At 58.5% G+C, this 230,686-nt stretch carries 201 protein-coding genes, 3 tRNA genes, 1 other RNA gene and 3 pseudogenes (2 of these 208 only partly in view); 98 read left to right on the top strand and 110 right to left on the bottom strand.

The features are described from left to right. Positions 1-881, top strand: partial view of a FecR family protein gene (locus JFU11_RS19915; RefSeq protein ID WP_201061891.1) — the 3' portion only. It extends 58 nt beyond the left edge of the window; 881 of the gene's 939 nt are visible here — the last part of the coding sequence; its start codon lies off the left edge, out of view; the stop codon is at positions 879-881. A 127-nt stretch (positions 882-1,008) separates the two neighbouring features. After that, a complete protein-coding gene (gene fecA / locus JFU11_RS19920; protein WP_201061892.1) occupies positions 1,009-3,342 on the top strand; it encodes a TonB-dependent Fe(3+) dicitrate receptor FecA in 2,334 nt (777 codons plus the stop codon). Positions 3,343-3,619: 277 nt separating this feature from the next. On the opposite strand, the gene JFU11_RS19925 is transcribed toward fecA, so the two are convergent. Both JFU11_RS19925 and JFU11_RS19930 read right to left on the bottom strand, forming a co-directional pair. Continuing rightward, a complete protein-coding gene (locus tag JFU11_RS19925; protein ID WP_008070486.1) occupies positions 3,620-4,027 on the bottom strand; it encodes an HPF/RaiA family ribosome-associated protein in 408 nt (135 codons plus the stop codon). Between the two features lie 214 nt (positions 4,028-4,241). Continuing rightward, positions 4,242-5,189, bottom strand: coding sequence for a LysR substrate-binding domain-containing protein (locus JFU11_RS19930; RefSeq protein WP_123719965.1), 948 nt, complete (start codon positions 5,187-5,189; stop codon positions 4,242-4,244). A gap of 135 nt (positions 5,190-5,324) precedes the next feature. Between JFU11_RS19930 and JFU11_RS19935 the strand changes: the two genes are divergently transcribed. The 3 genes from JFU11_RS19935 to JFU11_RS19945 all read left to right on the top strand — a co-directional run bounded on the left by JFU11_RS19935 (position 5,325) and on the right by JFU11_RS19945 (position 8,594). Next, the gene (locus JFU11_RS19935) at positions 5,325-6,701 is read left to right on the top strand and encodes an L-serine ammonia-lyase (protein WP_123719966.1); all 1,377 of its coding nucleotides are present in this window, start codon (positions 5,325-5,327) and stop codon (positions 6,699-6,701) included. A gap of 63 nt (positions 6,702-6,764) precedes the next feature. Then, complete coding sequence (locus JFU11_RS19940; RefSeq protein WP_201061893.1) at positions 6,765-8,066, top strand: serine/threonine transporter; 1,302 nt, start codon at positions 6,765-6,767, stop codon at positions 8,064-8,066. 210 nt (positions 8,067-8,276) lie between these two features. Further along, positions 8,277-8,594 carry a DUF3509 domain-containing protein gene (locus tag JFU11_RS19945; protein ID WP_123496706.1) on the top strand — a complete coding sequence of 106 codons (318 nt, stop codon included), beginning with the start codon at positions 8,277-8,279 and terminating at the stop codon, positions 8,592-8,594. Here the strand turns inward: JFU11_RS19945 and JFU11_RS19950 are convergent. Next, a complete protein-coding gene (locus JFU11_RS19950; RefSeq protein WP_007903272.1) occupies positions 8,591-9,091 on the bottom strand; it encodes a phosphate-starvation-inducible PsiE family protein in 501 nt (166 codons plus the stop codon). The genes JFU11_RS19945 and JFU11_RS19950 overlap by 4 nt on opposite strands. 359 nt (positions 9,092-9,450) lie before the next feature. On the opposite strand from JFU11_RS19950, the pseudogene JFU11_RS19955 reads away from it, so the two are divergent. Continuing rightward, positions 9,451-9,690 (top strand): annotated as a pseudogene (locus JFU11_RS19955) (YebG family protein); the annotation flags it as partial. Between the two features lie 174 nt (positions 9,691-9,864). Here the strand turns inward: JFU11_RS19955 and JFU11_RS19960 are convergent. The 4 genes from JFU11_RS19960 to JFU11_RS19975 all read right to left on the bottom strand — a co-directional run bounded on the left by JFU11_RS19960 (position 9,865) and on the right by JFU11_RS19975 (position 14,222). Further along, positions 9,865-10,974, bottom strand: a complete 1,110-nt coding sequence (locus tag JFU11_RS19960) for a dihydrolipoamide acetyltransferase family protein (protein WP_201061894.1) — start codon at positions 10,972-10,974, stop codon at positions 9,865-9,867. 28 nt (positions 10,975-11,002) lie between these two features. Then, a complete protein-coding gene (locus JFU11_RS19965; protein ID WP_201061895.1) occupies positions 11,003-11,992 on the bottom strand; it encodes an alpha-ketoacid dehydrogenase subunit beta in 990 nt (329 codons plus the stop codon). Continuing rightward, positions 11,985-13,079 carry a pyruvate dehydrogenase (acetyl-transferring) E1 component subunit alpha gene (gene pdhA / locus JFU11_RS19970; protein ID WP_201061896.1) on the bottom strand — a complete coding sequence of 365 codons (1,095 nt, stop codon included), beginning with the start codon at positions 13,077-13,079 and terminating at the stop codon, positions 11,985-11,987. The genes JFU11_RS19965 and pdhA overlap by 8 nt, the downstream gene beginning before the upstream one ends. A 123-nt stretch (positions 13,080-13,202) precedes the next feature. Then, positions 13,203-14,222, bottom strand: a complete 1,020-nt coding sequence (locus tag JFU11_RS19975) for a Glu/Leu/Phe/Val dehydrogenase (RefSeq protein ID WP_201061897.1) — start codon at positions 14,220-14,222, stop codon at positions 13,203-13,205. Between the two features lie 183 nt (positions 14,223-14,405). Here JFU11_RS19975 and JFU11_RS19980 point away from each other — a divergent pair, with 183 nt between their 5' ends. After that, positions 14,406-15,209, top strand: coding sequence for a transglutaminase family protein (locus JFU11_RS19980; protein ID WP_123719971.1), 804 nt, complete (start codon positions 14,406-14,408; stop codon positions 15,207-15,209). Between the two features lie 104 nt (positions 15,210-15,313). Here the strand turns inward: JFU11_RS19980 and maiA are convergent, their stop codons facing one another. The 3 genes from maiA to hmgA are packed head-to-tail and all read right to left on the bottom strand — an operon-like array spanning position 15,314 to position 18,574. Continuing rightward, a complete protein-coding gene (gene maiA, locus JFU11_RS19985) occupies positions 15,314-15,949 on the bottom strand; it encodes a maleylacetoacetate isomerase (protein ID WP_123719972.1) in 636 nt (211 codons plus the stop codon). Positions 15,950-15,961: 12 nt separating this feature from the next. Continuing rightward, positions 15,962-17,266 carry a fumarylacetoacetase gene (gene fahA / locus JFU11_RS19990; protein WP_201061898.1) on the bottom strand — a complete coding sequence of 435 codons (1,305 nt, stop codon included), beginning with the start codon at positions 17,264-17,266 and terminating at the stop codon, positions 15,962-15,964. Positions 17,267-17,269: 3 nt separating this feature from the next. After that, entirely contained in the window at positions 17,270-18,574 is a 1,305-nt protein-coding gene (gene hmgA / locus JFU11_RS19995) for a homogentisate 1,2-dioxygenase (RefSeq protein ID WP_201061899.1), read from the bottom strand. Between the two features lie 163 nt (positions 18,575-18,737). On the opposite strand from hmgA, the gene JFU11_RS20000 reads away from it, so the two are divergent. Continuing rightward, complete coding sequence (locus JFU11_RS20000; RefSeq protein ID WP_201061900.1) at positions 18,738-19,529, top strand: IclR family transcriptional regulator; 792 nt, start codon at positions 18,738-18,740, stop codon at positions 19,527-19,529. Positions 19,530-19,562: 33 nt separating this feature from the next. Here the strand turns inward: JFU11_RS20000 and JFU11_RS20005 are convergent, their stop codons facing one another. The 4 genes from JFU11_RS20005 to JFU11_RS20020 form a co-directional block, all read right to left on the bottom strand. Beyond that, positions 19,563-21,956 carry a DUF6543 domain-containing protein gene (locus JFU11_RS20005; RefSeq protein ID WP_201061901.1) on the bottom strand — a complete coding sequence of 798 codons (2,394 nt, stop codon included), beginning with the start codon at positions 21,954-21,956 and terminating at the stop codon, positions 19,563-19,565. Positions 21,957-22,150: 194 nt separating this feature from the next. Further along, positions 22,151-24,706: a LuxR C-terminal-related transcriptional regulator gene (locus JFU11_RS20010; RefSeq protein WP_201087457.1), complete on the bottom strand. Its 2,556-nt coding sequence runs from the start codon at positions 24,704-24,706 to the stop codon at positions 22,151-22,153. A gap of 140 nt (positions 24,707-24,846) precedes the next feature. Next, positions 24,847-26,214: a DUF1329 domain-containing protein gene (locus JFU11_RS20015; RefSeq protein WP_201061902.1), complete on the bottom strand. Its 1,368-nt coding sequence runs from the start codon at positions 26,212-26,214 to the stop codon at positions 24,847-24,849. A gap of 23 nt (positions 26,215-26,237) precedes the next feature. Further along, a complete protein-coding gene (locus tag JFU11_RS20020; RefSeq protein ID WP_201061903.1) occupies positions 26,238-28,031 on the bottom strand; it encodes a DUF1302 domain-containing protein in 1,794 nt (597 codons plus the stop codon). Between the two features lie 815 nt (positions 28,032-28,846). Between JFU11_RS20020 and JFU11_RS20025 the strand changes: the two genes are divergently transcribed. From JFU11_RS20025 to JFU11_RS28160, 3 genes are all read left to right on the top strand, one after another. Continuing rightward, the gene (locus JFU11_RS20025) at positions 28,847-30,727 is read left to right on the top strand and encodes an S-type pyocin domain-containing protein (RefSeq protein ID WP_201061904.1); all 1,881 of its coding nucleotides are present in this window, start codon (positions 28,847-28,849) and stop codon (positions 30,725-30,727) included. Then, the gene (locus JFU11_RS20030; protein ID WP_201061905.1) at positions 30,714-30,971 is read left to right on the top strand and encodes a bacteriocin immunity protein; all 258 of its coding nucleotides are present in this window, start codon (positions 30,714-30,716) and stop codon (positions 30,969-30,971) included. The genes JFU11_RS20025 and JFU11_RS20030 overlap by 14 nt, the downstream gene beginning before the upstream one ends. Positions 30,972-31,319: 348 nt before the next feature. Beyond that, positions 31,320-31,913 carry a hypothetical protein gene (locus JFU11_RS28160; RefSeq protein WP_201061906.1) on the top strand — a complete coding sequence of 198 codons (594 nt, stop codon included), beginning with the start codon at positions 31,320-31,322 and terminating at the stop codon, positions 31,911-31,913. Positions 31,914-31,961: 48 nt separating this feature from the next. Here the strand turns inward: JFU11_RS28160 and JFU11_RS20040 are convergent, their stop codons facing one another. The 4 genes from JFU11_RS20040 to JFU11_RS20055 all read right to left on the bottom strand — a co-directional run bounded on the left by JFU11_RS20040 (position 31,962) and on the right by JFU11_RS20055 (position 35,311). Next, a complete protein-coding gene (locus tag JFU11_RS20040) occupies positions 31,962-32,873 on the bottom strand; it encodes an SDR family oxidoreductase (RefSeq protein WP_201061907.1) in 912 nt (303 codons plus the stop codon). A 110-nt stretch (positions 32,874-32,983) separates the two neighbouring features. Further along, the gene (locus tag JFU11_RS20045) at positions 32,984-33,886 is read right to left on the bottom strand and encodes an alpha/beta hydrolase (protein WP_201061908.1); all 903 of its coding nucleotides are present in this window, start codon (positions 33,884-33,886) and stop codon (positions 32,984-32,986) included. Continuing rightward, a complete protein-coding gene (locus JFU11_RS20050) occupies positions 33,887-34,669 on the bottom strand; it encodes a class II aldolase/adducin family protein (protein WP_123719984.1) in 783 nt (260 codons plus the stop codon). 186 nt (positions 34,670-34,855) lie between these two features. After that, the gene (locus JFU11_RS20055) at positions 34,856-35,311 is read right to left on the bottom strand and encodes a flavodoxin (protein WP_123719985.1); all 456 of its coding nucleotides are present in this window, start codon (positions 35,309-35,311) and stop codon (positions 34,856-34,858) included. A gap of 103 nt (positions 35,312-35,414) precedes the next feature. On the opposite strand from JFU11_RS20055, the gene JFU11_RS20060 reads away from it, so the two are divergent. Both JFU11_RS20060 and JFU11_RS20065 read left to right on the top strand, forming a co-directional pair. Then, positions 35,415-35,891 (top strand): PAS domain-containing protein, encoded by a 477-nt coding sequence (locus JFU11_RS20060; RefSeq protein WP_038979000.1) that lies wholly within the window; start codon positions 35,415-35,417, stop codon positions 35,889-35,891. A gap of 54 nt (positions 35,892-35,945) precedes the next feature. Further along, a complete protein-coding gene (locus JFU11_RS20065; RefSeq protein WP_123719986.1) occupies positions 35,946-36,551 on the top strand; it encodes a hypothetical protein in 606 nt (201 codons plus the stop codon). 3 nt (positions 36,552-36,554) lie between these two features. Here JFU11_RS20065 and JFU11_RS20070 read toward each other — a convergent pair whose 3' ends face one another. Continuing rightward, positions 36,555-37,550, bottom strand: coding sequence for a MerR family transcriptional regulator (locus JFU11_RS20070; protein ID WP_201061909.1), 996 nt, complete (start codon positions 37,548-37,550; stop codon positions 36,555-36,557). 173 nt (positions 37,551-37,723) lie between these two features. On the opposite strand from JFU11_RS20070, the gene JFU11_RS20075 reads away from it, so the two are divergent. From JFU11_RS20075 to JFU11_RS20125, 11 genes are all read left to right on the top strand, one after another. Then, positions 37,724-38,293 carry an antibiotic biosynthesis monooxygenase gene (locus tag JFU11_RS20075; protein ID WP_123719987.1) on the top strand — a complete coding sequence of 190 codons (570 nt, stop codon included), beginning with the start codon at positions 37,724-37,726 and terminating at the stop codon, positions 38,291-38,293. 176 nt (positions 38,294-38,469) lie between these two features. Further along, positions 38,470-39,180, top strand: a complete 711-nt coding sequence (gene folM / locus JFU11_RS20080) for a dihydromonapterin reductase (protein ID WP_123719988.1) — start codon at positions 38,470-38,472, stop codon at positions 39,178-39,180. A 22-nt stretch (positions 39,181-39,202) separates the two neighbouring features. Continuing rightward, positions 39,203-39,778, top strand: a complete 576-nt coding sequence (folE, locus tag JFU11_RS20085) for a GTP cyclohydrolase I FolE (protein ID WP_095055672.1) — start codon at positions 39,203-39,205, stop codon at positions 39,776-39,778. 2 nt (positions 39,779-39,780) lie between these two features. After that, positions 39,781-40,152 (top strand): dihydroneopterin triphosphate 2'-epimerase, encoded by a 372-nt coding sequence (gene folX, locus JFU11_RS20090; protein WP_007901645.1) that lies wholly within the window; start codon positions 39,781-39,783, stop codon positions 40,150-40,152. Positions 40,153-40,220: 68 nt separating this feature from the next. Next, positions 40,221-40,517: a DUF1244 domain-containing protein gene (locus tag JFU11_RS20095; RefSeq protein ID WP_018927179.1), complete on the top strand. Its 297-nt coding sequence runs from the start codon at positions 40,221-40,223 to the stop codon at positions 40,515-40,517. Next, positions 40,510-40,848 (top strand): HopJ type III effector protein, encoded by a 339-nt coding sequence (locus JFU11_RS20100; RefSeq protein WP_027924562.1) that lies wholly within the window; start codon positions 40,510-40,512, stop codon positions 40,846-40,848. Before JFU11_RS20095 ends, JFU11_RS20100 begins: the two co-directional genes overlap by 8 nt. A gap of 191 nt (positions 40,849-41,039) precedes the next feature. Further along, entirely contained in the window at positions 41,040-42,290 is a 1,251-nt protein-coding gene (locus tag JFU11_RS20105) for an aspartate aminotransferase family protein (RefSeq protein ID WP_201061910.1), read from the top strand. A gap of 131 nt (positions 42,291-42,421) precedes the next feature. Then, positions 42,422-43,396, top strand: a complete 975-nt coding sequence (locus JFU11_RS20110; protein ID WP_038978993.1) for an amino acid ABC transporter permease — start codon at positions 42,422-42,424, stop codon at positions 43,394-43,396. A 6-nt stretch (positions 43,397-43,402) separates the two neighbouring features. After that, entirely contained in the window at positions 43,403-44,194 is a 792-nt protein-coding gene (locus tag JFU11_RS20115) for an amino acid ABC transporter ATP-binding protein (protein WP_274610048.1), read from the top strand. Between the two features lie 47 nt (positions 44,195-44,241). After that, positions 44,242-45,075, top strand: a complete 834-nt coding sequence (locus tag JFU11_RS20120; protein ID WP_201061911.1) for a transporter substrate-binding domain-containing protein — start codon at positions 44,242-44,244, stop codon at positions 45,073-45,075. 162 nt (positions 45,076-45,237) lie between these two features. Then, positions 45,238-46,521: an FAD-binding oxidoreductase gene (locus tag JFU11_RS20125; protein WP_201061912.1), complete on the top strand. Its 1,284-nt coding sequence runs from the start codon at positions 45,238-45,240 to the stop codon at positions 46,519-46,521. A gap of 198 nt (positions 46,522-46,719) precedes the next feature. Here JFU11_RS20125 and trxB read toward each other — a convergent pair whose 3' ends face one another. Further along, complete coding sequence (gene trxB, locus JFU11_RS20130) at positions 46,720-47,676, bottom strand: thioredoxin-disulfide reductase (RefSeq protein ID WP_008008648.1); 957 nt, start codon at positions 47,674-47,676, stop codon at positions 46,720-46,722. Positions 47,677-47,991: 315 nt separating this feature from the next. On the opposite strand from trxB, the gene cysZ reads away from it, so the two are divergent. The 3 genes from cysZ to JFU11_RS20145 all read left to right on the top strand — a co-directional run bounded on the left by cysZ (position 47,992) and on the right by JFU11_RS20145 (position 51,857). Beyond that, the gene (gene cysZ / locus JFU11_RS20135) at positions 47,992-48,750 is read left to right on the top strand and encodes a sulfate transporter CysZ (protein ID WP_123719991.1); all 759 of its coding nucleotides are present in this window, start codon (positions 47,992-47,994) and stop codon (positions 48,748-48,750) included. A 236-nt stretch (positions 48,751-48,986) separates the two neighbouring features. Further along, complete coding sequence (locus tag JFU11_RS20140) at positions 48,987-50,456, top strand: family 20 glycosylhydrolase (RefSeq protein WP_201061913.1); 1,470 nt, start codon at positions 48,987-48,989, stop codon at positions 50,454-50,456. Positions 50,457-50,657: 201 nt separating this feature from the next. After that, complete coding sequence (locus JFU11_RS20145) at positions 50,658-51,857, top strand: glycosyltransferase family 1 protein (protein WP_123719993.1); 1,200 nt, start codon at positions 50,658-50,660, stop codon at positions 51,855-51,857. A gap of 116 nt (positions 51,858-51,973) precedes the next feature. Here JFU11_RS20145 and JFU11_RS20150 read toward each other — a convergent pair whose 3' ends face one another. The 3 genes from JFU11_RS20150 to JFU11_RS20160 form a co-directional block, all read right to left on the bottom strand. Next, positions 51,974-53,077, bottom strand: a complete 1,104-nt coding sequence (locus JFU11_RS20150) for an NADH:flavin oxidoreductase (protein ID WP_123719994.1) — start codon at positions 53,075-53,077, stop codon at positions 51,974-51,976. A 186-nt stretch (positions 53,078-53,263) separates the two neighbouring features. Then, positions 53,264-53,746 carry a glutathione peroxidase gene (locus JFU11_RS20155; RefSeq protein WP_052965554.1) on the bottom strand — a complete coding sequence of 161 codons (483 nt, stop codon included), beginning with the start codon at positions 53,744-53,746 and terminating at the stop codon, positions 53,264-53,266. Between the two features lie 122 nt (positions 53,747-53,868). Beyond that, positions 53,869-54,354 carry a peptidylprolyl isomerase gene (locus tag JFU11_RS20160; RefSeq protein ID WP_007901600.1) on the bottom strand — a complete coding sequence of 162 codons (486 nt, stop codon included), beginning with the start codon at positions 54,352-54,354 and terminating at the stop codon, positions 53,869-53,871. Here JFU11_RS20160 and JFU11_RS20165 point away from each other — a divergent pair. The 3 genes from JFU11_RS20165 (at position 54,323) to JFU11_RS20175 (ending at position 57,744) form a co-directional block, all read left to right on the top strand. Next, a complete protein-coding gene (locus JFU11_RS20165; protein ID WP_123720030.1) occupies positions 54,323-54,661 on the top strand; it encodes a DUF3565 domain-containing protein in 339 nt (112 codons plus the stop codon). The two genes, JFU11_RS20160 and JFU11_RS20165, sit on opposite strands and share 32 nt — an antisense overlap. A 74-nt stretch (positions 54,662-54,735) precedes the next feature. After that, the gene (pta, locus tag JFU11_RS20170) at positions 54,736-56,835 is read left to right on the top strand and encodes a phosphate acetyltransferase (RefSeq protein ID WP_123719995.1); all 2,100 of its coding nucleotides are present in this window, start codon (positions 54,736-54,738) and stop codon (positions 56,833-56,835) included. Beyond that, on the top strand, positions 56,836-57,744 hold the full coding sequence (locus JFU11_RS20175; RefSeq protein ID WP_038978984.1) for an acyltransferase: 909 nt from the start codon (positions 56,836-56,838) through the stop codon (positions 57,742-57,744). A gap of 181 nt (positions 57,745-57,925) precedes the next feature. On the opposite strand, the gene cysN is transcribed toward JFU11_RS20175, so the two are convergent. The 3 genes from cysN to JFU11_RS20190 all read right to left on the bottom strand — a co-directional run bounded on the left by cysN (position 57,926) and on the right by JFU11_RS20190 (position 61,771). Then, positions 57,926-59,824 (bottom strand): sulfate adenylyltransferase subunit CysN, encoded by a 1,899-nt coding sequence (cysN, locus tag JFU11_RS20180; RefSeq protein ID WP_201061918.1) that lies wholly within the window; start codon positions 59,822-59,824, stop codon positions 57,926-57,928. Positions 59,825-59,833: 9 nt separating this feature from the next. Next, positions 59,834-60,751 (bottom strand): sulfate adenylyltransferase subunit CysD, encoded by a 918-nt coding sequence (gene cysD, locus JFU11_RS20185; protein WP_008008639.1) that lies wholly within the window; start codon positions 60,749-60,751, stop codon positions 59,834-59,836. 261 nt (positions 60,752-61,012) lie between these two features. Next, positions 61,013-61,771 carry a Nif3-like dinuclear metal center hexameric protein gene (locus JFU11_RS20190; protein ID WP_007901591.1) on the bottom strand — a complete coding sequence of 253 codons (759 nt, stop codon included), beginning with the start codon at positions 61,769-61,771 and terminating at the stop codon, positions 61,013-61,015. Between the two features lie 103 nt (positions 61,772-61,874). Between JFU11_RS20190 and algW the strand changes: the two genes are divergently transcribed. The 3 genes from algW (at position 61,875) to JFU11_RS20205 (ending at position 65,983) form a co-directional block, all read left to right on the top strand. Beyond that, the gene (gene algW / locus JFU11_RS20195; RefSeq protein WP_123719998.1) at positions 61,875-63,035 is read left to right on the top strand and encodes a Do family serine endopeptidase AlgW; all 1,161 of its coding nucleotides are present in this window, start codon (positions 61,875-61,877) and stop codon (positions 63,033-63,035) included. A gap of 109 nt (positions 63,036-63,144) precedes the next feature. Continuing rightward, a complete protein-coding gene (locus JFU11_RS20200; protein WP_201121353.1) occupies positions 63,145-65,250 on the top strand; it encodes a TonB-dependent receptor in 2,106 nt (701 codons plus the stop codon). 13 nt (positions 65,251-65,263) lie between these two features. Beyond that, positions 65,264-65,983: a DUF4198 domain-containing protein gene (locus JFU11_RS20205; RefSeq protein WP_201061920.1), complete on the top strand. Its 720-nt coding sequence runs from the start codon at positions 65,264-65,266 to the stop codon at positions 65,981-65,983. Positions 65,984-66,099: 116 nt separating this feature from the next. Here the strand turns inward: JFU11_RS20205 and hisC are convergent, their stop codons facing one another. The 10 genes from hisC to JFU11_RS20255 form a co-directional block, all read right to left on the bottom strand. Next, positions 66,100-67,152 (bottom strand): histidinol-phosphate transaminase, encoded by a 1,053-nt coding sequence (hisC, locus tag JFU11_RS20210; protein WP_201061922.1) that lies wholly within the window; start codon positions 67,150-67,152, stop codon positions 66,100-66,102. A gap of 2 nt (positions 67,153-67,154) precedes the next feature. Further along, complete coding sequence (gene hisD / locus JFU11_RS20215; protein WP_123720002.1) at positions 67,155-68,492, bottom strand: histidinol dehydrogenase; 1,338 nt, start codon at positions 68,490-68,492, stop codon at positions 67,155-67,157. 124 nt (positions 68,493-68,616) lie between these two features. Beyond that, positions 68,617-69,252 (bottom strand): ATP phosphoribosyltransferase, encoded by a 636-nt coding sequence (hisG, locus tag JFU11_RS20220; RefSeq protein WP_007901570.1) that lies wholly within the window; start codon positions 69,250-69,252, stop codon positions 68,617-68,619. 143 nt (positions 69,253-69,395) lie between these two features. Beyond that, positions 69,396-70,661: a UDP-N-acetylglucosamine 1-carboxyvinyltransferase gene (gene murA / locus JFU11_RS20225; RefSeq protein ID WP_007901567.1), complete on the bottom strand. Its 1,266-nt coding sequence runs from the start codon at positions 70,659-70,661 to the stop codon at positions 69,396-69,398. Positions 70,662-70,683: 22 nt separating this feature from the next. Continuing rightward, a complete protein-coding gene (locus JFU11_RS20230) occupies positions 70,684-70,923 on the bottom strand; it encodes a BolA family protein (protein ID WP_007912386.1) in 240 nt (79 codons plus the stop codon). Between the two features lie 114 nt (positions 70,924-71,037). Beyond that, the gene (locus JFU11_RS20235) at positions 71,038-71,343 is read right to left on the bottom strand and encodes an STAS domain-containing protein (RefSeq protein WP_201061924.1); all 306 of its coding nucleotides are present in this window, start codon (positions 71,341-71,343) and stop codon (positions 71,038-71,040) included. Beyond that, on the bottom strand, positions 71,340-71,993 hold the full coding sequence (locus JFU11_RS20240; protein ID WP_123720004.1) for an ABC transporter substrate-binding protein: 654 nt from the start codon (positions 71,991-71,993) through the stop codon (positions 71,340-71,342). The genes JFU11_RS20235 and JFU11_RS20240 overlap by 4 nt, the downstream gene beginning before the upstream one ends. Before the next feature lie 11 nt (positions 71,994-72,004). Continuing rightward, positions 72,005-72,472, bottom strand: coding sequence for an outer membrane lipid asymmetry maintenance protein MlaD (mlaD, locus tag JFU11_RS20245; RefSeq protein WP_007901560.1), 468 nt, complete (start codon positions 72,470-72,472; stop codon positions 72,005-72,007). After that, complete coding sequence (gene mlaE / locus JFU11_RS20250) at positions 72,472-73,269, bottom strand: lipid asymmetry maintenance ABC transporter permease subunit MlaE (RefSeq protein ID WP_123720005.1); 798 nt, start codon at positions 73,267-73,269, stop codon at positions 72,472-72,474. Before mlaE ends, mlaD begins: the two co-directional genes overlap by 1 nt. Continuing rightward, on the bottom strand, positions 73,269-74,078 hold the full coding sequence (locus JFU11_RS20255; RefSeq protein ID WP_038978972.1) for an ATP-binding cassette domain-containing protein: 810 nt from the start codon (positions 74,076-74,078) through the stop codon (positions 73,269-73,271). Before JFU11_RS20255 ends, mlaE begins: the two co-directional genes overlap by 1 nt. Before the next feature lie 277 nt (positions 74,079-74,355). Here JFU11_RS20255 and JFU11_RS20260 point away from each other — a divergent pair, with 277 nt between their 5' ends. From JFU11_RS20260 to JFU11_RS20305, 10 genes are all read left to right on the top strand, one after another. Next, the gene (locus JFU11_RS20260; protein WP_123720006.1) at positions 74,356-75,330 is read left to right on the top strand and encodes a KpsF/GutQ family sugar-phosphate isomerase; all 975 of its coding nucleotides are present in this window, start codon (positions 74,356-74,358) and stop codon (positions 75,328-75,330) included. Next, positions 75,330-75,854 (top strand): HAD family hydrolase, encoded by a 525-nt coding sequence (locus JFU11_RS20265; protein WP_008008625.1) that lies wholly within the window; start codon positions 75,330-75,332, stop codon positions 75,852-75,854. Before JFU11_RS20260 ends, JFU11_RS20265 begins: the two co-directional genes overlap by 1 nt. A gap of 7 nt (positions 75,855-75,861) precedes the next feature. Next, positions 75,862-76,434, top strand: a complete 573-nt coding sequence (gene lptC, locus JFU11_RS20270) for an LPS export ABC transporter periplasmic protein LptC (RefSeq protein ID WP_008008624.1) — start codon at positions 75,862-75,864, stop codon at positions 76,432-76,434. Further along, complete coding sequence (lptA, locus tag JFU11_RS20275; protein WP_030128010.1) at positions 76,421-76,969, top strand: lipopolysaccharide transport periplasmic protein LptA; 549 nt, start codon at positions 76,421-76,423, stop codon at positions 76,967-76,969. The genes lptC and lptA overlap by 14 nt, the downstream gene beginning before the upstream one ends. Continuing rightward, positions 76,969-77,694 (top strand): LPS export ABC transporter ATP-binding protein, encoded by a 726-nt coding sequence (gene lptB, locus JFU11_RS20280; RefSeq protein WP_030128011.1) that lies wholly within the window; start codon positions 76,969-76,971, stop codon positions 77,692-77,694. The genes lptA and lptB overlap by 1 nt, the downstream gene beginning before the upstream one ends. A 184-nt stretch (positions 77,695-77,878) precedes the next feature. After that, complete coding sequence (locus JFU11_RS20285) at positions 77,879-79,372, top strand: RNA polymerase factor sigma-54 (protein WP_032835202.1); 1,494 nt, start codon at positions 77,879-77,881, stop codon at positions 79,370-79,372. A 79-nt stretch (positions 79,373-79,451) separates the two neighbouring features. After that, the gene (gene raiA / locus JFU11_RS20290; protein WP_003178005.1) at positions 79,452-79,760 is read left to right on the top strand and encodes a ribosome-associated translation inhibitor RaiA; all 309 of its coding nucleotides are present in this window, start codon (positions 79,452-79,454) and stop codon (positions 79,758-79,760) included. A 12-nt stretch (positions 79,761-79,772) separates the two neighbouring features. Continuing rightward, on the top strand, positions 79,773-80,237 hold the full coding sequence (ptsN, locus tag JFU11_RS20295; RefSeq protein WP_007901530.1) for a PTS IIA-like nitrogen regulatory protein PtsN: 465 nt from the start codon (positions 79,773-79,775) through the stop codon (positions 80,235-80,237). A gap of 2 nt (positions 80,238-80,239) precedes the next feature. Further along, on the top strand, positions 80,240-81,097 hold the full coding sequence (gene rapZ / locus JFU11_RS20300; protein ID WP_123498993.1) for an RNase adapter RapZ: 858 nt from the start codon (positions 80,240-80,242) through the stop codon (positions 81,095-81,097). Positions 81,098-81,112: 15 nt separating this feature from the next. After that, positions 81,113-81,388, top strand: a complete 276-nt coding sequence (locus tag JFU11_RS20305) for an HPr family phosphocarrier protein (RefSeq protein ID WP_008037392.1) — start codon at positions 81,113-81,115, stop codon at positions 81,386-81,388. Between the two features lie 177 nt (positions 81,389-81,565). Here JFU11_RS20305 and JFU11_RS20310 read toward each other — a convergent pair whose 3' ends face one another. From JFU11_RS20310 to pmbA, 6 genes are all read right to left on the bottom strand, one after another. Then, positions 81,566-82,459: a ZIP family metal transporter gene (locus JFU11_RS20310; protein WP_201121354.1), complete on the bottom strand. Its 894-nt coding sequence runs from the start codon at positions 82,457-82,459 to the stop codon at positions 81,566-81,568. 297 nt (positions 82,460-82,756) lie between these two features. Beyond that, positions 82,757-83,368, bottom strand: a complete 612-nt coding sequence (locus tag JFU11_RS20315; RefSeq protein ID WP_123721261.1) for a superoxide dismutase — start codon at positions 83,366-83,368, stop codon at positions 82,757-82,759. Between the two features lies 1 nt (position 83,369). Next, positions 83,370-83,810: a hypothetical protein gene (locus tag JFU11_RS20320; RefSeq protein ID WP_201061927.1), complete on the bottom strand. Its 441-nt coding sequence runs from the start codon at positions 83,808-83,810 to the stop codon at positions 83,370-83,372. A gap of 27 nt (positions 83,811-83,837) precedes the next feature. Beyond that, positions 83,838-85,214: a class II fumarate hydratase gene (locus JFU11_RS20325; RefSeq protein ID WP_201061929.1), complete on the bottom strand. Its 1,377-nt coding sequence runs from the start codon at positions 85,212-85,214 to the stop codon at positions 83,838-83,840. Then, positions 85,207-85,602 (bottom strand): FagA protein, encoded by a 396-nt coding sequence (locus JFU11_RS20330; RefSeq protein WP_095055121.1) that lies wholly within the window; start codon positions 85,600-85,602, stop codon positions 85,207-85,209. The genes JFU11_RS20325 and JFU11_RS20330 overlap by 8 nt, the downstream gene beginning before the upstream one ends. Before the next feature lie 246 nt (positions 85,603-85,848). Continuing rightward, on the bottom strand, positions 85,849-87,195 hold the full coding sequence (gene pmbA, locus JFU11_RS20335) for a metalloprotease PmbA (protein ID WP_123721264.1): 1,347 nt from the start codon (positions 87,193-87,195) through the stop codon (positions 85,849-85,851). A gap of 108 nt (positions 87,196-87,303) precedes the next feature. On the opposite strand from pmbA, the gene yjgA reads away from it, so the two are divergent. Beyond that, on the top strand, positions 87,304-87,828 hold the full coding sequence (yjgA, locus tag JFU11_RS20340; protein WP_007901505.1) for a ribosome biogenesis factor YjgA: 525 nt from the start codon (positions 87,304-87,306) through the stop codon (positions 87,826-87,828). Between the two features lie 51 nt (positions 87,829-87,879). Here yjgA and tldD read toward each other — a convergent pair whose 3' ends face one another. From tldD to mreB, 8 genes are all read right to left on the bottom strand, one after another. Beyond that, positions 87,880-89,322 (bottom strand): metalloprotease TldD, encoded by a 1,443-nt coding sequence (gene tldD / locus JFU11_RS20345; RefSeq protein WP_052965578.1) that lies wholly within the window; start codon positions 89,320-89,322, stop codon positions 87,880-87,882. Positions 89,323-89,334: 12 nt separating this feature from the next. Beyond that, on the bottom strand, positions 89,335-90,189 hold the full coding sequence (locus JFU11_RS20350; RefSeq protein ID WP_201061931.1) for a carbon-nitrogen hydrolase family protein: 855 nt from the start codon (positions 90,187-90,189) through the stop codon (positions 89,335-89,337). Positions 90,190-90,374: 185 nt separating this feature from the next. Further along, positions 90,375-94,178 carry a YhdP family protein gene (locus JFU11_RS20355; protein WP_201061933.1) on the bottom strand — a complete coding sequence of 1,268 codons (3,804 nt, stop codon included), beginning with the start codon at positions 94,176-94,178 and terminating at the stop codon, positions 90,375-90,377. 75 nt (positions 94,179-94,253) lie between these two features. Next, a complete protein-coding gene (gene rng / locus JFU11_RS20360) occupies positions 94,254-95,711 on the bottom strand; it encodes a ribonuclease G (RefSeq protein WP_008008603.1) in 1,458 nt (485 codons plus the stop codon). Positions 95,712-95,768: 57 nt separating this feature from the next. Continuing rightward, positions 95,769-96,365, bottom strand: a complete 597-nt coding sequence (locus tag JFU11_RS20365) for a Maf family protein (protein WP_201061935.1) — start codon at positions 96,363-96,365, stop codon at positions 95,769-95,771. Positions 96,366-96,455: 90 nt separating this feature from the next. Continuing rightward, positions 96,456-96,947: a rod shape-determining protein MreD gene (gene mreD, locus JFU11_RS20370; protein ID WP_038978956.1), complete on the bottom strand. Its 492-nt coding sequence runs from the start codon at positions 96,945-96,947 to the stop codon at positions 96,456-96,458. Next, positions 96,947-98,092, bottom strand: coding sequence for a rod shape-determining protein MreC (gene mreC, locus JFU11_RS20375; protein ID WP_201121356.1), 1,146 nt, complete (start codon positions 98,090-98,092; stop codon positions 96,947-96,949). Before mreC ends, mreD begins: the two co-directional genes overlap by 1 nt. A 143-nt stretch (positions 98,093-98,235) precedes the next feature. After that, positions 98,236-99,273 carry a rod shape-determining protein MreB gene (gene mreB / locus JFU11_RS20380; protein ID WP_002555108.1) on the bottom strand — a complete coding sequence of 346 codons (1,038 nt, stop codon included), beginning with the start codon at positions 99,271-99,273 and terminating at the stop codon, positions 98,236-98,238. Positions 99,274-99,483: 210 nt separating this feature from the next. Between mreB and gatC the strand changes: the two genes are divergently transcribed. The 6 genes from gatC to JFU11_RS20410 all read left to right on the top strand — a co-directional run bounded on the left by gatC (position 99,484) and on the right by JFU11_RS20410 (position 104,783). Next, positions 99,484-99,771, top strand: a complete 288-nt coding sequence (gene gatC, locus JFU11_RS20385; protein WP_047537661.1) for an Asp-tRNA(Asn)/Glu-tRNA(Gln) amidotransferase subunit GatC — start codon at positions 99,484-99,486, stop codon at positions 99,769-99,771. Positions 99,772-99,787: 16 nt separating this feature from the next. After that, positions 99,788-101,239, top strand: coding sequence for an Asp-tRNA(Asn)/Glu-tRNA(Gln) amidotransferase subunit GatA (gene gatA / locus JFU11_RS20390; protein WP_201061938.1), 1,452 nt, complete (start codon positions 99,788-99,790; stop codon positions 101,237-101,239). Positions 101,240-101,249: 10 nt separating this feature from the next. Further along, on the top strand, positions 101,250-102,695 hold the full coding sequence (gatB, locus tag JFU11_RS20395) for an Asp-tRNA(Asn)/Glu-tRNA(Gln) amidotransferase subunit GatB (RefSeq protein ID WP_007901424.1): 1,446 nt from the start codon (positions 101,250-101,252) through the stop codon (positions 102,693-102,695). 224 nt (positions 102,696-102,919) lie between these two features. Then, complete coding sequence (locus JFU11_RS20400) at positions 102,920-103,294, top strand: septal ring lytic transglycosylase RlpA family protein (RefSeq protein ID WP_038978953.1); 375 nt, start codon at positions 102,920-102,922, stop codon at positions 103,292-103,294. 50 nt (positions 103,295-103,344) lie between these two features. Next, positions 103,345-104,406, top strand: coding sequence for a calcium/sodium antiporter (locus JFU11_RS20405; RefSeq protein ID WP_123721271.1), 1,062 nt, complete (start codon positions 103,345-103,347; stop codon positions 104,404-104,406). Further along, positions 104,403-104,783: a carboxymuconolactone decarboxylase family protein gene (locus JFU11_RS20410; protein ID WP_095055134.1), complete on the top strand. Its 381-nt coding sequence runs from the start codon at positions 104,403-104,405 to the stop codon at positions 104,781-104,783. Before JFU11_RS20405 ends, JFU11_RS20410 begins: the two co-directional genes overlap by 4 nt. Positions 104,784-104,910: 127 nt before the next feature. On the opposite strand, the gene JFU11_RS20415 is transcribed toward JFU11_RS20410, so the two are convergent. The 5 genes from JFU11_RS20415 to kdgD form a co-directional block, all read right to left on the bottom strand. Beyond that, entirely contained in the window at positions 104,911-105,852 is a 942-nt protein-coding gene (locus JFU11_RS20415) for an AEC family transporter (protein ID WP_201061940.1), read from the bottom strand. Positions 105,853-106,036: 184 nt separating this feature from the next. After that, the gene (garD, locus tag JFU11_RS20420) at positions 106,037-107,590 is read right to left on the bottom strand and encodes a galactarate dehydratase (RefSeq protein ID WP_201061941.1); all 1,554 of its coding nucleotides are present in this window, start codon (positions 107,588-107,590) and stop codon (positions 106,037-106,039) included. Between the two features lie 11 nt (positions 107,591-107,601). Further along, the gene (locus JFU11_RS20425; RefSeq protein ID WP_008015294.1) at positions 107,602-108,969 is read right to left on the bottom strand and encodes an MFS transporter; all 1,368 of its coding nucleotides are present in this window, start codon (positions 108,967-108,969) and stop codon (positions 107,602-107,604) included. A gap of 85 nt (positions 108,970-109,054) precedes the next feature. Further along, positions 109,055-110,500, bottom strand: coding sequence for an aldehyde dehydrogenase family protein (locus JFU11_RS20430; protein WP_201061943.1), 1,446 nt, complete (start codon positions 110,498-110,500; stop codon positions 109,055-109,057). 60 nt (positions 110,501-110,560) lie between these two features. Beyond that, positions 110,561-111,472 (bottom strand): 5-dehydro-4-deoxyglucarate dehydratase, encoded by a 912-nt coding sequence (gene kdgD / locus JFU11_RS20435; RefSeq protein ID WP_048396583.1) that lies wholly within the window; start codon positions 111,470-111,472, stop codon positions 110,561-110,563. A gap of 235 nt (positions 111,473-111,707) precedes the next feature. Between kdgD and JFU11_RS20440 the strand changes: the two genes are divergently transcribed. From JFU11_RS20440 to JFU11_RS20450, 3 genes are all read left to right on the top strand, one after another. Further along, on the top strand, positions 111,708-113,039 hold the full coding sequence (locus JFU11_RS20440) for a hypothetical protein (RefSeq protein ID WP_201061945.1): 1,332 nt from the start codon (positions 111,708-111,710) through the stop codon (positions 113,037-113,039). A 14-nt stretch (positions 113,040-113,053) separates the two neighbouring features. After that, on the top strand, positions 113,054-113,245 hold the full coding sequence (locus JFU11_RS20445; protein ID WP_201061947.1) for a hypothetical protein: 192 nt from the start codon (positions 113,054-113,056) through the stop codon (positions 113,243-113,245). Positions 113,246-113,634: 389 nt separating this feature from the next. Beyond that, positions 113,635-113,988 carry a hypothetical protein gene (locus JFU11_RS20450; protein ID WP_201061949.1) on the top strand — a complete coding sequence of 118 codons (354 nt, stop codon included), beginning with the start codon at positions 113,635-113,637 and terminating at the stop codon, positions 113,986-113,988. A 7-nt stretch (positions 113,989-113,995) separates the two neighbouring features. Here JFU11_RS20450 and JFU11_RS20455 read toward each other — a convergent pair whose 3' ends face one another. From JFU11_RS20455 to JFU11_RS20470, 4 genes are all read right to left on the bottom strand, one after another. Then, positions 113,996-114,742 (bottom strand): FadR/GntR family transcriptional regulator, encoded by a 747-nt coding sequence (locus JFU11_RS20455; protein ID WP_123721278.1) that lies wholly within the window; start codon positions 114,740-114,742, stop codon positions 113,996-113,998. 178 nt (positions 114,743-114,920) lie between these two features. Continuing rightward, complete coding sequence (locus tag JFU11_RS20460; protein WP_123721280.1) at positions 114,921-116,648, bottom strand: ABC transporter ATP-binding protein/permease; 1,728 nt, start codon at positions 116,646-116,648, stop codon at positions 114,921-114,923. Positions 116,649-116,744: 96 nt separating this feature from the next. Continuing rightward, positions 116,745-117,305: a response regulator transcription factor gene (locus tag JFU11_RS20465; RefSeq protein ID WP_007901386.1), complete on the bottom strand. Its 561-nt coding sequence runs from the start codon at positions 117,303-117,305 to the stop codon at positions 116,745-116,747. Next, positions 117,298-118,560, bottom strand: coding sequence for an ATP-binding protein (locus JFU11_RS20470; protein WP_007901384.1), 1,263 nt, complete (start codon positions 118,558-118,560; stop codon positions 117,298-117,300). The genes JFU11_RS20465 and JFU11_RS20470 overlap by 8 nt, the downstream gene beginning before the upstream one ends. Before the next feature lie 321 nt (positions 118,561-118,881). Between JFU11_RS20470 and JFU11_RS20475 the strand changes: the two genes are divergently transcribed. After that, positions 118,882-119,598, top strand: coding sequence for an SIMPL domain-containing protein (locus JFU11_RS20475; RefSeq protein ID WP_201061950.1), 717 nt, complete (start codon positions 118,882-118,884; stop codon positions 119,596-119,598). Between the two features lie 212 nt (positions 119,599-119,810). Here the strand turns inward: JFU11_RS20475 and JFU11_RS20480 are convergent, their stop codons facing one another. Further along, on the bottom strand, positions 119,811-120,182 hold the full coding sequence (locus JFU11_RS20480; RefSeq protein WP_201061952.1) for a DUF6124 family protein: 372 nt from the start codon (positions 120,180-120,182) through the stop codon (positions 119,811-119,813). 348 nt (positions 120,183-120,530) lie between these two features. On the opposite strand from JFU11_RS20480, the gene JFU11_RS20485 reads away from it, so the two are divergent. The 11 genes from JFU11_RS20485 (at position 120,531) to JFU11_RS20535 (ending at position 135,356) form a co-directional block, all read left to right on the top strand. Continuing rightward, complete coding sequence (locus JFU11_RS20485; RefSeq protein ID WP_201061954.1) at positions 120,531-121,619, top strand: hypothetical protein; 1,089 nt, start codon at positions 120,531-120,533, stop codon at positions 121,617-121,619. Between the two features lie 137 nt (positions 121,620-121,756). After that, on the top strand, positions 121,757-122,533 hold the full coding sequence (locus JFU11_RS20490; protein WP_201061956.1) for a hypothetical protein: 777 nt from the start codon (positions 121,757-121,759) through the stop codon (positions 122,531-122,533). A gap of 187 nt (positions 122,534-122,720) precedes the next feature. Next, positions 122,721-124,331, top strand: a complete 1,611-nt coding sequence (locus tag JFU11_RS20495; protein WP_123721284.1) for an ABC transporter substrate-binding protein — start codon at positions 122,721-122,723, stop codon at positions 124,329-124,331. A 258-nt stretch (positions 124,332-124,589) separates the two neighbouring features. After that, on the top strand, positions 124,590-126,215 hold the full coding sequence (locus JFU11_RS20500; RefSeq protein ID WP_123721285.1) for an ABC transporter substrate-binding protein: 1,626 nt from the start codon (positions 124,590-124,592) through the stop codon (positions 126,213-126,215). Between the two features lie 298 nt (positions 126,216-126,513). Continuing rightward, complete coding sequence (locus JFU11_RS20505; protein WP_123721286.1) at positions 126,514-128,115, top strand: ABC transporter substrate-binding protein; 1,602 nt, start codon at positions 126,514-126,516, stop codon at positions 128,113-128,115. 171 nt (positions 128,116-128,286) lie between these two features. Then, the gene (locus JFU11_RS20510; protein ID WP_201061958.1) at positions 128,287-129,720 is read left to right on the top strand and encodes an OprD family porin; all 1,434 of its coding nucleotides are present in this window, start codon (positions 128,287-128,289) and stop codon (positions 129,718-129,720) included. A gap of 75 nt (positions 129,721-129,795) precedes the next feature. After that, positions 129,796-131,391 (top strand): ABC transporter substrate-binding protein, encoded by a 1,596-nt coding sequence (locus JFU11_RS20515; RefSeq protein WP_123721288.1) that lies wholly within the window; start codon positions 129,796-129,798, stop codon positions 131,389-131,391. A 73-nt stretch (positions 131,392-131,464) separates the two neighbouring features. Next, positions 131,465-132,475 carry an ABC transporter permease subunit gene (locus JFU11_RS20520; protein WP_007900379.1) on the top strand — a complete coding sequence of 337 codons (1,011 nt, stop codon included), beginning with the start codon at positions 131,465-131,467 and terminating at the stop codon, positions 132,473-132,475. Positions 132,476-132,485: 10 nt separating this feature from the next. After that, on the top strand, positions 132,486-133,397 hold the full coding sequence (locus tag JFU11_RS20525) for an ABC transporter permease subunit (RefSeq protein WP_052965615.1): 912 nt from the start codon (positions 132,486-132,488) through the stop codon (positions 133,395-133,397). Between the two features lie 10 nt (positions 133,398-133,407). After that, on the top strand, positions 133,408-134,376 hold the full coding sequence (locus tag JFU11_RS20530) for an oligopeptide/dipeptide ABC transporter ATP-binding protein (protein WP_201061959.1): 969 nt from the start codon (positions 133,408-133,410) through the stop codon (positions 134,374-134,376). Further along, positions 134,376-135,356: a peptide ABC transporter ATP-binding protein gene (locus JFU11_RS20535; protein WP_123721290.1), complete on the top strand. Its 981-nt coding sequence runs from the start codon at positions 134,376-134,378 to the stop codon at positions 135,354-135,356. Before JFU11_RS20530 ends, JFU11_RS20535 begins: the two co-directional genes overlap by 1 nt. Positions 135,357-135,461: 105 nt before the next feature. Here the strand turns inward: JFU11_RS20535 and JFU11_RS20540 are convergent, their stop codons facing one another. After that, positions 135,462-135,674, bottom strand: a complete 213-nt coding sequence (locus tag JFU11_RS20540) for a hypothetical protein (RefSeq protein WP_123721291.1) — start codon at positions 135,672-135,674, stop codon at positions 135,462-135,464. Between the two features lie 248 nt (positions 135,675-135,922). Next, positions 135,923-137,506, bottom strand: a complete 1,584-nt coding sequence (locus JFU11_RS20545) for a peptide chain release factor 3 (RefSeq protein ID WP_007942808.1) — start codon at positions 137,504-137,506, stop codon at positions 135,923-135,925. Between the two features lie 486 nt (positions 137,507-137,992). On the opposite strand from JFU11_RS20545, the gene JFU11_RS20550 reads away from it, so the two are divergent. The 5 genes from JFU11_RS20550 (at position 137,993) to JFU11_RS20570 (ending at position 143,072) form a co-directional block, all read left to right on the top strand. After that, the gene (locus JFU11_RS20550) at positions 137,993-138,709 is read left to right on the top strand and encodes an ABC transporter permease (protein ID WP_201061961.1); all 717 of its coding nucleotides are present in this window, start codon (positions 137,993-137,995) and stop codon (positions 138,707-138,709) included. Between the two features lie 20 nt (positions 138,710-138,729). After that, entirely contained in the window at positions 138,730-139,623 is an 894-nt protein-coding gene (locus JFU11_RS20555; RefSeq protein ID WP_201061963.1) for a glycine betaine ABC transporter substrate-binding protein, read from the top strand. 12 nt (positions 139,624-139,635) lie between these two features. Continuing rightward, the gene (locus JFU11_RS20560; protein WP_007900392.1) at positions 139,636-140,289 is read left to right on the top strand and encodes an ABC transporter permease; all 654 of its coding nucleotides are present in this window, start codon (positions 139,636-139,638) and stop codon (positions 140,287-140,289) included. Then, the gene (locus JFU11_RS20565) at positions 140,286-141,443 is read left to right on the top strand and encodes an ABC transporter ATP-binding protein (protein WP_123721295.1); all 1,158 of its coding nucleotides are present in this window, start codon (positions 140,286-140,288) and stop codon (positions 141,441-141,443) included. Before JFU11_RS20560 ends, JFU11_RS20565 begins: the two co-directional genes overlap by 4 nt. A 465-nt stretch (positions 141,444-141,908) precedes the next feature. Beyond that, the gene (locus JFU11_RS20570) at positions 141,909-143,072 is read left to right on the top strand and encodes a type III PLP-dependent enzyme (RefSeq protein WP_052965627.1); all 1,164 of its coding nucleotides are present in this window, start codon (positions 141,909-141,911) and stop codon (positions 143,070-143,072) included. 277 nt (positions 143,073-143,349) lie between these two features. Here JFU11_RS20570 and JFU11_RS20575 read toward each other — a convergent pair. Continuing rightward, positions 143,350-144,039: pseudogene (locus JFU11_RS20575) on the bottom strand (tetratricopeptide repeat protein); the annotation flags it as partial. Positions 144,040-144,096: 57 nt separating this feature from the next. Next, the gene (locus JFU11_RS20580) at positions 144,097-144,777 is read right to left on the bottom strand and encodes a Fe2+-dependent dioxygenase (protein ID WP_123721297.1); all 681 of its coding nucleotides are present in this window, start codon (positions 144,775-144,777) and stop codon (positions 144,097-144,099) included. Positions 144,778-144,983: 206 nt separating this feature from the next. Between JFU11_RS20580 and JFU11_RS20585 the strand changes: the two genes are divergently transcribed. Both JFU11_RS20585 and JFU11_RS20590 read left to right on the top strand, forming a co-directional pair. Continuing rightward, positions 144,984-147,242, top strand: a complete 2,259-nt coding sequence (locus JFU11_RS20585) for a TonB-dependent siderophore receptor (RefSeq protein ID WP_201061967.1) — start codon at positions 144,984-144,986, stop codon at positions 147,240-147,242. Positions 147,243-147,534: 292 nt separating this feature from the next. Next, the gene (locus JFU11_RS20590) at positions 147,535-150,063 is read left to right on the top strand and encodes a sulfite reductase flavoprotein subunit alpha (RefSeq protein WP_123721299.1); all 2,529 of its coding nucleotides are present in this window, start codon (positions 147,535-147,537) and stop codon (positions 150,061-150,063) included. A 178-nt stretch (positions 150,064-150,241) separates the two neighbouring features. Here JFU11_RS20590 and JFU11_RS20595 read toward each other — a convergent pair whose 3' ends face one another. From JFU11_RS20595 to ptsP, 4 genes are all read right to left on the bottom strand, one after another. Then, positions 150,242-151,783, bottom strand: coding sequence for an alkaline phosphatase D family protein (locus JFU11_RS20595; protein ID WP_201061968.1), 1,542 nt, complete (start codon positions 151,781-151,783; stop codon positions 150,242-150,244). Positions 151,784-151,947: 164 nt separating this feature from the next. Next, positions 151,948-153,687, bottom strand: a complete 1,740-nt coding sequence (locus JFU11_RS20600; protein ID WP_201087459.1) for a PTS fructose-like transporter subunit IIB — start codon at positions 153,685-153,687, stop codon at positions 151,948-151,950. Between the two features lie 11 nt (positions 153,688-153,698). Then, positions 153,699-154,640 carry a 1-phosphofructokinase gene (gene pfkB, locus JFU11_RS20605; RefSeq protein WP_052965639.1) on the bottom strand — a complete coding sequence of 314 codons (942 nt, stop codon included), beginning with the start codon at positions 154,638-154,640 and terminating at the stop codon, positions 153,699-153,701. Continuing rightward, the gene (gene ptsP, locus JFU11_RS20610) at positions 154,640-157,501 is read right to left on the bottom strand and encodes a phosphoenolpyruvate--protein phosphotransferase (protein WP_201061969.1); all 2,862 of its coding nucleotides are present in this window, start codon (positions 157,499-157,501) and stop codon (positions 154,640-154,642) included. The genes pfkB and ptsP overlap by 1 nt, the downstream gene beginning before the upstream one ends. A 301-nt stretch (positions 157,502-157,802) precedes the next feature. Between ptsP and cra the strand changes: the two genes are divergently transcribed. Continuing rightward, positions 157,803-158,798 (top strand): catabolite repressor/activator, encoded by a 996-nt coding sequence (gene cra, locus JFU11_RS20615; RefSeq protein WP_123721303.1) that lies wholly within the window; start codon positions 157,803-157,805, stop codon positions 158,796-158,798. Positions 158,799-158,801: 3 nt separating this feature from the next. Continuing rightward, positions 158,802-159,578, top strand: coding sequence for a TatD family hydrolase (locus JFU11_RS20620; protein ID WP_201061970.1), 777 nt, complete (start codon positions 158,802-158,804; stop codon positions 159,576-159,578). A gap of 130 nt (positions 159,579-159,708) precedes the next feature. Here the strand turns inward: JFU11_RS20620 and JFU11_RS20625 are convergent, their stop codons facing one another. From JFU11_RS20625 to JFU11_RS20640, 4 genes are all read right to left on the bottom strand, one after another. Next, a complete protein-coding gene (locus JFU11_RS20625; protein ID WP_201061971.1) occupies positions 159,709-161,739 on the bottom strand; it encodes a methyl-accepting chemotaxis protein in 2,031 nt (676 codons plus the stop codon). A gap of 212 nt (positions 161,740-161,951) precedes the next feature. Next, positions 161,952-162,788, bottom strand: a complete 837-nt coding sequence (ampE, locus tag JFU11_RS20630) for a regulatory signaling modulator protein AmpE (protein WP_123721306.1) — start codon at positions 162,786-162,788, stop codon at positions 161,952-161,954. After that, on the bottom strand, positions 162,785-163,345 hold the full coding sequence (gene ampD / locus JFU11_RS20635) for a 1,6-anhydro-N-acetylmuramyl-L-alanine amidase AmpD (protein ID WP_123721307.1): 561 nt from the start codon (positions 163,343-163,345) through the stop codon (positions 162,785-162,787). The genes ampE and ampD overlap by 4 nt, the downstream gene beginning before the upstream one ends. A 64-nt stretch (positions 163,346-163,409) precedes the next feature. Further along, a complete protein-coding gene (locus tag JFU11_RS20640) occupies positions 163,410-165,617 on the bottom strand; it encodes a DUF1631 domain-containing protein (RefSeq protein ID WP_201061972.1) in 2,208 nt (735 codons plus the stop codon). Between the two features lie 364 nt (positions 165,618-165,981). On the opposite strand from JFU11_RS20640, the gene nadC reads away from it, so the two are divergent. Continuing rightward, the gene (nadC, locus tag JFU11_RS20645; RefSeq protein WP_123721309.1) at positions 165,982-166,830 is read left to right on the top strand and encodes a carboxylating nicotinate-nucleotide diphosphorylase; all 849 of its coding nucleotides are present in this window, start codon (positions 165,982-165,984) and stop codon (positions 166,828-166,830) included. A gap of 50 nt (positions 166,831-166,880) precedes the next feature. Here the strand turns inward: nadC and JFU11_RS20650 are convergent, their stop codons facing one another. Next, positions 166,881-167,186, bottom strand: coding sequence for a DUF6388 family protein (locus JFU11_RS20650; protein ID WP_007900453.1), 306 nt, complete (start codon positions 167,184-167,186; stop codon positions 166,881-166,883). A gap of 302 nt (positions 167,187-167,488) precedes the next feature. Here JFU11_RS20650 and JFU11_RS20655 point away from each other — a divergent pair, with 302 nt between their 5' ends. Beyond that, on the top strand, positions 167,489-168,034 hold the full coding sequence (locus tag JFU11_RS20655) for a hypothetical protein (RefSeq protein WP_201061973.1): 546 nt from the start codon (positions 167,489-167,491) through the stop codon (positions 168,032-168,034). Positions 168,035-168,043: 9 nt separating this feature from the next. Here JFU11_RS20655 and JFU11_RS20660 read toward each other — a convergent pair. From JFU11_RS20660 to rlmE, 16 genes are all read right to left on the bottom strand, one after another. Continuing rightward, positions 168,044-168,119 (bottom strand) — tRNA-Thr (locus JFU11_RS20660). A gap of 209 nt (positions 168,120-168,328) precedes the next feature. Next, positions 168,329-170,434: a polyribonucleotide nucleotidyltransferase gene (pnp, locus tag JFU11_RS20665; RefSeq protein ID WP_052965657.1), complete on the bottom strand. Its 2,106-nt coding sequence runs from the start codon at positions 170,432-170,434 to the stop codon at positions 168,329-168,331. Positions 170,435-170,629: 195 nt separating this feature from the next. Then, positions 170,630-170,899, bottom strand: coding sequence for a 30S ribosomal protein S15 (gene rpsO, locus JFU11_RS20670; RefSeq protein ID WP_003176135.1), 270 nt, complete (start codon positions 170,897-170,899; stop codon positions 170,630-170,632). Between the two features lie 117 nt (positions 170,900-171,016). Next, complete coding sequence (truB, locus tag JFU11_RS20675) at positions 171,017-171,934, bottom strand: tRNA pseudouridine(55) synthase TruB (RefSeq protein ID WP_007900465.1); 918 nt, start codon at positions 171,932-171,934, stop codon at positions 171,017-171,019. 3 nt (positions 171,935-171,937) lie between these two features. Then, positions 171,938-172,339, bottom strand: coding sequence for a 30S ribosome-binding factor RbfA (gene rbfA, locus JFU11_RS20680; protein ID WP_030128077.1), 402 nt, complete (start codon positions 172,337-172,339; stop codon positions 171,938-171,940). 159 nt (positions 172,340-172,498) lie between these two features. Next, a complete protein-coding gene (infB, locus tag JFU11_RS20685; RefSeq protein WP_007900470.1) occupies positions 172,499-175,024 on the bottom strand; it encodes a translation initiation factor IF-2 in 2,526 nt (841 codons plus the stop codon). A 27-nt stretch (positions 175,025-175,051) separates the two neighbouring features. Further along, a complete protein-coding gene (nusA, locus tag JFU11_RS20690) occupies positions 175,052-176,533 on the bottom strand; it encodes a transcription termination factor NusA (protein ID WP_007900474.1) in 1,482 nt (493 codons plus the stop codon). A gap of 47 nt (positions 176,534-176,580) precedes the next feature. Further along, positions 176,581-177,039, bottom strand: coding sequence for a ribosome maturation factor RimP (rimP, locus tag JFU11_RS20695; protein WP_010463487.1), 459 nt, complete (start codon positions 177,037-177,039; stop codon positions 176,581-176,583). Positions 177,040-177,177: 138 nt separating this feature from the next. After that, positions 177,178-177,254 (bottom strand) — tRNA-Met (locus JFU11_RS20700). 96 nt (positions 177,255-177,350) lie between these two features. Beyond that, a tRNA-Leu gene (locus JFU11_RS20705) sits at positions 177,351-177,436 on the bottom strand. 22 nt (positions 177,437-177,458) lie between these two features. Beyond that, complete coding sequence (secG, locus tag JFU11_RS20710) at positions 177,459-177,842, bottom strand: preprotein translocase subunit SecG (RefSeq protein WP_010463489.1); 384 nt, start codon at positions 177,840-177,842, stop codon at positions 177,459-177,461. Between the two features lie 4 nt (positions 177,843-177,846). Beyond that, positions 177,847-178,602, bottom strand: a complete 756-nt coding sequence (gene tpiA, locus JFU11_RS20715) for a triose-phosphate isomerase (protein ID WP_123721311.1) — start codon at positions 178,600-178,602, stop codon at positions 177,847-177,849. Between the two features lie 66 nt (positions 178,603-178,668). Continuing rightward, positions 178,669-180,006, bottom strand: a complete 1,338-nt coding sequence (gene glmM / locus JFU11_RS20720; RefSeq protein ID WP_201061974.1) for a phosphoglucosamine mutase — start codon at positions 180,004-180,006, stop codon at positions 178,669-178,671. A 16-nt stretch (positions 180,007-180,022) separates the two neighbouring features. After that, the gene (gene folP, locus JFU11_RS20725; protein WP_201061975.1) at positions 180,023-180,874 is read right to left on the bottom strand and encodes a dihydropteroate synthase; all 852 of its coding nucleotides are present in this window, start codon (positions 180,872-180,874) and stop codon (positions 180,023-180,025) included. Positions 180,875-180,882: 8 nt separating this feature from the next. Continuing rightward, positions 180,883-182,793: an ATP-dependent zinc metalloprotease FtsH gene (gene ftsH / locus JFU11_RS20730; protein WP_030128083.1), complete on the bottom strand. Its 1,911-nt coding sequence runs from the start codon at positions 182,791-182,793 to the stop codon at positions 180,883-180,885. A gap of 202 nt (positions 182,794-182,995) precedes the next feature. Further along, positions 182,996-183,625, bottom strand: coding sequence for a 23S rRNA (uridine(2552)-2'-O)-methyltransferase RlmE (gene rlmE, locus JFU11_RS20735; RefSeq protein ID WP_007900501.1), 630 nt, complete (start codon positions 183,623-183,625; stop codon positions 182,996-182,998). Between the two features lie 101 nt (positions 183,626-183,726). On the opposite strand from rlmE, the gene JFU11_RS20740 reads away from it, so the two are divergent. Then, positions 183,727-184,035 (top strand): YhbY family RNA-binding protein, encoded by a 309-nt coding sequence (locus JFU11_RS20740; protein WP_007900503.1) that lies wholly within the window; start codon positions 183,727-183,729, stop codon positions 184,033-184,035. A gap of 9 nt (positions 184,036-184,044) precedes the next feature. On the opposite strand, the gene JFU11_RS20745 is transcribed toward JFU11_RS20740, so the two are convergent. From JFU11_RS20745 to grpE, 8 genes are all read right to left on the bottom strand, one after another. Beyond that, positions 184,045-184,449, bottom strand: a complete 405-nt coding sequence (locus JFU11_RS20745; protein ID WP_201121359.1) for an MFS transporter — start codon at positions 184,447-184,449, stop codon at positions 184,045-184,047. Positions 184,450-184,477: 28 nt separating this feature from the next. After that, positions 184,478-184,954: a transcription elongation factor GreA gene (gene greA / locus JFU11_RS20750; RefSeq protein ID WP_123721315.1), complete on the bottom strand. Its 477-nt coding sequence runs from the start codon at positions 184,952-184,954 to the stop codon at positions 184,478-184,480. Beyond that, positions 184,951-188,172, bottom strand: a complete 3,222-nt coding sequence (gene carB, locus JFU11_RS20755; protein WP_038978902.1) for a carbamoyl-phosphate synthase large subunit — start codon at positions 188,170-188,172, stop codon at positions 184,951-184,953. The genes greA and carB overlap by 4 nt, the downstream gene beginning before the upstream one ends. Before the next feature lie 117 nt (positions 188,173-188,289). Beyond that, on the bottom strand, positions 188,290-189,426 hold the full coding sequence (gene carA, locus JFU11_RS20760) for a glutamine-hydrolyzing carbamoyl-phosphate synthase small subunit (protein WP_008005476.1): 1,137 nt from the start codon (positions 189,424-189,426) through the stop codon (positions 188,290-188,292). Positions 189,427-189,685: 259 nt separating this feature from the next. After that, positions 189,686-190,492 carry a 4-hydroxy-tetrahydrodipicolinate reductase gene (gene dapB / locus JFU11_RS20765; protein ID WP_201061977.1) on the bottom strand — a complete coding sequence of 269 codons (807 nt, stop codon included), beginning with the start codon at positions 190,490-190,492 and terminating at the stop codon, positions 189,686-189,688. Positions 190,493-190,501: 9 nt separating this feature from the next. Then, complete coding sequence (dnaJ, locus tag JFU11_RS20770; RefSeq protein ID WP_008067198.1) at positions 190,502-191,626, bottom strand: molecular chaperone DnaJ; 1,125 nt, start codon at positions 191,624-191,626, stop codon at positions 190,502-190,504. A gap of 297 nt (positions 191,627-191,923) precedes the next feature. Next, positions 191,924-193,840 (bottom strand): molecular chaperone DnaK, encoded by a 1,917-nt coding sequence (dnaK, locus tag JFU11_RS20775; protein ID WP_030128089.1) that lies wholly within the window; start codon positions 193,838-193,840, stop codon positions 191,924-191,926. A 102-nt stretch (positions 193,841-193,942) separates the two neighbouring features. After that, positions 193,943-194,509 (bottom strand): nucleotide exchange factor GrpE, encoded by a 567-nt coding sequence (gene grpE / locus JFU11_RS20780; protein ID WP_007900531.1) that lies wholly within the window; start codon positions 194,507-194,509, stop codon positions 193,943-193,945. A 241-nt stretch (positions 194,510-194,750) separates the two neighbouring features. Between grpE and recN the strand changes: the two genes are divergently transcribed. Beyond that, positions 194,751-196,424 (top strand): DNA repair protein RecN, encoded by a 1,674-nt coding sequence (gene recN / locus JFU11_RS20785; RefSeq protein WP_201061978.1) that lies wholly within the window; start codon positions 194,751-194,753, stop codon positions 196,422-196,424. A gap of 75 nt (positions 196,425-196,499) precedes the next feature. On the opposite strand, the gene fur is transcribed toward recN, so the two are convergent. Next, entirely contained in the window at positions 196,500-196,904 is a 405-nt protein-coding gene (gene fur / locus JFU11_RS20790) for a ferric iron uptake transcriptional regulator (RefSeq protein WP_003197684.1), read from the bottom strand. A 97-nt stretch (positions 196,905-197,001) separates the two neighbouring features. Between fur and JFU11_RS20795 the strand changes: the two genes are divergently transcribed. Next, positions 197,002-197,529, top strand: coding sequence for an outer membrane protein assembly factor BamE (locus JFU11_RS20795; protein WP_052965679.1), 528 nt, complete (start codon positions 197,002-197,004; stop codon positions 197,527-197,529). A 61-nt stretch (positions 197,530-197,590) separates the two neighbouring features. On the opposite strand, the gene JFU11_RS20800 is transcribed toward JFU11_RS20795, so the two are convergent. Genes JFU11_RS20800 through JFU11_RS20810 form a run of 3 tightly spaced genes read right to left on the bottom strand, consistent with a single transcriptional unit; the run spans position 197,591 to position 199,743 of the window. Next, positions 197,591-197,905, bottom strand: a complete 315-nt coding sequence (locus JFU11_RS20800) for an RnfH family protein (RefSeq protein ID WP_201087461.1) — start codon at positions 197,903-197,905, stop codon at positions 197,591-197,593. After that, positions 197,898-198,332, bottom strand: coding sequence for a type II toxin-antitoxin system RatA family toxin (locus tag JFU11_RS20805; RefSeq protein ID WP_030128093.1), 435 nt, complete (start codon positions 198,330-198,332; stop codon positions 197,898-197,900). The genes JFU11_RS20800 and JFU11_RS20805 overlap by 8 nt, the downstream gene beginning before the upstream one ends. A gap of 7 nt (positions 198,333-198,339) precedes the next feature. Continuing rightward, positions 198,340-199,743 (bottom strand): sodium-dependent transporter, encoded by a 1,404-nt coding sequence (locus JFU11_RS20810; RefSeq protein ID WP_123721317.1) that lies wholly within the window; start codon positions 199,741-199,743, stop codon positions 198,340-198,342. A gap of 118 nt (positions 199,744-199,861) precedes the next feature. Here JFU11_RS20810 and smpB point away from each other — a divergent pair, with 118 nt between their 5' ends. Then, positions 199,862-200,344 (top strand): SsrA-binding protein SmpB, encoded by a 483-nt coding sequence (gene smpB / locus JFU11_RS20815; protein WP_007900551.1) that lies wholly within the window; start codon positions 199,862-199,864, stop codon positions 200,342-200,344. 146 nt (positions 200,345-200,490) lie between these two features. On the opposite strand, the gene JFU11_RS20820 is transcribed toward smpB, so the two are convergent. Then, the gene (locus JFU11_RS20820) at positions 200,491-201,258 is read right to left on the bottom strand and encodes a GntR family transcriptional regulator (protein ID WP_201061980.1); all 768 of its coding nucleotides are present in this window, start codon (positions 201,256-201,258) and stop codon (positions 200,491-200,493) included. 262 nt (positions 201,259-201,520) lie between these two features. Here JFU11_RS20820 and JFU11_RS20825 point away from each other — a divergent pair, with 262 nt between their 5' ends. From JFU11_RS20825 to JFU11_RS20885, 13 genes are all read left to right on the top strand, one after another. Continuing rightward, complete coding sequence (locus JFU11_RS20825; RefSeq protein WP_201061981.1) at positions 201,521-203,212, top strand: lactate permease LctP family transporter; 1,692 nt, start codon at positions 201,521-201,523, stop codon at positions 203,210-203,212. A gap of 151 nt (positions 203,213-203,363) precedes the next feature. Then, positions 203,364-204,188: a (Fe-S)-binding protein gene (locus JFU11_RS20830; protein ID WP_123721319.1), complete on the top strand. Its 825-nt coding sequence runs from the start codon at positions 203,364-203,366 to the stop codon at positions 204,186-204,188. Next, positions 204,185-205,639 (top strand): LutB/LldF family L-lactate oxidation iron-sulfur protein, encoded by a 1,455-nt coding sequence (locus JFU11_RS20835; protein WP_201061982.1) that lies wholly within the window; start codon positions 204,185-204,187, stop codon positions 205,637-205,639. Before JFU11_RS20830 ends, JFU11_RS20835 begins: the two co-directional genes overlap by 4 nt. Then, positions 205,639-206,310 (top strand): lactate utilization protein, encoded by a 672-nt coding sequence (locus JFU11_RS20840; RefSeq protein ID WP_201061983.1) that lies wholly within the window; start codon positions 205,639-205,641, stop codon positions 206,308-206,310. The genes JFU11_RS20835 and JFU11_RS20840 overlap by 1 nt, the downstream gene beginning before the upstream one ends. Then, a complete protein-coding gene (locus JFU11_RS20845) occupies positions 206,307-209,117 on the top strand; it encodes an FAD-binding and (Fe-S)-binding domain-containing protein (RefSeq protein WP_201061984.1) in 2,811 nt (936 codons plus the stop codon). The genes JFU11_RS20840 and JFU11_RS20845 overlap by 4 nt, the downstream gene beginning before the upstream one ends. A gap of 129 nt (positions 209,118-209,246) precedes the next feature. Then, on the top strand, positions 209,247-209,519 hold the full coding sequence (locus tag JFU11_RS20850; protein WP_038978887.1) for a hypothetical protein: 273 nt from the start codon (positions 209,247-209,249) through the stop codon (positions 209,517-209,519). A gap of 304 nt (positions 209,520-209,823) precedes the next feature. After that, positions 209,824-210,099: a hypothetical protein gene (locus JFU11_RS20855; protein ID WP_048396647.1), complete on the top strand. Its 276-nt coding sequence runs from the start codon at positions 209,824-209,826 to the stop codon at positions 210,097-210,099. A 97-nt stretch (positions 210,100-210,196) separates the two neighbouring features. Beyond that, positions 210,197-210,590: a transfer-messenger RNA gene (ssrA, locus tag JFU11_RS20860) on the top strand. 187 nt (positions 210,591-210,777) lie between these two features. Next, on the top strand, positions 210,778-212,034 hold the full coding sequence (locus JFU11_RS20865; protein ID WP_201061985.1) for an integrase domain-containing protein: 1,257 nt from the start codon (positions 210,778-210,780) through the stop codon (positions 212,032-212,034). Between the two features lie 1,029 nt (positions 212,035-213,063). Further along, positions 213,064-214,464: a YfjI family protein gene (locus JFU11_RS20870; protein WP_201061986.1), complete on the top strand. Its 1,401-nt coding sequence runs from the start codon at positions 213,064-213,066 to the stop codon at positions 214,462-214,464. Further along, a complete protein-coding gene (locus tag JFU11_RS20875; RefSeq protein ID WP_201061987.1) occupies positions 214,448-214,807 on the top strand; it encodes a hypothetical protein in 360 nt (119 codons plus the stop codon). Before JFU11_RS20870 ends, JFU11_RS20875 begins: the two co-directional genes overlap by 17 nt. Further along, entirely contained in the window at positions 214,785-215,765 is a 981-nt protein-coding gene (locus tag JFU11_RS20880) for an integrase domain-containing protein (protein WP_201121360.1), read from the top strand. The genes JFU11_RS20875 and JFU11_RS20880 overlap by 23 nt, the downstream gene beginning before the upstream one ends. After that, a complete protein-coding gene (locus JFU11_RS20885; RefSeq protein ID WP_201061989.1) occupies positions 215,762-216,037 on the top strand; it encodes a hypothetical protein in 276 nt (91 codons plus the stop codon). Before JFU11_RS20880 ends, JFU11_RS20885 begins: the two co-directional genes overlap by 4 nt. Before the next feature lie 114 nt (positions 216,038-216,151). Here the strand turns inward: JFU11_RS20885 and JFU11_RS20890 are convergent, their stop codons facing one another. The 6 genes from JFU11_RS20890 to JFU11_RS20915 all read right to left on the bottom strand — a co-directional run bounded on the left by JFU11_RS20890 (position 216,152) and on the right by JFU11_RS20915 (position 225,952). Further along, a complete protein-coding gene (locus tag JFU11_RS20890) occupies positions 216,152-217,528 on the bottom strand; it encodes an N-6 DNA methylase (RefSeq protein ID WP_201061990.1) in 1,377 nt (458 codons plus the stop codon). Further along, positions 217,525-218,109: a restriction endonuclease subunit S gene (locus tag JFU11_RS20895; protein WP_201061991.1), complete on the bottom strand. Its 585-nt coding sequence runs from the start codon at positions 218,107-218,109 to the stop codon at positions 217,525-217,527. The genes JFU11_RS20890 and JFU11_RS20895 overlap by 4 nt, the downstream gene beginning before the upstream one ends. 635 nt (positions 218,110-218,744) lie before the next feature. Next, the gene (locus JFU11_RS20900; protein WP_201061992.1) at positions 218,745-221,867 is read right to left on the bottom strand and encodes a type I restriction endonuclease subunit R; all 3,123 of its coding nucleotides are present in this window, start codon (positions 221,865-221,867) and stop codon (positions 218,745-218,747) included. Further along, the gene (locus JFU11_RS20905; RefSeq protein WP_201061993.1) at positions 221,864-222,916 is read right to left on the bottom strand and encodes a PDDEXK nuclease domain-containing protein; all 1,053 of its coding nucleotides are present in this window, start codon (positions 222,914-222,916) and stop codon (positions 221,864-221,866) included. The genes JFU11_RS20900 and JFU11_RS20905 overlap by 4 nt, the downstream gene beginning before the upstream one ends. Then, on the bottom strand, positions 222,913-224,229 hold the full coding sequence (locus JFU11_RS20910) for a restriction endonuclease subunit S (protein WP_201061994.1): 1,317 nt from the start codon (positions 224,227-224,229) through the stop codon (positions 222,913-222,915). Before JFU11_RS20910 ends, JFU11_RS20905 begins: the two co-directional genes overlap by 4 nt. Next, positions 224,219-225,952 carry a class I SAM-dependent DNA methyltransferase gene (locus tag JFU11_RS20915; protein WP_201061995.1) on the bottom strand — a complete coding sequence of 578 codons (1,734 nt, stop codon included), beginning with the start codon at positions 225,950-225,952 and terminating at the stop codon, positions 224,219-224,221. Before JFU11_RS20915 ends, JFU11_RS20910 begins: the two co-directional genes overlap by 11 nt. A 374-nt stretch (positions 225,953-226,326) precedes the next feature. Between JFU11_RS20915 and JFU11_RS28165 the strand changes: the two are divergent. The 5 genes and pseudogenes from JFU11_RS28165 to JFU11_RS20935 all read left to right on the top strand — a co-directional run. Continuing rightward, positions 226,327-226,416, top strand: a pseudogene (locus JFU11_RS28165) (hydrolase); the annotation flags it as partial. Between the two features lie 324 nt (positions 226,417-226,740). After that, positions 226,741-227,115, top strand: coding sequence for a DUF6124 family protein (locus tag JFU11_RS20920; protein WP_201061996.1), 375 nt, complete (start codon positions 226,741-226,743; stop codon positions 227,113-227,115). 35 nt (positions 227,116-227,150) lie between these two features. Then, complete coding sequence (locus JFU11_RS20925) at positions 227,151-227,408, top strand: hypothetical protein (RefSeq protein ID WP_201061997.1); 258 nt, start codon at positions 227,151-227,153, stop codon at positions 227,406-227,408. Positions 227,409-227,635: 227 nt separating this feature from the next. Then, on the top strand, positions 227,636-228,676 hold the full coding sequence (locus JFU11_RS20930; RefSeq protein ID WP_274610050.1) for a DMT family transporter: 1,041 nt from the start codon (positions 227,636-227,638) through the stop codon (positions 228,674-228,676). A 240-nt stretch (positions 228,677-228,916) separates the two neighbouring features. Continuing rightward, positions 228,917-229,285: a DUF6124 family protein gene (locus JFU11_RS20935; protein WP_123721348.1), complete on the top strand. Its 369-nt coding sequence runs from the start codon at positions 228,917-228,919 to the stop codon at positions 229,283-229,285. Between the two features lie 147 nt (positions 229,286-229,432). On the opposite strand, the gene JFU11_RS20940 is transcribed toward JFU11_RS20935, so the two are convergent. Both JFU11_RS20940 and JFU11_RS20945 read right to left on the bottom strand, forming a co-directional pair. Next, entirely contained in the window at positions 229,433-230,335 is a 903-nt protein-coding gene (locus JFU11_RS20940) for a nucleotidyl transferase AbiEii/AbiGii toxin family protein (protein WP_123721349.1), read from the bottom strand. Beyond that, positions 230,322-230,686, bottom strand: partial view of a type IV toxin-antitoxin system AbiEi family antitoxin domain-containing protein gene (locus JFU11_RS20945; protein ID WP_201061998.1) — the 3' portion only. 145 nt of this gene lie beyond the right edge of the window; 365 of the gene's 510 nt are visible here — the last part of the coding sequence; its start codon lies off the right edge, out of view; the stop codon is at positions 230,322-230,324. The genes JFU11_RS20940 and JFU11_RS20945 overlap by 14 nt, the downstream gene beginning before the upstream one ends.

Below are 230,686 nucleotides of genomic sequence, written 5' to 3' on the forward strand. Positions count from 1 at the left end.
TGGAAATCCAACAAGGGCCGTTGAACCCGCGCCAGCAAATCGCCTGGCAGCAATGGCTCGACGCTCACGGTGAACATCGACGGGCCTGGGAACATATTCAGCGAGTCAATCAACGCTTGCGCGGTTTGTCTTCACCGCTGGCCCACGCCGCCCTCAACGCTCCGAAATCCGCCGGCCGTCGTCAGGCATTGAAGCTGTTGCTGATTCTCGGCGCGGGTTCTGCAGTCACCTGGAGCATGCGTGAACACAATCCGCTGACGCCTTTGCTGGCCGACTACCGCAGCCCGATCGGCCAGCGACGTAAAGTGCCGCTCGGCGATGGCAGCCAAGTACAGCTCAACACCGCCAGTTCGGTCGATGTGCGAATCGAAGGTCAGCAACGGCTGATCCGCTTGCTCGAAGGCGAAATGCTGCTGACCGCCGCCCAGGCGTTTCAAGTACAGACCGCACAAGGCCTGTTGAAAACCCAAGGTGGGCGGCTGAACGTGCGGCAGTTTGCCGATCACACTGAGGTGGCGGTGTTCGAAGGCAGCGTCGAATTGACGCCCGATGGCGGCGCGCCGCTGATGCTGCAAACCGCCCGGCAGTTGAGCTTCGGCGCACGCGGCATCAGCGCTCCCCTGCCACTGGACGCCAACAGCGGCGCCTGGGCCGACGGCATGCTGGTGGCTGCGCACATGCGCCTGGGGGATTTCCTCGATGAACTCGGTCGCTATCGCCGGGGGCAGCTCAATTGCGCGACGAATGTCGCCGATCTGCTGATCTCCGGGACTTATCCACTGGACGACAGCGAGCGGATCCTTGATCTGCTGGAAATCAGTTTGCCGGTGAAGGTGAGGCGGTTTACCCGGTATTGGGTGACGGTCGAGGCACGGGCCTAGTGATCGTTCCCACGCAGAGCGTGGGAACGATCTTCACAGCAAGATCAAAAAAAGTGAGCCGTTTTTCAGATCTGGCGTGACAGAGAAGGAAAGCCCCCTTGATTCAACCTTCTCAGGATCGCCCTCCATGCAACCCACCCGTCTCACACCTATGGCTCGCACCTTGCGCCAACTCTTGCTGGGCGCCAGCCTGAGCTTCGGCGTTCTGCCATTGGTGCATGCCGCTGATGCCAAGCCGTACCACATCGCACCGTCCTCGCTGGAGAACGCACTTAACCAGTTTGGCCGTGAAGCCGGCGTGCTGATCTCCTTTGGCTCGCAGGTCACCAGCGGTGTGCAGAGTCGCGGCCTGGAAGGCAACTACACCCCTTCGCAGGGTTTGAGCGCGTTGCTCGAAGGCACCGGCCTGCAAGCTCGCGCCGAGGGCAACAATGCCTTCAGCCTGCAACCGGCGGGTGATGCGGCGCTGGAGCTGGACACCTCTAAAGTGGTCGGCGACTGGCTCGGCGATGCAGCTCAAACCAACGTCTTCGAACATCCCGGCGCTCGCGACGTGATCCGCCGCGAAGAATTCGAACGCCAGGGCGCGACTCAGGCCAGGGACGTGCTCAATCGCATCCCGGGGGTCAACGCGCCAGACAACAACGGCACCGGCAGCCATGACATGGCACTGAACTTCGGCATTCGCGGGCTCAACCCACGGCTGGCTTCACGCTCCACGGTATTGATGGACGGCATTCCGGTGCCCTTCGCACCTTATGGTCAGCCGCAGTTGTCGTTTGCGCCGATCAGCATGGGCAATATGGACGCGGTCGACGTGGTGCGCGGCGGCGGCGCGGTGCGCTACGGGCCGCAGAACGTGGGCGGTGTGGTCAACTTCGTGACCCGCGCCATTCCCGATGAGTCGACGGTCAAGGGCGGCTTCCAGACCGAAACCAGTCCATCGTCCAGCCATGACGGCTTCAAAACCACCGGTAATTTGCTGGCCGGCGGCACGGCCGATAACGGTCTGGGCGGCGCGATTCTGTACTCGGGCACCCGCGGCGGTGACTGGCGCGAACACAGCGACACCGAAATCGACGACCTGATCCTCAAGGGCAAATACCAGCTTGATGACGCCAACAGCTTCAACGCCATAGCCCAGTACTACGAAGGCAAGGCGGACATGCCCGGCGGGCTGAACGTCGCCGATTACGACGCCGATCCGTACCAGTCGACCCGCCCAAAAGACCAATTCTGGGGCCGCCGCACGATGTTCAATTTCGGCTATCGCTATCAGGAAGATCGCCGCGAGTTCACCGCCAATACCTTCTTCACCAAAACCCTGCGCAGCGGTTATCTGGACCAGGGCACGTTCCTCTCACTATCACCTCGTGAATACTGGGTCCGCGGCCTGGAAACCCGTTTCGCCCAAGGCTTCGATCTCGGCCAGACCAGCCATGAAGTCGGCGTCGGCTATCGCTACATCAACGAGGCCGGCCACGAACTGCGCTACCGCACGCCGATCGCCAGCAACGAATACCCAACCACCAGCAGTCGCAACGACCGCGATACCCGGGGCGGCACCGAGGCCAATGCGTTCTTTGTCGATGACCGGATCGATATCGGCAAGTGGACGATTACGCCGGGCATCCGCTACGAAATGATCAAATCGCAGCAGACCAACAACCTGACCAACGTGAAATACAAAGGTGACTACAACACCGCCCTGCCGGCGTTGAATGTGCTCTATCACCTGACCGACAGCTGGAACCTCTACGCCAATACCGAAGGATCGTTCGGCAGCGTGCAGTACAGCCAGATGCCTAACCGGGTGACCAGCGGCGAAGTCAAACCGGAGAAGGCGCGCACCTGGGAGCTGGGTACCCGTTACGACAACGGCGCGTTGCGGGCAGAGATTGGTGCGTTCCTGATCAACTTCGACAACCAGTATGAAAGCAATCAAACCAACGACTCGGTGATCGCCCGAGGCGAAACACGCCATCAAGGCATCGAAACCAGCATCAACTACGCTCTCGACGACTTGAGCCCGGCGCTGGCCGGTTTCGATGTGTACGCGACATACGCCTATGTGGACGCGACCATCCGCGAAGACGGGGCGAACAAGGGTAATCGTGTGCCGTTCTCCTCGAAACACAAAGGCACGCTCGGCGTCGGTTATACCGAAGGCGCGTGGAAACTGAACCTGGACAGCAGCTATCAGAGTGATCAGTTCGCTGACAACGCCAACACCTCGGCCGAAAGCGCCGATGGCAGCACCGGCAAGATTGCGGGGTACATGTTGTTCAGCAGTCGCGCGGCGTATGACTTCGGGCCGAAGTTGTCGGACCTGAACGTGGCGGTGGGGGTGAAGAACATCTTCAACCACCAGTACTTCACCCGCTCGTTCGATGACAACAACAAGGGCAAGTACGTGGGAGAACCGCGGACGGTGTATGTGCAGACTTCGGTCGCTTTTTGATTACTGGCCCCGGGGCTGAGGTCTGACACTTTGTGGCGAGGGAGCTTGCTCCCGCTCGGCTGCGAAGCAGTCGTGAAACCTGCTAACTAGATTTGCCTGACACACCGCACTGGATGGTTTTGGGGCCGCTTCGCACCCCAGCGGGAGCAAGCTCCCTCGCCACAGGTTTCCATGGAACCACAGGAGCCGGCGAATACCAGAAACAAGAACGGGCCTGCATAAGCAGGCCCGTTTTTTAGGTGAAGATAAAGTGGGAAGGTAAAAAGTGAATCAGGCCTCAGCCGTTTTGTGCAGCCTGTTCGTTCTCGAGAAACTCGTCTTCCAGCAGCGCATCGGCCGTAGGCCTTTCGAACGGCACTACAGCGGCACGTGGTTTGCCCCGCAGCTTGCCGAACAGATGTTCAAGCGCATGTTCGAGTTTTTCGGCCGCACCGTCGATCGCCAGTTCCAGGTTAGCGGCTTTATGAGTGACAGAAATCGGTTGGTGGCCTTTTGGCCGCGCTTCCAGCTGACAGCGCATATCGTGGGGACCGGGCTTGTCGCCGTTCTCGTCCCGCAGATGGACCTCGACGCGGGTCAGGTCCTCCTCATAACGTTCGAGCGTGCTCTCAATGGTAGTACGTACCCACTCCTCCAGTCGGATGCTGCTTTGAATATGGTTATCGCTATTGACTTGGATTTGCATAGTTCCATCCCTTATTTCAGCTAGCTCGCGAGAGGCCCTTCGGCTGGCCCTTGGGCTTCATCACCGTGACCTCTTGGTTACACAATCGGTGTGCGCGCAGAACATTTCAACCCCTAAGAAAAGATAAATTTTCATACGCAAAAAAAGCCGGACAAGGAGCAAAAGCGCTGTTAAGGTCGGGAGTTGGGTCGCCTCGCTCTTTTGTCATAATTGCTCACATCTGCCGCTCCGCCAGTGGGTGCAGGCTACGAAAAACCCCCGCCTCCTCCACCAGCCAGTCATGCACCGCGCGTACGCCCGGATGGCTCAGCGCGCCCGGCGCATAGAGCAGCACGTAACGCTTGTGATTAGGCACCGCCAGGCCAAATGGCACGATTAACGTCCCGCGCTCCAGTTCATCGTTGAGCAGCGTTCGCCGCGCAATCGCCACCCCCATCCCGGCAATCGCCGCTTCGATGGTCAGGTGGTTACGATTGAAGGTGTGCCCGCGCCGCACATCCGCGCCTTCGAAGCCGATAGCGTTGAGATAAAACTCCCATTCCGCGTACTCGTAACTGCCGCGCCAGGCGGTGATGTCGTGCAGCAACGGAAAATGCACCAGATCCGCCGGGCCGTGCAGTGGCGGCCTTCCGCGCAACAGGCTCGGAGCGCAGACCGGAAAAATCTGCTCATCCAACAAGGCTGTGGATAACAATCCGGGATAACTGCCGTCGTTCAGGTCAATCGCCAGATCGAAGTCACCTTCGTGCAACGGAACACTGCTGTCCTCGGCCACCAGCCGCAGCTGAATATCCGGAAAGCGCTGTTGCAAACGCGGCAGGCGCGGGGTTAGCCATTTGCTCAGGAACGAGGGAATCGAGCGCAACCGCAAAATCCCGCTGATCATTCCCGCATCCAGTCGTCGCAATTCCGCATCGATGCTGCCGTAGGCTTCGTTGACGGTGATAGCCAATCGCTGGCCTTCGGCACTCAATTCCACGCCCCGGGCGCGACGATGAAACAGGCGAAAACCCAGCCGCTCTTCCAGTTGGCGAATTTGCTGACTGACCGCCCCCGGCGTGATGTGGAGTTCTTCGGCGCAACGGGTGAAGGACAAGTGCCGCGCGGCACACGAAAACACGTGCAGCCAGACGTAAGTCTGGGCGTGCAATTGGCGACTCATTGTTTAGTCCTGCTAAAGGCTGTCTTAGGAAGTTTCGTTGGTCACGTAGGACCGAGGTTGGCAGTATCGCCGACATTGCGCTTGTCCTACAGAAATGGCAGCGATTTCTCTTCCATTGCTTGTATAGGCTTTAGCATGGCTATCAGTGTTTTCGATCTCTTCAAAGTCGGCATCGGTCCGTCCAGCTCCCACACCGTCGGCCCGATGCGCGCCGCCGCGACCTTCGCCCAAGCACTGATTGACCAGGATTTACTGGCCGACGTGCGGCGGGTAGAAATTCGACTCTACGGTTCCCTTTCGGCCACCGGCGTCGGCCACGCAACCGACCGTGCCTGCGTCATGGGCCTGATGGGCGAATGGCCAGACAGTATTGATCCGAACTCAATCGACAGCCGAATCCAAACCTTGCGTGAAACCGGCGAACTGGGTCTGGCCGGCAAATCGACCATTGCCTTCAACTGGCAACGCGATCTCCTGCTGCTCGACGAGAGCCTGCCCTACCACCCCAACGCCATGTCTCTGACAGCCTTCGGCGAAACCGGTGAGCTGTTCGAGCAGACGTACTACTCGGTGGGCGGTGGTTTCATCATCGAAGCAGCCGAAGCCGAGTCCGGCATTGCGCCGGCCAGCGATGTGGTCTTGCCCTACGATTTCTCCAGCGCCGCCGAATTACTCAAGCTCTGCAACCAACACGGTCTGCGGGTTTCCGAGCTGATGATGGCCAACGAACGGGCCTGGCGCAGCGACGCCGAGATCCGCCAGGGGTTGCTGCATATCTGGTCGGTGATGCGTGAATGCGTCGAGCAAGGCTTGCGCCACGAAGGCATCCTGCCCGGCGGTCTGAATGTTCCGCGTCGCGCCGCGAAATTGCACCGCAGTCTGTTGGAAATCGGCAAACCGAATGTCATCAGCTCCACCCTGTCAGCCATGGAGTGGGTAAACCTGTTCGCCCTCGCCGTGAACGAAGAAAACGCGGCCGGCGGACGCATGGTTACCGCGCCTACAAACGGGGCGGCGGGGATCATTCCCGCAGTGCTGCACTACTACATGAAATTCAACCCGGACGCGTCGGACGATGACGTCGTGGCGTTCTTTTTGGGCGCTGCCGCTGTAGGCATCCTCTGCAAGAAAAACGCCTCGATCTCTGGCGCCGAAGTCGGCTGCCAGGGCGAAGTCGGTTCCGCCTGCGCCATGGCCGCCGCCGGCCTGGCCGACATACTCGGAGCGACTCCCGAGCAACTGGAAAACGCCGCCGAAATCGGCCTGGAACACAACCTCGGCCTGACCTGCGATCCGGTCGGCGGTCTGGTGCAGGTGCCGTGCATCGAGCGCAACGCAATCGCTGCCGTGAAGGCGATCAACGCCACGCAAATGGCCCTGCGCGGCGACGGCAAGCACTTCATTTCCCTGGACCGGGTGATCCGCACCATGCGCGATACCGGCGCCGACATGCACGACAAATACAAAGAAACTTCACGGGGCGGCCTGGCTGTTAGCTGGGTTGAATGTTGAAGAACATTTCCTGACAGCCCGTAACACGTGAGCCCGAGCAAGAATAATAACGAGGCAAAAACGATGACCGATGTACGTACACCCGCTGCCGATAATCCCGCTGTAGACCTGACACGCAATAGCGAAATATCCCACAAAGGCTGGAGTAAACACGACACCACCTGGATGCTTGGCCTCTATGGCACGGCGATTGGCGCTGGCACGTTGTTCCTGCCAATCAACGCCGGTGTCGGTGGTTTCTGGCCGCTGCTGATACTGGCGGTGCTGGCGTTTCCGATGACCTTCTTCGCCCACCGTGGCCTGACGCGTTTTGTATTGTCAGGCCGCTCCGGGGACATTACCGAAGTGGTGGAAGAACACTTCGGCATCGGCGCCGGCAAGCTGATCACGCTGCTGTATTTCTTCGCGATCTTCCCGATTCTGCTGGTGTACAGCGTGGCGCTGACCAACACCCTGAGCAGCCTCATGGAGCACCAGTTGCACATGACGCCGCCGCCTCGGGCGATCCTGTCGCTGGGGTTGATTCTCGGCTTGATGGCCATCGTCCGTTGCGGTCAGGGGGTCATCGTCAAATGCATGAGCGTGCTGGTTTATCCGTTCGTTGCGGCGTTGCTGCTGCTCGGCGTCAGCCTGATCCCGAACTGGAACGGCGCGTTCTTTGCCTCCGCCAGTGAAGGCATGCCGCTGCCACTGTTCTTCAAGACCTTATGGCTGGCGATTCCGGTGATGGTGTTCTCGTTCAACCATTCGCCGATCATCTCCGCCTTCGCCGTCGATCAGAAACAGCGTTACGGCGAGCAAGCCGAACGCAAAAGCAGCGGCATTCTCGCGATCGCTCACGTCATGATGGTCGTCACGGTGATGTTCTTCTGCTTCAGCTGCGTGCTGGCGTTGTCCCCGGCTGATTTGGCCGCTGCGAAGGCGCAGAACATTTCGATCCTGTCGTACCTGGCCAACCACTTCCAGACTCCGGTCATCGCTTACGCCGCACCATTGATTGCGCTGGTGGCGATCACCAAATCCTTCCTCGGCCATTACATCGGCGCCAGCGAAGGCTTTCAGGGGCTGATCGTGAAAAGCCTGCGTGGCCGTGGTCGCGTCATGTCCGCCAGTTGGCTGAACCGCATCACTGCGCTGTTCATGATCCTCAGCTGCTGGGCCGTCGCGACCTTCAATCCGAGCATCCTGGGCATGATCGAAACCCTCGGCGGGCCGATCATCGCGTGTCTGTTGTTCCTGATGCCGATGTACGCCATCCACCGCGTGCCGGCCTTGCGCCAGTACTCGAATCAGGCCTCGAACGTGTTCGTGGTGTTGATCGGTTTGATTGCACTGTCTGCGATCATCTACTCGTTCATGCCCTGAAACGGGCAGGCAAAAAGAAGGCGAGCCAGGGTGCTCGCCATTTTTTTGCCGTGTTCATTGTTCGACAATTTTTCCGGCATGCACCTTGCTATATCCCCTACGCAACACGGATGAAAGCGCATGAACATGGAAGGCCGGTGGTCTGGTGTTGCGAACTAATCCCGATCACGGCCGTCAACAACTGCACGTTCAATCAGGCGGTGACGCATTATGGACAACCCTTTTCAGCTCATTACCGATGCCTTTGCACCGGATTATCAAGTTAACCTGAGCATTCAGGGGCTGGACGGCAGCATCATGCTGACCCTCTCCAAAAGTGGCCGCGTAGTGGCCAAACGGATGATCAGTGCCGAACAGCGCAATGACCCCAAGCGCCTCAAACGCCTGGTGCAAAGCATTCAATTCGGCATCGCCATCGAACAGGGCCACAGCGCCGTGGCCATACTTGAAGCCATGACCGACGGCGACAATCGCAACCCGCCGCCGCCCTTGGTCAAATCCCGGCCCCGACCTTCAATGGGGCTTTAAATCTCGCCCTTCTCCACCTCGGGATGCTCACCGGAACCCGCACCGATCTTGCGTTGCGGGTGTTCGATCTTCACCGAAGGAAATTGCGACGAGGCGTAACGCACCACCAGAATCGCAAACGCCAGCAGCAGAATCCCGCCGCACAGGTAGATGATCCCCAGGTCCGGCGGATTGTGGTGCGAGACGTTGGAGATCAGCAGCCGCGTCAGTGCGGTGATCGCCACGTAGATCAGGAAGCGCACCGGCATGTGGTTGGTCTTGAAGTAAATCCCGACCATCGCCCCCAGTTCCAGGTAGATGAACAGCAGCAAGATGTCATCGATCTTGATGTGCCCCTGTTCGAGCATCCCGAGGAATTCCATCACTGCCGCCCACGCGGTCACCGCACCGATGGCGAACAGCGCCAGGTAGTGGAAGGTCTCGACGAACAGGTTGCCCAGGGACTCGGCCAGTTGGTGCACGTTCTGCCGCAGGTTCTCGGCCCAGTTGATTTTCACTTTGATTGTTCCTTAGCTCGGTTCGAGCGGATGATGCGGGTTGGACGTGACGGTTGTTCTGCATGCAGAAAAAAGGCCAGATACTGTTGGGTGAGATGATGGCTGCGTGACATGAGACACGTTGGCGGTGGTTGGACGGACGCCATCGCGGGCAAGCCCGCTCCCACAGGGTTCAGCGGTGATCCTTGTGGGAGCGAGCCTGCTCGCGATGGGAGCGCCACGGTTCACCTGACAAACCCTGAATTCGGTCTACATTAAAAAGCCACTACCCAAAGCGCAGGGATTCGCTTATCCTTTTCGCTGTATATAAATACAGTGGTCGAAACAGACAACTAATGTGAAGGCATGTGAGGTGGTGAATGGCCGTCGAAGTGGTATACCGCAGCAGCCGAGATCTGGAGCGCTTGTTCATGGATAAAGCCGAAGCTGACCGTCATGACAAAATGCTCGAACTGGCCGAATTGCTGGCTGAAGTGTTGCAAAAAGCCGTTCCGTCCCTGACCGAACAGCAAGTGGAAGAAGCCGGAATTTACATGGCGAAGAACCGTGATGTATTCGCCAAGGCATTCAAGAGCCAGCCGGACGCACTGTCCGAACTGCTGAATGCACCCGCCGAAGCCATTGAACCTGTTGAAGTAGCTGCACCAGTTGAAGTAGCGGGCGCTGAGCCGACCAAGCCAGCCAAAGCCGCCAAGACACCAAAGTAAGCAATGCCCGAATTGAATAGGCCCTGAATCAAATGGCTCAGGGCCTTTTTCATGCCTGCAGGAAACCTAGGCCTCGGGTTGTTCCAGCGCCTCGACCAACGCTTTGAAGAATCGCGCCGCCTCGCCACCGGTGACCACTCGATGATCAAAGGTCAGGGACAGCGGCAGGATCGGATGCACCACCACTGCCCCCTCGACCGCCACCGGTTCATCGCGGATCGCCCCGGCAGCGAGGATCGCCACTTGCGGCGGCACCACCACCGGGTTGGCGTAGCGGCCGAACAAGGTGCCGAAGTTCGACAGGGTCAGGGTCGCCCCCATCATTTCCTTAGGCGGGATCGAGCGCGCCTGCACGTCGGCCCGCAGACGCATGACGCCTTCCTTCAAATCCGCTGACGTGCGATTGCCTACATCGCGCAGCACCGGCACGAACAAGCCGTCCGGGGTATCCACGGCAATGCCCAGATCGAGCCATTCGTGTTGCTTGAGCGCCAGGGTTTTACCATCGAAGGCGCTGTTGAGCACCGGCTTTACGGCGCAGGCGGCCGCCATCGCCTTGGCCAGACGAATCAGCGGTTCTCGCGCCTGTCCCCAACGATACAAATCGGCATCACCGAAAATAGTCACCGGCACCACTTCGGCATGGGACCTGGCCATGTTCAGTGCCATGCTGCGTCGCACACCGCGCAGCTTCTCGCCGCCGAAGCGTTCGCGTTCCGTCTGGGCCGAATTCTCTACGTCGCTGCGGGTGATCTGGCCGTCCTGGCCGGAGCCGATCAAGGTGCTCAGTTCAACACCGAGCTGCCGAGCCAGTTGACGCACCGCCGGCGTAGCTCGGTTCGCCAGGTGCTCACGAGTCGAAGGTGCAGCGCCGATGAAAAATGCATCCTCCTGATTCGTACCGCCGCCCTCAAGCCGCCCGACCACAGTGCCCGCATCCGCTTCGCCTTCGTAACCGAGCAGAGGTTCGCCAACATGAAGGATGTCGCCCTCACCACCAAATGTTTTCGCCACCACGCCGTCGTAGGGCGCGGGAATGTCCACCAGCGCCTTGGCGGTTTCCACCGACACCAATAGTTGGTCGGTCTTGACGGTATCGCCGACCTTGACGTGCCAACGAACGATTTCCGCTTCCTGCAAGCCTTCGCCCAGATCCGGCAGTTTGAAATACTTCATCGCAATCTCCTCGGCCTCAGGCGTCTCTTCAGGGGTAGTGCTGCATGACGGTGTCGCAGGCATGAAGAATGTCTTCGACGCCGGGCATGTACAGCGATTCCAGTCGATACAGCGGCGGCGGGATGTCTGGCGCGGTGACTCGCTGGATCGGGGCCTGCAACTCCAGAAATACCCGTTCGTAGAGACTGGCGGCGATTTCCGCGCCGACCCCGCAGGAGCGTGGCGCTTCATGCACGATCACGCAGCGACCGGTCTTGCGCACCGAGGCCTCCATCGTGTCGAGGTCCAGCGGTTTGATACTGGCGACATCAATCACTTCCACCGAGACGCCCCGCTCGGCCAGTTGCGTGGCGGCTTGCAGGGTTTCCATCACGCTGGCGCCCCAACTGATCAAGGTAAGGTCGCTGCCTTCACGCAATGTGAAACAGCTGTCCAGTGGCAGGCGCTTGCCGTCATCCAGCAGCGGTTGCGGGTTCATTCGATAGAGTCGGGTTGGCTCGAGAAATATCACTGGATCCGGGTCGTCGATAGCCGCGAGCAGCAAGCCATAGGCCCGGGCCGGCGAGGACGGGATCACCACCCGCAGCCCCGGAATATGCGCGAACAAGGCTTCGGTGCTTTCGCTGTGATGTTCTGGCGCGCGAATCCCTGCCCCCATGGGCGTGCGCATCACCATCGGACAGGTGATCCGCCCGCGCGTGCGGTTGCGCATGCGGCTGGCGTGAGACACCAAGTGCTCCATGGCGGCGTAGATGAAACCCATGAACTGGATTTCCACCACCGGTTTCAGACCCTGGGCCGCCATGCCCACCACCAGCCCGCCGAGCATGGTTTCGGCCAGCGGCGAGTCGATCACCCGCTTGAAACCAAAGCTGTCGCGCAGGCCCAGCGTGGCGCGGAACACGCCCCCGTTCACCCCGACGTCTTCACCGAGGACGATGACGTTTTCGTCTTCACTCATGGCCCGATGCAACGCCAGATTCACCGCTTCCAGCAGCGTCACCTTACCGTTACTCATGGCCCGAACCTCCCGTCCGGCGCGCCACCCGTTCGAGAAATTCTTCGCGCTGTTCGGCCAGGGCTTGCGGCCACTGGGCGTAGACATGATCGATCACCGACTCCGGCGCCTGCAGGCCCGCCGCTTCGAAGTTATCCACAGCCTGCTGCACGAGGCCCTGACATTCACTGATCAGTGCCTGTTCGCGGCTTTCATCCCACACCCCCTGCCCGGCCATAAAGCGTTGCAGGCGTTTGATCGGTTCTTCGAGCCAGGCCTGCTTGACCTCCTCCGCCGGCCGATAGCGCGTGGCATCGTCGGCGGTGGTGTGATCGCCGAGGCGATAGCTCAGGCATTCGAGCAACACCGGGCCTTTACCGTGGCGCGCCCGTTCGAGGGCTGCTTGCATGCGGTCGTAAACGGCGAGCATGTCATTGCCGTCGACTTGCTCGCCGTGGAAGCCAGCGCCAATGGCTTTCTGCGCCAAGGTCGGGGCACCGCACTGAATGCGTCGCGGCACTGAGATCGCCCATTGGTTGTTGTTGATCACAAACACCACTGGCAATTGCCAGGCGCCAGCGACATTGAGTGCCTCGAGGAAATCACCTTTGCTGGTTCCGCCGTCGCCGCAGGTGGTGACCGCGACTCGATGCTCGCCGCGGATCTTGAAGGCGCTGGCGACGCCGCAGGCATGCAGGGCTTGAGTGGCAATCGGCACACAGATCGGGAAATCCTGAGCGACCGCCGGGTCGGCGAAGTCGCTGCCACGCTCATCGCCGCCCCAATACAAGAGGATTTCTTCCATGCGCACACCGCGCATCAACTGCACGGCGGTGTCGCGGTAATAGGGGATCAGTACGTCTTCGGCGTGCATCAGGCTGCCGACCGCGACACCAATGGCTTCCTGGCCCAAGGTCGGCGCATAAGTGCCGATGCGCCCGGTGCGTTGCAAGGCGACAGCTTTCTGATCGAAAAGGCGGGTCAGGACCATCTGCCGATACAGGCGCGTCAACAGATTGAAATCGTCGGCCCAGTCGGGAAGATCGCCAAGCAACTGGCCGTCAGGGGATAGAAATCGGGTGTACGGCAGCTCAACCTTGTGAAGCATCACAGGGCTCCTGGCACGCGTGAGTCGGCGTGCATTCGTCAGGCCCGACGCTTGTGGCGCAGGGCTTGGGGAGCAATGGCCGGATAGGCTCTCACTCCTTTCAAACTTTTCACCGGTACAGCGTCACCGGTACAACACTTTCTCCGCCAACTCATCCGCCACCCGGGCCGGAGAACGCTTTTCCGCCTGGGCATGGGCGAATACTTCGGTCAGCCGTGAACTGATTTTCGACAGGTGCGCGGTAATGGTCGTCAGCTCTTCCCCACGGTGTTTGAGCGACACGTAGATCAGCCCGCCGGCATTGATCACGTAATCAGGCGCATACAAAATGCCCCGGCGCTCCAGCTGATCGGCGATTTCCAGATGGATCAGTTGGTTGTTCGCCGAACCTGCGACCGCCGCGCAGCGCAGTTGCGACACACTGTTGGTGTTTAGCACACCGCCCAGGCCGCAGGGCGCGAGTATGTCGCACGGTGTACTGAGCAGCGCGTCGTTGGCGATCGGATGAGCGCCCAACTGCTCCATGGCCAGCTGTACTTTGCCGTGATCGATGTCGCTGACCAGCAGTTCGGCACCGGCCGCGTGTAGCTGTTCGGCCAGGGCATAACCGACATTGCCCAAGCCTTGAATGGCTATGCGCAAACCTTCGAGATTATCGCTGCCCAAGCGGGCCATGGCAGTGCTGCGAATGCCGGCAAACACACCCATGGCGGCGTGCGGTGCAGGGTCGCCTGCGGCAGTGGTGCTGGTGACGAATTGGGTCTGTTGGGCGATGCAATCCATGTCCGCCACCGAGGTGCCGGCGTCGATGGCGGTGATGTAGCGACCGTCGAGTTCGTTGATGCAGCGCCCGAAGGCTTCAAATAGCGCGGCGCGGTTTTCCACATGGGCCGGGCGAACAATCACCGCAACGCCACCGCCCTGAGCCAGGCCGGCCAGGGCCGCCTTGTAACTCATGCCTTGGGCAAGGCGCACGGCATCCTCGATCGCGGATTCATCGCTGGGGTAAGCAAGGTAACGACACCCGCCCAGGGCAGGCCCCAGACGGCTGTTGTGGATGGCAATCACCGCCTTCAACCCGGTGACCGGATCGACGCTCAGGTGCAGCGATTCAAGGCGAGTGCTTTGCATGAGAGCGAACATCGTAGGGCTCCCGAATCACTTCTTGTAGTCGCCAGTATAGGCTTGCGCACAAAAATTGCAGAAGCGCACCGGAATAAGCGGCGTCGCTTTGAACGCTTTCGGACATAACCTGTTACCACCTGTGTGCAGCACTGGACGAAAGCGTGTGACGGGGCTAAAACGAGGCATTGCCCGGAGATTTTGATGACCCCGCGCCAACGTTTTTTCGATTGTCTGCAACGATCACCGCCCGCGCTGTTCGAGGCGGCGCTGTGGATTGCTGTCGAACACGATAAAGAGCTGGATCCCGAGGCTGTGCTGGCGGATTTCAAGGACCTGCAACAGCGGGTCAGCTATGGGCTGCCGATGCTGCCGGTGAGTGAATTGGCCCAACCGTTGTTGCGGCGAATGAATGACTTGGGGTTCGCTCAGGACGACTCCACGCCCTTGCGTCCGCAAGTGGCGTTACTCAATAAAGTACTGGAACGTCGGCGGGGACAACCGCTGGTGCTGGGCCTGATTGCCCTGGAACTGGCCAGAAGGCTGGAGATCCCCATGGTCGGGGTCAACTTTCCCGGGCATTTCCTGCTGCGGGTGCAAGGCGCTGATCACCTGCTCGACCCGTGCGGCGGGCGACGGTTGTACCCCAATGATTGCCGCGAACTGCTGCAACGCCAGTACGGCCCGAACATGAAGCTCGGCGCCGAGCATTTACTGACTGCCGAACCGGTGCAGATGCTGCAGCGGCTGTCGCGCAACCTGCGCCAGTTGTACCTCACGAATGACGACTACATCGACGCCCTGATCGACGCCGAGCGCGTGCTTGAATTGGGCAACGCCAGCGCCTCCGACTATCTGGCCCGGGCCAGCCTCTATCAACGACTGGACTGCCCGAATGCCGAGCGCTTTGACCTGGAGCATGCGCTGCTGCTCAGTGACGATCCGATCCAGCGGATTCGCCTGACTGAACGGCTCGGGCATTTGCCGCCGAATTCGGTCGTGCATTAAAAGCAAAAGATCGCAGCCTTCGGCAGCTCCTACATTGGGATGGCGTACACCCTGTAGGAGCTGCCGAAGGCTGCGATCTTTTGATCTTGTTTCTGACAACCTTGTTATGGGGTATCGGGCTGATTCGCCGGATGGGCCAGGAAGAAGGCTGGGTGTGTCGCCGCCAGCGCCGCCACCCGACGAATTCGCGGGTAGGCTTCCAATGAAATATTGAAGCGCTCGGCTGCATACAACTGCGGGATCAAATAGACGTCCGCCAGCCCCGGTTGATCGCCAAAGCAATAACCGGTGTCACCGATCAATTGCTCCACCGTCGCCAACCCTTGGCTGATCCAGTGACCGATCCACTCCACCACCTGCGGCTCATCGTGCCCCAACTGCCGAAGCTTGTTGAGTACGCTGACGTTGTGCAGCGGGTGAACATCGCAACCGATCACCGCCGCCACGCCACGCTCATGAGCGCGGGCGGCGAGGTCTTTGGACAGCAGCGGCACCTGTGGATAACGTTCCTCCAGGTATTCGATGATCGCCGGTGACTGGATCAGTAACTCGCCCTCATCAGTGCGCAAGGCCGGCACCCGGCCTTGCGGGTTGATGCCAAGATAAGTCGGCTGCCGATGTTCGCCACCTTGCGGCGCAATCAGGTTGATTGGCAGCGCCTGGTAATCCAGCCCCTTCAACGCCAGCGCGATACGCACCCGGTAAGACGAGGTCGAACGGTAGTAGGTATAGAGTTCCATGCCCCGATCCTCTTAGCGTGCTGGCAGCACTTTGCCACGGCACTCGCCAAAACCGATGGAAGCAAAACCCTCGCGGTTGCAACGCGCGCGCAGAATGATTTCGTCGCCGTCCTCAAGGAATTTACGCACCTCGCCCGACGCCAGTTCGATCGGCTTTTTACCGCCCTCGGTGATTTCCAGCAGGCTGCCGAACTGACCGTTTTCAGGACCGGACAGCGTGCCCGAACCGAACAGATCACCGGCCTGCAACTGGCAGCCGTTGACGCTGTGGTGCGCAACCAGTTGTGCAACGGTCCAGTACATGTGTTGGGTGTTGCTGAGGGTCAGGCGATGGGCTGGCAGATTTTGCTCGCGCATCGATTCGGTCAGCAGCAGCACTTCGAGTTCGATGTCGAAGGCACCGGCGGCCTGATCACGTTTGTCGAACAGGTACGGCAGCGGCTGCGGATCGCCTTCCGGGCGCGCAGGCTGCGCACGACGGAACGGCTCCAGCGCTTCGGCCGTCACCACCCACGGCGAAATACTGGTGATGAAACTCTTGGACAGGAACGGCCCCAGCGGCTGGTATTCCCAGGCCTGGATGTCCCGCGCCGACCAGTCGTTGAGCAGGCAGAAACCGGCGATGTGGTCGGCGGCATCACCGATGGGAATGGAGTCGCCCATCGCGTTGCCCTGACCGATCCAGATACCCAGTTCCAGTTCGTAGTCCAGACGTGCGCACGGGCCAAACGTCGGCTCGGTCTGGCCGGCCGGCAGGGTCTGGCCTTTCGGACGGCGAACGTCAGTGCCGGACGGGCGAATGGTCGATGCACGGCCGTGATAACCGATCGGCACGTACTTGTAGTTCGGCAGCAACGGGTTGTCCGGGCGGAACAGTTTGCCGACATTCTGCGCGTGCTCGATGCCGACGTAGAAGTCGGTGTAGTCGTTGATCCTCGCCGGCAGGTGCATTTCGCAATCCGCCGCCAGCGGCAGCAGTTTGGCGCCTTGAGCCTCGATCTTGCCGTGCAGGGTGCTGCCTTCGGCAAACAGTTCCAGCAGACGTTCGCGCAAAGCGACACGAGCCTCGCGGCCCAATTCGAAGAACGCATTCAACTGACCGCCACGGGTGGCTTCGACTGCTTTCTTCGCAATGCCCTCGAACAGGCCGGCATCCAGCGCTGCTTCCAGATCAAAGATATGTTCGCCAATGGCCACGCCACTGCGCGGTGCCGAACCCTTCACGCTGAACACGCCCAACGGCAGGTTCTGCAGCGGAAAATCCGTGTGGCCGTTGGCAGAGGCAACCCAGCTACGAGTGATGGAAGTCTGAGTCATGGGTTATCTCCGGGTCGGGTCGAAAGTGGCGGGCAGCGTGGCCCAGCAAGCGTCGTAATTGTTTTGCAGTTGCGGGCAATCCAGGGCGAATCGGCTCGGACGCAACACTTGGCTGGTCTCGAACATGAAGGCCATGGTGTTATCGATTTTAGCCGGTGCCAGTTCAGCGTTGATCGCCTTGGTGCAGGTCTCGCCGTCGGGGCCGTGGGCGCTCATGCAGCTGTGCAACGACGCACCGCCAGGCACGAAACCTTCGGCCTTGGCATCGTATTCGCCCTGGATCAGGCCCATGAATTCGTTCATCAGGTTGCGGTGGAACCACGGCGGACGGAATGTCTTCTCGGCCACCATCCAGCGTGGCGGGAAGATCACGAAGTCGAGGTTGGCCAAACCGTGCACGCTGGTCGGCGAGGTCAGGACGGTGAAAATCGACGGATCCGGGTGATCGAAACTGACCGTGCCGATGGTGTTGAAACGGCGCAGGTCATATTTGTACGGCACGTTATTGCCGTGCCAGGCGACCACGTTCAGCGGCGAATGATCAAGCTCACAACCCCACAATTGGCCGAGGAATTTCTGCACCAGGGTGGTCGGTTGCTTGAGGTTTTCGTAATGGGCCACTGGCGTCAGGAAGTCGCGGGGATTAGCCAGGCCGTTACTGCCGATCGGCCCCAGATCCGGCAGGCGCAATGGCGCGCCGTGATTTTCGGCTATGTAGCCGCGGGCTTGCGGATCGAGCAGTTCGACGCGGAATTTCAGCCCGCGAGGCAGGACGGCGATTTCCAGCGGTTCCAGCTCCAGCACGCCCAGTTCGGTGGCGATGCGCAAACGGCCAAGTTCCGGCACCAGCAACAGTTCACCGTCGGCGTTGAAGAACACGCGCTCCATGGAGCGGTTGGCGCGGTAGTTATAGATGCTGATCCCGGACGGTTTTTCCGCGCCCGAGTTGGCGGCCATGCTCACCAGCCCGTCGATGAAATCGGTCGGCTCGGTCGGAATGTCCAAGGGGTTCCAGCGCAGGCGATTGGGGGTTACTTCACCCAATGGACCGCCGGCCAGTTGCCGATCCAGTTTGACGAATGCCGGGTGGTTGGCCGACGGCTGAATGCGGTACATCCAGGTCCGTCGTGCTTCGCTGCGAGCCATGGTAAACGCCGTACCGGAGAACAGTTCGGTGTACAGGCCGTAAGGGACTTTTTGTGGGGAGTTCTGGCCAATGGGCAGTGCGCCGGGCAACGCTTCGCTGCTGAATTCGTTGCCAAAGCCTGACTGGTAAGCCAGTGCTGGTGCCGTTGAATCGAGGTTCATGGAGCCTCCTGAACGGGAGTAGGCAATGGCCTGTCACTCTGCTGAAGAGGTCTTGGCACGCCTGGGTTATTTTTATCGTAATTCAATTACGCATAACGTAATTTGATTGGTATTGACCGTCAAGCTATAAAGACGCCCATTCGTCCCGGGATCACACCGCCTCATGACCAGCGAAAGCAACGGTAAACAGAAAGTCCGCTCGGCCGAGGTCGGCACCGACATCCTCAAGGCGCTTGCCGAGCTGTCACCGTCGACCTCGTTGTCGCGCCTGGCCGAACACGTGCAGATGCCGGCGAGCAAGGTTCACCGCTATTTGCAGGCGCTGATCGCCAGCGGTTTTGCCGAGCAGAACCCCGCCACCAACCACTACGGTCTCGGCCGTGAAGCGCTTCGAGTCGGCCTGGCTGCTTTGAACAGTATGGACGTGCTGAAAGTCGCCGCCCTGCCCTTGGCCGAGTTGCGTGATGAGCTGAATGAGACCTGCTTTATAGCGGTGTGGGGCAATCAGGGCGCGACGGTGGTGCACATCGAACCGGCGGTGCGCGCGGTGACAGTGGTCACGCAATTGGGCTCGGTTTTACCGTTGCTCAGTTCGTCGACAGGACTGGTGTTCAGTGCCTATTTGCCTCATCGCGAAACCGATGAATTGCGCGATCTAGAGGTCCGCGCCGTCGAAGCTCATCCGTTGGCCGATGAGCAGGCTTACACCACATTGTGCGAACAGATCCGCGAACGCGGCTTGCACCATGTTCACGGCTTGCTGATGCCCGGCGTGGATGCATTGTCGGCGCCGGTGTTCAATGCGGTCGGACAGGTAGCGGCGGTGATAACCATCGTCGGCCCGACCTCGTTGTTTCACGCCGATGAAAACGGCCCGGCGGCGCAGCGTTTGCTGGCGGCGACGCGGGCCGTGAGTTGGCGGATGGGGTATCAATCTGAAGACTTCAACCGCTGAGCGGGATCTGGAAGCAACGGCCAGCCTTGGCTATTACACAAGGGTGGTTTTGCTGACAGAGCTTCCAGGATCGGCCAGGATCTCTTTGATCGCCTCGAGCGCCCGCTCCTCCAAGCCTGGTTGGCCTGTGGCCGCGCTGTACAATTTTTCGACCTCTCGCGCATCACCCAGCAAGTCAATGAGATTTTTCTGCACCTGACTGGCTCCCGCTCCACCTATCCCGGCCTTGCCCAGCGACGCCAGTTCAATCAACGCTTCCTTGAAATGCCCCATGGCTTTTGCCCGGTCACCCTCGGAGTAGGCCGCGACCCCCTGCACCAAATTCTGGGTCAGCAACGCGGCACTCAATGCAATACCCACAGGCGCAAAGACGATGCTGATCACGCTGACTGCCGTCACGACAGCGTCGTACACCAGGCCGCCAATGATTTCGCCGAGGCTTTGGGTGGCCTCATCGACATCAGAAATGATCTTGTACACCACGTCGTTGTAGCAGTCGTTCAGATCGGTGACGCGACTGTTGCGCACCAGCGCTGGCGCTTCTGTGAAGTTGGCCAACTGCTCAAGATCTGTCAGATAGGTACCAACCTGCGGCTGGTACTTCGCGAACACTCGATCATACAGATAGTCACCAATGCCCCGGGTTTTCACGGCGGGTACAAAATCCTTGAAGGGACGCAGTTCGCAGCCATCCGGTGCATTCGGGGTATACAGGTATTCTTCGACTTTCCCGGCCACAAGCAGCCTGAACACGAATACCCCCACCACCAGACGATCCCGGAGAAAGAGCTTGAACAAGGCACTGTGGCGCACATCGCCAGGCGCTTCACCGACGGGACTGGTCGGCTGCATCGAACCGAACGCCACGATAACCTTCTCGAGTTCGATGACATGCTGTGGTGGTATGCGCCCTGTGAAAGCCGCTTGCATGAGTGACACGGTCATCTGACGACGCATTGCGCCTATGCAAATCCCTCGCTTTAACAGTCCTTCGGGATTGGAGCGGTTGAGATAAACCGAACGCAACATGTCGATGTACTTCTCACCGGGGCGCAATGTTTTCGACCAACTGGAAATATCGCGGATATCAAGCGTTCTGATATCCGGATGGTCGGTCGCCCACGTGAAGCGTGGGTAAAGAGGCTGACCGATGCCGCTGGCTTCAAAATGCACTTCACGAACGATCAGTTCAGTCAGTGTCATCTGTTGTTCCTGACTGATTTGCACATAAATCCGGTCAGGGTTGACCGCTAAACTTTCACCTCGTTGCAGTAATACTTGTTCGACTCGTTGCTTGATCAGGTCGAAGCAAAACCGCTCGTAGGAAATGAACCCGCCCTGGCGCACCTCAAGGGTTTTCAGAGCCTTGAGTTCGCAATTGAGTCGCGTAAAGCGCTGACGCTGTTCATCGGAGGCAATGCGATAACCATAGGGTGTCAGACTTTCTTCTTGCGCAACCAGCCATGCCCGATGATTGAAAACAATACTCTTCAGCACTTCCTCTCCTTGATAGAAAGAAGGTGCCAGCCTGGCGCCGCGCCAATTGTTGGGTCGTGGCGGGATTGTTTTCAGGTAACCACCAATCTCTTCCCGTTCCAGCGCGTGAGTCTGCCATACCAGATAATCCCGACCTTGTTCCGTCGCCGTCCAGGCGCTGAGAGATAGATCCAGCACCCTGAAGGTTGCAAAGCGGTGCCAGTCCTGACCACCGGGCGCTCCCGGCGCGTACAAAAACCAATCGTCCGAATAGCCATCAAGAGGGCCGACGACGACCACATCACAAAGTGGACGGGTGTCTTCACGCAACTGCAAAGGCGCCAGCGACAGGCTCGTGTCTCCGGCTACAGCACGTCGAATAAGTTGCAGGTTATCGTCGTTGAGATGTCCCTGGAGCTTCGCGGCAAATGCACTCAGTAAAAGCCGGTCACGAGTGACATTGTTCATGGCCGCCAGCACACCTGCTCGCAGGTAGACACTCCGGATTTCAGCCCCAAAAGCTGCGCGTACGTCAGTGGTAAGTACTTCTTCCAGCCATTGCTGGTTTAGGCTCGATGGCAAAAATCCATCGCTCTTGAAAGTGATCTGGCCACGCTGACCATTCTCATGCAGCCCATGCAGCAGCAAGTCGGTCAGAGATCGCTTGTCCTCCTGAATGTAGGTTCGACCGTTCTGCTGGAACACATAACGGCAGTGGGTCGTGATGTTGTCGGGGTTAAGGGTTGCGCCAAACTCCATTAGCAGCGCCTGACTCATCAGGCTCTGGGCATAAACTTGTAGACTGGTGAAACGCCCGAGTTGTTTTTCCAGATCGTTACGACTATCGATCAACTGTTGTTCCAGTTCTCCGTAATGTAATTGATCGGCGGCACTCGCATACTCAAACCATTGCGGACGGCTGTCGCTTACTGCGGAGTAAATTGTATTCATGATATTAATTTCTGTCCTTTGTATAGTTTAAAAAAACCAACTTTACCGCTGGCTCCTTTAAAACTATTCCAGAACAAACAAACAACAAACTGCCTATCCAATACCAAATATTCGCATTCAATACCACATGTAAAACAACACCATCTCAAAACACAAAATTCAAAAAAACCAATACAGCCTAAAAAGCCCTGAAATCATCCGCACAACCCAAGTAACTTTGCCTTTGCCACGGCTTGCGTCCTGCGCTCCACTCCTAACTTTCCGTGAATACGCCGGGCATGGGTTTTAACAGTATGCAAAGAAATGAACAGGGCATCTGCAATCTGTTGATTGGAATGACCGAGTGCTATTAACTCCAGTACTTGCCGTTCACGCTGGCTCAATGCACCTGTTTCACCTGAACGCAGGATAAGTTCGTCTGGCAAAACAGAAGACCGGGCTTCAAACAATGCACCCTGACGCTGTCTCAACTCTCTCAACACCTGTTGTCCCTGGTATCGCTCCACACTGCAAACGCCCTCTTGCAACATACCGATGGATTGTTCCGTACGGCCGGCGAGCCACAATGCTTCGGCTACCGCCAGTTGCAACTCAGTGGCGAGCGCCCACATACCGCGCGCCTGTGCGTGTGTCATCAAAAACTCAAGCTGTGCCGTGGCATCAGACATCTGCGGCGCTAACCGGACTCGGGCGAGGATCAGCAGGTATTCGATCCGTGGAATCAACTCCAGAGTGGCCGGCGGCGCCTGTCGTGCCCGGGGCCCGCGATAGTGTTTGAGTACCCGGCTCAACGCCTCGCGCGCCAGTTCGGGACGTCCCTGTTGCAACCAGAAATGACTACTGACCTGCAACAGCACTCCTCGGTAGACCGTGTCCGGAATCTGCCGCTGCTGCATCAAGCGCTCGGCATCGCGCAAGCGAACAAAGGCCTGGGCGTAATCGCCCTGATTGGCCGCCAATTGCGCCTGACCGAGAAAACCGTAGAGCACACGTTTGTCGTGGCTGCGCAGACAATCGTCGAGACCGTGCTGAAAGAACTCGGTGGCCCGTTCCTCCTGCCCCATGCATAACGCCAGTCGTCCACGTCGCAGGGCGATGCGCCCGAGCAGAGGCGTGGGCCGATCCCCTTGCTGGCAGAGCAGTTCGTGCACGTTGAGCAACAGGCTCTCGGCGCGAGCCGGAGCTCCCCGCTGCTCCAGCAATTGCGCATGATCGAGTTCCATCAAGCCCTCGAACACCAGCGAACCTTGCGCCCGCGCCAGGCACAGCGCCTCGCGGTTGTGGGCTTGCGCCACATCGAGCTCGCCCCTTAGCAATGCCTGTTGCGTCAGACCGGACAAACACATCAGGCGCGCCGTCCAGCATTCGGGATCGAGCGCGCTCAACGCGTCAAGGAAGTGCGCGCGCGAAGCCTCCATTCGTCCCTGTAAATGCAGCAACCAACCCTGCAAGGCCTGCCAGCGTGCAATCAATCGACGCTGAAGCACCGCCGAGGGTTGAGGCGTGAAGTACGCCAAATGAGCAATGCAGGCAGTCGCCTGTTCGAAACGTCCGGCGAATAACAGCGTAGCTGTAATCAATCCGACCAATTGCGGGCTGCCTAGCGTCAGTTCCTCGCCTTGCTGCTCATGCAAACGCAACAACAGCACCACCGTCTGCTCCTCGAACAAATGCTCGAAACTGAAGTGCTGCAGCAGGCTGACCGCCACTTCGTATTCCTCGGCGAGCAATGCCTGTTCAAAGGCTGACTTCCAGTCCTGTTCGGTACAGAACCACTGGCAGGCACGCCGATGCCAGGAGCGTCCTGCCGGCCATTGCTCATCGCGCAACAACTGGGTGAACGGGGTGAAAATCTGTAGCCAGTCGGTAGAGTCCCGCCAGGGTTCGATGAAACAGCCCAGCGCTTGCAAGGTCCGCAAGTATTGAGCACCCTCCCCGGCCCCGAACAGGTGATCGCACAGCCGTGCATTGAAGCGGGGTAAATGGGCCAGCACCCTCCAGGCTTCGCTTAACTCAGGCGTCAGCGAGCTGAACAACTCATGCTCCAGATAATCGAGCAAGGTGTCCGCCCGTCCCAGGGGTTTGTCCTGACGCGACCAGTCGCACTTCTGCAGCAACGCAATCCGCACACCGGCACACCAGCCGCCGGTGCGCTGGATGATCCGACTGGCCACCTTGCTGGCCTGCTCCGGTACCCAGGGCTGCAATATCTGCTCGACTTCGCCCGAGGTAAAAGCCAGCGAAGCGCTCTCGCACTCGTACAACTCATCGTCGAGCAGCAACCTTGGCCAGTTGCAGGGTGGCCGGCGGCGGGCACCCAGCCACCAGGTCAGCATCGGGCTGCTGATCGCCAGCATGCGATCCAGTAACAGATCCAGCTCCGGGTTTGGCAGACGGCAATAATCATCGAGAAACAGCCAGGTCGGCGTCTGCAATCGTGCCAGACAGCCCAGCAACCCGGTTTCATCCGATGAGGCCAGCCCCAGTGTCTCTGCCAAACGATGACGAAAATCCGCCGCGCTCGACGCCACGCCAGACATTGGCAACCAATGCACCCGGCACTGGGTTGGCGCCTGCAACAGGCATTCGGCGAGCAGCGCGCTCTTGCCACTGCCGGCGGGTGCGCAGAGCAATTTCACCCGTGCCGTTGAGGCCAGTAACGGCTCACTCAAACGGGCCCGCGACAGGTGATGAGAAGACAGGCGGGGCAGGAATCCAGAACGGTCAAGACACGGAGTCATGGCGGTCATTGCGGCGTGCCTTTTTATAATTGTCCGGCCACCCTAGCCCTCTATAACCCGCTTGTTGAGAAGTATTCAGGACGCTGATTGGCGCCCATAAAAAAGGCGACCCGCAGGTCGCCTCTGGTGATGCCAATGTATCAAAACCCTTACCGAACACCCTCGGCGCGCAGAGCCGACGGGGTGTAGTCCGCAGACTTGGCGTTGAAGCCGAATTCGAAGCTGTGCTTCTCTTCGTTCTTCATTCCCAGGGCAATGTATCGGCCGGCAATGATGTCGTAGAGCGCCTCCAAGGTGTAGGCCGGAGTCTGGTGATCGTAGTAATACTGGGCGTGACCTTCGGCCACTCGCCACAGTTGGCCGCGACCGTCGTAGTGATCCGCCAGCGCCACTTGCCAGCTGTCTTCGTCGAGGTACATGTGGCGCTTGGCGTAGATGTGCCGCTCGCTCGGCTTGACCGTGCCGACCACTTCCCAGACCCGGTGCAATTCGTAACGGGTCAGGTCCTGGTTGATATGCCCGGCCTTTACCACGTCATCGTACTTGAGGCTCGGCGAGTCGAGTTTGTAGCTGTTGTAGGGAATGTACATTTCCTTCTTGCCGATCAGTTTCCAGTCGTAGCGATCCGGCGCGCCGGAGAACATGTCGAAGTTATCCGACGTGCGCAGACCATCGGCGGCGGTGCCCGGCCCGTCGTAGGCCACTTGAGGTGCGCGTCGCACTCGACGTTGACCGGCGTTGTAGATCCACGCCAGACGCGGCTCTTTCACCTGATCGAGGGTTTCATGCACCAACAATACGTTGCCCGCCAAGCGCGCCGGCGCGGTCACCGATTGTTTGAAGAAGGTCAGTACGTTGGCGCCTTTTTCCGGATCCAGATCCTTCATCAATTGCGGTACGGCGATCTCTTCCTCGAAGCGGATTGGCGTGTAGCTGCCGTTGGTCTGAGGGGTCACCTGGGTGATGATGCGTCGCAGGTTGCCGCCGTGATAACGGGTGATGTGGTTCCACAGCACCTCGACGCCGTTCTTCGGAATCGGGAACGCGTAGTAGCGATTGCCGGTGAAATTGGCCAGGCCGTTGCCGTCGTTGATGCTGTTCACATTCAGCGCGCTGCGCTTGGCCGACTCGTAGATTTCCGGCGGCAGACCCACGGTGCGATGGGTCGGATAGACCGGGATCTTGTAAGTTTCCGGGTAGCGCTTGAACATCGCCACCTGGCCATCCGAAAGCTTGTCCTTGTACTTATCAACAGTCGCGGCGGTGACGGTAAACAACGGTTTTTCACTGCCGAACGGGTCAGCCAGGAAGCCTTTGCTGTCGACCGCGCCAGCGTTTTTCGGGATGCCACCGGTCCAGGCCGGGATCGAGCCGTCGGCGTTGCCGGCTTTCTCGGCGCCCAGTGGCGTGAGTGTGGTGCCGAGCTTGTTGGCTTCTTCCGGCGAGACCGCCGCCATCACGTTGGCGGCCAACAGGCTCAGGGCCAGGGCGCCGCATTGCAGAATCATCTTGCGCATTAACATCATCCTTCTCAGCCAGATCAGAAGTTCACACCGAAGCTCAGCGCCAGGAAGTCACGGTCTTCCAGAACGTTGTAGTCACCGCCGAAGAAGTCGGTGTAACTGAGGCTCGCGGTATAGGTATTGCGGTAATCGGCATCGACACCGACGCTGACCGCCTTGGCGCCTTCGTTGAACAGCCCGTTGGGACCGTAGCCGGCGACGTCATGGGACCAGGACAGGTTGGGTTTGAGGTTGATCCCGCCGATCACGTTGGCGTAATCGAGAATCGCCCGGGCGCGGTAGCCCCAAGAGGTAGAAGTGACGAAGCCGTCGGTATCGCCACCGAAACCGTACTGGCCGTAAACCGAATCCCGGCCATAACGCAGCTTGCTCCGCGACTCCAGACCGCCGACTCGTACCACCGCTGCTTCACCGACCAGGGTCAGGCGTTGGGCGCCCAGCACTTGGTCGAAGAAGTGCGTCAGAGTGCTTTGGACCTGAGTCACTTCCTTGCGGCGATAACCGGTGTTGTCGGCACCTGGCCGGGTCGCGACAGGCGATGCGGCGCCGCCGGCGATCGGGTTAAGCAACGCCAGGGTCAGGTCGTTGGTGTTGACCTGCACCGGAGCGTTGGGCCGGTAGCTGATTTCGCCGGTCCAGGCAGTGCCGGTGGGCAAAGTGGTGGAGAAGCTCGCACCGTACAGACGAATGTCTTCCGGGTATTCGAGGTAATACTGACCGCGCCCGAGCATCACGCTTTGGGCCAGGCCCGAGCCGCTGCCCGGAGCCAGACGGTTGGCGGCGCTGATCATGCCCGGCAGCCTGGCCAGTGTCGACAGCCCGGCGGTGGTGGTGCCGACGGTCGGTGTGCGACTGTGGTAGTTCATGAAGTAGAGGCCGTATTCGGTGTCGTCACCGAGCCAGCGCAAGGCTGTGCCCCACTGCCCCGAATCCCGGGCATCGCGGTCGCCGCCACGGGGCACGATCACGCCCTCACGGGTGACCTGGATAGGTTGGCCAAAGGCTGCCGCCAACGGCGCCAGCGGCGCAATCGCCGGGCTGCCGACGGTGTAGCCGTTGTTGCAGCCGTCCGCCGCCACGTCGACGCCAAAGAAGGTGCCGCAGTTGTCGAGAACGGTCTGATCCCACTCCAGTTGGTAGAAGCCTTCCACCGTGAGTTGATCGGTCAGGCCCTGGGAGGCGAACAGCATGTTCACCGGAATCAGGCCTTCCTTGATCTCGGCGCCAGGACGACGGAACGCGGAAACGTCGACCGGGTTGATGCTGTTGATCGAGTTGCCGATGAAGGTGCTTTCACCCCAGCTGACCACCTGCTTGCCGGCGCGCACGGTGCCCGGCAGATCGGCAATGGAATAGTTGTGATAGACGAACGCATCAAGGATCTGCGCGCCCGAAGACTTGGCGCCCTCTTTGCGACCGTTGTCACTGATCTGCTTGAACTCGCGGTCTTCATCCTTCAGCTCGAAGTCGTACCAGTACTTGCCACGAACGAACACGCCCGTGTCGCCGTACTTCAACTCGAGGTCGTGGATACCTTTGAAGATCTTGGAGAAGGTCTCGCCTTTCTTGAAGTTCAGGCGTCCGTCATCACCGGTCGAAGACTGGCCAGTGCCGCCGTTGACGGTGCCCACCAGTGACTTGTCGGCATCGCGCATGCCCCAGCTCGCGCCAACCGACAACGAGGAATCGAACTGCCCCTCGATTTCGCCGATGTTGAATGAAACAGCCTGCGCCTGGGCACAGCAGCCCAAGGCCACCGCAGCGGCCAGCGCTTGCGGTTTGAAGATGGCGCGCATTGTTGTTTTTGTCATGCGTCTTCCCCGGTGAGTGACAGAAGGCCTCACCCTACTGCCGCACGCCGGGAGCGATAAGCGCACCAAGGAGGTATTCGCGCTGTACCTCCAAAGGATGAATGCCCGCATGGGACGGGGGTTTGCGCGGGGTATGGATGGGCTGGATGGAGGGTTATCAGCGTAACGCATGAGACGCGGGTTGAATCGGGCATATGGCAGCTGCCGAAGGCTGCTACAGGGTTCAGCCAAAGACTGTTGCTCAGACTGCAACAGTGCATGTCTGGAATCGCTATTTTTCCTTTGCGCTCAAGCCCTTATTCTTGCCGGGCTTTCACGGCAAACGGCCTGAAAGCACGAAGCGACGGGGATTGATAGACCACCCCGTTGGCGACAGAATCCAGATGATTTGAAGCATATTTTTTCGACTCATCGCCCCGTGTTCACTGACGTTGATTTGTTGCTCCTTGATCCAACGTCTTACTTTGGCCGCTGCGTTTGCAGCGGCCTTTTTTATGTGGGTTTATTTCCGAGATAAAACTTCTTGTTTCCTACATCACTGTCGGAAACGCTCACCTGCCCGGCTTTTACGTTGGAATTTATAGTCTTTCTCGGCGCCCTGGATGGCGCTGATACACAGGACCATGAACGGCCGTCATCATTGGATGCCGGTATGGCTATTCCAGTATTGGAATCGAAAGGAATTCGATATGCCGCAAGAAAAAAACATCCTTGTTAATAGAGGTAGACCTCGTACGCCTTCGTCGTCCTCTGGTTTCGGATTTAGCGCCGGGGGCGTATCAAATCCCGACCACTCCGATCGTGGATATGACTTAATGGATTCCGCCACTGATTGGCTGATTGATAACAATGCTTATACCGAAGAACTCTTCAACGAAAACATCAAGAACATCATTCATATAACCGATGCCGAACTTGCAAAAACAAGAGCGGCTGTTGCTGCTGTGGTCCCCCCTGGAACCGATGCTCTTGATATTGAGTTACGGACGCTTGAGCTGCAACTGTTCAAAGCAAGGACAGATCATCAAGAACAGATAGGAATAGCCAATCTTTATTATGGCCATGACCCACTGACCCACAAAGGTGAGAATCCTGCCTACAAGGGTTTCGATGTGCCCCCGGGTCGTCGCGGAGGGCAAAGGGGTTATTACAGAGCAGTAGAAAAATGGAATATCTCTTACGCCGCAGCTCACGAAGCGAAGTTCCTGGCTGAACAGATCAAGCTGTTGGATGCTCGCTTAGCCACACAAAACAAAGCCATTGCCGATGCCAACGCAAAAGCGGCGGCAGCGGCTCAGGCAAGAGCCCAGGCTGAAGCCAAACGTGTGGCCGAGGAACAGTCGCGCAAGGCGGCCGAAGCCAAACGCGTTGCCGCGGAGGAGGCACGCAAAGCCAAAAAGGCAAAAGAACGAGAGGAGATTGCTGCAAAAGAGCGTGCAGAAGCGGATGCCCAGCTTAAAGAACTGTATGCATTTATCGCGGCCATGGACGCAGTCAGAGCCAATCGACCATTTCCCGTATCGGGATCGGCTGTGGCAGCTGGCCCGGTGTTCACCTTGGCAATGGGTCGTCTCGCCACCCATCCAGCCACTACCCAGGCACTCAGGGGTGCGCTACAAAGCGCAGTAGCCGCCGTGATTGCGGCGGGTACCGCGTCGGCAGGCGCGGTGATGGTCGGGTTCGCCGCACTGCTGTTTCCCTCGCCATTAGGTAACAGCGATCGGTACGAAATGAGCATCCCGCCGATTTCGGATCTGACGCCCGACAACCTCCATCACTGGAGCCTCACGCTCTCGACATTCGAGCCTGACGATCTCCACGCCTTAAGTATCCCGCTCTCGGATCTCATGGCCGACGATCCCCGAGACTTGTACGCCATTGCCGAAGCCAATGGAGACATCGAACTACCGGTCGCGATGGGTTCGAGGACGGTGGGCAACACCACTGAATTCTATGTTGCGGCCACCCACGGAACGACAGTGCCTTCCAAAGTGCCGGTGCGACTCGCCACTCTCGACCCGACACTGAACGTCTACAGGTCCTACAACCCGGATGCCCCGTCCATCGGCATGACCTGGACGCCGATAGTCAAGCCGAACAACGCATCAACCTCCCTCCCGGCGAGCGAGCAGAACGTCGTCGTTTATGACGGCACTACCGTGACCGCTCTTGAAGGAAGGATCGATACGTTCCCGGAGCTGGATCTTTACAGTTTTGGTGGCTTCATCACGGTGTTTCCGGCTGATTCGGGTATGCCGCCTGTTTACACGATGTTCAGGGATCGGCGGAATGAGCCGGGTGTAGCCAGTGGTTATGGAGAAACGGTATCGGGGATTTGGCTAGAAACCGCCTCGAAAGGCAATGGTGCGGTAATCTCTAATCGGATTGCGGATAAACTCCGAGGACAGCATTTTTCGAATTTCAGATCTTTTAGAGAGGAGTTCTGGCGAGTGGCAATTGACGACCCCGAATGGGCTCCCCAGTTCAACACCAACAATTTTAACGAAATGAAAAACGGAAGAGCTCCTTTCACGCGTAAAAACGACCGGTTGGGAGGCAAAGTAAAATTTGAACTCCACCATGTGAACCATATTTCTGAAGGGGGTGATGTATACGACATTGACAACATTCGGGTTATTACTCCTAAACGACACTCAGAACTTCACAAAGGAGAAAACAAAAATGAGCAAAACTAATATTTCAGACTATACCGAATCAGAATTTCTCGAATTTCTGAATATTATCTGCTGGTCTGAGTACCCTAATGAACAAGATCAAATAAACGCCGTACTCTTATTTGAGGCGCTGACAGAACATCCAGACGGATCCGACTTGATTTACTACGCAGATTCAGACGAAGAATCCACCCCCGAAGCAATCATTGAAAAAGTAAAATCCTGGCGAGCCGCCAACGGCAAACCAGGCTTCAAACCCGAGTGACCAAAAAGGGTTGATAACGCGTCAAGTCACACCGAAAGCCTCGCGTAAGGCAGCTACTCTTGCAGCTGCCTTTTTTATGGGCGATGTTTTTTGCTGCCGTGTTTAGTCGACAAAAGTCGTGAAAGTTACGTCCTAACGTTTTGTACGAAACATCCTTTATTTAGCCAGCAATATTCTGACTGAAATCTACTCCTGCAATTATTCACACAATAAAGCAGGCATACGCTTACTCACCTGCCAGACACGTCTCTTCGCAAGCTGGTGTACGTTAATTACCCGGAAAAAACTAAATATTCTTTGCAGCGAGCACAACGAATGACGGACAGAGACAAAGCTGGATCGGAGGAAATGCATGCCATTCAAAAAAGTGGTTCGGGTGCCGACAGCATCATGGTTCAGCGTCTGAAGGACATTCTGGAGGGCAAACTTGAGATGACCGATACTGACCGGCGGTTCTATGCACATACTCTTCGTGTGGTGGAAAGACTTAGAGCCATGGGCATTTCTGATGATTTCATACCGAAGAAAAATGCTTCCCTCTGGAACAATGTTCATACTGCAGCGCTTGAGGATTTCAAACTCGGCAACGACGAAACACTTCGTTATACGGACGAAGCCATTGAGGCCGCCAAACGGCAGGAGATTCTGGCTTTTGAAGGAGGTTGTGGATCGAAAACATCATTAGCTAAACTTGAACAAGCTGTCCGAAACGAATCTGTAAGAGATCTGCTATCCGTGTTGGCTATCGGTTTGGCATTCCCCTCGATTGACATGCTGTTTGGGCGTTATCGGTTCGAAGTGATCGCCCGTGGTGAGCTGTGTAAGACTTACGAGGAGCTATTTGAGGAAGGCATATTGGCTGAGGGCGATTTCGCTATTGCTATCAAAGGCCCACACTGGGTAGCGCCAAAATTCGTGGCTGAAAAACGATACGAGCGATAGCCACACAGGCCCCCCAATCACCTTCCGCCGATTGGGTGGCCTCAAGCCTTATAACGAAAACCTCTGCAAGTTCTCCATCATTTCCTTCAACGCTTCAATATTGTCCTTCGGATGCGCTGCCCCCTCAAAATCACAAATCTGCTCCCAATGCGCCGCCACATCCTCCGGCGAAAACCCCACCCGCGGGTCAAACCCGGCGCCCAGGCTGCGCTCCCAGCGCACCTTGCCCATCCAGCCGCCACCCACTTCGAATAACCCCGAAGTTTCCTGGCAATGTTCGCTGGCCAGGTACACCACCAGCGGGCTGACCAGTTCCGGTTTGAGTTGTTCGAACACTTGTGGCGGGATCAGGCCTTCGGTCATGCGGGTGCCGCCGGTCGGGGCGATGGCGTTGACCAGGATGTTGTTCTTGCGGCCTTCGATGGCCAGTGTGCGGGTCAGGCCATAGAGGCCGAGTTTGGCCATGCCGTAGTTGGACTGACCGAAGTTGCCGTAGATGCCCGAAGTCGATGCGGTGAAGATTACACGGCCATAGTTTTGCTCTCGCATGTGTGGCCAGGCGGCGCGGGTGACCTTGTAGGCGCCTTCGACGTGGACGCGGTAAACCAGGTCCCAGTCGCTGTCGTCCATTTTGTGAAAGGTCTTGTCTCGCAGGATGCCGGCGTTGTTCACCACGACATCGACACGACCGAATGTATCGAGGGCGTGTTGCACGATTTTGTCACCGTCGGTGACGGAATCGTGGTTGGCCTCGGCGGTGCCGCCCGCTTCGCGAATTTGTGCGACCACACGATCGGCAGCCGATGCATTGGCGCCTTCGCCTTGAGCCGAACCGCCGAGATCATTGACCAGCACTTTGGCGCCCTTTTTTGCGAACAGCAGCGCGTGCGCCCGCCCCAAACCACCGCCCGCACCGGTGACGATCACCACTTTATCTTCGAAGCGCACAGACTCATTCATGGGGAACTCCAGCAGGCCAGGGGACAATGAGTGCGAGTGTCAGCCACAGGGCTGCCGGTCACAATGAACACGGGGGCGGCTGAATGGTGCGCAATAAGGCAGCGGGATAGTCAGGAACACGCCAACTTGAGCGGCGGTAAAACCAGACGGTCGCGAAACTCCAGATAGTGCTTGAGCACCTGCGCCGGCGCTTCGATCTGCGGGTAATGGCCGATCTCAGGCAGCAGGACGGTGTCCGGGTTGGGAATCAGTTGCCGATAGCGCGCCACCATGTGCCCGCCGGAAACCGGATCGACTTCGCCATCGATGACCCGCAACGGCACCTCGCCACGCTGCATGGCGCTGACCCAACGCTCACGCTGGACACGGCGCTGCGGGATATAACTGATCAATTTGTGCATGATCCGTTGCCCGTGATTGCTGTCGACCAGACTCCAGAAATCATCCAGTTCACTTTCCGTGGGCCGAGTCTGCGGACCGAAGACCTGCTGGAAACTCTTCACCAACGCGTCACGGGTAAAGGCTCGCCCGATCATCCAGCCCAAGGGGCTGAGCAGGAGTTTTTGCATCAACACCGGGTGATGGGTTTCGGGAAACAGCCCGCCATTGAGAAACACGCAACTGGCGATATCAGCGCGCGTTTCATAGTGCCGGGCCAGCAGTTCCTGGGCCACGCTGTCGCCATAATCGTGTGCCAACACGTGAACGGGTTGTTCAATGTTCAGATGCGCCAGTAAGGCCTGTTGCAGATCGGCCTGTTCCAGCAGGCTGTAGTCGTGGTTCACCGGTTTGGCCGAATCGCCAAAGCCGAGCATGTCGCAGGCAATCACCCGATAGCGCTGCGCCAGCGGCTGCCACAGGTAATGCCAGTCCCAGCTGGCGGTCGGAAAGCCATGGATCAGCAACAGCGGTTCGCCCTGCCCCGCAGCCCAATAGCGGAGAGTCTGCCCGCGAAATACGAACGTCTGGCCGCGTTTGCGCCAGACACACAGTGGAATCTCGGCGAGGGCCATTTAGAGTTTATAACCCGGGTCTTGTTTATCGAGTTTGCGTAGCAGCGCCGGCCAGGCCAGCGCGCCGCCCATCCCTTGAGCACTTTTGGTGACACCGGCGATCATCGCCTTGGCGCCCGCCAGAATCTGCGGTTCGATGGCGATCAGCTCCGCACCACCGTTCTGCGCCAGCACTTGAATCTCGCAGGCGCGCTGAAAGGTAAACATCATCAGGAACGTGTCGGCGATGGTGCCGCCACAGGTCAGCAGACCGTGGTTGTGCAGCATCAGGAAATTGTTTTCGCCAAGATCGGCTTGCAGCCGCGCCTTCTCTTCATGGTTCAGCGCAACACCTTCGTAGGCGTGATAAGCCAGGCTGGAAAGGACGAACAAGGACTGCTGACTGATCGGCAAGATGCCCTGCTTTTGTGCCGATACCGCCACCCCCGCCGCGGTGTGGGTGTGCAGTACACACGCGACATCATGACGGACTTCATGCACGGCGCTGTGGATGGTGTATCCCGCCGGGTTGATCTCGTAAGGGCTGTCCATCAACTTGTTGCCGGCCTGATCGACCTTGACCAGGCTCGACGCGGTCATTTCATGGAACATCAACCCAAACGGGTTGATCAGGAAGTCTTCAGTGCCCGGCACCTTGGCGGAAATATGCGTGAAAATCAGATCGTCCCAGCCGTGCAAGGCGACCAGACGATAACAGGCGGCCAGATCGATGCGGGTCTGCCATTCGGCGGCACTGACTTTGTCTTTGATGCTGTGTGGCGATTGGACGGGGGCTACGCTCACGGCAAGGATTCTCTTTTTTATTTTTCTGGATTTTTATTGTTTTTTGCTGCGTTACAGCAGTCTAGTCAGCCCCCGGACTTCGTGTAGTTGCATTGGCAGCCAGCTTGATGGCCGAGCGAGTCAGTGCGCGGGTGAGTCTGGATCCATGTCAAAGCATCGCCGCCAATGAAAGGCGCGAGCGGCAGGTCAGCCCCGCAAAATGCTGACCAGTTCCGCCAGCCACGGCTCGGCGTCGGTTTCCGGCGTCACGGTTTCGCTTGCGTCCAGGCGCAGCATCTCCAGCACTTCGCGCACGCCCAGTTCGCCAAACAATTCACGCATTTGCTCACCGCCGCCGCAGAACGTATCGCCATAACTGGAGTCGCCCAAACCGATCACCGCACCCGGCAAACCACGCCAAGCCGCCGGCAATTGGTCGCGGATGGCGAAATACAACGGCTGCAGATTGTCCGGCAACTCGCCCATGCCGGTAGTCGAGGTCACCGCCAGAAATGCTTCGGGGCCAAACGCCTGAACATCGGCGAGTGTCGCGCGGGGGTTGTGCCAGGTTTCAAAACCGGCGGCGTTCAAAATGCTTGCTGCGTGGCGGGCGACTTCTTCAGCCGTGCCGTACACCGAGCCGGAAAGGATGGCGACTTTCATCAATCTGATCCTGAATCTAAATAAAAGTAGGAGATATTAACAGCACCTCCCTCATTGATCTTTTAGAATGCAGCGTATCAATCAATACGCAAAGGACTCTGCGATGATCAACGCCTCTCTGCTGCAAATGGTGATCGACGCTTCCAACGACGGCATCGTGATAGCCGAAAAGGAAGGCGAGCAGGACAACATCCTGATTTACGTAAACCCGGCATTCGAACGCCTGACGGGTTATACCAGCGAAGAAATCCTCTACCAGGATTGCCGTTTTTTGCAGGCAGGAGACCGGGATCAGCCAGCCCTCGCTTTGATTCGCCAAGCGTTGGGCAGTGGCGGCTCCTGCCGGGAAATCCTCAGGAATTACCGCAAGGACGGCACCCCGTTCTGGAACGAGCTGTCGCTTTCCACGGTAAAAAACCCGCACGACGGACAGACCTATTTTGTCGGGGTGCAGAAAGACGTCACGGCTCAGGTCAAGGCGCAGCAGCGAGTCGCGCAGCTGGAAGCGCAATTGGCCGAGGCACAGGCAGAAATTCTCGCCCTCAAAACGACGAACGGCTCAAACCAATCAGCGAATTAGTGGTCATTTACTACAATCACCGATGACTTTGTAATTATTCCTTTCGAGCAAATCATGCAGCGCGACGCACTCCTGACGCAGGATGAGCTGGATTTTATCCAGAACATGCAACACAACCCGCAACTCAATGTGCGAGATGCGACGTCGAGCCTGCTCGTCAACGGCGGTTCGCAGATTCGTGATTTGCTCACCCGCCTGGCCGCTCATGAACAAGTCACTATCCAGGCCAATTTCGAAAATCAGCAAATGACCTTCCCGCTGCACTTGGTGGAAGATGAATTTCACGCAATGCATCTACGCCTCGGCGTCCCCAGCATCTATGAAGACGGACCGATGATTCGGCCATGGCGTCTGGTGCTCGAAGAGCCCGTGGCGCTGGAAAATGCCAAGGGGCAACCCGGCACGATGTGGGTGCACGAAATATCGTTCAAAGGGGTTCTGCTGGAGGTTCGCAACAAGACCAAGGCGCCAAAGCATTTCGCGTTGTGGTTCAGCCCGTCAGGTTATGAGCGGATTGCGTTGCGCGGCACCTTCGAGCGTGAAACCGAGCAGGGTTTCTACGCTTACGAGTTGAGCCAGAGCGACACGGACGAAACCGAACGTCTGCGTCAATACATCCTTCAGCAACATCGTCTGACCCATCCCGCACTGCATATCTGAATCTCAGGTATCCAGGTTTCCCGCCAGGAACTGTTTCAGACGCTGGCGTATCAACACCCCCTCGTTTCCCAGACAACCGATCGATGATCCGGCCAGGCTCTCCTGTGCCAGGTCCGATGCATCCCCGGCCAGCAACACCTGACAATCCAGGCTCATGGCCAAGCGTTTCAAACGTCGAGGCAATTCGCCGGCCGGCGCGTGACTGGAAACCAGCACCAGTGCCTTGGGTTTGATTTTCTCACAGATCAGGATCAACTCGTCGAAGGGCTGACCGATCGCCAACAACTGAATAGCCGAATCGACACTGCTCAGATACAGCGCAGTGAGCAGCACATCGAGTTCACGACATTGATCGGCCAAGGCACAGACAATCACTCGTCGCGGTTGCATGACACGCACCAGCAGCAGCCGTTGCAACACTCGAGCTCGCAGAAAACCATCCAGGAAAAGCCACTCGCTGATCTGACCGAACGCTTCATGGCGTTGGAGCAATAGCTTCCAGACCGGAATCAGAATCTCCTGAAACACCACGGTCAGTGGGTAACTGGAAAAAATCTGACCGTAGACTTGCTCCAGTTGAACTTCGTCAAAAGCACTCACCGCTGCCTTGACCTGCTGCTGCCATTGGCCGTAGTCGGCTTGAACGAGTTCGTTGGGAATGACCTGCGCCAGCACCTTGAGCGGTTCGGTCTTGGCCAGTATCTTGCCGACCTTGCTGACCGCGACACCGCGTTCTATCCAGCCGAGGATGCTGCGAACACGTTCGATATCGGTCATCGAATACAAACGGTGCCCGCTTTCGGTGCGCGTGGGCTGTATCAGCCCGTACCGCCGCTCCCATGCGCGTAGCGTGACCGGGTTGACCCCTGTCAGGCGCGCGACCTCGCGAATCGGAAAAAGCTCTTCTCGAATCAGGGAGGTGATAGAGGGCAAGCCAGGTGCAACGTCGGTCAGCACAGGCATCTTGAAATCTACGTCCATGTATAAATTTGGATCCATTCTAACTCTCCTGTCCCAGTAGTGATCAACACGTAGCTGGTCTAATTGGCACAGACGTCCAAGGCATAATCAGGAATAATCCTTGCTTGTCTTGAGATGCAGCCCACTACCCCGGCGTTGTGTCCAGCGAAGCTCCTATCCGGAGCGACGCGTTTGTAATACGGAGATACAAAATGTCTACCTCACCCGTCACGCTGATGGTTGCGCGCCGCGTCGCCAATGGGCGTTATCAGGACCTCATGGCCTGGTTGCGCGAAGGCGAACAACTGGCCACCGACTTCCCCGGTTACCTCGGCTCTGGTGTGCTCGCTCCGCCGCCCGACGATGACGAATTCCAGATTATCTTTCGCTTCGCCGACGAGCAGACCATGCACGCCTGGGAGCATTCCGCATCGCGCACTGCCTGGCTGGGACGCGGCAGTGATCTGTTTGCCAACCCTTCGGAACATCGGGTCAGTGGCATCGATGGCTGGTTCGGTGCGGTCGGTCAACGCCCGCCACGCTGGAAACAGGCGGTGGCTATCTGGCTGGCGTTCTTTCCGGTTTCCCTGTTGTTCAACTTTGTATTGGGGCCGCTGCTGGCTGAAACGGGTTTGCTGACCCGCGTGTTTGTCAGCACCCTGTGCCTGACGCCATTGATGGTGTATTTCTTCATTCCGCTGTCGACTCGTCTGCTGGCCGGGTGGCTGCAAACCCCATCGGCACGTCCGGTGCCCGCCGAACCCACCCCCCAAAATCAATAACCCCTTTGTAGGAGCGAGGCTTGCCCGCGAATAACGATGACACGGTTTGACAGATAGACCGAGTCGTCTCCTTCGCGGGCAAGCCTTGCTCCGACAAAAGCAAGGCCATCGCAGGACGTAGGTGAACAACTCCCGTCGCTGGTATAGTTTTGCTCTTACCGCGACGCGAGCCGTTCATGACCTCTACCGCAGCCCCAATCCTCATCACCGGTGCCGGCCAGCGTGTCGGCCTGCACTGTGCGCAGCGTTTGCTCGACGACGGCCATCCGGTCATTTTCAGCTACCGCAGCGAACGGCCTGGTGTGCAAACCCTTCGCGATCTGGGGGCGACTGCGGTGTTTGCGGACTTTTCCAGCGAGGCCGGTATCCTTGCATTCATCGGCGAACTGAAAAACCACACCGACAGTTTGCGGGCGATTGTCCATAACGCTTCTGAATGGCTGGCCGAACCCTCGGGTACCGAAGCCGCAGCCTTCACACGAATGTTCAGCGTGCACATGCTGGCGCCTTACCTGATCAACCTGCACTGCGCCGACCTGCTACGGCGTTCAAGTCCTGCAGACATCGTGCACATCAGCGATGATGTGACCCGCAGGGGCAGCAGCAAGCACATCGGCTACTGCGCCAGCAAAGCCGGGCTCGACAGCCTGACCCTGTCCTTTGCCGCGAAATACGCGCCCGGCATCAAGGTCAACGGTATCGCCCCAGCCCTGCTACTGTTCAATCCCGACGACGACGCGGCGTACCGCGCCAGGGTTCTGGCCAAATCGGCACTGGGCATCGAGCCCGGCAGCGAAGTGATCTACCAGAGCCTGCGCTATTTGCTCGACAACCCTTATGTCACCGGCACGACCCTGACCGTCAACGGCGGACGGCACGTCAAATAAGCCGCTCCCGCGAGGATGTCCCATGACGTTATTCCTGCCTCAGAACACCCTGTCCCAGAGCTATCGCGAGATTCTGATCGGCCTCGGTGAAAACCCCGACCGCGAAGGACTGCAAGACACCCCGGTTCGCGCCGCCAAGGCGATGCAATACCTGTGTCATGGCTACGAACAAAGTGTCGAAGAAATCGTCAACGGCGCGCTGTTTGCCTCAGACAACGATGAAATGATCATCGTCGACAACATCGAGCTGTACTCGCTCTGTGAACATCACATGCTGCCCTTCATCGGCAAGGCCCATGTGGCTTATATTCCAACGGGCAAGGTGCTGGGCCTGTCGAAGATTGCGCGGCTTGTGGATATGTTCGCCCGCCGACTGCAAATCCAGGAAAACCTCACCCGGCAAATCGCCGACGCAGTGCAGCAAGTGACCGACGCCGCCGGTGTCGCGGTGGTCATCGAAGCCCAGCACATGTGCATGATGATGCGCGGCGTCGAAAAACAGAATTCGACCATGAACACCTCGGTGATGCTCGGCGCCTTCCGCGAGTCGAGTAATACCCGCCAGGAGTTCCTGCAATTGATTGGACGGAGCAAGTAGCAATGCCACAACTTCAACCAGGAATGGCACGCATCCGGGTCAAGGACCTGTGTTTGCGAACTTTCATCGGGATCAACGAGGACGAAATCCTCAACAAGCAGGATGTGCTGATCAACCTGACCATTCTGTACGCCGCCCAGGATGCAGTGCGTGACAACGATATCGATCACGCGTTGAATTACCGCACCATCACCAAGGCAATCATCGCCCACGTGGAGGGCAATCGCTTTGCCCTGCTCGAGCGCCTGACCCAGGAATTGCTGGACCTGATCATGGTCAACGAGTCGGTGCTGTACGCCGAAGTCGAAGTCGACAAGCCCCATGCCTTACGCTTCGCCGAGTCGGTATCGATTACCCTGGCCGCGAGCCGCTGACCGCGTCTGGCGCATCGGTCGCCAGGCTTTTATCATCCGCGCCACGATTTGATTGCACAGAGCCCATCATGAACGATCAACAACGCCTGGAACTTGAAGCCGCCGCCTTTCGCCGGCTGGTTGCCCACCTGGACAGCCGCAAGGACGTGCAGAACATCGACCTGATGAACCTCTCGGGTTTCTGCCGCAACTGCCTGTCCAAGTGGTACAAGGCCGCCGCCGACGAACGCCAGATCGACGTCAGCCTCGATGAAGCCCGCGAAGTGGTTTACGGCATGCCGTACGCCGAGTGGAAAGCCCAATACCAGAAAGAAGCCAGCGCCGACCAGCAAGCGGCGTTCGCCAAAGGAAAACCCAATGAGTGATCTGAACACCCTGCGCGCCAGCCTCAAGAGCGGCGAACACGCTTTCGCCGATACCTTGGCGTTCATCGCCGCCGGTTACGACTATCAGCCCCAGGCGTTCAATAACGGCGGTGTGGAAAACGCCGCCGGGCAGAACGAAGGTTCGTGCAAGACCCTGGGTCTGGCATTGCTGGAAGGTCTGAGCGATGAAGAAGCGCTGTTGGCATTTGGTGAGCATTACCGCTCGGTGGTGGCCACGCCTGAAGGCAGCGACCACGGCAATATCCGCGCGCTGATCGCCCATGGTTTGGCCGGTGTGAAGTTCACTCAGCAGCCGCTGACTCGCCGCTGATTGGCGAAGATCAAAATCAAAAGATCGCAGGCTTCGCCAGCTCCTACAGAAGCCTGCGCGTCTTTGATATTTCAATCCCGAAACCACATCCCGACTTTTAATATTGACCCGGCAACTTTATTTCGTTTGCCGGGCACCGCTGCTCGCGGCTTAGATAAAAAGAAGAAACCCTTCTTCTGAGTCCGGTATCCATGAGCAGCGAAAACATCAGTTGGTCAATCAACATCGTTCACCCCGTCACGCTCAGCCACGGTAAAAACGCCGAGGTCTGGGACTCCGACGGCAAACGCTACATCGATTTTGTCGGTGGTATCGGCGTGCTGAACCTCGGCCATTGCCATCCGCGCATCGTCCAGGCCATTTGCGAACAAGCCACCCGGCTGACCCACTACGCGTTCAACGCCGCACCGCATGTGCCTTACCTCGAACTGATGGATCGCCTGACGGCGTTTATTCCGGTGGATTACCCGGTCAGCGGCATGCTCACCAACAGCGGCGCGGAAGCGGCGGAAAACGCCCTGAAGATCGTCCGTGGCGTCACCGGTCGCACGGCAGTCATCGCCTTCGACGGCGCCTTCCACGGTCGTACACTCGCCACCCTGAACCTCAACGGCAAAGTCGCTCCCTACAAACAGAAAGTCTGTGTGTTGCCCGGTCCGGTGTTCCACCTGCCCTTCCCCAGCAAAGACAATGACGTGACCTGCGCCGAGGCCCTGAAGGCGATGGAGCGGCTGTTCAGCGTCGAGATCGACGTTGATGACGTGGCCTGTTTTATCGTCGAACCGGTGCAGGGCGAGGCGGGCTTCCTGGCGATGGACGTGGAATTTGCCCAGGCGCTGCGACGCTTCTGTGATGACAAAGGCATCCTGCTGATCGCTGATGAAATCCAGTCCGGCTTCGGCCGCACCGGCCAGCGGTTTGCGTTCTCGCGATTGGGCATTGAGCCGGACCTGATCCTGCTGGGCAAAAGCATTGCTGGCGGCGTACCGCTGGGTGCGGTGGTCGGGCGTAAGTCGCTACTCGATAATTTGCCCAAGGGCGGATTGGGTGGCACCTATTCGGGCAATCCCATCGCCTGCGCCGCCGCGTTGGCGACCCTGGACGAAATGAGTGATGCACACCTGCACGCCTGGGGCTCGCAACAGGAAGAGGCGATTGTCAGCCGCTACGAATCCTGGCGAGCCCGCGAACTGTCACCGTATCTGGGCCGCTTGACCGGCGTCGGTGCCATGCGCGGCATCGAGCTGATCAATGCCGATGGCACACCGGCCTCGGCGCAACTGACACAGCTGCTGGCACTGGCGCGCGACTCGGGCTTGCTGCTGATGCCCAGCGGCAAGTCGCGCCACATCATTCGTCTACTGGCGCCATTGACCACTGAGGCCGCCGTGCTGGAGGAAGGGCTGGATATCCTTGAGGCATGCCTGGCAAAGCTTTCCTGAACAGCAAACTGCGATCCGGGACTGACGTAGCGAATTATGTTCGCTTGTAGTCCCCGATTTTGCGCCGCAATACTGACCAGATACCCCTTTTATCAAGCGAGATCACTACCACCTACAAGCCTGAGGCAGTCATGTATCACGACAATATAATTTATAAGAAAAAGTCCAATGATCCTCAATTCCTGCTTGGCGTAGCCGTGGTGCTGTTCCTCGGTTCCTACCTGATGAACCTGGGTAACAGCGCCCTCAGTCATTTCCTGCATCCGCTGTTGGGTAATGCCCCGGACGGCCTGACCGCTCGTAACATTGCCATTGGCTTGGCGATTGCCGCACTGGGTACGCTGAACTTCCACGTCCTCGGGCGCTTGAAGTTCAAGGTGCAGACCACCGTGGTCTGGATCGAACTGCTGATCCTGTTCCTGGCATTCTTCGACACCTTCGACCTTTCCTACAGCTTCATCCTCGACAAGATCGGTTTCCTGATCATCCAGGGTGCCGCCACCACGCTGTACATCTCCGCCATCGCGATTGTGATTGCCTTCGTGCTGGCGTTGATCGGTGCCGTGGCCAAGCTGTCGAACAACGGCCTGGCCAATGCCATCGCCTCGTTCTACACCTCGTTCTTCCGCGGTGTTCCGCTGCTGATCCAGATCTACCTGATTTACCTTGGACTGCCGCAGCTGGGCTATGTGGTCGATGCGGTGCCGGCCGGCATCCTGGCGTTGTCGCTGTGCTACGGCGCCTACATGACGGAGATTTTCCGTGCGGGCATCCAGAGTATTCCGGTAGGCCAGTGGGAAGCTTCACGGGCGCTGGGCATCAACCCGTTCAAGACCCTGAGCCGGGTGATCATGCCGCAAGCCTTGCGGGTGATTATCCCGCCCACCGGCAACCAGTTCATCGCCATGCTCAAGGACAGTTCGTTGGTGTCGGTGATCGGCGTCTGGGAATTGATGTATCTGGCCAAGACCCAGGGTCGCGCGGATTTCCGCCACCTGGAAATGCTGATCACCGCCGCGATGATCTACTGGGCCCTGTCGTTCATCCTCGAACGGGTGCAGGCGCGAATCGAAAAACGGGTCAACCGATCCATTGCAAGGGGTTGATGCGTGATGACTCGAACCAATACCGCTGAGCAACTCGACCTGGCACCTGCGGTGAAGACCAGCCCCTCAATGATTTCCATCACCGGCCTGAACAAGTGGTATGGCAATTTTCACGCCTTGCGCGATGTCGATCTGAATGTCGCCACGGGTGAAATTCTGGTGGTATGCGGGCCGTCGGGCTCGGGCAAGTCGACGATGATTCGTTGCATCAACCATCTGGAGAACTTCCAGAAGGGCCACATTCAAGTCAACGGCATCACCCTCACCAGCGAGGCAGACAGTGTCAGCGCCGTGCGCCGGGAGATCGGCATGGTGTTCCAGAGTTTCAACCTGTTCCCGCACTTGAGCGTGATGGACAACCTGACCCTGGCCCCGCAACTGGTGCAAGGCGTATCGTCCGCCGAGGCGAAAAAGCGCGCTCAGGTTTATCTGGCGCGAGTGCGAATTGCCGAGCATGCGCACAAGTACCCGTCGCAATTGTCCGGCGGTCAGCAGCAGCGAGTGGCGATTGCGCGAGCGCTGTGCATGAACCCCAAAGTCATGCTGTTCGATGAGCCAACCTCGGCCCTGGACCCGGAAATGGTTCACGAAGTGCTGGACGTCATGGGCGAGTTGGCCACCGACGGCATGACCATGATTTGCGTGACCCACGAAATGGGTTTTGCCAGCAAGGTCGCCGATCGCGTGCTGTTCATGGACCAGGGCCAGGTCATCGAACAAGCCACCCCTGCCGAATTTTTCAACAACCCTCAGACCGAACGCGCGCAACAATTCCTGTCGCAAATCATCGGTCACTGAGAACTGCTTTTACCCCCGCATAACAATAACGAGAAGTGGAGATGAACATGCTCAGTAAAAAACACGTACTTACCCTCGCAGCCGCCATGTCGCTGTTGTTCGTCGGCGCCGCCAACGCCGGAGCCGTACTGGACAAAATCCAAAGCAGCAAAACCATGACCGTCGCCACTTCGGCAACCTGGCCACCCCAGGGTTTTATCAACGACAAGAATGAAATCGACGGGTTCGACATCGACGTTTCCAAGGAGATCGCCAAGCGTCTCGGCGTTGCGGTCAAGTTCATCACCCCCGACTGGGACGTGATCACCGCAGGCAAGTGGAACGGGCGCTGGGACATGTCCGTGGGCTCGATGACCGCCACCAAAAGCCGCGCACGGATCCTCGACTTTCCCGCGACTTATTACTACGTGCCCTACGTGTTTGCGGTGCACAACAAATCCACACTCACCGACCACAAAGCCCTCAATGGCAAGACGATCGGTGTCGAAGGCGGCACCACCTCCGAGGACTATCTGAACCAGGCGCTGGCCATCGAAGCGACGGACATGCCGCCCGTCGCCTACGACGTACAGACCACAAAGATGAAAACCTATGCCGGTTCCCTCGGGCCGCTGGATGACCTGCGCCTGGGCGATGGCGTTCGTCTCGACGGCATCCTCACTCAGCGCAGCACGCTGGAAGCTGCCATCAAGAAGAATTATCCGCTGCGGGCCGTCGACAACGGCGTGGTGTTCTACGAACCACTGGCCATTGCCACTGACAAGGGTGACGCGGAGTTGAAAGCCAAACTCGGTGAAATCATCGGCGCGATGCACAAGGACGGCACGCTGACCAAACTGTCGACCAAGTGGTACGGCGTGGACTACTCGACGGTTAAGTAACCGACCTTGATCACACCGCCCACCTGTGGGAGCGAGCCTGCTCGCGATGAGGCCATAACATTCAGTATCAATGTTGAATGTCAGACCGCCATCGCGAGCAGGCTCGCTCCCACAAAAGCCAGGCATTCGCTTAATCGACCGGCAACTTGTCAAGGATTCAGCATGTCCTTCCCCACCACCTGGTACTCCCAAACCTCGTTGCCCCGCGCGGCCAGGTCCGAACTGAATACCCACGAAACCTGCGACGTCTGCATCATCGGCGCCGGGATCGCGGGCCTTACCGCCGCCCTGGAACTGACCCGGCGCGGGAAACACGTGGTCATCCTCGAAGCCCATCAAGTCGCTTGGGGCGCGTCTGGCCGCAATGGCGGCGTGGTCTCGCCAGGTTGGGCTGAAGGGTCAGGGGCGATCCGCAAAAAACTTGGGCTGGAACAGGCCTGGGCGCTGTTTCAAATGTCGGTCGAAGGCGTGGAAATAGTGCGCCACAACATCGCCGAACTGGCTCTAACCGGCTGCGATCCATCTGCCGGCACGATTAGGGTCAAGCGTTACGACGACAGCGCAGGCGTGAAAAACCACATCGACACCATGCACCGCGACTTCGGCTATGAACTCAACTACCTCGACACCACCCAGGTTCGCGAACGGGCCCACACCCTGCGCTATTTCCAGGGCATCGAGGATCCGAACGCCTTGCACTTTCATCCGCTGAATTATTGCCTGGGTCTGGCTCTCGCCATCGAAGCGGCTGGAGGGCAGATTTTCGAACACTCAAAAATGCTGGCCTGGCGTTGCGAGGGCAGCGACAAAATTGTCCAGACTGCTCACGGTTCCGTGCGCTGCCAGGACCTGGTGTTCTGCGCCGGCGGTTACGGCGGCCCGGAATTGCAGAAACTCAGCCGCGCCTACCTGCCCATCGCGACCTACGTGGTACTGACCGAACACCTGGGCGACTCGATCAAAAACGTCCTCGACTCCGGCGCCGCCTTCTCCGACGACCGCCGCGCCTCGGACTACTATCGCGTGGTCGAAGGCGACCGCCTGCTCTGGGGCGGACGCATCACCACCCGCAACGAACAGGACGAAAAAGCCTTGGCGGCCATGCTCAAGGCGGACATGGTCTCGGTGTATCCACAACTGGCGCCGGTAAAAATCGAACTGGCCTGGTCGGGCCTGATGGGCTATTCCACCAACAAAATGCCTAACCTGGGGCTATTGGAACCGGGCGTCTGGGCCTGTACCTCGTTTGGCGGCCATGGTCTGAATACCGGCTCGATTGGCGGCAGGGTCATCGCCGAAGCCGTGTGCGGGGAAAGTGCGCGGTATCAGTTGTTCAAACCGTACCTGCTGGACTGGAACGGAGGGCCGTTCGGGCGGGTTGCAGCCAATGCGATTTATCAGTCGTTGAAGGTCATGGACTTTGTTCAGGAGCGGTTTCGCAGTTGATCGCAATCGACTTCGGGTAACACAAAACCTGTGGGAGCTGGCTTGCCTGCGATAGCGGTGTATCAGTCGACGTCAATGTTGAATGATAAATTGCTATCGCGGGCAAGCCACGCTCCCACAGGTTTTTTGATCGGCCTCTAAATCGTGGGCACAAAAAAACCGGCGGAAGCCGGTTTTTTGCTTTCTACAGAATCGGAGTTACGCGTTCTGCAGATCGTCGAGGTAGCGCTCGGCATCCAGTGCCGCCATGCAGCCGGCGCCAGCCGAGGTGATGGCTTGACGGTAAACGTGGTCAGCCACGTCACCGGCGGCGAAGATGCCTTCGAGGTTGGTCGCAGTGGCGTTGCCATCACGGCCGCCCTGCACAACCAGGTAGCCATCTTTCAACGTCAGTTGGCCTTCGAACAACGAAGTATTCGGGGTGTGGCCGATGGCGATGAACACGCCGTCGACTTTCAGCTCGTCGAAGCTGCCGTCGTTGTTCTTCAGGCGAGCACCGGTCACGCCCATGTTGTCGCCCAGGACTTCGTCCAGGGTCGAGTTCAGCTTCAGGATGATCTTGCCTTCGGCGACCCGGGCATTCAGCTTGTCGATCAGGATCTTCTCGGCGCGGAAAGTTTCGCGACGGTGGATCAAGGTTACGGTGCTGGCGATGTTGGCCAGGTACAGGGCTTCTTCCACAGCCGTATTACCGCCACCCACCACTGCCACTGGCTTGTTGCGATAGAAGAAACCGTCGCAAGTCGCGCAGGCCGAGACGCCTTTGCCCATGAACGTTTCTTCCGATGGCAGGCCCAGGTAACGGGCGCTGGCGCCGGTAGCGATGATCAGTGCGTCGCAGGTGTAAGTCGCGCTGTCGCCAATCAGGGTATATGGCTTGGCGGCGAAGTCCACGGCGTTGATGTGATCGAACACGATCTCGGTTTCAAAGCGCTCGGCGTGCTCTTTCATACGCTCCATCAGCGCCGGGCCGGTCAGACCGTGGACGTCGCCCGGCCAGTTGTCGACTTCGGTGGTGGTGGTCAGTTGACCGCCAGCCTGCATGCCAGTGATCAGCAGTGGTTTGAGGTTGGCACGGGCGGCATAGACCGCGGCGCTGTAACCGGCAGGGCCGGAACCGAGAATAATCACTCGCGAATGACGAACTTCAGACATGACCTGCTCCTGTTGACCGGGCCCGAAACACTGGGCGCGGAACGCCGGATTGCCGGCGGGAATAAAAAAGGACCGTTGAAAGCACTTGGGGAAGGCTTGGGCTCGACAGTCCTGTAAAAGAATGGGTGCAGCGTATCGAGGGGGCGAAGATTAAGGAAATACGGTTTAACAATCCAGCTCATAGGCGGTCTCTATCCCGTTGCAGTGAATTTATAGACGCCTTTGTTACAGTTAATGTCGATGCCGCTACCGCGCTTTCGCCTGTCAGGCAAAGCCGGTAAGGTCGGCGCGCTTACCCTTTGCTCGGAGCACGTTATGCCCGCCCCCGTTCTGTCTGGCCCGCAATACCTGCGCGAGGGCCTAAAGCTGGTCTTGAGCCCAAGCCTGCGCTTGTTCGTGTTGTTGCCGCTGGCAATCAACCTGGTGCTGTTCGTCGGATTGATCTATCTGGCCGGCCATCAGTTCAGTATGTGGGTGGATACGCTGATGCCGTCCCTGCCCGATTGGCTGAGCTTCCTCAGCTACATTCTCTGGCCGATATTCGTCGTGTTGGTGGTGTTGATGGTGTTCTTCACCTTCACCATGCTGGCCAACGTCATCGCCGCGCCATTCAATGGCTTCCTGGCGGAGAAGGTCGAAGTGGTGGTGCGCGGCACCGACGACTTCCCGGCCTTCAGCTGGGGCGAACTGATCGCCATGATCCCGCGCACCCTGTCCCGGGAAATGCGCAAACTCGGCTACTTCCTGCCCAGGGCCATCGGTCTGTTCATCCTGTCGTTCATCCCGGTGATCAACATCATCGCCGCGCCGCTGTGGCTGTTGTTCGGGGTGTGGATGATGGCGATTCAGTACATCGACTACCCGGCGGATAACCACAAACTCGGCTGGAACGAAATGCTCGCCTGGCTGCGGCAAAAGCGCTGGCAGAGCCTCGGTTTCGGCGGGAGCGTGTATCTGGTGTTGTTGATTCCGGTGGTCAACATTCTGATGATGCCGGCGGCCGTGGCGGGGGCGACTTTGTTCTGGGTGCGTGAGCGTGGGGCTGAAGTGCTGGAGACACGACCTGCTGATTAGAGCTCGGTTTTATGCAAGGGGATGAGACCTCGTGAGAGTCTCGTCCCTGTTTCCCGGGCCTGCATTCCAACAGGATCATTGCTCTGTTTTAGCAACCTCTCCCTTTCTTACCTGTTATTTCTGACAGTAGCCAGCCGCCAGCGCCAGGTATTCAATAAGTCTTCGGGCTCAGTCACGTCAAAAACCTTCAAGTAGTCAAGGTTGAGTGATGCCCTCGACTTTTGGAGATCAGACCGATGACAACAGCTGCAGAAAGCCACAATGCCCCCTGTGAAAATGAGCGCTTCCCATGGCTCAGCATGAGTCCATCCGTTCTCCACGCTGAGTCTCATGCAGGATTTGTAGTCAGTGCGAGCACGCGAATACTTATTGACGATGAGCGTCTTCGCCCTTTGGCAACACGCCTGGCATTTGGCTTCACGGGGGCCGCCAAACTCACACGGCCACCAGCAATCGTACTGAGCTCGGAAGATATCCCTCCGGCGGGTGATGGCGACGTAGAGTTAACACTGTCCGCTCCGGATACCGCAGATATACCTATCCCCGCCAATGGTGAAGGTGAGATCTACCGGATCGATATCACTCGCTCCATTCGCGTCACCGCGCAAAATCCGGGAGCCATGGCCCGTGCGCTGACGACCCTGCATAAAGCGGTTCGGGTATCTACGGTGCTTGACCCAGGCGTAGTGATCGACGCACCCGTCTATGCCGAACGCTCGGTGATGATTGATATGGGGCGCCGGCAGTTCAGTCCTGAGTGGGTGATCCGTCTGATACAGGAAATGGCGTGGAACCAGCTCAACACACTGCATCTACACCTCACCGACAATGAGGGGGTAAGGGTAATGTTCCCTTCCTTCCCGGACATTTCCAGCGAGGATGCCTGGAGTGCAACAGATCTGAAACGCGTGCTCGACACCGCCGCCGCTTATCATGTCCAGGTTATTCCCGAGCTGGATATGCCTGGGCATATGGACTGGATATTACGCAACAGACCAGAGTTTCAACTCAAGCTCAATAACGGTACCGTTGTCTCGAAAGCCCTCGACTTCAGCATCCCCGACGCCCGGGACTTTCTGAAAACACTGTTCTGCGACCTATTGGATATGTTTCCAGACAGTCGATATGTCCATTTGGGGGCAGACGAATACTTTCTAAGTCCGATCATCCCGAACAACACGCCCCAATTGGCTCAATACGTACGTGAAGCTTCAGGTAATCCAGAGGCTAACTCAGAGGATGCCGTCAGGTACTTCGTTAATGAACTGGCGGATTTCGTAAGGGCGGAAGGCAAAATCGCCCGGGTCTGGAACGATGGAGCCGTGCAAAAAAATCAAATCATCTCCTTGGACAAACACGTGCAAATCGAATGCTGGAGTATCTGGGGCAGCCTGAAAAACCATATGACCGTGCAGGAGTTGGTGAATGCCGGCTATACCGTGACCAACGCCCACGGTGACTTCTACTTCATTATCAACAAGACCTGGGACAATCTCTTCCACGCCAAACATTCACCTCATGGCATCTATGATGTCTGGCGAGCCAACCGTTTCATGGACAAGGCAGGAGCTGCTTTCACCGAAATTCCTGCGCAAAGTCCGGCGATGGCGGGGGCCGGCATTCAATTGTGGATCGAGCAGCCGACGTTCAGTTCGCCCGAGGAAATGTGGACTCAGCTGAAATCGTGGTTACTGCCATTGGGGTAGCGCACCTGGGACTCGCCGAACGCCCCGATCGACCATCAGTCACTGTCGTGTATCGCCCGCGCCGTAGCCCATCCACCACCAGTGCCATGGTGATAGCGGAGCCCTTGAATCCAAGGGTTACTGAGCGATGTCCGATAAACACAAATCGTCACCGCCAGGTATCTCGTCACAAATCCATCATCCCATCGTCACAATGACGACATGACCTCAGCCGACACTGAGGTCATGACGAGAACTCTGCATATCACCCTGATCACCGAAACCTTCCCACCGGAAATCAACGGCGTAGCCAATACCCTTGGCCGCTTGTTCGATGGTTTGCGCGCGCGCGGGCATCAGGTCGAGTTGGTGCGGCCACGCCAGGGTGGCGACCCGCTTATGGGCAGCAATGATGAGTTGCTGTTGTGTCGAGGCTGGCCGCTGCCGGGTTATCCCGGCCTGCAATGGGGTCAGTCGTCGATGCACAAGTTGCTGCGGCGCTGGAAACGGCATCGCCCGGACGTGTTGTACATCGCCACCGAAGGACCGCTGGGGTTATCGGCGTTGCGCGCGGCACGGCGCTTGGGGATTTCGGTGGTCAGCGGCTTTCATACCAATTTTCAGCAGTACTCCAGCCAGTACGGCCTCGGGCTGCTGACGCGCTTGCTGACTCACTACCTGCGCTGGTTTCACAATCGCTCGACCCTGACCCTGGTGCCCAGCGCCAGCCAGCGACTGGAACTGGAACGCCGCAGTTTCGAGCGCCTGGCGCTGCTCTCTCGAGGCGTCGACAGTCAGTTGTTTCATCCGGCCAAACGGCTGAAACCGCTGCGCGAGCAATGGGGACTGGCCGAGGATGATATTGCCTTCATCCACGTAGGACGCCTGGCCCAGGAGAAGAATCTTGGCTTGCTCAAGCGCAGTTTCGACACGCTGAAAATGACTTATCCACAGCGAAAAATGAAATTGATTGTGGTCGGTGACGGCCCGCAACGATCGATGCTGGAGAAGGAATTGCCCGAAGCGATTTTCTGCGGCTCACAACGCGGCGAAGCCTTGGCCAGTCACTATGCGTCGGGGGATGTATTTCTGTTTCCGAGCCTGACCGAAACCTTCGGCAATGTGGTGCTTGAGGCATTGGCCTCGGGGCTGGGGGTGGTGGCATACGATCAGGCGGCGGCAGCCCAGCACATTCGCCATGGCTACAACGGCGTACTGGCCATGCCCGGGGATGAAGAAGCGTTCTGCGATGCGGCACGTTGGCTGCTGGAGGAGCGCGAAACCTTGCGCTGCGTGCGCCTTAATGCGCGCCAGCATGCGAGTCGTCAGGGGTGGGCGGCGATTATCGAGCAGTTCGAAGGGCAGCTGCGCGGGGCTTGTGTTGGGGAGCAGGTGGTTCCCAATGCACAGACATTACCCTGAATCTTTGCTGACCTTGAGGCTATCATCGCGGGCAAGCCCGCTCCCACAGGATTTGTGTGTGACGCAGAACTCTGTGGGAGCGGGCTTGCCCGCGATGGGGCCCTTCCAGTCGCTACTTAAACCAGCGTCATCAAAGCCTCACGGCTGAACGGCAGGATGTCTTCCTCACGACCGTCCCGCACTTTCTGCGCCCAGTCCGGGTCCACCAGCAATGCACGGCCCACTGCCACCAGATCGAACTCATCGTTGTTCAAACGCTCCAGCAGTTTTTCCAGGCTGGCCGGTTGCGCGATCTTGTCGGTGTTGACCATGAATTGCAGGAATTCGCCGTCCAGGCCGACGCTGCCGACGGTGATGGTTGGCTTGCCGGTGAGCTTGCGGGTCCAGCCGGCCAGGTTCAGCTCGGAACCGTCGAACTCAGGCTCCCAGAAACGCCGCGTCGAGCAGTGGAAAATGTCCACGCCGGCGTCGGACAATGGCTTGAGGAATTCGCCCAAGGCTTCCGGGGTTTGTACCAGGCGCGCGGTGTAGTCCTGCTGCTTCCACTGGGAGAAACGGAAGATGATCGGGAAACCCTCACCGACCGCTGCACGCACCGCCTGAATCAGTTCGATGGCGAAGCGCGAACGATTGGCCAGGCTGCCACCGTATTCGTCGGTGCGCTGATTGCTGCCTTCCCAGAAAAACTGGTCCACCAGATAACCGTGGGCACCGTGGATTTCCACGCCGTCCATGCCGATGCTCTGTGCATCTTTGGCGGCTTGGGCGAACGCGGCAATCACGTCCTGGATATCCTGTTGGGTCATGCCGTGAACCACGACCTGACCGTCCTTCAATTTTTCCGACGGACCGTAACCCGGCACGCTGGCGTCCGGCTCGGTGCCGATGCGGCGCACGCTGCCCACATGCCACAGTTGCGGAACGATCTTGCCGCCTTCGGCATGTACCGCATCGACGACTTTCTTCCAGCCGGCCAATGCCGCTTCACCATAGAAGTGCGGCACGTTCGGATAGCCGTTGGAGGCCTTGTGACCGACGGTGGTGCCTTCGGTGATGATCAGCCCAACCCCGGCAGCGGCGCGACGACGGTAGTACTCGATCACTTTGGAATTGGGCACGCCGCCAGGCGAAAACGAGCGGGTCATCGGCGCCATTACGACGCGGGTCGGCAACTCGAGAGCGCCTAGGTGAAAAGGCTTGAACAGGGCTTTGACAGGCATGGGACGCTCCACGGGATATAGACTTTATGACGGCGATAATATGGAGAGTCGCAAGGCTTGAACAGGACTATTGATTTAAGTGATTAAGGATTAGAAACGAAAAGATCGCAGCCTTCGGCAGCGCCTACAGGGGAATGCGTACACCCGTAGGAGTTGCCGAAGGCTGCGATCTTTTGATCTTTCTTTTTAGCTCAGCGCTTTTTCGATCGCCTGGATGACAGCATGATCATCCGGCGCCGTTCGAGGCGAGAACCGCGCCAGTACGCGACCGTCCTTGCCCAGCAGGAATTTCTCGAAGTTCCAGGTAATGTCGCCCGGGAATTCCGCGCCCTCGCCCGCCAGCAGACGATACAACTGATGACGCTCATGACCGTTGACTTCCAGCTTGCTGGACAACGGAAAGGTCACGCCATAGTTGAGGCTGCAGAACGCCTGGATCTCCTGCTCGGTGCCCGGTTCCTGTCCGGCAAACTGGTTGCATGGCAAGCCCAGCACACTGAAACCCTTGTCCTTGTATTGCTGGTAGAGGTTTTCCAGCGCCGCGTACTGTGGGGTCAAACCACATTTGGAGGCGACGTTGACCACCAGCACGACACGCCCCTTGAAGGGCGCCAGAGGTAGCTCCTGACCATCCAGGGCTGTCAGTTTAAGGTCGTGAAAAGCACTCATGACGAACTCCAAATTCCCGTGTTCTTCTCGAAACAGCCACTTGGCGGTGCCATCAAGGACAGCCGCGGACTAAAAAGGCGCCCTCAGGCGCCTCTCCAGCTCTCTGAGCTTAGCGCAGAAAATCAGTGGTGATGGCCACCTTCGCCATGGACGTGACCATGAGCGATTTCTTCCTGGCTGGCGTCACGGATGTCGATGATCTTGACCTGGAAATTCAGGCGCTGACCGGCCAACGGGTGGTTGCCGTCGACAGTGACATCGTCGCCGTCCAGATCGCGAATGGTGACGATCTGCATCTGGCCGTCCGGAGCGGAAGCGTGGAACTGCATGCCCACTTCCAGCTCGTCAACGCCTTCGAACATGCTACGGCTCAAAGTGCTGACCAGTTCGGCAGCGTATTCGCCGTAGGCATCTTCAGGTTCTACAGCGACAGTCAGTTCGTCACCGACTGCTTTGCCTTCCAGTGCCTTTTCCAGGCCCGGGATAATATTACCTGCGCCTTGCAGGTAGACCAGCGGCGCGCCGCCGGCGGAGCTGTCGATGACCTCACCAGCGTCGTTGGTCAGGGTATAGTCGATGGAGACAGCCTTATTGGCGGCGATCAGCATGGGGCGAGACCTTTTGCATAAGAAAGATGAATGTCCAAGTTTAGCGAAGCAATCGCCCGAAAGCGAACACAACCCGGACAGACGGGGTGCGACGAAAGCCTCGACCGTCACAGGCTTTCATCAGGATGAGGATGGCCACTGGGTGGCCGAGCTTTCCTGCGGTCATACACAGCACTTGCGGCACCAGCCTCCGTGGCAATCCCGGGCCTGGGTGCTGGACCCTTCGCTGCGTAATGAAAAAATAGGCCAGCCCTTTGATTGTGGTTGGTGCGCACAAGGCTCGGTTAGCGATAACCTTGGCGACTGAATTTCGGTAGATCGTCAGATATAGATGATCACCTGGCGGCCACGGCCGCCCACATGCACTTCCAGAGAATCCGCATGCAAACTTTTTTTATCGCGCCCACCGATTTTGGTGTGGGTCTGACCTCCATCAGCCTCGGGCTGGTACGTACACTTGAGCGGGCCGGTCTCAAAGTCGGCTTTTTCAAACCGATTGCCCAGCCTCACCCGGGCGACACGGGCCCTGAACGCTCTACCGAACTGGTGGCCCGCACCCACGGTTTGAAACCACCTCAGCCACTGGGCCTGGCCCACGTCGAGCGGATGCTCGGCGACGGTCAGCTGGACGAACTGCTCGAAGAAATCATCACCCTTTATCAGCAAGCCGCTGTCGGCAAGGACGTGCTGATCGTCGAAGGCATGGTCCCGACCCGCAGCGCCAGTTACGCGGCGCGGGTCAACCTGCATTTGGCCAAGAGCCTAGACGCCGATGTGATTCTGGTCTCGGCACCGGAAAACGAAGTGCTGACTGAATTGTCCGGCCGGGTGGAGTTGCAGGCGCAATTGTTCGGCGGGCCGAAAGACCCGAAAGTCCTTGGCGTAATCCTCAACAAGGTCAAGACCGACGAAAGCATGGAGGCCTTCGCCTCGCGCTTGAAGGAACACTCGCCGTTACTGCGCAGTGGCGATTTTCGCCTGCTCGGCTGCATCCCGTTCCAGCCCGAACTGAATGCGCCGCGCACCCGCGATGTGGCCGATCTGATGGGCGCTCAGGTGCTCAACGCCGGCGACTATGAAACCCGGCGCATGACCAACATCATCATCTGCGCCCGCACCGTGCGCAACACTGTGGAGCTGCTCAAACCCGGTGTGCTGGTGGTAACCCCCGGCGATCGCGACGACATCATCCTCGCCGTCAGCCTCGCGGCGATGAACGGCGTGCCTCTGGCCGGCCTGTTGCTGACCAGCGACACCCTGCCCGACCCGCGCATCATGGATCTGTGCCGTGGCGCCTTGCAGGCCGGCCTGCCGGTGTTGTCGGTCAGCACCGGTTCCTACGACACCGCCAACCAGTTAAACGGTTTGAACAAGGAAATCCCGATCGACGACCGCGAACGTGCGGAGATCATCACCGATTTCGTCGCCAGCCACCTCGACGCCAACTGGCTGCACCAGCGCTGCGGTACACCACGGGAAATGCGTCTGTCGCCAGCGGTGTTCCGCTACCAACTGATCCAGCGCGCCCAAGCCGCCAACAAGCGCATCGTGTTGCCCGAAGGCAGCGAGCCGTTGACCGTGCAGGCCGCGGCGATCTGTCAGGCGCGCGGCATTGCCCGTTGCGTGTTGCTGGCCAAACCGGCGGACGTTGAAGCGGTCGCCCGCGCCCAAGGCATCGAGTTGCCACCGGGGCTGGAAATCCTCGACCCGGACTTGATTCGCGAGCGCTACGTCGAGCCGATGGTTGCACTGCGCAAGACTAAAAGCCTCAACGCGCCGATGGCCGAGCAGCAACTGGAAGACACCGTGGTGATTGGCACCATGATGCTGGCGCTGGATGAAGTCGACGGGCTGGTGTCAGGGGTCATTCACTCCACCGCCAACACCATCCGTCCGGCCCTGCAACTGATCAAGACCGCGCCGGGCTGCACGTTGGTGTCTTCGGTGTTCTTCATGCTGTTTCCGGAAGAAGTGCTGGTTTACGGCGACTGCGTGATGAACCCGCACCCGAGTGCCAGCGAACTGGCCGAGATCGCCTTGCAAAGCGCCGATTCGGCAGCGGCGTTCGGCATCATTCCGCGCGTAGCGATGATCAGCTACTCCAGCGGTGAATCGGCCAGCGGTGAAGAAGTCGAAAAGGTTCGCGAGGCCACATTGCTCGCCCACGAACAGCAAAACTCGCTGTTGATCGACGGCCCGTTGCAGTACGACGCCGCCGCCAACGAAACCGTGGCCCGACAACTGGCGCCGAACAGTCAGGTGGCCGGTCGTGCCACGGTGTTCGTGTTCCCCGACCTGAACACCGGCAACACCACCCACAAAGCCGTGCAGCGCAGCGCCGACTGCGTCAGCCTCGGCCCGATGCTGCAAGGCCTGCGCAAACCGGTGAACGACCTGCCGCGCGGCGCGCAGGTTGACGACATCGTCTACACCATCGCGTTGACCGCGATCCAAGCTGCCAACCGACCTATGGATCTTTAAATGCTGGATTTTCTACCTGCCCCCCTGCGCGGCGTGATCGCCTCGCTGTTGTTGGCGCTGAACACGATTGTCTGCTGCACGCCGCTGTTCGTGGTGGCGATCTTTAAACTGCTTCTGCCCTTCCCCGCCGCCCAGCGTTTCACCGACTGGCTGATGGGCCATATCCACGAAACCTGGATCAGCAACAACAAGGCCTGGATGGATCTGCTCGGGCACACGCGCTGGCAGCTCAGCGGTCTGGAAGGCCTGGACTATCAGCACTCGTATCTGATCACCAGCAACCACCAGAGTTGGGTCGACATCATGGTGTTGCAGTACGTGCTCAACCGTCGCATCCGCCCGCTGAAGTTCTTCCTCAAACAGCAACTGATCTGGGTGCCGGTGATTGGCCTGGCGTGGTGGGCGCTGGGTTTTCCATTCATGAAGCGTTACTCCAAGGCCTATCTGGAAAAGCATCCAGAGAAGAAAGGCAAAGACCTGGAAACCACCCGCAAGACCTGCGACAAGTTCCGCAATAACCCGGTGGGGATTTTCAACTTCGTCGAAGGCACGCGCTTCACCGAGGGCAAACACGTACAGCAGAGTTCACCGTTCCGCTACCTGCTCAAGCCGAAAGCGGGCGGTATTGCCTTCGTGCTGGATGCCATGGGCGACCAGCTGGAAGCCATCGTCAACGTGACCATCCACTATCCGGCCGGTCGTCCGGGCTATTGGGATTTGCTCTGCGGGAACGTGAAGGACGTGGTGGTGCACTTTCAGGAGCTGAAGATTCCACCGCAGTTCGTCGGCAAGAACTACGACCAGGACGGTGTGTATCGGCTCGAATTTCAGGGTTGGATCAATCAGCTGTGGAATGACAAGGATGCGCTGCTGGGGCAGATGCACCGCGAGTACACCGCCAAGGTTTGAGGTGCCTGTACCGGCGCCATCGCGGGCAAGCCCGCTCCCACAGTGGTTCTCTGTGAAACGCAAACTCTGTATTCACTAGAGATCCCTGTGGGAGCGGGCTTGCCCGCGATGGCGATCTCAAGGACACAAAAAAACCCGCAGACGATCACTCATCTGCGGGGTTTTTATTTGCAGCTAATGCTTAGATCGCGCCACGTTTACGCAGCAGATCCAGCACTTGCTTGACGCTTTCTTCCACTGACAGCGACTGGGTGTCGATCACCAGATCGGCATTCAGCGGCACGTCGTACGGGAAGGATTCGCCCGGGATGTTGTCGCCAGCCGCCGCGTACAGACCTTGCGGATCACGCTCGGCACAGACCGTCGGAGAGGCCTGGACGTAGACCGTCAGCAGACGCTCCTTGCCGATCAGTTCCCTGGCCTGCTCACGACCTTCAGCACTTGGCGCAACGAAGGCTGCCAATGTCAGCAAACCGGCTTCGTTGAACTGCCGCGCAACGTGCGCCGCACGACGCCAGTTCTCGGTACGCCCGGCGCGATCATTTGGCAGACCTTTGTTGAGGTCGTGACGCAGGTTCTGGCCATCGAGTACAAACACCGCACGGCCCAGGTCGAACAGCTTGCGTTCAACCGCATACGCCAGGGTGCTTTTACCAGCGCCCGACAGGCCGCTGAACAACACCGTAGCCGGTTGCTGACCAAAGCGCTGGGCGCGTTCTTCGGTAGCCACGTGAGCCAGTTTGCCGTGATGGGTGCTGGTGCCATGGCTCAACGGCTGGGCGATGATCATGCCGGCCGCGACCGTGCCGTTGGTCAGTCGATCGATGACGATAAACGAACCGGTGGTGCGGTTGCTGTCGTAACCGTCCAGCGCGATGGCCGCGTCGAGGCTGATCTTGACCCGACCGATCTCGTTCAGCTGCAGCGAGCTCGCCGGCCCTTCGGCCAAGGTGTTCACGTCCACGCGATTGACGATGCTGGTGATCGAACCCGGCACGTAAGTCGTGGCACGCTTGATGTCGTATTTCTTGCCCGGCAGCATCGGCTCTTCGGCCATCCACACCAGCATGGCGTCAAAGGCGTCAGTCACTTGCGGCTGGTTGTCGGCATGCACCAGCAAGTCACCGCGGGAGATGTCGATTTCGTCTTCCATGGTCAGCGTCACTGCTTGACCAGGACCTGCATGCTCCAGCTCACCTTCGAAGGTGACAATGGATTTCACACGGCTGCTCTTGCCCGACGGCAACACAACGACTTCGTCGCCCTTATGCACGATGCCGCTGGCCAGGGTGCCGGCAAAACCACGGAAGTTCAGGTTCGGACGGTTGACGTATTGCACCGGGAAACGCAGATCGGTGTAGTTACGGTCATTGGCGATTTCGACGGTTTCGAGGATTTCCATCAGCGACTGGCCGGTGTACCACGGCGAGCGCTCGGACTTGTTCACGACGTTGTCGCCCTTGAGAGCGGACATCGGCACGAACGCCATGGTGGTCGGCTTGAACGCGATGCCTTCGGCGAACTTCAGGTAATCGGCCTTGATCGACTCGAACACGCTTTCGTCGAAGCCGTTGAGGTCCATCTTGTTGATGGCGACAACGATGTGCTTGATGCCCAGCAACGAGGCGATAAAGCTGTGGCGACGGGTCTGGGTCTGCACGCCGTAACGGGCGTCGACCAGGATGATCGCCAGGTCACAGGTGGATGCACCGGTGGCCATGTTGCGGGTGTACTGTTCATGGCCGGGGGTATCGGCGATGATGAATTTGCGCTTGGCGGTGGAGAAATAGCGGTAGGCGACATCAATGGTGATGCCCTGCTCACGCTCGGCCTGCAAGCCGTCGACCAGCAACGCCAGGTCGATGTCTTCACCGGTGGTGCCGACTTTTTTCGAGTCGCGGGTAATGGCTTCCAGATGATCTTCGTAGATCATTTTGGAGTCGTGCAGCAGGCGCCCGATCAGGGTGCTCTTGCCGTCGTCGACGTTGCCACAGGTAAGAAAGCGCAGCATTTCCTTGCGTTCGTGCTGGCCCAGATAGGCGAGGATGTCCTCGCTGATCAAATCAGATGCGTGCGACATGACAACCCCTTAGAAATAACCCTGACGTTTCTTTTCTTCCATCGAACCTGCGCCATCGTGATCGATGACTCGGCCCTGGCGTTCGGAAGTTCGCGTCAGGAGCATTTCCTGAATGATGTCGGTCAGGCTGGTGGCCTCGGACTCGACCGCACCGGTCAACGGGTAGTCGCCCAGCGTACGGAAACGGACCTTCTTCTTGACGATGCGCGCCTTGTCTTCGTCGCTCAAGTGATTGAGCAGGCGCTCGTCGTCGATCATGATCCAGGTGCCGTTCATCTCGATGACGTCGCGTTCGGCTGCGAAATACAGCGGCACGATCGGGATGCCTTCGAGGTAGATGTACTGCCAGATGTCCAGCTCGGTCCAGTTCGACAACGGGAATACGCGGATCGATTCGCCCTTGTTGACCTTGCCGTTGTAGACGTTCCACAACTCGGGACGCTGGTTTTTCGGATCCCAGCGGTGCTTGGTATCACGGAAGGAATACACGCGCTCTTTGGCCCGGGATTTCTCTTCGTCGCGACGGGCGCCACCGAATGCCGCATCGAAGCCGTACTTGTCGAGGGCCTGTTTAAGGCCTTCGGTCTTCATGATGTCGGTGTGCTTGGCACTGCCGTGGGTGAGCGGGTTGATACCCTGCGCAACACCCTCGGGATTCACGTGCACCAGCAGGTCCAGGCCGAGCTCTTCGACCATGCGGTCGCGGAACGCGTACATTTCCTTGAACTTCCACTGGGTGTCGACGTGCATCACCGGAAACGGAAGTTTGCCCGGGAAGAATGCCTTGCGTGCCAGGTGCAGCATCACGGCGGAGTCTTTACCGACGGAGTACAGCATCACCGGGTTATCGAACTCGGCGGCGACCTCGCGGATGATGTGGATGCTTTCGGCCTCCAGCTGTTTCAGATGCGTCAGTTTGTCGACCATGGCTACTCACGAAAACGATCTTATGGACGGCCTGCGGGCCGTGTTCGAGCGGGGAATCCTAGCACAGCGCCCCCTTCTAATCAGGACGCTGGCTAGATCGAAAGGGTATATGAATATACCCCCTCGTTTGGGCACTCCAGATTGGAAACCCACCCCTTGTAGGAGCTGCCGAAGGCTGCGATCTTTTGATCTTGATCTTTAAAATCAAAAGATCGCAGCCTTCGGCAGCTCCTACAGAGGTGACCGCATTGCAGTCCGAAATCAAATAGGGTTCGGGCAATCGATGAAGATGTGCTCGAGGGCGAAACGTCGCGCCAGGTAATCGCCCAAAGCCTGCACACCGTAACGCTCGGTGGCGTGGTGACCGGCGGCGATGAAGCTGATGTCGTTTTCCCGGGCGCTGTGGAACGTCTGCTCGGAGGCTTCGCCGCTGAGGTACAGATCGACGCCGGCCAACACCGCCTGATCAATGTAACCCTGGCCGCCACCGGTGCACCAGCCGACCCGACGAATCATCTCGCTGCCTTCGATCAGCAATGGCTCGCGCCCCATGACTTCCTGCACGCGACGGGCGAAATCGCGAGGGGTCATCGGTTCGCTCAACGAGCCGACCAGGCCAACGACTTTCAGATTGTCCGGATCCAGCGGGCCTTCGACGGTGATGTCCAGTTGCCGGGCAAGCTGCACGTTATTGCCGACTTCCGGGTGCAGATCCAGCGGCAAGTGATAAGACAGCAGGCTGATATCGTGCTTGAGCAAGGTTTTCAACCGGCGCTGCTTCATGCCGGTAATGCACGGGTTCTCACCTTTCCAGAAATAGCCGTGATGCACCAGCACCAGATCGGCCTGGGCCTCTACCGCGGCGTCCAACAACGCCTGGCTGGCGGTGACGCCGCTGACGATGCGCATCACTTGTGGCCGGCCTTCGACCTGCAAACCATTGGGGCAGTAATCGGCGATCTTCGCACTTGCCAGGTAGCGGTCGGCTTCTTCGACCAGGGTGCTCAGGGCGACGGCCATAAAAGACTCCTAAATATCCCGTTCAGAGGCGCGCTCGGCCTCGTATAATGCGCGACATTATGGGCGGTCTCACACCGCCTGCAACCTCTGTAGGACGTGCTTAATGCTCAAGGCGCTGCGTTTTTCCGGCTGGCCGCTGTTGGCCGGCGTGCTTATCGCTCTATTGATTATGCAGCGTTACCCGCAATGGGTGGGGCTACCGAGCCTGGACGTGAATCTGCAGCAAGCCCCGCAAACCCTCGGTTTGCAGCAGGGTCCGGTGTCCTATGCCGACGCGGTGACCACGGCCGCGCCGTCGGTGGTCAACCTGTACACCACCAAAGTGGTCAACAAGCCCAGCCATCCGTTGTTCGAAGATCCGCAGTTCCGCCGCTTCTTCGGCGACAACTCACCCAAGCAGAAGCGTATGGAGTCGAGCCTCGGTTCGGGCGTGATCATGAGCCCGGAAGGTTACCTGCTGACCAACAACCACGTGACCAGCGGTGCCGACCAGATCGTGGTGGCGCTCAAGGATGGTCGTGAAACCCTGGCCCGAGTCATCGGCAGCGACCCGGAAACCGACCTCGCGGTGTTGAAGATCGACCTGAAAAACCTGCCGTCGATCACCGTCGGCCGTTCCGACAATATCCGTATCGGCGACGTGGCCCTGGCCATCGGCAACCCGTTCGGCGTCGGCCAGACCGTGACCATGGGCATCATCAGCGCCACCGGGCGCAATCAGCTCGGGCTGAACAACTACGAGGACTTCATCCAGACCGACGCCGCGATCAACCCCGGCAACTCCGGCGGTGCGCTGGTGGACGCCAACGGCAACCTGACCGGCATCAACACGGCGATCTTCTCCAAATCCGGCGGTTCTCAGGGCATCGGCTTCGCGATCCCGGTCAAACTGGCGATGGAAGTGATGAAGTCGATCATCGAACACGGCCAGGTGATTCGCGGCTGGCTCGGCATTGAAGTGCAACCGTTGAGTCAGGAACTGGCGGAATCGTTTGGTCTGTCCGGACGCCCGGGGATTGTAGTTGCGGGGATTTTCCGTGACGGCCCGGCACAGAAGGCCGGCCTGCAACTGGGCGACGTGATCCTCAGCATCGACGGTGAACCGGCCGGTGACGGTCGCCGTTCGATGAACCAGGTGGCGCGAATCAAGCCGACCGACAAGGTCACCATTCAGGTGATGCGCAACGGTAAAGAGCTCAAGCTCACGGCAGAAATCGGTCTGCGTCCGCCACCCGCGCCGATCAAGGAAAAGGAAGGAGAGTAAGCCGGTAGGAGCTGCGCCCTCAGCAGCTCCACAACTCCGAAGCCGTAACAGCAGACATTCTCATTAGGCATGTTATATTGTTTCAATATTACTATTGGAACAACATAACATGTCGTCTCGAACAATGGCTTCCCTCGCAGGCCTGGCCCTCGGTTTGCTGGGGGATCCGGTCTTCGCCGAAGAGTCGCAAACCGTTGAACTGGACGCTATCAGCGTCACCTCCGACTACGAATCCCCCACCGGCCCGGTCAAGGGTTACCGCGTCACGCGCTCTGCCAGCGCAACCAAGACCGACACGGCCATTCGCGATATCCCGCAATCGATCAGTGTGATTCCCGTCAGTGTGCTCAAGGACCTGGGCAGCACCAGCGTCGAACGCGCCCTGGAATTTGCCGGTGGCGTATCGAAGCAGAACAACTTCGGCGGCCTGACGCTTTACGAATACAGCGTGCGCGGCTTCACCACGTCGGAGTTCTACAAGGACGGCTTCAGCGCCAACCGCGGCTATCCGAGCACGCCGGACGTGGCCAACATCGAACGCATCGAAGTGCTCAAAGGACCGGCCGCCAGCCTCTATGGTCGTGGCGATCCGGGCGGTACGGTGAACATCGTCACCAAAAAACCCCAGCCCGAAGCCTTCACCACACTGCAAACCAGCACCGGCAGCTGGGATCGCTATCGCACCGCCGTGGACGTCAACACCCCGCTGGATGATGAGGGCAACGTTCTGTCCCGGGTGAACCTGGCGGTCGAGGACAACCACAGCTTTCGCGATCACGTAGACAGTCAGCGTGTGTTTGTTGCGCCCTCGTTCAGCTGGCAACTTAACCCGGACACCAGCCTGTTGGTGGAGAGCGAATTCGTTCGCCACAGCTCGACATTCGATCGCGGTATCGTCGCGCCGAACAATAAATGGAGCGGCGTCTCCCGTTCGACCTTCCTTGGCGAACCCAACGACGGCAACATCGACAACCACAACAATCTGCTGCAAGCCGCCCTCGAACATCAGCTTAACGACCGCTGGAAACTGCGCCTCGCCAGCCATTACAAGGAAGGCAAACTCTGGGGCTTCGCCTCCGAAAACCGTCCCTTGAACGCCGATGGCCACACCGTCAACCGTCGCTATCGCGAGCGCGATACCAACTGGCATGACAGCATCACTCAACTCGAACTGCGCGGTTTGTTCGACATCGGTAGCTGGCAACACGAGCTGCTGATCGGCAGCGAATACGAGAATTTCCGCAAGAACGAACGGGTCACGACCATTGCCGGCGGCCCTTACGCCATCGATATCTATCGACCGATCTACGGCCAGCCGAAACCCAATGGCGCACGCTCCGGGACCGACTTCTTCGAGCATGTCGAAAGCCAGGCACTGAACCTTCAGGACCAGATCGTTTTCACCGACAAACTGCGCGGCATGATCGGTGCGCGCTTCGAACATTTCGAACAAAGCATCGACGATCACAGCCGCAACGCGACCAGCCGCCAGCGCCACGACGCACTGACCCAGCGAGCCGGCCTGCTCTACCAACTGACGCCTGAAGTGGGGTTATTCGCCAACGCCTCCACCTCGTTCAAACCGAACAACGGGCTGGACGCCGCCGGCAAATCCTTCGACCCGGAAGAAGGCACCGGTTATGAAGTCGGGATCAAGAGCGAGCTGTTCGACGACCGCTTGAGCACCACCCTCGCCGCCTTCCATATCGAAAAGGAAAACGTCCTGGCGCTCGATCCGAGCACCGATTCCAGCCGCGCCATGGGCAAGGCCCGCAGCCAGGGTGTCGACCTGCAAGCCACCGGGCAAGTGACCGATGCCGTGCGAGTGATCGGTGCTTTCGCTTACATCGACGCCGAAGTCACCCAAGGCGACAAAGTGATCCCCACTGGCAGCCGAATTCTCGGCGTGGCCAAACGCAGCGGCAGTCTGTTGGGCGTTTATGAATTTCAGGATGGCCATTTGCGCGGTTCGGACCTTGGCGCAGCGTTCACCTACGTCGGCGATCGCTCGGGTGAAGCCGGCAGCGATTTCGAACTGCCGGCCTACCACACCGTCGACCTGCTGGCCCATTACAAGGCCAGTGAAAACGTCACCGTGGGCCTGAACCTGAACAACCTTTTCGACGAGAAATACTTCGAGCGGTCCTACAGCAACTACTGGGTCAACCCCGGCGAGCCACGCAATTTCACCGTCAGCCTGACACTCAACCTGTAAAAGGACGTCCACCATGCAACACCTAAAATCCTTGGCGCTACTCAGTCTGCTGTGTGCCGGCCAAGTCTCGGCCCACGGTCTCTGGACCGAACAACGTCGCGGCAACATCGAAGTCATCTACGGCCACGGCGCCGAAGACAACGCCTTCAAGGCGCAGAAAATCAGCGGCGCTTGGGCCTATGACGTAGCCGGAAAAATGATCCCGGTGAACGTGCAACGACTGGCCGACCACGCCCGTCTGCAGCCGTTGGAATCACCGGCGGTGATGGCCGTGGCGTTGAACAATGGCATGTGGTCGCAGACGGCGGATAAGAAATGGATCAACGAAGGACGCAGCAAAGTACCGGGGGCCATTGAGTCGACCCAGACCTTCAAATACAGCCTGGCGATATACCAGCCGGGGGCGAAGTTGCCGAAGCTCGATCAGATGAAATTGCTGATTCTGCCGGAGGTTGATCCGCTGACGGTCGGGCCGGGTAAATCGTTGCCGGTTCGAGTGCTATTGGACGGTAAGCCGGCGGCGGGCGTGAAGCTGGTGGGCGACTATCGTAGCGCGCCAAATACGTTAAGCACCGAGACCGACGCAGAAGGTCGGGCGCAAGTATTGGTGCGTAATGAAGGGTTGAATGTGATTGCGGCGCAGATGGAGATTCCGCTGAAGGACAACCCGGATGTGGCGACACGCGGGCTGTTCACGTCGCTGACCTTCCTTGGCGAACCGCATCACGAGTAACTCACCCAACCTTGTGGGAGCGTGGCTTGCCCGCGATGGGGACGCCGCGGTGCAATAGGTAGACCGCGTTATCGTTTATCGCGGGCAAGCCACGCTCCCACAGGATCGGGGAAGCCTTACAGGTCGCCGAGGCCGTCGATCAGCGCCTGATTCTGCTCCGGCGCGCCGATGGAAATACGCAGGAACTGGGCAATCCGCTCTTGCTTGAAGTGCCGAACAATCACGCCCTGTTCGCGCAACTTCGCCGCCAGCCCTGCCGCATCGTGCTTCGGGTGACGGGCGAAAATGAAGTTTGCTGCCGACGGCAACACCTCAAACCCCTTCGCTTCCAACTGCGAGACCACCTTCTCGCGACTCTCGATGACCAACCGGCAGGTCTTGTCGAAATACTCGCGATCCTCGAATGCCGCCGCAGCCCCGACAATCGCCAGACGATCCAGCGGGTAGGAGTTGAAGCTGTTCTTGATCCGCTCCAGCGCCTCGATCAGGTCCGGATGCCCCACCGCCAGGCCCACCCGCAGGCCCGCCAGCGAACGGGACTTGGACAGGGTCTGAGTCACCAACAGGTTCGAATAACGGTCCACCAGCGTGATCGCCGTTTCACCGCCGAAATCAATGTAAGCCTCATCCACCACGACCACCGAATCCGGGCTGGCCTTGAGGATTTGCTCAACCGCGTCCAGCGCCAACAGGCAACCGGTCGGCGCGTTCGGGTTAGGGAAAATGATCCCGCCGTTCGGCTTGGCGTAGTCTGCCGGGTTGATCTGGAATTGCTCATCCAGTGGCACCGCGTCGAATGCAATGCCGTACAACCCGCAGTAAACCGGGTAGAAGCTGTAGCTGATATCCGGGAACAACACCGGCTGATCGTGTTGCAGCAAACCGTGGAAAATGTGTGCCAGGACTTCATCGGAACCGTTGCCGAGGAAAACCTGATTGTCCTGCACGCCGTAGTACTTGGCAACAGCCTGCTTGAGCAGGTCGCTGTTCGGGTCAGGGTACAGACGCAGGTTGTCGTTCAGTTCGGTCTGCATCGCGGCCAACGCTTTGGGCGATGGGCCGTACGGGTTTTCGTTGGTATTGAGCTTCACCAGTTTCGCCAGCTTTGGCTGCTCGCCCGGAACGTAAGGCACCAGGCTCTTGACGAAGGGACTCCAGAATTTACTCATGTTCAGTTGCCCTGCCCTTGAAAAAAGTCTTCGTCAACGATGCGGTATTCGGCGCTGCGGGCGTGAGCGGTCAGCGACTCGCCACGGGCCAGCACGGAAGCGGTTTTGCCCAGTTCGGAGGCACCCTGCTCGGAGCAGAAGATGATCGACGAGCGTTTCTGGAAGTCGTAAACACCCAGTGGCGAAGAGAAGCGCGCGGTGCCGGACGTCGGCAACACGTGGTTTGGACCTGCGCAATAGTCGCCCAGGGCTTCGGACGTGTGACGGCCCATGAAGATCGCACCGGCGTGACGAATCTGCGGCAACCAGGCCTGCGGATCGGCAACCGACAACTCCAGGTGTTCTGGCGCAATACGGTTGGCCACTTCAATGGCTTGTTCCATGTCGCGAACCTTGATCAGTGCACCGCGACCATTGATCGAGGTTTCGATGATCTCGGCGCGTTCCATGGTCGGCAGCAGCTTGGCGATGCTCGCTGCGACCTTGTCGAGGAACTCGGCGTCCGGGCTGACCAGAATCGCCTGGGCGTCTTCGTCGTGCTCGGCCTGGGAGAACAGGTCCATGGCAATCCAGTCCGGATCGGTCTGGCCGTCACACACCACAAGGATCTCCGACGGGCCGGCGATCATGTCGATGCCGACCTGGCCGAACACGTGGCGCTTGGCGGTGGCGACGTAGATGTTGCCAGGGCCAACAACCTTGTCGACCTTCGGCACGCTTTCGGTGCCGTAAGCCAGCGCCGCAACTGCCTGGGCGCCGCCGATGGTGAACACCCGGTCAACCCCGGCGATGCAGGCCGCGGCCAGCACCAGCTCGTTGATTTCGCCGCGCGGCGTCGGCACGACCATGACCACTTCGGTCACGCCTGCAACCTTGGCCGGAATTGCGTTCATCAGCACCGAGGACGGGTACGACGCCTTGCCGCCCGGCACATACAGACCGGCGCGATCCAGCGGCGTGACCTTCTGGCCCAGCACCGTGCCGTCGGCTTCGGTGTAGCTCCAGGAATCCTGTTTCTGTTTTTCGTGATAGCTGCGCACGCGGGCTGCGGCTTTTTCCAGGGCTTCGCGCTGAGGCGCGGTGATCCGGGTCAATGCCAGTTCCAGGCGCTCGCGCGGCAGGATCAGGTCTGCCATGGAGGCGACTTGCAGGCCGTCGAACTTCTGGGTGAATTCCACCAGCGCCGCGTCGCCACGCTCGCGCACAGCCTTGATGATGTCCAGCACCCGCTGATTGACCGAGTCGTCAGACACACTTTCCCAGCTCAGCAGATGATCCAGATGATGTGCGAAATCCGGGTCAGCAGCGTTGAGTCGGCGAATTGCAGTCGGTGCGGTCATAGCGAGAGCCTCATAGGATTGGCAAAAACTCAGGCGCCCGAAGCTAACATTCGATCCGCTTGGGCACCTGAGAATTCTGGCTATGAGGCGGATAGACGGCGCGACTCAAGGTCGCGCAGGTAAATCAGCCGCGGTGTCGAGACTCCACTGCCTTGCGCAGGGTGTCGATCAACGCCTGGATACGGGCGTGTTGCATTTTCATCGAAGCTTTGTTGACGATCAGCCGCGAGCTGATGTCGGCAATGAAATCCTGGGGTTCCAGGCCATTGGCACGCAGGGTGTTACCGGTGTCGACCACGTCGATGATCTTGTCCGCCAGACCGATCAGCGGCGCCAGCTCCATCGAGCCGTAAAGCTTGATGATGTCGACCTGACGGCCCTGCTCGGCGTAGTAACGCTTGGCGACGTTGACGAATTTGGTTGCCACCCGCAGACGGCCCTTGGGCTCGACATCGCCGACACGGCCGGCAGTCATCAGCTTGCAGAGGGCAATTCGCAGATCCAGAGGCTCGTACAGACCCTGGCCGCCATATTCCATCAGCACATCTTTACCGGCGACGCCGAGGTCCGCGGCACCATGCTCGACGTAGGTCGGCACATCGGTGGCGCGCACGATCAGCAGGCGCACATCGGCCTGGGTCGTGGGGATGATCAGCTTGCGGCTCTTGTCCGGATTCTCGGTCGGCACGATGCCCGCTTCAGCCAGAAGCGGCAGGGTGTCGTCAAGGATGCGGCCCTTGGACAGTGCGATGGTCAACATGGGAAACGTCAGTCCTTATCAGGCTACTGATGCCCGGTCGCAAACGGCGCCGGACACACATCGAGGGCGTCTCTCTAATGAAAAGACTACCCTCGACTTTAAACGAAACCAACGGGCGCGTCCCTGCACCCATGCAGCAGAAACTAGCCCGGTACGCGGCGGATTTTCGCGCCGAGCATCTGCAGTTTCTCTTCGATGCACTCGTAACCACGGTCGATGTGGTAGATGCGGTCGATCAGGGTATCGCCTTCGGCGATCAGCGCCGAGATCACCAGGCTGGCCGAAGCACGCAGGTCGGTGGCCATTACTGGCGCGCCCTTGAGCTTCTCGATGCCGGTGACGATGGCGGTGTTGCCTTCGACCTGGATATGAGCGCCCATGCGGTGCAGTTCGTAAACGTGCATGAAGCGGTTTTCGAAGATCGTCTCGATCACCGCACCAGTGCCTTCGGCAATGGCGTTGAGGGAGATGAACTGCGCCTGCATGTCGGTCGGGAACGCCGGGTATGGAGCGGTCCGCACGTTAACGGCTTTTGGCCGTTTGCCGTGCATGTTCAGCTCGATCCAGTCTTCGCCGCAGGTGATTTCAGCACCCGATTCGCGGAGTTTTTCCAGAACGGCTTCGAGGATGGTCGGATCAGTGTCCTTGACCTTCACGCGACCGCCGGTCACCGCTGCCGCCACCAGGTAGGTGCCGGTTTCGATACGGTCAGGCATCACCTTGTAAGTGGTCGGGTGCAGACGCTCGACGCCATCGATGGTGATGGTATCGGTGCCGGCGCCAGTGATCTTGGCGCCCATGGCGTTCAGGAAGTTCGCCAGGTCGATGACCTCAGGCTCGCGAGCGGCGTTCGCCAGCACGCTACGGCCCTTGGCCAGAGCGGCCGCCATCATGATGTTTTCGGTACCGGTCACGCTGACGGTGTCGAAGAAGAAGTGCGCACCGCGCAGGCCACCCTCAGGGGCCTTGGCCTTGATGTAGCCGCCTTCAACGTCGATGACCGCGCCCATGGCCTCGAGGCCACGGATGTGCAGGTCGACCGGACGCGAACCGATGGCGCAACCGCCAGGCAGTGCGACTTCGGCTTCGCCGAAACGGGCAACCATCGGACCCAGTACCAGGATCGAGGCACGCATGGTTTTCACCAGTTCGTACGGCGCGATCAGGGTCTTGATGGTGCGCGGGTCGATTTCGACGCTGAGCTTCTCGTCGATCACCGGCTCGATGCCCATGCGACCGAACAGCTCGATCATGGTGGTGATGTCGTGCAGGTGCGGCAGGTTGGCAACGGTAACCGGGCCATCGCACAGCAGGGTTGCAGCCAGGATCGGCAGGGCAGAGTTCTTTGCCCCGGAGATGCGGATTTCGCCATCAAGACGAACGCCACCGGTAATAATCAATTTATCCATAAGAATCTCGACGCCCTTGGGCTCAGGTGCGCTCGGCCCAGGCCGCGCTGCTGAAAAATTTCATAGTGACCGCATGGATGCTGCCATCGGTGATCCATGGGTTCAAATGGGCATAGATCTGCTGCTGACGCTTCACCGGGCTCAACGCCGCCAGTTCATCGCTAATCACGTTCAGCTGAAAGTTGCAGCCTTCGCCCTCAACTTCTACCAGCGTTCCGGGCAGCTTTCCTTCAAGGAAGCTCTTCACTTCTACGGCCTGCATGCTCAACCTCAATCGGCGCCCTGTGCGCGCGGGTCGGACATCATACAAAAAAGCCCCGCGCCTGCGAACCCCGCGAAGCAGGACTCTGACGGGGGGCTTCTTTATAGATGCGGTTCAGGGATGCGCCAACAGCTCGGTCAATTCGCTGACCTGAGCGATTTCACGCATATCTTCGGGTATCGCACGAATGCTCAGGGCCTTACCGGCCGCCTGAGCATCGCGCATGAAGCACAGCAGCAGCGACAAGCCGACGCTGCTGGACTTCTCCACCGAGGAGCAATCAACCACCAGCGCAGCTGCGTTACTGGACTTGATCAGCGCCTGCCCCTGCTTGCGCAGGTTCGGGCCTGTCCGGTAATCCAGTACGCCACTGAGCAGCAGCTCGCCGGATTCGCTCATGCGAATGGCCGACTCACTCATTGGGTTTGGGTCTCGGTAGATTTCTCGGTGGTTTCCTTGGCTTTGGCGACTTCCCCGGCCCAACCGTTGATGGTTTTGTCCAGATCGTTGCCATTGCGCTGCATCGCATCAGCGAACTGATCGCGGAACAGCTTGCCGATATTGATGCCATTGATGATCACGTTGCGCAGCTTCCACTCGCCATTGATCTTTTCGAGTGTGTAAGACACAGGATAGATCGCGCCGCTGCTGCTTTTGACCGTCATGCCAACGCTGGTACGGTCTCCCGACTCATCCTTGGCAGGATCGACGACGATGCCCTGGTTGTCGTACTCAAGCAAAGCATTGCCATAGAACTGGAACAGGCCTTTTTTGAAGTTCTCGACAAACTTCTGCATCTGCTCGGGGGTCGCCTTGCGTGAATACTTGACCGTCATGATGCTCTTGGAAATACCTTCGGCATCCACCACAGGACCGACGATGGTATTCAGCGCCGTATAAAAGTCCTGCGGGTCCTGTTTGTACTTTTCTTTGTTCGCGGCAAGATCCGCCAACAACCGGGTGGTGGTGTCCTGTACCAGATCGTGGGCGGAAGACCCCGCCACGGCGTTAGCCATCAACGGCAAGGCCGCGAGTATTACCAACAGGCCACGTCGCAAGATAGAGATCATTCAAAAGCTCCTCATTTGGCGTCTTTGCTAACGGTATTGAGCAGAAATTTACCGATCAAGTCCTCGAGTACCAGTGACGACTGCGTGTCGTGGATGGTTCCACCCTCCTTGAGCAGGGTTTCCTCCCCGCCCACACTGATACCGATGTATTTCTCACCCAACAGGCCAGCGGTCAGGATAGAGGCAGTGGAGTCAGTCGGCAGATTATCTACGCGCTTTTCCAGTTGCATGGTCACCCGACCGGTGAAGCTGTCGCGGTCCAGATCGATCGCCGTGACCTTGCCGATGGTCACACCGGCCATGGTCACTTTAGCTCTGACCGTCAAACCGGCGATATTGTCGAAATATGCATAAAGTTTATAAGTTTCGGTGGTTGCGCTCGGGGACAGACCACTGACCCGCAACGCAAGCAACAGCAAAGCCAGGATGCCAGCCAGCAAGAAAAGGCCGACACCGATTTCCAGGGTGCGGTTTTGCATCAGAAATCTCCAAACATCAAGGCGGTCAAAATAAAGTCCAGGCCGAGTACAGCCAAAGAGGCATACACCACGGTCTTGGTAGTGGCACGACTGATCCCCTCGGAAGTGGGCTCGCAGTCATAGCCTTGGAATACGGCGATCCAGGTCACGACGAAGGCAAAAACGATGCTTTTGATAATACCGTTGAGCACATCGTCGACAAACGTCACGCTGTTTTGCATGTTCGACCAGTAGGAGCCGTCATAGACACCCAGCCAGTCGACAGCCACCCACGAACCGCCCCAGATACCCACCACGCTAAAAATCATCGTCAGCACCGGCAGGGAAATGAAGCCGGCCCACAGGCGCGGGGCAATGATGTACTTGAGCGGGTCGACCCCGATCATTTCCAGGCTGGATAATTGCTCGGTGGACTTCATGTTGCCGATTTCAGCGGTCAGGGCCGAACCCGCGCGACCGGCGAACAGCAAGGCCGTGACCACCGGCCCCAGTTCCCGCAACAGCGTCAGCGCAACCATCTGCCCGACGGCCTGCTCCGAACCGTAGCTGGACAGAATGTTAAAACCCTGCAGCGCCAGCACCATGCCGATGAACACCCCGGAGACCACGATGATCACCAGGGACATCACACCCACCGAATGCAGTTGCTTGACCAGCAGGCCAAAACCGCCGCCGATGCCGCCACGACCGAGCAAGGCATGAAACAGGAACAGCGCCGAACGCCCGAACACCGCCAGCACATCAATGCCGGCGAAGCCGAAGCGGCGTACTCTTTCTATTAATGAAATCTTGCGCATCAGCGCTTCCCCAGAAGATCTGCGCGGTAATCCGGCGCTGGAAAGTGGTATGCGACCGGGCCGTCGGGTTCGCCAGTCAAGAATTGACGAATACGTGGCTCATCCGATTTCATCAAATCCTTGGGTGTGCCCTGGCCCAACACTTGCCCGTCGCCCACCACAATGAGGTGGTCAGCGATGCTCGCGGTCTCGGCCAGGTCGTGGGAAACCACGATACTGGTGATGCCCAGCGCATCGTTGAGCAGGCGGATCAGGCGCACCAGTACGCCCATGGCGATCGGGTCCTGGCCGACAAAGGGCTCGTCATACATAAGGATTCGCGGATCGAGCGCAATTGCCCGGGCCAGCGCGACGCGACGTTTCATGCCGCCGGACAATTCGTCAGGCATCAGGTCGATGGCGCCACGCAAGCCCACTGCCTGCAATTTGAGCAAGACAATGTCGCGGATCATTTCTTCCGGCAGCTCGGTATGAACACGCAGCGGAAAGGCAACGTTCTCGAACACATCAAGATCGGTAAACAACGCGCCGCTCTGAAACAACACACCCATGTGCTTGCGCGCATCGAACAGATCGCTGCGCGACAACGTTGGCAGGTTCTGGCCGTTGACCCAGACTTCGCCGCTGGTAGGACGCAACTGTGCGCCTATCAGCCGCAACAGCGTGGTCTTGCCACACCCGGAAGGCCCCATGATGCCGGTGACCTTGCCGCGCGGTATGCGGATATCGACGTTATTGAAAATGCTGCGCGTACCGCGCTTGAAGGTCAGTCCCTTCAGCTCGACCGCGTAGGCGTTATCGGCACTCATCTAAACTCCTTGCGATGCAGCCTCTCACTCGGACGCCTGGCTTTCTGGCGAAAGCACATACCTCCCCCGGGCAGGCCGAACTGGCGGCGAACTATATCACTGCAAAGCTCAAGCGCCCAAGGCCCAAGCCGGGCATGTTCAGCAACATGACCGCCTGAAATCATCTATTTAGAGAGATTCGGTAACAAGTAATGACAAACCGCAACGAACTTGCGTGAGGGTTTTGATCATTACCGTTATAATCGCCGCCTTTTCATCAGGCTATTCGATTTCCGACATGAACCAATCCAGCGACCTGATTCAATCAGCACAACGTACCATCCGCCTCGAACTGGAAGCCGTACAAGGCTTATTGCCCCATATCGACGCAGATTTCGTACGCGCTTGCGAGATGATTCTGGCCAGCAAAGGCCGCGTGGTCGTGGTCGGCATGGGCAAATCGGGACATATCGGCAACAAGATTGCCGCCACCCTGGCCAGCACCGGCACCACGGCGTTTTTTGTGCATCCGGCCGAGGCCAGCCATGGCGACATGGGCATGATCACCCGTGATGACATCATATTGGCGCTGTCGAACTCCGGGTCCACCAACGAAATCGTCACCTTGCTGCCGCTGATCAAGCGCCAGGGCATTCAAATGATCAGCCTGACCGGTAACCCCGAGTCGCCGCTGGCCAAGGCAGCTGAAGTCAACCTCAATGTAAGCGTCGAACACGAAGCCTGCCCGCTGAATCTGGCACCTACCTCGTCGACCACCGCGGCCCTGGTCATGGGTGACGCCCTTGCCGTTGCCTTGCTTGAAGCTCGCGGTTTTACCGCTGAAGATTTCGCTTTTTCCCACCCGGGTGGCGCCCTTGGCCGTCGCTTGTTGCTGAAAGTGGAAAACGTCATGCATGCCGGCACCGAATTACCGCAAGTGACGTGCGGTACGCTGCTCAAGGATGCCTTGATGGAAATGACCCGTAAGGGGTTGGGCATGACCGTTGTACTGAGCACAGATGGAAAACTCGCCGGGATCTTCACCGACGGCGATCTGCGCCGCACTCTGGACCGCACCATTGATATCCACAGCACGACCATTGATGAAGTGATGACCGCCCACGGCAAGACCGCACGTGCCGAGATGCTCGCCGCCGAGGCGCTGAAAATCATGGAAGACCACAAGATCAACGCACTGGTAGTGGTCGACAGCGAAGACCGCCCGGTCGGCGCCTTGAACATGCACGATTTGCTGCGTGCGGGAGTAATGTAATGAGCACGGACCTGCTGCAACGCGGCAAACAGATCAAACTGGCGGTATTCGACGTCGACGGCGTACTGACCGATGGGCGCCTGTACTTCCTCGAAGACGGCAGCGAATTCAAGACTTTCAACACCCTCGACGGCCAGGGCATCAAGATGTTGATGGCAGCCGGCGTGCAGACCGCTATCATCAGCGGCCGCAAGACCCCGGTGGTTGAACGGCGTGCGAAGAACCTCGGCATTCCACACCTGTACCAGGGTCGCGAAGACAAACTGGTGGTGCTCGACGAACTTCTTGCCCAGCTCAACCTGAGCTATGAACAAGTGGCCTACCTTGGCGACGACCTGCCAGACCTGCCGGTGATTCGCCGTGTTGGCCTTGGCATGGCGGTGGCCAGCGCTGCCAGTTTCGTGCGCGAACACGCCCACGGCATCACCCAGGCCCGCGGTGGCGAGGGTGCTGCTCGCGAATTCTGCGAATTGATCCTGCGCGCCCAGGGCCGCCTCGATGCGGCCAACGCCGCGTACCTGTGAGCCCATCATGCTGAGCAAAAAGATTCGCAACATCCTGATGTTCGGTTGCATCGCAGCGATTTTTGCAGCGGTCGGCTACTGGAACATCAGCCCGGAACGCTTCCTCGACAAACCGGTGGTGAAGGTCGATGAAAGCGCGATCGACTATTACGCCGTCAACGCCCACAGCGTGCAGTACCTGCCCGACGGCAAACTGCAATACGAGATGACGTCGGACAAGGTTGAACACCTGAAAGCGACCGAAGTGACGTTGCTGACCAATCCTGACCTGAACATGTTCCGTGGCACCGAATTCCCCTGGCACGTCCAGAGCGAGCGCGGCGAAGTCAACCCGGACGGTACTCAAGTCGAGCTGATTGACTCGGTACGTATCACCCGTTTCGACGAAAAAAACCGCAAAACCCTGATTACCACCACCCGTATGACAGTGTTCCCGCAGCAGCAATATGCGCAGACCGATCAACCCGTTAGAATCGACGGCGCCGGCGGTGTATCGACAGGCAACGGAATGAAAGCGTACTTGAAAGAAAGCAGGATACACCTGCTATCGAACGTAAGAGGACAGTATGAGGCTCGTTAAAACTCTCCCTATTTTGCTCAGTCTGGGCGCAGCACTGGGAAGCGTGAGCGCCTGGGCTCTGCCGAACGATCAAGAGCAGCCTATCCGCATTCAGGCCGACGATGCCCAACTGGACGACAAGAATGGCGTTGCCACTTATAAAGGCGATGTAATCATTACGCAGGGCTCGATGAAGGTCACCGGTAACACCGTGACCATCACCCGCACCCCGGCCGGCGACATCGACGTGGTGACCTCGGTAGGCAACCTCGCCTACTTCGAGCAACTGCAAACGGCGGGCGACACCAAGCCTGTTCAGGGTTACGGAGTGACTATTCAGTACCACGCCTCGCAAAACCGCGTCGTGCTGATCGATCGCGCCAAAGTCATCGATAAAGACAACAACGTCACCCAAGGCGAGAAAATCGTCTACGACACGGTCAAAAAGCTTGCGAGCGCCGGTCGCGCCACGGGTAACAAGGTTACCGAGGCGCGTCCTCGCATCGACATGGTGATCCAGCCGAAGAAGAAAACTGACGAGCAAAAGGCCCAGTAATGGCAACTCTGAAAGCTCAGCATCTGGCCAAGAGCTACAAGAGCCGTCAGGTCGTGCGCGACGTCAGCCTGTCCATCGACAGCGGTCAGATCGTCGGCCTGCTTGGCCCTAACGGCGCCGGTAAAACCACCTGCTTCTACATGATTGTCGGCCTGGTACAGGCCGATCAGGGCCGCGTACTGATCGATGACCTGGATGTCAGCCACCAGCCGATGCACGGTCGTGCGAAGGCGGGTATCGGCTATCTTCCGCAAGAAGCGTCGATCTTCCGCAAATTGTCGGTGGCCGACAACATCATGGCCATCCTCGAGACCCGCAAGGAACTCGACAAGGCCGGTCGTCGCCAAGAGCTGGAAAGCCTGCTGCAGGAATTTCACATCCACCACATCCGCGACAACCTCGGCATGAGCCTGTCCGGTGGTGAACGCCGCCGCGTGGAAATTGCCCGGGCACTGGCCACCAATCCGAAATTCATCCTCCTCGACGAACCTTTCGCCGGTGTGGACCCGATTTCGGTGGGCGATATCAAGCAGATCATTCATCACCTCAAGGCCAAAGGCATTGGTGTGCTGATCACGGACCATAACGTCCGTGAAACCCTGGATATCTGCGAAACCGCCTACATCGTCAACGATGGTCAACTGATCGCTGAAGGTGACTCCGCCACCATCCTGGCCAATGAACTGGTCAAGGAAGTGTATCTGGGTCATGAGTTCCGCCTGTAAGCACTGAGGTGCCCGGGTCGCCGAGAGAGCGCTCACTTCAATAAAAAATCAATAAGTTTTTATTGTTACAGCGCTCTAGGCAAACACTTCAGTTTCGGGCATATAATTTGCTTATGTTTGGCGCTTCGGCGCCCTGTAGTGGATGGCGCATGTGCGCCGGCGAATAAGGTGTTAAGCCCCTGCCATGAAACCATCGCTAGTCTTGAGAATGGGCCAGCAGCTGACGATGACACCGCAGCTGCAACAGGCCATCCGCCTGCTCCAATTGTCGACCCTGGACCTGCAACAGGAAATCCAGGAGGCCCTGGAGTCCAATCCGATGCTCGAACGCCAGGAAGAAGGCGACGACTTCGATAATGCCGACCCCTTGGCCGATAGCGCCGAACAGAAACCCAACGCCGACATTCAGGAACCCTCCTACCAGGAAACCGCCCCAACGGTGGATAACCTCGAGGAAGGCGACTGGAATGAGCGCATTCCTAACGAATTGCCCGTCGACACGGCCTGGGAAGACGTCTACCAGACCAGCGCCAGCAGCCTGCCGAGCAACGATGACGACGAGTGGGATTTCACCACCCGCACATCGGTCGGTGAAAGCCTGCAAAGCCATTTGCTCTGGCAACTGAACCTCGCACCGATGTCCGACACCGATCGCCTGATCGCCGTGACCCTGATCGACTGCATCAACAATCAGGGCTACCTGGACGAAACCCTTGAGGAAATCCTCGAAGCCTTCGACCCGGAACTGGACATCGAACTGGACGAAATCGAAGCCGTCCTGCACCGCATCCAGCAATTCGAACCCGCTGGCATCGGCGCCCGCAATCTCGGCGAATGCCTGCTGCTGCAACTGCGCCAGCTGCCCGCCAAGACCCCTTGGCTGGCCGAGGCCAAGCGCCTGGTCACCGATTACATCGACCTGCTCGGCAGCCGCGACTACAGCCAGCTGATGCGCCGCATGAAGCTCAAGGAAGATGAACTGCGTCAGGTCATCGAATTGGTCCAGAGCCTCAACCCGCGCCCGGGCTCACAGATCGAGTCCACCGAAGCCGAATACGTCGTTCCCGACGTGATCGTGCGCAAGGACAACGAGCGCTGGCTGGTGGAGCTGAACCAGGAATCGGTGCCACGCCTGCGGGTCAACGCCCAATACGCCGGTTTCGTGCGCCGCGCCGATACCAGCGCCGACAACACCTTCATGCGTAATCAGTTGCAGGAAGCTCGCTGGTTCATCAAGAGCCTGCAAAGCCGCAATGAAACCCTGATGAAAGTCGCCACCCAGATCGTCGAGCATCAACGCGGCTTTCTAGAATACGGTGACGAAGCCATGAAGCCGTTGGTGCTGCACGACATCGCCGAAGCGGTGGGCATGCATGAATCGACGATTTCACGGGTGACCACGCAAAAATTCATGCATACCCCACGGGGCATCTATGAACTGAAATACTTTTTTTCCAGCCACGTCAGTACCTCCGAAGGCGGTGAATGCTCGTCCACGGCGATCCGCGCGATCATCAAAAAACTGGTTGCTGCGGAAAATCAGAAAAAGCCGTTGAGTGACAGCAAGATCGCTGGTTTACTGGAGGCACAAGGCATTCAGGTAGCCCGTCGCACCGTCGCCAAGTACCGCGAATCCCTGGGGATCGCGCCTTCCAGCGAACGGAAGCGGTTGATGTAGCCGCCGGGCTCGCCACAGCGTTCCAGTGGCAGGCATTTCTGCCTGCCGCTTTATGCACTGGCAACGAAGGAGAAGCTGTATGCAAGTCAACATCAGTGGACACCAACTGGAAGTGACCGAACCCCTGCGCACCTACATCGGCGAAAAACTCGACCGATTAGAGAGGCATTTCGACAAGATCACCAATGTGCAAGTCACGATGAACGTCGAAAAACTGCTGCAGAAGATCGAAGCCACGCTGCATATTCCCGGCGGAGAAGTGGTCGCCAATGCCGAGCATACGGACATGTATGCCGCCATCGACCTGCTGACCGACAAGCTGGATCGCCAACTTAAAAAGCATAAGGAAAAGACCCAGAGCCTCCTCCAGGGCGCGACCGGTCGTTAACACCCCCAATCCATGATCCGACTAGAAACCATCCTGACCCCCGGCCGTTCCCAAGTGAACGCGCCGGGTGGCAGTAAAAAGAAAGCCCTCGAGCAAATTGCCAACCTTATCCACCGCGAAGTACCGGATCTGGAAATGCAGGACGTATTCGAGGCCCTGATTGCCCGTGAGAAACTCGGTTCTACCGGTTTCGGCAACGGCATCGCCATCCCCCACTGCCGGCTTAAAGGCTGCACCTCGCCAATCAGTGCGCTGCTGCACCTGGAAGCCCCTATCGATTTCGACGCCATTGATGGCGCCCCGGTTGACCTGCTGTTCGTTCTGCTGGTCCCGGAAGCTGCCACCGATGCACACCTGGAATTGCTCCGTCAGATCGCCAGCATGCTGGATCGCAAGGAAGTGCGTGAGAAGCTGCGCAGCGCCCCGAGCAACGAAGCCTTGTATCAGGTTGTCCTGGACGAGCAAAACGGTCACTAATCATGCGCCTGATCATCGTCAGTGGCCGCTCCGGCTCAGGTAAAAGTACCGCCCTCGATGTGCTCGAGGACAACGGCTACTACTGCATCGACAACCTGCCTGCTGGTTTGCTGCCGGAACTGGCCGAACGCGCGCTGATTCACACCGAGCTGGCACAACCGCTGGTGGCCGTGTCCATTGATGCGCGCAACCTGCCGAGCCACCTGTCACGGTTCCCCGAATTGCTGGAAGAGGTCCGCAGCCGGCATATCCAGTGCGATGTGCTGTACCTGGACGCCGACGAAGAAACCTTGCTCAAACGCTTTTCGGAAACTCGCCGTCGTCACCCGCTGAGCAGCGCCAATCGCTCATTGGCGGAGGCGATACAGGACGAAACCAATCTGCTGGGGCCTATCGCCGATCTGGCCGACCTCAAGGTCAATACCACCAATCTGAACCTGTATCAGCTGCGCGATACCATCAAGCTGCGCCTGCTGAATCAGCCGGAACCGGGCACTGCGTTCCTGGTGGAATCTTTCGGGTTCAAGCGTGGCATGCCGGTGGACGCCGATCTGGTGTTCGACGTGCGCTGCCTGCCCAACCCTTACTGGAAGCCGGAGCTACGGGCACAGTCCGGGCTCGATCAACCGGTGGCCGAGTACCTGGCGGCACAGCCTGACGTCGAAGAGATGTTCCAGGACATTTCCTCGTACCTGCTCAAGTGGCTGCCCCGCTTTGCCGCCAGCAACCGTGCCTATGTCACCATTGCCATTGGCTGCACCGGCGGGCATCACCGCTCTGTCTACCTGACCGAACGTCTGGGTCAGGTCCTGCAAAAAACCCTGAAGAACGTCCAGGTCCGCCACCGCGACCTCAGCTAAAGGATTCACATCGCGATGCCTGCTCTGGAAATCGAAATCATCAACAAGCTGGGCCTGCATGCCCGCGCGTCTGCAAAATTCGTTGGCGTCGCCGGTGAGTTCAAGGATTGCACGATCAGAGTAGGACGCACTCCGGAATCCACGGTCGATGGCAAAAGCATCATGGCCATGATGATGCTCGCTGCAGGCAAGGGCACCAAAATCTATATCAGTACCGAAGGCGAAGACGAGCAAAGAGCGCTGGATGCGCTGACAGACTTGATCAACCGTTACTTCGACGAAGGCGAATGAACAGCGCAGGCTCTTGTGGCGAGGGAGCTTGCTCCCGCCGGGCTGCGAAGCGGCCCCAAAAACTGCCACCGTTGTACGCCAAACATAACCGCATTCGCTGATTTCACGACTGCTCCGCAGCCGAACGGGAGCAAGCTCCCTCGCCACAAAAGCACCTCTTCGCCAAGTTTGCACACCTCAAGCCAACGCTGTATCCATCACCATCATCAGACAAAACCCGATCAGCAGCCCAAGGCTGGCCAGTTTGTCGTAACCATGGCGGCGCGATTCGGGGATGACTTCGTGAGTCACCACCAGCAGCATCGCACCGGCCGCTAGTGCCAGCCCTAAAGGCAACAGCAGTTCGGCCAGGCTCACCAGCCAGGCGCACAACAATGCGAAGACCGGCTCAACCAAACCTGACACAGCACCGATCAGGAACGCCTTGACCCGCGACATCCCTGCTCCGGCCAACACCAACGCAATCACCAGCCCTTCCGGCACATCCTGCAAGGCGATGCCCATGGCCAGGCTGTCGGCGTCAGGCATGCCACCGCCGGCCGAGACGCCGACCGCCATGCCTTCGGGGATGTTGTGGGCGATGATGGCAAACACAAACAACCAGATCCGCGGTGGAATCACCGATCGCTCCAGTGTCCCCACGATCATTTCAGGCGTAGCGCCAGACACCCTGCGATCCACCAGAAACAACCCGAATGCACCCAGCATGATGCCGAAGCTGATCAGGCTGCTGGCCGCCCAAGGCGTCAGGCCGAGGTTTTCGGCCGCGGCAATACCCGGCACGATCAGCGAAAACGCCGTCGCCGCGAGCATCACTCCGGCCCCGAAACCGAGCAATATGTCGCTGACTACCTGAGGCATCTGCCGAATCACCAGCACCGGCACCGCGCCCAAAGCGGTGCCCAAGGCGCAAATCGCACCACCTTGCAGGGCGCGCTGCAGTTTCGGTTCGAGGTCCAGCCAGCTCAGCCCTTGAGCAGCCAATAACGTCATGCCCGCCAGCAGTAACAGCGATCCCAGTGCGTAACGAAACATTCGTCCACTTCCGACCGCCAGTGTTTCAGTGCCCATAGTCAGCCCTGGATTGTTTTTATAGAGACTTAGGGGGCGTTCTCAACTAGTTCCCCCTCCGCGTTGTCGCCTTAAAGCGGGCCAGGCAAGGCGCAGGCCGCTGGGAATGGTTGTTCCCTTTCCAAGGCCTGCAACGCAGCCTGGCCCGCTTTAAGGCACAACCCGAAGGGCCGGGCCTGCTGTTGTGCAGGGCTGCGTTGCTCGAAGCTTATTTGGAATGACCAAACCACGCTTCTCGCGCCTTGCCCTGCACAACAGCAGACCCGGCGCGGAGGGGAAACTAGTTGAGAACGCCCCCTAAACCAGCGCAGCCTGATAACGCGCGGCGACTTCGGGCCAATTGATCACGTTGTAGAACGCATTGATGTATTCCGGACGACGGTTCTGATAGCGCAGGTAATAAGCGTGTTCCCAAACGTCCAGGCCGAGAATCGGCGTATTGCCGTTCATCAGTGGGCTGTCCTGGTTGCCGCTGCTTTCAACGATCAAGGTCCTTTGCGGTGTCACGCTCAACCAGGCCCAACCACTGCCGAAACGGGTCAGCGCAGCTTTGGTGAAAGCCTCCTTGAAGTTGTCGAGACCACCCAGTTGCTCGTCGATCGCCTTGGCCAGCGCGCCTTCAGGTTGGCCACCGCCGTTGGGTGCCATGACTTCCCAGAACAACGAATGGTTGGCGTGCCCACCGCCCTGATTGATCACCGCCGCGCGAAGTTTTTCCGGCAATTGCTGCACAGCCGCCACCAGTTTTTCCACCGGCCATTCAGCAAACTCAGTGCCTTCGACTGCAGCGTTGAGGTTGTTGATGTAGGTCTGGTGGTGTTTGGTGTAGTGGATTTCCATGGTCTGCGCATCGATGTGCGGTTCCAGGGCGTCGTAGGCGTACGGCAAGGCAGGCAGGGTAAAAGCCATTTCAATGAACTCCATGTTGTAGGGGCGCAGGCTGATGCGAGGGCGAAGCGGTGTCGGTGTGCAGCAAACGGTGGGTACGCGGATACTCGCCGTGATCGCTGATGAAATTCAGCAGCTCGACATAGGTTTTGCTGCTCTGGCGCAGCGCGGCTTCACGCAAAGCTGACGCCAGTCGTGTGTTCTGCATGGTCTGCAACAGTCGTTGATGGATCGCGCACAGGTACTCGGCGCTCTCCTCCGGCTGGTTCAGGCGCAAGTGCAGGTCCGCCAGGTTATGGTGGGAAATCACGCAAGCCGCCACCGCTTCGTCGGCATCCGCCCAGCGCTCGAACAACACCTGGGCCAAGGCCAATGCCTGCAAATAAGCCTCGCGGGCATCGACCAGCTCGCCCAGCATGAAACAGCGATTTGCTCTTTCGATCGTGCGTTTCCAGTGCTCCATGGTGAGCCTCCAAAGCGGTAGCAGTGATTACACGCCGCCTGCGGTGAGCTTCTCTGGGTTGAGCAATTCTTCCAGTTGGCTGCGCGTCAGGTCGGTATGTTCCAGGGCGACATCGATCACTGGCCGGCCCTGCTGATAAGCCTTCTTGGCAATTTCAGCGGCTTTTTGGTAACCAATGATCGGGTTGAGTGCGGTGACCAGAATCGGATTGCGCGACAGCGCTTCCTTGAGCCGGGCCTCGTTGACCTTGAAGCTGGCAATAGCCTTGTCGCCCAGCAGACGGCTGGCGTTGGCCAGCAACTCGATACTGCTCAGCAGGTTCTGGGCGATGATCGGCAGCATGACGTTCAGCTCGAAATTGCCCGACTGACCGGCGACGGTGATCACCGTGTCGTTGCCGATCACTTGAGCGGCGACCATCGCGGTGGCTTCCGGGATCACCGGGTTAACCTTGCCGGGCATGATCGACGAGCCCGGCTGCAAGGCTTCGAGCTCGATTTCACCGAGCCCGGCCAACGGGCCGGAATTCATCCAGCGCAGGTCATTGGCGATTTTCATCAAGGAAACCGCTGTGGCCTTGAGCTGCCCTGAAACGCTGACCGCCGTGTCCTGCGAGCCGATCAGCGCAAACAGGTCCTTGCCCGGCGTGAACTGCACCTGGGTCAGTTGGCTAAGTTGTTGGCTGAAACGCGCCGCAAATTCCGGATGGGCATTGATCCCGGTGCCCACCGCCGTGCCGCCTTGGGCCAGGGATTGCAGGCTTGGCAGCAGATCCTGCAAGTGACCGATATTGGCCTTGAGCTGTTGCGCCCAACCATTGAGCACCTGACTCATGCGCACGGGCATCGCGTCCATCAAATGGGTACGCCCGGTTTTGACGAACGGATGAACCTGCTCGGCCTTGTGCTCTATCACCCGCACCAGATGCACCAGCGCCGGCAGCAACTGCTCATGCAAGCTCAATGCGGCGCTGACATGGATGGTGGTCGGGATGATGTCGTTGCTGCTTTGGCCGCAATTGACCTGATCGTTGGGATTCACCGGCTCGCCCAACAAGCGGCTGGCCAAGGTGGCGATCACTTCGTTGGCGTTCATGTTGGAACTGGTGCCGGAACCGGTCTGGAAGATATCCACCGGGAAGTGCTGCATGAAGTCGCCTTCGAGCAGGCCTTGAGCTGCGTCGACGATGGCTTTGCCCTGGGATTCGCTGATCTGTTTGAGCTCGACGTTGGCTCGGGCGGCCGCAGCCTTGGCCAGAATCAGCGCCCGGATGAACTGCACGGGCATCGGTTTGCCGCTGATCGGGAAGTTATCCACTGCGCGCTGGGTTTGCGCACCGTAAAGGGCGTCTATCGGGACTTGCAGCTCACCCATACTGTCGCGTTCGATACGTGTGTTACTCATCAGGAGATCCTTGCACCAGTTCTATGAGAGGGATGGAGGGTTGCAACTCGCAGGTCGCCAGTTGCCAGGCATAGCTTTGCCAGCGCTTGAGGCGGCAGCCGCAGAGTGATTGCCGTTCGAGATCGCGCAATGGTCGCCAGGCCTGGTCGAGACACAGGCTGCGCCAGTGCCAGGGCAGCGCGACATCGACGGCGGTGTCGAGCAGCAAACGGAAAGAGGTTTCGGCGATAGTCCAGGGAGAGGTGGCCGTGCAACACGCCAGATACCGGCCTTCGGCCAGGTAATGCTCGATTAGACGCGGCTCGTCAGGGTCCATGGCGCAACGGATCTGGCGACTCATCCAGCGCCAGCTTTCGAGGTAAGGCTGCTCGTGCAAGGCAGAACTCATGATCCGGGCTCATTCGGTAATGAGATTCATTATTATATGATAATGAGAACCAAAACAAGCACAGCAAAGCATTGAGCTCTTTGTGGGAGCGGGCTTGCCCGCGATGACGATAAAAGATTCAACATCGATGTCGACTGAAATGACGCTATCGCGGGCAAGCCCGCTCCCACAGGATCTGGGTTGTGGCCAATAAAAAAGGCGCGCCATCCGATAGATGGCGCGCCTTTTTTGTGCCGCAGTCGGAGGTTAGCTACCCGCCACTGTCATCCGCTCGATCAACACCGAACCGGTGCGAATGTTGCTGCGCAACTCCAGGTCATTACCGACCGCAATGATCTGCTTGAACATGTCGCGCATGTTGCCGGCGATGGTCACTTCCTGAACCGCGAACTGGATTTCGCCGTTCTCGACCCAGAAACCCGCCGCGCCACGGGAGTAATCGCCTGTGACCATGTTCAAGCCCTGCCCCATCAGTTCGGTGACCAGCAGGCCACGCCCCATGCGGCGCAGCAAGGCTGCCTGATCTTCATCGCCATGGGTGACGAACAGGTTGTGCACGCCGCCGGCGTTGGCGGTGCTCGGCATGCCCAGCTTGCGGCCGGAGTAGGTGCCGAGTATGTAGGACACCAACTCGCCCTTCTCCACGAACGGCTTGGCGTAGGTCGCCAGGCCATCGCCGTCGAAGGCCGAACTGCCTAGGGCGCGCATCAGGTGCGGACGTTCATCGATGGTCAACCATTCCGGGAACAGCTTCTGCCCCAGCGTGCCTTCGAGAAACGATGATTTGCGGTACAGACTGCCGCCGGAGATCGCCGACAGGAAACTGCCGAACAAGCCACCGGCCAATTCCGCGGAAAACAGCACCGGCACTTCGCAGGTCGGCACCGGACGCGCGCCCAGACGGCTCGCCGCCCGTTGCGCGGCACGTTGGCCGATGCTCTCCGGAGAAGCCAGCAAATTGCCCTGACGGTTTACGTCGTACCAGTAATCGCGCTGCATCTGGCCATCGGCTTCGGCGATCATCACGCAACTGAGGCTGTGACGAGTCGACGCGTAACCACCGATAAAACCGTGGCTGTTGCCGTAAACCCGGCAGCCCTGGTGAGTGCTGAGGGTAGTGCCGTCGGCGTTCTTGATCCGGCTGTCGGTGGCAAACGCCGCCGCTTCACAGGCCAGGGCCTGCTCGATGGCTTGCTCCGGGGTAATGTCCCATTGATGGAACAGGTCGAAATCCTGCAGATCCTTGGCCATCAACGCGGCATCCGCCAGGCCCGAGGCTTCGTCTTCGGAGGTGTGCTTGGCAATGGCCAGCGCGGCGGCGACGGTTTCGCGAATCGCGTCCGAACCGCTGGCCGAGGTACTGGCCGAGCCTTTGCGCTGCCCCACATACAAGGTGATGCCAAAGCCCTGATCGCGATTGAACTCAACGGTTTCGACTTCCCGCTGACGCACCGTGGTCGACAAGCCCTGCTCCAGCGACACGGCCACTTCACAGGCACTGGCGCCCTGGCGCTTGGCTTCAGCGATGATCTGCTCGACTTGTTCTTGCAGTGCCGGCAAAGCTTGTGGGCCGACGCTTTCAACTGCACTCATGCTGTTCTCCACTCAAATTCTGCTTTCGGCTAGGGCCTTCGAGCGACCGGGCCGGACAAGCGGCCCCCGACTGGTTATCATGGCGGCGTTTCTTTGCGGACGGCCACCATGGTTGATTCTTACGACGACTCCCTCGATACGGGAGAAAAAAGCAAATCCCAGGTTAAACGCGAGCTTCATGCTCTGGTTGACCTTGGCGAGCGCCTTACAACACTCAAGCCTGACTTGCTGGCAAAACTGCCGCTGACCGACGCTATGCGCCGGGCCCTGGCTGATGCGCCCAAGCACACCGCGAATATCGCGCGTAAACGGCACCTTATGTTCATCGGCAAACTGATGCGCGATCAGGACACTGACGCCATTCTGACTCTGCTCGATCAACTCGATGCCTCCACTCGGCAGTACAACGAACGTTTCCATGGCCTGGAACGCTGGCGCGATCGCTTGATCGCGGGCGACGATGCAGTCCTGGAGAAGTTCGTGCTCGACTACCCGGAAGCTGATCGTCAGCAATTGCGCTCCCTGATCCGTCAGGCCCAGCACGAACTGGCGACCAATAAGCCACCGGCTTCGAGCCGTAAAATCTTCAAGTACATCCGTGAGCTGGACGAGACTCAACGCGGTCTGCGTTAAGTCTCGAATCGGGTGAGTTGCCAAGCGGCTCACCCGAAGCTCCATCCCTTCTTACGATCCCGTGCCACCCACAGTGATCGCATCAATTTTCAGCGTTGGCTGGCCGACACCCACCGGCACCGACTGCCCATCCTTGCCACACGTTCCCACACCGCTGTCCAGCGCCAGATCGTTACCGACCATCGACACCTTGCTCATGGCTTCCGGCCCGTTGCCGATCAACGTCGCGCCTTTGACCGGGGCAGTAATCTTGCCGTCTTCGATCAGATACGCCTCGCTGGTGGAGAACACGAACTTGCCGCTGGTGATGTCCACCTGACCGCCGCCGAGGTTGGCGCAGTAGATGCCCTTTTTCACCGAGGCGATGATTTCCGCCGGGTCGCTTTCGCCACCGAGCATGTAAGTGTTGGTCATGCGCGGCATCGGCAGGTGCGCGTAGGATTCGCGACGACCGTTGCCGGTGCGGGCTACGCCCATCAGGCGCGCGTTGAGCTTGTCCTGCATGTAACCTTTGAGCACACCGTTTTCGATCAGCGTGGTGCACTCGGTCGGCGTGCCTTCATCGTCGACGCTCAACGAACCACGGCGCCCGGCAAGTGTGCCGTCATCGACGATGGTGCAGAGCTTCGAGGCAACCATCTCGCCCATGCGCCCGCTGTAGGCCGAACTGCCCTTGCGGTTGAAATCGCCTTCCAGACCATGGCCGACGGCTTCGTGCAGCAACACGCCGGACCAACCCGAACCCAATACCACCGGCAACGTACCGGCCGGAGCCGGGATCGCTTCCAGATTCACCAGCGCCTGACGCAACGCTTCGCGGGCATAACCCATGGCGCGGTCATCGCTGAGGAAATAGCGGTAATCGGTACGACCGCCACCGCCATGACCACCGCGCTCACGACGGCCATTCTGCTCGACGATCACGCTAACGTTGAAACGCACCAACGGTCGCACATCCGCCGCCAGCCCACCGTCGGTGGAAGCAATCAAGATCCGTTCCCAGACCCCGGCCATGCTCACGGTGACTTGCTGGATACGCGGGTCGAGCGCACGAGTCGCCACATCGATGCGCTTGAGCAGCTCGACTTTCTCGGCACGGGTCATCACTTCCAGCGGGTTATCCGGCCCGTACAATTGGGCGACATCCTGGGTGGTGAACGCTTGCACAGTGCCGTTCTGCCCGGCCCGGGAGATCGAACGGGCCGCACGGGCAGCCGCGCCCAGCGCTTCGAGGGTGATCGCATTGCTGTAGGCGAAACCGGTCTTTTCACCCGATTGCGCACGCACGCCGACACCCTGGTCGAGGTTGAAGCTGCCTTCCTTGACGATCCCGTCTTCCAGTGCCCAGGACTCGGAAATCTGCCCCTGGAAATACAGGTCGGCGGCATCGATGCCCGGACCGGCCAGATCGCCGAGCACACCTTGCAGGCTCTCGATCGTTACGCCGCCGGGCGCCAGGAGGTGTTCACTGACGGAGGACAACAACTCGCTCATATGCTTTACGCCTTAAATTCGTCGTTCTGATGCAGGTCGCTGGGCGCCCTGCGAGAAAAAGCGCCGGTGAGTGGACACCGGCATCCGCGCCCTGATGGACGCCTGTTCGCTGCTGTCGCGTTGGGCCAGCAGCACGGCCTCGCCTTGGTCCTGTTGTGCCAGCACACGTCCCCATGGGTCGACGATGGCGGCGTGACCAAAGGTTTCTCGTGGCCCCGGATGCGTCCCACCCTGGGCGGCCGCGAGCATGTAACACTGAGTCTCGATGGCCCGCGCACGAATCAGCACGTCCCAATGGGCCGCGCCGGTCACCGCGGTAAAGGCCGATGGCGCGGTAATCAACTCCGCGCCGGCCGCACGCAATTCACTGTAAAGCTCCGGAAATCTTAAGTCGTAACAGACGGTCAGACCGACTCGACCGACGGGCGTGTCGGCAACCACCACGCCACTGCCATAAGCATAGTCATCGGATTCGCGATAACGCCCGCGATTGTCCGCCACGTCTACGTCGAACAGGTGCAGCTTGTCGTACCGCGCCACGGTCTCGCCCTGGTCATCAACCAGCAAGGAACATGCATGCACTTTGGCCGTCGGTTGATCCACCGGCGGCAACGGCAATGTGCCGGCCACTATCCATAACTTGAGGTCGCGGGCGGTCTGTTTCAACCATGGCAGGATCGGGCCTTCGCCCAAGACTTCGGCGCGGCCGATGTCGGCAATGTCGCGACGGCCCATGGCAGCGAAGTTTTCCGGCAGCACGGCAAGCCGCGCGCCACCGGTCGCCGCCTGCTCAAGCAGACGACGGGCCTGGGCCAGATTGGCCAGCACGTCGCTCTGGCTGACCATTTGAATCACCGCTACAGACATGGCCTATTTCCTATGTGAAATCTACGCATACCTGTAGGAGCTGCAGAGTGAAACGAGGCTGCGATCTTTTGACCTTGATTTTTAAAGTCAAAAGATCGCAGTCTGCGGCAGCTCCTACAGGGGCAATCGGCGTCGCATGAAAACATGCTACTCCATAGGCCCAAAGAGTGCTTTTTCAAAAGAATTCAAAAAGGCTTGTCGAAGGTGATTTTCGGTTCTTTCCATGGGCCTTTGACGGTGTATTTGACGCTGGCAAAGCGCGCCACGCGGTCACCGATCAGCTTATCGATCAGGAACAGCGCCCCGCCGACGGCCGGTGCACCGACGATCAGCGCGGCAATCGGCAGGTTGTTGGTCACCGGTAAAGTCACCAACAACTTGGCATCGACCTGATCACCCACCAGGTCCAGTGTGCCGTTGAGCTCCACATTGCTCGACGGACCGGTCAGCAGAATCGGTTCACGGGTCACGTAGACCCCGTTACTGGCGACCAGCAGGCCTTTGACCCGGTCATAGCTCAAGCCTTTGCCGAACAGGTCGGAAAAGTCCAGGCGCAAGCGGCGGCCGATGGAGTTGAAGTTGAGCAGACCAAATACCCGCAACGCCTGAGCGCTGCCCTCGACTTCAACAAACTGACCTTTATTCAGTGACGCATCAAGGCTGCCGGAGAAGCGCTTGGTCGCCAGCCACGCCGGTGACCCAGGCCAGCGACCGTCGACATCCATATGAAACTCTTCACTGGTGACGCTCGGCGCAAAACCCCAGCCCTTGAGCACGTCGGCAAGGTTCTTGCCACTGACCCGGCCCTTGTACCAGCTGCTGGAATTACCCGGCATGCCTTCCCAACCACCGCTGCCCTGCAAGAGGATGCCCTTGAGGCCCAGATCCAGGGTATTGAAGGCAACGCCCTTGGCGGTCGGCCGGACTTTCAGACGCCAGGCGCCCACCAGATCCTGGCCCTGGAACAGCTGATTGATGGTGACATCCAGCGCCGGGATCTTCGTCGGATCCACGGTGGCCAGCGGATCCGGCGAATTCTCGTCAGCCAGCACCGTAGGGTCTGGTGCCGGCAAACGTACGTATTGCAGATTGACCGCAATCGGTGCGGCTTTCGCATCGGGAATACCGATGCTGCCCTTGGCCTGCTGACTGTCGAGTTGCAAGGCCCACGCGGCCGGCTTACGCGCCAACTGCACCGACGCCTGATCGAGGGTGGTGCCGAAACCAGTGAGTTTGCCAACCTTCAAATCCGCGCCACTGAGCAACTGTTTGGCACTGCCACCCGGATCCTGGCCGGCATACCTGGTTACCAGATCCTGCCAAGGAGCGACATCCAGCTCGGACAGTACACCACGCACGCGCAAGCCTTTGGCACCGGGTAACACGGCATTGCCGCCACCGAGAAGCAACTCGCCGCGACCGTCGGCAAAATTGCCGGTCGGTGCCGCAAACGTGAAGTTCGCCAGCTCACCGTAGTTGACCCAGTAACGCCGCTCCGGTCCTTGCAGGGTCATGCGGAACACGGTATCGCGCCCGACATCGGCCGCCATGCCGAACGGTGCCGGCAAATCCACCGCCACGCCCTTCAGGTTGGAGCTGACCATCAATTGGCTGTCGGCGCCATCAAGGTTCAGCTGCAACTGATAAGGAATCATCCCCGTCACTGGCAATGGCTGAGTGACATTCAGCCAATCGGTGAGTTTCTTGACCTCGACCTCACCCGATGCGGCAACCCGAGTGTTGAGCTTGCCCGGGCTGCCTTCAGCGAAGATCTGTGCGGTTACCGGCTTGTCGAACGCTCGCGCCGTGATCTTTTGCCCACTCAGCCCCTTGGTGCTGTCGAAACGGAAATCGCCCTTGAGTTGCGTCAGTTCCAGGGTGGGCTCGCGGAGCTTCAAACGGGCCTTGTCGGTCTTGAAGTCGACAAGGATTTTCGGCTGCTCGCCTTTGACCAGCGGGATATCGAGTTTGAGCTTGCCTTGCAGATCGCCCTCGCCTTCCCAGCCGGCGAAGGTGTCGGCGGTGCCGATCGGCGCGTCCTGCAGAATCTTCAAGCCATCGCCCAACCCGCCAGCGAACGCGCCGTCGAGGAACAGATGAGTGCTCTGCCCGGCAGGTACACGGGGAATATTGACGTAGACGTCGCTGACCTGGGTGTCGAGCAATTGGCCCTTGCTGGCGAGGATCCGCACACCGCTGTCTTCGATGAACACATCGCCGCTGACCTTGCCGACATGCGGCCAGCCTGGCTGAAACGCCAGCTCGGCATCGTGAACCTTGAAGAACAGGCTGATGCTGCGAGCCGTTTCGGCGGCGCCGTGGTTCAGCGAACCCTGGTACTGGAAGAAGCCTTCATCCACCGCGCCTTTGAGAATCGCGGTGCGCAGCCATTCGTCCAGCCCCGGGCTGAGAACCGTGGGCAGGTACTTGGCGGTGTAGCGACCGTCGCCGTCGACCAGGCCGACACGCAGGTCCATGTAATCTTCCTGGGTGTGATCGAAATGCAGGCGGATCAGGAAGTCGCCGGCAATCTTGCCCTCCTCGCCCAGTACCTTCAAGTACGGTGCGATCAGGGTGAAACCTTCTTTATCGAGTTTCCAGGTCAACCGGGCGTTGGCCTGAATGTACTGCCATGGCTTGGCGAAAATCGGGTCCAGGTGCAGGGAGAAATCCTTGCTGTCCATGCGCAGCTCGCCCTGTCCGAGGTCGCCGCTGATGTTGCCGCTGACATTTCGCACCGCTGGTGCACCGCGATAAGCGTCGAAGCCGACCTTTTCCAGATTGGCGGCAAAGCTGAATTTGCTGTCATCGGTAGCGGCTGGGCGGAAGTCGATCAGTACGTTGCGCAAAACTCCGGTGACCTTGAGCCGCTCGACCGCCGTGGCGATCCCTTCGGGCAGTGGGCCCAAGGCGTTTAGCAACGGAGTGAGCGGTGTGAGATCGAGACGGTCGGCTTGCAGGTGCAAGAGCTCTGGCACCTGGTCTGTCGCAGCAGTTTGTTGAAATTGCAGCTTCGATTCCCAGCGGGTGTCACCCAGGCTCATCGCCAGAGAATCCAGGGTCACCAGAACGCCTTTGGAACTGCGCTGGAAATACCCGTTCAGCGCCAGATTATTGATCTGGATCGGCTTGCGCTCGGCATAGGCACCCTTGAGTTGCGGCGCGTTCAAACGAATCGCGGCGCGTTGCACGGTGCCCTTGCTCCAGTTTATCCAGAACTCGCCACCGGCCTTGATCTCGGAAAAATTCCATTGCTGGGTCAGGCGCTCGGGCAACCATTTCGACCAATCACTCTGCGGCAGGCTCAGGTAAGCGTCCGCTTCGCCGTCCTTCCATTGGGCTGCGCGCAAACGGGTGCGCAGGCTCATCGCCACCGGCTGGCCGTCGGGCAGGGTCAAACGGGCATCGAGCCGCTGGCGGGATGGACCGGTTTTCAGATTCAGGCCGACGTACGTCAGGGTCAGCGGCGACTCCCCCAACGGCTGCAAGGTGATCTGGCTGTCGAGTACCGACAGCTGCTGGACCCTCTGCATGCGATTGAGCAGTTGCTCCGGGTTCAGCGGCTGGTCCTGCTGCACTGGCAAACCTTCCAGCGCCCAATGACCGTCTTCGCCTTCCTTGAGGCTGATCTTCAGACCGTTGAGTTCCAGGTGTGCGATGCGCACTTCGCGCGCCAGCAGGCTGGCCCAGAGATCCGGCACCGCGCGCACCTGATCCAGGCGCAGGGCATTGGAACCCTCGCCGACCATCACGTCATGGGCCAGCAGAACCGGGGCGAGGCCGCTCCAGTTGCCTTCCAGCTTGCCGATCTGCAGGGGCATGCCCAAGGCATCACTGGCTTTGTCTTCAACGTCGGCACGGTACTCGGCCACCAGCGGCGTCAGCTCTCGGCCGAGGCTGACGAACAACGCCATCAGCACCAAAACCAACGCACACAGGCCCAGACCCCAGCGGGTCAGTGCGGCCAAAATACGTGTCAGACGCTCCATGTCAGTTGGCTCCCATGGCAAAAATACTGCAAAAAGCTGAGGCCAGCCGTTCTAGTGGAGGTGAAACACAACGATTCAGAGCAACACCACGTCGTATTGTTCCTGGGAATACATGGTTTCCACCTGGAACCGAATGGTGCGTCCGATAAAGCCTTCGAGCTCGGCGACGTTGCCCGACTCTTCGTCGAGCAAACGGTCGACCACTTTCTGATTCGCCAGCACCCGATAGCCTTCGGCCTGATAGGCCCGGGCCTCACGCAGGATTTCGCGGAAGATCTCGTAGCACACGGTTTCCGGGGTTTTGAGTTTGCCGCGCCCCTGGCAGCTGCTGCACGGTTCGCACAGCACTTGCTCAAGACTTTCGCGGGTGCGCTTGCGGGTCATCTGCACCAGGCCCAACTCGGTGATGCCGATGATGTTGGTCTTGGCGTGATCGCGTTCCAGTTGCTTCTCGAGGGTGCGCAATACCTGACGCTGATGCTCTTCATCTTCCATGTCGATGAAGTCGATGATGATGATCCCGCCCAGGTTACGCAGGCGCAACTGACGGGCAATGGCGGTGGCGGCTTCGAGGTTGGTCTTGAAGATGGTTTCTTCGAGGTTGCGATGACCGACAAAAGCGCCGGTATTGACGTCGATGGTGCTCATGGCTTCAGCCGGATCGACCACCAGATAACCGCCGGACTTGAGCGGCACCTTGCGTTCCAGGGCTTTCTGGATTTCGTCTTCGACGCCATACAGGTCAAAGATCGGCCGTTCGCCAGGGTAATGCTCCAGACGGTCGGCGATCTCCGGCATCAGTTCGGCGACGAATTGCGTGGTTTTCTGGAAGGTTTCCCGAGAGTCGATGCGGATCTTCTCGATCTTCGGGCTCACCAGGTCACGCAAGGTACGCAACGCCAGGCCGAGGTCTTCGTAGATCACACTCGGCGCGCTGATGGTCTTGATCTGTTCGTTGATCTGGTCCCAGAGCCTGCGCAGATAGCGGATGTCCATGAGGATTTCATCGGCCCCGGCCCCTTCGGCCGCGGTACGGAGAATAAAACCGCCGGCTTCCTTGATGCCTTCTTTGGCCACGCAGTCGGTGACCACTTGCTTGAGGCGTTCACGCTCGGCTTCGTCCTCGATCTTCAGGGAAATGCCAACGTGGGCGGTGCGCGGCATGTACACCAGATAGCGCGACGGAATCGACAGTTGCGTCGTCAGGCGTGCGCCTTTGGAACCGATCGGGTCCTTGGTGACTTGTACCACCAGGCTCTGACCTTCATGAACCAGCGCACTGATGCTCTCCACCGCAGGGCCTTCGCGCAGGGAAATCTCCGAGGCATGAATGAACGCGGCGCGGTCCAGCCCGATATCGACGAAGGCTGCCTGCATGCCCGGCAATACCCGCACGACCTTGCCTTTATAGATGTTGCCGACGATCCCGCGCTTTTGCGTGCGCTCGACGTGGACCTCTTGCAGGACACCGTTTTCGACCACCGCCACGCGCGATTCCATCGGCGTGATGTTGATCAGGATCTCTTCACTCATGGCAGGGTCTCGTTCAGGCATGTTCACGATAATGGCCGCATCTTGTCAGTACGACGCTCAACGCGCGTTAAAGGTTTGCCAACAGGGTATGCCGAAATGGCCGAGTAGCTCGCAGGTTTCGCACAGCGGCAATCCGACCACCGCCGAATAACTGCCGTTGAGCCCGGCGACGAACACCGCGCCCAGCCCTTGAATCCCATAACCGCCAGCCTTGTCCCGAGGTTCGCCGCTGGCCCAGTAGGCCGCGGCTTCGTCACGGTCGATGGTGCGAAAACGCACCAGGCTGCGCACCACCAAAGACTCGCAGCGCTCGCCATCGCGCACCGCAATCGCCGTCAGCACTTCATGTTCACACCCGGACAACAGCATAAGCATGGCGCATGCGTCGGCTTCGTCCACCGGCTTGCCGAGAATTTTCCCGTCCAGTACCACGGCAGTGTCAGCGCCCAGCACGCAGAAATCCGCGTCGGACACGATCGTCCCGTGCCCGGCTTCAGCCTTGCCGCGTGCCAGACGCTCGACATAGGCCGATGGGGATTCTTCAGGTAAAGGGGTTTCATCGATGTCCGCGCTGATGACGGAGAACGACACGCCGATCTGCGTGAGCAGTTCACTCCGACGCGGCGAGCCTGAGGCGAGGTACAGCTGCTTCATCAAGACATCTCCCTGCTTGGCGCCCTGTCTCACAAATACTGTTCCTTTTTGGCGAGACAGGGCACCGGTGCGGGCACATGCCTGACCGAATTAATTGATTTTGTAGCGTCGACGCAAACCGCGCAAACCGTAGCTGATCCATGGCCAGAGCAACGCGCTGACCAGTGCCGGCAACACCAGCGCCAAGGTCGGCTGACGATTGCCGGTCAGGGCGCTCAGCCACAACTGAACCAGTTGGGCGAGGCCGAAGATCACCAGGATCACCAGGCTCTGTTGCCACATCGGGAACATGCGCAGGCGCTGTTGCAGCGATAGCACCAGGAAGGTAATGAGCGTGAGGATCAATGCGTTCTGGCCCAACAACGTGCCATACAGCACGTCTTCGGCCAGCCCCAGGCACCAGGCGGTCACCATGCCGACTTTCTGCGGCAGGGCCAACGCCCAGAAGGCCAACAGCAAGGCCAGCCACAGAGGACGCAGGATTTCCATGAATTGCGGCAACGGCGAAACGCTGAGCAGCATGCCAATGGCAAAGGTCAGCCAGACCATCCAGCCGTTCCGGGAGGAAGTTGCACCGCCCATTATTCTCTTCCCCCAGTGGTAGCCGGCGCGGAGACAGGCGGTTTGGCAGCAGGCTTCACGGCAGCGGGTTGGGCTGCCGGTGGTTTGGCGGCTGGTGTCGATGCGGGTGGCTTGCTGGCAGCATGGGCAGCGGCAGGTTTTGCCGGGGTCGCGGCAACAGGCGCGGCAGCAGGTGCCGCCGCCGGAACAGCCGGAGCAGCGACAGTAGCCGGGATCACCGACACGGCCGGTTTCGGCACGGTCGCTGGAATGATCGGCCCACCGCCGTGCTGGTCCAGAGCTTCCTGAGCCTGCGCGGCTTCGTTGGCGCGCTCCTCGGCTGTGCGACCGTCACTGAACACCAACAGCAGATAACGGCTGCGATTCAACGCGGCGGTCGGCACCGCACGGACGATGGCGAACGGCTGACCGGAATCGTGAATCACTTCCTTGACCGTCGCCACCGGGTAACCCGCCGGGAAACGCTGGCCGAGGCCGGAGCTGACCAGCAGATCGCCTTCTTTAATGTCGGCGGTATCGGCCACATGACGCAGCTCAAGGCGTTCCGGGTTCCCGGTTCCGCTGGCAATCGCCCGCAGACCGTTACGGTTCACCTGCACCGGAATGCTGTGGGTGGTGTCAGTCAGCAACAGTACGCGGGAGGTGTACGGCATCAACTCCACCACCTGCCCCATCAGACCGCGGGCATCGAGCACTGGCTGACCGAGGACCACACCGTCGCGCTCACCTTTATTGATGATGATGCGATGGGTAAAGGGGTTGGGGTCCATGCCGATCAACTCGGCCACTTCGACCTTTTCGTTGACCAGCGCGGAAGAGTTGAGCAACTCGCGCAGCCGAACGTTCTGCTCGGTGAGGGCGGCCAGCTTTTGCATGCGCCCCTGCAACAGCAGGTTTTCGGTTTTGAGTTTTTCGTTTTCGGCGACCAGTTCGGTCCGGCTGCCGAATTGGCTGGCCACACCTTGCCATAGCCGCTGCGGCAGGTCGGTGATCCAGTAAGACTGCATCAGCACCAGCGACATTTGGCTACGCACTGGCTTGAGCAGTGTGAAGCGGGCATCGACCACCATCAGCGCGACCGATAGCACGGCCAGCACCAACAAGCGCACGCCCAGTGAGGGGCCTTTGGTGAAAAGCGGTTTAATAAGCCGCTCCTCCCAGGCAAATGTTCTCTTTATTCATACGGCATCAAACCGGCCTGGATGCAGACTGACAGAAGATAAACGCCAACAGGCAGCACTGCAAAGTGCTGCCTGCGCGCTCAACAGCATAGAGGCGATCCGGCGACTTATTCGCTGGAAAGCAGATCCATGGTGTGTTTATCCATCATTTCCAATGCACGGCCACCGCCACGAGCAACGCAGGTCAGCGGGTCTTCGGCGACGATCACCGGCAGACCGGTTTCCTGGGCCAGCAACTTGTCGAGGTCGCGCAGCAAGGCACCACCACCGGTCAGTACCAGGCCACGTTCGGCGATATCCGATGCCAGCTCCGGAGGCGATTGCTCCAGCGCACTTTTCACAGCCTGAACGATAGTGGCCAGGGACTCTTGCAGAGCTTCCAGCACTTCATTGGAGTTCAGGGTGAATGCGCGTGGAACGCCTTCGGCCAGGTTACGCCCACGAACGTCGACTTCACGAACTTCGCCGCCCGGGTAGGCCGTACCGATTTCCTGCTTGATGCGCTCGGCGGTGGATTCGCCGATCAGGCTGCCGTAGTTGCGACGCACGTAGGTGATGATCGCTTCGTCGAAGCGGTCGCCGCCAACCCGTACGGATTCGGCATAAACCACACCATTAAGGGAGATCAGCGCGATTTCAGTGGTACCGCCACCGATATCGACAACCATCGAACCGCGAGCTTCTTCAACTGGCAGGCCTGCACCGATCGCAGCAGCCATCGGCTCTTCGATCAGGAATACTTCACGGGCACCGGCACCAAGGGCCGATTCACGGATGGCACGACGCTCAACCTGGGTCGATTTGCATGGAACGCAGATCAGCACACGAGGGCTAGGCTGCAGAAAGCTGTTTTCGTGAACCTTGTTGATAAAGTACTGCAGCATTTTTTCGCAGACGCTGAAGTCGGCGATCACACCGTCCTTCATCGGACGAATGGCAGCAATGTTGCCCGGCGTACGGCCGAGCATGCGCTTGGCCTCGGTGCCGACAGCAACGACACTTTTCTGGTTACCGTGTGTCCGAATAGCCACAACGGAGGGCTCATTCAGGACGATACCGCGCTCGCGCACGTAAATAAGGGTGTTGGCAGTGCCCAGGTCAATGGAAAGATCGCTGGAAAACATGCCACGCAGTTTCTTGAACATGGGAAAGGGACCCTAGGCAACGCGTGGGTAAAAAAGTGCGGCAAACTCTAACAACGACAGGGATTTTGGGCAAGGCGCCAATATGTTAAATTGGCAGCTTTTCTGTGCACCAAGCCCCACAATCGCGGCCTTGAGACCGTAGAAATGCGGTAGTGTTCCGACAATCTAACACACGGACGCCGTCCGTTCTGTTTTCCACTGGAGAATCCCATGGCGCTTGAACGCTCCGACGTGGAAAAAATCGCTCATTTGGCCTGCCTTGGCCTCAATGAAGCCGATCTTCCACACATCACTTCGGCCCTGAACAGCATTCTCGGGCTGGTCGACGAAATGCAAGCGGTCAATACCGACGGTATCGAGCCGCTGGCCCACCCACTGGAAGCCAGCCAGCGCCTGCGTGCAGACGTCGTGACCGAAACCAATCATCGCGAGGCCTATCAGTCCATCGCACCAGCGGTCGAAAACGGCCTGTATCTGGTTCCGAAAGTCATCGACTAAAGGGAAAGAGCCTGCAATGCATCAATTGACTCTGGCCGAGATCGCCCGCGGACTCGCCTATAAAAAGTTTTCTTCCGAAGAGCTGACCAAAGTCCTGCTGGCGCGTATCGCCCAGCTCGACCCACAGCTCAACAGTTTCATCAGCCTCACCGAAGACCTGGCGCTCCAGCAGGCGAAAGCCGCTGACGCTCGTCGGGCCAACGGTGAGAGCGGCGCCCTGCTCGGCGCGCCGATCGCACACAAAGACCTGTTCTGCACCCAGGGCATCCGCACCAGCTGCGGCTCGAAGATGCTCGACAACTTTAAAGCACCGTACGACGCCACCGTGGTCGCCAAACTGGCCGCTGCCGGGGCCGTGACCCTGGGCAAGACCAACATGGACGAATTCGCCATGGGGTCGGCCAACGAGTCGAGTTACTACGGCGCGGTGAAAAACCCGTGGAACCTGGAACACGTTCCGGGCGGCTCGTCTGGCGGTTCGGCTGCTGCGGTTGCCGCTCGTCTGTTGCCAGCGGCGACGGGCACCGACACTGGCGGTTCGATTCGTCAGCCCGCCGCGCTGACCAACCTCACCGGCCTGAAACCGACATACGGTCGCGTTTCGCGCTGGGGCATGATCGCTTACGCGTCCAGCCTCGATCAGGGCGGCCCATTGGCCCGCACCGCCGAAGACTGCGCGATCCTGCTGCAAGGCATGGCCGGTTTCGACCCGCAGGACTCCACCAGCATCGACGAGCCGGTGCCTGATTACAGCGCCGGCCTCAACGGTTCGCTGCAAGGCCTGCGCATCGGCGTGCCGAAGGAATACTTCAGCGCAGGTCTGGACCCACGCATCGCCGACCTGGTCATGGCCAGCGTTGAAGAGCTGAAAAAGCTCGGCGCCGTGGTCAAGGAAATCAGCCTGCCGAACATGCAGCACGCAATCCCTGCGTATTACGTGATCGCCCCGGCGGAAGCGTCTTCCAACCTGTCGCGTTTCGACGGCGTGCGTTTCGGCTATCGCTGCAAAGACCCGAAAAACCTGGAAGACCTGTACAAGCGTTCCCGTGGCGAAGGTTTCGGCCCGGAAGTGCAGCGCCGGATCATGGTCGGTGCTTACGCGCTGTCGGCCGGTTACTACGACGCCTACTACCTGAAGGCGCAGAAAATCCGTCGTCTGATCAAGAACGACTTCATGGCTGCCTTTAATGAGGTCGACATCATCCTCGGCCCAACCACGCCGAACCCGGCCTGGAAGCTCGGCGCCAAGAACAGCGACCCGGTCGCTGCGTACCTGGAAGACGTCTACACCATCACCGCCAACCTCGCCGGTCTGCCGGGCTTGTCCATGCCTGCAGGTTTTGTCGATGGCCTGCCGGTCGGCGTGCAACTGCTCGCCCCGTATTTCCAGGAAGGTCGCCTGTTGAACGTTGCCCATCAGTATCAGCTAAACACTGACTGGCACACCCGCACCCCAACCGGCTTCTGAGGAGAAACACATGCAATGGGAAGTCGTGATCGGGCTGGAGATTCATACCCAGCTCACCACCCGGTCGAAAATCTTTTCCGGTAGTTCCACCACCTTCGGTTCCGAGCCGAACACCCAGGCCAGCCTGGTAGACCTCGGCATGCCCGGCGTATTGCCGGTGCTGAACCAGGAAGCGGTGCGCATGGCGGTGATGTTCGGCCTGGCCATCGATGCCGAGATCGGTCAGCACAACGTGTTCGCCCGTAAAAACTATTTCTACCCGGACTTGCCCAAGGGCTACCAGATCAGCCAGATGGAATTGCCGATCGTCGGCAAGGGCCACCTGGACATCGCCATGGAAGACGGCACGATCAAACGTGTCGGTGTGACCCGTGCGCACCTGGAAGAAGACGCCGGCAAAAGCCTGCACGAAGAGTTCACCGGTGCCACTGGCATCGACCTGAACCGTGCAGGTACGCCGCTGCTGGAAATCGTTTCCGAGCCGGACATGCGCAGCGCCAAGGAAGCCGTGGCCTACGTCAAGACGATCCATGCGCTGGTGCGCTACCTCGGCATCTGCGACGGCAACATGGCCGAAGGTTCGCTGCGTTGCGACTGCAACGTGTCGATCCGTCCAAAGGGCCAGGTTGAATTCGGCACACGCTGCGAGATCAAGAACGTCAACTCGTTCCGCTTCATCGAGAAGGCGATCAACAGCGAAGTGCAACGTCAGATCGAGCTGATCGAAGACGGCGGCAAGGTGATCCAGCAGACCCGTCTGTACGATCCGAACAAGGACGAAACCCGTCCGATGCGCAGCAAAGAGGAAGCCAACGACTACCGTTACTTCCCCGATCCGGACCTGCTGCCGGTGGTCATCGAAGACTCGTTCCTCGACGACGTGCGCGCCACCCTGCCGGAATTGCCACCGCAGAAACGCGAGCGTTTCCAGGAACAGTTCGGTCTGTCGGTCTACGACGCCAGCGTCCTGGCCACCAGCCGCGAGCAAGCCGATTACTTCGAGAAAGTCGTGAGCATCGGCGGCGACGCCAAACTGGCGGCCAACTGGGTGATGGTTGAACTGGGCAGCCTGTTGAACAAGCAAGGTCTGGACATCGACCAGTCGCCGGTTTCGGCCGAGCAACTGGGCGGCATGCTGTTGCGCATCAAGGACAACACCATCTCCGGCAAGATTGCCAAGGTAGTCTTTGAAGCGATGGCCAACGGCGAAGGCAGCGCAGACGAGATCATCGACAAGCGCGGCCTCAAGCAAGTGACCGACACCGGCGCGATCTCGGCAGTGCTGGACGAAATGCTCGCGGCCAACGCCGAGCAGGTCGAACAATACCGCGCGGCAGACGAAGCCAAACGCGGCAAGATGTTCGGCTTCTTCGTCGGCCAGGCCATGAAAGCCTCCAAAGGCAAGGCCAACCCGCAACAGGTCAACGAACTGCTTAAAAGCAAGCTCGAAGGCTGATGAGAATGGAGCCAGATTCAAAGCCTGGCTCCATTCCCTGTGGGAGCGGTCTTTTGTGGCGAGGGGGCTTGCCCCCGTTGGGTCGCGAAGCGGCCCCAATATCTGGATTCGGGTTGTATCTGACAAACCGAGAGTTCAGGTTCTGGGACTGCTGCGCAATCCAACGGGGGCAAGCCCCCTCGCCACATAAGCTCGCTCCCACATTTATTTTGGGAGCCTTTTAAATGAAGCGTCTGCTCAGTGCCTGCGCCCTGCTCTCTTTGCTGGCCGGTTGCGCCAGCACGGATATTGTTGATCCACACGGCTACGACAAGACCGGCGTAGCTTCGTATTACGGCGCCAAACACCATGGCAAACGCACCGCCAGTGGCGAGCGTTTCAACCAGCACGGCCTGACCGCCGCCCATCGCCAGTTGCCATTTGGCACCCGGGTGAAGATTACCAATCTGAATAACGACAGGTCCTGCGTGGTGCGCGTCAACGACCGCGGGCCATACTCTCGTGGGCGCCTGATCGACGTGTCACGTGAAGCGGCCGAACAGTTGGGCATGCTGCGCAGTGGCACCGCGAAAGTTCGCGTGCAAGCCCTCGACGACTGATAGACGGAGCGCTGACTATTTTCGGACTTGCCGATTTACCCCTGATCAGCGTGATTGAATTGTTCAGCGGTCTGTTTTTACTGATCGTCGGTGCCGAACTGATGGTGCGTGCCGCCGTGCGCCTGGCCGCGCGACTGCATGTGCGGCCGCTGATCATCGGCCTGACCATCGTGGCCCTCGGCAGCAGCGCACCGCAGATGGCGGTCAGCCTGCAAGCCACCCTGGCGCAAAACGCCGACATCGCCGTTGGCAGCGTGATCGGCAGCAGCATCTTCAACATCCTCGTCACCCTCGGGCTCTCGGCGCTGATTATTCCGCTGCGGGTTTCGCGGCAATTGGTGCGCCTGGATATTCCGCTGATGATCGGCGCCAGCCTGCTGGTGTTCGTACTGGCATGGAACGAAGAACTGAACCGCACAGACGGCATTATTTTGCTGGGCGCGCTGGCGCTGTACCTCGGCTTGCTGCTGCGCCAGTCGCGACACTCGACCCGCCCGCCATCGGGGGCGCATGAAGCGCCACAGGCACCGTGGTTCAGCAGCCTGCTGATGATTGTCGCCGGGCTGGCGATGCTGGTGTTCGCCGGGCACTTGTTGCTCGGCGCCGCAGTGGCGGTCGCGACCGACCTGGGATTGTCGGAGCGGATTATCGGCCTGACCATCGTCGCGGTCAGCACGTCCCTACCGGAGCTGGCCACTTCGTTGATCGCCGCGTTGCGCGGTCAGCGAGACATCGCGGTGGGCAACGTGATCGGCAGCAACCTGCTCAACCTCTTGGGCGTGCTCGGGCTTACCGCATTGATCGCGCCCTCGCCGCTGTCGGTCTCGCCGAACGCACTGGATTTCGACCTGCCGGTGATGCTTGGTGTCGCGGTGCTGTGCCTGCCGGTGTTCTATTCCGGCTACCGGGTGACTCGCGCCGAAGGCCTGCTGTTTCTGGGTTTGTACCTGGCCTATGGGCTGCACGTGGTGTCGTTCACCACCGGCATGCCACTGGCCGGCAAGCTTGAACACCTGATGCTGTTTTTCGTCCTGCCGGCGCTGGGGGCGTTTTTGCTGTTCACGTCGCTGCGCGCCTGGCGTCGCCAACACCACAAGAGGGAATTGCCATGAGCACTGATAAAAAGGCTGGGGTTGAAGTCCGTCGCCAAGTGATGGGCGACGCCTTCGTCGACCGCGCCTTGGGCAACGCCACCGAGTTCACCCAGCCACTGCAGGACTTCGTCAATGAACACGCCTGGGGCGGTGTGTGGAACCGTGAAGGTCTGCCGCTGAAAACCCGCAGCCTGATCACCCTCGCCGCGCTGACCGCGTTGAAGTGCCCGCAAGAATTGAAAGGTCACGTGCGTGGCGCGCTGAACAACGGCTGCACCGTGGAAGAAATTCGCGAGGCGCTGCTGCATTGCGCGGTGTATGCCGGCGTGCCGGCGGCGATCGATGCGTTTCGGGCGGCGCAGGAAGTGATTGATAGCTACCAGAAGCCGGAGTAATCGTCGGAATTTGTATTGATTGTTCTGCCGTCATCGCGGGCAAGCCCGCTCCCACAGGTACAGCGCAATCCTTGTGGGAGCGGGCTTGCCCGCGATGAGGCCCTGCAGGACGCCGCAAAACCATCGGTTAAATCCACCCACCCCACTGCAACAAAAAGATCCCGACGTTGGTGGTGACCGCCGCCATCAGCGTGGTAATCACGATGATCGCCGCCGCCAGTTCATGATTGCCATTGGCCTGCCGAGCCATGACGAAACTGGCCGCAGCGGTCGGGCTGCCGAAGTACAGAAACAGAATCCCCAACTCCGCCCCGCGAAAACCCCAGAGCCAGGCACCGAGTGTCGCCAGCACCGGCAGGCCGATCATCTTCACCAGGCTTGAACTCAGCGCCATCGTGCCGCTTTTGCGCATCGCCGCCAGCGACAACGTGCCACCGATGCAGATCAACGCCAACGGCAAGGTGGTTTGTGCCAGGTACTGGCCGGACTTTTCCAGCCACCCCGGCAAACCGATTTCGAAATAGGCGAATGGCGCCGCCGCAAACACGCTGATGATCAACGGGTTGACCATCACACTTTTGCAGATACTCCACGGGTCAGACTTGATCACCGGGCTGTAGACCGCCAGCACGATGGTCGAAAGCGTGTTGTAGAACAGGATCACCAACGCCGCGAGAATTGCCCCGAGGGAAATCCCGTAATCGCCGTACATGCTCGCCGCCAGTGCGAGACCGATAACGCCGTTGTTGCCGCGAAACGCACCTTGGGTGTAGATGCCTCGGTCTTCCCGCGGGCATTTCCAGATCGCCCAGCCCCAGGCAATCGCAAAACACAGCAGCGTGGCGACCGAGAAGTAGATCAGCAGTGCCGGTTGCAGCGCGGCATGCAGGTCGGCATGCAAGATGCCCAGAAACAGCAACGCCGGCATGGTGACGTTGAACACCAGGGCCGACGCGGTATGAATGAAGTTGTCGTTGATCCAATCGATGCGCTTGAGCAGCACCCCCAGAAACAGCATGGCAAACACCGGCGCGGTGATGTTCAGGGTTTCGAGGAAAATAGCCAGCATGCTGGGAGAACCTTGGGTGGGCGTCGTTAGGGGGCTAATGATAAGCCACCAAGTCCCCTGCCGTCTGGTAGATCGCCATCGCGGGCAAGCCCGCTCCCACAGGTTTCAGTGTTGTTAATCAAATTTGGTGAACACCTAAGATCACTGTGGGAGCGGGCTTGCCCGCGATGAACGATGACGCGGTTTACGTGATCGGTGCCGGGTTGAACAAGGTAATGTCGTTATGCAGCTTATGCTGCTCCGCCCACGTCTGTTTCTTGCCGCTGGCCACGTCCAGGTAGTAGTGGAACAACTCCCAGCCAAGCTCTTCAATCGACGCCCGCCCCGTGGCAATCCGCCCGGCATCAATGTCGATCAAATCCGGCCAGCGCTGCGCCAGTTCTGTGCGGGTCGACACCTTCACCACCGGTGCCATCGCCAACCCATAAGGCGTACCCCGCCCGGTGGTGAACACATGCAGGTTCATCCCCGCCGCCAACTGCAACGTCCCGCAGACAAAATCACTGGCCGGGGTCGCGCAGAAAATCAGCCCTTTACGCTTGAACCGCTCGCCGGGGCCGAGCACCCCGTTGATCGCGCTGCTGCCGGATTTGACGATCGAGCCCAGGGACTTCTCGACAATGTTCGACAACCCGCCCTTCTTGTTTCCCGGCGTGGTGTTGGCACTGCGATCCGCTTCGCCCTTGGCCAGGTAACGGTCGTACCAGTCCATTTCCCGCACCAGTTCCTGAGCCACTTCCTCGGTTTCGGCGCGAGACGTCAGCAGGTAAATCGCATCACGCACTTCGGTGACTTCGGAAAACATCACCGTCGCCCCCGCCCGCAACAACAGATCCGAGGCATAACCGAGCGCCGGGTTGGCAGTGATGCCAGAGAACGCATCGCTGCCGCCGCACTGCATGCCGAGGATCAGCTCGGACGCCGGTACAGTTTCCCGACGGCGCAGATCGAGCTTCTTCAAACGAGTCTCGGCCAGCGCCATGATCTGCTCGATCATCTCGGTAAAACCGTGACTGGAATCCTGCAAGCGGTACAACCACGGATCACTCAAATCCACCGAGCCGTCGTTCTCGTGCATCACCTGCCCGGCCTGCAATTTCTCGCAACCCAGGCTGATCACCAGCGCTTCGCCACCCAGGTTCGGGTTGCGCGCCAAGTTGCGCACGGTACGAATCGGGATGTACGCATCGGTGGCGGTGATCGCCACACCGCAGCCGTAACTGTGGGTCAGCGCCACCACGTCATCGACGTTCGGGTACTTGGGCAGCAACTCGTCCTTGATGCGCTTCACCGCGTGATCCAACACCCCGGTGACACATTGCACGGTGGTGGTGATGCCGAGAATGTTGCGCGTGCCGACGGTGCCGTCGGCGTTGCGATAACCCTCGAAGGTGAAGCCTTCCAGCGGTGCCTGCGCGGCCGGCACTTCGGTGGACAGCGGCAAGCTGTCCAGCGGTGGCGCGGTCGGCATGCGCAGTTGATCTTCCTTGACCCAGCTGCCGCGAGGAATCGGCTGCAACGCGTAGCCGATCGTCTGGCCGTAACGAATCACCTGGCCGCCCTCGGGAATGTCCTCGAGAGTGACCTTGTGGCTCTGCGGCACGAAATCCACGGTGACCAGGCCATCGGGGAATTCAGTGCCGGCCGGCACGCCCTGATCGTTGACCACGATCACCACATTGTCCCGCTCGTGCAGGCGGATGTAGCGCGGCGAGTCGGAATGTTCAATCAACTGCATGACGCCGCTCCTCAGGAATGCGCTTCAGATAACTTATTGTTGGTTTCAGGACCGCTGACTGGCGGCTCTTTGAGCACCACACGTTTGATCGGGCCAACGATCACCAGATAGCTGAACACCGCCACCAGCGCGTTGCAACCGACGAACACCAGCGCCCATTTGAACGAGCCGGTGGAGCTGATGATGTAACCGATAACGATCGGCGTGGTGATCGACGCGATGTTGCCGAAGGTGTTGAACAGGCCACCGCTGAGACCGGCGATCTGTTTCGGCGAGGTGTCGGACACAACGGCCCAGCCCAACGCACCGACGCCTTTACCGAAGAATGCCAGGGCCATGAAGCCGACGACCATCCATTCAACGTCTACATAGTTGCAAGCCACGATGCTACTGGAAACCAACAGGCCGGCGATGATCGGCGCCTTGCGGGCGAAGGTCAGCGAGTGACCTTTGCGCAGCAGGTAATCGGAAATCACCCCACCGAGCACACCACCGATAAACCCGCAGATCGCTGGCAACGAGGCAATGAAACCAGCCTTGAGGATGGTCATGCCGCGTTCCTGCACCAGGTACACCGGGAACCAGGTCAGGAAGAAGTAGGTGATGCCGTTGATGCAGTATTGGCCCAGATACACGCCGAGCATCATGCGGTTGGTGAGCAGTTGGCGGATGTAGTCCCACTTCGGACCGTCGCCTTTTTTGCCTTTGCCTTTGTCCTGGTCCATGTCGACCATGCCGCCGTTGTCGGCGATGTGCTTGAACTCGGCGTCGTTGATCATCGGGTGCTGGCGCGGGCTGTAGATCACCTTCAGCCAGATGCCCGAGAAGATGATGCCGATCACCCCCATGACGATGAACACGTGCTGCCAGCCGAAGCTGTAGACGATCCAGCCCATCAGCGGCGCGAACAACACGGTGGCAAAGTATTGCGCCGAGTTGAAGATCGCAGACGCTGTACCGCGTTCAGCGGTCGGGAACCAGGCCGCCACGATGCGCGCGTTGCCGGGGAAGGATGGCGCTTCGGCCAGGCCCACCAAAAAGCGCAGCATGAAAAGCGCAACCACCGCCGTGGACATGCCGAACTCACCAACATAGCCCTGCAGCACGGTGAACAGCGACCAAGTGAAAATGCTCAGTGCGTAGATTTTTTTTGAGCCGAAACGGTCCAGCAGCCAGCCACCGGGAATTTGCCCGGCCACATAGGCCCAACCGAATGCGGAGAAGATATAACCGAGGGTGACCGCGTCGATGCCGAGGTCTTTTTGCAGGCTGGAGCCGGCGATTGCGATGGTGGCCCGGTCGGCGTAGTTGATCGTGGTCACCAGAAACAGCATGAGCAGGATCAAATAGCGGACGTGAGTCGGCTTGGTCGATTGCATTGTAGATGTACTCCCACTGATTATTTTTATGCGCGGGTAAAGCTGTTGTGTTGCGGTATCGATGCCGATACCGCGGTGTTTCCTGTCAGGAGCCGATGTAGCTGGTCTTCACGACCGTGTAAAACTCTTGCGCATAGCGACCTTGCTCACGTGATCCATAGGATGAACCTTTACGCCCACCGAACGGAACGTGGTAATCCACGCCGGCGGTCGGCAGGTTGACCATCACCATCCCGGCCTGGGAGTGGCGCTTGAAGTGGTTGGCATACTTCAGCGACGTGGTAGCGATGCCCGCCGACAGACCGAACTCGGTGTCGTTGGCCATGACCAGCGCCGCCTCGTAATCGGCCACGCGAACGATGTTGGCCACCGGGCCGAAGATCTCTTCGCGGCTGATGCGCATCGCGGCTTCGCTATCAGCAAACAGGGTTGGCGCGAGGTAGTAACCTTCGGTGTCGCATGTCACCAAACCACCGCCACTGACCAGACGCGCACCTTCGGACTGGCCGATGTCGATGTATTTCATGTCTTGTTCAAGCTGAGCCTGCGAGACGACCGGACCGATATCGGTGCCGGTTTTCAGCGCGTGGCCAACCTTGATCGACTTCATGCGCTCGGCCATGGCCTCGACGAATTTGTCGTGAATCCCGGCGGTGACGATGAAGCGGCTCGACGCGGTGCAACGCTGGCCGGTGGAATAGAACGCGCTCTGTACCGACAGCTCAACCGCTTGTTTGAGGTCGGCGTCATCCAGAATGATCTGCGGGTTCTTGCCGCCCATTTCCAGCTGAACCTTGGCCTGACGCGACACGCAGCTAACAGCGATCTGTCGACCCACGCCCACGGAACCGGTGAAGCTGATGCCATCAACTTTCGGGCTCTGCACCAGCGCATCACCAACCACGCGACCGCTGCCCATCACCAGGTTGAACACGCCGGCCGGGAAGCCTGCGCGGGAGATGATTTCCGCCAGCGCCCAGGCACAGCCCGGAACCAGATCAGCAGGTTTCAGGACGACGCAGTTGCCGTAAGCCAGAGCCGGAGCGATTTTCCACGCCGGGATCGCGATCGGGAAGTTCCACGGGGTGATCAGGCCGACCACACCCAACGCTTCACGGGTCACTTCAACGTTGACGCCCGGACGCACCGACGGCAAATAATCGCCGGACAGGCGCAGGCATTCACCGGCGAAGAACTTGAAGATGTTGCCGGCGCGAGTCACTTCGCCGATGGCTTCGGGCAGAGTCTTGCCCTCTTCCCGGGCCAGCAAGGTGCCGAGCTCTTCGCGACGAGCGAGGATCTCGCTGCCGACTTTATCCAGTGAATCGTGACGTGCCTGAATGCCCGAAGTGGACCAGGCCGGGAACGCGGCGCGAGCGGCGTCGATAGCGGCGTGGACCTGAGCCAGATCGGCCTTGGCATAGTCGCCGATGGTATCGGTCAGCTCGGACGGGTTGATGTTGGCGCAGTAATCACTGCCCGCCACCCATTCGCCGTTGATGTAGTTATCGAAACGCTTTGAATCAGCCACAGAAATCTCTCCTCACGCAAAAAGCCGCTGATCGCTCAGCGGCCTTGGTTTTATCGAGTGTTATTGCGCACCCTGCTTGTCGATCAGCGCGGCGAGCATTTCGTACTCTTCGCCCGTCAGATCGGTCAGTGGCGCACGCACAGGACCTGCGTCATAGCCGGCAATTTTTGCCCCGGCCTTGACGATGCTCACGGCGTAACCGGCCTTGCGGTTACGGATGTCCAGGTACGGCAGGAAGAAGTCGTCGATGATCTTGCCGACGGTGGCGTGATCTTCGCGAGCAATGGCGTGGTAGAAATCCATCGCGGTTTTCGGGATGAAGTTGAACACCGCCGAGGAATAAACCGGCACGCCCAGCGCCTTGTACGCCGCGGCGTAGACTTCAGCGGTCGGCAAACCGCCCAGGTAGCTGAAACGATCACCGAGGCGGCGACGGATCGACACCATCAACTCGATATCGCCCAGGCCATCCTTGTAACCGATCAGGTTCGGGCAGCGCTCGGCCAGACGTTCCAGCAAAGGAGCGGTCAGGCGGCAGACGTTGCGGTTGTAAACCACCACGCCGATTTTTACCGATTTGCAGACCGCTTCAACGTGGTCGGCAACACCGTCCTGGCTGGCTTCGGTCAGGTAGTGCGGCAGCAGCAACAGGCCTTTGGCGCCCAGACGCTCGGCTTCCTGAGCGTATTCGATGGCTTGACGAGTCGAACCGCCGACACCCGCCAGGATCGGCACGCTGGTCGCGCAGGTGTCGACGGCAGTCTTGATGATTTCCGAATATTCGCTGGCCGCCAGAGAGAAGAACTCACCGGTGCCGCCCGCGGCGAACAATGCCGAGGCGCCGTATGGGGCCAGCCATTCGAGACGTTTGATATAGCCCGCGCGATGGAAATCGCCCTGAGCATTGAAGTCGGTGACCGGGAACGACAGCAGGCCGGAAGAGAGGATGGACTTCAGTTCTTGTGGATTCATTATTCGAACACCCTGGGTAGCAACGTTGTGTGAGAAAACCGTTCAGCCTTCGCCGAAGTTGTAGGTCATCGTACAACTTAAAATACAACCGTCAACTGCATTTCATCGCGAGCCGCAAAATTCGCGTCGGAAAAAGTAATTCCTTGACGTAGGAAAGTTCTCATCTATGATCCAGACAACTGTATATATATACAGTTGAATTTGATTCTACCTACGACATATCAAGGAGCTAGAAATGTCAGGTCTACACGCACAATCGAAGGAAAATACCCGACAGGTCATTGCCGATCTGGATGATCTTTTTACCGAGTACGGCATCGCCATTTCTGGCGATGTCGACACGCTTACACTCACCGCCGGCAGCCATCACGGCCTCGAACATCAGCGCCAGGGCCTGCTGTCGACGCCACCAAAAAATGCGCTGAAAGGCGCGCCCCAGTTGAGGTTTGAGGGTGCAGAACATACCGCGATCGGCGACAGCACCCTGCTGCGCTTCGTCAAGGATGCACCTGCCATACCGGCCTCGCAGGTGGAGTTGCACCTGCCCAATGGCCTGGCATTGACCTATGGACAAGTGATTGCGCTGGGGGGTGATTTTTATGGAATTCCCGACCAACCGATCTGCGAAGGCTCAACAGCGGCGGACCGAATCCAGCGCTTTACCAACGCCTTCAACTCCCTGGCGGTACTGCCGGCCTCAAACGCCGAGGCGAAGTTGATCCTCGGCGTCATGCAGAAAGAAATCGCCGCCATCAATCAAGCGATCAGGGACGGTAAACAACCTCACGAAGCTTATGACGCCCTCGGTGATACGTTGTCGGAAGAGTGGAACAAGATCACCGGCGGCGGCAGTTTCGTCTCGGCGCTGTTCCCTTTGGGGCGTTATCTGAAACTGGCCGCCAACAACGCCGACCATTTTGCCGAATGGGCGTTACTGGCCTACATCGCCGGGCACACGGCAGCGCTGCAACAAGCAGTGCTCGCCCACAACAGCGGCGATGAAAAGCAGTTGGAGCTGGCCTATGCGATGAACGCTTTTGCCGATCACTACCTGACCGACCTGTATTCCGCCGGCCACCTGCGAGTACCGCGCAAACAATTGGCGGCGGTGGTTACGCCCAACGATCTCGGTTCGTTGATTACCCGCTTCATGCACGATGAAGACAGCAAGTTCGGCCTCAACGTGAGCAACGGCAACGGCGATCGCTGGCACGCCTACGGCGACAAGCGATACTTCGATGCCATCGACAGCGCCAATCGCGCCCAGGTGAATCAAGCGGTTCAGGTGTCTGCGGATGAAGTGTTCGCGGCGTACCTCAGTGGCACTGCCCTGTCGGCCGGCAGCTTTGCAGCGCTGAAAAGGCTGCCCGACCTGCAAGCCGTACTGAACCCGGCAGACAATTTCTCGCCACTGTTCAAGGTCGAGGGCAACAAGGTGTTGCGGCGCAAGGACGTCAACAACCTCAACGACACCGCCACCGTTGATGATTGGTGGGGCTGGAGTACCTATCTGCTGCTCAAGGACTACCAACCAACCGGCGTGCTGAACTCAGCGGCCAATGCCTGATAAGGAGATCACTGATGACTATCAAACTGAAACTGGAACTGGCTTCGGGCCATTCGCTGAAAGGCGCGCCGCTGGAGTTGCTGTCGAAAGGCTTGCCAATTGCCCGGGCGCTTGTGAATGAGCGCGGGCATGCGGTTTTCGATGCCAAACCTGGGGCTGCTGAGTTGGCGGTGAGGGTGGATCGGGGGATTTTGAAGACAATCTGAAAGATTAATTGATGGCTACTGACCCCATCGCGGGCAAGCCCGGCTCCCACAGGTTCTGTGTGTGTTCACACTATTGTGATCGACACAAAACCTGTGGGAGCCGGGCTTGTCCGCGATGGCTATCTGTCAGGCAAGAAATCACCTCAATCAGAAAACCTGAGCCCGCTTCATGCACCTGATGCTCTGCATCACACTGCGAGCGCCGAGGCGGGGGCTTGTTCTGAAATGCCCACGCATGCCATTCGTCGAAACTGTTATTTCTAACAGTAGCCCGCTCACTGCTGCCTAAGCCTAAATGGCTCAGGAGTTAACGAACCGGCTCCGTCAGCGCGATGCCGTAATGCGCACCTCCCGAACGGTTCAATTTCATCGCTAAAAGGATTTTGATCATGACTGCGCAACAACAAGTCTTGCCACCACCGGTGCTTCCAGACGCCAGCAATGGTGTGCTTTACGTTGATAACTTAAAGGACCCAGTGCGGGGTGACGTGCCCCCATACGCTAACGCTACTGTGGGTGACAGAGTCGAATTGACGGTAAAGACCTCTACCAATAACCAGTGGCATGGGTCGTTCGTACTGACGGCAAGCTCGCTTGGGAAACCAGTCGTATTCGGTATTCTGAAAGAAACATTTGCGAAGGGGTTGATCGCAGGTGCCAGCGCCACACTGTATTACACCATTACCCACGCATTCAGTAATCCGATTGTCTCCCCGCCTCTGACTGTCTATCTCAAACCGTAAGCAGTAATCAACGCTGCGCCTGCGCCTCTTCATGGGCCTGGCGCAGCCGCTCGCGGCTATTCGTCAGGTGCAACCGCATAGCCGCCCGCGCCGCATCGGAATCCTGGCGGGCGATAGCATCATAAATCTCTTCATGCTCACGGCTCAGGCGACTCATGTAGTGCTGCTGGTCGTCGTGGGCCAGGCGCGCGGAGTTCAGGCGCGTGCGCGGAATGATGCTGGTGCCCAGGTGGGTCATGATGTCGGTGAAGTAGCGGTTGCCGGTGGACAACGCGATTTCGAGATGGAAGGCAAAGTCCGAAGCCACGGCATCACTGGCGTGGGCGGCGCTTTCGTTCAGTGCATCGAGAGCGGCGCGCATCGCGGCCAATTGCTCAGCACTGCGTCGTTGCGCGGCAAGGCCGGCGGATTCCACTTCCAGGCTGATGCGCAATTCCAGAATCGCCAATACGTCGCGCAAGGTCACTACGGTGGCCGGGTCGATACGGAAACCGCTCGGGCTCGGCGTGTCGAGCACGAAGGTGCCGATGCCGTGACGGGTTTCAACTTGCCCGGCGGCCTGCAAACGGGAAATCGCTTCGCGCACCACGGTGCGGCTGACGCCATGGGCATCCATGATCGCCGACTCGGTGGGCAATTTGTCGCCACGTTTGAGATGACCGTCGCGGATCTGCTCGGACAGCACCGTCACCAGTTCCTGAGCGAGGCTGCGGCGCTTGCGAGGGAGGCGAGGTGCGTCGATCGGGTTTTCCATGGTGAACGTCTGTCTCGAAAAAAAGCGGCTGAAACCGCATCATAGCTCAACACGGTTGTACGATCACCACCGCCTCTGTTGGAGCGAGGCTTGCCCGCGAAGAACGATAACGCGGTTCTGCAGGTGAACCGCGTCGAGGCCATCGCGGGCAAGCCCGCTCCCACAGGTCAAGTGGTGTTTATGCGGTCACCGTCTGGTCCACCAGATGGCCATTCTCGATCCGCACATGCCGTGGATGGAAACGCTTCAGGCTGCTGCGATGCCCGACGCTGACGATGCTCAGCCCCGGCAATTCATCGATCAACGCCTGATACAGCGACGCTTCATCCTCTTCATCCATGGCCGAAGTCGCTTCGTCCATGTACAGCCATTGCGGCGCATAAAGCAGCGCGCGGGCAAAGGCCAGACGTTGCTGCTCGCCCGGCGAAAGCATGCGCTGCCAGTGATTAGCCTCATCCAGACGCGAAACCAGGTGCGGCAAGCGGCAGGTTTCCAGCACGTGGACGTAGCGCTCGTGCGGGTAGGTGTCGCCGGGCTGTGGATAACTCAGCGCCTCGCGCAGGGTGCCGATCGGCAGATACGGTTTTTGCGGCAGGAACAGATAACGCCCCGTTGGCAGGCGGATGCTGCCGTGGCCGGCCGGCCAAAGGTGCCCCATCGCCCGCAGCAACGTCGATTTGCCGCTGCCGGAACGACCGCTGAGCATGACGCGCTCGCCCTCCTCCACCGTCATGTCGGCGTTGGTCAGCAGGTGACGACCGTCAGCGAGGTCAAGGCCAAGGTTATGCACCTTCAACGCCGAGCCCTGATTCTGCACGTCGATGGCCGGTGCGCGTTCTTCGTTGTCGGTCATGGCCTGACGGAAACTCAGCAGACGATCACAAGTGGCACGCCACTCGGCGAGGTCCTGGTACGCGCTGATGAACCAGCTGAAGTTCTCCTGGACGTTGCCGAACGCGGAGTTGATTTGCATCAGTTCACCGAGCTCGATCTTGCCGGCGAAGTAACGCGGCGCCGCGACCATGAACGGAAAGATGATTGCGATCTGGGCATAACCGGAGGTGAAGAAGGTCAGGCGCTTGGACACCTTCATGATGTCCCAGAAGTTGTGCCAGACCAGCCCGAAACGGCTGCTCAAGCGACGATTCTCGTTGGGCTCGCCGTTGTACAGCGCAATGCTTTCGGCATTTTCGCGGACCCGCACCATGGAGAAACGCAAATCGGCTTCGAAACGTTGCTGGTTATTGTTGAGGCCGATCAAGCGACGACCGATCACATGCGTCAGCCAGCTGCCGACGGCGGCATAAACCAGCGCGCACCAGAACATGTAGCCAGGGATCGTGAAGCCAAACACTTCGATGCTGCCCGACACGCCCCACAAAATGATCGAGAACGACACCAGGCTGACGATGTTACGGATCAAACCCAGGCCCAGGCCCAAGGTGTTGGTGGTGAATTTATTAAGGTCTTCGGAAATCCGCTGGTCCGGGTTATCGGTGTAACCGCCCTGCTCCAGCTGGTAGTAATTTTTGTTGCCGAGCCAGCGGGCGAAATGCTTTTCGGTGAGCCAGGCTCGCCAGCGAATGGTCAGCATTTGAGTCAGGTAGAGCCTGTACACCGCGCCGAGAATCGCCACGGCGGCGATGCCGCAGAAATACAGGATCAACTGCCAGAACGCCGCTTCGTCTTTCTTCTGCAGGGCGTTGTAGAAATCCTTGTACCAACTGTTGATCCACACCGAGATCGCCACGCTGAACAATGACAGCGCGATCACCGCGATCAGCAATGTCCAGGCCTTGCCCTTCTCTTCGCTGCGCCAGTAAGGCGTGGTCATCGCCCAGACTTTGCGAAAAAACTGCCCGCGCACAGCATCGTTGACCGCGGAATATTCAGCGTTCTGATTCATGGATAAGGCTCGATAAAGAAAAGAACACACACGAGCCGATCATAAATGATCGGCCCGGCTTGTAACGAGGTGTGACAACAATTGTTCAGCGCCGGTTCAGCGACGGACCGGACGCTTTTGCAGTTTGCGCTGCAGCGTGCGGCGGTGCATGCCCAAGGCGCGGGCAGTGGCGGAGATGTTGCCTTCGTGCTCGGTCAGTACGCGCTGGATGTGCTCCCACTGCAGGCGGTCCACGGACATCGGGTTTTCCGGCACCAGCGTGTCGAGGTCGGCGTGCTCGGAGAGTAACGCGGCCAACACGTCATCGGCGTCCGCCGGTTTGCACAGGTAATTGCAGGCGCCGCGCTTGATCGCCTCGACGGCGGTGGCAATGCTCGAATAACCGGTAAGGATCACCACGCGCATTTCCGGGTCGAGTTCGAGCAGTTTCGGCAGCAACACCAGGCCCGAGTCGCCGTCCATTTTCAGATCAAGGGCGGCGTAATCCGGGATGTCGGCCTGGGCGATGGTCAGGCCTTCTTCGGCGGAACCAGCTGTGCTGACGCGAAAACCGCGGCGGGCCATGGCGCGGGCCATCACGCGGGTAAAGGTTGCGTCGTCGTCTACCAGCAGCAAATGCGGCAGTTCTTCGCCTTCGACTTGGATCTCGTCACTCATGTTCGTCTCCTCGGGCGACACGGGGCAGGCGCAGCTCGGTAAGCGTGCCACCTTCCTCATGACTGTAGAGTTTCACTGAGCCGCCGGCGCGTGTCACGCTGGCCTTGCTCAAAAACAGGCCCAGGCCGAAACCTTTGCCCTTGGTGGTAAAAAACGGTTTGCCAATCTGCTCGGCAATGGCCAGAGGCACACCGGCGCCATGGTCGCGAATGCTGATGGTCAAATCCTCGGCATTCCAGTCCAGGGTCACTTGCAAGCCTTCGGGGCATGCATCGGCGGCGTTGTTCAGCAAATTTAGCAGGGCTTGGGTCAGATCCGGCGGCGGCGCCATGCGCGGCACGGTCCCCTGGCCCAGGCGCTGGAAGCGGTAACTGGCTTCCGGGCGCATCAGGTGCCAGCGGTTCAGGGCTTCGTCGAGCCAGTCGGTGACGTCCTGCATCTCCACCGCCAGACGACGATTGGCTTCCGCCGCCCGAACCAACTGCTGCAAGGTCTCTTTGCAGAGTTTGACCTGATCCTGCAGCACGCTCAAATCGTCCTGCAACAGCGGGTCTGGATGGTCCTGACGCATTTCCTTGAGCAACACGCTCATGGTCGCCAGCGGCGTGCCCAGTTCATGGGCGGCGCCGGCAGCCTGGGTCGCGACGGCCAGCAATTGCTGATCGCGCAGGCCTTCTTCGCGACGAATGGCACGCAGTTCTTCCTGACGACGCAACTCCTCAGCCATACGGGCGGCGAAGAACGTGATCACCGCTGCCGCCAGGGCGAAGCTCAGCCACATCCCGTAGATCTGCAGGTTCTCCCGGGCGATCGGGAACGTTTCCAGCGGGTAGAACCGCGCCAGCAGTAACGTATAAAGCGCCAACGCGATACCCGACAGAATCACCGAATAGCGCCACGGCAGCGTCACGGCGGCAATGGTCAGCGGCACCAGGTAATAAGAGACGAACGGATTGGTCGAGCCGCCGGAGAAGTACAGCAAGGCACTGTGGATAAACAGGTCGCAGGCCAGTTGCACGGCGTATTCGAGCTCGGTCACCGGCCACGATGTACGCAGGCGAATCGCGGTCAGCGCGCAGAGCACCATGGAAAAACCGAGGGTGATCGCCAATTGCAGCCAAGGCAACGGCAGCAGGTCGAACCAGTAGGCCAGGCCTACGGAACCGGCCTGAGCGGCCAGCACCAACGTGCGGATGAACGTGAGCCGCCAGAGGTTCTGGCGAGTGGCGGAAGTGATTTGAACGGGGGCGAGCATGAGCTCTCCTGATGAGCGCTCCAGGCGGATCGCACGGAGTATAACCAAGCCGCGGGCCTGAGAGGCGAAAGTGCGGCAAACGACCACATGGCGGAAAGGATTGTGGCGTCTATAAGGCCGCCATCGCGGGCAAGCCACGCTCCCACATTGGAATGCGTTCCCTGTGGGAGCGTGGCTTGCCCGCGATTGACCGCGCAGCGGTCACCTGTGGTCGATCTGTATAGAAGTTGTAACTGTGCGAACCGGACTATTGAAGCTAGAGTCTGATGGTTTCACGCAGGTTCGGACCTCAACCCCTGCGCATCGTCCAAGGAGCTTTTCATGCACACATTGCGCCGCAGCGCCGCCCTTCTTGCCTTAAGCGTTGGCACCGTCGCCAGCCTCCCGGCCCTGGCCGTCGACGAATTGCATTACAACCAGATTTCCCTGCGCGCCGAAGTCAGCCAGGAAGTGGCCCGCGACCTGATGATCGTGACCCTCTACACTGAAGAGCAAAACACCGACCCGGCCAAACTCGCCGCCGACGTCAGCACCACCATGAACAAAGCACTGGCCCAGGCTAAAGAAGTCAAAGACATCACCCTGCGCCAGGGCAGCCGCAACAGCTACCCGATCTACGACACCAAAGGCCAGAAAATCACCGGCTGGCGTGAACGCGCCGAACTGCGCCTGGAAAGCTCGGACTTCGCCGCCCTGTCCAAACTCACCGGCGAACTGCTCACCGACCTGAAAATGGGCGGCATGGACTTCGCCATCGCCACCCCAACCCGCAAAGCCAGCGAAGACGCCCTGCTCAAAGAAGCCGTGACCGCCTTCAAGTCTCGCGCCCAACTGGCCACCGACGCCCTGGGCGGCAAGAGCTACAAAATCGTCAACCTGAACCTCAACAGCAACGGTTATCCACAACCGTACATGCGCGGGCCGATGATGATGAAAGCTGCCGGCATGGACTCTGCGCCGGTGACGCCCGAGGTTGAAGCGGGTACCAGCCAGGTCAGCATGACGGCGGATGGGGCGATTGAAGTGTTGATGCCTTGATGCGATAACCCGGGCACGAAAACGGCGAACACCAAAGTGATCGCCGTTTTTTTGTGCCAGAAGAATCTGGTTGTGACAGTCAGCTTTGTGGTGAAAGCCGGCCGCCATCGCAGGCAAGCCAGCTCCCACAAGGTCATGCGCCATTTCAAGATCTATGCAGAGCCTGTGGGAGCTGGCTTGCCTGCGATGAACGATGACGCGGTGATTCAGGATTAAGACTGCGGATCAACCCGATCCAACGCCCGATTCACCGCCAACTCCGCCAGCATGATGATCTGTTGAATTGCCAACACTGTATTGCGCTGCGGGCCGATCAGGTGGGTAGCGAAATCGCTGGCCAGAACACTGGCCGAAGCCAATGACTCACAAGCTTGAGCCAGAAGACTTTCAGTATCGCTGTCCGGGGAAACCAGGAACATCGTGCTGGGGCGACGTGGTTTTGCGGCGTAAGGTTTGGGCGGATCGAGGTAGTAGTCGAGGGCGCGTTTTATGGCTTCGCGGTCTTTGAGTAATTCTTCGGTGCGAGAAGCTTCGGCGTTTGGGTTGGTTTTGTTGAAGTTCGAATCGGAATCATCGTTGTCCATTTGCAGCTCCTAATCACAATTGGAGCCATCACTTGCCATTTTGGTCGTGAGGGCTTTCGCCCTACTGATTTCAGGTTTCCACTCCTGGTTGCTGATTTCGCAGCGACAGCCAAAGGTTAGAGAGGCCACTTCCGACCGACAACCTGAAAGATGCGTGGGAAAGTTCTACACCCCAGCACCACGCTTAAACACGCAGTCGTTAACCATTGCCTCCTTATGTAGATCAGCCTCCTTATCTGTACAGATAATAAAGTATTTTTAAATAAGGAAACGATAAAAAACCCTTGTTTATCTGCACAGATAAACTATCGTGAATCCCTAATGACCAGCCTTTTTTCTGGAAGCCCCATGCCTCGAAGCCTTTCGAACCCTGCGCAAAAATCATTGTTCGACGCTTTCCTCGCCACACTGCTGGAAGCCACGGGTGGTTCAGTTGAGCAAATAACGTATGAGGTTCCAATCGGCGATAGCGCAGTTGATGTTGTTATAGACTTCGTCACTCCAGACGGCAGATGGACCGTACCCGTCGAATTAATGCGAGAAGCATACCCCCGCGATGTCAGGAGGGTTGTCTGGTCGCTGGATGGATACCGTGCGCGATATGAAGGCGCAGCCCCCATCGTGCCGATGGTCGTAGCTGACCGACTGAGCCAAGGGGCTCGCGAAGAATTGAAGGTTCGCAATATTGGATATTACGACTCCAGTGGTTCGATGTACCTTCGCCAAAAGCGCTGGCTGATCAACATAGAGAGAGCTCATACCGCAGCGAAGAAGCAACATACCGTCCAGCTTTTTACGGGATCACGCGAAAAGGTTGTGCATGCGCTCCTCCAGACCGACGGAAATTGGTTCACTGGCGATGAGCTTGCATTGACATCCGAAACATCGGCTTTCACGGTTTCTGGCGTGCTTCACGAACTGGAGCGGCGCGAATGGATTGTCGAGTCGGAGGGCCGCGGTCGATACAAGCGAAGAAGGCTCGCCAAACCTGGTTTGCTTCTCGACGCTTGGGCAGAGGCCTGGCAAAAAAAGAAGCAACTCCGTAGCTATTGGTATCTATTCTGCTCAAACCCCAAAGAGCTTTTGACCAAAGTCGCGTGGAAAACCATAGACGCCAATATCGAACCTGGTTGGGCATTTACTGGTTCGGTTGCGGCAAATTTTGTGTCCCCTCTGCTGACCAGTGTTGAGATAGCCGAAGTTGCCGTATCGCCTGAATTACTGGAAATCTTCTCAAACACCCTCGGATTAAAGCCCGCTGAGAAGGGTTACAACGTAGTGCTTATCGAACGTACTGGCGCCGGCCTGTTGTTTCGCAAGGAGCATGAAGGCGCATGGTTCTCCAGCAATTTCATTCAATATCTTGACCTGCTTGACGGACGAGGGCGAAACGCCGAGCTCGCAGCACAATTTCGACGAGACATTTTGGAGATCTGATGATGACCCATCCGCCTAAACCGCAGACAGCTTCGGGCTATTCTACGGATCACACCTTGGACTGTGAGCGCGTTCTCGTAACGCTTCTAAACGCATTCGGAACATTGAAAGATACACTTCGACTCGTCGGAGGACTCGTGCCACGTTACCTGACACCCGAGGCCCTTCCAGATGTCCCTGCTCACTTCGGTACCTCAGATGTCGATGTTGTACTCAACCTACAGGTAATTGCCGAGGGAGAAGGCTACGACTCGCTCTCCGACCAGTTGACCGCTCGGGGCTTCGAACGCTTTGTCGAAGCCAACCAATGGGAATCGGCATGGCGCTGGAAATGGCAGATTTCTGAGCATGCCTACGTATTGGTCGAGTTCCTGCAGGGTGCCTTAGGTAAAAAACCAGGCAGTCAAATCCCCATCGATGGTGAGAAGGTCGCTGCACTCGCAATCCCGCACGCCGAAATAACTCACAACTGGTATTGCGAAAGGCAGATTACGGCGGATCTTTTCGACGGTCGCGGGATTGCCGTTGAGGTTATTCGGTTCGCGGACGTTGTTGCCTTCATCATTTTGAAGGCACTTGCCTTCGATAATCGTAACCAGCCAAAAGATGCGGCAGATCTGATCCATGTGATGCGATATGCAGGGACCGTTAACGAGGTAGCGGCACTATTCCTGAATAGAATAAAGAGTGGCGAGCATCCCGAGGCTATCAAGGCCGGCCTCGATGCCTTACAGCGCAAATTTGCTGAGGGCAACGGCGAGGTCGAAGGTTACCGACTCACGGGGCCGGTACTGTACGGTCAGTTCTTGCATGGCCTTGGAGACGACGCTTCTGACGAGCGTATCCGAGACCAGCGCTTCGCCACCGGACTGGTCACTGAAGTCTTGAGCCTGATACGACAAGGCAACTCCTGAGCATCGGCAGTACGCGTTTCAACGCCGGAGCGGCTCATGTCGATTCAGTCAAATAACATTGGTCGGTCGGCTGTCTGGCCAATTATGCCGAGATAGAGGGGTCCTCCTCAAAAAAACGATATTTCCGCCCTCCCCGCCAACAACGCTACTCTCAGGAAAACACCGCCGCCAAGCCCTCGGGGACTCCATGGAAAGAACCACCGTCAAACCACTTCTACTCGCCCTTACCCTCGCCACAATCGCCACCACCGCCCCACTCGCCCAAGCCGCCACCACCCTGGTCTACTGCTCCGAAGCCAGCCCCGCCGGCTTCGACCCCAGCCAATACACCAGCGGCACCGACTTCGACGCCTCCGCCGAAACCGTCTTCAACCGCCTCACCCAATTCAAACGCGGCGGCACCGAAGTCGAGCCCGGATTAGCGACCAGTTGGGATGTGAGCAAGGACGGCCTCAGCTACACCTTCCACCTGCGCGACGGCGTGAAATTCCACACCACCGACTACTTCACCCCGACCCGCGACTTCAACGCCGACGACGTGTTGTTCACCTTCCAGCGCCTGCTGGACCCGGACAATGCGTTCCGTAAAGCCTACCCCGCCGAGTCGCCGTACTTCACCGACATGGGCCTGAACACCACGATCAAAAGCATCGACAAACTCGACGACCACACCGTGCGCTTCAGCCTGAACAACATCGACGCCGCGTTCGTGCAGAACCTCGCCATGAGCTTCGCCTCGGTGCAATCCGCCGAATACGCCGCGCAATTGTTGAAAGAAGGCAAAGCCGCCGACCTCAACCAGAAACCGGTCGGCACCGGCCCCTTCGTGTTCAAGCGCTATCAAAAGGACTCGCAGATCCGCTACGCCGCCAACAAGGCCTACTGGAAACCCGAGGACGTGAAACTCGACAACCTGATTTTCTCGATCACACCCGACGCCGCCGTGCGCTTGCAGAAGCTCAAGGCCGGCGAGTGTCAGGTCAGCGGCTACCCGCGCCCGGCAGACATCGAAGTGATGGAGAAAGACCCCAACCTGCGGGTACTCAAACAAGCCGGTTTCAACCTCGGCTTCCTCGCCTACAACGTGACCCATCCGCCGCTGGACCAGCTCAAGGTCCGTCAGGCCCTGGACATGGCTATCGACAAACCGGCGATCATCAAAGCGGTCTACCAGAGTGCCGGGCAACTGGCGCAGAACGCCCTGCCGCCGGCGCAATGGTCCTATGACCCGAGTATCAAAGACGCACCGCACGACCCGACCAAAGCCCGCGCGCTACTAAAAGAAGCAGGGGTTGCGCCCGGTACTACTATCGATTTGTGGGCCATGACCGTGCAGCGTGCCTCCAACCCCAACGCGCGGATGTCGGCACAGATGATCCAGCAGGATTGGGAGAAAGTCGGCATCAAGGCCAACATCGTCAGTTACGAATGGGGCGAGTACATCAAGCGCGCCAAGAACGGCGAACACGACGCCATGATTTACGGCTGGACCGGCGACAACGGTGACCCGGACAACTGGCTCGGCGTGCTCTATAGCTGCGCCGCGGTGAAAGGCAGCAACTACGCCAAGTGGTGCGACCCCGCCTACGACAAGCTGGTGCAGCAAGCCAAGGTGTCCACGGACAAACAGCAGCGGGTCAACCTGTACCAACAGGCACAGCAAATCCTTAAGCAACAAGTGCCGATTACACCGATTGCGAATTCGACGGTGTTCCAGCCACTGCGCAAGGAAGTTACCGACTTCAAGATCAGCCCTTTCGGCCTTACCCCCTTCTATGGAGTGGGTATAAATAAGTAACACCAGGCTCCAACCGGGTGCGCCAAACGCCCCGGTTGCCCCTTGTCGGTGCGCGATTTGCACCGTAAAAAACCTGCGCAAACGGTCAAATACCTCAGTATTTATACATATGCGACATTAAGGTACGTTCGTTCCACTGTTTAAGGTTTGGAGCCATTCAGGATCTTGCATTGGGTATGGCCCCTGCATAAGTATCCGCAGGTCGACTCACGAGGTCGTCCTCTAATTCCAAAAATGACAACAAATCATGAGGCCACCATGCTTAAACACGCGGTCATTCCGTTTTTAGTCGGCGCAAGCTTATTAGCCAGCGCACCTTTCGCCCAAGCGGCGACTAACCTGGTGTTTTGCTCCGAAGGGAGCCCGGCCGGTTTCGATCCTGGTCAGTACACCACCGGAACCGACTTCGACGCCTCTGCAGAAACCATGTTCAACCGCCTGACCCAGTTCGAGCGCGGCGGCACCGCCGTTATTCCTGGCCTGGCGACCAAGTGGGACATTTCCGATGACGGCCTGACTTACACCTTCCACCTGCGTGAAGGCGTCAAGTTCCACACCACCCCGTACTTCAAGCCGACTCGTGAGTTCAACGCCGACGACGTACTGTTCACCTTCAATCGCATGATTAACAAGGATGACCCGTTCCGTAAGGCGTACCCGACCGAATTCCCGTACTTCACCGACATGGGGATGGACACCAACATCACCAAGATCGATAAAGTCGACGACCACACCGTCAAGTTCACCCTCAAAGAAGTTGATGCTGCGTTCATTCAGAACATGGCCATGAGTTTCGCCTCGGTCCAGTCTGCCGAGTACGCTGCCCAGCTACTCAAAGAAGGCAAAGCCGCCGACATCAACCAGAAGCCGGTCGGCACTGGTCCGTTCGTGTTCAAGAGCTACCAGAAAGACTCCAACATCCGCTACACCGGGAACAAGGACTACTGGAAGCCTGACGACGTGAAGATCGACAACTTGATCTTCGCCATCACCACCGACCCGTCGGTGCGTATTCAGAAGCTGAAGAAGAACGAGTGCCAGATCACTCTGTTCCCACGTCCAGCCGACTTGAAGGCGCTGAAGGAAGACAAGACCCTGAAAGTGCCTGACCAGGCCGGTTTCAACCTGGGTTACATCGCCTATAACGTGATGGACAAAATCAAGGGCAGTGATCAGCCAAACCCGATGGCCCAGTTGAAAGTGCGTCAGGCACTGGACATGGCTGTCAACAAGCAACAGATCATCGACTCGGTTTACCAGGGCGCCGGCCAACTGGCTGTCAACGCCATGCCACCGACCCAATGGTCTTATGACACCACCATCAAGGATGCCCCGTACAACCCTGAGAAAGCCAAAGCGCTGCTCAAGGAAGCCGGCATCAAGGAAGGCACCGAGATCAACCTGTGGGCGATGCCGGTGCAGCGTCCTTACAACCCGAACGCCAAGCTGATGGCGGAAATGCTGCAGTCCGACTGGGCCAAGATCGGTATCAAAGCCAAGATCGTGACCTATGAGTGGGGCGAGTACATCAAGCGCTCCAAAGGCGGCGAAAACGGCGCGATGCTGATTGGCTGGAGCGGCGACAACGGTGACCCGGACAACTGGCTGAACGTACTGTTCGGCTGCGACTCTCTACAGGGCAACAACTTCTCCAAGTGGTGCGACAAGAAATTCGACGGCATCGTTAAAGAAGCCAAGCGCACTACAGATCAGGCCAAGCGCACCGAACTGTACAAACAGGCGCAACACGTCCTCAAAGACGCCGTTCCAATGACACCTATCGCTCACTCGACGGTGTTCCAACCCATGCGCGACAACGTGCAGGACTTCAAGATCAGCCCGTTTGGCTTGAACTCCTTCTACGGCGTCAGCGTCAGCAAATAAGGTTTGGCAACGGCGACGTTCTTCACGTCGCCGTTGCTTTATCTACCGAGAAAGTAGGAATTCACTGACAGCCAAATCCACTGCGCACCACAGCAGAGGCTTAGGACGCGTCGCCTTTTCCTACGAGTCTTTCAGACTCTACACATTTACTGCCAGACCCACGGCTCATACCGTCGGGATCTGACCAGTTCATGCGTGGGCTCTCGGTTTGCTGCATGCAATGGTTTGAGAGCAATGAAGCCCCACGTCCCCGGACGGGACAACGGCTCATTGCACAACACTAAAAAGAGGGAGCGTCATGCGCCATACCTTGGTTTTATCCGCATTGCTGGGCACCGGCCTGTTGGCCGTCACTTCCATTAGCCAGGCCGCCAATAACAGCCTGGTGTTCTGCTCCGAAGGCAGCCCGGCGGGCTTCGACACCGCGCAATACACCACGGCGACCGATAACGACGCCGCCGAGCCGCTGTACAACCGATTGGCAGAGTTTGAAAAAGGCGCTACCAACGTCGTACCGGGCTTGGCAACGAGCTGGGATATTTCCGAGGACGGCCTCAAGTACACCTTTCACCTGCGCGAAGGGGTGAAATTTCACACGACCAAATACTTCACACCGACCCGCGATTTCAACGCCGATGACGTGCTGTTCACGTTCAATCGCATGCTCGATCCGCAGCAACCCTTCCGAAAGGCTTATCCAACCGAGTTCCCGTATTTCAACGGGATGAGCCTGAACAAGAACATCGCCAAGGTCGAGAAGACCGGGCCGCTGACCGTGGTGATGACGCTCAACAGCGTCGACGCCGCGTTCATCCAGAACATCGCCATGAGTTTCGCCGCGATCCTTTCTGCCGAATACGCCGACCAGTTGCTGGCCTCCGGCAAGCCGAGCGACATCAACCAGAAGCCGATCGGCACTGGCCCGTTCGTGTTCAAGAGCTACCAGAAAGATTCCAACATCCGTTACAGCGGCAACAAGCAGTACTGGGACCCGAGCCGGGTCAAGCTCGACAACCTGATTTTCGCCATCAACACCGACGCCTCGGTGCGCGTGCAGAAGCTCAAGGCCAACGAATGCCAGATCACCCTGCACCCGCGCCCGGCCGACGTGACCGCGCTGAAAAACGATCCGAAACTGCAACTGATCGAGAAGCCTGGCTTCAACCTTGGTTACATCGCCTATAACGTGCGGCACAAACCGTTCGATCAGCTCGAAGTGCGCCAGGCGCTGGACATGGCGGTGAACAAGCAAGGCATTCTCAACGCCGTCTATCAAGGCGCCGGCCAACTGGCGGTCAACGCCATGCCACCGACCCAATGGTCCTACGACGAGACGATTAAAGACGCCGCCTACAACCCGGAAAAAGCCAAGGAACTACTCAAGGCTGCCGGCGTGAAGGAAGGCACTGAAATCACTCTCTGGGCCATGCCGGTTCAGCGTCCGTATAACCCCAACGCCAAGCTGATGGCCGAAATGCTCCAGGCGGATTGGGCGAAGATCGGCCTCAAGGTCAAGATCGTCAGCTACGAATGGGGCGAGTACATCAAGCGCACCAAGAACGGCGAGCACGACATCAGTCTGATCGGCTGGACCGGTGACAATGGTGACCCGGACAACTGGCTCGGCACGCTTTACAGCTGCGATGCCATTGGCGGTAACAACTACTCCATGTGGTGTGATCCGGCGTACGACAAGCTGATCAAGCAGGCCAAGGTCGTGACTGACCGTGACCAGCGCACCGTGCTCTACAAACAGGCGCAACAGTACCTCAAGCAGCAGGTGCCGATCACGCCGGTCGCCCACTCGACGGTTAACCAGCCGTTGAGCGCCAAAGTCGAAGGATTCAAGGTGAGTCCTTTCGGTCGTAACGTGTTCTCGGGCGTCAGTATCGACCAATAACCGATTAGCCAGAACGCTGGGGGCGGATTCCGCCCTCATGCAAGCGTATTGCCGTAATTCGCCAATCTGGCCTATAGCAAACGTTTGCGATGCCTGCATGAGTTCTAAACCAAATAGCCGGATCACCAAAAAAGACCGGCATTAAAAAAAAGAAAGTAAGGAGCTTCACCCATGAAACTGAGCAGCACCGCGTTATTGGCCTTGGCCATCAGCAGCGTGACCGCCACGGCTTACGCTGAATCCCAGAGTCAGGCTTTCACCCCGGTTACGGTCAACACCAAAAGCGCTCAAGCCGAAGCAACCGGCTTTGTCGAAGGCCAATCGGTCACCGGCAGCACGCGTAACTGGTACGCCAACGAACAACTGAAACGTGGCGCCAAGTTCAGCTACAAGAAAGACGGTGTATCGACCCCGACTGATCGTCGTATCAACTGGGTTCAGGGCACCATCCTCAAGTACAACTCCGGCTTCACTGAAGGCACCGTAGGTTTCAGCACCGAAGTGGCGGCCTACAACGCCATCGCTCTGGATCGTGATCGCAAGGATCTGGCGTCCAACAACGGCGGCGCACCGGGTACCCGTCCTGGCGCGGGCAACAACCGTACCCTGACCGAAGAAGGTGGCGACGCCGTCGGCCAGTGGAGCAAACTGGGCCTGGCCAACGTCAAGGCCCGTGTGTCCAACACCACCCTGACCGCTGGCCGCCAGAACTTCAGCAGCCCGATGGTCGATGTCATCGGTAACCGTGCGCTGCCTTCGAGCTTCCAAGGTGTGGCCATCCACAGCGAAGAGCTGAACAACCTGGCTTTCGACCTGGCCACCTTCGATCGCAACTCTCCGCGTACCGAAGAAAGCCAGCGTAGATTCCGTACCGAATACGCCAACGGCATCGTTGAAACCGATCACGTCTACACGGGCGGTATCACCTACACCCCATTCGCCAGCCTGACCACCAGCCTCTGGGCGACCCAGGCCGAAGACATCTGGAACCAGTACTACTTCGGCGCCAGTCATGTGCTGGGCGACAGCCAGGTCCTGAGCCTGACCACCGGCCTGAACTACTACAAAACCCAGGAAGAAGGTAAAGCCCTCATAGGCAAAATCGACAACGACACCTACTCCCTGTCGTTCGGCCTGACCCACCAGGCTCATAGCCTGACCTTCTCCTACCAGGAAGTGAACGGTAACGAGTACTTCGACTACCTGCACGAAACGAACGGCATCTACCTGGCCAACTCCCTGCTGTCGGACTTCAACGGCCCGAACGAGAAGTCCTTCCAGATTGCCTACGGTCTGAACATGGCCGAATACGGCGTGCCTGGCCTGAAATTCAACATCTACCAGGCTCGCGGCTGGGGCATCGACGGCACTCACTACACCGGCAACGGCGGCGTGGCGGACAAGGGTTACGACGGTATCCAGAGCCAGGATGGCGAACACCACTATGAATACGGCATCGGTGCTTCGTACGCCGTGCAGAGCGGTCCACTCAAGGCCACCGCTATCCGCGCGACCTACACCGCTCACCGCGCCAGCGAAAACCAGGCGGATGGCAGCATCAACGAGTTCCGTCTCGTGACCACCATCCCGTTCAACATTTTGTAAAACGTATGCCTGCGGCTGGCTCATGATGAGTCGGCCGTCTGGCTTTTCTGTTCAACCGATTGCAGAGGGCTCTAGATGAAAATGCTTCCCCTACGAGCGGCCATCGCTGCCGCGTTGCTGAGTGTCGCCGTCGGCGTCTCGGCCAAACCCTTGGTGGTCTGTACCGAAGCCAGTCCGGAAGGCTTCGATATGGTCCAGTACACGACTGCAGTCACAGCCGATGCGGTGGCCGAAACCATCTTCAATCGTCTGGCGGACTTCAAGCCCGGCACCACTGAAGTGATCCCGGCACTGGCCGAGTCGTGGGACATCAGCGACGACGGTCTGACCTACACGTTCCATCTGCGCAAAGGCGTCAAGTTTCACACCACCGATTACTTCAAGCCGACCCGCGACATGAACGCCGACGACGTGGTCTGGAGCTTCCAGCGTCAACTGGACCCGAAACACCCATGGCACAAACTGTCGAGCGTGGGCTTCCCGTACTTTGAAAGCATGGGCTTCAAAGAACTGCTCAAAAGCGTCGAGAAAGTCGACGACAACACGGTCAAATTCACCCTGACCCGCCGTGAAGCGCCGTTCCTGGCCGACATCGCCATGGCCTTCTCCTCGATCTACTCCGCCGAGTACGCCGATCAGTTGCTCAAGGCCAACAAGGCCGGCGACCTGAACAACAAGCCAATCGGCACCGGCCCGTTCGTCTTCCAGCGCTACGCCAAGGACGCTCAAGTCCGCTTCAAGGCCAACCCGGACTACTTCCGCGGCAAACCACCGGCTGATTCGCTGATTCTGGCAATTGCCACCGACAACAACGTGCGCCTGCAAAAGCTCAAGGCCAACGAGTGCCAGATCGCGCTGTATCCGAAACCGGATGACATCCCGAGCATCAAGAAAGACACCAACCTGAAGGTTGATGAGCTCAATGCGATGACCGTTTCGTACATCGCGATGAACACCTCGCACAAGTACATGAGCGACGTGCGCGTGCGTAAAGCCATCGACATCGCCTTTGACAAGGCTGCGTACGTCAACGCGCTGTTCGGTAAAGGCAATGCGACCGTGGCGGTCAACCCGTACCCGGACACCCTGCTGGGCTACAACCACAAACTGACCAACCCGCCGCGTGATCTGGACAAGGCTCGCGCCCTGCTCAAGGAAGCCGGCGTACCGGAAGGCACCACGTTTACCCTGTTCACCCGTAACGGCGGCGGCCCGACCAACCCGAACCCGATGCTCGGCGCGCAGATGATGCAGGCCGACCTGGCCAAGGTCGGGATCAAGGTCGATATTCGTGTCATGGAATGGGGCGAAATGCTCAAGCGCGCGAAAAACGGCGAGCACGACATGGTGTCCGCCGGTTGGGCTGGCGATAACGGCGATCCGGATAATTTCCTGACGCCTATGCTCAGTTGCGAAGCGGCCAAGAACGGCGAAAACTACGCTCGTTGGTGCAATGAAAAGTTCCAGACGTTGATCGACGAAGCCCGGGCTAAAGTTAACCCGGACGAACGCACGGCGCTCTACGAACAGGCCCAGGCCGTTTTCAATCAGGACCAGCCGTGGATCAGCATGGCGCACACCCGCATGTTCACCGCAATGCGCACCAACGTAGAGGGCTATCAAATTAGCCCCCTCACCACTAATAACTTCGCCACCACCCAGGTGAAGTAGATAAGAAACGCCCGGCATCGCTGACCCCAGCGCTGCCGGGCACGCCTAACCGGCTGATGAGGTACCACACAAGATGTTTAGTTTTATTGCCCGCCGATTGGGGTTACTGATCCCCACGTTCTTCGGCATCACCTTGCTGACTTTCGCGTTGATTCGCATGATTCCAGGCGACCCCGTGGAAGTAATGATGGGCGAACGCAGAGTCGACCCCGAAATGCATGCTCAGGCAATGGAACGCCTAGGTCTGAACAAACCCCTGTATGCCCAATACCTGGATTACATCGGCAAGTTGGCCCACGGCGATCTCGGCGAATCCCTGCGTACCCGTGAAAGCGTCTGGACCGAGTTCAGCTCTCTATTCCCCGCGACCCTGGAACTGTCCATGGCCGCCCTGTTGTTCGCCGGCATCCTGGGCCTTCTGGCCGGGGTGATCGCGGCACTCAAGCGAGGATCCCTGTTCGACCATGGGGTGATGGGCATCTCCCTGGCGGGATACTCGATGCCGATCTTCTGGTGGGGCCTGATCCTGATCATGTTCTTCTCGGTGAGCCTGGGCTGGACGCCGGTATCCGGACGGATCGACCTGCTCTACGACATCGAGCCGCGCACCGGTTTCATGCTGATCGATACGCTGCTGGCCGATGACGTCGGGGCGTTCTTCGATGCCCTGCATCACCTGATCCTGCCGGCCATCGTACTCGGTACCATCCCGCTGGCGGTGATCGCGCGGATGACCCGATCGTCGATGCTCGAAGTGCTGCGTGAAGACTACATCCGTACCGCCCGCGCCAAAGGCCTGTCGCCATCGCGCGTGGTGTTCGTTCACGGCCTGCGTAACGCACTGATTCCGGTACTGACCGTGGTCGGCCTGCAAGTCGGTACGTTGCTGGCCGGTGCGGTCCTGACCGAAACCATTTTCTCCTGGCCCGGCATCGGCAAATGGCTGATCGAAGCCATTGGCGCACGGGATTATCCCGTGGTGCAGAACGGCATCCTGTTAATCGCCTGCCTGGTGATTCTGGTCAACTTCGTGGTGGACATCCTCTACGGCTTTGCCAACCCACGCATCCGTCATCAGCGCTGAGATCAAGACCATGACCACTCTCACTACACCGGTAGCAGTCGATCAAAGCCTGCTGTATCCGTCCCCGTATAAAGAATTCTGGCACGCGTTCTCCAGGAACAAAGGCGCCGTCGCCGGCCTGATGTTCATGCTGCTGGTGATCTTCTGCGCGATCTTCGCGCCGTGGGTTGCGCCGCATAACCCGAGCGAGCAATACCGTGACTTCCTGCTGACCCCGCCGTCCTGGCTGGAAGGCGGGCAAATCCAGTTCCTGCTCGGCACCGATGAACTGGGTCGCGACCTGCTGTCGCGGCTGATCAACGGTTCGCGCCTGTCCCTGCTGATCGGCTTGTCGTCGGTGGTGATGTCGCTGATTCCGGGCATCCTTTTGGGTCTGTTCGCCGGGTTCTTTCCGCGCGTGCTCGGCCCGACCATCATGCGTCTGATGGACATCATGCTGGCCCTGCCGTCCCTGCTGCTGGCAGTGGCGATTGTCGCCATCCTCGGCCCTGGCCTGATCAACACCATTATTGCCATCGCCGTGGTTTCGTTGCCGTCCTATGTTCGTCTGACCCGCGCCGCGGTGATGGGCGAATTGAACCGCGACTACGTGACCGCCGCGCGCCTGGCCGGTGCCGGTCTGCCACGCCTGATGTTCGTCACCGTGCTGCCCAACTGCATGGCGCCGCTGATCGTTCAGGCCACCCTGAGTTTCTCCTCGGCGATTCTCGATGCCGCGGCACTGGGCTTCCTCGGCCTTGGCGTACAACCGCCAACGCCAGAATGGGGCACCATGCTGGCTTCGGCCCGCGACTATATCGAACGTGCCTGGTGGGTGGTGAGCTTGCCTGGTTTGACCATTTTGCTCAGCGTGCTGGCAATCAACTTGATGGGCGACGGCCTGCGCGATGCGCTGGACCCGAAACTCAAGAACGCCGCCTGAGGAGATTCAAATGTCACTGTTAGAAATCAAGAATCTCAACGTTCGCTTCGGCGACGCCAACGCCGTTCCGGTGGTCGACGGTCTCGACATTACCGTGGACAAGGGCGAAGTGCTGGCCATCGTTGGCGAATCGGGTTCCGGCAAGTCCGTGACCATGATGGCGCTGATGGGCCTGATCGAGCATCCGGGGATCGTCACTGCCGACGCTCTGAATTTCGACGGCAAGAACATGCTCAAGCTCAGCAATCGTCAGCGTCGGCAAATCGTCGGCAAAGACTTGGCCATGGTGTTTCAGGACCCGATGACCGCGCTGAACCCGAGCTACACCGTCGGTTTCCAGATTGAAGAAGTGCTGCGTCTGCACCTGAAAATGTCCAGAAAGGACGCCCGTAAGCGGGCCATCGAACTGCTGGAAAAAGTGGAAATCCCGGGCGCCGCCAGCCGTATGGACGCCTATCCGCATCAACTTTCCGGCGGCATGAGCCAGCGTGTTGCAATCGCCATGGCGATTGCCGGCGAACCGAAACTGCTGATCGCCGACGAACCGACCACCGCGCTGGACGTAACGATTCAGGCGCAAATCATGGACCTGCTGCTGGCCCTGCAAAAAGAGCAGGACATGGGCCTGGTGCTGATCACCCACGACCTCGCGGTCGTGGCCGAAACCGCCCAGCGCGTGTGCGTGATGTATGCCGGCCAAGCGGTTGAAGTCGGTCAGGTGCCACAACTGTTCGATATTCCGGCGCACCCCTACAGCGAAGCGCTGCTCAAGGCCATTCCGGAACACAGCCTGGGTGCCGCGCGCCTGTCGACACTGCCGGGCATCGTTCCCGGTCGTTACGACCGCCCGCAAGGCTGCCTGTTGTCGCCGCGCTGCCCCTACGTGCAGGACAACTGCCGCACCCAGCGTCCGGCCCTTGACCAGAAAAGCAACAGCCTCGCCCGCTGCTTCTACCCGTTGAATCAGGAGGTGGCGTAATGGCCGTCGTACTTACCGCCCGCGACCTGACCCGTCACTACGAAGTGTCCCGTGGCTTGTTCAAGGGTCATGCGACCGTGCGCGCCCTCAACGGTGTGTCGTTCGAACTGGAAGCCGGCAAAACCCTCGCCGTTGTGGGCGAATCGGGTTGCGGCAAATCCACCCTGGCCCGTGCCCTGACGCTGATCGAAGAACCGTCCTCCGGTTCCTTGAAAATCGCCGGGCAGGAAGTCTCCGGCGCCGACAAGGCTCAGCGCAAGCAGCTGCGCAAAGACGTGCAGATGGTGTTCCAGAGCCCGTACGCGTCGTTGAACCCACGGCAGAAAGTAGGTGACCAACTCGCCGAGCCGCTGTTGATCAACACCAACCTGAGCGCCTCGGAACGTCGCGAGAAAGTCCAGGCGATGATGAAACAGGTGGGCTTGCGGCCTGAGCACTATCAGCGCTATCCGCACATGTTCTCCGGCGGTCAGCGCCAGCGAATTGCCCTGGCCCGCGCGATGATGCTGCAACCGAAAGTGCTGGTGGCGGACGAACCGACTTCCGCGCTGGACGTATCGATCCAGGCGCAGGTGCTCAACCTGTTCATGGATTTGCAGCAAGAGTTCAACACCGCCTACGTGTTCATCTCCCACAATCTGGCCGTGGTGCGTCACGTCGCCGATCACGTGATGGTGATGTACCTCGGTCGCCCGGTGGAAATGGGCCCGAAAGAGGACATCTACACCCGTCCTCTGCACCCGTACACCCAGGCGCTGTTGTCGGCCACTCCGACCATCCACCCGGATCCGGACAAGCCGAAAATCAAGATCGTCGGCGAACTGCCGAACCCGCTGAACCCGCCGTCCGGCTGCGCCTTCCACAAGCGCTGCCCGTACGCGACCGAGCGCTGCAGCGTCGAAGAGCCGGCCTTGCGCCTGCTCGACACCCGCCAGGTGGCTTGTCACTACGCCGAGCAATTCCTCGACGGCGCGGCATAAAAAAACGCGCCTTGGCTTTCGGGGCGCGCTTTTTCTGAGTTGACCAGACCCCTTCCGCCAGACTGCGCATCAGTCCGGCAGGAGGGGTTTTCTTTGGTCCGTCATTTACGTTTGCTTGTCTTCCTCATCCTCCTCATCGGCGTCTGGGTCGTCATCGTCTGATTCGGTCGCAGCGATCATCTGCTCGCTGTGCACGCCTTGCCCGTTCAAGGCCTGTTTTTCATGGTCCTCACATTCTGCCCACGCCACCGCCGACGTGCCGAGGGACAGCATCACCAAAACCTTAAGCAACAACACAATGCGTTGAAAAATACTCATTGCCGATTCCATCCTTTCTTGGGTGACGCATGGATGCCTGAAAGGTACTGAGTGAAATTTAGTTCCGATTGACCGGGTTCTCCAGACAGGACGCTACCGGGTAGCAGAAAATGCCATTGGCAAAGAGATTGGTTTCGAATAAGCCTTATATCCAAACCCACTAACAATGATGCCCCCTGTGAGAGCGAGGCGGCACAAAAAAGCCCCGAGGCTTACGCATCGGGGCTTTGGGTGTTACGGCTCAGCGCTTAATGATGCTCACGCGTCGCACGGAATTTCACATCCGGCCAGCGCTCTTCCATCAGCGCCAGGTTGACCCGCGTCGGAGCCAGGTAGGTCAGATGACCACCGCCATCGACCGCAAGGTTTTCCACGGCCTTGACCCGGAATTCCTCGAGCTTCTTCTTATCGTCGCAATCAATCCAGCGCGCGGAATAAACAGTGATCGGCTCGTAAGAGCACTCGACCTTGTATTCCTCTTTCAAACGGCTGGCGACCACATCGAACTGCAGCACACCGACGGCGCCAAGGATGATGTCGTTGCTGCGCTCGGGGAAGAACACCTGAGTGGCGCCTTCTTCGGCCAGTTGCTGCAGGCCCTGACGCAGTTGCTTGGATTTCAGCGGATCACGCAGACGCACGCGACGGAACAGTTCCGGGGCGAAGTGCGGGATGCCGGTGAAGCCCAGGACTTCGCCTTCGGTGAAGGTGTCGCCGATCTGGATGGTGCCGTGGTTGTGCAGGCCGATAATGTCGCCGGCAAACGCTTCTTCCAGTTGCTCACGCTCGGAAGAGAAGAACGTCAGCGCATCGCCGATCCGCACGTCTTTGCCGGTGCGCACGTGGCGCATTTTCATGCCTTTTTCGTACTTGCCGGAGCAGATACGCATGAAGGCGATGCGGTCGCGGTGTTTCGGGTCCATGTTCGCCTGGATCTTGAACACGAAGCCGGCGAATTTCTCTTCAACCGGTTCCACGGTGCGTTCGTTGGCGACACGGGCCAGCGGTTTCGGCGCCCAGTTGACCACGGCATCGAGCACGTGATCGACACCGAAGTTGCCCAGTGCGGTACCGAAGAACACCGGAGTCAGTTGGCCGTCGAGGAATTCCTGTTGATTGAATTCGTGGCAGGCGCCCTGCACCAGTTCCAGCTGATCAACGAAGCGATCGTACTCGTCGCCCAAGTGCGCGCGGGCTTCATCGGAGTCGAGCTTCTCGATGATTTTCACGTCGGTGCGCTCGTGGCCGTGACCGGCGGTGTAGACAATGATGTAGTCGTCGGCGAGGTGATAAACACCCTTGAAATCGCGGTAGCAACCGATCGGCCAGGTGATCGGCGCAGCCTTGATCTTCAGGACCGCTTCGATTTCGTCGAGCAGTTCAATCGGGTCGCGAATGTCACGATCGAGTTTGTTGATGAAGCTGACGATCGGCGTGTCACGCAGACGGCAAACATCCATCAACGCGATGGTCCGTGGCTCTACACCCTTACCGCCGTCGAGGACCATCAATGCCGAGTCCACTGCCGTCAGAGTGCGGTAGGTATCTTCGGAGAAGTCTTCGTGGCCCGGGGTGTCGAGCAGGTTGATCATGTGATCGCGATACGGGAACTGCATGACCGACGTGGTAATGGAAATACCTCGTTGTTTTTCCATTTCCATCCAGTCGGAGGTGGCATGGCGGTCGGATTTTCGAGATTTCACCGTGCCCGCAATCGCAATCGCCTTGCCCATCAGCAAGAGCTTCTCGGTGATGGTGGTTTTACCGGCATCGGGGTGGGAAATAATGGCGAAAGTGCGGCGTTTCGCGACTTCGGCGGCCTGTTTGGTCATGGGAAATCGCCTGGCAGGTGATTCAAAAAAGGGCCGCGATTATAGCCCAACTTCATCGAAGAACCGAACCGTTGAGCACATTAGGGGTGGCCAAATGCTGCTTCAGATGGGAACCTTTCAGAGCGTGGAGGCGTCCACTCCCCTGTTACGGCTATTCGTCAGGGTTGAAAAATCAGCAAGTTAGCCTGACGAGGCTGCGCTTATGGCTCGATTTCATGCGGTTTCACGAGCATGAAGAGCTGCTTCTCGCGAACGTTTATTTCCCGGCAGCCAGGAATGGCTGGTGGCCGGGGTGGTCAGTTCTGTTGCTCAAATTCGGATGCCAGAAGTTCATAGCCCAGGCGCTGTGACGAGTCATAGCTCGCTATGGCGAGGAACAGCAACGCAGGATATGAGCTTCTGGTGCCGAAGTTGGGCAAACAGAACTGACCACCCCGGCCACGTAACACGGGACTGCGTCCGCCGACTGAAAAAAGGAGTCCGCCTGTGGCTATTCGCTATGGCAAAGGGCTGATAGGAGGTGCGGTTGTCGTCGCCCTTCTGGCCCTGCTGGTCCACTGGATTGGCATCAACACGATCGAACAGTACCGCGACGATTTGTTGTTTTACCTGCAAGCTCATCTGATTCTCGTCCTCGTTTCCATGCTGGCCGCCCTTGTAGTGGGCATACCCACCGGCATCTTCCTCAGCCGCCCGACCATGGTTGGACGCGCCGAACGCTTCATGCAGATCTTCAACATCGGCAACACCGTGCCGCCTCTTGCCGTACTGGCCATCGCCCTGGGTATCCTCGGCATTGGCAGCGGTCCTGCGATTTTCGCTTTGTTCCTCGCCTCACTGTTGCCGATTGTGCGCAACACCTATGAAGGTCTGAAAAACGTTCAGGGTTCACTCAAGGAAGCGGCCGTCGGCATCGGCATGACACCGACTCAGGTGCTATGGCGGGTCGAACTGCCGAACGCCGTACCGATCATCATTGGCGGCGTGCGCGTGGCGCTGGCGATCAACGTCGGTACCGCACCGCTGGCGTTCCTGATCGGCGCCAACAGTCTGGGCAGCCTGATTTTCCCCGGCATCGCCCTGAACAATCAGCCGCAACTGCTGCTCGGAGCGGCGTGTACCGCCCTGCTGGCCTTGCTGCTCGACGGACTGGTGACACTCGCCAGCCGCCTCTGGCTCGAACGCGGCTTGCGCCCGTCTTAAGCCTCGGCAAAGGAATCAACATGAAAAAAGTAAGCTTAATACTAGGCTGCGTCCTGCTGTTCGCAGGATTTGCCCAAGCCGCTGAAAAACCCGTGATTCGCATTGGCGCCCGGGTGTTCACCGAACAAACCCTGCTGGCAGAAATCACTTCCCAGTACCTGCGAACCAAGGGTTACGACACCCAGGTGACCGGCGGTCTGGGCAGCAACCTGGCCCGCAGCGCCCACGAAAGTGGCCAGCTGGATTTGATGTGGGAATACACCGGCGTGTCGCTGGTGGCTTACAACCACGTCACCGACAAGCTCGATAGCGCTCAGTCCTACGCCCGAGTGAAAGAACTCGACGCGAAAAAAGGCCTGGTCTGGCTCACCCCGTCGAAGTTCAGCAACACCTACGCCCTAGCCCTGCCGGAAAACACCGCGAAGGCTTACCCACAGATCAACACCATGAGCGAGCTGAACACGGTGTTACAGGCTGAGGCGAAGACCAATCACCTCGTCGCCCTGGACACCGAGTTTGCCAACCGTTCCGACGGTCTCGATGGCATGGTGGATCTCTACGGCATGAACCTGACCCGCAACAACATCCGCCAGATGGATGCCGGCCTGGTCTACACCGCCCTGCGCAATGGCCAGGTGTTCGCCGGTCTGGTCTACACCACCGACGGTCGCTTGAACGCCTTCAAGCTCAAGTTGCTGGAAGACGACAAGCATTACTTCCCGGACTACACCGCCGCGCCGGTGGTGCGTCAGGTTTACCTCGACGCCCACCCGAAACTCGCCGAAGAGCTCAAGCCACTGGCCCAGCTGTTCGACGACGCCACCATGCGCCAGCTGAATGCGCGGGTCGATGTCGATCATGAAAGCCCTTCATCCGTTGCCGCCGATTTCCTGCGCCAACATCCATTGCACTAAGGAGGAAAAGACATGGAATTTCTCAACGCCTTTTCCCATCTCGATTGGCCGCAGGTTTTGCACCTGACCTGGCAGCACATCACCCTGGTCGGCATCGCCGTGACCCTGGCGATTCTGGTCGGCGTGCCGCTGGGCATCCTGATGACCCGCTTCCCGACACTGGCCGGCCCGTTACAAGCCAGCGCTACGGTGTTGCTGACCGTGCCATCGATTGCGCTGTTCGGCCTGCTGCTGCCGTTCTACTCGAAATTCGGCCAAGGCCTCGGCCCGATGCCGGCGATCACCGCAGTGTTTCTGTACTCGTTGCTGCCGATCATGCGTAACACCTATTTGGCACTGACCGGCGTCGAACCGGGCATTCGCGAAGCAGCGCGTGGCATCGGCATGACCTTCGGCCAGCGCCTGCGCATGGTCGAACTGCCAATTGCCGTGCCGGTGATCCTCGCCGGTGTCCGCACCGCCGTGGTGATGAACATCGGTGTGATGACCATCGCCGCGACCATCGGCGCCGGTGGCCTCGGTGTACTCATTCTCGCTTCCATCAGCCGCAGCGACATGTCGATGCTGATCGTCGGCGCCGTGCTGGTCAGTCTCCTGGCCATCTTCGCCGACCTGCTTCTGCAATGGCTGCAACGCACGCTGACTCCAAAAGGACTCCTGAAATGATCGAACTTCAAAACCTCAGCAAGACCTTCCAAAGCAACGGCAAAGATGTGAAAGCCGTGGACTCGGTAAGCCTGACCGTCAATGAAGGCGAGATCTGTGTGTTCCTCGGGCCATCGGGTTGCGGCAAAAGCACCACGCTGAAGATGATCAACCGCCTGATCAAGCCAACCTCGGGCAAGATCCTGATCAACGGCGAAGACACCACTGACCTCGACGCCGTGACCCTGCGTCGCAACATCGGTTATGTGATCCAGCAGATCGGTCTGTTCCCGAACATGACCATCGAAGAGAACATCACCATCGTTCCGCGCCTGCTCGGCTGGGACAAACAGAAATGTCACGACCGCGCCCGCGAGTTGATGAGCATGATCAAGCTCGAACCCAAACAGTATCTGACTCGCTATCCGCGTGAGTTGTCCGGTGGCCAGCAGCAGCGGATCGGCGTGATTCGCGCGCTGGCGGCGGATGCGCCGCTGTTGTTGATGGATGAACCGTTCGGCGCGGTCGATCCGATCAACCGCGAGATGATTCAGAACGAGTTCTTCGAGATGCAACGGGCGCTGAACAAGACCGTGATCATGGTCAGCCACGACATCGACGAAGCGATCAAGCTTGGCGACAAGATCGCGATTTTCCGCGCGGGCAAACTGCTGCAGATCGATCATCCGGACACGCTTCTCGCGCATCCGGCGGATGACTTTGTCAGCAACTTCGTCGGCCAGGACAGCACCCTCAAGCGCCTGTTGCTGGTGAAAGCCGAAGACGCGGCGGACAACGCACCCTCGGTGAGCCCGGGAACTCCGGTGGCCGAAGCGCTGGAATTGATGGACGAACTGGACCGTCGCTACGTGGTGGTTACCTGCGCCGAGAACAAGGCCTTGGGCTACGTGCGCCGTCGCGACCTGCACCGCCAGACCGGCACCTGCGCGCAATACCTGCGCGAGTTCAACGCCACTGCGGTGTACGACGAGCATTTGCGCATCCTGCTGTCGCGCATGTACGAGTTCAACCGCTCGTGGCTGCCGGTGATGGATGCGGAGCGGGTGTTCCTGGGTGAGGTGACTCAGGAATCGATTGCCGAGTACTTGAGCTCCGGTAAGTCTCGTGGGGGCAAGACCAGTATTGTTTCGCCGGCCGAGACTGCGTTGGCCTGACTGACGCCATCGCGGGCAAGCCCGCTCCCACAGGGTTCTTGGCGTACACGAGACTTGTGTACGCCAGAAATCACTGTGGGAGCGGGCTTGCCCGCGATTGGGGGCACCAAAAATACCTGCTGAATCCCCTCAAATATCCCTCCACAGGGAACATCACACTGTCATGCAGGTCGGTTACATCAGTAGCTGTCCGGGACCGCACGACGGAAGCGTGCAAAAACGCGACATTTTTTGTTGATCTCGAGCTCCTCACGCCCTAAAGTTCGCGCCGAACGTCCATGCTGGAAACGATCCATCCGGCTCAAGTACTGACGACGAGACAGCAAGGCCAAGGGTAGACCCATCTCCCGTGGCCTTTTTGCTTTCGGCGACATGCCTTGGGAAGTAGGCGAACCAAAGTGGGGATACGGAGGGCGTTCATTTGCACCCATTGATAATTTCAGTTTGCCAGTAGGAGTTCCCAGCATGTCGATCAACGTCGAAGACTATTTCGCGCGCGATACCTTCCAGAAAATGAAGGCTTTCGCCGACAAACAAGAAACCCCGTTCGTGGTGATCGACACCGCGATGATCAGCCAGGCCTACGACGACCTGCGCGCCGGTTTCGAATTCGCCAAGGTCTACTACGCAGTCAAGGCCAACCCGGCCGTTGAAATCATCGACCTGCTCAAAGAGAAAGGCTCGAACTTCGACATCGCCTCGATCTACGAGCTCGACAAAGTGATGAACCAGGGCGTCGGCCCGGATCGCATCAGCTACGGCAACACCATCAAGAAATCCAAGGACATTCGCTACTTCTACGAGAAGGGCGTGCGTCTGTATGCCACCGACTCCGAAGCCGACCTGCGCAACATCGCCAAGGCAGCTCCGGGTTCGAAAGTCTATGTGCGCATCCTGACTGAAGGCTCGACCACCGCCGACTGGCCACTGTCGCGTAAATTCGGCTGCCAGACCGACATGGCCATGGACCTGTTGATCCTCGCTCGCGACCTGGGCCTGGTGCCTTACGGCATCTCGTTCCACGTTGGTTCGCAGCAGCGTGACATCAGCGTCTGGGACGCAGCGATCGCCAAGGTCAAAGTGATCTTCGAACGCCTGAAAGAAGAAGACGGCATTCACCTGAAGCTGATCAACATGGGCGGCGGCTTCCCGGCCAACTACATCACCCGCACCAACAGCCTGGAAACCTACGCCGAAGAAATCATCCGCTTCCTCAAGGAAGACTTCGGCGACGAGCTGCCGGAAATCATCCTGGAACCAGGCCGTTCGCTGATCGCCAACGCCGGCATTCTGGTCAGTGAAGTGGTGCTGGTGGCGCGTAAATCCCGTACCGCCGTCGAGCGATGGGTGTACACGGATGTGGGCAAGTTCTCCGGCCTGATCGAAACCATGGACGAAGCCATCAAGTTCCCTATCTGGACCGAGAAGAAAGGCGAGATGGAAGAAGTGGTTATCGCCGGCCCAACCTGCGATAGCGCCGACATCATGTACGAAAACTACAAGTACGGCCTGCCGCTGAACCTGGCGATCGGTGACCGTTTGTACTGGTTGTCGACCGGTGCATACACCACCAGCTACAGCGCTGTTGAGTTCAATGGCTTCCCGCCGTTGAAGTCGTTCTACGTGTAAAAACCACGCGCAGAAATGAAAAAGCCCATGACGTGTCATGGGCTTTTTTGTGTCTGAACTTTCTACCGCGAAAAGCAGTTGATCGTTTCCACGCTCTGCATTGGAACGATCATATGCCACTGACGACTTATCCTATTCAACTCTATTGGAGGGGCAACGGTAATGGATGATCAGTGCTCAAACTGTCTGCCCACGCCTGAACAATTCCATGGTCAAACACCCTTCCAGCATCAACGTCCGCCAAAGCCTCATGAGTAAGTCGACATTGCTCTGCGCCCAGTTGCATTGTCTTTTGACGGTACTCAATCGCCAAGGCGCGAATTCGCAGATCGGTTGCGCTCACCAGCGCCTTGCTCGCCACCCGCAAAAAATTCAGATTCCCGCCGTCCAGTGCCTTGTGCAGCCAACACAGCGCCTCGTCGATCTTGCCTTCATCCGCCAACACCGCTGCATAACTGAACTGCCCACGAAAATCCCCGCCGACCGCCGAGCGTCGATACCAGTCACGGGCAGCTAGCGGATCTGCCGGACAAACCCGGCCTTCTTCCAGATAACGCCCCAGCAGGTTCATCGACTTCGCGTGGCCCAATTCAGCTGCCCGCCGATACAGACTCAGCGCTTGCACCTGATCCTCGATCACCCCACGACCAGTAGCCAGCAGATTGGCGTAGTTGTACATCGCCCAATCCAGTCCGGCTTCAGCGGCAACACGATAATGCCCCGCGGCTATCGAAGCATCGGCGGTGCAACCCCAGCCATGTTCATGACAACGACCGAGCATATTGCGCGCCATCGAATGTCCGCCCTGGGCGGCGATATCGAACCAGCGCACGGCTAGCGGCTGATCCTGCTCAATCCCTCGCCCGTCCAGGAGGATCTGCCCGAGCAACGCCTGAGCATCGAGCACGCCTTCACGGACGGCGATCAGGATCGCCTGAGCCGCGCGCGCCGGGCTTTCTTCGAGCATCGACTTGAGGCGGTCGCCGTCGAGGATTTCCTCGCGGTGCAACCGAAAGTCCGTCACTTACACCTCGACCCAGCGACGCAACAGGTTGTGGTAGGTGCCGGTCAGGCGGATCAATGAAGGATGGTCGGGCATGTCCTGGGTCAACTGTTGAATCGCCCCGTCCATCTCGAACAGCAAGGCGCGCTGGCTGTCTTCACGCACCAGGCTTTGCGTCCAGAAAAACGAGGCGTAACGGGTGCCGCGAGTGACGGCGTTGACCTTGTGCAGGCTGGTCCCGGGATACAGGACCATGTCACCAGCGGGCAATTTCACGCGCTGGGTACCGAAGGTGTCCTGGATTTCCAGTTCTCCGCCGTCGTAGTCCTCCGGTTCACTGAAGAACAGCGTCGCCGACAGGTCGGTGCGCACTCGCTCGATGCTGCCCTTGGGCTGGCGCACGGCGTTGTCGATGTGGAAGTCGAAACTGCCACCGGCCGTGTAACAGTTCAGTAACGGAGGGAAGACCTTGTGCGGTAATGCCGCCGACATGAACTGCGGATTTTTCCACAGCCGCTCGAGCATCGCCGCACCTATTTCCTTGGCCAACGGATGCCCTTCCGGCAGTTGCAAATTGTGCTTGGCCTTGGCCGACTGGTAACCGGCGGTGATTTTGCCATCGGCCCAATCCGCCTGCGTCAGAGCCTCGCGAATGCGCTGCACTTCTTCTTTCGCGAACACGCCGGGAATGTGCAGCAACATGGAAAGACACCTGAAGGCAAAGGAGCGCCAATGGTATTGATTCTTATTGCCTATGTAAAACCCGTGTGACGAATGAAACGGCAAAAACCGTAAAGGTAAATTGTAAAGAATGTAAATTTGTCGCGAATAGTAACGTTTCGCAATTGATACAGATACGTGTTTACCCTATATTCCGCGGCCTCAAATCCTTGGGGAGGGGAATTCACATGTCACGCCAACAACTACAATTAACGGTCAATTCACCGCGTTTGCTCGCGTCTGCAATTGGCGTGGCGATCACTGCCGGCTCTGCGGGCCACATGGTTTTCGCGGCCGAAAAGACTGACGAAAAAGCACCTGACAATGCGATTTCCCTGGACGCGACCAGCGTTGTGGGCGAGCAGGATGACACCTCCTACAAGACCGATACTTCGGCCTCCAAGAAGTACACCGCGCCACTGCGCGAGACGCCGAAAAGCGTCACCGTGATCCCTCAACAAGTGATTCGCGACACCGGCGCCACCAGCCTGGTCGACGCCCTGCGCACTACTCCAGGCATCACCTTCGGTGCCGGCGAGGGCGGTAACCCGGCCGGCGATCGTCCGATCATTCGCGGCTTCAACGCCGAAAGCGACACGTTCGTCGACGGCATGCGCGACCCTGCATCCCAGAGCCGCGAGATCTTCAACGTTGAATCGATCGAAGTCAGCAAGGGCCCGGGTTCAGCCTTCACCGGCGCAGGTTCCACCGGTGGCAGCCTGAACCTGGTGAGCAAGCCCCCCAAGCTGGGCAATTCCTACAACGGCGGCTTCACTTGGGGCTCGGACCAGACCAAGCGCACCACCCTTGATCTGAACCAGCAGATGACCGACACCTCGGCCTTGCGCTTGAACCTGATGAAGCACGAAGCCAACGTCGCCGGCCGCGATACCGTGGATGTCAGTCGCTGGGGTGTGGCGCCGTCCTTCGCCTTCGGCCTGGGCACCGATACCCGTTTGACCGTCGGCTACTACCACGTCGAAACCGACGACATGCCCGACTACGGCATCCCGTTGACCTTGAGTCCCAATCGCAGCAAGTACAACGTCGACAAGCCGGCCAACGTTGACCGCGACAACTTCTACGGCCTCACCGGTCGCGACTTTCGCCAGACCACCAATGACAGCGGCACCATCAAGATCGAACACGATCTGAATGAAGACCTGACCGTATCGAACAGCTTCCGCATGTCCCGTTCGACCCTGGACTACATCGTCACCAACCCGGACGACAGCAAGGGCAATGTGGTCAATGGCAGTGCTTATCGTGGCGCGAAGAGCCGTAACTCGACGTCCAGCGGCTGGATCAACCAGACCGACCTGAGCGCCAAGTTCAACACTGGCTCCATCGAGCACAGCCTGGTGACCGGCCTGGAGTTTTCCTATCAGGACACCCACAACCGCCCGTACACCCTGACCTCCACCGCCAGCGGCACCCGATGCAACGGCGCCCTGTTCACCTCCGGCGACTGCACCAGCCTGTACAACCCGACGCCTGGGGATAGCTGGAACGGCACGATCACCGACAGCACTGCGTTCACAGACACAGACACCAAAACCGCCGCGGCCTACGTGTTCGATACTCTGAAGTTCAACGAGCAATGGTCCCTGAACCTGGGCCTGCGTTATGACAACTACCAGGTCGAATCCAGCGGCCACGCCAACGCCAGCAGCACAGCGCCAGCGAACGATTTCTCCCGTGCGAACACCAGTGACCTGGTGAACTACCAGATCGGCGTGGTCTACAACCCGTTGCCTAACGGCAGCATCTACGCGGCCTATTCGACCTCCAGCAACCCGGCCGGCGAAACCAGCGGCAACGGTGGCCTGGAACTGGCAGCGAACAACAGCAGTCTGGATCCGGAAAAGAACCGCAACTACGAAATCGGCACCAAGTGGGACTTCTTCGGTGACGACCTGTCGCTGACCGCCGCACTGTTCCGTACCGAGAAAACCAACGCGCGGATCAACGATCCAGACGGCGGCACCACTCAAGTGCTGGACGGCGAACAGCAGGTCAATGGCCTGGAACTGAGCTATGCCGGCAAGCTGACCCGCAACTGGAGAGTCTTCGGCGGCTACACCTACATGGACAGCGAAGTGGTCAAAACCACCCTCGCCGCCGATGAAGGCAACCACATGCCAAGCACCCCACGGAACAACTTCACGTTCTGGTCGACCTACGATCTGGTGCCGGACAAGTTGACCGTCGGTGCCGGTGCGACCTTCGTCGATTCCCAGTTCGGCAACGTCGCCAACTCGGTGGAGATCCCGTCCTACTGGCGTTACGACGCGATGGCCAGCTACCGCCTGACCAAGAACGTCGACCTGCAACTCAACGTACAGAACCTGACCGACAAGCGTTATTTCGACCAGATACTCCAGAACCACTACGCCCACGTGGCGGCGGGCCGTACCGCCCTGCTGAGTGCCAACTTCCACTTCTGATAACAGAAGCGTGAAGGCCAAAGCCCCAATGCCAGTCAGTTAAACGAGAATCCCTGTGGGAGCGGGCTTGCCCGCGAAAGCAGTGTATGGAGCGACATCAAAGGTGACTGTACCGCCGTCTTCGCGGGCAAGCCCGCTCCCACAGGTTCCGCGGCGTAACTGAGTGGCATTAGGCAAAAGCCCCGTTCATCGAAGTGAACGGGGCTTTTGCCTGTAAAAAAGAATGCTTCTCGACAACTCACGGCATAATGCGCGCCGTGATGATGACTTTTGAACGAACAAGGCGAGCGACGTGTTGAAGAAATCCCTGTTCCAGTTGCACTGGTTTTTCGGCATCAGCGCCGGACTGGTCCTGGCCCTGATGGGCATCACCGGGGCGGCGGTATCGTTCCAGGATGAAATCCTGCGAGCGTTGAACCCCTCTGTGCTGCACGTCGAGAAGCAGATTGCCGGCGTACTGCCGCCTGCCGAGCTGGTGGAAAAAATCGAAGGTGCTTCGGGCAAGAAAGTCTCGATGCTCTGGGTCGAGACCGACAGCGGCAACGCCGCGAGAGTGATCTTCACCGCGCCACCCGGTGAACGTCGCGGGCCGATGCGGTACTTCGACCCGTACACCGGCGAGTTCATGGGCGACGTCACGGGCCAGGATTTCTTTGGCCTGATGCTGCAACTGCACCGGGTCCTGGCCATGGACGATATCGGCCGGCAGATCACCGGCGCCTGCACGCTGATTCTGGTGTTCTTCTGTCTGTCCGGCCTGTACCTACGCTGGCCGCGCCAGTGGAAAAACTGGCGCGCGTGGCTGACCCTGGACTGGAATAAAAAGGGTCGCAGCTTCAACTGGGATCTGCACTCGGTGGCCGGTACCTGGTGCCTGGTGTTCTACCTTTTGGCGGCGCTGACCGGGCTGTCCTGGTCGTACGAGTGGTACAACAAGGGCCTGACCCGGCTGCTTTCCGATTCGCCGCAAAACGAGCGGGTCCGCAGTGGTCGCGGTCCTGCGCCAAGCGGCCCGGCCCCCACTGCCGATTACGCCGCGATATGGAGCAGCATCTACAGCGCCGCCGGCCCTGGTCTTTCGTCCTACAACGTTCGTATGCCGCCCGTGGCCGGGCAACCGGCAACTGTGTTCTACCTGCTGAAGAACTCACCCCACGACCAGGCACGGAACCAGCTCACCCTTGATCCGGCGACCGGTATCGTCAACCGTCATGACCGCTACAGCGACAAGAGCCTCAAGGCGCAGCTGTTGACCAGTATCTACGCGCTGCACGTCGGCAGTTATTTCGGGATTATCGGGCGGATTATGGTGACGATCGCCGCACTGGCCATGCCGCTGTTTTTCATCACTGGCTGGTTGCTGTACCTGGATCGTCGACGCAAGAAACGTCAGATCAAGGACGCCCGCAAAGGCCTCGCGCAACCGGGCAGTGATGCGCCGGCATGGCTGATCGGCTTCGCCAGCCAGAGCGGGTTCGCCGAACAGCTCGCCTGGCAGACAGCAGGACAATTGCAGGCCGCCGGGTTGCCGGTGAAGGTTCAACCGTTGGCCAATGTCAGCGAACAAGACCTGCAGGATTCCAGCAACGCGTTGTTTGTGGTCAGCACCTTCGGCGACGGTGAAGCGCCGGACAGCGCCCGAGGATTCGAACGCAAAGTGTTGGGTCGGGCGTTGAGCTTCGACAGCCTTAACTATGCCGTGCTTGGCCTCGGTGACCGCCAGTATCAACACTTTTGCGGCTTCGCCCGCCGCTTGCACACTTGGTTGGGCGAGCACGGCGGCAAGACCTTGTTCGCCCCGGTGGAAGTCGACAGCGGTGACCCCTACGCCCTGCGCCACTGGCAACAGCAACTCGGCCTGCTGACGGGTCAGGCACCGGTAGATACCTGGCAAGCGCCAAGCTACGACAACTGGACCCTGACCCGTCGCGAATTGATGAACCCGGACAGCAGCGGTTCGCCCGTGTATTTGCTCGGCCTCAGCGCCCCCACCACCAGCAGCTGGCTGGCCGGGGATCTGGTGGAAGTACTGCCGCGCAATTGTCCGTGGGCCATCGAGCATTTCCTCGACGGCCTGGGGATTGACGGTCGGGCCACGGTTGAGTTCGATGGCCTGTCGCAAACGCTGGAACAAGCCCTCGCCAGCCGCCAATTGCCCGAGAACCGCGCCCATCTGGTCGGTCTGCACGCGCAAGCGCTGGCGGACGCCCTGGTGCCGTTGGCCATGCGCGAATACTCGATCGCCTCGATCGCCGCAGACGGCGTGCTGGAGTTGATCGTGCGTCAGGAATTGCACGCCGATGGCAGCCTGGGCGTCGGTTCCGGCTGGTTGACCGAACACGCGCCCGTGGGTAGCAGCATCAGCCTGCGGGTACGCCGCAACAGTGGCTTCCATCTACCGAATGAACCGGTGCCGATGATCCTGCTGGGCAATGGCACCGGGCTGGCCGGGTTACGCAGTTTGCTCAAGGCACGGATTGCCGACGGGCAGCAGCGTCACTGGCTGCTGTTCGGCGAGCGTAATCGCGAGCACGACTACCTGTGCCGCGCAGAGCTTGAGGAATGGTTGATCAACGGTGATCTGGCACGGCTGGATCTGGCGTTCTCCCGAGATCAAACCGAGAAGATCTATGTGCAGGATCGCCTGCGCGAGTCGGCCGATGAGTTGAAAAAATGGCTGGCCGATGGCGCCGTGATTTACATCTGCGGCAGTTTGCAGGGGATGGCTTCAGGGGTGGATCACGCGCTCAACGAATTGCTGGGCATTGAAGAAGTCGACCGTCTGATCGAACAAGGCCGCTACCGCCGCGACGTTTACTGACACCATCGATCCCCTGTGGGAGCAAGCCTGTGGCGAGGGGGCTTGCCCCCGTTGGGCTGCGAAGCAGCCCCAAAATCTCTGAGTACCAACGATCCTGTGAGTGCTACGCACTCAAACGGGGGCAAGCCCCCTCGCCACAGGTCGCTCCCACATTGATCGAGTGTCGGCTTACTTCTTCTCACACCGGCGCCAACTTGCGCTCAAACACCCCCACCCCATCCAGATCCCGCAACACCACACTCATCTCCCCCGTCTGCCCGTCGATATTCACCTCGCCAAAAAACTGAAACCCGGCAAACGGCGAGGTGTTCTGCGCCGGTGGTGCTTTCTCGAACACCACTTCGGGGCCGAAGGTTTTATCCAGCGCATTCGGCCCGAAGCTCCCCGCATTCAGCGGCCCTGCGACAAACTCCCAGAACGGTTCGAAGTCCTGGAACGCCGCGCGGTCCGGGTGGTAATGGTGCGCCGCGCAGTAATGCACATCCGCCGTGAGGAATACGAAATTACGCACCTGCTGCGCCCGCAGAAAACCGAGCAATTCAGCGATTTCCACTTCACGGCCCTGAGCCGGGCCAGGGTCACCATTGGCCACCGCTTCCCACCGCGCCACACCGGGGCTGACTTCACCGTCGGGTACGCCGAGGCCGATGGGCATGTCGGCGGCAATGACTTTCCATTGGGCCTGGGAGCCTTTCAACTCACGTTTGAGCCAGTCCAATTGTTCGCGACCGAGAAACGGTTTGGCGGCACCAAGGTTGTCGTCATTGGCTTCGCGATAACTGCGCATGTCGAGCACGAACACATCAAGCATCGGCCCATAACTCAGCTTGCGATAAATCCTCCCGCCGTCATTGGCGCTCTGCAAGCGCATCGGCGCGTATTCCAGCCAGGCCTGGCGCGCACGGCCTACCAGGCTGTGGATATCTTTGCTCTTGTAGCGCTCATCCAGTTGCTTGCCCGGCGACCAGTTGTTCACCACTTCGTGGTCGTCCCATTGCCAGATTTGCGGGACCTCGGCGTTGAAGCGGCGGATGTTTTCGTCCATCAGGTTGTAGCGGTAATTGCCGCGATAGTCGTCGAGGGTTTCGGCGACTTTGCTCTTGGCTTCGCTGGTTAGGTTGCGCCACACCCGGCCGCTCTCTGTTGTGAGCTGCGCAGGTACGGGACCGTCGGCGTAGATGGTGTCGCCGCTGTGGATAAAAAAGTCCGGCAGGCGCAGACGCATGGCTTCGTAGATGCGCATGCCGCCGATGTCCGGGTTGATGCCGAAGCCCTGGCCGACCGTGTCGCCACTCCAGACGAACCGAATACTCCGCCGGGCGGTGGGCACACTGCGCAGATGGCCGAACCAGGGTTCACTGGCGACACCGCTCTGGGCGTCTTCGAAAGTCACGCGATAGAAAATCGCCTGATCGGCGGGCAGGCCAGTGAGCTCGACCCGGGCGGTGAAGTCGGTGCGGGCATCGGCCAAGGGCGAGACGAATCGACGAGGGTTACTGAACAGGCTGCGCGTGTCCCATTCCACCACCATCCGCGCCGCACGGTCGCTACGGCTCCAGATCATCGCCCGGTCGCCCAGCAAATCGCCGGACTGCACGCCATCGGTGAGTTGTGGCCGATCCTTGACCGAAGCAATCACCGCCGGCGCCAGGCCAGGCATCAACAGCCCAGCGCCAACGGCCTGCATGACACGACGACGGCTGAGGTCGAATTCGCTCATGGTGTTCTCCCTGAAAAAGGAAAACTTAAGCATGGCTGTGTGAATCCGGCATGACACAAAAAAGATCGCAGCCTCCGGCAGCTCCTACAGGTTCGATGTACGCCGCAATATCACGGTCAAATACAATCCCGGGTAGGAGCTGCCGAAGGCTGCGATCTTTTGATCTATGCCTTGGCCGGCTCCAGCGCCAGTTCCACCGTCTCAGGCCGTTTGAGCACCGAATACGTCACCGCCGTCAGCAAACTCCCGGCCACGATCGCCAGCAGATACAACAGCGCATGGTTGATCGCATTCGGAATCAGCATTACGAACAACCCACCGTGGGGCGCCATGAGTTTGCAGCCGAAGTACATCGACATCGCGCCGGTCAGCGCGCCGCCGGCGATGCTTGCCGGAATCACCCGTAGCGGGTCTTTCGCTGCAAACGGAATCGCCCCTTCGGAGATAAAGCACAACCCCAGCACCAGCGCCGCTTTACCGGCCTCGCGTTCAGTCTGGGCGAACTTGCGCCGGGCAATGAACGTGGCGATGCCCAGGCCAATCGGCGGCACCATACCAGCCGCCATGGTCGCGGCCATCGGTGCATAACTTTGCGACGCCAGCAGCCCCACCGAAAATGCATAAGCCGCTTTGTTGATCGGCCCGCCGAGGTCGACGCACATCATGCCGCCCAGCAGCACACCCAGCAGGATGGCATTGGTGGTGCCCATGCTGTCGAGGAAGTGTGTGAGCCCCGCGAGCATCCCGGCCACCGGTTTGCCGACCACGTAGATCATCACCAGACCGGTGAACAGGCTCGCCAGCAACGGGATGATCAGGATCGGTTTCAGTGCCTCAAGGCTCTGCGGCAAACGCGCATAGCGATTGATCGCCTGGGCCGCATAGCCGGCGATGAAGCCGGCAATGATCCCGCCGATGAAACCGGCGCCCAAGGTGCTCGCCAGCAAACCACCGATCATCCCCGGCGCCAGGCCCGGGCGGTCAGCGATCGAGTAGGCGATGTAGCCCGCCAGCAGCGGCACCATCAGCTTGAACGCGGTCTCGCCGCCGATTTGCATCAGCGCGGCCGCGAGCGTGCCTTCCTCCTTGAACGCGGTGATACCGAACACGAAGGACAAGGCGATCATCAGACCGCCCGCCACCACCATCGGCAACATGTACGACACACCGGTCAGCAGGTGTTTGTAGATGCCGGTCTTCTCTTGCTTGGCCGGGCCTTTGGCGCCGGTCGAAGCGCTTTCCTGTTTGCCTTCGGCCAGGGCTTTGTTCAGCGTCGCTTCGGCTTGTTTCAACGCAATGCCGGTGCCGCAACGGTAGATTTTCTTGCCGGCGAACCGCTCGGTGGCGACTTCGATGTCTGCCGCCAACAGCACCACGTCGGCATCGGCAATCGCCTCTGCGCTGATTGGATTGCGCGCACCGACCGAGCCTTGGGTTTCTACTTGCAGATCGTAGCCCAGACGCTTGGCCGCTTGCTGCAAGGCTTCGGCGGCCATGAAGGTGTGGGCGACGCCGGTCGGGCACGCAGTGACGGCCACTAGGCGTGGCGCATTTTTAACCACGGCAGCCGGCTCGGCGGCGGCTTCGGGCGCGACGTAAACCTCGGCCTCCTCCACCCCGCGACGCAGCACCGCTTCGACATCTTGCAGGGCCTGGGCCGGGGTGCTCTGAAACACGCGTTTACCGACGAACCGCGACATATCCACCGGCGCGCTGGTGACCAGCAACACCCACTCGGCGGCCTCGATGGTCGCAGCCGACAGTTGACGTTCCGGATGGGCTGCATCAACGACTTCGACACTAGTGCTCCAGCCCTGACGCTGGGCTGCTGCATCGAGCAGACGAGCGCACAGCACACTGGTGACCATGCCGTTCGGGCAGGCCGTAACAATGGCTAACTTCATTGCAAACCCTCTTATTGTTCTGTCAGGGGGCGCAGGCGCACGCCCTGTTCGAGGTGCGCCAGTTGCGCGGTGTCGCCGATACCAAAACCGATCTGGGTAACGGCCATGGCGGCAATTGCGGTGGCGGTGCGCAAGGTTTGCTCGGGCGTATCGGCACTGAGCAAACCGTGCAGCATGCCCGCCAGCAACGAATCCCCCGCGCCGACAGTGCTGACCACGCTGACCTTGGGTGGCGTGGCGTGCATGGCCGAGCCGACACTGAACCAGTTCACCCCATCGGCACCGTCGGAAATCACCACGTGCTCGATGCCATGCGCATGCAAGCGGCTCGCCGCCTCGGCTTGGGCGCCCACGGAAACCACCTCGCAACCCAGCGCTTCAGCCAATTCTTCGGTGTTGGGTTTGATCAGCCATGGGCCGGCCGCCAGACCTGCGCGCAAGGCTTCACCGCTGGTGTCGAGCGCCACTTTCAAACCGCGCTTTTTCAAGCGCTGGATCAACTCCCGCAACCACTGAGGATTCACGCCACGGGGCAAACTACCGGCCACGACGACCGCATCATGCCCAGGAGCAATCTGATCGAGTCGATCGAGCAAGGCCTGCTGCGCCGCTTCACTGACCCTCGGCCCCGGGCCGTTGATGTCGGTGATGCGCCCATCGCTTTCTGCCAGTTTGATGTTGCTGCGGGTCTCGCCGGGGACACGGACAAACGCGTCGGTAAAACCGCGTTTGGCAAACAGGGTTTCGAACGCCTGGAGGTTGTCTTCCCCGAGAAAACCGCTGACGGTCAGCTGATGCCCGAGGTCGGCCAGCACCTGCGCCACATTCACGCCTTTGCCGGCGGCGTGGGTGTGCATTTCGTCGCTGCGATTGACCTGACCGGGGGTAAGTAGCGGTAATTGGACGGTGAGGTCCAGCGCCGGGTTAAGGGTCAGGGTTAAGATCTTGGCCATTACAGGGCCTCCACTAATGCACGAACTTCGTTCGCGCTGCCCACGGCCAAGGCCTGTTGGGCAAGGGTTTGAGTCTGGGTCAGGCTGAGTTCACGAATGCGCGCCTTGACCTCGGCAATGCTGCGGCCCGACACGCTCAACTCATCCACACCCAGGCCCACCAGCACCGGTACCGCCAGCGGATCGGCCGCCAGTTCACCGCACACGCCGACCCACTTGCCATGAGCATGAGCCGCACGCACGGTGATGTCGATCAGTTGCAGCACCGCCGGATGCAAGCCATCAGCCTGAGCCGACAAGGTCGGATGACCACGGTCGATGGCCAGGGTGTATTGCGTCAGGTCGTTGGTGCCGACGCTGAAAAAGTCCACTTCCTTGGCCAGCACCGGCGCCAGCAAAGCGGCCGACGGCACTTCGATCATGATCCCCAGTTGCAGGTCCGCAACCGGGATTTCCAGACGCAGACGTTCGGTCATGTCCCGAGCCTGACGCCACTCATCGACGCTGCCGACCATCGGGAACATGATTCGCAATGGACGGCTGTCAGCCGCACGCAGCAAGGCGCGCAATTGCGCTTCCATGACCTGCGGACGTTGCAGGGTCAGGCGAATGCCACGCACGCCGAGGAACGGGTTTTCTTCTTTCGCGATCGGCCAGTACGGCAGCGGTTTGTCACCACCGACGTCAAGGGTGCGCACCACCAGCGGTCGACCGGCCAGGCCATCGAGCACACGACGGTATTCGACTTCCTGAGTCGCCTCGTCCGGTGCCTGGGAGTGGGCCATGAAAATCAGTTCGGTACGCAGCAGGCCAATGCCTTCGGCGCCCTGCTCCACCGCACTGGTGACGCCGGCGCTTTCACCGATATTGGCGAACACTTCCACCGCGTGGCCGTCAGTCGTCAACGCCGGTTGATGGCGTTGTTCAGCGGCGGCTTTCAAGCGCAGTTCACGGGTGTCGCGCTCTTCAGTGGCGCGCTGCAAGGTCGCGGCATCGGCGTCCACATGCAGGCGACCACGTTGACCATCGATCAACAGCGGCGTGCCCGGCTTCAGCAGTAACACCGCGGCACCTGCGCCCACTAGCGCCGGGATACCCAAGGCCCGGGCGACGATGGCGCTGTGGGCCGTGGCGCCACCACGAGCGGTGAGGATGCCTGCCACGCGTGCCGGATCAAGACGTGCCACGTCGGACGGGCCGACTTCGTCCATCACCAGAATGTACGGCTGCTCCGGCTCGGCTGGCGTTTCGACGCCACTCAATTGCGCCAGCACCCGACGGCCAATGTCGCGCAAGTCGGCGGCACGTTCGGCGAGCAAGGCGTCCTGCAGCGATTCCTGTTGTTTGGCAGCCGCTTCAATCACCGCCATCCACGCCGCTTCGGCGCTTTCGCCTTGCTTGAGACGGGTGTCGACTTCGTCGGTCAGTTCCGGGTCGTCGAGCATTTCCTGGTGGGTGATGAAAATCTCGCGAATCGCTTTGGCCTTGCTGCGCTCGATCAGGCCTTCGATGTCGCGACGCACATCCGCCAACGCTTGCTTGAGACGTTCGCGCTCGATGGCGGCAGACTCACCGCGCAGCGGGTAATCGATAACTTGCAGCACTTGAATATGCGCCGGGCCGATGGCGATCCCCGGCGCGGCAGCAATCGCCTGAATCAGACTGCCGGAGGCCGGTGCAAGCAGCACTTCGGCGACATCGGCGATTACTTCACGTTGTTGGCTCACGATCGGCAGCGGCTCGACTTCTTCACCCAAGCCTTCTTCGATGGCCGCCAGCAAGGCCGGCAAGGCATCGGCGGCGATGGTCGGTTCGGCGATGAATTCCAGCACCTGACCGCGACGGGCGCCGAGGCTGAGCAGTTTGCTCAAACTCTTCACCGACACCGCGCTGTCGTGACCATCGACGATGCGCACGCGGATTTCGCCTTCAAAACTTTTCGCCAGTTGCGCGAGGATCTTCGCCGGGCGCGCATGCAAACCGTGGGCGTTGGCCAGGGCAATGCGTGCGCTCGGCCAATCCGCCGGCACTTCACCGCCGAGGACTTCCAGCACCGCGCGGCTGCTGGTGGCACGGCCCAATTCATGACCACGGCCTTCGATCAGCAGCGCGCAAAGGCGTTCGAGCAACGCCTGATGGGCTTCACCGAGGCTGGCCAGGCAGAACAGCCCGCTCAACGGCTGACCGAGGTAGCGCATGGGTTTGTCCGGGGTAACGAATGCCAGGCCCGGACGCTTCACCGTTTGTTCGCTGTGCAGCCACCACAGGCCATCGCCCAGCGGCAGCGCGTCGACCTGCTGCAAGACGCCAGCAAAACCGTTGCTCACGCAATCGGCCTGACGCAGCAAGCGGGCACCGCGCCAGACCAGTTCTTCGAAGTCATCGGCGGAAACACCGAGGCCGATCATCTGTGCGTCCAGCGCCAACTCTTGCGGCGCGCCTTGCAGCAGTTTCAACAAGGCTTCGGCGGAACTGGCGCGGCGCAGGGCCTGGCCCAGATCGGTTTCACCGAGGGCGCGAGTCAGCAGTTGCAGCAGGCGCAGGTGTTCATCGGATTTGGCAGCGATACCAATCGCCAGATAAACGATCTGACCATCGCCCCAGTCCACGCCGTCAGGAAACTGCATCAGCCGCACACCGGTGGCGAACACCTGATCACGGGTTTCCGGGGTGCCGTGTGGGATGGCAATACCTTGGCCGAGAAAGGTCGAGCCCTGGACTTCCCGGGCCTGCAAGCCCGCAAGGTAACCATCCGCCACCAGGCCATCGGTCACAAGTCGGTCAGCGAGTAATTGCAGGGCGGTGGCTTTATCCACAGCCGACTGGCCCATGGATATCTGCTCTATGGTGAGCTCGAGCATGCTTTCTCCTTTTTGGCGCCGTGTGACGCCAGGTATTGTTTTGATTGATTCAGCTTAGGCCCTTGGGAGCGCCTTTTCAGGGGCAGTTTTGGCGGTTTCGCGGCAGAACCGACCAAAGCGACCTTTAACGTAGAAAATACGCCTGCTGAAACGTTTAATCTAGAATGTTAGGCACGTTACTCGATAATGTCTCATCCTTGAAGTCCAATTGTCGGATCTGCTGCGACAATGGTCGCCTGCCCGAATCGGGTAGGATTGGCGAAAATGTCGGGCAAGCTCGAACAAATAAGGAAAACCCGGGTTGAAACTCAGTGATATTGCACAGTTGGCCGGCGTCTCCGTGACTACCGCCAGTTATGTCATCAATGGCAAGGCTGAACAGCAACGCATCAGCAGCGCCACCGTCGAGCGCGTGCGCGCGGTGGTCGAACAACATGGCTTCACACCCAATCCTCAGGCCGCCGGGTTGCGCAGTCGGCACACCCGCACCCTGGGCTTCATTCTGCCGGACCTGGAAAACCCCAGTTACGCGCGAATCGCCAAACTGCTGGAACAAGGCGCCCGGGCTCGCGGCTATCAACTGCTGATCGCCAGCTCCGACGATGCGCCGGACAGCGAACGGCAATTGCTGCAACTGTTCCGCGCCCGCCGCTGCGATGCGCTGATCGTCGCCAGTTGCCTGCCGGCCGGTGATGACAGTTATCGGCAGTTGCAGGCCAAAGGCATTCCGATCATCGCCATCGACCGGGTGATGGAGCCTGAGCACTTTTGCTCGGTGATCAGTGATGATCGCGAAGCCAGTCTGCAGCTTACCCGCAGCCTGCTGGACCCGTTGCCCAAGCAGATCGCGCTGATCGGTGCCCGTCCCGAATTGAGTATCAGCCAGGAACGGGCGGCAGGGTTCAAGGAAGCGCTGAACGGTTTCAAAGGCGAGGCGCTGATCGAACACGGCGAGTCGTTCAGCCGTGAGTGCGGCAAACAATTGATGGAAGAATTGCTTCAGCGCCTGGGCCATTTGCCGGATGCGCTGGTGACCACCTCCTACGTGCTGCTTCAGGGCGTGTTCGATGCCTTGCACGACTTCCCTCTGAAGTCCCGCCCGCTACGCTTGGGCACCTTCGGTGATACGCAGTTGCTGGACTTCCTGCCACTGCCGGTCAACGCCATGTCCCAGCAGCATCAACTGATCGCCGACAAAGCTTTGCAACTGGCGCTGGCGGCCATTGAACAGGCCGATTACCAACCCGGCGTGCAGGCCATCGCGCGGACCTTCAAGCAGCGTATTCATCAGGACTGAGCCGTGGAACTGATCGACACCCACACTCATCTGGATTTCCCGGATTTCGACGTGGATCGTCAGGCGCTGCTGGCCGAGAGCCGCGCCCTCGGCGTGCGGCGGATGGTGGTGCTGGGGGTTTATCGGGCCAATTGGCAGCGGGTCTGGGACCTGGTGCAAAGCGATCCCGATCTGCACGCGGCGTTCGGTTTGCACCCGGTGTATCTGGATGACCATCGCCCTGAGGATGTGACCGAGCTCGGTGACTGGCTGACGCGTATGGCCGGCCATCGACAGCTATGCGCGGTGGGCGAAATCGGTCTGGATTACTTCATCGAGACCCTGGATCGTGAACGCCAGCAAGCGCTGTTCGACGCCCAACTGCAACTGGCGGCGGACTTCAATCTGCCGGCGCTGATTCACGTGCGACGCAGCCATGCGGCGGTGATTGCCACGCTCAAACGGTTTCGCTTGAAACGGGCGGGAATCATTCATGCCTTCGCCGGTAGCCAGGAAGAGGCGCGCGAATACATCAAGCTGGGTTTCAAACTCGGCTTCGGCGGCGCCGCGACCTGGCCGCAGGCCCTGCGCATGCACCGCGTGCTCGCCGGTTTACCCGTTGAATCGGTGGTACTGGAAACCGACTCACCGGACATGGCGCCCGCCATGTTCCCCGGTCAACGCAACAGCCCGGCGCATCTTCCGGCGATTTGCGAGGCACTGGCCGCCCTCATGGCGATCAACCCCGAACAACTGGCTGCCGCCAGCACGGCCAATGCGTGTGAGTTGTTTAACTGGTAACCCACTGATTCACGCAATACCTATGGGAGCGGGCTTGCCCGCGATGACGGACTGTCAGTCAACATTGATGTTGAATGGTAATACGCTATCGCGGGCAAGCCCGCTCCCACAGGAAATCAACTCCGTGGCATCAAACCCGGAACGCGCTGATCAATTGTTTGAGTTCCACCACCTGCGCCGACAACGCTCGGCTGGCATTTTCAGTCTGGTGCGCGCCGTCGGCGGTGCGCTCACCGGCGCGGTTGATCTCGACGATGTTCTGGTCGATGTCGTGAGCCACGGCGGTCTGCTGCTCTACCGCAGCGGCGATCTGCTGGTTCTGGTCGACGATCATGCCGACAGCACCGAGGATGTTTTCCAGCGCCTGCTGGACCTTTTCCGACTGCCCGACCGTGCCGTTGGCCATCTGATGGCTGGTGCCCATCGCCTTGACCGCCGCCCCGACACCGCTGTGCAGCTTGGCGATCATCTGCTCGATTTCTTCGGTCGATTGCTGGGTGCGTTTGGCCAGGGTCCGGACCTCGTCCGCCACCACCGCAAAACCACGGCCCTGCTCGCCCGCACGCGCGGCTTCGATGGCCGCGTTGAGCGCCAGCAAGTTGGTCTGTTCGGCAATGCTTTTGATCACTTCCAGCACACGACTGATGGATTGGCTGTCGCTGGCCAGTTGATTGATCACCCGCACCGACTGATCGATCTCACTGGCCAGTGCAGCGATGCTGCCCTGCTGGGACTCCACCAGGCCGCGACCGCTGATGGTCTCGTCGTTGACGCTGTGAGCGCTGCTGACGGCCGCCGCGGCACTGCGCGCCACCTCCAGGGAAGTGGCTGACATCTGGTTCATCGCGGTGGCGACCTGCTCGATCTGCGTACGCTGCCCCGCTACCGCCTGATTGCTCTGGGCAGACACGTTTTCAACCTGGCCGGCCTGGCGCTCGACCTCACTGACGGTCTGGCCCACGCGCTCGATCAGATCATGGATCTTCTTCACGGTGCCGGTGAATACCTCGCCCAGCTCGCCCAGTTCATCGCGGCTGTTGGCGCTGAAGGTCACGGTCATGTCCCCGGCCGCCACCTTGTCCATCACCGCGCCAAGACGCTTGAGGGTGGTGCGGGTCGAGGCATAGAAACCGCCATAGAGGTAAAAAATCAACACAAACACCAGCGCCAGCGCCACTGCCTGCAGGATCATGTGGGTGCGGTGCTGCTCCAGCCGCTGCTGCAACTGGGTACCGAGAAACTTCAGGGTGGCTTCATTGAGTTGGTAGGTCTGGTCGATCAGGCCCGTAACCTGATCGTAAAAGGCCTGCCACGGTGCATCGAGGGTGTCAGCCATCACCACTTGTTCTTCGAACAGTTCACTGGCCTTTTTCAGGGAGGCCTTGCTGCTTTCGGCCTGAGCGGCCAGGGTTTCGTGCGCCGCTTTACTGGAGCCCAGAGCATCCTGCAATTTCAGACCGTATTCGGCCTGAAGCTTTTCGATCTGCGCCAGCAACTCATCGAAACGGGTGCTCGACGCCGAATTGAGAAAGCCCTGCCCCAACGAGTAAGAACCCATCGCCCGGCCTTCGCCGAGCGTCTGGGTGACGGCTGGCGTGACGTTGGTAATGAGCTCGCTCAGCTGACGCATGTCGCTCTGGCTGTCGCGACTCAGGCCGGCCTGACTGGCAATGATCTGGCTGAAAATCTGCGCGTTGCCGAGCAACTTGCCGATCAGCGCACTTTTGCTTTGCAGGGAGGTTTCCGTTTGCTGGGCCTTGAACGCGGCGATCATTTCATCGCGCTTGCCATCGAAAAAGGTAATTTGTTCCGGGTCAGTGGTCATCGCCGCCAGCCCTTGCAAACGGGCCAGAACGCTTTGCTCCAGAGCGCTGATATTCGACTCGACATGACCCGCCTTGCCGGACTGGCCAAGGATGACGTTGATCTGCACCAGATTGTTCAGGGTTTCCAGATCTCGGCGCAGGCTCAGGCCGCTGCCCAGCAGGTCGAGGCTCTGCAGCTCGACCCGTGTGCCCTGGAATTCGCGATAGGAATCGCGCACCAGATAGAAGTTGGTCACCAGCATCGGCACGAGGAATAGCACGCTGATCAGGCTGAACTTCATGCCGAAGCTCAGGCGGTTCATCAGCGCGACGGCGGGATAGAGCAAGCTCTTCACTGTGAAGTCTCCCTTTTGAATTCTTATTTTTATGGCAGGCGCGCAGAGACAGCAGATAGCCACTATTGGCGCTATCTCTGTATAGCCTAAATCGGCGGAGGGTTTTGTAACTTAAGGTTAACGAAAAAGATCGCAGCCTTCGGCAGCTCCTACAGATTCACACGATCCCTGGAGCTGCCGAAGGCTGCGATCTTTTCGATTCAAAGCAGAAATCAGGACAAAACAGTCCACAACGCGAACCCGGCATACCAAAGCACTGCCGCGCGCAGCAGCAGTTCCCAGATCCGGTCGAGGCTGTTGATGCCGTCCGGCCCCACCACCGGCGCCGGAATTTCACCAGCCACCAACCCGACCTTCTCGATCAGTTGGGCGGCGCTGATGTTCCAGTTCAGCAGCTCGTGCAGCATCACCCGGCCGACCGCGACAAAGTTGCCGACCAGTGCAAAACTCGCCGCCAGCAGTCGCACCGGCACCCAATCGAACGCGTGACGCAGCTGTGCCGCTCGCTCGACCACGGCCGGGTTCTGCCCGTGCTCCTCGGCCAGCGCCAGCAGTCGATAGCTCAATGCTGCAACCGGGCCCAACAGGAAGTACCAGAAAATCACCGCGAAAAAGCTCTGATAGGCCTCCCACAACAGATGCCCTTCAACTCGCTCCAGCAGTTGCTCGCCGTTGTCGGCGCAAATATTCAGGTCGCGTTTGGCCACATGGGCGGCGGCTTGCAGGTCCTCCCGGCGCCAGGCATCGCGAAACGGCCCGAGGTCGGCCAGCAGATCACCTCGGCCCAGACTGTAAATCACCACCAGCAGGTGCACCGGTAACGCCAGCAAACCGTAGGCTACCGGCTCCAGCACCAGCAACAGCAAACCCAGCAGCGCCACCGGCAACAACACCAGCACCACCAGTATCAGCCACGGACGGTTTGTCATGCGTGGGTTGGCTTCAAGCTTGTGCAGCTCGCGCACCCAACCGCCATCACGTTGAACCCGATGGCGCAGGGCCGAGAACTTCTCGATCCACACCGCCAACAGCAGCACCAGAAAACTCATTGTTGCTCCTTTTTTTCCAGAGCCGCGCGATAGCGTGCCCAGTCAAACGCCGGTCCCGGATCAGTCTTGCGCCCGGGTGCGATGTCGCTATGCCCGCAGATGCGTTGTGCGGTGATGCCCGTGAAGGCGCTTTGCAGCTGTCGCGTCAGGGCCGTCAACGCTTGATATTGGGCGTCGGTGAACGGCAGATCATCCGTGCCTTCAAGCTCGATGCCCACGGAAAAATCGTTACAGGTTTCCCGTCCTTCGAAACATGAGATGCCAGCGTGCCAGGCACGCTCAAGACAAGAGACAAACTGAGTGACGGTGCCGTCACGTTCAATCAGAAAATGCGCAGACACCCGCAGGTCGGCGATTCCTGCAAAGTAGGGATGTTCCGTGACATCCAGACGATTCTGGAAAAATTCCTGCACCTTGCCGGTCAGAAACTGCGCTGGTGGCAGACTGATGTTGTGGATCACCAGCAGGGAAATTTCGCCCTCGGGGCGTGCATTGAAGTTGGGCGAGGGGCATATGCGCACGCCCTGACACCAACCGCTCGCGGGGTCCAACTGCATACAGGTTCCTTCAACGACGACTGTGTTGGTGCCCAGTATGCCGCGATAGACCCTCGGCGCGCGATCACTTGCCGCGATTGAGACGCCGCAGGTTGCCCAGCACCGACTCCAGCGCCCGGTCGAACAGCAAGGTGTCGTCCAGCGTTCGCACCGCGCCACGCCGGAACTCCAGGGCCAGGCCGGTACGGCTGTGCTCCAGCACTTTCATCCCGGTACGGTTGACGAAGATGTATTTGTCGGTGGCTTCAATAATCGCCGCCAGCTTGCAGCGCAGGGTGTTTTCCTCGTCCTCCTGAAACTCGACCCAGCAGCCCAGGTGCAGCTTATCGACCTGAAGCAGAGCAACATCGTCCTCCGGCAAACGCATCGATGCCGTTTCGACCGGGCCTTCGTCAGCGGTGCGAAGCACGATTTCCTGCTGCACTTCGACCATCATCGGTGCGTCAACAGCCGTGCTTTTCTGGCCCGGACGTTCGAACAACTGAAGGTGCAAAACTTCCAGCTCGCTGAAAAACTCGCCGGTGGCGAACGGGTCGAATGCCGAGCTGTTCAAGCCATCGCGCAACGACTTGAGCAACCCCGGCACCAGCGACAACAAGCGCAGGCTCGCGTCGGGTTCGTCATGGCGTTGCACGCTCCAGATCAATTGCGCCATGGTCTGCACATCGGCATGCCATTCGGCGGACTGATCACCGTGCTTGAGACAGGTCAGCAACAGCACTTTGCTCCAGGCCTCCTGGACAAACGCCACCACGCTGTGCGGCAGCACCTTGCCCACCAACGTCTGGTTCAGCGCCTGCTCGACGCGCTGACGCGCCAGATCGGTCCTGGCACGGCCTTCTTCGGCGTCACGGGTGCGTTGCTCGAGTAATTCGCTGCGACGGCGTTCGTCACTGGTGAAGGCGAGAAAATCCGCCAGCAATTCGGAAAAGATCGCCGGGTCATCGACAAAGTCGTTCAGCAAACGCTGCACCACTTGCTCGATGCGCAGGTACAGGCTGTCGCGCTCATGGTCATCGCACTCGCCCCAGCCCATGGCCGCAGCGGCGATTTCGTTGAGTAAACGCCGGGCCGGATGGCTGCTGCGACTGAAGAAGCTCTTGTCGAGCACCGCGACTTTCAGCATCGGGATCTGCAAACGGCCGATCAGCGCCTTGAGGGAGTCCGGCAGGTTACGGTCATCGAGGATGCATTCGAAGAGCATGGCGATCAGGTTGATCACGTCTTCGTCGGCCACCCCCACCACGCGCGACTTGCCGCTTTTGACGCTGACGCGGGTCAGCAGTTGTTCAAGCTGATTACGCAGATCGAAGTCGTCCGGAGCCGCCAGCTCCGGTACGTATTGCTGCAAGTGCGAGAGCAGGCGTAGCAGGTCGCGGGTGGAAATAGGCTGGGTCTGGGCACTGACTTCCAGGGTCGGCGCAACGCTGCCACGCACATGGAACAGCAACTCCTGCAAGGCGGCGAAGACTTCCTGCACGCCCTCGTCGATCTGTGTATTGCCAGTCCGCACGCCTGTCTCGGCGGGGTCAGCACGAACACTCGCAGCCGCCCGATCGGTGGCACGCCGCGCCGGGGCGGGCTTGAGGTCCGGCAGCACGCCGGTGGCGATCAGCAGTTGATTGGCTTCGGCGTAGAGCTGATCAGCATTGCTGAGCACATAGCGTTCGAACAACTTGAGGATGATCAGCTTGACCTTGATCTCCATGCCCAGGTTGCGCCCGGCCTGCAAGAAATACTCGCAGAGCAGCGTCGGCCCCAAGGGGTTGTGCTGTTCGACCAGTGTCTTGCTCAACAGTGTGCTGAGTCGGGCGGTGAGCTGGTCGAGGGCGAAACCGTCGCGATTCAGCACTTTACCGACCATGGCCTCCACCGCCACATTGCGCTCCATGTCGTCATCGGGCATCGACGCCGAGGCATCGAAAGCCAATGCCCGGGGCAAGGCAGCGTGAGAAATGTCGTACTGCGCGAGGCTGACGAAAGCCTCGAAGAATTGCTCGAGAAAACCGCGTTCGATGCTTTTGCGCTTGAGGCGCAAATCGCGCATGGCCTCGAAGAAGATGTTTTGCTCGACGTTGTTTCGGGCCCGGTCGGCCATTTCGAACAGGGTGTCGTCGGCATTATCGAACAGCTCTTGCAAACCTTGCTTGAGTTGTTGAGCGGCCTTGTCGCGAACCTGAAGCAGAATCACGGGCAGGCGGGCGAGCGGCGAGTGAGTCGCCTGGTCGGTAGCGGCCTTGTGCAAAGGCACTACATTCCCGTCGTTGTGCATCCAAGCCTCCTGAAACGGTGATTCTTCGGTTCGGTTCGGTAAGAAAGTTCGAGTCCGCAGGCCACACAGCCGGCGCTCAACAGGGACAGTCACCACCCGTTGTCATTCAATAATCGGGAATCCAAAGCCACGTCAAAGCTATGACGTCAAACGCAAGGCGGATTATCTGCAAAAGACTCTCCTTGTGCCAGCAGACTCTGCCCTTCCCCAAGAAATAGACGTTTATGAGAGCCCCTTGCTTAGCACTGATTGCTCGCGCGAATCGACCAAATGCAGGTTGGCGAACGATGGAATGGCCGTTGATGCCTTGGGTTGCCTCGCAGCATGGCCCTATAATCGGGCCACTTTGTTTGTGGAGCCCGTTATGCCGAATCTACGTCTCGCCGATTTGACCGCCGAAATCGAAGCCAACGTGCGCCGTGCGTTACTCGAGGACATCGGCAGCGGCGACATCACCGCGCAACTGATCCCGGCCGAACGCCTGGCCAAAGCCACCATCATCACCCGCGATGAGGCTGTCATTGCTGGCACCGCGTGGGTGGATGCGGTTTTCCGGCAATTGGACCCGCGGGTTGCCGTTCATTGGCAGGTGCGCGACGGCGAACGGGTGAAACCCAATCAGGTGCTATTCCATCTCGAAGGCCCGGCGCGCTCGCTGCTGACGGGTGAACGCAGTGCTCTTAATTTCCTGCAATTGCTGTCCGGCGTGGCCACTCGTGCGCAATACCTGGCCGATTTCGTCGCCGAAACCCAGGTGAAGTTGCTCGACACCCGCAAAACCCTGCCGGGGCTGCGCCTGGCTCAGAAATACGCCGTGACCTGCGGCGGTTGCCACAATCACCGCATCGGCCTGTATGACGCCTTTCTGATCAAGGAAAACCATATCGCCGCCTGCGGTGGCATTCCAGAGGCTATCGCAGCCGCGCACAAGATCGCCCCGGGCAAACCGGTGGAGATTGAAGTGGAGAGTCTGGAGGAGCTAAAAGAAGCCCTGGCGGCCGGTGCCGACATCATCATGCTCGATGAACTGAGCCTGGATGACATGCGCGAAGCCGTACGACTGAACGCCGGCAAGGCCAAACTGGAGGCTAGCGGCGGTATCAACGAAAGCACGTTGCTGCCAATCGCCGAAACCGGGGTGGATTATATTTCGATTGGTGCGATGACCAAGGATGTGAAGGCTGTAGACCTGTCGATGCGACTGAGTCTCTGATCACGCCTTTGATATAAAAAATGCCAGCCTGATGAAAGCTGGCATTTTTTTTAGACCACCAGATTATTCATCTCGCAGTACTCTTCCCACTCGACGCCCAATACCTCCGCCGCCTCCTTGTGCAGGGCCAGGCGCGCAGCCTCGAACTCTTCCGGGGTAGAGGTGTACTTGAGCGTCAGCTCCCACGGCTGCAAGCCCTGGGATTCAGCCTCATCCTCGAATGCCCACTGGATCTGGTCTTTCTGATCGTCGGCTGGCAAGTCCTTGATCTCTTCGGCCAACTGAGGCGACTCAAGCAGGTACTTTTTAAGTGCTTCTTCGTTTCTGGCTTCTTGGGTCAATTCTTTAACGGTCATGGCGTTCTCGCTGATCTGGGGAATGGAAGATGGATCTGGATCATCAAGGATCTCTCTGACGCAGAAAAACCGTTTGAAGCCCGGTTTGTCTGGCCTTCAGAACCATTCGGGATCATCTGAAAACTGCTGGGCGATGCTCATGCAGACAACGAATATAGGACGTTTTGTCGAGGATTCACACGGGTCTTTACATCTATTCCACAAAAAGCCACGAACATAAGGTGCAGGAGGCTTTGGAACATAAGTCGAAATCCCAAGTCGTAGCGATGTGCCATATCGGCACTTCACAAGGAACCCCAGTGATGCGCAGTTTTTCGAAGCTTTCGTCTGCCCAGCTTGCCACCGCTGCCCTGCTGCTTGGCAGCCTGACATTGGCCAGTGCCGCTCAAGCGGCTGTCGAAGTCACCTCTGACCCTTCGCTGTACTCCGACAAAATCTCCGCCCTCCACAATTCATTCGGTAAGGACACGCTCGTCAGAACCAGTGTCAGCATCGATGATCTGGAAAACCTGCAAAAAACCGTGAAGGCCAATGCCACCGAACTGGAAAGCCAGAAGCGCACCCTCAGCGAGCAGGCCCGTCAGATCGAAGAACTCAAACGCAACAGCGGTTCCAGCTCAAACTCCAGCAGCAAGGAGATTGACGATCTCAAGCGCACGGTCAACGAGCAGGAGCGCGATCTGAACAACCTTGGCAAACAAGTGGAAGAGCTAAAGCGCAACAGCGGCTCCAGCTCAAGCTCGAACAACAGCGAAATCTCCAGTCTCAAACGGGAGATCAGCGATCAGGATCGCGCGATGGATCAGCTCAAGCGCACCGTCGAGGACCTGAGCAGAAAGGTGAAGTGAAGAAGAGAATGGTGCCCGAGACAGGAATCGAACCTGCGACCTTCGCGTTACGAGTGCGCTGCTCTACCGGCTGAGCTACACGGGCTGTGGGCTAAACCTAGCACTGGCTTCGGGGTCCGGCAACTTGGCGCACCGCAAAATCAAAGATCGCAGCCTTCGGCAGCTCCTACATTGGGCTTGTGTAGGAGCTGCCGAAGGCTGCGATCTTTTGATCTTCCTGCACATAAAAAATGCCCCGTCGTTTTCACGGCGGGGCATTTTTATAACGCTGAAGCGGTCAGGCTAAGGGGGTGATTAAACGCCCGAAGCCTTGGCTGCTGCTACGTCTTTGATGGACAGCTTGATACGGCCGCGGTTGTCCACGTCCAGTACCAGTACTTCCACTTCCTGGCCTTCTTTCAGGATGTCGGTCACTTTCTCAACGCGAGCATCGCTCAGCATGGAGATGTGAACCAGACCGTCCTTGCCCGGCAGGATGTTGACGAATGCGCCGAAGTCGACGATGCGCTCAACCTTACCAACGTAGATCTTGCCGATCTCGGCTTCAGCGGTGATGCCCAGAACGCGCTGACGTGCTGCTTCAGCCGCTTCCTTGGTTTCGCCGAAGATCTTGATCGAACCGTCGTCTTCGATATCGATCGAAGCCTTGGTTTCTTCACAGATCGCACGAATGGTCGCGCCGCCTTTACCGATGACATCACGGATTTTGTCGGTGTCGATTTTCATCGCGATCATGGTCGGAGCGTTTTCCGACAGCTCGGTACGCGACTGGCCAATGATCTGGTTCATCTGACCGAGGATATTCAGGCGCGCTTCCAGGGCTTGGCCCAGAGCGATTTCCATGATTTCTTCGGTGATGCCCTTGATCTTGATGTCCATCTGCAGCGCGGTAACACCTTTGGCGGTACCCGCTACTTTGAAGTCCATGTCGCCGAGGTGATCTTCGTCGCCCAGGATGTCGGTCAGGACGGCAAATTTCTCGCCTTCTTTAACCAGACCCATGGCGATACCGGCAACCGGTGCCTTCATCGGAACGCCGGCATCCATCAGAGCCAGGGAAGCGCCGCAGACCGAAGCCATGGAGCTCGAACCGTTGGACTCGGTGATTTCCGACACAACACGAATGGTGTACGGGAACACGTCGGCAGCAGGCAGCATGGCCTGAACCGAACGACGGGCCAGACGGCCGTGACCGATTTCGCGACGACCAGCGCCACCCATGCGACCACACTCACCTACCGAGAACGGAGGGAAGTTGTAGTGCAGCATGAACGGGTCTTTTTTCTCGCCTTCCAGGGTGTCCAGCAGCTGTGCGTCACGGGCAGTACCCAGAGTCGCGACTACCAGGGCCTGGGTTTCGCCACGGGTGAACAGTGCCGAACCGTGGGTCTTCGGCAGAACACCGACTTCGATGTTCAGCGGACGTACGGTCTTGGTGTCGCGACCGTCGATACGTGGCTTGCCGTTAACGATGTTTTCGCGAACGGTGCGGTATTCGATTTCACCGAAAGCCGCTTTGACTTCAGCGGAAGTCGGCTGACCTTCTTCACCGGACAGGTTGGCAACAACCTGGTCTTTCAGCTCGCCCAGACGTGCATAACGGTCGGCTTTGACGGTGATGGTGTAAGCCTGGGAGATCGCTTCGCCGAACTCGGCGCGGATCGCGCCCAGCAGTGCGGTGGCTTCTGGCTGTGGAGCCCAGGTCCAGGTTGGCTTGGCAGCTTCAGCGGCCAGTTCCTTGACGGCGTTGATCACCACCTGGAACTCGTCGTGAGCAAACAGTACAGCGCCCAGCATCTGGTCTTCGGTCAGCTCTTTGGCTTCCGATTCAACCATCAACACGGCTTCCGAAGTACCGGCAACGACCATGTCCAGGCTCGAAGCTTTCAGCTGTTCGTAAGTCGGGTTCAGCAGGTAGCCGGTGCTTTCATGGAACGCAACGCGGGCAGCGCCGATCGGGCCATCGAAAGGAATGCCGGAGATGGCCAGGGCAGCCGAGGTACCGATCATCGCAGCGATGTCCGGATCGGTCTTTTTGCTGGTGGAAACGACGGTGCAGACAACCTGCACTTCGTTCATGAAGCCTTCTGGGAACAGCGGACGGATCGGACGGTCGATCAGTCGGGAAGTCAGGGTTTCTTTCTCGGAAGGACGGCCTTCACGCTTGAAGAAACCGCCAGGGATCTTACCGGCAGCGTAAGTCTTTTCCTGGTAGTGAACGGACAGAGGGAAGAAGCCCTTGCCTGGATCGGCTTGTTTGGCACCGACAACAGTCACCAATACGCTGACGTCGTCGTCAACGGTGACCAATACTGCGCCGGAGGCCTGACGGGCGATACGGCCAGTCTCGAGGGTAACGGTCGACTGACCGAACTGGAATTTTTTGATTACCGGGTTCACGGTGTCCTACCTTCTTTTGTGGCTCTTGGGGAACTTGTCTTCTTGCGAAATTCTTGGGCAATGTCGGGAATCGGCCCAACGCCTGTCCAGGGTAAAACGTATATCCAGATAAAACTTGAGGCTGGGAGCCTGCCATGCGCCAGCGGGAAACCCACTGACGCACGACAGACAACCAACCTCTAGCGCAATCGCTTATTAGCGACGCAGACCCAGGCGACCGATCAGAGCCTGATAACGACCCAGATCCTTGCCTTTCAGGTAGTCCAGCAGCTTACGGCGCTGGTTTACCATGCGGATCAGACCACGACGGGAGTGGTGATCTTTACCGTTGGCCTTGAAGTGACCTTGCAGTTTGTTGATGTTGTGGGTCAGCAGTGCAACTTGCACTTCTGGCGAACCAGTGTCACCAACAGCTTGCTGGTAGTCAGCTACGATTTGAGCTTTTTCTTGAACGTCGAGAGCCATGAGGCAATCCTTTTATCAGGAAACTGTTTCAAAGAAACAGCTTCAACAGGCCAGGGACAAATCCCTGTATCTAAAAATGAGTAGTGACCGTGCCTGTTAACAGCCACACTCGTTCGGTCATTCTGACCGAATCAGTCGACGCGGCGCGATGCGCCCGTCTTCGCTCACTTCACCGATACCGATGAAGCGACCGTTGTGATCCTGTACCCGTACCATGCCGAATTTCGGTGCATCCGGGGCGCGTACCGGTTGGCCGTTAAGCCAGTAGAACGCGCTGTGCTCCGAGAAATGCAACAGTGGCCAGTCCAGCAGGCCGCTGTCCGATGGCATCAGGAAGCGGTCGACCGCTTCGTTGCCGCCTTCGGCATGTACCGCTTCAAGCTCTTCCAGAGTGACGGTCTGTGCAAGCGTGAAAGGCCCGGCCTGGGTACGTCGCAATTCAGCCACGTAAGCGCCACAACCGAGTTGCTCACCGATATCCTCCACCAGGGTGCGGATATAGGTGCCTTTGCTGCAATCCACCGCAAGCCGCGCAGTATCACCCTCGAAGGCCAGTAATTCCAAGCGCGCAATAGTAACAGAACGCGGTTCGCGCTCCACTACTTCGCCTGCACGGGCCAGCTTGTACAGTGGCTGGCCATCACGCTTGAGCGCCGAGTACATCGGCGGTATCTGACTGATTTGCCCACGAAATTTCGGCAGCACAGCTTCGATATCGGCGCGACCAACGGTCACCGGGCGCTCCAGCAAAACTTCACCTTCGGCATCGGCCGTGGTGGTGGTCTTGCCCAGTTGCGCCAGGGTTTCATAACCCTTGTCGGAATCGAGCAGGTATTGCGAGAACTTGGTGGCCTCACCGAAGCACAACGGCAGCACGCCGGTGGCCAGCGGATCAAGACTGCCGGTGTGCCCGGCCTTCTCGGCATTGAGCAACCAGCGGACCTTCTGCAATGCCGCGTTGGAGGTGAACCCCAGCGGCTTGTCGAGCAAGATGATGCCGCTGACGTTACGACGGATACGTTTGACCTGAGCCACCGATTACTCCTTGGCGTCTTCGGGTTCAGCCGCTACCGGGTGCTGATTGTCTTCAGCCACCGCACGCTCGATCAGGGCCGACAGGTGCGCGCCACGCACGACGCTTTCGTCGTAATGGAAGTGCAACTGCGGAACGCTGCGCAACTTCATTTCGCGAGCCAACTGCATACGCAGGAAACCGGCGGCGGAGTTGAGCACCTTGATGCTTTGCGCGATGTCTTCAGCGCTGTCCTGGCCCATCACGGTGATGAAGATCTTGGCGTGACCGACGTCACGGCTGACTTCAACAGCGGTAATGGTGACAAGGCCGACGCGCGGGTCTTTGACTTCACGACGGATCAGCTGTGCCAGCTCACGCTGCATCTGATCGCCGATACGTTGGGTACGGCTGTATTCTTTTGCCATGTCTTGTTACCTGTTACTGCCCCACGGTGAAACCCGAGGGGTCTGAAAGCGGCAAACGCCCGGCCTGACAAAAGCCAGACCGGGCGTTGCGTTTAGAGTCCGGACGTTGCGCCGCGCATCTGCATGCGGCGGCTCATCGTGGCCCTTGAAGTACGCGAGTTAGAGGCTGCGAGCAACCTGCACCTTCTCGAAGACTTCGATCTTGTCGCCGACTTTGACGTCGTTGTAGCTCTTCACGCCGATACCGCATTCCATGCCGGCACGTACTTCGGAAGCGTCATCCTTGAAGCGGCGCAGGGATTCCAGCTCGCCTTCGAAGATAACGATGTCTTCACGCAGTACACGGATTGGACGGTTACGGTGAACAACACCTTCGATAACCATGCAACCGGCGATCGCGCCAAACTTCGGCGAACGGAACACGTCACGCACTTCAGCGGTACCCAGGATGTTCTCGCGAACATCGCTGCCCAGCATACCGGTGAGGGCTTTCTTGACGTCTTCGATGATGTCGTAGATCACGTTGTAGTAACGCATATCCAGACCTTCCTGCTCGACGATCTTGCGAGCGCCGGCATCGGCACGCACGTTGAAGCCGAACAGTACAGCGTTGGAGGCCAGTGCCAGGTTGGCGTCGGATTCGGTGATACCACCGACACCGCCACCGACCACACGCACTTGCACTTCGTCGTTACCCAGGCCGTTCAAGGCACCGTTCAACGCTTCCAGCGAACCACGGACGTCGGATTTGAGGACGATGTTGAGCGTCTTCTTCTCTTCCTGACCCATGTTCTCGAAGATATTTTCAAGCTTGCCGGCGTGAGCACGGGCCAGCTTGACTTCGCGGAACTTGCCTTGACGGAACAGAGCCACTTCACGGGCTTTCTTCTCGTCGGCAACAACACTCATCTCGTCGCCAGCGTCCGGGGTACCGTCCAGGCCGAGAATCTCGACAGGGATGGAAGGACCGGCTTCCTTGATTGGCTTGCCGTTCTCGTCGAGCATGGCGCGAACGCGGCCATAGTTCGAACCGACCAGCACCATGTCGCCTTGGCGCAGGGTACCGTCTTGAACCAGAACGGTTGCAACCGGGCCACGACCTTTGTCGAGACGCGATTCAACCACAACGCCACGGCCAGGAGCCGAAGGGGTCGCTTTCAGTTCGAGAACTTCAGCTTGCAGCAGAACAGCTTCGAGCAACTCGTCTACGCCAGTACCGACTTTCGCCGAAACCGATACGAACGGGGTGTCGCCGCCCCACTCTTCCGAGGTCACGCCGTGAACCGACAGTTCGCTACGGATGCGATCGAGATCGGCGCCCGGCTTGTCGATTTTGTTCACTGCAACAACCAGCGGAACACCAGCAGCCTTGGCGTGCTGAACGGCTTCAACGGTCTGCGGCATTACGCCGTCGTCCGCTGCAACCACCAGGATCACGATGTCGGTCGCCTTGGCACCACGGGCACGCATGGCGGTAAACGCGGCGTGACCAGGGGTGTCGAGGAAGGTGACCATGCCGCGTTCGGTTTCAACGTGGTACGCACCGATGTGCTGAGTGATACCGCCGGCTTCGCCAGCAGCTACCTTGGCACGACGGATGTAGTCGAGCAGCGAGGTCTTACCGTGGTCAACGTGGCCCATTACGGTCACGACCGGTGCACGGGAGAACGCTTCACCTTCAAACTTCAGGGACTCGGCCAGGGAATCTTCCAGGGCGGTGTCGCTGACCAGGGTCACTTTGTGGCCCAGCTCTTCGGCAACCAGTTGGGCAGTTTCCTGATCCAGTACCTGGTTGATCGTCGCTGGAGTACCCAGTTTGAACATGAACTTGATGATTTCAGCAGCCTTGACCGACATCTGCTGGGCGAGATCGCCAACAGTGATGGTCTCGCCGATCTTCACTTCGCGCACAACAGGGCCGGTTGGGCTCTGGAAACCGTGGGCGTTGCGCTTCTTCAGCTTGGCCTTGCCGCGACCACCACGACGGAAGCCATCGCTTTCTTCGTCGGTAGTACGTGGCGCAACACGTGGAGCAGGCGCTTTTTCCTTGACCGAAGCACGATGCGGAGCGTTTTTGCGCTCGCCATCGCCACTGCCACGACGATTGCTATCGTCGGCACGTGGTTTGTCCGGACGACGCTGTTCGTCGCGTTTGCGAGTATCGGCCGCAGGTGCTGGTGCAGCTGCAACAACCGGTGCGCTTTCACGCACTGGTTCGGCGACTGCAGCAGGCGCTGCAACGGCGTCGTTAGTAGCGGTTTGCGCAGCAGCAGGCTGGCGACGCGCTTCTTCTTCGGCGCGACGCTTGGCTTCTTCTTCAGCCTTCTGACGTGCAGCATTTTCTACTGCGCGGCGTTCTTCCAGTTCGCGTTTGCGCTCGGCTTCGATTTCTTCCGGGCTGCGTTGTACGAAGACTTTCTTCTTGCGTACTTCAACGCTGATGCTCTTGCTACCAGCAACACGCAGGGTGCTGGTGGTTTTGCGCTGCAATGTAATCTTGCGCGGTTCTTCCACTTTCGCCTTGTGGCTGCTCTTCAAGTGAGTCAGCAAAGACTGCTTCTCACTATCGCTCACACCTTCATCGGCGGCGGTGTGCGGCAGACCTGCCTCACGCATCTGCTGCAACAGGCGCTCTACCGGTGTTTTGACCTCATCGGCCAGTTGTTTCACCGTGACTTGCGTCATGCACTTCTCTCCTCAGGCCGCGCCTAATTACTCGAACCAATGGGCTCGGGCGGCCATGATCAACTTGCCGGCACGATCATCGTCAATGCCGTCGATGTCGAGCAGGTCGTCAATAGACTGCTCGGCCAGGTCTTCGCGGGTAATTACGCCGCGCACCGCCAGTTCCATCGCCAAATCCTTGTCCATACCCTCAAGCGAGAGCAGGTCTTCGGCCGGATGGGCGTCTGCCAGCTTTTCCTCAGTAGCGATGGCTTTAGTCAACAAACGATCCTTGGCGCGAGCGCGAAGCTCGTTGACGGTTTCTTCGTCAAAGCCGTCGATGTTGAGCATTTCTTCCAACGGTACGTAGGCAATCTCTTCCAGGCTGGTAAAGCCTTCATCTACCAGCACCTGTGCCAGGTCTTCGTCGACTTCCAGCTCGTCGATGAAGTTGCGCAGGATGTCGCCGGTTTCTGCTTGCTGCTTAGCCTGGATGTCCGATTCGGTCATCACGTTCAGGGTCCAGCCAGTCAACTGGCTAGCCAGACGCACGTTCTGACCACCACGACCGATGGCCTGAGCAAGATTGTCTGCGCCAACGGCGATGTCCATTGCATGGGCATCTTCGTCAACGATAATTGCCGCCACTTCAGCCGGCGACATTGCATTGATCACGAACTGAGCCGGGTTATCGTCCCACAGGACGATATCCACACGCTCACCGCCCAATTCGCCCGACACTGCCTGGACGCGCGAACCGCGCATACCGATGCAAGCGCCTTGCGGATCAATACGTTTGTCTTTGGAGCGGACCGCGATCTTGGCGCGCGAACCCGGGTCGCGGGACGCAGCCATTACTTCGATCAGGCCTTCAGCGATTTCCGGCACTTCGATGCGGAACAACTCGATCAGCATTTCCGGCGCAGTACGCGACAGGATCAGCTGAGGGCCGCGGTTCTCGGTGCGGATTTCCTTGAGCAGCGCACGCAGACGCACGCCAACCCGGAAGGTTTCGCGAGAAATGATGTCTTCACGGGCCAGCAACGCTTCAGCGTTATTGCCCAGATCGACGATCACGTTGTCACGGGTGACTTTCTTCACGGTGCCGGAGATGATTTCTCCCAGGCGCTCGCGATAGGCGTCAACGACTTGAGCACGCTCGGCTTCGCGAACTTTCTGCACGATGACCTGCTTGGCGGTCTGTGCAGCAATGCGGCCGAACTCGATGGATTCGATCTTTTCTTCGACAACATCGCCGACCTTGGCACCAGGATGCGTTTCTGCAACCTTGCTCGGCCAGGTTTCGATGGCCGGATCGTCCAGGTCTGCTTCTTCGACGACCGTCCAGCGACGGAATGTCTCGTAAGCACCGGTGTGGCGATTGATTTCCACACGCAGATCGACTTCGTCCTCAAAACGCTTTTTGGTAGCAGTGGCCAGGGCCAGCTCCAGCGCTTCAAAAATTACGTTTGCCGGTACGCCCTTTTCATTGGATACCGACTCAACAACCAGCAGTACTTCTTTGCTCATCGTACGCCTCGCCTTTCGCAAGCCATTGGATCCGCGGGATCCGCGTCTCAGTCAAAACTGGGAATAATGTTGGCCTTGTCGATCATATCGATCGGCAACAGGAACTCATGGTCTTCAACCTGCACCACGACGTCCTGCTCTTCTACACCGCGCAGAAGGCCCTGAAAGTTGCGCCGACCTTCAAAAGGCGAGCGCAGCTTGATCTTCACTTGTTCACCGGCAAATTTTGCAAACTGCTCAATAGTGAACAGTGGGCGTTCCATGCCAGGCGAGGAAACTTCAAGGGTGTATTCAACGGCGATCGGATCTTCAACATCCAGTACACCACTGATCTGACGGCTGACGATGGCACAATCGTCCACCAGCACGCCGCCCTCTTTATCAATATAAACGCGCAACATTGAGTGGCGACCTTGAGCCGAAAACTCAATACCCCAGCATTCATAGCCTAGGGCCACGACCACCGGGGCCAGCAAGGCCTGCAACTCTTCTAGCTTGCTCGACACCTGAACCCCCTCGTGCATGTATGTGCATGCTGTGCAAAATAAAAAAATGGGCGAAACGCCCATCCTTGATACGCCGTTGAACAGCGGCGTTGAAAGTGTCCAGCTAACAAAAAGCCCCTTAAAAGGGGCTCCTTAAACTGGTTGCGGGGGCCGGATTTGAACCGACGACCTTCGGGTTATGAGCCCGACGAGCTACCAGACTGCTCCACCCCGCGACAAAGCTGGGGCGGAAGTATACGACCGATCCCTGACAGGGTCAATGTAACCTTCCACCTACAAGAAAGCCCGCAACAGCGGGCTCTCCTGATAATTGGTACCGAGAAGGGGACTCGAACCCCTACACCCTATGGGCACAACCACCTCAAGGTTGCGTGTCTACCAATTCCACCACCTCGGCAATACTACGTTTGAAACCCTTCTTACTTCTGCTCTTGAGCTGGAGGTACGTCAGTCGCTGGAGTAGCCGACTTTTGCTCTTGAAGCACCGGTACATCATCAGAAGCCGGTTGTTGCTTTGGAACTTCCAACACTGCTGGGTTTGGCAAACCTACTTGAGTCAGCTGCTGAGCCTTCTCTTTAGCAAAGTAACCTAACCCCAAGCTGGTTATGAAGAAACCGGCGGCAAGTATAGCAGTAAACTTACTAAGAAAGGTAGAGGAACCTTGGCTTCCGAACACAGTATTTGAAGCACCTGCTCCGAAAGACGCGCCAGCATCCGCACCTTTACCCTGCTGCAGCAAAACCAGAGCAACTACGCCCAATGCACCCAGCAGATGAAAAACGACTACGACTGTTTCCAGCATTTTTTCAGTTTCCCGCGGCGCGACAAATCGCACCGAACTCATCTGCATTCAGGGAAGCTCCACCAATGAGCCCCCCATCGATATCCGGCATGCCGAACAGTTCGACCGCATTGGCCGCCTTCACGCTGCCGCCGTATAGAAGCCGCACACCTTGCGCGACTTCAGAATTCTCTGCCGCCAACTGAGCGCGAATGGCTGCGTGCACATCCTGCGCCTGTTGCGGCGAAGCAGTCAGCCCGGTGCCAATGGCCCAGACCGGCTCGTAAGCGATTACTGCCTTTGCAAAGACACCTGCACCCAGCTCCTCAATGATACTGCCAAGCTGACGCCCGACAACCTCAAGAGTTTTTCCAGCTTCGCGCTCTTCGAGGGTCTCCCCGACACACAACACCGGAATCAAGCCACATGCCTGCGCCGCTGCGAACTTGCGAATCAGCATTCCATCCTGCTCGCCCATTATCTGGCGGCGCTCGGAGTGCCCGACAAGCACCAGGGAACAACCTGCATCCACCAACTGACTCGGCGCAATTTCACCGGTCAACGCACCTTGCATGGATTCCACCGCAGAATTTTGCGCGCCGACCGAAATCGACTTGCCTTTCAAGCCATCAATCACTTGATTGATATGCAAGCAAGGCGGGAATACCGCGACATCAACACCGCTTGGCAAGGCCAGATGACTAAGGCCATTGATCAGCTCAGCGACGCTGGCGCGGGTACCGTGCATCTTCCAGTTACCAGCTACCATAGGGCGACGCATGCTGTACCTCGTCGGTCAAAGTGGGCGCAGATGTTACCCAACACAATCATGGCTGGCAAGCCGAAATCAGGCAGAAACTTCAGTTACCAGTTTTGCGAGCTCTTCGGCGTAACCGCGAACCTGCGTTTCGTCCTCGCCCTCGACCATGACCCGCACCAGCGGCTCTGTCCCGGACTTGCGCAACAGCACGCGCCCACGACCGGCCATCGCGTGAGTAACACGGTCGCTGGCCTCCTTGACGGTCGGATGTTCGATTGGATTCGCACCACCGCCAAACCGGACATTGATCAGCACCTGAGGACACTTGCGCAACGCCTGACGGGACTGAGCCAGGCCTTCTGCGCGCCTCTTCAGGGCCATCAACACCTGCAACGCGGCAATAATTGCATCACCCGTAGTGGTGTGACTGAAGCAGACAATGTGCCCCGAGTTTTCCCCGCCCACCTGCCAATCGCGCTCCAGCAACTCGGAAATCACGTAACGGTCGCCAACGTTGGCGCGCACAAAAGGAATCGCCAGATCCGCCAGGGCCAACTCCAGCCCCAGGTTACTCATCAGCGTACCGACCACACCGCCCTGCAACTTGCCGCGCTCTTGCAGATCGCGAGCAATGATAAACAACAACTCATCGCCGTCGACGACAGTGCCAGTGTGATCGACCATCTGGACCCGGTCACCATCACCGTCAAAGGCAATACCCAAATCGGCGTGCTCGGCCAATACGGCAGCTTGCAGCGGCTCCATATGGGTCGAACCGCAATTTTCATTGATGTTCAGGCCATTAGGATGAGCAGAAAGCACAACGACATCGGCTCCCAGCTCACGGAACACACTAGGCGCCACTTTATAAGTCGCACCGTGGGCACAGTCGATCACGATCTTCAGCCCAGCGAAACTGGTACCGGTCGGAACGCTGCTCTTGCAGAATTCGATATAACGGCCCGAGGCATCGTTGATTCGCGATACTTTGCCGATCTTGCTCGACTCAACCACGGTCATCGGGGTGTCGAGCAACTCTTCGATCATCAGCTCGACTTCATCCGGAAGCTTGGTGCCCTTCCCGGAGAAAAACTTGATGCCGTTGTCGTCATGAGGGTTGTGCGAAGCGCTGATCACGATGCCGGCTTCGGCATGAAAGGTACGTGTCAGATAGGCGATGGCCGGCGTCGGCATCGGCCCCAGGAGCATCACATCAGCACCTGCCGAGGTCAGCCCGGCCTCAAGCGCCGATTCGAACATGTAACCGGAGATCCGGGTGTCCTTGCCCACGAGCACCTTGCAGGCACCCATGCTGCGAAATGCCATGCCTGCCGCCCAGCCAAGCTTGAGCATGAAATCAGGAGTAATCGGGTATTCACCGACCCGACCACGAATGCCGTCGGTGCCAAAGTATTTTTTGCTCATAAGTACTCCATCATTCTTATTCGGCTGATTCTACGGCGGCGATCATCCGCACCACATCGACGGTTTCAGCCACATCATGGACGCGCAATATACGCGCCCCCTTGATTGAAGCCAGTGCCGCGAGCGCTAAACCGCCATGCAGGCGCTCCCCCACCGGCCGATTCAAGGCATGCCCGATCATGCTCTTTCGCGAAACCCCGACCAACAGGGGCCGCCCCAAGGCATGCAAGGCCTCCATATGCTTAAACAAGCTCAAGTTGTGCTGCAAGGTTTTCGCGAAGCCGAAGCCCGGATCGAGGATGATCCGCTCGGCAGGGATACCTACCAACGCACACTGGAGCATCCGCTCGGCGAGAAACTCGCCAACCTCTTTCGTCACATCCTGGTACTGCGGATTGTCCTGCATGTCGCCCGGCTCACCGAGCATATGCATCAGACACACCGGCAAACCGGTGGCTGCAGCTGCATCCAGGGCTCCGTCTCGGCGTAACGAACGCACATCATTGATCAAACCCGCCCCCAGCCTTGCGGTTTCACGCATAACTGCCGGTGTGGAGGTATCGACCGAAATGATCACATCGAGTTCACGACTGATGCGCTCAACGATAGGCGCTACACGCTCGAGCTCTTCAAGCGGTGAAACCGCCCTGGCACCGGGCCGGGTCGATTCGCCACCAACGTCGATCAGCGTCGCGCCAGCCGCCACCATCGCCTCGGCGTGGCGCAGCGCCGCATCCAGCTGACTGTATCGGCCGCCATCGGAAAAGGAGTCGGGAGTGACATTGAGAATGCCCATGACATGCGTCTGGGCCAAATCAAGAACCCGGCTGCCGCAAGGCAGCCGGGTCGAGGACTGAACGGAAGTCATTTCAAACCTTATACGTCAGCAGCCGGGCCACCGATTGGTGTTTCCGGACGCCCATCCTGCACCGCCGGAGGCGTGCCGGAGGTATCACTACCGCCAGACCAGTCGCGAGGCTCGCGAGGAGCACGACCCGCCATGATGTCATCGATCTGATCAGCATCGATCGTCTCGTACTTCATCAAGGCATCCGCCATGGCGTCAAGCTTGTCACGGTTATCCGTGAGGATCTGTTTGGCCGTGCCGTAGCACTGGTCGATGATGCTGCGTACTTCGGAGTCGATCAGCTTGGCTGTCTCACCGGAGAAGCTGGCATGTTGACCGCCACCGCCACGACCGAGGAACACTTCGCCCTCTTCTTCGGCGTACATCAATGGGCCGAGTTTTTCCGACAAGCCCCACTTGGTCACCATGTTCCGTGCGATCTGGCTGGCACGCATGATGTCGTTGGATGCACCAGTGGTGACACCGTCGAAGCCCAGGGTCATTTCTTCAGCGATACGACCGCCGTACAGCGAGCAGATCTGACTGATCAGCGCACGCTTGGACAGGCTGTAGCGATCTTCTTCCGGCAGGAACATGGTCACACCGAGTGCGCGACCGCGCGGGATGATCGACACTTTGTAGACCGGATCATGCTCAGGGACGACGCGACCGACGATAGCGTGGCCAGCTTCGTGATAAGCAGTGTTCTGCTTCTCTTTCTCGGACATGACCATGGATTTGCGCTCGGCACCCATCATGATCTTGTCTTTGGCCAGTTCGAACTCTTTCATCTCGACGATGCGCTTGCCAGCACGGGCTGCGAACAACGACGCCTCGTTCACCAGGTTGGCCAGGTCGGCACCGGAGAAACCAGGAGTACCACGCGCGATCACAGCCGGAGCGACGTCGTCACCCATTGGCACTTTGCGCATGTGGACTTTGAGAATCTGCTCGCGACCACGTATATCCGGCAGACCGACCACGACCTGACGGTCGAAACGGCCCGGACGCAGCAATGCAGGGTCCAGCACGTCGGGACGGTTGGTCGCTGCAATGACGATGATGCCGTCATTCATTTCGAAGCCGTCCATCTCTACCAGCAACTGGTTGAGTGTCTGTTCGCGCTCGTCGTGACCGCCGCCCATGCCGGCACCACGGTGGCGACCGACGGCGTCGATTTCATCGATGAAGATGATGCATGGCGCGTGCTTCTTCGCCTGCTCAAACATGTCACGAACACGACTGGCACCGACACCGACGAACATTTCGACGAAATCAGAACCGGAAATGGTGAAGAACGGCACTTTGGCTTCGCCGGCAATCGCCTTGGCGATCAAGGTTTTACCAGTACCAGGAGGACCGACCATCAGCACGCCACGAGGAATGCGACCGCCCAAACGCTGGAACTTGCCCGGATCACGCAGGAATTCGACCAGCTCGCCAACTTCTTCCTTGGCTTCGTCGCAACCGGCAACGTCAGCCAAAGTGGTTTTCACCTGATCTTCAGAGAGCAGGCGCGCCTTGCTCTTGCCGAAGCTCATCGGCCCGCCCTTGCCACCGGCACCACCCTGCATCTGCCGCATGAAGAACATGAAGACAGCGATGATCACCAGGATCGGGAAGCTTGCGACCAGGAGCTGAGTCCAGATGCTTTGCTGCTCAGGCTGCTTGCCTTCGACCACCACGTGGTTATCCACGAGGTCGCCGATCAGGCCATTGTCCTGGATTGCCGGACGAATGGTCTTGAAGCTGTCGCCATCGTTGCGCTTGCCGGTAATCACGTAGCCATCAACCGCTACGCGCTCGACCTTGCCATCCTTGACCTGCTGGATGAAGTCGGAATAGTTGAGGGTCTGCGGCTCGTTAGGGCTGGAGAAGTTGTTCATCACCGTCACCAGGACAGCCGCGATGATCAACCACAGGATCAGATTCTTTGCCATATCGTTCAATTAACTACCCTCTGAAGCAAGCTCCGCTAATGGCGCGTGCTTCGCATGATATTCACCGGCCTAACTTACTACATTACCTACGGCTCTGGCAGGCGCCGTCTGTAACCCTTTGTGAAACACTTTCTACACAATATTCGCTAATGCTCACGGGACGAAATACGAAAAACCTATCGACCCGCAAAAAAACCTCGATTTACTCACTACGGCCGCGGTAGCCCCAAGCCAGCATGTATTGCTCGCGGGAACTGCCACGGGAAGAGTCCGGCTTGATCATCTGGACCTTGTCGAATTTCTGACGAGCGTCCTTCACGTAAGCATCAAACCCTTCGCCCTGAAACACCTTGATCACGAAATTACCACCCGGCTTGAGTATCCGAGCCGCCAGATCAAGAGCCAGCTCACATAGAAACATGGCTTTTGGCATGTCCACCTCAGGCGTACCACTCATATTGGGGGCCATATCGGAAATCACAAGGTCCACCTGCGAATTACCCACGGCTTCAAGGATCTGAGCGAGCACTTCGTCCTGGGTGAAGTCACCCTGGATGAAAGTCACGTCCGGAATGCTGTCCATTTCCAGGATGTCCGAGGCGATCAGACGCCCCTGACCACCGATCAGCCGACTAGTGACCTGCGACCAGCCGCCGGGCGCCGCACCCAGGTCGACAACGCTCATACCCGGACGGATCAGCTTGTATTTCTCCTGGACCTCCAGAAGCTTGTAACTCGCACGCGAGCGGTAACCATCCTTCTGCGCCTGCTTCACATAGGGATCATTGACATGTCTTTTCAGCCAACCAAGGCTTGTCTTGGAACGCGCCATTGGGCACCTCGATGATAAGGGTCGTGATTAATTGGGCGGATCCACGAACCCTCGGGTAAAATGGCCGCCATTTTACAGAATCCAGACTAAAGGGTCAGATTATGCCGCTCACTCAAGAGCAGAAGAAACAGTACAAATCCATTGGCCACCATCTGAAACCAGTTTTGATTGTGGCTGACAACGGTTTGACTGAAGGTGTGTTAGCCGAACTTGAACGCGCTTTGGCGGATCACGAGCTGATCAAAATCAAGCTCAACATCCTCGATCGCGAATCGCGCCTGGCAGCCATTGCAGAACTCTGCAAGGCCGGCAAAGCCGATCTGGTTCAGGTCATCGGCAAGATGGCACTGATTTACCGCAAGAACTTCAGCGTCAACAAGCAGCTGTCGAACGTCCATCGCTTCAAGTGATGACAAGGGTCAAGGGTGTGCTTCGCGCACCCTCACACTCCATCCCGGCACCGGTTGCATCACCAGCACCAGCCCGGAAAATCCCAGAACAAGATAGCTGAACAGCTGCCAATGCGCCGCGTGCGGCCAGCCGACGTGGACCGCGAAATACATCGCGCCCCCATACAGCGCCATCATCAGCAGTTGCCCACGAATATCGCGCCATAGACTGGCAAGGCCCTCGGCCTGAACCAGCACCAAAGCCTGAAAACCCACACACGCCGTGGCAAATCCCACCATCAGCGTATTCAGCATGCCTGCAATTTCGTCGATCAGCAGCGGTGCCAGGCCTATTCGCCCCAGCACCGGCAGCAGACCGATGTGCAACAGCCACAGGCCGCCAACCCACAACATTTGGGTCAGCTGCCAAAGCATGGCGCCCGCATGTAGCGGGCGCCTTCTTTCAGAGGTGGCGAACTTCGACAATCTCATACTCGATAACGCCACCCGGCGTTTTCACGGCGACCACATCACCCTCTTCCTTGGCAATCAAGGCGCGGGCCAGTGGCGAACCCACCGAAATCTTGCCGAGTTTGAAGTCAGCCTCATCCTCACCCACGATGTGGTAAGTGACGCTTTCATCAGTCTCGACGTTGGCGATTTCAACGGTGGTGCCGAAAATCACTTTGCCGGTATGAGGAATGGTCGTGACATCGATGATGACCTGATTCTGAATCCGGCCTTCGATATCACGAATCCGCGCCTCTACCATACCCTGCTGCTCGCGAGCAGCGTGGTATTCGGCGTTTTCCTTCAAGTCACCCAACTCGCGGGCCGTACCGATGTCCTGGCTGAGCTTCGGACGGACGACCTTGGTCAGGTGAGCGTGCTCTTCTTCCAGGGCTTTCGCGCCCTGGACGGTCATTGGGTATTTGATCATGCCTTCAATCCTGCGTGTAGATCCTGCAAGCGGCGCACGGTCTTCTCGGGACCGAACTTCAGCGCTTCGCAGATAGCTTCGCCAGCAGCAATGGTAGTGGTGCAGTAGATCTTGTGCTGCAAGGCATTACGACGAATGGAGTAGGAATCGGCGATCGACTGGCGACCTTCGGTGGTGTTGATGATCAGGGTGACTTCGTCATTCTTGATCATGTCGACCACGTGCGGACGACCCTCGGTCACCTTGTTCACACGACGCACTTTCAGGCCTGCGGCTTCGATCAGCTTGGCAGTACCGGCAGTGGCGACCACTTCGAAGCCCAAGTTGATCAGATCACGGGCCACGCCTGCAACCAGTGGCTTGTCATCGTCACGCACGCTGATGAACGCGGTACCGCCAGTCGGCAGCACTTCGCTGGCACCCATCTGGGCTTTGGCAAAGGCTTCGCCGAAGGTGTCGCCCACGCCCATCACTTCACCGGTGGACTTCATCTCTGGGCCCAGGATCGGGTCCACGCCAGGGAATTTGGCGAATGGGAACACCGCCTCTTTCACGCTGTAGAAGTTCGGAATGATTTCTTTGGTGAAGCCGATTTCTTTCAGGGTTTTACCGGCCATCACGCGAGCCGCGATCATTGCCAGGGAAACACCGATGCACTTGGACACGAACGGTACGGTACGGGAAGCGCGCGGGTTGACTTCAATGACGTAGATGTCTTCGCCTTGCAGTGCCAACTGAACGTTCATCAGGCCGACAACGCCCAGTTCCAGGGCCATTTTCTTGACCTGCTCGCGCATCTCGTCCTGGATGTGAGCAGGCAGCGAGTACGGCGGCAGGGAGCACGCGGAGTCACCGGAGTGAACGCCGGCCTGCTCGATGTGCTGCATGATCGCGCCGATCACCACGTCGGTGCCGTCGCAGACCGCATCTACGTCCATTTCGATAGCGCAGTTGAGGAAGTGATCGAGCAGCACCGGGCTGTCGTTGGACACTTTCACCGCATCACGCAGGTAGCGCTTGAGCTCTTCTTCTTCGTAGACGATTTCCATCGCGCGGCCGCCCAGTACGTAGGACGGACGAACCACCAGCGGGTAACCGATCTTGGCCGCAGCACGAATCGCTTCGTCTTCGCTGCGCACGGTGGCGTTCGGCGGCTGACGCAGGTTCAGGCGCTCGACCATTTGCTGGAAGCGCTCACGGTCTTCGGCACGGTCGATGGCGTCAGGGCTGGTGCCGATGATTGGCACGCCGGCTTCTTCCAGGGCGCGAGCCAGTTTCAGCGGGGTTTGGCCGCCGTACTGGACGATCACGCCTTTCGGCTTCTCGACGCGGACGATTTCCAGTACGTCTTCCAGGGTCACTGGTTCGAAGTACAGGCGATCGGAGGTGTCGTAGTCGGTGGAAACGGTTTCCGGGTTGCAGTTGACCATGATGGTCTCGTAACCGTCTTCGCGCAGGGCCAGTGCCGCGTGCACGCAGCAATAGTCGAACTCGATGCCCTGGCCGATACGGTTTGGACCGCCGCCGAGGATCATGATCTTGTCGCGGCCCGACGGCGCGGCTTCGCACTCTTCCTCGTACGTCGAGTAGAGGTAAGCGGTGTCGGTGGCGAACTCGGCCGCGCAGGTGTCAACGCGCTTGTAGACCGGGAAGATTTCCAGCTTGTGACGGTGGCGACGCAGAGCCTTCTCGGTCACGCCCAGCAGCTTGGCCAGACGCATATCGGAGAAACCTTTGCGCTTGAGGCGGAACATCAAGTCGTGGTCGATACTGGCCAGACCCAGGGTCTTGACCTTCTCTTCTTCCTTGATCAGATCTTCGATCTGCACCAGGAACCACGGGTCGATCATGTTCATGCCGAAAATATCTTCGACCGACAGGCCGGCGCGGAACGCGTCAGCGACGTACCAGATACGCTCGGCGCCCGGCACGGTCAGTTCGCGCTTGAGGATGCTCATGCTTTCCGGGTTGCTCAGGTCGAGCTTCTCGTCCAGGCCGCAAACGCCCACTTCCAGGCCGCGCAGGGCTTTCTGCAGGGATTCCTGGAAGGTCCGGCCGATGGCCATGACTTCACCGACCGACTTCATTTGAGTGGTCAGGCGCGCGTCGGCTTTCGGGAATTTCTCGAAGGCGAAGCGTGGCAGCTTGGTCACGACGTAGTCGATGGACGGCTCGAAGGATGCAGGAGTAGCGCCGCCGGTGATTTCGTTCTGCAGTTCGTCCAGGGTGTAGCCGATCGCCAGCTTGGCAGCGATACGCGCAATCGGGAAACCAGTAGCTTTCGAGGCCAGTGCCGAAGAGCGGGATACACGCGGGTTCATCTCGATCACGACCATACGGCCAGTGTCCGGGCAGATGCCGAACTGAACGTTGGAGCCGCCGGTTTCCACGCCGATCTCACGCAGTACCGCCAACGAGGCGTTACGCATGATCTGGTATTCCTTGTCCGTCAGGGTTTGTGCCGGAGCAACGGTGATCGAGTCACCGGTGTGCACGCCCATCGGGTCAAAGTTTTCGATGGAGCAGACGATGATGCAGTTGTCCTTCTTATCGCGGACAACCTCCATCTCGTACTCTTTCCAGCCGATCAGCGATTCGTCGATCAGCAGCTCTTTGGTCGGCGACAGGTCCAGACCGCGGGCGCAGATTTCTTCGAATTCTTCACGGTTGTAAGCGATACCGCCACCGGTGCCGCCCATGGTGAAGGACGGGCGGATGATGCACGGGAAGCCCAGGCGTTCGAGAACGGCGTTGGCCTCTTCCATGCTGTGGGCGATACCCGAACGCGGGCAGTCCAGACCGATGGATTTCATCGCCTTGTCGAAGCGCGAACGGTCTTCGGCCTTGTCGATGGTGTCAGCGTTGGCGCCGATCATTTCTACGCCGAACTTCTCCAGAACGCCTTCACGCTCCAGGTCCAGTGCACAGTTCAGAGCGGTCTGGCCACCCATGGTTGGCAGCAGCGCGTCCGGACGCTCTTTCTCGATGATCTTGGCAACGGTCTGCCACTTGATCGGCTCGATGTACGTGGCGTCGGCCATGTCCGGGTCGGTCATGATGGTCGCCGGGTTGGAGTTCACCAGGATGACGCGGTAACCCTCTTCGCGCAGGGCTTTACAGGCCTGGGCGCCGGAGTAGTCGAATTCGCAGGCCTGGCCGATCACGATCGGGCCAGCGCCGAGAATCAGGATGCTTTTAATGTCTGTACGTTTTGGCATGGGTTGTCACTCAAATCCGCAGGTCAGTCGGCAAGCCGTCTTGTTCAATCTCTGAAGCCTTGAGGGGGCCACCGGTTTCGGGACCGCCCTCAGGCTTCGCTACATCAGGGCGAGCGATTAGCGTCGCTTGGCCATTTCGTTGATGAAGCGATCAAACAGTGGCGCTACGTCGTTCGGGCCAGGGCTGGCTTCAGGGTGACCCTGGAAGCTGAAGGCGCTCTTGTCGGTACGCTCGATGCCTTGCAGGGTGCCGTCGAACAGCGATTTGTGGATCGCCCGAACGTTGCCTGGCAGGGTCGCTTCGTCTACCGCAAAACCGTGGTTCTGGCTGGTGATCATCACCACACCGCTGTCCAGATCCTGGACCGGGTGGTTGGCACCGTGGTGGCCGTGACCCATTTTCAGGGTCTTGGCGCCGGAGGCCAGAGCCAGCAGTTGGTGACCGAGGCAGATGCCGAACACCGGAATCTCGGTTTCCAGCACGTCCTTGATAGCCTGGATCGCGTAGTCGCATGGCTCAGGGTCGCCCGGGCCGTTGGACAGGAACACGCCATCAGGTTTCAGTGCCAGCGCTTCGGCGGCCGGAGTCTGTGCAGGCACCACGGTCACGCGGCAACCGCGCTCGACCAGCATGCGCAGGATGTTCAGCTTGACGCCGTAGTCGTAAGCCACCACGTGATATGGCAGCTCGGAGGCTTCCAGAGTCGCGTGGCTGTCGGTTTTCAGATCCCAGACAGTCGAGCGCCACTCATACTTCTCTTTGGTGCTGACGACTTTTGCCAGGTCCATGCCTTTAAGGCCAGGGAAACCCTGGGCGGCGGCGATGGCGGCTTCTTCGGAAATGTTGTCACCGGCCATGATGCAGCCGTTCTGTGCGCCTTTCTCACGCAGGATGCGTGTCAGGCGGCGAGTGTCGATACCGGCGATTGCCACCACATTGTTGGCTTTCAGGTAGTCGGACAGTGACATCGTGTTGCGCCAGTTGCTCGCAACCAGTGGCAGGTCACGGATGACCAGGCCAGCGGACCAGACGCGGTCGGACTCGGCGTCTTCCGGCGTAGTGCCGGTATTGCCGATGTGCGGGTACGTCAGGGTAACGATCTGTTGGGCGTAGGAAGGATCGGTAAGGATTTCCTGATAGCCGGTCATTGCGGTGTTGAACACCACCTCACCAACGGTTTGACCGTCGGCTCCAATGGCTTCGCCGCGAAAAATGCTGCCATCAGCAAGGGCGAGTATGGCTGGCTTAGTCAAGAAGACCTCCCGTAAATAAAGCCTGAAAGGGCGATCGCAGGTTGTAAAAAAGCGGAGTGACGTATGGACACGTCACCCCGCTTCTTCACCGAATTATTCTGCGCGCTTTTAGTGGACACACTAAAGCTGTAGCTTACAGAAAAAGGCTTTTTTGGTCTACCGCCAATGAGCCCTAAAGGCCGGAGAATGCGACAGGACGTCGCTTGGCGGAATAAAACCGGGCCCAAACGCTGAGTTTGAACCCGATTTCGGGCACATCTTACCGCAGATCGAGCACGTCTTGCATGTCGTAAAGGCCTGGCGCACGACCATCCAGCCACAAAGCTGCACGTACCGCGCCCTTGGCGAAGGTCATGCGGCTGGATGCCTTGTGAGTAATCTCAAGTCGCTCGCCCTCACAGGCGAACAGCACCGTATGATCACCGACCACATCACCACCGCGAACAGTCGCGAAACCGATCGTTTCACGCTCTCGCACGCCGGTGTGACCTTCACGACCATAAACAGCAACCTTCTGCAGATCACGATCCAGCGCATTGGCGATCACCTCGCCCATGCGCAGAGCCGTGCCTGAAGGCGCATCGATTTTGTGCCGATGATGGGCCTCGATGATTTCGATATCAGCCTCATCGCCCAGCACACGAGCCGCCATATCGAGCAGCTTCAGCGACAGGTTTACACCGACACTGAAATTCGCCGCGAACACAATCGCAATATCTTCGCTCGCCTCGACCAGCAACTGTTTCTGCGCGGCGTCCAATCCCGTCGTGCCGATCACCATGGCCTTGCCCGCCTTACGGCAGAACGCCAGGTTTTTCAGCATGACTTCAGGAAGCGTGAAGTCGATCAACACATCGAACTCATCGGCCACCGCATCCAGCTTACCGGACAGCGGCACACCGATTCGCCCCAGCGATGCCAGCTCACCAGCATCCACACCAATCAGCGTGCTGCCGGGGCGCACGATGGCTGCCGTCAGACCGGTAAGCGGTGCGCGTTGCTGCACCGCCTCGACCAGAATCTTGCCCATGCGCCCGGCAGCGCCCATCACAGCTATACGTCGCATGCCGACTCCTTACAAATCGCCGAAGAAGCGCTTCACGCCTTCGAACCAACCGGTGGTTTTCGGCGAATGACTGTTGTCACCCGCCAGGGAGCTGCGCAACTCCTCCAGCAATTCGCGCTGACGACGACCCAGGTTGACCGGGGTTTCGACCGCCACACGACACATCAGGTCACCCGCACCGCCACCACGAACCGGCGCGACGCCTTTACCGCGAACACGGAACTGCTTACCGGTCTGAGTCCCTTCAGGGATCTTCAGTTTGACCCGACCATCGAGGGTCGGAATCTCCAGCTCGCCGCCCAGCGCTGCGTCGACAAAGCTGATTGGCACTTCGCAGAACAGGTGCTTGCCGTCACGCTGGAAGATCGCGTGCTCGCGCACATTGATCACCACGTACAGGTCGCCAGTCGGGCCACCCTGCGCACCCGCCTCGCCTTCGCCAGAGAGACGAATGCGGTCGCCAGTATCGACACCGGCCGGCACTTTCACCGACAGGGTCTTGTACTCTTCGACACGACCTTCGCCGCGGCAGGAATCGCACGGGTCGGAAATGATCTTGCCCTGGCCATGGCAGCGCGGGCAGGTCTGCTGCACCGAGAAGAAACCCTGCTGCATGCGCACCTGACCGATACCGCCGCACGTCGGGCAAGTGATCGGCGAGGAGCCTTTCTTGGCACCCGAGCCATCGCACGGCTTGCAGTTGACCAGTGTCGGAACGCGGATATTCACGGTCGTGCCGCGCACCGCTTCTTCCAGGTTCAGCTCCAGGGTGTAACGCAGGTCGCTGCCGCGCTGAGCGCCGCCACGAGCACCGCCGCGACCGCCACCGAAGAAGTCACTGAAGACATCGCCAAAGATGTCGGAGAAGTTCTGACCGCCAAACCCGGCACCGCCGCCACCCATACTCGGGTCGACACCGGCATGACCGTATTGGTCATAGGCCGCGCGCTTGCTGGAATCGGACAGCACTTCGTAGGCCTCGTTGGCCTCCTTGAACATATCTTCCGACGCTTTGTCATCGGGATTACGGTCCGGGTGGTGTTTCATCGCCAGGCGACGGTAGGCCTTTTTCAGGTCCGCCTCGCTTGAACCACGCTCAACACCCAATACTTCGTAATAGTCACGCTTTGCCATAAGTCTTTGCACTCTTAAGGACGTTCGGCAAACCTCTCCTGAGCCTCGCCAAACTCGTTGAGCCCCAATACAGGCCCGGACCCAACTCACGTCAATTCAACGATCCTGGTCTTTGATTCGATGCGGTACTTTCGACTCGAAAAGCAGGAGCATTTCCGGTCATACCGCCAACATCCGAGCGTTGTCGCATGCTGTAAAAATTCGCTTACTCCAGACACGCCAACGCGGGAGCAAGCTCCCGCGCGGCGACATCCTACCAGTCACCGCCTGAAGGCAGTCAACCGGGCGACCAACAACTTACTTGTGGTCTTTGACTTCTTCGAACTCGGCATCGACAACGTCGTCAGCCTTTTCAGCCGATTCGTCTTTCGGCGCCGCGCCTTCAGCTGGCTGAGCCTGATCAGCGTACATTTTCTGAGCCACTGGCGCAGAAACCTTGGACAGCTCTTCAACCTTGGCTTCGATAGCGGCCTTGTCGTCGCCTTTGATGGCGGTTTCCAGGGCAACTACAGCTGCTTCGATTGCAGTCTTCTCTTCAGCGCTCACTTTGTCGCCAGCATCAGCGACCATTTTGCGCGTCGAGTGAACCAGGGCATCGCCTTGGTTACGGGCGCTGGCCAGCTCTTCGAACTTGCGGTCTTCTTCAGCGTTCACTTCAGCATCGCGAACCATCTGCTGAATTTCTTCCTCGGACAGACCGGAGTTGGCCTTGATCACGATCGACTGAGTCTTGCCGGTAGCCTTGTCTTTCGCGCCGACGTGCAGGATGCCGTTGGCGTCGATGTCGAAGGTCACTTCGATTTGTGGCACGCCACGTGGTGCTGGTGGAATCTCGGCCAGGTCGAACTTGCCCAGGGACTTGTTCTGTGCGGCTTGCTTACGCTCACCTTGCAGTACGTGAATGGTCACTGCGCCCTGGTTGTCGTCGGCAGTCGAGAACACTTGCGATTTCTTGGTAGGAATCGTGGTGTTTTTCTCGATCAGCGCGGTCATCACGCCGCCCATGGTTTCGATACCCAGGGTCAGCGGGCTGACGTCGAGCAGCAGAACGTCTTTCACGTCACCGGCCAATACCGCGCCCTGGATAGCAGCACCCATGGCAACAGCTTCGTCAGGGTTGACGTCTTTACGTGCTTCTTTACCGAAGAAATCGGTCACCAGCTTCTGAACCAGTGGCATACGGGTCTGACCGCCGACCAGGATCACGTCGTTGATCGCACCAATCTCGATACCGGCATCTTTCATGGCGATGCGGCAAGGTTCGATGGTGCGCTGAACCAGGTCTTCAACCAGCGCTTCGAGCTTGGCGCGGGAGATTTTCACGTTCAAATGCTTAGGACCGGTAGCGTCTGCAGTGATGTACGGCAGGTTCACGTCGGTCGACTGGCTCGAGGACAGTTCGATCTTGGCTTTCTCAGCGGCTTCTTTCAGGCGCTGCATGGCCAGCGGGTCACCCTTGAGGTTCATGCCGCTTTCTTTCTTGAACTCGTCAACGAGGTAGTCGATCAGACGAATGTCAAAGTCTTCACCGCCCAGGAAAGTGTCACCGTTGGTGGCCAACACTTCGAACTGGTGCTCGCCATCGACTTCAGCGATTTCGATCACGGAAACGTCGAAAGTACCGCCGCCCAGGTCGTAAACGATCACGGTGTGATCGCCTTTCGCCTTGTCCATACCGTAGGCCAGTGCGGCTGCGGTTGGTTCGTTAATGATACGTTTAACGTCCAGGCCCGCGATGCGGCCGGCATCTTTGGTGGCTTGACGCTGGCTGTCGTTGAAGTAGGCCGGAACGGTGATCACCGCTTCGGTCACTGGCTCGCCGAGGTAGTCTTCGGCGGTCTTCTTCATTTTCTTCAGAATTTCAGCCGAAATTTGTGGCGGCGCCATTTTCTGGCCGTTCACTTCAACCCAGGCGTCGTTGTTGTCAGCCTTGACGATCTTGTAAGGGACCATCTGGATGTCTTTCTGTACGACTTCTTCGTCAAAACGACGACCGATCAGACGCTTCACCGCGTACAGGGTGTTATGCGGATTGGTCACTGCCTGACGCTTGGCCGACTGGCCAACCAGGATTTCACCGTCGTTGGCATAAGCGATGATCGACGGCGTGGTACGCGCGCCTTCAGCGTTTTCAATCACTTTGGCTTTGCCGTTTTCCAGCACGGAGACGCAGGAGTTGGTAGTCCCCAGGTCGATACCGATAATTTTGCCCATGTTCACTCTCCCGAAACTTTGGATTTGGATGCCGCAGTAGTGGTGGCTGACTGCGGTAGCACTTAAACGCTTGACTTCTAAATGGGGGCCTTGCGGCTAATTTCAAGCCTGCTCGTCAATCGAAGGCGAAACCGGTGCAGGTGCCTTGCTGACCACGACCATGGCCGGGCGCAGCAGGCGACCGTGAAGCTGGTAGCCCTTCTGAAACACCTTGAGCACGCTGTTTGGCTCGACGTCGGCGCTTTCCTGCATGGCCATTGCCTGGTGATGCGAAGCGTTGAAGGGTTCGCCTTCAGGATCAATCGCTTCCAGGTGATAGCGTTTCAGGGTGTCCTGGAACATTTTCAGGGTCAGCTCGATCCCTTCGCGCATCGGACGAATGTTTTCGTCGTCAGGGTTGGATAGCTCCAGACCGCGCTCCAGGCTGTCGATGATCGGCAGCAGGTCGCCAGCGAACTTTTCCAAGGCAAATTTGTGAGCCTTTTCAACGTCCTGCTCGGCACGGCGGCGGACGTTCTGCAGATCGGCGGCTACACGCAAAGCCTGATCCTGCGCACCAGCCAATTGCTCTTCGAGCACTTGTACACGAGCCGCCAGGTCTTCACCCGAAGCCTCGGGGCCCTGGTTGGCGTCTAGATTTTGCGTATCCACTGTCTGTTCGTCAGCCATAGATTTCTCCTTCCAATATCGTCCGCGAGCTCAACTCGCGCTTCTGCCCCGGTATATGGGGCCGCAAAATTCAGCTTCAAGGGCTATTTGATGATTAACCCTACAAAAAACAGCTGCATTGTCATTCCTCATCGCACTAAGGATTTCCTTAAATCAAGCAAATCGACCTAAGAGGGGGCATTGTCAGCCAGAAACAAAATACTGTATAAATAACCAGACCTAAAGCCTGGGAGCGGCCTTTATGCTGGTGCACCTGTCCGTACACAACTACGCCATCGTTGAACATCTCGATCTCGAACTCGATCGCGGGATGAGCGTGATCACAGGGGAAACCGGCGCCGGCAAGTCGATCATGCTCGATGCCCTGGGCCTGACCCTGGGCGATCGCGCAGACAGCGGCGTGGTCCGCCCGGGCGCCGACAAGGCCGATATCCTGGCCACCTTCGATCTGGTCGACATCCCGGAAGCCAGCGCCTGGCTGGCCGAACGCGACCTCGAGAACGACGGCCCGTGCATTCTGCGTCGAGTGATCACCGCTGAAGGGCGATCCCGCGGCTATATCAACGGCACCCCCTGCCCCCTCGGCGACCTGAAAGCCTTGGGCGAGTTGCTGATCGATATCCACAGCCAGCACGAACACCAATCCCTGCTCAAAACCGATACTCACCGCCGTCTGCTCGACGAATACGCCGGTGCCACGGACCTGGCTCGCCAAGTGCAACTGGCTGCCCAACGCTGGCGCCAGACCCGCCAGGAGCTGGAACGCCTTTCCAACTCCGGCGACGAACAGCGCGCCCGTCATCAGTTGCTCAGCTATCAACTCGAAGAACTGGAAAACCTCGGCCTCGGCGAAAACGAGCTGGAGCAACTGGAACAGGAACACAAGAACCTGACCAACGCCGAAACCCTGTTGGGCATTTGTCGGCAAGTGGTCGAACAATGCAGCGAAAGTGATTCCGGTAATGTATTGAACGCGCTCACCGCCAGCCTTAACCGCCTGTCGAGCGTGAACAATTCGATCGGCGCCCTGGGCGAAGCCAGCAGCCTGCTGACCAGCGCGCAGATTCAAGTTGAAGAAGCCGTAGGCGAGTTGAACCGCTTTCTCGACAACTTCGACGCCGACCCGGCCCGCCTTCAATACCTGGAAGAGCGCCTTGATGCCATCTACACCTTGGCGCGCAAACATCGCATCCAGCCGACCGAGGTCGCCGAGATGCAACAGAAGCTACTCGATGAAATCGAAACCCTGAATGCCAACGACGAATCCATCGAACGACTGAGCGATGAGCTGGCCTCCTACGCCCGCCATTATCAGGAGAAGGCTCGGGATCTGAGCGATCTGCGGCACCAAGCCTCGAGCAGCCTGGCCAGTGCCGTGGAACAGGAAATCCAGCGCCTGGGCATGCCCGGCGGCCGTTTCACCATCGAACTGCGCCCCAACAGCAGCGACGAACTGCTGCCCAATGGGCTTGAACAGGTAGAGCTACTGGTGAGCGCCAACCCGGGGCAACCGTTGAAAGCCCTGGCGAAAGTGGCGTCGGGTGGCGAACTGTCGCGTATCAGCCTGGCGATTCAGGTGATCACTGCACAGACCTCGCGCGTGCCAACCCTGGTGTTCGACGAAGTGGACGTGGGTATCGGCGGCCCGACCGCCGAGACTGTCGGCCAGCTGCTGCGACGCCTCGGGGAGCGTGGGCAGGTTCTAACCGTGACTCACTTGCCGCAAGTGGCGGCGCAAGGGCATCAACATCTATTTGTACACAAGGTCCGCGGTGAAGACGCCACGCATACAGCCGTCTCCAAACTGAGCAAGACCGATCGTGTCGAAGAAGTGGCACGGATGCTGGGTGGCATCGACCTCACCAAGGAATCACTGGCTCACGCGAAAAAGATGGTCGTTACCGCGAAAATTTAAGAACGGCAGAAAGCACGAAGGCGACCCTGAGGTCGCCTTCGTTCGTTTCGCGAACCTGAAGTTCGCGCGACATGCTTACTTTTTCTTGCGTACGTACAGCACAAGATTGTGATCAACCATCTCGAAGCCATACTTGTCGACGATTGCTTTCTGCAGCCGCTCGATTTCTTCGTCGAAGAATTCGATCACTTCACTGGTTTCGACGTTGACCATATGGTCGTGATGCTTGCCGTCGTCCAGCTCGAAGACCGCATGGCCTCCGTCGAAGTTGTGCCGCACCACAAGGCCAGCTGCCTCGAACTGGGTCAGAACACGGTAAACCGTGGCCAGACCGACGTCCTCACCAGCCTCCATCAGCGCCTTGTAGACATCCTCGGCACTCATGTGGCGTTGCTCGGCGGAATCGAGCATTTGCAGAATTTTGACCCGTGGAAGGGTCACTTTGAGGCCGGCTTTGCGTAGTTCGCTATTTTCAACCATGGTCAGCTTTCTCGCGATGCTGCTTCGCAGCTTCTCTTAATGCGGGTATGATCGGCGTTTACGTTGTCCCAGCCAAGATAGTGGAAGTCGCCCACCGATGCAAAACACCAAGCTCTTGCTAACCAGTTTCACCTTTGTGGGACTGCTCGCACTCGCCGGTTGTTCATTCCCCGGGGTTTACAAAATCGACATCCAGCAGGGCAATGTCGTCACGCAGGACATGATAGACCAGTTACGCCCGGGAATGACCCGCCGGCAAGTACGGTTTATCATGGGTAACCCTCTGCTGACCGACACGTTCCATGCCGATCGCTGGGATTATCTCTACAGCCTGCAACCGGGTGGCGGTGAACGCCAACAGGAACGCATTAGCGTTATCTTCAACCCAAATGACCAACTTGTCAGCCTCTCTGGCGATTTCATGCCGGGCGTGAGCCGCGACGAAGCCATTCTCGGCAAGGACAGTGGCACTACCGTGACCACGCCTGCAGAAAACGCCGAGAAGCCGAAGCCAGAAAAACCGGTCAAGCCAGGTTCGTTGCTGGACCAGATCCAGAAGGACGTGGACAACGTCGAAACTGTTCCAATCCCGACGCCAGAACCGCTGGAAACCTCGCCGCAATAATTTGCGACGCAATAAAAAACCCGGCATGTCCGGGTTTTTTATCGTCTGGCGTTTAACCGGATCACTGATTCCGGGCTTTGGCCTCGGCCGCCTTAGCGGCGCGCAACCGGCGAACTTCTTTCGGGTCGGCGAGCAGCGGCCGGTAAATCTCGAGGCGACCCCCTGCCTGAACCGGACGATTGGCCGGCTCAGCGATCACTTTGCCAAAGATCCCAACCGGACAACTGGTTAGATCCAGCTCAGGGAATTCGCTGTTCAGGCCGGATTTGAGCAACGCATCTCGCACCGTTGCGCCCACCGGCACTGTTACGGTCAGCAGTACCTGACGATCAACAGCGGCATACACCACTTCGACCTTGATCATTGCCTCAACCATGCATCTGTTTCGCACGCTGGCAAAACGCGTCCATCAGCGTATTCGCCGCCTGATTGAACAAAGGCCCCAACGTCGCACGCACCAGCGGTCCCGAGTAGTCGAACGACAAGTCCAGACTGATCTTGCAGGCCTTCTCGCCCAACGGCTTGAATACCCAGACGCCGTGCAACTGGCTGAACGGACCTTCCTCGAGGTTCATCTCGATCGAACGCCCTGGCACCAGGGTGTTACGCGTCACGAAGTGCTGACTCAGGCCACCCTTGGCCACGCCGACACTGGCACGCATAAGCTCAGGAGTGCTTTCCAGGACTTCCGCCGACGAGCACCACGGCAGGAATTCCGGATAGCGGGCCACGTCGTTGACCAAGTCATAAAGCGCTTGGGCCGGATACGGCAGCAGGGCCGAACGTTGAATGTGTGTCGTCATGTCAGCGTTACTTCCACAGCTGGGCGGCAAACACTACAAGAATGCCGATGGGCGCCACATAGCGCATCAAGAACAGGGACAGGGCGAACAGCACCGGACGGCGGATCGACAATTCGTCGCGCACCGCTTCACGCCCCATCACCCAGCCCGCAAACACCACGAAACACAAACCACCGAGTGGCAACATGATCCGCGAGGTGAAGAAATCGATCACACCAAAGAAGTCCAGACCACCGGCAGCTCCCCATTGATAGAGGTGGAACATCCCGCCTTCGTTCACGAAAAACTTGGCTTCCTTCCAGATATTGAAGGAAAACACGGTGCCCAGACCGACGAACCAGCAGATGAATGCCAACCAGAAGGTGACCCAGGCGCGACTGATCTTCGTGCGCTCAACCAAGTAAGCCACCATCGGCTCGAGCAGGGAAATCGCCGAACTCCAGGCCGCAATTGCCACCAGCACGAAGAACACTACGCCCATCAACTGGCCGAACGCTACGTTGCCAAAGGCAAATGGCAGGCTGACGAACATCAGGCCAGGACCTTCGCTCGGGTTCAGGCCGGCAGCGAACACAATCGGAAACAATGCCAGACCGGCCAACAGCGAAACGAAGGTATCGAGCAGCGCCACGCCAACGATGGTTCCGGAGATCGACGAGTTCTTCGGCATGTAGGCGCCGTAGATCATGATCGAGCCGACGCCCACGCTCAGGGAGAAGAACGCATGCCCCATTGCCGGCAGCAAGCCATCCAGTACCTTGTCCGGGTGGAAGTCGAACATGAAATGCACGCCTTCCATGAAGTGGCCGGTGGTCATGCTGTAACCCAGCAGCACCAGCATCATCACGAACAGCAATGGCATCATGATCCGCAGGCTGCGCTCCAGACCCGCGACTACGCCTTTGGCGATCACCACGGCGGAGAGGAGCATAAAAATCGTATGCCAAAGTGTCAGGCGCCATGGGTCGGCGATCACATTGCCGAAATAAGCCCCGACCTGATCAGGCGTTACACCCTGGAAGTCGCCACGACCCATGTCGATGATGTAATCCAGCGACCAGCCGCCGACCACACTATAGAAAGACAGAATCAGCAGCGCCGTGATCATCCCGGCAAATGCGCCCCAGGACCATTTCGCCGAATGCCCCGCTTCCAGCGCCAGAACCTTCAAGGCATTGGCCGGGCTCTGCCGCGCGCGGCGGCCGATCAGGGTTTCGGCCAACATGACGGGCATACCGATCAGCGCGATACAGGCGAGGAACATCAGCACGAAGGCTCCGCCACCGTAGACGCCGACCATGTAAGGGAATTTCCAGATACTACCCAGCCCCACGGCCGAACCGGTCGCGGCGAGTATGAAGACCCAGCGGCTAGCCCAACTGCCGTGGACAGAAACCTTGTCTGTCGACATCGTTATCACGCCCAAGCGTTCAAAAAAGAGGCCGCATTGTCCGGGATTCAATCAACCTGCTCAAGCACGTAGCGATACCGTAGCCGACTCGCTTGCAACTCCCTATAATGCCGCCCCTATGGCTAAACAGAAGAAACACCCAACAGGGACCATCGCGCAGAACAAAAAGGCGCGACACGATTACTTCATCGAGCATAAGTTCGAGGCTGGTCTGGTCCTGGCCGGCTGGGAAGTAAAAAGTTTGCGGGCAAGCAAGCTACAACTGGTTGACAGTTACGTGCTGCTCAAGGATGGCGAAGCCTGGTTGCTCGGCAGCCACATTACGCCGCTGATGACTGCCAGCACTCACGTCATCGCTGATCCGACCCGCACCCGGAAATTGCTGCTCAACCGGCGCGAGCTGGAAAAGCTGGCCGCTGCCGTGCAGCAAAAAGGTTACGCCTGCGTATGCCTTTCCTGGTACTGGAGCAAGCACATGGTCAAGTGCGAGATCGCTCTGGGCAAGGGCAAGAAGGAATACGACAAGCGTGATACCGAACGCGAACGCGACGCCGGTCGTGAGTTGCAGCGTGCGGTGCGAAACAAGGGTAAGGAAGATTAATTTTCCACCCTGATCGCGGCTTTTGTGGCGAGGGAGCTTGCTCCCGCTCGGCTGCGAAGCAGTCGTAAACGATCTGCTTAACGGTGCTGGCCTGGGGGCCGCTTCGCGCCCCAACGGGAGCAAGCTCCCTCACCACAGTGAACTGATTACATCCCCTTGCGCCGCTCCGCCCGAGCCACGCGCTGCACTTCCTGACGCACCTCTTCCAGCACTTGCTGCACATACAAAATGTGCCGACTGGAAACCTCCCGCGCCTGCTCTGCCCGGCCTTCGATAATCGCCAGATACAATTCTCTGTGCTGCGCGATCAACATGTCGCGGGTTTCAGCGCGCTGTTTGTACATGCCGCCGATGTTGGTCACCACGTTGCGCTTGAGCAGGTCGAACAGTCCGCGAATGGTGTGCAGCAACACCGCGTTATGACTGGCCTCGGCGATCGCCAAATGAAATTTCGCATCCGCCGCGCCCTCTTCCGCCCGACCCACTTCGTCATGGCGCGAATAGCAGTCTTGCAACTCGTCGAACGCCGCCGTCAGCCGCTCGCGATCCACGTCAGTGGCGCGCAATGCCGCGTAGTAAGCACAGGATGCTTCCAGCGTATGACGAAACTCGAGCAAATCGCGCTGGGCCTCGGGGTTGCTTTCCAGCAGATGCAACAGCGGATCGCTGAACGTCGAGCCCAGGGATTCCACCACGTAGTTACCGCCACCCTGACGGCTCACCAGCAACCCTTTGGCTGCCAGTTTCTGAATCGCTTCGCGCAACGAAGGACGTGACACACCGAACTGCTCGGCCAACGCACGCTCTGCCGGCAGGCGCTCGCCGGCCTTCAATGTGCCCTCGAGAATCATCCCTTCGAGCTGCTCGACAATATCGTCAGACAAACGGCGCTGCCGAATCTGATCAAACCCCATCACTCAATTCTCCACGATCCCGGCGGCTCGCCGGGCTCTCTATTCTGGCCTATCGGCGCTGCGCCAGCACCTACCAGACGACGCTAGATCGAACAGATCAGATGCGTTCTGCACCGCTCATTCGACAAAAGTTTTAGGGCGGCAAATTGACACACCGCATACAAGGCTTTTACCCTAGCCAACAGCGATTGTAAATTGGTATTACCAATTATCCAAGAACGCTGACCAGTGCCTGACCAACAACAATTAGGGGCCACCCCATATGCAAACCTGGCAACAGCTCTACAGCCCGCTCGGCAGTCTCGGCGTGTCCGCACTCGCGGCCGTCATCCCCATCGTATTTTTCTTCCTGGCTTTGGCCGTGTTCCGCCTCAAAGGCCACGTGGCCGGCAGTATTACCCTCGCACTGTCGATTGCCGTGGCAATCTTCGCGTTCCAGATGCCGGTCGATATGGCCTTCGCGGCAGCCGGCTATGGCTTCGCCTACGGCTTGTGGCCGATTGCCTGGATCATCGTGGCAGCGGTGTTCCTGTACAAACTGACGGTCAAGAGTGGCCAGTTCGAAGTAATCCGCAGCTCAGTGCTGTCGATCACTGACGACCAACGCCTGCAAGTGCTGCTGATCGGCTTCTGCTTCGGCGCCTTCCTGGAAGGCGCCGCCGGGTTCGGCGCACCGGTAGCGATTACCGCCGCGCTGCTGGTAGGACTGGGTTTCAACCCGCTGTACGCCGCCGGCCTGTGCCTGATCGCCAATACCGCGCCAGTAGCCTTCGGTGCCTTGGGGATTCCGATCATCGTCGCCGGGCAAGTCACCGGCATCGACGCGTTCAAGATCGGCGCCATGACCGGTCGCCAACTGCCATTGCTGTCGCTGTTCGTGCCGTTCTGGCTGGTGTTCATGATGGACGGCCTGCGCGGCGTTCGGGAAACCTGGCCGGCGGCACTGGTGGCCGGTTTGAGTTTCGCCGTCACCCAATACTTCACCTCGAACTTCATCGGCCCGGAACTGCCGGACATCACCTCGGCGCTGGCCAGCCTGGTTTCTCTGACCCTATTCCTGAAAGTCTGGCAGCCGAAACGCGCTGCTGGCGCCCACATTGTCGGCGCGGTTTCGGCTTCCGTGGTGGCCAGCGCCGGTGGTTTCGGCCAGCCGCGCACCACCGTGCCTTCGCCTTACAGCCTGGGGGAAATTTTCAAAGCCTGGTCGCCGTTCCTGATCCTCACCGTACTGGTCACTATCTGGACGCTGAAACCGTTCAAGGCGATGTTTGCGGCAGGCGGCTCAATGTATAGCTGGGTGTTCAACTTCGCGATTCCGCATCTGGATCAAATGGTGATCAAGGTCGCCCCGATCGTGACCGCCCCGACGGCGATTCCGGCGGTGTTCAAACTCGATCCGGTTTCCGCGACCGGCACGGCGATTTTCTTCTCTGCGCTGATCTCAATGCTGGTGCTGAAGATCAATCTCAAAATTGGTCTTACCACTTTTAAAGAAACCGTCTACGAACTGCGCTGGCCGATTCTGTCCATCGGCATGGTGCTGGCCTTCGCCTTCGTCACCAACTACTCGGGCATGTCGTCGACCATGGCTCTGGTACTGGCAGGCACGGGTGCGGCATTCCCGTTCTTCTCGCCGTTCCTCGGCTGGCTCGGCGTGTTCCTGACCGGTTCCGATACTTCGTCCAACGCACTGTTCAGTTCGCTGCAGGCAACCACCGCGCACCAGATCGGCGTCAACGACACCTTGCTGGTGGCGGCGAATACCAGCGGCGGCGTGACCGGCAAGATGATTTCGCCGCAATCGATCGCCGTGGCCTGTGCCGCGACCGGGTTGGTGGGCAAAGAATCGGATCTGTTCCGCTTCACCCTCAAGCACAGCCTATTCTTTGCAACGATCGTCGGCCTGATCACTTTGGCTCAGGCCTACTGGTTCACCGGCATGCTGGTGCACTAAGAACTACACGCGACACGGAAAAAACCGACGCCGGGTTACGCCCCCGGCGTCAGCTATTCACAACCGGGTCTGCAAGGCTGCTGAAAGCTTCCCTCACTATATTCAGCAGCCTCAGCGGACGGATAACCGGGACCACCCGGAGACACGCCTGATGAGCGAGCTTTTTTACAACGCTGTGCCGAACGCGACCCGCGTCGCCCCGCCACTGCCCGAGCCTCGGCAATACCCCAGCGAAAAACCGTCACGGGTCTACCTGTTCGGGACTTGCGTGGTGGATCTGTTCTACCCGGAAGCCGGGATGGACGCGATTCATCTGCTGGAACGCGAAGGCATTCGTGTCGAATACCCGCAAGGGCAAAGCTGCTGCGGGCAACCGGCCTATACCTCGGGTTACACCGAACAGGCCCGGACCGTGGCGCGCTCGCAACTGGCGCTGTTTGCCGGCGATTATCCGGTGGTGGTGCCGTCGGGATCCTGCGCGGGCATGTTGCGCGAGCACTACGCCGACTTGTTCAAGGACGAGCCGCAAACGCTGAAACAGGTCCAGGCCCTTGCGGCACGGACTTATGAACTGGCGGAGTTCCTGCTGTTTGTCTGCAAGGTGCAGCTCAAGGACAGCGGCGAACCGGTAAAAGTGGCGTTGCACACGTCGTGCTCGGCACGTCGAGAAATGAACACCCACCTGCACGGTCGTGAGTTGTTGGCGCAGCTGAGCAATGTGGAGCGAGTCGACCACAGCCACGAAAGTGAATGCTGTGGCTTTGGTGGGACTTTCAGCGTCCGTATGCCAGATATTTCCGGCGCGATGGTGGCTGACAAGACCCGAGCGCTGAAGGAATCCGGCGCGCACAAGGTACTCAGTGCCGACTGCGGTTGCCTGATGAACATCAATGGCTCGTTGGAGAAACAGCAGGAAGCGTTGCGCGGTCAGCATCTGGCCAGTTTCCTGTGGCAGCGTACCGGAGGTGCCCAATGAGCACTTCCACGATTATTCCTACGGTTGCTGTAGAAGAAGATTTTCGCGCCCGGGCTCATAAGGCTTTGGCTGACACGCAACTGCGAAACAACTTTCGCAGCGCGATGGATTCACTGATGAGCAAACGGGCAGCGTCCTTCAGCGATGCCCACGAAAGAGAACATTTGCGAGCGCTGGGCAATGCTGTCCGCGCCCGTGCTTTATCCAAGTTGCCCGACCTGCTCGAGCAGCTTGAACAGAACCTGACCCGCAACGGTGTGACAGTGCACTGGGCGGAAACGGTGGACGAGGCCAATGGCATCGTCTTGGCGATCATCCGCGCTCACGAGGCGCGGCAAGTGATCAAGGGCAAATCGATGGTCAGCGAAGAGATGGAGATGAACCATGTCCTCGCGGCTCAAGGCATTGAATGCCTGGAGTCGGACATGGGCGAATTCATCGTCCAGCTCGACCACGAGAAGCCTTCACACATCATTATGCCGGCGATCCACAAGAATGCCGGTCAGGTCGCGTCCTTGTTCCACGACAAACTTGGCGTGGAGTACACCAAGGACGTAGACCAACTCATTCAGATCGGTCGCAAAGTCTTGCGACAGAAATTCTTCGAAGCAGACATCGGCGTCTCCGGCGTCAACTTCGCCGTGGCCGAAACCGGCACCTTGCTACTGGTGGAAAACGAAGGCAACGGGCGCATGTCGACCACCATGCCGCCCGTACACATTGCCGTCACGGGCATCGAGAAAGTCGTCGAAAACCTGCGGGACGTTGTACCGCTGTTGTCGCTGCTTACCCGCTCGGCTCTCGGCCAGCCGATCACCACCTACGTCAACATGATCTCCGGGCCGCGCAAGGAACATGAACTCGACGGCCCTCAGGAAGTGCATCTGGTATTGCTCGACAACGGTCGCAGTCAGGCGTTTGCCGACAGCGAATTGCGCCAGACCCTGAACTGCATCCGCTGCGGCGCCTGTATGAATCATTGCCCGGTCTACACCCGAATCGGCGGCCATGCCTACGGGGAGGTTTACCCTGGGCCTATCGGAAAAATCATCACCCCGCACATGGTCGGCCTGGCGAAAGTCCCCGACCACCCGAGCGCATCTTCGTTATGCGGCGCCTGCGGTGAAGTCTGCCCGGTAAAAATTCCGATCCCCGCATTGCTGCGTCGCCTACGGGAAGAGAACGTCAAAGCCCCGGACAGCCCGCATCAAGTGATGCGCGGTCAGGGCAGCAAGTACTCGCGCAAAGAACGGTTTATCTGGAACGCCTGGGCGAAGCTCAACAGCTCACCAACGCTCTATCGCTTGTTCGGCTTTTTCGCCACCCGCCTGCGCGCGCTGACGCCGAGCAACATCGGCCCGTGGACCCAGAACCACAGCGCACCGAAACCCGCCGCCCGCTCACTGCATGACATGGCCCGCGAGCATTTGGCCAAACAGGGAGACCGCTGATGAGCACCAAGCAAAATATCCTCGCCAAATTGCGCAACAGTCTGACGGGGACCACGCCGGTGCCTGACAACTTCGATGTCGAATTGGTCACCGAGCCCTACACCTACGCGCCCGAACAACGCATCCCGCAACTGCGCAAACTGATGGAAGCGGTGCACACCGAAATTCATCTGACGTCCGGAGAAGGCTGGCCCGAATTGCTGGCGCAACTGCTGCAAGATCGCCAGTTGCCGAGCCTGTTGATTGCGCCGACGACACCTCACGGTCAACGCATCACTCAGCATTGGGCGAAAAAACCTGGCCTGCCAGCACTCAAAGCCTACGACCGTCCGGTCGAGGAATGGAAAGCCGAGCTGTTCAACGACACCCCGGCCAGCCTGACCACCACCCTCGGCGCAATCGCCGCAACAGGGAGCCTGATTCTCTGGCCGACGCGGGAAGAACCGCGCCTGATGAGCCTGGTGCCGCCAGTGCATTTCGCCCTGCTCAAGGCCAGTGAAATCCGTGACAACTTCTATCAGGTACAACAGGAGTTCGAATGGGCCCAAGGCATGCCGACCAACGCCTTGCTGGTGTCCGGCCCGTCGAAGACTGCCGACATCGAACAAATACTGGCCTACGGCGCCCACGGCCCGAAAGACCTGGTCGTTCTGATCCTGGAGGACCAATGAGTCTACCGGCGGCTTTCCTGCGAGATGCACAGCAACTGATTCCTCAGGCACGACGTTTCGACGATCCGCTGTCTACCTTGGCCTTCGGCACCGACGCCAGTTTCTACCGGCTGATTCCGAAACTGGTGATTCGCGTCGAGTCCGAAGACGAAGTGGTGACGCTGCTCAAACTGGCGCAACGGGATAAAGTCCCGGTGACCTTCCGCGCCGCCGGCACCAGCCTGTCTGGCCAGGCCATCAGCGATTCAGTGCTGATCGTGCTGGGAGATAACTGGAACGGTCGCGAGATACGTGGTCAGGGTATGCAGATCCGTCTGCAACCGGGCGTGATTGGCGCCCAGGCCAACGCCTGGCTGGCACCGTTCGGACGCAAGATCGGCCCAGACCCGGCGTCGATCAACGCCTGCAAAATCGGCGGCATTGTCGCCAACAATGCGAGTGGCATGTGCTGCGGCACGGCGCAAAACACCTATCACACATTGGCCGGAATTCGTCTGGTGCTGGCCGATGGCAGCCGTCTCGATACCGAAGACGCCGTCAGTGTGGCGGCCTTCCGTGAGAGCCACGCCGAGCTGCTGGAACGTCTGGCGACATTGGGCCGCGAGACCCGCGCCAATGCCGAACTGGCTGCGAAAATTCGCCACAAATATCGTCTGAAAAATACCACCGGGCTGTCACTCAATGCGCTGGTGGATTTCGACGAGCCTGTGGATATCTTGAGCCACTTGCTGGTGGGCTCCGAAGGCACGCTCGGGTTTATCAGCGCGGTGACTTACGACACGGTGATCGACCATCCGAACAAGGCGTCGGCGCTGATCGTGTTCCCGGATGTAGAAACCTGCTGCAACGCAGTCACTGTGCTGAAAAGCCAACCCGTATCGGCGGTGGAACTGCTGGACCGTCGCAGCCTGCGCTCGGTGCAGGACAAGCCCGGCATGCCGGCTTTCGTACAACAACTGTCGACCAATGCCTGCGCCCTGCTGATCGAATCCCGCGCGGCCTCTTCCACTTTGCTCCAGGAACAACTGACGCAAATCATGGCGTCACTGACGGGCTTCCCGGTGGAGAAGCAAGTCGACTTCACCGAAGACCCGGTGGAAAACGCCCGACTCTGGGCAATCCGCAAGGACACCTTCCCTGCCGTCGGCGCGGTGCGCAAAACCGGCACCACGGTGATCATCGAAGACGTGACCTTCCCGGTGGAACAACTGGCCAGCGGCGTCAACCGCTTGATCGAGCTGTTCGACAAACATCACTACGACGAAGCGATCCTTTTCGGACACGCCCTGGAAGGCAATCTGCACTTCGTCTTCACCCAAGGCTTCAACAGCGCGGAAGAAGTCGCACGCTACCAGGCGTTCATGGACGACGTGGCGCAATTGGTGGCCGTTGAATTCGGCGGCTCGCTAAAGGCTGAACACGGCACCGGTCGCAACATGGCGCCCTTCGTCGAACTGGAATGGGGCAGCGACGCTTACCAGTTGATGTGGCAGCTCAAACGCCTGCTCGACCCTAACGGCATTCTCAACCCGGACGTGGTGCTCAGCGACGATCCGCTGATCCACCTCAAGCATCTGAAGCCGCTGCCCGCCGCCGATGAGATTGTGGATAAGTGCATCGAATGCGGCTTCTGCGAACCGGTGTGCCCATCGAAAGGCCTGACCTTGAGCCCACGCCAGCGCATCGTGATCTGGCGTGACATTCAAGCGAAGAAACGCGCTGGCACAGACACCAGCGAACTGGAACAGGCCTACGAATACCAAGGCATCGAAACGTGCGCCGCCACCGGCCTGTGTGCACAACGTTGCCCTGTAGGAATCAACACCGGCGAACTGGTGAAAAAGCTCCGCAGCCGTAAAGCAACGCATACGAAAACTGCCAACTGGATTGAAGGAAATTTCGCCACCGCATTGCAAGGCGCACGCTTCACCCTGCACGTCGCCAACGGTGCGCGGATGCTGCTGGGGGCACCACGCCTGGCGAAGCTTTCGGCATCGCTGACGCGGCTGTCCAAGGGTCAGGTTCCGCAATGGACCAACGCCATGCCACAACCGGAAAGGGCCATCCGTTTCAGCCCGACGGTGTCGGATGAGCGACCTCGGGTGGTGTATCTGGCGGCCTGCGTGTCGCGGGTCATGGGCCCCGCGGCGGGTGATAAAGAGCAAATGTCGCTGTACGAAAAAACCCGTGGCCTGTTGGAAAAGGCCGGTTACCAGGTCGTTTTTCCAGACAATCAGGACAACCTCTGCTGCGGTCAGCCATTCGCCTCCAAGGGTTACGCTGAACAGGCCGAACACAAGCGCCAGGAACTGATCGGCGCACTGCTACAGGCCAGCCGCGGAGGGCTCGACCCGATCTATTGCGACACCAGCCCCTGTACCTTGCGGCTGGTTCAGAACTTGGGCGATGTGCGACTGGACCTGTACGACCCGGTGCGTTTCATCCGCACTCACTTAATGGATCGTCTCGATTTCACCCCCCAGGAAGCGCCGATCGCGGTGCATGTCACCTGCAGCACTCAGCATCTCGGCGAGAGCCAGGCGTTGATCGATCTTGCGCGCAAATGCAGTAAAAACGTGGTCATTCCGGAAGGCATTCACTGCTGTGGTTTTGCCGGTGACAAGGGCTTCACCACCCCGGAATTGAATGCCCATTCGTTACGCACGCTCAAGGACGCGGTACAGCAATGCAGTGAGGGGATTTCCACCAGCCGCACCTGTGAGATTGGTCTGACGCAACACGGTGGAATTGACTACCACGGGCTGGTTTATCTGGTGGATCGAGTAACGCAGGCCAGGGCGACCTGAAGAAAAATAGAACCCTGACGCACCGTCGCAGTCCACCGATCAAGTCCCGCAAACGTGGGACCTTCCCCAAAATTGGCAGCCCGTCCTGATGGCCAGCGATGCCTGGACCCTCAGTTCAAGGAGATACACATGAAACGCTCTGTACTGTTAGGTCTGTTCGTTACTGCCTCAATGCTGGCGTCTCCCTCGTTTGCCGCCGAAGACCTCTGTGCGGTCAACTTGAAAACCATCGAAAATGCCAAGTCACAGACTCCTCCAGAGATGACTGATCAGGTAATGGAAAGCGTCACGAAAGCCAAAGCCGATCAGGCAAAAGGCACCAAGGAAGGGACTGATGATTGCATAGCCGAGACCGAACAAACGATCCAGCAACTCAAGAACGCGAACAAAGGCGGGAAGTAATCCAGCACAAGGCCAACCTTCGGGTTGGCCTTCTGAGCCATGTAAACCCTAAGCTTGCGGAGCATCAGGCAGACTCACGACTGCTTCGCGGCCGAACGCAGCCTCGCGAGCTCGGCAGCTGCAACAGATTGCATTTCGTCTTAACTGACTGGCATCAGGCGTTTCTTGTCCCTTTTTCACACCCGCATCCCGGAAAAATCTTTCCCCCTAACGCCCGCAAAAACAGAACCCTTGCCCACCCCCACAGTCCATTTGTCAAGCCCCAATCAGCGTGCCCATCCCCACCCCCGTTCCAGAGATACCCATGAAGCGTTCCGCCCTGGCTGGACTGCTCATCGCTGCAACAATGCTGGCCTCCTCCGCATACGCCTCAAACGATAGCGATCAATGCGTAATGAAGCTCCAGGAAGTCAACAGCAAGCTGTCCAGCGCAGCCACGCTGGACGCCGCCACCAAAGGTGTCGTCATCACCAAAGTCGAACAAGCCAAGGCCGCCCACGCTGCCAACAATGACAAAGAGTGTGTTTCCCTGACGCAGCAGGCGCTTCAGGACATTCAAAGCCACTTGAATAGCCATTAGCGCCGGGCCAGATAACACGCAGGTAAGGACAGAAGGTCGACTCGCCGCGCGCATTGGCGTACACTGCGCTTGCCTGCTGGTTACACACAGCAGGTTCGGGGCCGTTTAGGATTCGACGCCGGTTGCGAAACTTTAGGTGCATGCCGAGTTGGTAACAGAACTCGTAAATCCACTGTTGCAACTTTCTATAGTTGCCAATGACGAAACCTACGGGGAATACGCTCTCGCTGCGTAAGCAGCCTTAGCCCTTCCCTCCTGGTACCTTCGGGTCCAGCAATCATCAGGGGATGTCTGTAAACCCAAAGTGATTGTCATATAGAACAGAATCGCCGTGCAGTACGTTGTGGACGAAGCGGCTAAAACTTACACAACTCGCCCAAAGCACCCTGCCCGTCGGGTCGCTGAGGGTTAACTTAATAGACACGGCTACGCATGTAGTACCGACAGCGGAGTACTGGCGGACGGGGGTTCAAATCCCCCCGGCTCCACCACTTCATCATCTAAAGACGTCCACGGACGTCTTTTTTTGTGCCTGAAATCCAGTGAAATCAAGGGTTTGAGCGCTACTGGGCTCCATAGAACGTTTTTGAGTTCCAGCCGCTTTGGTATTCCCAGTGGTATTCCCGGCTACCCAGCGCTAATCTTGGGAATACCAAAAGGTGACATGGAGTACTTCTCATGTGCGCTCAAACCGCCCGCCTCTCGGACCGTCAGCTCAAGGCTGTCAAATCCAAAGACAAGGACTACGTCCTTACCGATGGTGACGGGCTTCAGCTGCGAGTCAGGGTCAATCGCTCGATGCAGTGGAATTTCAACTACAGGCATCCAGTAACGAAGAACCGAATCAACATGGCACTCGGTACCTATCCCGAGCTTTCTCTTGCACAAGCCAGAAAGAAAGCGGTTGAGGCCCGAGAGCTGTTGGCGCAAGGCATCGACCCCAAAGCTCAACGCAACGAGCTGGTGCAAGCCAAACGAGCGGAGACAGAACACACGTTCGAGAACGTAGCCACGGCCTGGTTCGAACTGAAGAAAGATTCCGTCACACCGGCATATGCCGAGGACATCTGGCGCTCACTTACGCTGCATATTTTTCCGAGCATGAAATCGACACCCCTCTCGGAAGTCAGCGCCCCGATGGTCATCAAGCTCCTTCGCCCAATCGAAGCCAAAGGCAGTCTCGAGACAGTGAAGCGGTTGAGCCAACGGCTCAACGAGATCATGACTTACGGGGTGAACTCTGGGCTGATTTTCGCTAACCCCCTCAGTGGCATTCGGGCGGTCTTCAAGAAGCCCAAAAAAGAGAACATGGCTGCGCTACGACCCGATGAGCTTTCCGAGCTCATGATCGAAATCGCGAACGCCAGCATCAAGCGGATCACCCGCTGCCTGATCGAATGGCAACTGCACACCATGACCCGCCCTGCCGAAGCGGCTACCACCCGATGGACAGACATCGACTTCGACAAACGCATCTGGACCATCCCGCCGGAGCGCATGAAAAAGCGTCGTCCGCACACCATCCCGCTGACCGAACAGGCACTCGCCTTACTGGAGACGCTCAAGCCCCACAGCGGCCACAGGGAATACGTGTTCCCGGCAGATAGAAACCCGCGCACCCACGCCAACAGTCAGACTGCCAACATGGCGTTGAAACGCATGGGCTTCCAGGACCGCTTGGTCAGCCACGGCATGCGCTCTATGGCCAGCACCATCCTGAACGAGCATGGGTGGGATCCGGAGCTCATCGAAGTCGCGCTGGCGCATGTCGACAAGGACGAAGTCCGAAGCGCTTACAACCGGGCGGACTACATCGAGCGCCGGCGTCCGATGATGGCTTGGTGGAGTGAGCACATCCAGAAAGCGGCCACTGGCAACCTGTCGGCATCTGCGATCAATCAAACCAGGGACCACAACGTCGTGCCGATACGGTGAGCGCTCACCGGACACCGCCAGTAACCGAGAATGACTCCCCAGATGGAGTGATGGTTGATTTGGCGACAGCGGCGACACCGGCGACAACCCGCGTAATACCTGGCCTGCAGCGTGGCGACAGAGGTGGCGACTGTCGCCGCTGCAAGCCTCGCCCTTGGGGCTTTCTCGGCCAAGCCCACGCGAGCGGGAAGGCTCCGCATTCCCACTCGCATGGGCTCACATTAAAAACCGACGAACGACCACCCAGCCATGGAAAACCACCGGCCTCCAAGGCCTTCCAGCGCTACCAATGGGCGCAAGAGTCACCCCCAAAATACGGTTGACCGCCAGCAGAACGAGCGCTAAACCAGAACCGTACCAGCGCTGTCCTCGACAGCACCCAGGTAGCCAGAACCTTTGAGGCTACGCCACATCGTGGTGGTTCTCCCCAAGTGCGATTAGCGTCCGGCGGCTCGCACGCTCACAGTGATGTGATGGATGCCTACTTCTACCAGAGTGCCACTGCGGCAACTCATACCCCTTTATAGCTGCCCTGCAGCAACCTATCCGCTTGACCATTTCCTTGCGCCAACCTGTTGCCCGTCTCTTTGCCTCCTAAAGAGACGGGCGCTCCTACCACTGCTGCAGCCCTGCTCACACGGGCCTTTGCGGCTTTCCTCCTCGTGACAATCGGCGTGACAAACACCGAATGCTCACTCGCCACAGCGATGCCGATGATGGTGCCGCAGCCCAAGGAATGGACTGCACCTGACTGACAGTCAGGCATGCCCCAGTCATCGCCTCACTGCCTTCACCTGACTCAGGATCTCGCGGCCGGTCTCGTCAGCCAGTGCAGCCTCCACCCGCCCACTTCTTCGGTAGTGCTCAGGAGGCCAGATCATGAGATGCCCAAGCTCCCGGTCGTAAGGAGCCGCCAGTCCCGCGTGAGAGGACAACCCTCACAGGTCGCAGGGGCCTTGATCCCTGATAACACTCAACAACCGTGGCGGGATGAGTGAGGACGAAGTCGATAATCTGAGGAGAATAGCGATGCAACTGTGCGAAGCGTTCGAGCCACCACAACCATTGCTGGAATACCAGCAGGCGCCACTGCCCTACCCCGTCGAAGCACTCGGAGAACTGTTGGGCCCTACGGTCCAACGACTGGCCGAAGTGATCGGCGTGCCCTGCGCCATGGCCGCGCAATCGGTGCTGGCTACCACTGCCTTGGTGAGCCAGGGTCATGCCAATGTCCGACTCGACGGTCGAACTTATCCGCTGTCCCTCTACCTCCTGACGGTGGCGTCCTCGGGGGATCGCAAAAGCGCGGTGGATCAACTGGCATTGAAAGCGGCGCGCGACTGGGAACGACAGCAGTGGACCCTGTATGCGGAAAAGCTCAAAGCCTATCGCGCCGCTATCAGCATCATGGCCAAACCCAAAACCTCAAAGAAACACGCGGAGGTGGAAGGCGGTGAGTTATCCGAACCGGTACCGCCAAGACTGATCATTGCCGAGCCCACCATCGAGGCCCTGGTCAAAAGCCTGTGCCATGGCTTGCCCAGCATGGGCTTGTTCAATGATGAAGGGGGCCAGTTCCTGGGCAGCAGCACCATGAGTAAAGAGAACCTGCTCAAGGCGATCACCACCTTGTCGACACTCTGGGATGGCAGCCCGATCGACCGGACGCGCTCCATGGCTGGGGAAAGCTTACGTGCCTATGATCGCCGCCTCAGTCTGCACCTGATGCTGCAGCCCTACCTGGCCAACCAGCTGTTCAAAGACCCGGTGATCAATGGCCAAGGCATCCTCGGTCGTTGCCTGATTAGTTGGCCCGAGCGCCTGGTCGGCCAGCGGCTTTACAAGGCGATCGACCTGAGCCGGGATGCCAAAGTCCAGCATTACCAAAAGCGGATCACCGCCCTGCTGCAACAGCCCTGGTCGCTTCACAGGGATGGCTCACTCAATCCCACCACACTGGAGCTGACTGCCCGTGCCCGTCGGGCCTGGATTGATATTCACGACACCATCGAATGTCAGTCTGGGGAGTTCGGCGAACTGGCCGGCATCCAGCCTGTCGCGGGCAAGGCGGCGGCGAATGTACTGCGTATCGCGGGCGTGCTGGCCATGGTGGAAGAGGCCAGCTCGTTGGAGGAGGCACACATCCAGCGCGCCTCCACGCTGATGGATTACTACCTGGCCGAGATCCAGCGCTTGACCGAACAGGAGCCGGTCAATAACCGACGCGAAGAGGCGGATCGACTGCTGCGCTGGTTGGTGCAGAAAGGCTGGACCCACTTCACCATCCGCGACGTCAATCGCAACGGTCCTCGTTTTGCCCGCAAGAGCGCTAGCCATACCGCCTCTTTATTGGTCGTGCTGATCACTCATCGCTGGCTGAGCAGCCGTGACGGAAAAACTTTCGAGGTCCACCATGTTTCGCCTCAATGACGCGGTGCGCCGCTATCAGGCGCAACATCAATCGCAACCAGCATCGCGGCGTGTCGCCGCCACTGTCGCCACCCTGTCGCCACGTGCCAGGCCAGAAACGACGCAGGTTGTCGCCACTGTCGCCGCTGTCGCCACACCACCCCTGGAGTCTGCGAACCTCGCCCTGTTGATCGAGCAACTGCGTGAGGAAGGAGCACTGCTGCAACTTCAGGAGAATGCCCTCCTGATCCGCCCGACACACTGGCAGCAGGTGGACAGGCTCAGCCCCCACTGGAAAGCCCTGCTGCTCTTTCTGCAAACAAACGAAAACGGTGATGACGATGGCTCTGGTCGGTCGGCGTGATGGTCGCAATTTTGGCTATGGCCGCCAGCTGAGCTATGCCGGCCCGCAAGCGCTCAAGGATCTGTTTGCCGGCGGCCACTTCGGCACGGTCAAAGCGCATAGCGATCGCTGGCAAGCGTTCGTGCGTTGGTGTCGGTCAGACGACGGCCCAGGTTACAACGATGCGCGCCAGATCGATCGACAGACGCTACAAGACTACGCCGCCTATCTGCGCCAGCAGATCCAGCAAGGTGAACTCTGCATCACTACCGCGCAGAACCGCCTGAGCAGCGTCAACCGTACCCTCGCGGCGCTGCGCGGTGATCAGGATGTCAGGATCGCCAGTCCGAGCCAGGCGTTAGGCAAGCAGCGCTCAAGCGTACGCACCCGCGCGCCGGATGGCCAGGACCGCCAACAGGTTCAACGAGTCGTGGAGGTGCTTGGCGAACAGCACCACGAGCGGGTGGCTGCGATTGTCCTGTTGGCCCGAGCAACCGGCATGCGCCTGCGCGAAGCGATCCTGGCTGACCTGCCACGACTGCAGCGCGAAGCCGAACACTTAGGCCGCATCAACATCCAGGACGGCACCAAAGGCGGTCGCTCAGGGGCTTCAGCGCCGCGATGGGTCGTGGCCAATGCAGAGGTGAAGGCGGCGCTGCAGTTGGCCCGTCATGCGTCGCCGACCCGCAGCCGCAACTTGCTGGCCCGAGACGAAAGCTACTCCGAGTTCCTGCAACAGACTGTACACCCCGCCCGCGAAACGCTGCATGAACACGGGCTGAAGGGTTTCCACGAACTGCGAGCGGCCTACGCTTGCGAACGTTACGAGCAGCTCACTGGCCACGCCGCACAGGTCAATGGTGGTCACTGCTATCGCATTGACCGCGCCCTTGATCAGCAGGCGCGACAACAAATCAGCGTTGAGCTCGGGCATAACCGGATCGATGTGGTTTCGGCCTACATTGGAGGGAGAGCGTGACCAAGCCCTTCGATATGATGCTGCTCCTGAGCGGCGTACTGACCGGTTCTAAGGCCACTCAGCAACGCCACCTACGGCAAGCCTGTATCATGCAAGCGGCCATTCAACAGCGATGGCAGCGAGATAATCCCTGGACCTGGCAGCTCAAGCATGTGCGCTGGTTTCTCGCTCAGCACCTGAAAGACCATTCCGACGCCACCCGGTATTACTATCGACTCACCGCCCTATTGGTCTGGAAGCGATTAGGAAACGGCCGCGGATTGCTAATCTGACGCTCGACCAGCCGTAAGCATGAGAAAGTCAGAATGCTAGGGCTCGCGTTGCGAGCCATTTAACTTTGACGCTGAGATTTAAAAAAGAGCGGACTCGTCGTATGGTTTCGATAATCAATAAATTCTCATTTCGTGCTCAACCAACAATTCACTGAACTCTCTTTGTAAATCTGCAAGACGGATTTCAAGCTCCCTCTGCTTACTAATTAGATCAGAGAGCGACGTTCTTTGCACTTGCTGAGTGAGCATATACCTTGAAATATTCAAGTTATAGCTGTTGCCCTCCAGCTCATCAGTCGTTACGAGCTTTGCGACACCTTCGACCTCCTCGAAATTTTTATACTTTTCAATGGTCGAGCTAAATAGCGATTTTAGCGGAGCGGATAGATCAGTGCCAATATGGCGCTCTGCTTCAGCTGAGTCGACTAATAAAATAGGCCTACCAGGTACCCCTGGCTTTTTCAATACCAATATAGAGGTTGGAATCCCAGTATTTTTTAGCATTCCTCCAGGCAGGGAAACTACTGCTTCAATTATTCCGGCCTGTATGATTTTCTTTCTGATGGCCCCTTCTATTCCACCTCGAAAAAGAACCCCATTGGAAATTAGCACCGCTGCGCGGCCACCAGGCTTAAGTGACTTTATAATCATTTGCAAAAAGGCAAAATCAGCATTGTTTGGAGGGGGCGCGCCGAATTCAAAATATGAGCACGTAGTACTTCTCTCGTAGCTATCTGTAACAAGCGAGAAAGGGGGATTAGCAAGTATTATGTCGTAAGTAGAAACTTCTAAAGCTTGGAGGGAGTCTGATATACGAATATCGCTATCGACAATTCCATGCACAATACAATTCATTCTCGCAATCCGTGCAGCTGATAAATTTATCTCTCTTCCGTGAATTTGAAGTGGCGAATGATTTTCAGAGTTCAGCGCTTTGATATTGGCCGAAATCAAGAACCCACCGGACCCACAAGTGGGATCGTATACACTTTCGCCTCCTCTTGGCTCGACGATTTCTACCATCATCTCCACTAGCCCACGAGGAGTATAGGCCTCCCCAGCCCTCTTTCCTTGTGTCTCTGAAAAAGTCTGAATTATTTGTTCAAAGCAATCGCCAGCGGGGAGTTCATTTCTTGAAACTACGTCATACAGTTTTATACACGCTTGTCTAAAAGCGGTAGCATTCATCTTTCCTGCACGAGTTATTAAATGCTCTATGGTTTCTCTGAGGCCCAGCTCATTTTTATAAAATACGTCAACGTGCTCCGCAGCCAGCAGAAGCTTAGGAAAAAAATCGTCACCTTGTGGCGTTAGCATTGATTCTAAAAAGTATAAGTCGATATTTTGCATGAGATCACGCCGATGAATCGACATGAAAAAAACAAAAAAAACGCTAACAAAAAAATCTTTGTATTCTTGAGTATCAAGATTGGTATTTGAGCGAAGTTCCGATATGATCGCACTGGTGAACGAGTGATCAAATTTATTCACGAATCTTCTCTCAAAAGTTTAGTGCAAAAGACATCTAGGAGTTCCTCGCCATTATTGATTAATGATTCGAGAATTTGTTTTTGAGATATCCAGTTTTTGTAAGCTTCCGCTATTTTTACTTGGGCGCGCTGGCTTGGCAGGGGCACTGGAAGACTTGATAAATCTTTTAGCCCTATGTTGGATATGACGCTACCCACTTTAAGGCGCGATATTTGGGAGCGACCTTCGATAGAATTAAGATACCAGCATATATAAGCGGATTTAACGTCCGCCCTTGGAGCACTTAGAATAGCTACTTGATTCGTAGTGATAAGAGATAGCGAATCAGGTAGCGTAAGAAGGGCGGCTTCTATTCTATTTCCTCGGAGAGGGATGAGAATGTCATCAGAACGTAATGTATTTTTTGCTTTACCTAGTTCTACCGCAGCAAAGGGAAGAGTAGCAAAGTCAACGCCTCCTTCGCGGATATCCTTTATTTGAACTACTTTATACCCGTCGTTGCGATTGCCGTCCTCTGCTTTACCTCTAAAGGTATGACCTGCGCGGACCGCCATCACGTCGGATAGCTTTTCAATATTCAATGACGTCTACCCGCTTTCATTGGTTGTTCTAAGTGAGAGTTTACCCTAATGTACGTCGAGGAGTCCGCCCCGGTACCCGGCACCGTGTGTTCGTAGTAGAAGCTGAAATTCTGAAGCCACAACCAGGGTAAAATCACTGCATATAGCTTCGTCTTTTTCATTGTGGTCTCTGAGGATTTCCATGCAGTACCAACAGTACTACTTCTAGGTAGGGCCAATATAGCCTCGCCCGGGAGCCTCGTCAACAGTACCACCAGTACTACTTATGATTTTCCTCAGCACGGAGCAGATTGTTTCTTGCCTAAACCATGTGTTATCCGCGCGTATAAGGTCAGCTTGTCACTGGAAAGCCCCCACGGCCCGTGTTTTTAGGTAGCTGCCACCTCTGAGATTCCATCGAGGAAGAAAATGAGCGTTCGCTCGGTGCGTTTCGTAAGGACATGGGCAGGCCCCCCTTGCCTGACTGGTTCGCAAGAAAATGCCCGACTCGATACCTGAACGTGCCACCGTTCGTCTTGCGATTTGGATCTGGCGCGGCAAACAGAGCTTTTCAAGCCAATTCACCGTTCTTTACGAATGGGCGCGGGCACATCATTCCTACTGATATGCATTACCCTCGGCGGGCTTAGCTTCTGTTAGAGCCAACCCTCACACAGCTTCGATGCCTGGTCGAGAATCATCTGCGCTGCATCCTCTGCCTTATCCGGCGGATACTTGTACTTACGCAGAATCCGCCGCACTAGGATCCGCAGCCGAGCCCTAACACTTTCACGGCTGCTCCAATCGACACTGACATTGGCCCGCAGACTGGCAGTCAGCTCATGGGCGATTTTCACCAGGATTTCATCGCCCAACTCCCGCACAGAAGCTTCGTTAGTCGCCAAAGCATCGTAAAACGCCAACTCATCATCGTTCAGCCCAAGCACGTCACCGCGCTTGCTGGCCTGGGCGAACTTTTTGGCCATTTCAATCAGTTCTTCAATGACCTGCGCCGTTTCAATGGAACGGTTCTGGTAGCGCTTGATGACGTTGCCCAACAACTCAGAGAATTTCTTCTCTTGAGTCAGGTTAGAGCTGTAACGGCTTTTGATTTCGCCTTCGAGCAATCGCTCCAGAAGCTCCACTGCCAGATTTCTTTCTGGAAGGTTGCGCACCTCTGCGAGAAACGCGTCATCGAGCAAGCCGATGTTGGGTTTTTCCAGGCCCACTGCCTCGAAAATATCTACAACATCACCAGAGACCACTGCATTGCCGATGATCTGTCGAATAGCTAACTCGCGCTCTTCGTCGGTTTTTTTCTGCTGACTGACTTCGCGCTTGATCAGAATGACTTTAATAGCCTGAAAGAATGCCACCTCTTCGCGAACGGCTTTGGCCTCATCCAGCGTGCAGCACAAAGTAAATGCCTTACCCATGGCCAACGCGTTATCAGCAAACCGCTTTTTGCCATCTTCCATTCCCAGGATATGGTTAGCTGCGCCGGCCAGTAGTTTGTGTCCCCCCGTGAGGAAGTCACCGTAATCGAAGCCATGTAGCAGACTGCGTAGAACGTCGAGTTTCTCCTCTAATACCGAATAAGCCTCGTAGGCATCCACCGTCGGCCGGCCTTTACCTTTGCTGCCGGTGTACTCCTTCAGCGCTGCCTTCAGCTCGTTGGCAATGCCGATGTAGTCCACCACCAGACCACCCTGCTTGTCCTTGAAGACACGGTTAACCCGGGCAATGGCCTGCATCAGGTTGTGGCCCTTCATGGGTTTGTCCACGTACAAGGTATGGACGCACGGTGCGTCAAACCCGGTCAGCCACATATCGCGGACAATCACGAGCTTGAGGGGATCCAGTGGATCTTTGAAACGTTTCTCCAAGCGCTTTTTGACCTGGCCAGAATAGATATGCGGTCGCAGCAAAGCCTTATCCGATGCGCTGCCTGTCATCACAATCTTGATTGCACCTTTCTCGGGATCCTCGTCGTGCCACTCCGGACGCCGAGCGATGATCTCGTTGTACAGGTGCACACAGATCTCGCGACTCATGGCGACCACCATGGCTTTGCCGGGCATCTGCTCCATACTGACCAAACCCAGATTACGCGCCTCAAAGTGCGTGATCAGATCCGACGCAATGCTCCGAATCCGTGGTTCTGCCCCGACGACCTTTTCCAACGCGGCCCAACGGCTTTTCAGTCGCGACTGCTGGTCGTCTTCTTCATCTTCTGCCAACTCGTCGACCTGATCGTCGATCGTAGGTAGCTCGCTCTCTTTCAGCGACAGTTTGGCCAAGCGCGATTCATAATAGATGGCGACGGTCGCCCCATCTTCAGTGGCCTGCTGCATGTCATAGACGTGAATGTACTCACCAAAAACCGAGCGCGTGTCGCGGTCCTCACCGGATACTGGAGTACCAGTAAAAGCGACAAAAGTGGCGTTCGGCAGCGCGTTACGCAAATGATGAGCAAAACCAACCTGATAACGGGCTTTGCTCTCGGCAACTTGAAGCCCAGTAGGCACTTTCAGCTCAGCGTTAAAACCATATTGAGTGCGATGAGCTTCATCGGCGATAACAACAATGTTTGGCCGCAAGGACAATACCGGGAAGCTGTCTTCATCGACTCCAGGCATAAACTTCTGGATGGTCGCGAACACAATACCGCCACTAGGACGGTTGGCCAGTTTCGCACGCAAGTCCCCACGTGACTCCACCTGGACGGGTTGCTCACGCAGCAAATCCTGGGACAACGAGAACACCCCGAATAACTGACCATCCAAATCGTTGCGGTCAGTGATCACCACAATGGTTGGGTTTTCCATCGCCGCTTCCTGCATCACCCGAGCCGCAAAACACGTCATGGTGATGCTTTTGCCCGAACCTTGCGTATGCCAGACCACCCCGCCCTTATGACTACCGCCGGGACGCGATGCCGTCACTACCTGCTGAATGGCAGCGCGAACGGCGTGAAATTGGTGATAACCGGCAATTTTCTTTACCAGACGGCCGTCGTCTTCGAACAACACGAAGTAACGCAAGTAGTCGAGCAACATCTCTGGTACCAGAGCACCGTGTACCAATGTCTCCAGCTCGTTGAATTGCCCCAATGGGTCGAGATCCTGGCCGTCGATGGTCCGCCAGTTCATGAAGCGCTCAAGATCAGCCGACAACGACCCCATACGGGCCTCACTACCGTCGGAAATCACCAGGACTTCGTTGTATTGGAACAGGTCCGGAATCTGCTCTTTATAGGTCTGGATTTGATCAAAGGCTTTACCCAGATCAGCCTTCACATCTGCAGGATTTTTCAGTTCGAGCAATACCAACGGCAGCCCGTTAACAAACAAGATGATGTCCGGACGCCGAGTGTGTTTCGGCCCCTGGATACTGAACTGATTGACCGCCACCCAGTCATTGGCTTTCACATCAGCCCAATCGATCAGGCGAACGAAGTCGCCTCGGGTTTCACCGTCTTTTTGATACTGCACGGGTACACCGCCGACCAGCAGGCGATGGAACAAGCGGTTAGCCGACAACTGCACCGGCAGTCCCAACTCTAGCACCTGCTTTAACGCATCTTCACGTGCAGCTACTGGAACCTTTGGATTAAGCCTCGCCATGACATTGCGCAGGCGCTCAGCCAGCACCACCTGGCGATAGCTTTCACGCTCGGGTTGCTCACCATCATGAGCGATATTCGGCCCATACAAATGGGCGTACCCCACCTCTGCCAGCCAGCCGAGGGTCTCCTGCTCCAATTGGTCTTCGGTCATTCCAACTCACTTCCTGTGTTCAGATCACCGGCCAATTCGGCCTCAATCTCGGCAATGCTCGGCAGATTTCGGCCCAGGGTTTCGGGCAAGTCGCGCAGCAATTGGTATTCGGCAACGCCGATGGGTTTTTCGATGCCCGACAAAGCGTACTCGGCCACCAAGCGGTTTTGCTGTTTGCACAGCAGCAGGCCGATGGTGGGTTTGTCATCCTCAGCTTTAATCTGCGCATCCACGGCCGCCAGATAGAAATTCAACTGGCCAGCGTGTTCGGGTTTGAAAGCCGTTGCTTTGAGCTCTACCACCACATAACACTTGAGGCGGGTGTGGTAGAACAGCAAATCAATGAAGAACTCATCACCGCCCACATCCAGGCGAAACTGGCGGCCGACGAAAGCAAAGCCTGCGCCTAGTTCCAGCAAGAAACGAGTGATATGACGGATCAGTCCATCTTCAATATCACGCTCGTGAGCATCGTCGCCCAAGCCGAGAAAGTCGAACAGGTAGGGATCTTTCAGGGTTTCGTGAGCCAACGCCGACTCAGCAGCCGGTAAACGTGCAACAAAGTTAGTGACTGCCGCGCCCTGGCGTTGCTGCAAGCGGTTCTTGATATTCTGCTCCAGCGTGCTGCGTGACCAACCGAGCAAGACAGTTTGCTGCGCGTACCACTCACGCTCGGCAGGGCTGGCCAGCTTGGTCAGCAGGGTCACCACATGGAACCAGGGCAATTGGGCAGCAGGCTGCTGCCCAAATAGAGCATTAGGGCAATGTTGAGCAAAAAACGCCATGTACTTGAGGTTACGGCTGGAAAAACCACGGATATCGGGAAAGGCATCGGAAAGGTCGCGCGCCAATCGCTCAATGACTTTCGCGCCCCAAGCGTTAACCTGCTGACGTTGCCTGATTTCCGCTCCGATCCGGTGATACAACTGCACCAACTCTGCGTTGACGGCCAGCGCAGCACGTTGCCGCGCTTGAGCGATATCGACTTTAAGCTGAGTCAGCCAGTCGGCGTAGCCTTCGGGCAATGCGGGAATAGTGCCCTTGCTCATGCACACAGAACCTCGACCATCTCCTCGGCCTCCGGCAGGCCCATCTGGCCGGAGATCAGGCGCGGTAGCAGCGTGTCGCGGAGTTGAGCGAGGGTTAGAGATTGACGTTCGTTTTCGATCCATCCATCCAGCATTGCTCCGACTAAGTCCTCAAAAGCATTCAAAACTTCAGTATGAGCCAGTAGCACTGGATGGTTCGAGACCAGCCCTTTATTGAGGTTCTGTTGTGCTGATCCCGAAGACTTCGATGCAAGGGCTTCACGCTCTCTCCTTGCACACATAAAAATGAATGCTCTGGAGCAGCTCTTTGGAATCAGCGCACAACAGGCTTGGTTGGCCGTTGAAGATTCTGCCAAAAGACAAACCTCACCTGCTGTCGCTCCATACATAGCTACCACAGTTGTTCCTTTGGGCCAGAGCTTGGCTGAGCTATTTCTCATCCCTAGGTCGCTGATCTTTTCTTTGGTATCAAACACGATTGGATTTCGGACTTCACCGGAGGTAAGCCACGGAATATTTCCTCCCCAGTACGTTGGTACTGTCCGTTTGGGTGTTCCGCCACTTTCAACCCGTTCGCAACACTCCGCCAACGTAGCCATTTGCCATCCACTCGGCACCAATCCCAACTCGGACTCTTCAAAGCTATCCGGAAACAACGCGGCTGTGGCCGCATCCATGCCTTCTGGCTCAAGCCCTTCCGCCTTGGCTCTCACTGGGTCGAAATCGACAAACCAGGATTTGAAGAGCGCTTGGGCGATGGCTTCTAGGGTGACGTTGGTTTCGCGCAGCAGGACGATGCGGTCGTCGATTTTCGCGAGAAAACACGCAGTGTCGTCTTGGTAGACTTTTGGTGGATTCGGAACCCGGATATTTACTAAATCGCTTCCACGGATTCCAGAAGCCCCAGCTCCTTGCTCAACTATGGCCTCAATTGCTTTTCGCCCATCGGGGGAGCTGAAAAAGTAGAAATAGAAGTGCGGATTATACTTTCGCTGATCGAGTCTGCATCGAATTAAGTGTGACTCAAAAACTGTTTCTGTCTTGTTCCCTAAGAAAATAGAGCACTGCCCAGCCCCCGCCAAAACCAAGGATTGGCGTGCAAATAGTAGATCTCCTGCCTGAAGAAAGTAGTGCTTTTCCTTTTCGCCTACAGGCACGAGATCCATTCCAAGATCCTTTATTCGACGGTGCGCAAACAGTTCTCCCATATTGACCATGGGAAAACCACTGCCACGAACCTTCCTGGGACGAGTCAGCCCATTTCGCTGTGGCTCAGAAAACAAATCACCAAAGCGACTGAAGTCAAAACTCATAGCCCAGCCCTCCCAACTTTTGGCGGATCAGTTGATCGAGCTCCACGCCCTTCGCCACCTGCTTACCCAGTAAGGCGGTCAGCTTTTGCATCTTGTCGGCAAAGTCTTCGCCGTCACCTTCAATCACTTCAGCGCCAACATAGCGACCTGGGGTCAGCACATGACCGTGCTCGGAGATTTCGGCGAGGGTCACGCTGCGACAGAAACCGGCCACATCGGCATAATCAGCAATCTCACCGCCAACATCCAGTGGCACCCCGCGCCAATTGGCAACCGTCTGCGCAATGCGCTCTATGTCGCTGTCGAGCAGCTCGATCTGCGCCCGGCTGACGTTGCTACCCAGCTTGCGTGCATCGATAAACAGAACTTTGCCGGGGCGGGCCACCTTTTGTTTAGTTAGAAACCATAGGCAGGCGGGGATCTGGGTGTTGAAGAACAACTGACCGGGCAGTGCGACCATCACCTCCACCACATCGGCCTCGATCATGGCGCGGCGGATGTCACCTTCGCTGTTCTGATTGGAACTCATCGAGCCATTAGCCAGTACGATGCCCGCACGGCCGTTTGACTTGAGGTGAAACAACATATGCTGCAGCCAGGCGTAGTTGGCATTGCCTTGAGGCGGCGTGCCGTAAACCCAGCGCGGGTCACCTTCAAGGCTGCCGTGCCACCAGTCGCTAATATTGAACGGAGGATTAGCCAGAACGAAGTCGGCGCGCAGGTCTGAATGTTGGTTACGGATAAAAGTGTCGGCAGGCTCACGGCCAAGGTTGAAATCAATGCCGCGAATGGCCAGGTTCATTGCCGCCAGACGCCACGTGGTCGGGTTAGACTCCTGGCCGTAGATGGAGACGTCACCGAGTTTACCGCCATGGGCTTCGATGAATTTTTCCGACTGGACGAACATACCGCCAGACCCACAGCAGGGGTCGTAGACCTTGCCGTGGTGTGGGTTGAGCACCGCAACAAGAGTTTTGACAATGCTCGCCGGAGTATAGAACTGCCCGCCTTTTTTGCCTTCAGCACTGGCAAATTGGCCGAGGAAGTATTCATAGACCTGACCTAGCAGATCGCGAGCCTGGTTGGCATCACCACCGAAACCAATAGTAGAGATCAAGTCGACCAGCTCACCGAGTTTACCGTCAGGTAGCTGGGCACGAGCGTAGCGCTTGTCGAGAATGTTCTTTAGGCTGGGGTTTTCCCCCTCAATGGCAGACAAGGCCTCATCAATGCGTTTGCCGATATCGACCTGTTTTGCGGCAGCACGTATTGACTCCCAACGTGCCACTTCTGGTACCCAGAACACATTCACTTCTTTGTAGTAGTCGCGCTCCTCCAGCTCTTGAGCAAGTAGTTCAGCATCATCACTCTCCAGATAGTAGTCGTCGCTGGCATCGGCAAAGCGCCGCACCAGTTCCGCGCGACGGCCAGCAAAGCTGTCAGAGATGTATTTGAGGAAGATCAGACCGAGGACGATGTGCTTGTACTCAGCAGCATCCATGTTGGCGCGCATCTTATCTGCAGTAGCCCACAGCGTTTTTTGCAGGTCCTGCAAGGTATTACTGGTTTGAGGGGCTGTGGCCTTGCGCCCAGGCTTCTTCTTTAGCGACTTAGGCTCTGGGGTGACAGCATTTTCGCTCGACGAAAAACGAGCACGAGCCTGATTGAGCACCTCTTCAGCAAGACTGTTGGCGGTCTGTTCGGCACCCTTTTGATCCGTCATGGACTACTTCCTACATTCGACGCAGATGAATTGCGTGATAAAAATTGAAAACCCAACCACAGAGGTTCGGGCGAAGATTGCCCTCATGATAACGGTTCACCACCCGTTTCGTCTGAGTTGCAACGACCAAGAGAACGGGAACTACCTCGCAAGGCAGAGAGTACCCCGATTAGGGGTCAGTCCAGCGAGCTTGCAAGGTGTCTAGAAAACCCGGGGTGATTTAAACGGTATTCCAATTGGTATTCCAACTCAAAAAATCAACCTGATATTTACCTCAAAAATCATCAACCTATAGAACCAATTCAACTTACCCCGGCCCACCAATCGAAGCTAACAAAGCCCGCCAAGTGTGGGCTTTGTTGCATCTGGGGTTTGGCATCCAAACACTCATCGACACCCTGCCCTGCGTCGCCACCGTCGAACGCCACGACGAATCCAGAACCTCCTTCCAGAAACAATTCGGCTGCCCCCCCATTCCGTCCTAGGAAATTTCCCGCAAAACGCATCGACTTCCATGAACTAGCGGGCGCTGCTCATCGAGGATAGCCTTCAGGTGTCGCTGCAAATCAGCGATCGGCTTTGACAGGCTGAAAACCGGAAACTTCCACTCTTCCTGATAAAACGGCATGCTTGCGCGCATGCAGCTTTTTCATGGCGGCTGTGCGTGGGGCATCTTCGGATGCACCGGTTTCCTGCGTTTCCGGTCTGTCAACCCGCGTATAGCTGCCACCCAATACTGTTTGACAGCAGGGTGTTGGCAGCTCCTCAAACAACGCAGGAGCTCCACCATGAAGAAGATCACCCCCAATCCCCCAGAAACCGATACCCCTTCAGAACCCGAAACCCTCGACCTGACCCAACTCTCCCAAGCCACCCAACGCGCCGTCAGCGCCCGGTTGCGCGACCCGAAACAGCCCGATCCCGTGAGTCATATTTTCACCATCCTCCCCAACGTCGACACCCCCACCTTGCTCGCTCACGCCAGCGAAACCCTGGCCTCCATGAACGTCATGACCACCGACCTGGCCGACCAGCTCGAAGGCTCGCATCGCAACGTGGCATTGGCGATTCAGCAACTGGCCGTGCTGGCCGAGATGTTGATCAATCGAGCGCTGGATAACCTCGATTCGCCCACACCGGCGGTCACGCCCGTCTGCCACTGAGTGATCACGCTCGTTGATCGAATGGAGGTTTTGTCATGGATCGATACATGCCGGTCACCGGTATCGACTGCACCATTGCGTCGCTGCTGATCGACACCGAAGCGCCGCTGGATGTTCTGCATGAAACGGCGGCCTACCGCATCCGCACCGCGACTCAATTGCTGGAGAGCTTCGCCGTAAGCGAAGGCGTTCACAGTGAGCTGGCGCGGGTGTTGGTGACTTCGCTGCGCGATGGTTGCGATTTGCTGGATGTGGTGGGGCGGCGGTTGCAGATGCAGGTTGCAGCGTCTTAACGAATCCGGCATAGGGAATCGTTGCCGCGCACCCAACGCAGAAAGGCACCTGACGAGCCTGTCGCAGGTGCCTTTTTTGTGGATTTTGAATGTTGCGATGCTCCCGCGCGCTCAGGTGTTCTTCAGGGGCCCCGCCAGTTTTTCAGCGCACCCGCTGCGATTCAATGCGCTATCCATGCATGACGAGTATCGTGTTTCTCAACCATGCCTTCGCTACGGAACAGATGATGAACAAAAGCGTTTTATACGCCTTGGGTGCTGCAGCCCTCTTTGGTGCCAGCACACCGTTTGCCAAGGTTCTGGGGCTGAACATCTCTCCCGTCTTGCTCGCCGGTTTGCTTTACCTGGGAAGCGGCTTGGGTCTCACAATCACCAGGCTGATCCGTGATCGTGGCTGGCAGCCTGTCGGTTTAACAATATCCGAATGGCCATGGCTCATTGGCGCTATCGCGTTCGGCGGTGTGCTGGGGCCGGTGTCTTTAATGTTCGGCCTTACCCTCACATCGGGTACCACCGCTTCGCTGTTGCTAAACCTTGAAGCGGTGTTGACCGCCCTGCTTGCCTGGGTGGTTTTCAAAGAGAACGCCGACTGGCGGATCGTCGCTGGAATGATCGCAATAGTGGCGGGTGGCGTGCTCTTGGGCTGGCCTCAAACTTCCGCACAGACCCATGGTTGGGTTGGCCCGGTCGCCGTGGCGATTGCCTGTTTTTGTTGGGCCATCGATAACAACCTTACCCGGAAGGTTTCCGCATCGGACGCATTGTTCATCGCTGGCATCAAAGGATTGGTCGCCGGGGTCGTCAACTGTGTTTTAGGGATTGCTCTTGGAATGCATCTCCCTGAATTGTCTCTGCTAGGGCCAGCGCTACTCGTTGGCTTTTTAGGATACGGCGTTAGCCTGGTGCTATTCGTTCTGGCTTTACGGGGGCTTGGAACAGCACGCACAGGTGCGTACTTCTCTACTGCACCGTTCTTGGGGGCCGCCATTTCAATCCTGTTGTTAGGCGAAGCAGTGACATGGGTGTTTTGGGTTGCTGCAGGCCTGATGGGGCTTGGCGTCTGGATACACCTTACAGAGAGCCATTCTCACGAACACCAACACGATCCGCAAACACATGACCATCCGCATATTCACGATGAGCACCATCAACATGAACATGCCTTTGAGTGGGACGGTACTCAACCTCATAGCCACTTACACGACCATGCTCCAATCCAGCACAGTCATCCGCATTTTCCCGATATCCATCACAGGCACCAACACTGAGCGACTGGGACGGAGAAGTATCTGGCACGTCGGTTGTTCAGGACGCAAAGTAGTGAACAAGGATTTCTCTGACAGATTGGAGCCACGTCATCCTGGGAAATTTCCCGCAACCCGTAGCGACTTCCATGAACTGGCGGACAAGGTTTCCGGCAGATAGTCTTCACGCTTCGCTACAAACCCTGCGGACGGTTTTGACAAGCCGAAACAGCGTAAGGATCCCTAACCCCATGGAACGCCCTTATGAAAAAAATCACCCTGAAATTAGTTGAAAATCCGGCCACTTCAGAGCCTGAAGCCCTCGAGCCAACCCAACTTCCCCAAGCCACCGAACGCGCCGTCAGCGCCCGCCGACGCAACCTGAACAGGAACATCTTCAGCGTCCGCCCCGACGTTGATACGACCACCCTGCTCGCTCATGCCAGCGAAACCCTGGCGTCCCTCAACGTCATGACTTTGGACTTTGCCAACCAACTCGAAGGCTCGCAGCACAATGTGGCGCTGGCTCTTCATCAGTTGACGGTGTTGACCGAACTTTTGGTTAACCGCGCGCGGGATAATCTCGATCCGAACGGGTCGGTGGCCGTGGGCAAACCTCCCGTCTTTCACTGAGTGATTGCGCTCGTTGATCAAATGAAAATTTTGTCATGGATCGATACATGTGACGGTCACAGACACAGGTTTCGGCGTAGAAAAACAAAATGGGCGACCTCATTGAGGTCGCCCATTTTTGCGACTGCTACCGCGTATCCTTCGGTTTCACATCTTGAAGCCAAAGCTCTGAACACTCTCATGGCCGCTCAGCGCTTTATCTGTAGCCACATACAAATCACGTATATGCCCAACCAAAAACGTCCAGAATGCCGGTTCATTAACGGTTTGATTTACCAACTCCCCCGGCAGGAACCGCCCCATCTCCCTGCGAAATTCGATAGCGACTTTCGGATCGGTGTCGAGCAGCGTTGAACGCTCCTTGAACAGTCTCAAGAACTCGTCCTGCTTGCAGTGATGATCGCCCAGTTTTTTCGTAATCAGATCCAGTTGTGGTGTTACGCCTTGCTGACGCAGCCAAACCATATCCCAGAGATCACGGTTCTTGATTCGGTTAGGGCGCAGAGCAAAAGCTACGATTTTGTCCGCATATATTTCTTCGCGCGTTTCAGCCTGTAAGATCAGACCGCTTGTGCCCATTTCGACACCATAAGGGTTAAGCAACTGCATTGGCTGTGGCTGATAGCTCGGGATGGAGCACACGTCGATGTTAATGCGTTGTGCCGGCAGGTCTTTGCGCCCTGGTCTGGTTTGAACCTTCAGTTTCCAGGTGTCGACATTCCCTTCCTCACGAATAGGCTCACCGACTTCAACTTCAAGGCCATATTTGGCTTTTAGTGTGGTGACCAATACATGGGCAAGCTCGGTCAGACTCTCGCGATTGAAATCTGCACCACCGGTAAAATCCAGGTCCTCACTTAAACGGTTAGAACCGTAGCAAGCACGCAAACAGGTACCACCAATAAAGGTCAGCTTGGCGAGCATGCCAGCAGAACTCAGCGCCAACATGATGTCGTGGTGCAGTAATTCCTTTTCTACCACGACCCGCAATGGCGCCAGATCCTGCTTGTTTTTTAGTGCCTCATCCACCAGTTCATCAAACAAACTCATTGGCAACGCTCCAATCGATCAAGTCCATATTTCGTTTCGCCGCCTTCATGTCTCGTAATGCCTGTTGCGGTGTTGCCCGCCATAGACGGCAACGTGCGTCGTAGTGGAGCTGACCGACCAGGTCCTGAGGTTTCTGGCGGGTGTGCACAAATTCGATAGTGCCCCAACGTCCGCATGAAAGAGTGCTGCTGCGCCCGGAAGACATAAGCGTGATCCAGTTGATGGGAATCTGCGAGATGACGCCACAATCACTCAATGCTGTTTCAAGGCTGATGTAGTTGAACTGCATGGCACGCAGCCTGGCGGCCGCATGAAACAACACCAGTCCACTGGACGGCATGGTCGCTTCAA

This window comes from Pseudomonas sp. TH37, assembly GCF_016650735.1.
Classification (GTDB): Bacteria; Pseudomonadota; Gammaproteobacteria; order Pseudomonadales; family Pseudomonadaceae; genus Aquipseudomonas; species Aquipseudomonas farris.

Bases quoted from the DNA above. Each gene is read 5' to 3' on its own strand.
- JFU11_RS20470 (WP_007901384.1), bottom strand. From the start codon at position 118,560: ATGCTCGCCCCCGTTCAAATCACTTCCGCCACTCGCCAGAACCTCTGG.
- pfkB (WP_052965639.1), bottom strand. From the start codon at position 154,640: ATGGCCAAGATCTTAACCCTGACCCTTAACCCGGCGCTGGACCTCACC.
- ampD (WP_123721307.1), bottom strand. From the start codon at position 163,345: ATGCAGTTGGACCCCGCGAGCGGTTGGTGTCAGGGCGTGCGCATATGC.
- JFU11_RS20835 (WP_201061982.1), top strand. From the start codon at position 204,185: ATGAGCACTTCCACGATTATTCCTACGGTTGCTGTAGAAGAAGATTTT.
- JFU11_RS20070 (WP_201061909.1), bottom strand. From the start codon at position 37,550: ATGGATCCAAATTTATACATGGACGTAGATTTCAAGATGCCTGTGCTG.
- JFU11_RS20010 (WP_201087457.1), bottom strand. From the start codon at position 24,706: ATGACCGCCATGACTCCGTGTCTTGACCGTTCTGGATTCCTGCCCCGC.
- JFU11_RS20095 (WP_018927179.1), top strand. From the start codon at position 40,221: ATGAACGATCAACAACGCCTGGAACTTGAAGCCGCCGCCTTTCGCCGG.
- JFU11_RS20400 (WP_038978953.1), top strand. From the start codon at position 102,920: ATGAAGCGTCTGCTCAGTGCCTGCGCCCTGCTCTCTTTGCTGGCCGGT.
- fahA (WP_201061898.1), bottom strand. From the start codon at position 17,266: ATGACTCAGACTTCCATCACTCGTAGCTGGGTTGCCTCTGCCAACGGC.
- JFU11_RS20535 (WP_123721290.1), top strand. From the start codon at position 134,376: ATGGCCGTCGTACTTACCGCCCGCGACCTGACCCGTCACTACGAAGTG.
- JFU11_RS20935 (WP_123721348.1), top strand. From the start codon at position 228,917: ATGAAAAAAATCACCCTGAAATTAGTTGAAAATCCGGCCACTTCAGAG.
- hisG (WP_007901570.1), bottom strand. From the start codon at position 69,252: ATGTTGACCATCGCACTGTCCAAGGGCCGCATCCTTGACGACACCCTG.
- JFU11_RS20015 (WP_201061902.1), bottom strand. From the start codon at position 26,214: ATGCGCAAGATGATTCTGCAATGCGGCGCCCTGGCCCTGAGCCTGTTG.
- JFU11_RS19960 (WP_201061894.1), bottom strand. From the start codon at position 10,974: ATGAAGTATTTCAAACTGCCGGATCTGGGCGAAGGCTTGCAGGAAGCG.
- JFU11_RS20920 (WP_201061996.1), top strand. From the start codon at position 226,741: ATGAAGAAGATCACCCCCAATCCCCCAGAAACCGATACCCCTTCAGAA.
- JFU11_RS19975 (WP_201061897.1), bottom strand. From the start codon at position 14,222: ATGTTCGCTCTCATGCAAAGCACTCGCCTTGAATCGCTGCACCTGAGC.
- JFU11_RS20455 (WP_123721278.1), bottom strand. From the start codon at position 114,742: ATGGAAAACCCGATCGACGCACCTCGCCTCCCTCGCAAGCGCCGCAGC.
- JFU11_RS20925 (WP_201061997.1), top strand. From the start codon at position 227,151: ATGGATCGATACATGCCGGTCACCGGTATCGACTGCACCATTGCGTCG.
- ampE (WP_123721306.1), bottom strand. From the start codon at position 162,788: ATGAGTTTTCTGGTGCTGCTGTTGGCGGTGTGGATCGAGAAGTTCTCG.
- JFU11_RS20110 (WP_038978993.1), top strand. From the start codon at position 42,422: ATGTATCACGACAATATAATTTATAAGAAAAAGTCCAATGATCCTCAA.
- nusA (WP_007900474.1), bottom strand. From the start codon at position 176,533: ATGAGCAAAGAAGTACTGCTGGTTGTTGAGTCGGTATCCAATGAAAAG.
- JFU11_RS20800 (WP_201087461.1), bottom strand. From the start codon at position 197,905: ATGGTTGAGGCAATGATCAAGGTCGAAGTGGTGTATGCCGCTGTTGAT.
- JFU11_RS20540 (WP_123721291.1), bottom strand. From the start codon at position 135,674: ATGAGTATTTTTCAACGCATTGTGTTGTTGCTTAAGGTTTTGGTGATG.
- ftsH (WP_030128083.1), bottom strand. From the start codon at position 182,793: ATGGCAAAGAATCTGATCCTGTGGTTGATCATCGCGGCTGTCCTGGTG.
- JFU11_RS20410 (WP_095055134.1), top strand. From the start codon at position 104,403: ATGAGCACTGATAAAAAGGCTGGGGTTGAAGTCCGTCGCCAAGTGATG.
- JFU11_RS20205 (WP_201061920.1), top strand. From the start codon at position 65,264: ATGCAACACCTAAAATCCTTGGCGCTACTCAGTCTGCTGTGTGCCGGC.
- kdgD (WP_048396583.1), bottom strand. From the start codon at position 111,472: ATGAATCCACAAGAACTGAAGTCCATCCTCTCTTCCGGCCTGCTGTCG.
- JFU11_RS20465 (WP_007901386.1), bottom strand. From the start codon at position 117,305: ATGAGTGACGAGATCCAAGTCGAAGGCGAAGAACTGCCGCATTTGCTG.
- JFU11_RS20865 (WP_201061985.1), top strand. From the start codon at position 210,778: ATGTGCGCTCAAACCGCCCGCCTCTCGGACCGTCAGCTCAAGGCTGTC.
- JFU11_RS20915 (WP_201061995.1), bottom strand. From the start codon at position 225,952: ATGACGGATCAAAAGGGTGCCGAACAGACCGCCAACAGTCTTGCTGAA.
- mlaE (WP_123720005.1), bottom strand. From the start codon at position 73,269: ATGCGCAAGATTTCATTAATAGAAAGAGTACGCCGCTTCGGCTTCGCC.
- tldD (WP_052965578.1), bottom strand. From the start codon at position 89,322: ATGAGCGAGTTGTTGTCCTCCGTCAGTGAACACCTCCTGGCGCCCGGC.
- JFU11_RS20260 (WP_123720006.1), top strand. From the start codon at position 74,356: ATGAACCAATCCAGCGACCTGATTCAATCAGCACAACGTACCATCCGC.
- JFU11_RS20025 (WP_201061904.1), top strand. From the start codon at position 28,847: ATGGATTCCGCCACTGATTGGCTGATTGATAACAATGCTTATACCGAA.
- JFU11_RS20530 (WP_201061959.1), top strand. From the start codon at position 133,408: ATGTCACTGTTAGAAATCAAGAATCTCAACGTTCGCTTCGGCGACGCC.
- JFU11_RS20150 (WP_123719994.1), bottom strand. From the start codon at position 53,077: ATGCCTGTCAAAGCCCTGTTCAAGCCTTTTCACCTAGGCGCTCTCGAG.
- JFU11_RS20175 (WP_038978984.1), top strand. From the start codon at position 56,836: ATGCTGGATTTTCTACCTGCCCCCCTGCGCGGCGTGATCGCCTCGCTG.
- mreD (WP_038978956.1), bottom strand. From the start codon at position 96,947: ATGGGCGGTGCAACTTCCTCCCGGAACGGCTGGATGGTCTGGCTGACC.
- JFU11_RS20805 (WP_030128093.1), bottom strand. From the start codon at position 198,332: ATGACGACACACATTCAACGTTCGGCCCTGCTGCCGTATCCGGCCCAA.
- JFU11_RS20030 (WP_201061905.1), top strand. From the start codon at position 30,714: ATGAGCAAAACTAATATTTCAGACTATACCGAATCAGAATTTCTCGAA.
- JFU11_RS19965 (WP_201061895.1), bottom strand. From the start codon at position 11,992: ATGAGTAACGGTAAGGTGACGCTGCTGGAAGCGGTGAATCTGGCGTTG.
- JFU11_RS19940 (WP_201061893.1), top strand. From the start codon at position 6,765: ATGACCGATGTACGTACACCCGCTGCCGATAATCCCGCTGTAGACCTG.
- JFU11_RS20075 (WP_123719987.1), top strand. From the start codon at position 37,724: ATGTCTACCTCACCCGTCACGCTGATGGTTGCGCGCCGCGTCGCCAAT.
- pta (WP_123719995.1), top strand. From the start codon at position 54,736: ATGCAAACTTTTTTTATCGCGCCCACCGATTTTGGTGTGGGTCTGACC.
- JFU11_RS20585 (WP_201061967.1), top strand. From the start codon at position 144,984: ATGTCACGCCAACAACTACAATTAACGGTCAATTCACCGCGTTTGCTC.
- smpB (WP_007900551.1), top strand. From the start codon at position 199,862: ATGGCTAAACAGAAGAAACACCCAACAGGGACCATCGCGCAGAACAAA.
- JFU11_RS20505 (WP_123721286.1), top strand. From the start codon at position 126,514: ATGCGCCATACCTTGGTTTTATCCGCATTGCTGGGCACCGGCCTGTTG.
- gatC (WP_047537661.1), top strand. From the start codon at position 99,484: ATGGCGCTTGAACGCTCCGACGTGGAAAAAATCGCTCATTTGGCCTGC.
- carB (WP_038978902.1), bottom strand. From the start codon at position 188,172: ATGCCAAAACGTACAGACATTAAAAGCATCCTGATTCTCGGCGCTGGC.
- murA (WP_007901567.1), bottom strand. From the start codon at position 70,661: ATGGATAAATTGATTATTACCGGTGGCGTTCGTCTTGATGGCGAAATC.
- greA (WP_123721315.1), bottom strand. From the start codon at position 184,954: ATGATCAAATACCCAATGACCGTCCAGGGCGCGAAAGCCCTGGAAGAA.
- JFU11_RS20520 (WP_007900379.1), top strand. From the start codon at position 131,465: ATGTTTAGTTTTATTGCCCGCCGATTGGGGTTACTGATCCCCACGTTC.
- rapZ (WP_123498993.1), top strand. From the start codon at position 80,240: ATGCGCCTGATCATCGTCAGTGGCCGCTCCGGCTCAGGTAAAAGTACC.
- rng (WP_008008603.1), bottom strand. From the start codon at position 95,711: ATGAGTGAAGAGATCCTGATCAACATCACGCCGATGGAATCGCGCGTG.
- JFU11_RS20820 (WP_201061980.1), bottom strand. From the start codon at position 201,258: ATGGGGTTTGATCAGATTCGGCAGCGCCGTTTGTCTGACGATATTGTC.
- JFU11_RS20495 (WP_123721284.1), top strand. From the start codon at position 122,721: ATGGAAAGAACCACCGTCAAACCACTTCTACTCGCCCTTACCCTCGCC.
- cysN (WP_201061918.1), bottom strand. From the start codon at position 59,824: ATGTCGCACGCATCTGATTTGATCAGCGAGGACATCCTCGCCTATCTG.
- JFU11_RS20145 (WP_123719993.1), top strand. From the start codon at position 50,658: ATGACCTCAGCCGACACTGAGGTCATGACGAGAACTCTGCATATCACC.
- JFU11_RS20165 (WP_123720030.1), top strand. From the start codon at position 54,323: ATGGAGACAGCCTTATTGGCGGCGATCAGCATGGGGCGAGACCTTTTG.
- dnaK (WP_030128089.1), bottom strand. From the start codon at position 193,840: ATGGGCAAAATTATCGGTATCGACCTGGGGACTACCAACTCCTGCGTC.
- lptB (WP_030128011.1), top strand. From the start codon at position 76,969: ATGGCAACTCTGAAAGCTCAGCATCTGGCCAAGAGCTACAAGAGCCGT.
- JFU11_RS20350 (WP_201061931.1), bottom strand. From the start codon at position 90,189: ATGTCTGTAGCGGTGATTCAAATGGTCAGCCAGAGCGACGTGCTGGCC.
- JFU11_RS20285 (WP_032835202.1), top strand. From the start codon at position 77,879: ATGAAACCATCGCTAGTCTTGAGAATGGGCCAGCAGCTGACGATGACA.
- JFU11_RS20905 (WP_201061993.1), bottom strand. From the start codon at position 222,916: ATGAGCAAGGGCACTATTCCCGCATTGCCCGAAGGCTACGCCGACTGG.
- JFU11_RS20810 (WP_123721317.1), bottom strand. From the start codon at position 199,743: ATGTCGACAGACAAGGTTTCTGTCCACGGCAGTTGGGCTAGCCGCTGG.
- JFU11_RS20040 (WP_201061907.1), bottom strand. From the start codon at position 32,873: ATGAATGAGTCTGTGCGCTTCGAAGATAAAGTGGTGATCGTCACCGGT.
- JFU11_RS20325 (WP_201061929.1), bottom strand. From the start codon at position 85,214: ATGAGTAACACACGTATCGAACGCGACAGTATGGGTGAGCTGCAAGTC.
- mreB (WP_002555108.1), bottom strand. From the start codon at position 99,273: ATGTTCAAGAAACTGCGTGGCATGTTTTCCAGCGATCTTTCCATTGAC.
- nadC (WP_123721309.1), top strand. From the start codon at position 165,982: ATGCCGAATCTACGTCTCGCCGATTTGACCGCCGAAATCGAAGCCAAC.
- JFU11_RS20160 (WP_007901600.1), bottom strand. From the start codon at position 54,354: ATGCTGATCGCCGCCAATAAGGCTGTCTCCATCGACTATACCCTGACC.
- folP (WP_201061975.1), bottom strand. From the start codon at position 180,874: ATGACTTCCGTTCAGTCCTCGACCCGGCTGCCTTGCGGCAGCCGGGTT.
- folE (WP_095055672.1), top strand. From the start codon at position 39,203: ATGACGTTATTCCTGCCTCAGAACACCCTGTCCCAGAGCTATCGCGAG.
- JFU11_RS20580 (WP_123721297.1), bottom strand. From the start codon at position 144,777: ATGTTGCTGCACATTCCCGGCGTGTTCGCGAAAGAAGAAGTGCAGCGC.
- JFU11_RS20830 (WP_123721319.1), top strand. From the start codon at position 203,364: ATGAGCGAGCTTTTTTACAACGCTGTGCCGAACGCGACCCGCGTCGCC.
- JFU11_RS20875 (WP_201061987.1), top strand. From the start codon at position 214,448: ATGTTTCGCCTCAATGACGCGGTGCGCCGCTATCAGGCGCAACATCAA.
- tpiA (WP_123721311.1), bottom strand. From the start codon at position 178,602: ATGCGTCGCCCTATGGTAGCTGGTAACTGGAAGATGCACGGTACCCGC.
- JFU11_RS20855 (WP_048396647.1), top strand. From the start codon at position 209,824: ATGAAGCGTTCCGCCCTGGCTGGACTGCTCATCGCTGCAACAATGCTG.
- JFU11_RS20460 (WP_123721280.1), bottom strand. From the start codon at position 116,648: ATGAATCAGAACGCTGAATATTCCGCGGTCAACGATGCTGTGCGCGGG.
- JFU11_RS20265 (WP_008008625.1), top strand. From the start codon at position 75,330: ATGAGCACGGACCTGCTGCAACGCGGCAAACAGATCAAACTGGCGGTA.
- JFU11_RS19980 (WP_123719971.1), top strand. From the start codon at position 14,406: ATGACCCCGCGCCAACGTTTTTTCGATTGTCTGCAACGATCACCGCCC.
- JFU11_RS20100 (WP_027924562.1), top strand. From the start codon at position 40,510: ATGAGTGATCTGAACACCCTGCGCGCCAGCCTCAAGAGCGGCGAACAC.
- JFU11_RS20510 (WP_201061958.1), top strand. From the start codon at position 128,287: ATGAAACTGAGCAGCACCGCGTTATTGGCCTTGGCCATCAGCAGCGTG.
- JFU11_RS20155 (WP_052965554.1), bottom strand. From the start codon at position 53,746: ATGAGTGCTTTTCACGACCTTAAACTGACAGCCCTGGATGGTCAGGAG.
- ptsP (WP_201061969.1), bottom strand. From the start codon at position 157,501: ATGCTCGAGCTCACCATAGAGCAGATATCCATGGGCCAGTCGGCTGTG.
- JFU11_RS20655 (WP_201061973.1), top strand. From the start codon at position 167,489: ATGCGCAGTTTTTCGAAGCTTTCGTCTGCCCAGCTTGCCACCGCTGCC.
- folM (WP_123719988.1), top strand. From the start codon at position 38,470: ATGACCTCTACCGCAGCCCCAATCCTCATCACCGGTGCCGGCCAGCGT.
- JFU11_RS20425 (WP_008015294.1), bottom strand. From the start codon at position 108,969: ATGCAATCGACCAAGCCGACTCACGTCCGCTATTTGATCCTGCTCATG.
- JFU11_RS20880 (WP_201121360.1), top strand. From the start codon at position 214,785: ATGGCTCTGGTCGGTCGGCGTGATGGTCGCAATTTTGGCTATGGCCGC.
- JFU11_RS20930 (WP_274610050.1), top strand. From the start codon at position 227,636: ATGAACAAAAGCGTTTTATACGCCTTGGGTGCTGCAGCCCTCTTTGGT.
- JFU11_RS20840 (WP_201061983.1), top strand. From the start codon at position 205,639: ATGAGCACCAAGCAAAATATCCTCGCCAAATTGCGCAACAGTCTGACG.
- JFU11_RS20240 (WP_123720004.1), bottom strand. From the start codon at position 71,993: ATGATCTCTATCTTGCGACGTGGCCTGTTGGTAATACTCGCGGCCTTG.
- secG (WP_010463489.1), bottom strand. From the start codon at position 177,842: ATGCTGGAAACAGTCGTAGTCGTTTTTCATCTGCTGGGTGCATTGGGC.
- pdhA (WP_201061896.1), bottom strand. From the start codon at position 13,079: ATGCTTCACAAGGTTGAGCTGCCGTACACCCGATTTCTATCCCCTGAC.
- JFU11_RS20475 (WP_201061950.1), top strand. From the start codon at position 118,882: ATGCACACATTGCGCCGCAGCGCCGCCCTTCTTGCCTTAAGCGTTGGC.
- JFU11_RS20310 (WP_201121354.1), bottom strand. From the start codon at position 82,459: ATGGGCACTGAAACACTGGCGGTCGGAAGTGGACGAATGTTTCGTTAC.
- glmM (WP_201061974.1), bottom strand. From the start codon at position 180,006: ATGAGCAAAAAATACTTTGGCACCGACGGCATTCGTGGTCGGGTCGGT.
- gatA (WP_201061938.1), top strand. From the start codon at position 99,788: ATGCATCAATTGACTCTGGCCGAGATCGCCCGCGGACTCGCCTATAAA.
- maiA (WP_123719972.1), bottom strand. From the start codon at position 15,949: ATGGAACTCTATACCTACTACCGTTCGACCTCGTCTTACCGGGTGCGT.
- cysD (WP_008008639.1), bottom strand. From the start codon at position 60,751: ATGGTCGACAAACTGACGCATCTGAAACAGCTGGAGGCCGAAAGCATC.
- JFU11_RS20065 (WP_123719986.1), top strand. From the start codon at position 35,946: ATGCAGCGCGACGCACTCCTGACGCAGGATGAGCTGGATTTTATCCAG.
- JFU11_RS20825 (WP_201061981.1), top strand. From the start codon at position 201,521: ATGCAAACCTGGCAACAGCTCTACAGCCCGCTCGGCAGTCTCGGCGTG.
- JFU11_RS20515 (WP_123721288.1), top strand. From the start codon at position 129,796: ATGAAAATGCTTCCCCTACGAGCGGCCATCGCTGCCGCGTTGCTGAGT.
- JFU11_RS20315 (WP_123721261.1), bottom strand. From the start codon at position 83,368: ATGGCTTTTACCCTGCCTGCCTTGCCGTACGCCTACGACGCCCTGGAA.
- JFU11_RS19925 (WP_008070486.1), bottom strand. From the start codon at position 4,027: ATGCAAATCCAAGTCAATAGCGATAACCATATTCAAAGCAGCATCCGA.
- JFU11_RS20190 (WP_007901591.1), bottom strand. From the start codon at position 61,771: ATGGCCGTCGCCCTGAGCACCCTGGTCGAAGAAGCCGACCGCTACCTG.
- JFU11_RS20140 (WP_201061913.1), top strand. From the start codon at position 48,987: ATGACAACAGCTGCAGAAAGCCACAATGCCCCCTGTGAAAATGAGCGC.
- JFU11_RS20940 (WP_123721349.1), bottom strand. From the start codon at position 230,335: ATGAGTTTGTTTGATGAACTGGTGGATGAGGCACTAAAAAACAAGCAG.
- JFU11_RS20120 (WP_201061911.1), top strand. From the start codon at position 44,242: ATGCTCAGTAAAAAACACGTACTTACCCTCGCAGCCGCCATGTCGCTG.
- JFU11_RS20255 (WP_038978972.1), bottom strand. From the start codon at position 74,078: ATGAGTGCCGATAACGCCTACGCGGTCGAGCTGAAGGGACTGACCTTC.
- JFU11_RS20020 (WP_201061903.1), bottom strand. From the start codon at position 28,031: ATGACAAAAACAACAATGCGCGCCATCTTCAAACCGCAAGCGCTGGCC.
- JFU11_RS20005 (WP_201061901.1), bottom strand. From the start codon at position 21,956: ATGAATACAATTTACTCCGCAGTAAGCGACAGCCGTCCGCAATGGTTT.
- trxB (WP_008008648.1), bottom strand. From the start codon at position 47,676: ATGTCTGAAGTTCGTCATTCGCGAGTGATTATTCTCGGTTCCGGCCCT.
- JFU11_RS20105 (WP_201061910.1), top strand. From the start codon at position 41,040: ATGAGCAGCGAAAACATCAGTTGGTCAATCAACATCGTTCACCCCGTC.
- dnaJ (WP_008067198.1), bottom strand. From the start codon at position 191,626: ATGGCAAAGCGTGACTATTACGAAGTATTGGGTGTTGAGCGTGGTTCA.
- algW (WP_123719998.1), top strand. From the start codon at position 61,875: ATGCTCAAGGCGCTGCGTTTTTCCGGCTGGCCGCTGTTGGCCGGCGTG.
- JFU11_RS20125 (WP_201061912.1), top strand. From the start codon at position 45,238: ATGTCCTTCCCCACCACCTGGTACTCCCAAACCTCGTTGCCCCGCGCG.
- hisD (WP_123720002.1), bottom strand. From the start codon at position 68,492: ATGACCGCACCGACTGCAATTCGCCGACTCAACGCTGCTGACCCGGAT.
- JFU11_RS20740 (WP_007900503.1), top strand. From the start codon at position 183,727: ATGCCGCTCACTCAAGAGCAGAAGAAACAGTACAAATCCATTGGCCAC.
- JFU11_RS20545 (WP_007942808.1), bottom strand. From the start codon at position 137,506: ATGACCAAACAGGCCGCCGAAGTCGCGAAACGCCGCACTTTCGCCATT.
- JFU11_RS20115 (WP_274610048.1), top strand. From the start codon at position 43,403: ATGACTCGAACCAATACCGCTGAGCAACTCGACCTGGCACCTGCGGTG.
- JFU11_RS20595 (WP_201061968.1), bottom strand. From the start codon at position 151,783: ATGAGCGAATTCGACCTCAGCCGTCGTCGTGTCATGCAGGCCGTTGGC.
- lptA (WP_030128010.1), top strand. From the start codon at position 76,421: ATGAGGCTCGTTAAAACTCTCCCTATTTTGCTCAGTCTGGGCGCAGCA.
- JFU11_RS20480 (WP_201061952.1), bottom strand. From the start codon at position 120,182: ATGGACAACGATGATTCCGATTCGAACTTCAACAAAACCAACCCAAAC.
- fur (WP_003197684.1), bottom strand. From the start codon at position 196,904: ATGGTTGAAAATAGCGAACTACGCAAAGCCGGCCTCAAAGTGACCCTT.
- JFU11_RS20650 (WP_007900453.1), bottom strand. From the start codon at position 167,186: ATGACCGTTAAAGAATTGACCCAAGAAGCCAGAAACGAAGAAGCACTT.
- JFU11_RS20640 (WP_201061972.1), bottom strand. From the start codon at position 165,617: ATGCACAACGACGGGAATGTAGTGCCTTTGCACAAGGCCGCTACCGAC.
- JFU11_RS20200 (WP_201121353.1), top strand. From the start codon at position 63,145: ATGTCGTCTCGAACAATGGCTTCCCTCGCAGGCCTGGCCCTCGGTTTG.
- JFU11_RS20485 (WP_201061954.1), top strand. From the start codon at position 120,531: ATGCCTCGAAGCCTTTCGAACCCTGCGCAAAAATCATTGTTCGACGCT.
- garD (WP_201061941.1), bottom strand. From the start codon at position 107,590: ATGCAGTTGATTGAACATTCCGACTCGCCGCGCTACATCCGCCTGCAC.
- JFU11_RS20560 (WP_007900392.1), top strand. From the start codon at position 139,636: ATGGAATTTCTCAACGCCTTTTCCCATCTCGATTGGCCGCAGGTTTTG.
- JFU11_RS20555 (WP_201061963.1), top strand. From the start codon at position 138,730: ATGAAAAAAGTAAGCTTAATACTAGGCTGCGTCCTGCTGTTCGCAGGA.
- fecA (WP_201061892.1), top strand. From the start codon at position 1,009: ATGCAACCCACCCGTCTCACACCTATGGCTCGCACCTTGCGCCAACTC.
- recN (WP_201061978.1), top strand. From the start codon at position 194,751: ATGCTGGTGCACCTGTCCGTACACAACTACGCCATCGTTGAACATCTC.
- raiA (WP_003178005.1), top strand. From the start codon at position 79,452: ATGCAAGTCAACATCAGTGGACACCAACTGGAAGTGACCGAACCCCTG.
- JFU11_RS19945 (WP_123496706.1), top strand. From the start codon at position 8,277: ATGGACAACCCTTTTCAGCTCATTACCGATGCCTTTGCACCGGATTAT.
- JFU11_RS20600 (WP_201087459.1), bottom strand. From the start codon at position 153,687: ATGAAGTTAGCCATTGTTACGGCCTGCCCGAACGGCATGGTCACCAGT.
- gatB (WP_007901424.1), top strand. From the start codon at position 101,250: ATGCAATGGGAAGTCGTGATCGGGCTGGAGATTCATACCCAGCTCACC.
- hisC (WP_201061922.1), bottom strand. From the start codon at position 67,152: ATGAGTAAATTCTGGAGTCCCTTCGTCAAGAGCCTGGTGCCTTACGTT.
- JFU11_RS20355 (WP_201061933.1), bottom strand. From the start codon at position 94,178: ATGGAGCGTCTGACACGTATTTTGGCCGCACTGACCCGCTGGGGTCTG.
- JFU11_RS20235 (WP_201061924.1), bottom strand. From the start codon at position 71,343: ATGAGTGAGTCGGCCATTCGCATGAGCGAATCCGGCGAGCTGCTGCTC.
- JFU11_RS20330 (WP_095055121.1), bottom strand. From the start codon at position 85,602: ATGAGTTCTGCCTTGCACGAGCAGCCTTACCTCGAAAGCTGGCGCTGG.
- JFU11_RS19930 (WP_123719965.1), bottom strand. From the start codon at position 5,189: ATGAGTCGCCAATTGCACGCCCAGACTTACGTCTGGCTGCACGTGTTT.
- JFU11_RS20795 (WP_052965679.1), top strand. From the start codon at position 197,002: ATGCAAAACACCAAGCTCTTGCTAACCAGTTTCACCTTTGTGGGACTG.
- grpE (WP_007900531.1), bottom strand. From the start codon at position 194,509: ATGGCTGACGAACAGACAGTGGATACGCAAAATCTAGACGCCAACCAG.
- JFU11_RS20500 (WP_123721285.1), top strand. From the start codon at position 124,590: ATGCTTAAACACGCGGTCATTCCGTTTTTAGTCGGCGCAAGCTTATTA.
- JFU11_RS20305 (WP_008037392.1), top strand. From the start codon at position 81,113: ATGCCTGCTCTGGAAATCGAAATCATCAACAAGCTGGGCCTGCATGCC.
- JFU11_RS20445 (WP_201061947.1), top strand. From the start codon at position 113,054: ATGACTATCAAACTGAAACTGGAACTGGCTTCGGGCCATTCGCTGAAA.
- JFU11_RS20365 (WP_201061935.1), bottom strand. From the start codon at position 96,365: ATGAAGCAGCTGTACCTCGCCTCAGGCTCGCCGCGTCGGAGTGAACTG.
- JFU11_RS20570 (WP_052965627.1), top strand. From the start codon at position 141,909: ATGTCGATCAACGTCGAAGACTATTTCGCGCGCGATACCTTCCAGAAA.
- JFU11_RS20230 (WP_007912386.1), bottom strand. From the start codon at position 70,923: ATGCAGGCCGTAGAAGTGAAGAGCTTCCTTGAAGGAAAGCTGCCCGGA.
- rlmE (WP_007900501.1), bottom strand. From the start codon at position 183,625: ATGGCGCGTTCCAAGACAAGCCTTGGTTGGCTGAAAAGACATGTCAAT.
- dapB (WP_201061977.1), bottom strand. From the start codon at position 190,492: ATGCGACGTATAGCTGTGATGGGCGCTGCCGGGCGCATGGGCAAGATT.
- yjgA (WP_007901505.1), top strand. From the start codon at position 87,304: ATGGTTGATTCTTACGACGACTCCCTCGATACGGGAGAAAAAAGCAAA.
- JFU11_RS20525 (WP_052965615.1), top strand. From the start codon at position 132,486: ATGACCACTCTCACTACACCGGTAGCAGTCGATCAAAGCCTGCTGTAT.
- hmgA (WP_201061899.1), bottom strand. From the start codon at position 18,574: ATGAACCTCGATTCAACGGCACCAGCACTGGCTTACCAGTCAGGCTTT.
- lptC (WP_008008624.1), top strand. From the start codon at position 75,862: ATGCTGAGCAAAAAGATTCGCAACATCCTGATGTTCGGTTGCATCGCA.
- pmbA (WP_123721264.1), bottom strand. From the start codon at position 87,195: ATGAGTGCAGTTGAAAGCGTCGGCCCACAAGCTTTGCCGGCACTGCAA.
- JFU11_RS20060 (WP_038979000.1), top strand. From the start codon at position 35,415: ATGATCAACGCCTCTCTGCTGCAAATGGTGATCGACGCTTCCAACGAC.
- JFU11_RS20900 (WP_201061992.1), bottom strand. From the start codon at position 221,867: ATGACCGAAGACCAATTGGAGCAGGAGACCCTCGGCTGGCTGGCAGAG.
- JFU11_RS20910 (WP_201061994.1), bottom strand. From the start codon at position 224,229: ATGAGTTTTGACTTCAGTCGCTTTGGTGATTTGTTTTCTGAGCCACAG.
- rpsO (WP_003176135.1), bottom strand. From the start codon at position 170,899: ATGGCTCTCGACGTTCAAGAAAAAGCTCAAATCGTAGCTGACTACCAG.
- rbfA (WP_030128077.1), bottom strand. From the start codon at position 172,339: ATGGCAAAAGAATACAGCCGTACCCAACGTATCGGCGATCAGATGCAG.
- JFU11_RS19935 (WP_123719966.1), top strand. From the start codon at position 5,325: ATGGCTATCAGTGTTTTCGATCTCTTCAAAGTCGGCATCGGTCCGTCC.
- JFU11_RS20450 (WP_201061949.1), top strand. From the start codon at position 113,635: ATGACTGCGCAACAACAAGTCTTGCCACCACCGGTGCTTCCAGACGCC.
- mlaD (WP_007901560.1), bottom strand. From the start codon at position 72,472: ATGCAAAACCGCACCCTGGAAATCGGTGTCGGCCTTTTCTTGCTGGCT.
- ptsN (WP_007901530.1), top strand. From the start codon at position 79,773: ATGATCCGACTAGAAACCATCCTGACCCCCGGCCGTTCCCAAGTGAAC.
- JFU11_RS20415 (WP_201061940.1), bottom strand. From the start codon at position 105,852: ATGCTGGCTATTTTCCTCGAAACCCTGAACATCACCGCGCCGGTGTTT.
- JFU11_RS20000 (WP_201061900.1), top strand. From the start codon at position 18,738: ATGACCAGCGAAAGCAACGGTAAACAGAAAGTCCGCTCGGCCGAGGTC.
- JFU11_RS20845 (WP_201061984.1), top strand. From the start codon at position 206,307: ATGAGTCTACCGGCGGCTTTCCTGCGAGATGCACAGCAACTGATTCCT.
- JFU11_RS20320 (WP_201061927.1), bottom strand. From the start codon at position 83,810: ATGGAGCACTGGAAACGCACGATCGAAAGAGCAAATCGCTGTTTCATG.
- JFU11_RS20850 (WP_038978887.1), top strand. From the start codon at position 209,247: ATGAAACGCTCTGTACTGTTAGGTCTGTTCGTTACTGCCTCAATGCTG.
- JFU11_RS20565 (WP_123721295.1), top strand. From the start codon at position 140,286: ATGATCGAACTTCAAAACCTCAGCAAGACCTTCCAAAGCAACGGCAAA.
- JFU11_RS20440 (WP_201061945.1), top strand. From the start codon at position 111,708: ATGTCAGGTCTACACGCACAATCGAAGGAAAATACCCGACAGGTCATT.
- JFU11_RS20045 (WP_201061908.1), bottom strand. From the start codon at position 33,886: ATGGCCCTCGCCGAGATTCCACTGTGTGTCTGGCGCAAACGCGGCCAG.
- cysZ (WP_123719991.1), top strand. From the start codon at position 47,992: ATGCCCGCCCCCGTTCTGTCTGGCCCGCAATACCTGCGCGAGGGCCTA.
- JFU11_RS28160 (WP_201061906.1), top strand. From the start codon at position 31,320: ATGCATGCCATTCAAAAAAGTGGTTCGGGTGCCGACAGCATCATGGTT.
- JFU11_RS20870 (WP_201061986.1), top strand. From the start codon at position 213,064: ATGCAACTGTGCGAAGCGTTCGAGCCACCACAACCATTGCTGGAATAC.
- infB (WP_007900470.1), bottom strand. From the start codon at position 175,024: ATGACGCAAGTCACGGTGAAACAACTGGCCGATGAGGTCAAAACACCG.
- folX (WP_007901645.1), top strand. From the start codon at position 39,781: ATGCCACAACTTCAACCAGGAATGGCACGCATCCGGGTCAAGGACCTG.
- JFU11_RS20745 (WP_201121359.1), bottom strand. From the start codon at position 184,449: ATGCTTTGGCAGCTGACCCAAATGTTGTGGGTTGGCGGCCTGTGGCTG.
- JFU11_RS20055 (WP_123719985.1), bottom strand. From the start codon at position 35,311: ATGAAAGTCGCCATCCTTTCCGGCTCGGTGTACGGCACGGCTGAAGAA.